Source organism: Rhodococcus sp. MTM3W5.2 (genome assembly GCF_001984015.1).
Classification (GTDB): domain Bacteria; phylum Actinomycetota; class Actinomycetes; order Mycobacteriales; family Mycobacteriaceae; genus Rhodococcus_G; species Rhodococcus_G oryzae.
In genome coordinates, this window is record NZ_CP019572.1 from 1,659,683 (window position 1) to 1,890,368 (window position 230,686).

Annotated in this window: 182 protein-coding genes, 2 tRNA genes and 35 pseudogenes (2 of these 219 cut by a window edge); 129 read left to right on the plus strand and 90 right to left on the minus strand. The window is 69.2% G+C overall.

The window, feature by feature from the left end; all coding sequences use genetic code 11:
* Positions 1-521, minus strand: the 5' portion of a protein-coding gene (locus BTZ20_RS07610; RefSeq protein ID WP_077040938.1) for a D-alanyl-D-alanine carboxypeptidase family protein. It extends 778 nt beyond the left edge of the window; 521 of the gene's 1,299 nt are visible here — the first part of the coding sequence; it begins with the start codon at positions 519-521; its stop codon lies off the left edge, out of view.
* A 113-nt stretch (positions 522-634) separates the two neighbouring features.
* Between BTZ20_RS07610 and BTZ20_RS07615 the strand changes: the two genes are divergently transcribed.
* Entirely contained in the window at positions 635-943 is a 309-nt protein-coding gene (locus tag BTZ20_RS07615; RefSeq protein WP_145982245.1) for a hypothetical protein, read from the plus strand.
* Between the two features lie 34 nt (positions 944-977).
* Here the strand turns inward: BTZ20_RS07615 and BTZ20_RS07620 are convergent, their stop codons facing one another.
* From BTZ20_RS07620 to BTZ20_RS07635, 4 genes are read right to left on the minus strand one after another with little or no spacing between them, the layout of a single operon-like run.
* Positions 978-1,973: a 1-aminocyclopropane-1-carboxylate deaminase/D-cysteine desulfhydrase gene (locus BTZ20_RS07620; protein ID WP_077040940.1), complete on the minus strand. Its 996-nt coding sequence runs from the start codon at positions 1,971-1,973 to the stop codon at positions 978-980.
* A complete protein-coding gene (locus BTZ20_RS07625) occupies positions 1,970-3,274 on the minus strand; it encodes a D-arabinono-1,4-lactone oxidase (RefSeq protein WP_077040941.1) in 1,305 nt (434 codons plus the stop codon). Before BTZ20_RS07625 ends, BTZ20_RS07620 begins: the two co-directional genes overlap by 4 nt.
* Before the next feature lie 55 nt (positions 3,275-3,329).
* Complete coding sequence (locus BTZ20_RS07630; protein WP_077040942.1) at positions 3,330-3,599, minus strand: hypothetical protein; 270 nt, start codon at positions 3,597-3,599, stop codon at positions 3,330-3,332.
* A complete protein-coding gene (locus tag BTZ20_RS07635) occupies positions 3,587-4,306 on the minus strand; it encodes a LysR family transcriptional regulator (protein ID WP_083742576.1) in 720 nt (239 codons plus the stop codon). Before BTZ20_RS07635 ends, BTZ20_RS07630 begins: the two co-directional genes overlap by 13 nt.
* 199 nt (positions 4,307-4,505) lie before the next feature.
* On the opposite strand from BTZ20_RS07635, the gene BTZ20_RS07640 reads away from it, so the two are divergent.
* Genes BTZ20_RS07640 through BTZ20_RS07660 form a run of 5 tightly spaced genes read left to right on the plus strand, consistent with a single transcriptional unit; the run spans position 4,506 to position 7,542 of the window.
* Positions 4,506-5,042: an ATP-binding cassette domain-containing protein gene (locus BTZ20_RS07640; protein WP_077040944.1), complete on the plus strand. Its 537-nt coding sequence runs from the start codon at positions 4,506-4,508 to the stop codon at positions 5,040-5,042.
* Positions 5,039-5,881, plus strand: coding sequence for an ABC transporter permease (locus BTZ20_RS07645; protein ID WP_077040945.1), 843 nt, complete (start codon positions 5,039-5,041; stop codon positions 5,879-5,881). Before BTZ20_RS07640 ends, BTZ20_RS07645 begins: the two co-directional genes overlap by 4 nt.
* The gene (locus BTZ20_RS07650; protein WP_027500277.1) at positions 5,871-6,113 is read left to right on the plus strand and encodes a helix-turn-helix transcriptional regulator; all 243 of its coding nucleotides are present in this window, start codon (positions 5,871-5,873) and stop codon (positions 6,111-6,113) included. The genes BTZ20_RS07645 and BTZ20_RS07650 overlap by 11 nt, the downstream gene beginning before the upstream one ends.
* Before the next feature lie 47 nt (positions 6,114-6,160).
* The gene (locus tag BTZ20_RS07655; protein WP_077040946.1) at positions 6,161-6,955 is read left to right on the plus strand and encodes a class I SAM-dependent methyltransferase; all 795 of its coding nucleotides are present in this window, start codon (positions 6,161-6,163) and stop codon (positions 6,953-6,955) included.
* Positions 6,952-7,542 (plus strand): TIGR03086 family metal-binding protein, encoded by a 591-nt coding sequence (locus BTZ20_RS07660; protein WP_223263672.1) that lies wholly within the window; start codon positions 6,952-6,954, stop codon positions 7,540-7,542. The genes BTZ20_RS07655 and BTZ20_RS07660 overlap by 4 nt, the downstream gene beginning before the upstream one ends.
* Here BTZ20_RS07660 and BTZ20_RS07665 read toward each other — a convergent pair.
* From BTZ20_RS07665 to iolC, 5 genes are read right to left on the minus strand one after another with little or no spacing between them, the layout of a single operon-like run.
* The gene (locus BTZ20_RS07665; protein ID WP_077043562.1) at positions 7,510-8,583 is read right to left on the minus strand and encodes a Gfo/Idh/MocA family protein; all 1,074 of its coding nucleotides are present in this window, start codon (positions 8,581-8,583) and stop codon (positions 7,510-7,512) included. The two genes, BTZ20_RS07660 and BTZ20_RS07665, sit on opposite strands and share 33 nt — an antisense overlap.
* Positions 8,584-8,599: 16 nt before the next feature.
* On the minus strand, positions 8,600-9,505 hold the full coding sequence (locus tag BTZ20_RS07670; protein ID WP_077040947.1) for a sugar phosphate isomerase/epimerase family protein: 906 nt from the start codon (positions 9,503-9,505) through the stop codon (positions 8,600-8,602).
* On the minus strand, positions 9,502-11,454 hold the full coding sequence (iolD, locus tag BTZ20_RS07675; protein WP_411269113.1) for a 3D-(3,5/4)-trihydroxycyclohexane-1,2-dione acylhydrolase (decyclizing): 1,953 nt from the start codon (positions 11,452-11,454) through the stop codon (positions 9,502-9,504). The genes BTZ20_RS07670 and iolD overlap by 4 nt, the downstream gene beginning before the upstream one ends.
* A 2-nt stretch (positions 11,455-11,456) precedes the next feature.
* Complete coding sequence (gene iolB, locus BTZ20_RS07680) at positions 11,457-12,350, minus strand: 5-deoxy-glucuronate isomerase (protein ID WP_077040949.1); 894 nt, start codon at positions 12,348-12,350, stop codon at positions 11,457-11,459.
* The gene (gene iolC, locus BTZ20_RS07685; RefSeq protein ID WP_077040950.1) at positions 12,343-13,320 is read right to left on the minus strand and encodes a 5-dehydro-2-deoxygluconokinase; all 978 of its coding nucleotides are present in this window, start codon (positions 13,318-13,320) and stop codon (positions 12,343-12,345) included. Before iolC ends, iolB begins: the two co-directional genes overlap by 8 nt.
* Before the next feature lie 179 nt (positions 13,321-13,499).
* Between iolC and BTZ20_RS07690 the strand changes: the two are divergent.
* Together BTZ20_RS07690 and BTZ20_RS07695 are read left to right on the plus strand one after the other, a co-directional pair.
* Positions 13,500-14,236, plus strand: a pseudogene (locus tag BTZ20_RS07690) (GntR family transcriptional regulator).
* Between the two features lie 52 nt (positions 14,237-14,288).
* Positions 14,289-15,403: pseudogene (locus BTZ20_RS07695) on the plus strand (CapA family protein).
* A 51-nt stretch (positions 15,404-15,454) separates the two neighbouring features.
* Here BTZ20_RS07695 and BTZ20_RS07700 read toward each other — a convergent pair.
* Genes BTZ20_RS07700 through sdhC form a run of 4 tightly spaced genes read right to left on the minus strand, consistent with a single transcriptional unit; the run spans position 15,455 to position 18,844 of the window.
* Positions 15,455-16,231 carry a succinate dehydrogenase iron-sulfur subunit gene (locus tag BTZ20_RS07700; protein ID WP_077040951.1) on the minus strand — a complete coding sequence of 259 codons (777 nt, stop codon included), beginning with the start codon at positions 16,229-16,231 and terminating at the stop codon, positions 15,455-15,457.
* Positions 16,231-17,982, minus strand: coding sequence for a succinate dehydrogenase flavoprotein subunit (gene sdhA, locus BTZ20_RS07705; protein WP_077040952.1), 1,752 nt, complete (start codon positions 17,980-17,982; stop codon positions 16,231-16,233). Before sdhA ends, BTZ20_RS07700 begins: the two co-directional genes overlap by 1 nt.
* A 15-nt stretch (positions 17,983-17,997) precedes the next feature.
* Positions 17,998-18,438, minus strand: a complete 441-nt coding sequence (locus BTZ20_RS07710) for a succinate dehydrogenase hydrophobic membrane anchor subunit (RefSeq protein ID WP_077040953.1) — start codon at positions 18,436-18,438, stop codon at positions 17,998-18,000.
* Between the two features lies 1 nt (position 18,439).
* Positions 18,440-18,844, minus strand: coding sequence for a succinate dehydrogenase, cytochrome b556 subunit (gene sdhC / locus BTZ20_RS07715; protein ID WP_072753666.1), 405 nt, complete (start codon positions 18,842-18,844; stop codon positions 18,440-18,442).
* 268 nt (positions 18,845-19,112) lie between these two features.
* On the opposite strand from sdhC, the gene BTZ20_RS07720 reads away from it, so the two are divergent.
* From BTZ20_RS07720 to BTZ20_RS07730, 3 genes are read left to right on the plus strand one after another with little or no spacing between them, the layout of a single operon-like run.
* On the plus strand, positions 19,113-19,532 hold the full coding sequence (locus tag BTZ20_RS07720) for a cytidine deaminase (protein ID WP_145982248.1): 420 nt from the start codon (positions 19,113-19,115) through the stop codon (positions 19,530-19,532).
* Entirely contained in the window at positions 19,529-20,830 is a 1,302-nt protein-coding gene (locus tag BTZ20_RS07725; RefSeq protein ID WP_077040954.1) for a thymidine phosphorylase, read from the plus strand. The genes BTZ20_RS07720 and BTZ20_RS07725 overlap by 4 nt, the downstream gene beginning before the upstream one ends.
* Positions 20,827-21,918: an adenosine deaminase gene (locus BTZ20_RS07730; protein ID WP_077040955.1), complete on the plus strand. Its 1,092-nt coding sequence runs from the start codon at positions 20,827-20,829 to the stop codon at positions 21,916-21,918. The genes BTZ20_RS07725 and BTZ20_RS07730 overlap by 4 nt, the downstream gene beginning before the upstream one ends.
* A 4-nt stretch (positions 21,919-21,922) precedes the next feature.
* On the opposite strand, the gene BTZ20_RS07735 is transcribed toward BTZ20_RS07730, so the two are convergent.
* From BTZ20_RS07735 to BTZ20_RS26210, 4 genes are read right to left on the minus strand one after another with little or no spacing between them, the layout of a single operon-like run.
* Entirely contained in the window at positions 21,923-23,194 is a 1,272-nt protein-coding gene (locus BTZ20_RS07735; RefSeq protein ID WP_077040956.1) for a primosomal protein, read from the minus strand.
* Between the two features lie 10 nt (positions 23,195-23,204).
* Positions 23,205-23,510, minus strand: a complete 306-nt coding sequence (locus tag BTZ20_RS07740) for a YbaB/EbfC family nucleoid-associated protein (RefSeq protein ID WP_083742578.1) — start codon at positions 23,508-23,510, stop codon at positions 23,205-23,207.
* A gap of 19 nt (positions 23,511-23,529) precedes the next feature.
* Positions 23,530-23,862, minus strand: coding sequence for a hypothetical protein (locus BTZ20_RS07745; RefSeq protein WP_077040957.1), 333 nt, complete (start codon positions 23,860-23,862; stop codon positions 23,530-23,532).
* Positions 23,859-24,389, minus strand: coding sequence for a C40 family peptidase (locus BTZ20_RS26210; protein WP_411269114.1), 531 nt, complete (start codon positions 24,387-24,389; stop codon positions 23,859-23,861). Before BTZ20_RS26210 ends, BTZ20_RS07745 begins: the two co-directional genes overlap by 4 nt.
* A gap of 20 nt (positions 24,390-24,409) precedes the next feature.
* On the opposite strand from BTZ20_RS26210, the gene BTZ20_RS26215 reads away from it, so the two are divergent.
* A complete protein-coding gene (locus BTZ20_RS26215; RefSeq protein WP_083742579.1) occupies positions 24,410-24,664 on the plus strand; it encodes a hypothetical protein in 255 nt (84 codons plus the stop codon).
* A gap of 412 nt (positions 24,665-25,076) precedes the next feature.
* Here the strand turns inward: BTZ20_RS26215 and BTZ20_RS07755 are convergent, their stop codons facing one another.
* A complete protein-coding gene (locus BTZ20_RS07755) occupies positions 25,077-25,400 on the minus strand; it encodes a type VII secretion target (RefSeq protein ID WP_077040958.1) in 324 nt (107 codons plus the stop codon).
* Between the two features lie 98 nt (positions 25,401-25,498).
* Between BTZ20_RS07755 and upp the strand changes: the two genes are divergently transcribed.
* Positions 25,499-26,128 (plus strand): uracil phosphoribosyltransferase, encoded by a 630-nt coding sequence (upp, locus tag BTZ20_RS07760; protein WP_077040959.1) that lies wholly within the window; start codon positions 25,499-25,501, stop codon positions 26,126-26,128.
* 3 nt (positions 26,129-26,131) lie between these two features.
* Here the strand turns inward: upp and BTZ20_RS07765 are convergent, their stop codons facing one another.
* Both BTZ20_RS07765 and BTZ20_RS07770 read right to left on the minus strand, forming a co-directional pair.
* Positions 26,132-27,592 (minus strand): phospho-sugar mutase, encoded by a 1,461-nt coding sequence (locus BTZ20_RS07765; RefSeq protein WP_262982589.1) that lies wholly within the window; start codon positions 27,590-27,592, stop codon positions 26,132-26,134.
* Between the two features lie 89 nt (positions 27,593-27,681).
* Complete coding sequence (locus tag BTZ20_RS07770; protein ID WP_077040961.1) at positions 27,682-28,494, minus strand: purine-nucleoside phosphorylase; 813 nt, start codon at positions 28,492-28,494, stop codon at positions 27,682-27,684.
* A gap of 18 nt (positions 28,495-28,512) precedes the next feature.
* Here BTZ20_RS07770 and BTZ20_RS07775 point away from each other — a divergent pair, with 18 nt between their 5' ends.
* From BTZ20_RS07775 to BTZ20_RS07785, 3 genes are read left to right on the plus strand one after another with little or no spacing between them, the layout of a single operon-like run.
* Entirely contained in the window at positions 28,513-29,211 is a 699-nt protein-coding gene (locus BTZ20_RS07775; protein ID WP_077040962.1) for an enoyl-CoA hydratase/isomerase family protein, read from the plus strand.
* A gap of 52 nt (positions 29,212-29,263) precedes the next feature.
* Entirely contained in the window at positions 29,264-30,439 is a 1,176-nt protein-coding gene (locus BTZ20_RS07780) for a M20 family metallopeptidase (protein WP_077040963.1), read from the plus strand.
* On the plus strand, positions 30,436-31,599 hold the full coding sequence (locus BTZ20_RS07785) for a M20 family metallopeptidase (RefSeq protein ID WP_077040964.1): 1,164 nt from the start codon (positions 30,436-30,438) through the stop codon (positions 31,597-31,599). The genes BTZ20_RS07780 and BTZ20_RS07785 overlap by 4 nt, the downstream gene beginning before the upstream one ends.
* Here the strand turns inward: BTZ20_RS07785 and BTZ20_RS07790 are convergent.
* Entirely contained in the window at positions 31,596-32,069 is a 474-nt protein-coding gene (locus BTZ20_RS07790) for a gamma-glutamylcyclotransferase (RefSeq protein ID WP_077040965.1), read from the minus strand. The two genes, BTZ20_RS07785 and BTZ20_RS07790, sit on opposite strands and share 4 nt — an antisense overlap.
* A 163-nt stretch (positions 32,070-32,232) precedes the next feature.
* On the opposite strand from BTZ20_RS07790, the gene BTZ20_RS07795 reads away from it, so the two are divergent.
* Both BTZ20_RS07795 and BTZ20_RS07800 read left to right on the plus strand, forming a co-directional pair.
* Positions 32,233-33,636, plus strand: a complete 1,404-nt coding sequence (locus tag BTZ20_RS07795; protein WP_077040966.1) for an NAD(P)H-quinone dehydrogenase — start codon at positions 32,233-32,235, stop codon at positions 33,634-33,636.
* A gap of 211 nt (positions 33,637-33,847) precedes the next feature.
* Positions 33,848-34,996 (plus strand): PLP-dependent aminotransferase family protein, encoded by a 1,149-nt coding sequence (locus tag BTZ20_RS07800; protein ID WP_077040967.1) that lies wholly within the window; start codon positions 33,848-33,850, stop codon positions 34,994-34,996.
* A 5-nt stretch (positions 34,997-35,001) separates the two neighbouring features.
* Here the strand turns inward: BTZ20_RS07800 and glpK are convergent.
* Positions 35,002-36,452 (minus strand): annotated as a pseudogene (glpK, locus tag BTZ20_RS07805) (glycerol kinase GlpK).
* Between the two features lie 208 nt (positions 36,453-36,660).
* On the opposite strand from glpK, the pseudogene glpD reads away from it, so the two are divergent.
* Positions 36,661-38,393, plus strand: a pseudogene (gene glpD / locus BTZ20_RS07810) (glycerol-3-phosphate dehydrogenase).
* 16 nt (positions 38,394-38,409) lie between these two features.
* Here the strand turns inward: glpD and BTZ20_RS07815 are convergent.
* Together BTZ20_RS07815 and BTZ20_RS07820 are read right to left on the minus strand one after the other, a co-directional pair.
* On the minus strand, positions 38,410-38,904 hold the full coding sequence (locus tag BTZ20_RS07815) for a hypothetical protein (RefSeq protein WP_077040968.1): 495 nt from the start codon (positions 38,902-38,904) through the stop codon (positions 38,410-38,412).
* 195 nt (positions 38,905-39,099) lie between these two features.
* Positions 39,100-39,768 carry a TetR family transcriptional regulator gene (locus BTZ20_RS07820; protein WP_223263673.1) on the minus strand — a complete coding sequence of 223 codons (669 nt, stop codon included), beginning with the start codon at positions 39,766-39,768 and terminating at the stop codon, positions 39,100-39,102.
* 62 nt (positions 39,769-39,830) lie between these two features.
* On the opposite strand from BTZ20_RS07820, the gene BTZ20_RS07825 reads away from it, so the two are divergent.
* Positions 39,831-40,598: an SDR family NAD(P)-dependent oxidoreductase gene (locus tag BTZ20_RS07825; protein WP_077040969.1), complete on the plus strand. Its 768-nt coding sequence runs from the start codon at positions 39,831-39,833 to the stop codon at positions 40,596-40,598.
* Positions 40,599-40,626: 28 nt separating this feature from the next.
* Positions 40,627-41,214, plus strand: a complete 588-nt coding sequence (locus BTZ20_RS07830) for a TetR/AcrR family transcriptional regulator (protein WP_077040970.1) — start codon at positions 40,627-40,629, stop codon at positions 41,212-41,214.
* A gap of 1 nt (position 41,215) precedes the next feature.
* Here BTZ20_RS07830 and BTZ20_RS07835 read toward each other — a convergent pair whose 3' ends face one another.
* Together BTZ20_RS07835 and BTZ20_RS07840 are read right to left on the minus strand one after the other, a co-directional pair.
* Positions 41,216-42,004 carry a DNA-formamidopyrimidine glycosylase family protein gene (locus BTZ20_RS07835; protein ID WP_077040971.1) on the minus strand — a complete coding sequence of 263 codons (789 nt, stop codon included), beginning with the start codon at positions 42,002-42,004 and terminating at the stop codon, positions 41,216-41,218.
* A pseudogene (locus tag BTZ20_RS07840) lies at positions 41,991-46,518 on the minus strand (ATP-dependent helicase). The gene BTZ20_RS07835 and the pseudogene BTZ20_RS07840 overlap by 14 nt, the downstream one beginning before the upstream one ends.
* A gap of 85 nt (positions 46,519-46,603) precedes the next feature.
* Here BTZ20_RS07840 and BTZ20_RS07845 point away from each other — a divergent pair.
* Genes BTZ20_RS07845 through BTZ20_RS28965 form a run of 3 tightly spaced genes read left to right on the plus strand, consistent with a single transcriptional unit; the run spans position 46,604 to position 48,741 of the window.
* Entirely contained in the window at positions 46,604-47,020 is a 417-nt protein-coding gene (locus tag BTZ20_RS07845) for a hypothetical protein (RefSeq protein ID WP_077040972.1), read from the plus strand.
* A gap of 12 nt (positions 47,021-47,032) precedes the next feature.
* On the plus strand, positions 47,033-48,451 hold the full coding sequence (locus BTZ20_RS07850; RefSeq protein ID WP_262982555.1) for an alpha/beta-hydrolase family protein: 1,419 nt from the start codon (positions 47,033-47,035) through the stop codon (positions 48,449-48,451).
* A complete protein-coding gene (locus BTZ20_RS28965; RefSeq protein ID WP_262982556.1) occupies positions 48,439-48,741 on the plus strand; it encodes an alpha/beta-hydrolase family protein in 303 nt (100 codons plus the stop codon). The genes BTZ20_RS07850 and BTZ20_RS28965 overlap by 13 nt, the downstream gene beginning before the upstream one ends.
* Before the next feature lie 28 nt (positions 48,742-48,769).
* Here the strand turns inward: BTZ20_RS28965 and BTZ20_RS07855 are convergent, their stop codons facing one another.
* On the minus strand, positions 48,770-49,795 hold the full coding sequence (locus BTZ20_RS07855; protein WP_077040973.1) for an acyl-CoA dehydrogenase family protein: 1,026 nt from the start codon (positions 49,793-49,795) through the stop codon (positions 48,770-48,772).
* Positions 49,792-50,409, minus strand: coding sequence for a TetR/AcrR family transcriptional regulator (locus tag BTZ20_RS07860; protein WP_077040974.1), 618 nt, complete (start codon positions 50,407-50,409; stop codon positions 49,792-49,794). The genes BTZ20_RS07855 and BTZ20_RS07860 overlap by 4 nt, the downstream gene beginning before the upstream one ends.
* A gap of 69 nt (positions 50,410-50,478) precedes the next feature.
* Here BTZ20_RS07860 and BTZ20_RS07865 point away from each other — a divergent pair, with 69 nt between their 5' ends.
* The 3 genes from BTZ20_RS07865 to BTZ20_RS07875 are packed head-to-tail and all read left to right on the plus strand — an operon-like array spanning position 50,479 to position 53,794.
* Entirely contained in the window at positions 50,479-51,414 is a 936-nt protein-coding gene (locus BTZ20_RS07865) for a patatin-like phospholipase family protein (protein WP_077040975.1), read from the plus strand.
* Complete coding sequence (locus BTZ20_RS07870) at positions 51,411-52,898, plus strand: flavin-containing monooxygenase (protein WP_077040976.1); 1,488 nt, start codon at positions 51,411-51,413, stop codon at positions 52,896-52,898. The genes BTZ20_RS07865 and BTZ20_RS07870 overlap by 4 nt, the downstream gene beginning before the upstream one ends.
* Complete coding sequence (locus BTZ20_RS07875; RefSeq protein WP_077040977.1) at positions 52,895-53,794, plus strand: SDR family oxidoreductase; 900 nt, start codon at positions 52,895-52,897, stop codon at positions 53,792-53,794. Before BTZ20_RS07870 ends, BTZ20_RS07875 begins: the two co-directional genes overlap by 4 nt.
* Here BTZ20_RS07875 and BTZ20_RS07880 read toward each other — a convergent pair.
* A pseudogene (locus BTZ20_RS07880) lies at positions 53,745-55,264 on the minus strand (aldehyde dehydrogenase family protein). The gene BTZ20_RS07875 and the pseudogene BTZ20_RS07880 overlap by 50 nt on opposite strands.
* Positions 55,265-55,317: 53 nt before the next feature.
* On the opposite strand from BTZ20_RS07880, the pseudogene BTZ20_RS07885 reads away from it, so the two are divergent.
* Together BTZ20_RS07885 and lat are read left to right on the plus strand one after the other, a co-directional pair.
* Positions 55,318-55,754: pseudogene (locus BTZ20_RS07885) on the plus strand (Lrp/AsnC family transcriptional regulator).
* Positions 55,755-55,819: 65 nt separating this feature from the next.
* A pseudogene (lat, locus tag BTZ20_RS07890) lies at positions 55,820-57,150 on the plus strand (L-lysine 6-transaminase).
* A gap of 4 nt (positions 57,151-57,154) precedes the next feature.
* Here lat and BTZ20_RS07895 read toward each other — a convergent pair.
* Entirely contained in the window at positions 57,155-58,033 is an 879-nt protein-coding gene (locus BTZ20_RS07895; protein WP_077040978.1) for a sigma-70 family RNA polymerase sigma factor, read from the minus strand.
* 73 nt (positions 58,034-58,106) lie between these two features.
* On the opposite strand from BTZ20_RS07895, the gene BTZ20_RS07900 reads away from it, so the two are divergent.
* Positions 58,107-58,589 (plus strand): carboxymuconolactone decarboxylase family protein, encoded by a 483-nt coding sequence (locus BTZ20_RS07900; RefSeq protein ID WP_077040979.1) that lies wholly within the window; start codon positions 58,107-58,109, stop codon positions 58,587-58,589.
* Here BTZ20_RS07900 and BTZ20_RS27840 read toward each other — a convergent pair.
* The 4 genes and pseudogenes from BTZ20_RS27840 to BTZ20_RS07915 form a co-directional block, all read right to left on the minus strand.
* Positions 58,586-58,945 carry a TetR family transcriptional regulator C-terminal domain-containing protein gene (locus tag BTZ20_RS27840; protein ID WP_223263768.1) on the minus strand — a complete coding sequence of 120 codons (360 nt, stop codon included), beginning with the start codon at positions 58,943-58,945 and terminating at the stop codon, positions 58,586-58,588. The genes BTZ20_RS07900 and BTZ20_RS27840 overlap by 4 nt on opposite strands.
* Positions 58,849-59,157: a TetR/AcrR family transcriptional regulator gene (locus tag BTZ20_RS27845; protein WP_223263674.1), complete on the minus strand. Its 309-nt coding sequence runs from the start codon at positions 59,155-59,157 to the stop codon at positions 58,849-58,851. The genes BTZ20_RS27840 and BTZ20_RS27845 overlap by 97 nt, the downstream gene beginning before the upstream one ends.
* Positions 59,158-59,185: 28 nt before the next feature.
* Positions 59,186-60,303, minus strand: a pseudogene (locus BTZ20_RS07910) (agmatine/peptidylarginine deiminase).
* Positions 60,304-60,369: 66 nt separating this feature from the next.
* Positions 60,370-60,846: pseudogene (locus BTZ20_RS07915) on the minus strand (NAD(P)H-dependent oxidoreductase); the annotation flags it as partial.
* A 73-nt stretch (positions 60,847-60,919) separates the two neighbouring features.
* Between BTZ20_RS07915 and BTZ20_RS07920 the strand changes: the two are divergent.
* Positions 60,920-61,099, plus strand: a complete 180-nt coding sequence (locus BTZ20_RS07920; RefSeq protein WP_077040981.1) for a hypothetical protein — start codon at positions 60,920-60,922, stop codon at positions 61,097-61,099.
* Positions 61,100-61,132: 33 nt separating this feature from the next.
* Positions 61,133-61,939, plus strand: a complete 807-nt coding sequence (locus BTZ20_RS07925) for a tyrosine-protein phosphatase (RefSeq protein WP_077040982.1) — start codon at positions 61,133-61,135, stop codon at positions 61,937-61,939.
* On the opposite strand, the gene BTZ20_RS07930 is transcribed toward BTZ20_RS07925, so the two are convergent.
* The 6 genes from BTZ20_RS07930 to BTZ20_RS07955 form a co-directional block, all read right to left on the minus strand.
* A complete protein-coding gene (locus tag BTZ20_RS07930; RefSeq protein WP_077040983.1) occupies positions 61,932-62,267 on the minus strand; it encodes a hypothetical protein in 336 nt (111 codons plus the stop codon). The genes BTZ20_RS07925 and BTZ20_RS07930 overlap by 8 nt on opposite strands.
* Positions 62,267-62,683, minus strand: a complete 417-nt coding sequence (locus tag BTZ20_RS07935) for a DUF1707 domain-containing protein (protein ID WP_077040984.1) — start codon at positions 62,681-62,683, stop codon at positions 62,267-62,269. The genes BTZ20_RS07930 and BTZ20_RS07935 overlap by 1 nt, the downstream gene beginning before the upstream one ends.
* 76 nt (positions 62,684-62,759) lie before the next feature.
* Positions 62,760-64,547: an acetyl/propionyl/methylcrotonyl-CoA carboxylase subunit alpha gene (locus BTZ20_RS07940; protein ID WP_077040985.1), complete on the minus strand. Its 1,788-nt coding sequence runs from the start codon at positions 64,545-64,547 to the stop codon at positions 62,760-62,762.
* A 188-nt stretch (positions 64,548-64,735) separates the two neighbouring features.
* Positions 64,736-66,148, minus strand: a complete 1,413-nt coding sequence (locus BTZ20_RS07945) for a condensation domain-containing protein (RefSeq protein WP_077040986.1) — start codon at positions 66,146-66,148, stop codon at positions 64,736-64,738.
* Between the two features lie 106 nt (positions 66,149-66,254).
* The gene (locus BTZ20_RS07950) at positions 66,255-66,668 is read right to left on the minus strand and encodes a SufE family protein (RefSeq protein WP_077040987.1); all 414 of its coding nucleotides are present in this window, start codon (positions 66,666-66,668) and stop codon (positions 66,255-66,257) included.
* Complete coding sequence (locus BTZ20_RS07955) at positions 66,665-67,561, minus strand: sulfurtransferase (RefSeq protein WP_077040988.1); 897 nt, start codon at positions 67,559-67,561, stop codon at positions 66,665-66,667. The genes BTZ20_RS07950 and BTZ20_RS07955 overlap by 4 nt, the downstream gene beginning before the upstream one ends.
* 460 nt (positions 67,562-68,021) lie before the next feature.
* Between BTZ20_RS07955 and BTZ20_RS28970 the strand changes: the two genes are divergently transcribed.
* The 5 genes and pseudogenes from BTZ20_RS28970 (at position 68,022) to BTZ20_RS07990 (ending at position 92,330) form a co-directional block, all read left to right on the plus strand.
* The gene (locus BTZ20_RS28970; protein WP_077040989.1) at positions 68,022-70,505 is read left to right on the plus strand and encodes an AMP-binding protein; all 2,484 of its coding nucleotides are present in this window, start codon (positions 68,022-68,024) and stop codon (positions 70,503-70,505) included.
* A pseudogene (locus BTZ20_RS28975) lies at positions 70,457-78,652 on the plus strand (amino acid adenylation domain-containing protein); the annotation flags it as partial. The gene BTZ20_RS28970 and the pseudogene BTZ20_RS28975, both read left to right, overlap by 49 nt.
* 126 nt (positions 78,653-78,778) lie before the next feature.
* Positions 78,779-88,029: pseudogene (locus BTZ20_RS28980) on the plus strand (condensation domain-containing protein); the annotation flags it as partial.
* A 180-nt stretch (positions 88,030-88,209) separates the two neighbouring features.
* Positions 88,210-89,700, plus strand: a pseudogene (locus BTZ20_RS29735) (condensation domain-containing protein); the annotation flags it as partial.
* Entirely contained in the window at positions 89,598-92,330 is a 2,733-nt protein-coding gene (locus BTZ20_RS07990; protein ID WP_077040991.1) for an amino acid adenylation domain-containing protein, read from the plus strand. The pseudogene BTZ20_RS29735 and the gene BTZ20_RS07990, both read left to right, overlap by 103 nt.
* Before the next feature lie 88 nt (positions 92,331-92,418).
* On the opposite strand, the gene BTZ20_RS07995 is transcribed toward BTZ20_RS07990, so the two are convergent.
* The 3 genes and pseudogenes from BTZ20_RS07995 to BTZ20_RS08005 all read right to left on the minus strand — a co-directional run bounded on the left by BTZ20_RS07995 (position 92,419) and on the right by BTZ20_RS08005 (position 95,001).
* Positions 92,419-93,060, minus strand: a complete 642-nt coding sequence (locus BTZ20_RS07995; protein WP_077040992.1) for a Maf family protein — start codon at positions 93,058-93,060, stop codon at positions 92,419-92,421.
* Positions 93,057-93,365 (minus strand): acyl-CoA carboxylase subunit epsilon, encoded by a 309-nt coding sequence (locus tag BTZ20_RS08000; RefSeq protein WP_077040993.1) that lies wholly within the window; start codon positions 93,363-93,365, stop codon positions 93,057-93,059. Before BTZ20_RS08000 ends, BTZ20_RS07995 begins: the two co-directional genes overlap by 4 nt.
* A pseudogene (locus BTZ20_RS08005) lies at positions 93,362-95,001 on the minus strand (acyl-CoA carboxylase subunit beta). The gene BTZ20_RS08000 and the pseudogene BTZ20_RS08005 overlap by 4 nt, the downstream one beginning before the upstream one ends.
* Positions 95,002-95,137: 136 nt before the next feature.
* Here BTZ20_RS08005 and BTZ20_RS08010 point away from each other — a divergent pair.
* On the plus strand, positions 95,138-95,980 hold the full coding sequence (locus BTZ20_RS08010) for a biotin--[acetyl-CoA-carboxylase] ligase (protein WP_077040994.1): 843 nt from the start codon (positions 95,138-95,140) through the stop codon (positions 95,978-95,980).
* Positions 95,981-96,032: 52 nt separating this feature from the next.
* Here BTZ20_RS08010 and BTZ20_RS08015 read toward each other — a convergent pair whose 3' ends face one another.
* Positions 96,033-96,434: a hypothetical protein gene (locus BTZ20_RS08015; RefSeq protein WP_083742583.1), complete on the minus strand. Its 402-nt coding sequence runs from the start codon at positions 96,432-96,434 to the stop codon at positions 96,033-96,035.
* A 152-nt stretch (positions 96,435-96,586) separates the two neighbouring features.
* Here BTZ20_RS08015 and BTZ20_RS08020 point away from each other — a divergent pair, with 152 nt between their 5' ends.
* From BTZ20_RS08020 to BTZ20_RS08040, 5 genes are read left to right on the plus strand one after another with little or no spacing between them, the layout of a single operon-like run.
* Positions 96,587-97,048, plus strand: coding sequence for a DUF6069 family protein (locus BTZ20_RS08020; protein ID WP_077040995.1), 462 nt, complete (start codon positions 96,587-96,589; stop codon positions 97,046-97,048).
* Positions 97,045-98,274, plus strand: coding sequence for an AI-2E family transporter (locus BTZ20_RS08025; RefSeq protein WP_077040996.1), 1,230 nt, complete (start codon positions 97,045-97,047; stop codon positions 98,272-98,274). Before BTZ20_RS08020 ends, BTZ20_RS08025 begins: the two co-directional genes overlap by 4 nt.
* A gap of 16 nt (positions 98,275-98,290) precedes the next feature.
* Positions 98,291-98,830: a PH domain-containing protein gene (locus tag BTZ20_RS08030; protein WP_077040997.1), complete on the plus strand. Its 540-nt coding sequence runs from the start codon at positions 98,291-98,293 to the stop codon at positions 98,828-98,830.
* A 9-nt stretch (positions 98,831-98,839) separates the two neighbouring features.
* Positions 98,840-99,517, plus strand: a complete 678-nt coding sequence (locus tag BTZ20_RS08035; RefSeq protein ID WP_077040998.1) for a response regulator transcription factor — start codon at positions 98,840-98,842, stop codon at positions 99,515-99,517.
* Positions 99,518-99,529: 12 nt separating this feature from the next.
* On the plus strand, positions 99,530-100,813 hold the full coding sequence (locus BTZ20_RS08040; protein WP_077040999.1) for a sensor histidine kinase: 1,284 nt from the start codon (positions 99,530-99,532) through the stop codon (positions 100,811-100,813).
* A 4-nt stretch (positions 100,814-100,817) separates the two neighbouring features.
* Here the strand turns inward: BTZ20_RS08040 and BTZ20_RS08045 are convergent, their stop codons facing one another.
* The gene (locus tag BTZ20_RS08045) at positions 100,818-101,378 is read right to left on the minus strand and encodes a GtrA family protein (protein ID WP_077041000.1); all 561 of its coding nucleotides are present in this window, start codon (positions 101,376-101,378) and stop codon (positions 100,818-100,820) included.
* Between the two features lie 71 nt (positions 101,379-101,449).
* Between BTZ20_RS08045 and BTZ20_RS08050 the strand changes: the two genes are divergently transcribed.
* The 13 genes and pseudogenes from BTZ20_RS08050 (at position 101,450) to BTZ20_RS08105 (ending at position 113,877) form a co-directional block, all read left to right on the plus strand.
* Positions 101,450-102,730 carry a 5-(carboxyamino)imidazole ribonucleotide synthase gene (locus tag BTZ20_RS08050; RefSeq protein ID WP_077043567.1) on the plus strand — a complete coding sequence of 427 codons (1,281 nt, stop codon included), beginning with the start codon at positions 101,450-101,452 and terminating at the stop codon, positions 102,728-102,730.
* Entirely contained in the window at positions 102,714-103,232 is a 519-nt protein-coding gene (purE, locus tag BTZ20_RS08055) for a 5-(carboxyamino)imidazole ribonucleotide mutase (protein ID WP_077041001.1), read from the plus strand. The genes BTZ20_RS08050 and purE overlap by 17 nt, the downstream gene beginning before the upstream one ends.
* A gap of 100 nt (positions 103,233-103,332) precedes the next feature.
* A complete protein-coding gene (locus BTZ20_RS08060; protein ID WP_077041002.1) occupies positions 103,333-104,439 on the plus strand; it encodes a hypothetical protein in 1,107 nt (368 codons plus the stop codon).
* Between the two features lie 83 nt (positions 104,440-104,522).
* On the plus strand, positions 104,523-105,197 hold the full coding sequence (locus BTZ20_RS08065; RefSeq protein ID WP_077043568.1) for a TetR family transcriptional regulator: 675 nt from the start codon (positions 104,523-104,525) through the stop codon (positions 105,195-105,197).
* 122 nt (positions 105,198-105,319) lie between these two features.
* A complete protein-coding gene (locus BTZ20_RS08070; protein ID WP_077041003.1) occupies positions 105,320-106,480 on the plus strand; it encodes an acyl-CoA dehydrogenase in 1,161 nt (386 codons plus the stop codon).
* 68 nt (positions 106,481-106,548) lie between these two features.
* Positions 106,549-107,739, plus strand: a complete 1,191-nt coding sequence (locus BTZ20_RS08075) for a sensor histidine kinase (protein WP_077041004.1) — start codon at positions 106,549-106,551, stop codon at positions 107,737-107,739.
* A 1-nt stretch (position 107,740) separates the two neighbouring features.
* Positions 107,741-108,436: a response regulator gene (locus BTZ20_RS08080; RefSeq protein ID WP_077041005.1), complete on the plus strand. Its 696-nt coding sequence runs from the start codon at positions 107,741-107,743 to the stop codon at positions 108,434-108,436.
* 170 nt (positions 108,437-108,606) lie between these two features.
* Positions 108,607-108,717, plus strand: a pseudogene (locus tag BTZ20_RS29740) (type IV toxin-antitoxin system AbiEi family antitoxin domain-containing protein); the annotation flags it as partial.
* Positions 108,718-108,822: 105 nt separating this feature from the next.
* Entirely contained in the window at positions 108,823-109,458 is a 636-nt protein-coding gene (locus tag BTZ20_RS08085) for an endonuclease domain-containing protein (RefSeq protein WP_223263676.1), read from the plus strand.
* Positions 109,459-109,616: 158 nt separating this feature from the next.
* On the plus strand, positions 109,617-110,372 hold the full coding sequence (locus BTZ20_RS08090; protein WP_077041007.1) for an ABC transporter ATP-binding protein: 756 nt from the start codon (positions 109,617-109,619) through the stop codon (positions 110,370-110,372).
* Positions 110,366-112,816, plus strand: a complete 2,451-nt coding sequence (locus BTZ20_RS08095) for an ABC transporter permease (protein ID WP_077041008.1) — start codon at positions 110,366-110,368, stop codon at positions 112,814-112,816. The genes BTZ20_RS08090 and BTZ20_RS08095 overlap by 7 nt, the downstream gene beginning before the upstream one ends.
* A gap of 96 nt (positions 112,817-112,912) precedes the next feature.
* Positions 112,913-113,254: a hypothetical protein gene (locus BTZ20_RS08100; RefSeq protein ID WP_077041009.1), complete on the plus strand. Its 342-nt coding sequence runs from the start codon at positions 112,913-112,915 to the stop codon at positions 113,252-113,254.
* A gap of 122 nt (positions 113,255-113,376) precedes the next feature.
* On the plus strand, positions 113,377-113,877 hold the full coding sequence (locus BTZ20_RS08105; protein ID WP_077041010.1) for a pyridoxamine 5'-phosphate oxidase family protein: 501 nt from the start codon (positions 113,377-113,379) through the stop codon (positions 113,875-113,877).
* On the opposite strand, the gene BTZ20_RS08110 is transcribed toward BTZ20_RS08105, so the two are convergent.
* Both BTZ20_RS08110 and BTZ20_RS08115 read right to left on the minus strand, forming a co-directional pair.
* The gene (locus BTZ20_RS08110; RefSeq protein ID WP_077043569.1) at positions 113,861-114,565 is read right to left on the minus strand and encodes a TIGR03089 family protein; all 705 of its coding nucleotides are present in this window, start codon (positions 114,563-114,565) and stop codon (positions 113,861-113,863) included. The two genes, BTZ20_RS08105 and BTZ20_RS08110, sit on opposite strands and share 17 nt — an antisense overlap.
* 38 nt (positions 114,566-114,603) lie before the next feature.
* Positions 114,604-116,048 (minus strand): annotated as a pseudogene (locus BTZ20_RS08115) (LCP family protein).
* A 163-nt stretch (positions 116,049-116,211) separates the two neighbouring features.
* Here BTZ20_RS08115 and rfbD point away from each other — a divergent pair.
* The 5 genes from rfbD to BTZ20_RS08140 are packed head-to-tail and all read left to right on the plus strand — an operon-like array spanning position 116,212 to position 120,360.
* Positions 116,212-117,072 carry a dTDP-4-dehydrorhamnose reductase gene (rfbD, locus tag BTZ20_RS08120; RefSeq protein WP_077041011.1) on the plus strand — a complete coding sequence of 287 codons (861 nt, stop codon included), beginning with the start codon at positions 116,212-116,214 and terminating at the stop codon, positions 117,070-117,072.
* A 10-nt stretch (positions 117,073-117,082) separates the two neighbouring features.
* Entirely contained in the window at positions 117,083-117,976 is an 894-nt protein-coding gene (locus BTZ20_RS08125) for a glycosyltransferase family 2 protein (RefSeq protein ID WP_077043570.1), read from the plus strand.
* Entirely contained in the window at positions 117,966-119,060 is a 1,095-nt protein-coding gene (locus BTZ20_RS08130; RefSeq protein ID WP_077041012.1) for a sugar phosphate nucleotidyltransferase, read from the plus strand. Before BTZ20_RS08125 ends, BTZ20_RS08130 begins: the two co-directional genes overlap by 11 nt.
* Positions 119,061-119,103: 43 nt before the next feature.
* Positions 119,104-119,889 carry an SGNH/GDSL hydrolase family protein gene (locus tag BTZ20_RS08135; RefSeq protein WP_077041013.1) on the plus strand — a complete coding sequence of 262 codons (786 nt, stop codon included), beginning with the start codon at positions 119,104-119,106 and terminating at the stop codon, positions 119,887-119,889.
* A gap of 21 nt (positions 119,890-119,910) precedes the next feature.
* Positions 119,911-120,360 carry a GNAT family N-acetyltransferase gene (locus BTZ20_RS08140; protein ID WP_077041014.1) on the plus strand — a complete coding sequence of 150 codons (450 nt, stop codon included), beginning with the start codon at positions 119,911-119,913 and terminating at the stop codon, positions 120,358-120,360.
* A 74-nt stretch (positions 120,361-120,434) separates the two neighbouring features.
* Here the strand turns inward: BTZ20_RS08140 and BTZ20_RS08145 are convergent, their stop codons facing one another.
* The 3 genes from BTZ20_RS08145 to cofD are packed head-to-tail and all read right to left on the minus strand — an operon-like array spanning position 120,435 to position 123,300.
* Entirely contained in the window at positions 120,435-120,989 is a 555-nt protein-coding gene (locus BTZ20_RS08145; protein WP_077041015.1) for an NUDIX hydrolase, read from the minus strand.
* The gene (locus tag BTZ20_RS08150; RefSeq protein ID WP_077041016.1) at positions 120,986-122,329 is read right to left on the minus strand and encodes a coenzyme F420-0:L-glutamate ligase; all 1,344 of its coding nucleotides are present in this window, start codon (positions 122,327-122,329) and stop codon (positions 120,986-120,988) included. Before BTZ20_RS08150 ends, BTZ20_RS08145 begins: the two co-directional genes overlap by 4 nt.
* Complete coding sequence (gene cofD / locus BTZ20_RS08155) at positions 122,326-123,300, minus strand: 2-phospho-L-lactate transferase (protein WP_077041017.1); 975 nt, start codon at positions 123,298-123,300, stop codon at positions 122,326-122,328. Before cofD ends, BTZ20_RS08150 begins: the two co-directional genes overlap by 4 nt.
* 475 nt (positions 123,301-123,775) lie before the next feature.
* Here cofD and BTZ20_RS08160 point away from each other — a divergent pair.
* A pseudogene (locus tag BTZ20_RS08160) lies at positions 123,776-124,008 on the plus strand (WhiB family transcriptional regulator).
* 28 nt (positions 124,009-124,036) lie between these two features.
* On the opposite strand, the gene BTZ20_RS08165 reads toward BTZ20_RS08160, so the two are convergent.
* The gene (locus BTZ20_RS08165) at positions 124,037-124,531 is read right to left on the minus strand and encodes a metallopeptidase family protein (RefSeq protein WP_077041018.1); all 495 of its coding nucleotides are present in this window, start codon (positions 124,529-124,531) and stop codon (positions 124,037-124,039) included.
* 81 nt (positions 124,532-124,612) lie between these two features.
* Here BTZ20_RS08165 and BTZ20_RS08170 point away from each other — a divergent pair, with 81 nt between their 5' ends.
* From BTZ20_RS08170 to BTZ20_RS08290, 24 genes and pseudogenes are all read left to right on the plus strand, one after another.
* A complete protein-coding gene (locus BTZ20_RS08170; protein WP_077041019.1) occupies positions 124,613-125,005 on the plus strand; it encodes a DUF3499 domain-containing protein in 393 nt (130 codons plus the stop codon).
* Between the two features lie 71 nt (positions 125,006-125,076).
* On the plus strand, positions 125,077-126,441 hold the full coding sequence (locus BTZ20_RS08175; RefSeq protein WP_077041020.1) for a phosphomannomutase/phosphoglucomutase: 1,365 nt from the start codon (positions 125,077-125,079) through the stop codon (positions 126,439-126,441).
* A gap of 59 nt (positions 126,442-126,500) precedes the next feature.
* Entirely contained in the window at positions 126,501-127,556 is a 1,056-nt protein-coding gene (locus BTZ20_RS08180) for a tobH protein (protein WP_223263677.1), read from the plus strand.
* A 55-nt stretch (positions 127,557-127,611) separates the two neighbouring features.
* Entirely contained in the window at positions 127,612-128,844 is a 1,233-nt protein-coding gene (gene manA / locus BTZ20_RS08185; RefSeq protein ID WP_077041021.1) for a mannose-6-phosphate isomerase, class I, read from the plus strand.
* Positions 128,845-129,037: 193 nt separating this feature from the next.
* Positions 129,038-130,566 (plus strand): annotated as a pseudogene (locus tag BTZ20_RS08190) (amino acid permease).
* 198 nt (positions 130,567-130,764) lie between these two features.
* Positions 130,765-131,979, plus strand: a complete 1,215-nt coding sequence (locus BTZ20_RS08195; protein ID WP_077043571.1) for an alkane 1-monooxygenase — start codon at positions 130,765-130,767, stop codon at positions 131,977-131,979.
* Between the two features lie 2 nt (positions 131,980-131,981).
* A complete protein-coding gene (locus tag BTZ20_RS08200; protein ID WP_072752452.1) occupies positions 131,982-132,146 on the plus strand; it encodes a rubredoxin in 165 nt (54 codons plus the stop codon).
* Entirely contained in the window at positions 132,146-132,319 is a 174-nt protein-coding gene (locus BTZ20_RS08205) for a rubredoxin (protein ID WP_077041022.1), read from the plus strand. Before BTZ20_RS08200 ends, BTZ20_RS08205 begins: the two co-directional genes overlap by 1 nt.
* A gap of 14 nt (positions 132,320-132,333) precedes the next feature.
* Positions 132,334-133,553 (plus strand): annotated as a pseudogene (locus BTZ20_RS08210) (NAD(P)/FAD-dependent oxidoreductase).
* Positions 133,554-133,603: 50 nt separating this feature from the next.
* A pseudogene (locus BTZ20_RS29395) lies at positions 133,604-134,199 on the plus strand (TetR family transcriptional regulator).
* Positions 134,200-134,266: 67 nt separating this feature from the next.
* Complete coding sequence (ahcY, locus tag BTZ20_RS08220; protein WP_077041023.1) at positions 134,267-135,748, plus strand: adenosylhomocysteinase; 1,482 nt, start codon at positions 134,267-134,269, stop codon at positions 135,746-135,748.
* A gap of 11 nt (positions 135,749-135,759) precedes the next feature.
* A complete protein-coding gene (locus BTZ20_RS08225; RefSeq protein ID WP_077041024.1) occupies positions 135,760-136,401 on the plus strand; it encodes a dTMP kinase in 642 nt (213 codons plus the stop codon).
* A gap of 65 nt (positions 136,402-136,466) precedes the next feature.
* Positions 136,467-137,143, plus strand: a pseudogene (gene mtrA / locus BTZ20_RS08230) (MtrAB system response regulator MtrA).
* Positions 137,140-138,873: an MtrAB system histidine kinase MtrB gene (gene mtrB, locus BTZ20_RS08235; protein WP_077041025.1), complete on the plus strand. Its 1,734-nt coding sequence runs from the start codon at positions 137,140-137,142 to the stop codon at positions 138,871-138,873. Before mtrA ends, mtrB begins: the two are co-directional and overlap by 4 nt.
* A complete protein-coding gene (lpqB, locus tag BTZ20_RS08240; RefSeq protein ID WP_077041026.1) occupies positions 138,870-140,621 on the plus strand; it encodes an MtrAB system accessory lipoprotein LpqB in 1,752 nt (583 codons plus the stop codon). Before mtrB ends, lpqB begins: the two co-directional genes overlap by 4 nt.
* Positions 140,622-140,651: 30 nt before the next feature.
* Positions 140,652-141,311 carry a ComF family protein gene (locus tag BTZ20_RS08245; RefSeq protein WP_077041027.1) on the plus strand — a complete coding sequence of 220 codons (660 nt, stop codon included), beginning with the start codon at positions 140,652-140,654 and terminating at the stop codon, positions 141,309-141,311.
* 171 nt (positions 141,312-141,482) lie between these two features.
* Positions 141,483-142,157 carry a ribosome hibernation-promoting factor, HPF/YfiA family gene (gene hpf / locus BTZ20_RS08250; RefSeq protein ID WP_077041028.1) on the plus strand — a complete coding sequence of 225 codons (675 nt, stop codon included), beginning with the start codon at positions 141,483-141,485 and terminating at the stop codon, positions 142,155-142,157.
* A 111-nt stretch (positions 142,158-142,268) separates the two neighbouring features.
* The gene (gene secA, locus BTZ20_RS08255) at positions 142,269-145,061 is read left to right on the plus strand and encodes a preprotein translocase subunit SecA (RefSeq protein ID WP_077041029.1); all 2,793 of its coding nucleotides are present in this window, start codon (positions 142,269-142,271) and stop codon (positions 145,059-145,061) included.
* Between the two features lie 675 nt (positions 145,062-145,736).
* Positions 145,737-146,159: an HAD-IA family hydrolase gene (locus BTZ20_RS08265; protein WP_077041030.1), complete on the plus strand. Its 423-nt coding sequence runs from the start codon at positions 145,737-145,739 to the stop codon at positions 146,157-146,159.
* Positions 146,153-147,520, plus strand: coding sequence for a WS/DGAT/MGAT family O-acyltransferase (locus tag BTZ20_RS08270; RefSeq protein ID WP_077041031.1), 1,368 nt, complete (start codon positions 146,153-146,155; stop codon positions 147,518-147,520). The genes BTZ20_RS08265 and BTZ20_RS08270 overlap by 7 nt, the downstream gene beginning before the upstream one ends.
* Before the next feature lie 9 nt (positions 147,521-147,529).
* Positions 147,530-148,036, plus strand: coding sequence for a DUF6912 family protein (locus BTZ20_RS08275; protein ID WP_077041032.1), 507 nt, complete (start codon positions 147,530-147,532; stop codon positions 148,034-148,036).
* A gap of 74 nt (positions 148,037-148,110) precedes the next feature.
* Positions 148,111-149,226, plus strand: coding sequence for a ferredoxin reductase (locus BTZ20_RS08280; RefSeq protein ID WP_077041033.1), 1,116 nt, complete (start codon positions 148,111-148,113; stop codon positions 149,224-149,226).
* 104 nt (positions 149,227-149,330) lie between these two features.
* Positions 149,331-150,556 (plus strand): annotated as a pseudogene (locus tag BTZ20_RS08285) (fatty acid desaturase family protein).
* Between the two features lie 110 nt (positions 150,557-150,666).
* Complete coding sequence (locus BTZ20_RS08290) at positions 150,667-151,908, plus strand: fatty acid desaturase family protein (RefSeq protein WP_077041034.1); 1,242 nt, start codon at positions 150,667-150,669, stop codon at positions 151,906-151,908.
* A gap of 340 nt (positions 151,909-152,248) precedes the next feature.
* Here BTZ20_RS08290 and rsgA read toward each other — a convergent pair whose 3' ends face one another.
* Together rsgA and aroA are read right to left on the minus strand one after the other, a co-directional pair.
* Entirely contained in the window at positions 152,249-153,310 is a 1,062-nt protein-coding gene (gene rsgA / locus BTZ20_RS08295; protein WP_083742585.1) for a ribosome small subunit-dependent GTPase A, read from the minus strand.
* Positions 153,256-154,565 (minus strand): annotated as a pseudogene (aroA, locus tag BTZ20_RS08300) (3-phosphoshikimate 1-carboxyvinyltransferase). Before aroA ends, rsgA begins: the two are co-directional and overlap by 55 nt.
* A gap of 38 nt (positions 154,566-154,603) precedes the next feature.
* On the opposite strand from aroA, the pseudogene BTZ20_RS08305 reads away from it, so the two are divergent.
* A pseudogene (locus tag BTZ20_RS08305) lies at positions 154,604-155,388 on the plus strand (SOS response-associated peptidase).
* Here the strand turns inward: BTZ20_RS08305 and BTZ20_RS08310 are convergent.
* Both BTZ20_RS08310 and ybaK read right to left on the minus strand, forming a co-directional pair.
* Entirely contained in the window at positions 155,356-156,369 is a 1,014-nt protein-coding gene (locus tag BTZ20_RS08310; RefSeq protein ID WP_077041035.1) for an LLM class flavin-dependent oxidoreductase, read from the minus strand. The pseudogene BTZ20_RS08305 and the gene BTZ20_RS08310 overlap by 33 nt on opposite strands.
* An 88-nt stretch (positions 156,370-156,457) precedes the next feature.
* Positions 156,458-156,952 carry a Cys-tRNA(Pro) deacylase gene (gene ybaK, locus BTZ20_RS08315; RefSeq protein WP_077041036.1) on the minus strand — a complete coding sequence of 165 codons (495 nt, stop codon included), beginning with the start codon at positions 156,950-156,952 and terminating at the stop codon, positions 156,458-156,460.
* Positions 156,953-157,109: 157 nt separating this feature from the next.
* On the opposite strand from ybaK, the gene BTZ20_RS08320 reads away from it, so the two are divergent.
* Together BTZ20_RS08320 and rsrA are read left to right on the plus strand one after the other, a co-directional pair.
* Positions 157,110-157,784 carry a sigma-70 family RNA polymerase sigma factor gene (locus BTZ20_RS08320; RefSeq protein WP_077041037.1) on the plus strand — a complete coding sequence of 225 codons (675 nt, stop codon included), beginning with the start codon at positions 157,110-157,112 and terminating at the stop codon, positions 157,782-157,784.
* Positions 157,781-158,062: a mycothiol system anti-sigma-R factor gene (rsrA, locus tag BTZ20_RS08325; RefSeq protein WP_027500167.1), complete on the plus strand. Its 282-nt coding sequence runs from the start codon at positions 157,781-157,783 to the stop codon at positions 158,060-158,062. The genes BTZ20_RS08320 and rsrA overlap by 4 nt, the downstream gene beginning before the upstream one ends.
* Before the next feature lie 54 nt (positions 158,063-158,116).
* On the opposite strand, the gene BTZ20_RS08330 is transcribed toward rsrA, so the two are convergent.
* From BTZ20_RS08330 to BTZ20_RS29745, 4 genes are all read right to left on the minus strand, one after another.
* Complete coding sequence (locus BTZ20_RS08330) at positions 158,117-158,824, minus strand: hypothetical protein (RefSeq protein ID WP_077041038.1); 708 nt, start codon at positions 158,822-158,824, stop codon at positions 158,117-158,119.
* 94 nt (positions 158,825-158,918) lie between these two features.
* The gene (locus BTZ20_RS27160) at positions 158,919-159,617 is read right to left on the minus strand and encodes a hypothetical protein (RefSeq protein WP_077041039.1); all 699 of its coding nucleotides are present in this window, start codon (positions 159,615-159,617) and stop codon (positions 158,919-158,921) included.
* 261 nt (positions 159,618-159,878) lie between these two features.
* The gene (locus BTZ20_RS08340; RefSeq protein WP_077041040.1) at positions 159,879-160,610 is read right to left on the minus strand and encodes a hypothetical protein; all 732 of its coding nucleotides are present in this window, start codon (positions 160,608-160,610) and stop codon (positions 159,879-159,881) included.
* Between the two features lie 232 nt (positions 160,611-160,842).
* Positions 160,843-160,917: a 50S ribosomal protein bL37 gene (locus BTZ20_RS29745; RefSeq protein WP_115967926.1), complete on the minus strand. Its 75-nt coding sequence runs from the start codon at positions 160,915-160,917 to the stop codon at positions 160,843-160,845.
* A gap of 94 nt (positions 160,918-161,011) precedes the next feature.
* On the opposite strand from BTZ20_RS29745, the gene BTZ20_RS08345 reads away from it, so the two are divergent.
* Together BTZ20_RS08345 and BTZ20_RS08350 are read left to right on the plus strand one after the other, a co-directional pair.
* Positions 161,012-161,227 (plus strand): biotin/lipoyl-binding carrier protein, encoded by a 216-nt coding sequence (locus BTZ20_RS08345; protein WP_027500161.1) that lies wholly within the window; start codon positions 161,012-161,014, stop codon positions 161,225-161,227.
* 18 nt (positions 161,228-161,245) lie between these two features.
* Positions 161,246-162,757 (plus strand): sensor histidine kinase, encoded by a 1,512-nt coding sequence (locus BTZ20_RS08350; protein ID WP_077041041.1) that lies wholly within the window; start codon positions 161,246-161,248, stop codon positions 162,755-162,757.
* 93 nt (positions 162,758-162,850) lie between these two features.
* Here the strand turns inward: BTZ20_RS08350 and BTZ20_RS08355 are convergent, their stop codons facing one another.
* Both BTZ20_RS08355 and BTZ20_RS08360 read right to left on the minus strand, forming a co-directional pair.
* Entirely contained in the window at positions 162,851-163,105 is a 255-nt protein-coding gene (locus BTZ20_RS08355; RefSeq protein WP_027500159.1) for a WhiB family transcriptional regulator, read from the minus strand.
* A gap of 291 nt (positions 163,106-163,396) precedes the next feature.
* On the minus strand, positions 163,397-164,353 hold the full coding sequence (locus BTZ20_RS08360) for a diacylglycerol/lipid kinase family protein (protein WP_077041042.1): 957 nt from the start codon (positions 164,351-164,353) through the stop codon (positions 163,397-163,399).
* Between the two features lie 100 nt (positions 164,354-164,453).
* Between BTZ20_RS08360 and BTZ20_RS08365 the strand changes: the two genes are divergently transcribed.
* Positions 164,454-164,816 (plus strand): hypothetical protein, encoded by a 363-nt coding sequence (locus BTZ20_RS08365; RefSeq protein WP_077041043.1) that lies wholly within the window; start codon positions 164,454-164,456, stop codon positions 164,814-164,816.
* Between the two features lie 3 nt (positions 164,817-164,819).
* Here BTZ20_RS08365 and BTZ20_RS08370 read toward each other — a convergent pair whose 3' ends face one another.
* Positions 164,820-165,293, minus strand: coding sequence for a GNAT family N-acetyltransferase (locus BTZ20_RS08370; protein WP_077041044.1), 474 nt, complete (start codon positions 165,291-165,293; stop codon positions 164,820-164,822).
* 22 nt (positions 165,294-165,315) lie between these two features.
* Positions 165,316-165,903, minus strand: a complete 588-nt coding sequence (locus BTZ20_RS08375; protein WP_077041045.1) for an acid phosphatase — start codon at positions 165,901-165,903, stop codon at positions 165,316-165,318.
* A 71-nt stretch (positions 165,904-165,974) separates the two neighbouring features.
* On the opposite strand from BTZ20_RS08375, the gene BTZ20_RS08380 reads away from it, so the two are divergent.
* Positions 165,975-166,769 (plus strand): ParA family protein, encoded by a 795-nt coding sequence (locus BTZ20_RS08380; RefSeq protein ID WP_077041046.1) that lies wholly within the window; start codon positions 165,975-165,977, stop codon positions 166,767-166,769.
* A gap of 4 nt (positions 166,770-166,773) precedes the next feature.
* Here BTZ20_RS08380 and BTZ20_RS08385 read toward each other — a convergent pair.
* Both BTZ20_RS08385 and BTZ20_RS08390 read right to left on the minus strand, forming a co-directional pair.
* Positions 166,774-167,987: pseudogene (locus BTZ20_RS08385) on the minus strand (hypothetical protein).
* A gap of 9 nt (positions 167,988-167,996) precedes the next feature.
* Positions 167,997-169,604 carry a DEAD/DEAH box helicase gene (locus BTZ20_RS08390; protein WP_083742587.1) on the minus strand — a complete coding sequence of 536 codons (1,608 nt, stop codon included), beginning with the start codon at positions 169,602-169,604 and terminating at the stop codon, positions 167,997-167,999.
* 318 nt (positions 169,605-169,922) lie between these two features.
* On the opposite strand from BTZ20_RS08390, the gene BTZ20_RS08395 reads away from it, so the two are divergent.
* The gene (locus BTZ20_RS08395) at positions 169,923-170,603 is read left to right on the plus strand and encodes a ferritin-like fold-containing protein (RefSeq protein ID WP_077041047.1); all 681 of its coding nucleotides are present in this window, start codon (positions 169,923-169,925) and stop codon (positions 170,601-170,603) included.
* A gap of 110 nt (positions 170,604-170,713) precedes the next feature.
* On the plus strand, positions 170,714-170,944 hold the full coding sequence (locus BTZ20_RS08400) for a DUF3107 domain-containing protein (protein WP_077041048.1): 231 nt from the start codon (positions 170,714-170,716) through the stop codon (positions 170,942-170,944).
* Positions 170,945-171,023: 79 nt separating this feature from the next.
* On the opposite strand, the gene BTZ20_RS08405 is transcribed toward BTZ20_RS08400, so the two are convergent.
* On the minus strand, positions 171,024-171,668 hold the full coding sequence (locus BTZ20_RS08405) for a TetR/AcrR family transcriptional regulator (RefSeq protein ID WP_027500149.1): 645 nt from the start codon (positions 171,666-171,668) through the stop codon (positions 171,024-171,026).
* A 253-nt stretch (positions 171,669-171,921) separates the two neighbouring features.
* On the opposite strand from BTZ20_RS08405, the gene BTZ20_RS08410 reads away from it, so the two are divergent.
* Positions 171,922-173,040 carry a DUF3152 domain-containing protein gene (locus tag BTZ20_RS08410; protein ID WP_077041049.1) on the plus strand — a complete coding sequence of 373 codons (1,119 nt, stop codon included), beginning with the start codon at positions 171,922-171,924 and terminating at the stop codon, positions 173,038-173,040.
* A 4-nt stretch (positions 173,041-173,044) separates the two neighbouring features.
* Here BTZ20_RS08410 and BTZ20_RS08415 read toward each other — a convergent pair whose 3' ends face one another.
* Positions 173,045-173,515, minus strand: coding sequence for an acyl-CoA thioesterase (locus BTZ20_RS08415; RefSeq protein ID WP_077041050.1), 471 nt, complete (start codon positions 173,513-173,515; stop codon positions 173,045-173,047).
* A 106-nt stretch (positions 173,516-173,621) separates the two neighbouring features.
* Here BTZ20_RS08415 and moeZ point away from each other — a divergent pair, with 106 nt between their 5' ends.
* A complete protein-coding gene (gene moeZ / locus BTZ20_RS08420) occupies positions 173,622-174,806 on the plus strand; it encodes an adenylyltransferase/sulfurtransferase MoeZ (protein WP_077043574.1) in 1,185 nt (394 codons plus the stop codon).
* 57 nt (positions 174,807-174,863) lie between these two features.
* A complete protein-coding gene (locus BTZ20_RS08425; protein WP_077041051.1) occupies positions 174,864-175,712 on the plus strand; it encodes a TIGR02569 family protein in 849 nt (282 codons plus the stop codon).
* Between the two features lie 4 nt (positions 175,713-175,716).
* Here the strand turns inward: BTZ20_RS08425 and BTZ20_RS08430 are convergent, their stop codons facing one another.
* Positions 175,717-176,394 (minus strand): FadR/GntR family transcriptional regulator, encoded by a 678-nt coding sequence (locus BTZ20_RS08430; protein WP_077041052.1) that lies wholly within the window; start codon positions 176,392-176,394, stop codon positions 175,717-175,719.
* Between the two features lie 172 nt (positions 176,395-176,566).
* On the opposite strand from BTZ20_RS08430, the gene BTZ20_RS08435 reads away from it, so the two are divergent.
* The 10 genes and pseudogenes from BTZ20_RS08435 to BTZ20_RS08470 all read left to right on the plus strand — a co-directional run bounded on the left by BTZ20_RS08435 (position 176,567) and on the right by BTZ20_RS08470 (position 187,964).
* Positions 176,567-177,739 (plus strand): MFS transporter, encoded by a 1,173-nt coding sequence (locus tag BTZ20_RS08435; RefSeq protein ID WP_077043575.1) that lies wholly within the window; start codon positions 176,567-176,569, stop codon positions 177,737-177,739.
* A 263-nt stretch (positions 177,740-178,002) separates the two neighbouring features.
* A complete protein-coding gene (locus tag BTZ20_RS08440; protein WP_223263771.1) occupies positions 178,003-179,382 on the plus strand; it encodes an MFS transporter in 1,380 nt (459 codons plus the stop codon).
* 65 nt (positions 179,383-179,447) lie between these two features.
* A pseudogene (locus BTZ20_RS08445) lies at positions 179,448-180,782 on the plus strand (molybdopterin oxidoreductase family protein); the annotation flags it as partial.
* Between the two features lie 391 nt (positions 180,783-181,173).
* On the plus strand, positions 181,174-181,515 hold the full coding sequence (locus BTZ20_RS27860; RefSeq protein ID WP_223263772.1) for a molybdopterin dinucleotide binding domain-containing protein: 342 nt from the start codon (positions 181,174-181,176) through the stop codon (positions 181,513-181,515).
* Between the two features lie 68 nt (positions 181,516-181,583).
* A pseudogene (locus tag BTZ20_RS08450) lies at positions 181,584-182,605 on the plus strand (NAD(P)/FAD-dependent oxidoreductase); the annotation flags it as partial.
* A gap of 183 nt (positions 182,606-182,788) precedes the next feature.
* Positions 182,789-183,031, plus strand: a complete 243-nt coding sequence (locus BTZ20_RS27865) for a (2Fe-2S)-binding protein (protein WP_223263773.1) — start codon at positions 182,789-182,791, stop codon at positions 183,029-183,031.
* A pseudogene (nirB, locus tag BTZ20_RS08455) lies at positions 183,028-185,537 on the plus strand (nitrite reductase large subunit NirB). Before BTZ20_RS27865 ends, nirB begins: the two are co-directional and overlap by 4 nt.
* 108 nt (positions 185,538-185,645) lie before the next feature.
* Positions 185,646-186,064 (plus strand): annotated as a pseudogene (nirD, locus tag BTZ20_RS08460) (nitrite reductase small subunit NirD).
* Positions 186,061-187,221, plus strand: a complete 1,161-nt coding sequence (locus BTZ20_RS08465; RefSeq protein ID WP_077041054.1) for a uroporphyrinogen-III synthase — start codon at positions 186,061-186,063, stop codon at positions 187,219-187,221. The pseudogene nirD and the gene BTZ20_RS08465 overlap by 4 nt, the downstream one beginning before the upstream one ends.
* On the plus strand, positions 187,221-187,964 hold the full coding sequence (locus BTZ20_RS08470) for a sirohydrochlorin chelatase (protein ID WP_145982253.1): 744 nt from the start codon (positions 187,221-187,223) through the stop codon (positions 187,962-187,964). Before BTZ20_RS08465 ends, BTZ20_RS08470 begins: the two co-directional genes overlap by 1 nt.
* Here BTZ20_RS08470 and BTZ20_RS08475 read toward each other — a convergent pair.
* The 3 genes and pseudogenes from BTZ20_RS08475 to BTZ20_RS08485 form a co-directional block, all read right to left on the minus strand.
* Positions 187,906-189,674 (minus strand): annotated as a pseudogene (locus tag BTZ20_RS08475) (NTP transferase domain-containing protein). The gene BTZ20_RS08470 and the pseudogene BTZ20_RS08475 overlap by 59 nt on opposite strands.
* A gap of 51 nt (positions 189,675-189,725) precedes the next feature.
* Positions 189,726-190,069: pseudogene (locus tag BTZ20_RS08480) on the minus strand (zinc ribbon domain-containing protein YjdM).
* A 27-nt stretch (positions 190,070-190,096) separates the two neighbouring features.
* Positions 190,097-191,320, minus strand: a complete 1,224-nt coding sequence (locus BTZ20_RS08485; RefSeq protein WP_077041056.1) for an NAD(P)/FAD-dependent oxidoreductase — start codon at positions 191,318-191,320, stop codon at positions 190,097-190,099.
* Between the two features lie 130 nt (positions 191,321-191,450).
* On the opposite strand from BTZ20_RS08485, the gene BTZ20_RS08490 reads away from it, so the two are divergent.
* From BTZ20_RS08490 to BTZ20_RS08510, 7 genes and pseudogenes are all read left to right on the plus strand, one after another.
* Entirely contained in the window at positions 191,451-192,197 is a 747-nt protein-coding gene (locus BTZ20_RS08490; protein ID WP_223263679.1) for a tryptophan 2,3-dioxygenase, read from the plus strand.
* On the plus strand, positions 192,140-192,313 hold the full coding sequence (locus BTZ20_RS27870; RefSeq protein WP_223263774.1) for a tryptophan 2,3-dioxygenase family protein: 174 nt from the start codon (positions 192,140-192,142) through the stop codon (positions 192,311-192,313). The genes BTZ20_RS08490 and BTZ20_RS27870 overlap by 58 nt, the downstream gene beginning before the upstream one ends.
* Positions 192,314-192,324: 11 nt before the next feature.
* Positions 192,325-193,335 carry a hypothetical protein gene (locus BTZ20_RS08495; protein ID WP_077041057.1) on the plus strand — a complete coding sequence of 337 codons (1,011 nt, stop codon included), beginning with the start codon at positions 192,325-192,327 and terminating at the stop codon, positions 193,333-193,335.
* A pseudogene (locus BTZ20_RS08500) lies at positions 193,332-194,589 on the plus strand (kynureninase). Before BTZ20_RS08495 ends, BTZ20_RS08500 begins: the two are co-directional and overlap by 4 nt.
* 125 nt (positions 194,590-194,714) lie before the next feature.
* Complete coding sequence (locus BTZ20_RS08505; protein WP_223263680.1) at positions 194,715-195,842, plus strand: hypothetical protein; 1,128 nt, start codon at positions 194,715-194,717, stop codon at positions 195,840-195,842.
* Positions 195,827-195,967 carry a hypothetical protein gene (locus tag BTZ20_RS27875; protein WP_223263681.1) on the plus strand — a complete coding sequence of 47 codons (141 nt, stop codon included), beginning with the start codon at positions 195,827-195,829 and terminating at the stop codon, positions 195,965-195,967. Before BTZ20_RS08505 ends, BTZ20_RS27875 begins: the two co-directional genes overlap by 16 nt.
* Before the next feature lie 127 nt (positions 195,968-196,094).
* Positions 196,095-197,357, plus strand: coding sequence for a PQQ-binding-like beta-propeller repeat protein (locus tag BTZ20_RS08510; protein ID WP_189636615.1), 1,263 nt, complete (start codon positions 196,095-196,097; stop codon positions 197,355-197,357).
* A 2-nt stretch (positions 197,358-197,359) separates the two neighbouring features.
* Here the strand turns inward: BTZ20_RS08510 and BTZ20_RS08515 are convergent, their stop codons facing one another.
* Genes BTZ20_RS08515 through BTZ20_RS08525 form a run of 3 tightly spaced genes read right to left on the minus strand, consistent with a single transcriptional unit; the run spans position 197,360 to position 198,856 of the window.
* Positions 197,360-197,761, minus strand: coding sequence for an ACT domain-containing protein (locus BTZ20_RS08515; protein ID WP_077041058.1), 402 nt, complete (start codon positions 197,759-197,761; stop codon positions 197,360-197,362).
* Positions 197,762-197,773: 12 nt separating this feature from the next.
* Positions 197,774-198,070, minus strand: coding sequence for an MGMT family protein (locus BTZ20_RS08520; RefSeq protein ID WP_077041059.1), 297 nt, complete (start codon positions 198,068-198,070; stop codon positions 197,774-197,776).
* On the minus strand, positions 198,071-198,856 hold the full coding sequence (locus BTZ20_RS08525; RefSeq protein WP_411269115.1) for an alpha/beta fold hydrolase: 786 nt from the start codon (positions 198,854-198,856) through the stop codon (positions 198,071-198,073). It lies immediately after the preceding gene.
* A gap of 80 nt (positions 198,857-198,936) precedes the next feature.
* Between BTZ20_RS08525 and BTZ20_RS08530 the strand changes: the two genes are divergently transcribed.
* Together BTZ20_RS08530 and BTZ20_RS08535 are read left to right on the plus strand one after the other, a co-directional pair.
* Positions 198,937-202,236 (plus strand): ATP-dependent DNA helicase, encoded by a 3,300-nt coding sequence (locus BTZ20_RS08530; protein ID WP_145982254.1) that lies wholly within the window; start codon positions 198,937-198,939, stop codon positions 202,234-202,236.
* A complete protein-coding gene (locus BTZ20_RS08535; protein WP_077043578.1) occupies positions 202,233-205,610 on the plus strand; it encodes an ATP-dependent DNA helicase in 3,378 nt (1,125 codons plus the stop codon). The genes BTZ20_RS08530 and BTZ20_RS08535 overlap by 4 nt, the downstream gene beginning before the upstream one ends.
* Here the strand turns inward: BTZ20_RS08535 and BTZ20_RS08540 are convergent.
* Positions 205,607-205,987 carry a hypothetical protein gene (locus BTZ20_RS08540; protein ID WP_077041060.1) on the minus strand — a complete coding sequence of 127 codons (381 nt, stop codon included), beginning with the start codon at positions 205,985-205,987 and terminating at the stop codon, positions 205,607-205,609. The two genes, BTZ20_RS08535 and BTZ20_RS08540, sit on opposite strands and share 4 nt — an antisense overlap.
* Before the next feature lie 119 nt (positions 205,988-206,106).
* Here BTZ20_RS08540 and BTZ20_RS08545 point away from each other — a divergent pair.
* Together BTZ20_RS08545 and nudC are read left to right on the plus strand one after the other, a co-directional pair.
* Positions 206,107-207,176: pseudogene (locus BTZ20_RS08545) on the plus strand (potassium channel family protein).
* A 38-nt stretch (positions 207,177-207,214) separates the two neighbouring features.
* Positions 207,215-208,099 carry an NAD(+) diphosphatase gene (gene nudC / locus BTZ20_RS08550; RefSeq protein WP_077041061.1) on the plus strand — a complete coding sequence of 295 codons (885 nt, stop codon included), beginning with the start codon at positions 207,215-207,217 and terminating at the stop codon, positions 208,097-208,099.
* Here nudC and BTZ20_RS08555 read toward each other — a convergent pair whose 3' ends face one another.
* Positions 208,100-208,357, minus strand: a complete 258-nt coding sequence (locus BTZ20_RS08555; protein ID WP_077041062.1) for a mycoredoxin — start codon at positions 208,355-208,357, stop codon at positions 208,100-208,102.
* A gap of 87 nt (positions 208,358-208,444) precedes the next feature.
* Between BTZ20_RS08555 and BTZ20_RS08560 the strand changes: the two genes are divergently transcribed.
* Together BTZ20_RS08560 and BTZ20_RS08565 are read left to right on the plus strand one after the other, a co-directional pair.
* Positions 208,445-210,583, plus strand: coding sequence for an ATP-dependent DNA helicase UvrD2 (locus BTZ20_RS08560; protein WP_077041063.1), 2,139 nt, complete (start codon positions 208,445-208,447; stop codon positions 210,581-210,583).
* Between the two features lie 489 nt (positions 210,584-211,072).
* Positions 211,073-211,351 (plus strand): WhiB family transcriptional regulator, encoded by a 279-nt coding sequence (locus BTZ20_RS08565; protein ID WP_077041064.1) that lies wholly within the window; start codon positions 211,073-211,075, stop codon positions 211,349-211,351.
* Between the two features lie 59 nt (positions 211,352-211,410).
* On the opposite strand, the gene BTZ20_RS29750 is transcribed toward BTZ20_RS08565, so the two are convergent.
* Genes BTZ20_RS29750 through BTZ20_RS08580 form a run of 4 tightly spaced genes read right to left on the minus strand, consistent with a single transcriptional unit; the run spans position 211,411 to position 214,033 of the window.
* Positions 211,411-211,842, minus strand: a complete 432-nt coding sequence (locus BTZ20_RS29750) for an endonuclease/exonuclease/phosphatase family protein (RefSeq protein WP_411269116.1) — start codon at positions 211,840-211,842, stop codon at positions 211,411-211,413.
* Positions 211,788-212,285: an endonuclease/exonuclease/phosphatase family protein gene (locus BTZ20_RS29755; RefSeq protein WP_411269117.1), complete on the minus strand. Its 498-nt coding sequence runs from the start codon at positions 212,283-212,285 to the stop codon at positions 211,788-211,790. Before BTZ20_RS29755 ends, BTZ20_RS29750 begins: the two co-directional genes overlap by 55 nt.
* Before the next feature lie 32 nt (positions 212,286-212,317).
* Positions 212,318-212,827, minus strand: a complete 510-nt coding sequence (locus tag BTZ20_RS08575) for a nitroreductase family deazaflavin-dependent oxidoreductase (RefSeq protein WP_077041065.1) — start codon at positions 212,825-212,827, stop codon at positions 212,318-212,320.
* A 33-nt stretch (positions 212,828-212,860) separates the two neighbouring features.
* On the minus strand, positions 212,861-214,033 hold the full coding sequence (locus tag BTZ20_RS08580) for an aromatic ring-hydroxylating oxygenase subunit alpha (RefSeq protein ID WP_077041066.1): 1,173 nt from the start codon (positions 214,031-214,033) through the stop codon (positions 212,861-212,863).
* A 169-nt stretch (positions 214,034-214,202) separates the two neighbouring features.
* Between BTZ20_RS08580 and BTZ20_RS08585 the strand changes: the two genes are divergently transcribed.
* A complete protein-coding gene (locus BTZ20_RS08585) occupies positions 214,203-214,820 on the plus strand; it encodes a TetR/AcrR family transcriptional regulator (protein ID WP_077041067.1) in 618 nt (205 codons plus the stop codon).
* 15 nt (positions 214,821-214,835) lie between these two features.
* Here BTZ20_RS08585 and BTZ20_RS08590 read toward each other — a convergent pair whose 3' ends face one another.
* From BTZ20_RS08590 to BTZ20_RS08600, 3 genes are all read right to left on the minus strand, one after another.
* A complete protein-coding gene (locus BTZ20_RS08590) occupies positions 214,836-216,176 on the minus strand; it encodes an ABC1 kinase family protein (protein ID WP_077041068.1) in 1,341 nt (446 codons plus the stop codon).
* The gene (locus BTZ20_RS08595; RefSeq protein ID WP_077041069.1) at positions 216,173-217,063 is read right to left on the minus strand and encodes a hypothetical protein; all 891 of its coding nucleotides are present in this window, start codon (positions 217,061-217,063) and stop codon (positions 216,173-216,175) included. The genes BTZ20_RS08590 and BTZ20_RS08595 overlap by 4 nt, the downstream gene beginning before the upstream one ends.
* Before the next feature lie 98 nt (positions 217,064-217,161).
* Positions 217,162-218,535, minus strand: coding sequence for a zinc-dependent metalloprotease (locus tag BTZ20_RS08600; RefSeq protein ID WP_077041070.1), 1,374 nt, complete (start codon positions 218,533-218,535; stop codon positions 217,162-217,164).
* Positions 218,536-218,625: 90 nt separating this feature from the next.
* Here BTZ20_RS08600 and BTZ20_RS08605 point away from each other — a divergent pair, with 90 nt between their 5' ends.
* Positions 218,626-219,648, plus strand: a complete 1,023-nt coding sequence (locus tag BTZ20_RS08605) for a PDZ domain-containing protein (protein WP_077041071.1) — start codon at positions 218,626-218,628, stop codon at positions 219,646-219,648.
* 21 nt (positions 219,649-219,669) lie between these two features.
* Here BTZ20_RS08605 and BTZ20_RS08610 read toward each other — a convergent pair whose 3' ends face one another.
* Positions 219,670-220,287: a PPA1309 family protein gene (locus BTZ20_RS08610; protein WP_262982559.1), complete on the minus strand. Its 618-nt coding sequence runs from the start codon at positions 220,285-220,287 to the stop codon at positions 219,670-219,672.
* 82 nt (positions 220,288-220,369) lie between these two features.
* On the opposite strand from BTZ20_RS08610, the pseudogene BTZ20_RS08615 reads away from it, so the two are divergent.
* Positions 220,370-223,293: pseudogene (locus BTZ20_RS08615) on the plus strand (UPF0182 family protein).
* A gap of 68 nt (positions 223,294-223,361) precedes the next feature.
* Here BTZ20_RS08615 and BTZ20_RS29400 read toward each other — a convergent pair.
* Positions 223,362-223,954: pseudogene (locus tag BTZ20_RS29400) on the minus strand (transglycosylase family protein).
* A gap of 447 nt (positions 223,955-224,401) precedes the next feature.
* On the opposite strand from BTZ20_RS29400, the gene BTZ20_RS08625 reads away from it, so the two are divergent.
* The 4 genes from BTZ20_RS08625 (at position 224,402) to BTZ20_RS08640 (ending at position 225,684) form a co-directional block, all read left to right on the plus strand.
* Positions 224,402-224,478 (plus strand) — tRNA-Met (locus tag BTZ20_RS08625).
* 161 nt (positions 224,479-224,639) lie between these two features.
* Positions 224,640-224,978 (plus strand): hypothetical protein, encoded by a 339-nt coding sequence (locus BTZ20_RS08630; protein ID WP_077041073.1) that lies wholly within the window; start codon positions 224,640-224,642, stop codon positions 224,976-224,978.
* Between the two features lie 14 nt (positions 224,979-224,992).
* Positions 224,993-225,069: transfer RNA gene (locus BTZ20_RS08635), tRNA-Met, on the plus strand.
* A gap of 75 nt (positions 225,070-225,144) precedes the next feature.
* Positions 225,145-225,684 carry a type 1 glutamine amidotransferase gene (locus BTZ20_RS08640; RefSeq protein ID WP_223263682.1) on the plus strand — a complete coding sequence of 180 codons (540 nt, stop codon included), beginning with the start codon at positions 225,145-225,147 and terminating at the stop codon, positions 225,682-225,684.
* Positions 225,685-225,799: 115 nt separating this feature from the next.
* Here BTZ20_RS08640 and BTZ20_RS08645 read toward each other — a convergent pair whose 3' ends face one another.
* Positions 225,800-227,425: an acyl-CoA synthetase gene (locus BTZ20_RS08645; protein WP_077041074.1), complete on the minus strand. Its 1,626-nt coding sequence runs from the start codon at positions 227,423-227,425 to the stop codon at positions 225,800-225,802.
* A gap of 186 nt (positions 227,426-227,611) precedes the next feature.
* Here BTZ20_RS08645 and BTZ20_RS08650 point away from each other — a divergent pair, with 186 nt between their 5' ends.
* Entirely contained in the window at positions 227,612-228,136 is a 525-nt protein-coding gene (locus BTZ20_RS08650; RefSeq protein ID WP_077041075.1) for a hypothetical protein, read from the plus strand.
* Here the strand turns inward: BTZ20_RS08650 and BTZ20_RS26680 are convergent.
* The 3 genes from BTZ20_RS26680 to BTZ20_RS08665 form a co-directional block, all read right to left on the minus strand.
* Positions 228,129-228,443 carry a WhiB family transcriptional regulator gene (locus BTZ20_RS26680; RefSeq protein WP_317616096.1) on the minus strand — a complete coding sequence of 105 codons (315 nt, stop codon included), beginning with the start codon at positions 228,441-228,443 and terminating at the stop codon, positions 228,129-228,131. The genes BTZ20_RS08650 and BTZ20_RS26680 overlap by 8 nt on opposite strands.
* Positions 228,444-228,682: 239 nt before the next feature.
* The gene (locus tag BTZ20_RS08660; RefSeq protein WP_077043581.1) at positions 228,683-229,891 is read right to left on the minus strand and encodes an acyl-CoA dehydrogenase family protein; all 1,209 of its coding nucleotides are present in this window, start codon (positions 229,889-229,891) and stop codon (positions 228,683-228,685) included.
* Between the two features lie 28 nt (positions 229,892-229,919).
* Positions 229,920-230,686, minus strand: partial view of an acyl-CoA dehydrogenase family protein gene (locus tag BTZ20_RS08665; protein WP_077041076.1) — the 3' portion only. It continues 646 nt past the right edge of the window; the window shows 767 of its 1,413 coding nt (coding positions 647-1,413); its start codon lies off the right edge, out of view; its stop codon occupies positions 229,920-229,922.

The following is a 230,686-nucleotide window of genomic DNA, read 5'->3' on the forward strand; positions in this document are numbered from 1 at the left end:
TTGCCGAGGCCGACCGCGCTGCCCTCGGCGTTCGCGTCGTCGGCTGTGGCGGTGACGGTGGTGTCGAGGTCGAGTTCGCGCAGGGCGAGGATCGCGAGGAGCACCTTGATGGTGCTCGCGGGGCGGTAGCGACCGTGCGGGTCCTTGGCCGCGATCACGGCGCCCGAGTCGAGGTCGGCGAGCACCCAGCCGGTCGCGGAGATCTCGGCGGGCAGGCCGGGTGCGCCGTCGGGGGTGATGGCGCCGCACTCGCCGAGTCGGGCGCCGCCGACCGGCCGGGCGGGGACGGGCAGCGCTGCGGGCGCGGTCTGCCCGGGCGCAGGCACCTCGGAGAGGTCGATGGCCTGCGGCGGAGAGTTGCGCTGCGGGCAGTTGTCGGTGTTCGGGGTGGTGAACGGCGTGGTGGTGGTCGTGCTCGAGTCCGGCGGCGCGGGGGAGGGTTGCGCGACCGCCGGCGCGCCGACCAGGGCGATCGAGGCGACGGCGGCCAGTGCGGTCAGGGCTCGTGCGGGCGCGTTCATCGAGGATGCAGGGTATTCGACCCGGTGCTGGGGGGCCAAGTTTCCACACCGGCCCGTGATCGAATCGGGTCGAGAGCGGCCGTGCCCGCCGTGGTCGTGCTCGAATGAGCGTCATGACCACGAACCGGCACCGGGTGCGCATCGACGGGGACATCCTGCTCACGCTCGACGGCGACATCGTCACCATCGCGACGCCCAGATACGAGCCGGGGATCTTCTTCGTGCACGCGGAGCTCATGGAGGTGCACGTCGTCCCCAAGGGGGAGGACTGGAAGGTGAAGCTCAAGACCACGGGGGTGACCGTGCCGTTCCAGGTGTTGCCGTTCACCGTGCCCGCCGCGCAGATCCCGGCCTTCACCGCCTTCGTCGACCGGGCCAAGGAGGCGAGGGAGCGGTCGCTTCGTGAGACGTCGTCGACCTAGCCCTCGTGGCATGGCCGCGTGCCGGTAACGGGATTCATCGGGGTCCGTTCGTGTTGAGGAACAACACGGGAGTCTCGGTGCCCGGTTTGTCGTCCGCGGTGAGGTCGAGCACGGCTGCCATGGCTTTGCCGGTGTACACCGGTTCCAATGCGAGATTCTCGTGTTCTCTTGCCACGGCCAGCGCGGTCAGCGCCGCCGGGGTGGGGTGTCCGTAGCCGGTGCCCAACCAGGCGCGAGTGACGGTCAGTCGCTGTGGTGACAGCTGCAGGGCCGGAAGATCCGCGCCGCGCGCGGTCAGCAGCGTCGCGGTGCGGCGGGCCAGTCGGTGGATGGTGTGCTGGTCCAGGTGCAGGGTGTCGTTGACGACGACGGCGGTGACGGTGACGTCGGCGAGCCCGGCCAACTCCAGGCCAAGGCACAGGCCCGCGGCGGTGCCTCCGGAACCGACGGGGACGACGATGCTGCCGGGCCGGGGCAACGCCCCTGCCCGGATCTGCTCGGCCAGCTCCAGTGCCATCTCGACGTAGCCGAGCGCACCCACCGCGTTGGATCCGCCAGGCGGGATGACGCAGGCGCGGCGGTACCGGGCGAGCAGCAATGGCGCGGCGGCGACGGTGCGAATCTTGGTGCGGGTGAAGTACAGTCGCGCACCGCTGTCGCGCAAGCGGTCCAGCTGAGCCCGCACGTGATCGTCCACGGGTTGGTCGACCAGGGCGAGCACCGTGTCCAGTCCGTGCTCGCGGCCGTAGCGGGCGGTGGCCAGGCCCCAGTTGGTACCCAGTCCGCCGACGGTGATCACGGTCCGGCGATCGCGTCGCACGGCGTCGGCCAGCAGCCATTCCAGTTTGCGGACCTTGTTGCCACCCCAGCCGCCGTCGCCGTAGGCGCCCTCGTCTTTGAGCCACACCGGGCCCGCCGCCGTGGGCAGGTGGGTCAACTCCCGCACCGGAGTCGGCCCCGAGCCGAGGCGCAGCCGGGGCAGACTCGCCTTCAGGGCGGGAAAGCGTTGGTGTAGAAGCGTCTCGGTCATGACTGGACCGGTCCCAGCACGTGCTCGAGGTGCGGGTTGGTGAAAACTCCGTGGGGGTCGAGGTCGGCGCGGATGGCCGCGAAGCGATCCCACCCCGGGTAGGCATCGCGCAACGATTCCGCGGAACGGAAATGCCTTTTCCCCCAATGCGGTCGGCCGCGGTACTCCATCATGATCCGCTCCACTTCGCTGAAGTACGGTGCCCACGGTAGGCCCTTGAACTGGTGGACGGCGATGTAGCAGCTGGCGCGCTCGTGAGCGGGGCTGAGCAGGGCGTCATCGGCGCCGACGAACCGCACTTCCAGTGGGGTCGGCGCGGGATGGCGTTCGGCGACCGCGAGGACCCGGCGCACTGCATTGGCCGCGTGCTCGCGGCCGATGGCGTACTCCATCTCGGTGATCGGCACCAAACGCGGTGTGGCGAACACGCGGTAGGACCGATCGACGACGTGGCGGGTGCCGGAAAAGCGCGTGCACAACCGGTTGATCGTGGGAATCCAGGCCGGGACCGCGCGTCCGACCGCACACGCTCCCCAGTACCCGTAGTTGGTCAGGGCCACATCCTCGAACCATTCCCGTGCCGGTCGCAGCGGGCGCTCCGGCAGGTCGGTGCGGTTCCAGGTCTTGGTCATCACCTTCGCGCTGTGACCGAAGGCGAAGAATCCGAAGTGATCATTTCCGTCGACCATTTCGTCCAGGCCCGCCAGAACCTCGTCCAAACCCATCGTGGTTTCGGCACTTTCGAGCCTGAACGCCGGCACCGCCTGGAGCGTGACGGCGCTGACAACGCCCAGCGCACCCAGCGAGATCCGCGCCGCCCGGTGTAGATCCGGTTGGGAGGCATCGATTTCGAGGGCGCGGCCATCGGCCAGGGTCAGTTCGATCGACTGCAGCGCTGCCGACAGATTGGGCAGTCCGATCCCCGCGCCGTGGGTGCCGGTCGCGGTCGCGCCCGCGATGGACTGCACGTCGATGTCACCCAGGTTGGCGAAGGCCAGCCCGTGCCGCCACATCGCCGCGCTCAACGCACCAAGGGAGACACCGGCCTCGCACCGCACCAGGCCGGACCGAGGATCGATGTCGAGCACCCGATCCATTCCCGTGAGACTGATCAGTGTTCCGTCGGTGAGCACGCCATCGGTGAACGAATGCCCGCCACCGGCCACTCGGACCGTGTGGCCGGCGGCGGTGGCGCGTTCGATCGCCGCGGCCAGTTCCGTGCGGTCGTTCGGCCGTTCCAGCGCGGCGGGGTGGCAGGTTTGATCGCCGGCAAAGTTGGTCCAGGTCGTGCTGTCAGGCATGCGACAGACACTAGGAACACCCGGCCAGGAGCGGAAACATCGGCTTCGCGTCGAACTACGGATTCTGGTTGTCGATCGACCACGGCGCGGTGGTAGCGGTCGCGGACTCCACCGCCGCCACCAGCTCCGGATGCCCCTGCCGCACCACACGGCAGGCCTCGAAGAACGACTCCACCAGGGGCGTCCGGTGATCGGCCCGCGCCGCGACCACCATCACGCTCGGAGGAGCGTCCTCGATCCGCACATAGGACACCCCCGGGAACGGCAGCCACCGCGCCGCCGCCGCGGTCACCACGACCCCGACACCGGCCATCACCTTGGCCATCTCCTCGAGCAGTGTGGTCGACCGCGACACGACCGGCGCTGCCGCCCCGCGCGGAACTGCTCGAGCTGCCAGAACCCGTTCCACACCGCGTCACCGGTCGACGAACCCAGCATCGGCTCGGCGAGCACATCCGACACCCGCACCGATGCCCGTGCGGCCAGCTGATGTCCTGCTGCGCAGGCCAGCACCACCGGTTCGGCGAACAGTCGTTCCGTGGCCAAACCCGCGGTGTCGACCGGCAACCGCACGAACGCGACGTCCACCACGCCCGCGGACAGGCCCGCCGAAGGATCGTCATAGTTGAACTGCCGCAACTCCAACTGAATCCCGGGATGCCGAGCCCGCACCTCGTCCAGGATCGGTTCGGTCAACGTCAACGCCGCACCCTCCCCGAAGCCGACACGCAGCAGTCCGGACTCCTCGCGATGCAGGGTGCGCGCCTGCTCCGCCGCGTGATCGAGCCGCGTCAGCAGCGTCGCCGCCTCCACGAAGAAGGCCGCACCAGCCGAGGTTAACTCGACCCGTCGCGACGACCGGTCCAGCAATCGCACACCCAGTAGCCGCTCCAGCTGACGAACCTGCTCACTGACACCCTGCTGCGCCACATGCAGCCGTGCTGCCGCGCGAGTGAAATTCCGTTCCCGCGCGACCTCCACGAAGTACTGCAGATGCCGAACCGTCATCCCCGTCAAACCCGCATCACTCATGTGCCCTCACTGCCGGCCGTCATCTGGGAACTCCTCTGCAAAGCCACCAGCTTGCATGACGCGTGGGGTCACCGGAAGTGCATCTCGACGGTGCCGGGGTCCGAGTCTCCGCATCGAAAGATTGTCAGGCGAAGCATTGATGCCTCTGAATGTAGTAGGTATGCTACAAATAATCGAAGATTGATTACAGGGAGGGTTCATGACTTCGGACAATGGGGTTGTTCTCGATGTCGACACGCTGCGAATGCAGTACGACACGAACGAGGTTCTGCGTGACGTGACATTCCAGGCACGGCGCGGCGAGGTGCTGGTCATGCTCGGCCCGAACGGGGCGGGCAAGACCACCACCATCGAAATCCTGGAGGGCTTCCGTGGCCGCTCGGCCGGGCGCGTCGAGGTCTTAGGTGTCGACCCGGAGCAGGGCGACGAACAGTGGCGCGCTCGGATCGGCGTCGTGCTGCAATCCTGGCGCGATCACGCGAAGTGGCGGGTGCGCGAGCTTCTCGCCCATCTCGGCGCCTACTGCCGCCCCTATTCCACCGACCGGGTCCAACGCCGGTGGGACACCGAGTCGACGAAGTACGTGCACGAGCTGTTCAAGCAGCACGGCGAGAGCATCGCAGACCTCGAGGTGCGCCGCGCCTCGCTGGAAGACACCTACATGACCCTGGTCAAGCGCGCCGAGTCCGGCGAAGCGACCGAGCCCGTCCACACCCTCGCGGAGGTCACCCGATGAACGCCACTGCCACCCGGGCCGGTTTTGCCCGCGGCGTGATCGAACTGCGGCAGCTGTACACCAATGGCCCCGACCTGATCGGTCAGTTCCTCACGCCCGCAATCTCGCTCGCCGTTCTGTTCCTGCTGCGTAACCGGATGTACGGCGACAGCGGGCTGTCCGTCGCCGAGTTGGCAGTGCCGGGTCTGCTCGGCAGCATCATCGCGTTCAACGGCATGTATGCCCTGCTCAACGTGCTGGTGCTGGACCGCGAGGACGGCACGCTCTTGCGCGCCAAGGCGGTGCCGCGGGGCATGACCGGCTACTTCGTCGGCAAGATCGTGGCCTCCGCCGGATCGGTGATCGTGCAGGTGGTTGTCGTGCTCGGGGTGGGCATGGTGATCATCGGCGGCTCCTCGCTGTCCGGGCCGGGCGCGGTGGTGACCTTCGTGTGGGTGGTGGCCTTGGGGCTGCTGGCCGTGCTGCCGTTCGGCGCGATCCTGGGCAGCGTGCTCGACACGCGGACGGCCTTTCTGCTGACGATGCCACTGATGGGATTGATCGCCATCTCGGGCATCTTCTATCCGATCACCGCGTCGCCGGGCTGGCTGCAGGCCGTCGGCCAGTCCTTCCCGATGTATTGGCTCGGCCTCGGCATGCGGTCGGCGCTGCTGCCCGACGAGGCGGTCGCCATCGAGATCGGCCAGTCCTGGCGGCACCTCGAGACCGCAGCGGTGCTGGGCGTTTGGGCGGCCGCGGGTCTGCTGATCGCGCCGGTAGTGTTGCGACGCATGGCGCGTCACGAATCAGGATCGAGCATGGCCGAGCGGCGGGACAAGGCGATGCAGCGTGCCTTCTGAGGTCATCTACAACCGCATCGCGATGCTCCGCGCCGAGCGGGGCATCTCGCGGCGGGAACTGGCCGAGGCACTGGGCGTCCACTATCAGACCGTGGGCTACCTCGAACGCGGCGAGTACAGCCCCAGCCTGCACCTGGCGTTGCGGATCGCGGCGTACTTCGAGGTGGCGGTCGAGGTCGTGTTCTCCACCGAGCCCTTTCCCCGGCTGGGGTCGGGCACCGAGACCGCGTGAGCGTCGCCCGCTAGCAATCCCAACATATGGTTATCGTGTCTTAAATAATGGACGCGACTGTGTTGGAATGTAGGCAACAGGGAGGGGCCGTTGTGGAGTTGCTGGAATGGGACGCCCGAACGTACGACGCGCTGCCGCTGCCGCACAAGCAATGGGGCGCGGCCGCGATCGCGCGGCTGGAGTTGGGCGGCAGCGAGACCGTGCTCGATCTCGGCTGTGGGACGGGGCGGGATGCCGAACGGCTTCTCGGATTGCTCCCACGGGGCCAGGTCATCGCTGTGGACGGCTCCGCGCAGATGTTGCGCGAGCTACGCACCCGGCTGGCATCACAGTTGGACAGGATCGTCGTCCTTCATACGGACGTTCGCGAACCGATGGTCCTGCCGCGATCGGTGGATGCGGCGCTGAGCGTGGCCACCCTGCACTGGCTGCCGGACCACGACGCGGTATTTCGCAATGTGGCCGCGGTGCTGCGGCCAGGTGGGAGATTCGTTGCCGAGGCGGGAGGCGCGGGCAACCTCGGGACCTTCCGTACTGCCCTGCGAGCCGTGAGCGGCGCCGACGGCAGCGAGATCTGGAACTTCGCCGGTGCCGCCGAGACGACCGATCGCCTACGGGACGCGGGATTCACCGACATCGACGTCCGCCTGGTCGAAGATCCGGCGAGCCTCGAGCGCGGCGAGCAACTGGAAGCATTCATCGGCACCGTTGTGCTCGGCGCCCAGCTGCGTGAGCTGCCCGTGGACGAGCGCAGGCCGTTCGTGCACGCCGTTGCCGAACGGCTGCCCGAACCGGTTCTCGATTACGTTCGGCTGCAGATCAGCGCGAGGAAGCAATCGTGACCGTGAATCCGATCTCCGACCGCTACCGCCGTCGTGCCGGGGCCTTTGAGCGAAAGATCGCCGCCGTCGAGCCGGGACAGTGGTCCGCGCAGTCCCCGTGTGAGGCCTGGACGGCACGTGACGTGGTGGCGCACATCGTCGCCATGCACGCGGCCATGCTGCGTCCGGTCCATCGCGACCTCGGTCCGGCGCCCTCGGTCGGGGACGATCCGCTCGCGGCGTTCCTGGCGGCCCGCGCCGATGTCCAGGAGGTGCTCGACTCCCGGGAGCTGGCCGAGGCCGAGTGCGACACCCCGACCGGGCGGATGTCGGTCGAGCGGCAGATAGACGAGGTCCTCAGTGACGATCTTGTGCTGCACGGATGGGACCTCGCCCGTGCGACCGGCCAGCACGACGCGATGGATCCCGAGGACGTCGCCCGGCTGTGGTCGAGTGCCCTGGCGATCCCGGCCGAGCTGATGCAGAAGCTCCGGACGCCGGGCGCGTTCGGGCCCGGCATCGAGGTGTACGGGCCGGAGGTGGCGGTCCCGGCCGACGCCCCGCTCCAGGACCGGTTACTCGGGCTGCTCGGGCGCGACCCCCGCTGATCCGGACCCGCCGACGGTCGAGCGGGGCACCATGTCCACCTCGATCCGGTCCCAGGTCTCCAGCGATCGGATCCCGGCCGTGCACACTGCGGCGGCGGCATACCCGTCCCAGGCGCCAGGGCCGTCGACGCAGTCGCCGGTTCCGCCTCCTGCCCGGACGGCGTCCACCCAGCGCTGGACCTCGTTGTCGTAGGCCTGCCCGAACCGCTCCCGGAAGCCGGGCGTGATCTGACCGCCCCACCGGCCGGGGTCGGTCCGCCGCACCAGCCCGACGTCGAGGCCGATCATGGCGCTGCCCCGCTCGCCGACGACCTCGGTCCGCACCTCGTAGCCGACCCCGCTCGTGACGAAGGCCTCGATGTCCACCATCCGGCCGGTCTCGGTCTCGAGGATCACCAGCTGTGGGTCCTGAAGTCCTTCCTCCGCATGGGAGCTCGGCGTCGGTCGCAGGACCGTGATCGCCATGACCTCCTCGCTCAGCAGGTACCGCGTCGCGTCGATCTCGTGCACCACCGAGTTCCAGATCACCGCCGCGCTGTCGCACTGCGGCGGCACCGCAGGGTTCCGGTGGACGCAGTGCATCACGAGGGGCTGCCCGAGCTCGCCCGCATCGATCAGGGACTTGAGCCGCTGGTGCTCATGATCGAACCGGCGCATGAACCCGACCTGCACGAGCCGCCGGCCGAGTTCCGCTTCCCGCCTGACGATCTCGAGTGCGCTCTCGGAGTCGGTGGCCAACGGCTTCTCGCAGAGCACCGGCTTGCCCGCGTTCACGCAGGCGAGTGCCTGCTCGGCATGCACGGCACTGGGCGTGGCGAGCAGTACCGCGTCCACGTCCTCGACGGCGATGGCCTCGAACGGATCGACCACCAGTTGCGCATCCGGTGCGCTCGCCCCGACCTCCGCGGCCCGTTCCGCAGAGACGTCGCTGATCACCGTGACCCGCGCGCCGCTGATCCGCCTGTTGATCCGGTCCACGTGATCGGCTCCCATGACGCCGACGCCAAGCACGGCCACCCGCAGGTCCTCGGTACCAGACATGGTGTGCTCCTCCTGATCAGTCGAACCGGAGAGCCGGGACACCGCATCCCGACAGGTATTTCTGGGTGCGTGCGGCGATGGGGAGCGGCACGTCGCCCGCACACGGATACAGGTCCTGCTCGACGATCGCGAACAGGTCGACGTCCAGTTTCTCCACCGCGGCGAGCAGCGGGCGCAGCTCGGGGACACCGCGCGGCGGTTCGACCATCACCCCGAGCATGACGGCCTCGCCGAACGTCAGGTCCTGCTCGGCGGCCTTGGCGACGATGGCCGGATCGACCTGCTTGAGATGCAGGTAGCCGATGCGGTCCGGGTAGTCGTCGATGATCGCGAGGTTGTCGCCGCCGCAGTAGCTGATGTGGCCGGTGTCCAGGCACAGGTTGACGAACCTCGGATCGGTGTCCTCGAGGAACCGGACCACCTCGTCCTGCCTGCCGACGTGACTGTCGGCATGTGGGTGGTAGCGCAGCGCCACCCCGAACTCCTCGAACATCTCCCGGCCGAGCCGGTCGACCCCTGACGTCTTGGCGCGCCACTGCTCCGGGGTGAGGCGGCTGTCCTCGCGCACGGTCCCGGTCGCGGGATCGCGCCACATCTCGGGTATCACCACCACCTGGCTCCCGCCGGCCCCGGCTGTCAGCGCGGCCACCCGGCGGACCGCATCCCAGACCGCATCCCAGGAACCGGGCTGGTGCAGGCGCTCGAATACGGTACCGGCGGACAGCCGGAGGTCGCGGGCGCCGAGCTCGTCGCGGAGCCGCTGCGGGTCGGTGGGCAGATATCCGAAGGGGCCCAGCTCGATCCACCGGTAGCCGGCCGCGGACACCTCGTCGAGGAACCGCCCGTACGGCACCTGTCGCGGGTCCGTACCGAACCACACGCCCCAGGAGACGGGCGCCGATCCGACGCGGATCACGCTCATAGTGGCTCCTCTCCAGCCGCTCGGTGTGTCTCTGCGCTCTCGGACGGGCGCAGATGGTGCCGCTGTGCCCGCTTGCGGGATTCGTACCCCGCGCGGGCCTGCCGGGCGGACGGCAGGGTCGAGACCTCGGAAACCGGTACATCCCACCAGGACCCGCTGTCCGGCGCGGAGGCCAGCGGGTCGGTCTCGACATACAACACCGTGCTGCGCGCGCTCGCCTTGGCGGTCTTGACGGCGTCGGTGAACTCGCTCGCGGTGCGGGCCGAGATGACGTCGACGCCGAGACTGGCGGCGTTCGCGGCGAGGTCGACCGGCAGCGGTCCGCCGTCGAGTCGGCCGTCCGGCGACCGGTACCGGTATCGGGTGCCGAAGCGCTGCGAGCCAACCGATTCCGACAGCGATCCGATCGAGGCGAACCCGTGGTTGTCGACCAGCACGACGATCACCTTGATCCCTTCCTGGACCGCCGTCACCAGTTCGGTGGCCATCATCAGATACGAACCGTCGCCGACCATCACGAACACATCGCGCCCGGGGCAGGCCATCGCGACGCCGAGGCCGCCGGCCACCTCGTATCCCATGCAGGAATAGCCGTACTCCACGTGATAGCCCGCGCGGTCGCGCACCCGCCACAGCTTGTGCAGGTCACCCGGTAGCGAGCCCGCGGCGCACACGACCACGTCCGTCGGGTCGGAGAGCGTGTTCACCAGCCCTATCACCTCGGTCTGGGTGAGGCCCGCGCCCGCGGAGCGATAGGCCGCGCCGACGGCGGCATCCCAGACCGTCACCAACTCGGTTGCCCGCATCCGGTATTCCCGCGCCACCCGGTGATCGTGGAGCTCCGCGGTGAGGGCATCGAGCGCCTCCCTGGCATCCGCGACCACGCTCACCCCGGACAGCTTCGCGGCGTCCGCGGAGGCGACGTTGATGTTGACGAACCGCACGCCCGGATCGGCGAACGCCGACCGGGAGGAGGTGGTGAAGTCGGTGTACCGGGTGCCGATCCCGATCACCACGTCGGCAGCGGCGGCGAGCTCGTTCGCGGCGGTGGTCCCGGTGGCGCCGACCGCACCGACGGACTGCGGGTGCTCCGACGCCAGCGCGCCCTTGCCGGACTGGGTCACCGCCACCGGGATCCCGGTGAGCTCGGCGAACCGGGCCAGCGACTCGGATGCGTCCGAGTAGAGGACGCCGCCACCGGCGACGATGAGCGGTCTGCGTCCCGCACGGATCACCTCGACCGCGCGCGCGAGCGCGGCGCGCTGCGGCAGCGGGCGTCCGATGTGCCAGACCCGCTCCGCGAAAAGCGATGCGGGCCAGTCGTGCGCCTGGGTCTGCACGTCCTGCGGGATCGCCACGGTCACCGCCCCGGTCTCGACCGGATCGGTGAGCACCCGCATCGCGCCGAGCAGGGCCGCGGGCAGCTGCTCGGGCCGCCACACCCGGTCGAAGTACCGCGACACCGGCCGGAAGGCGTCGTTCACCGTGACGTCGCCGCTGGCGGGAAGCTCCAGCTCCTGCAGGACCGGGGCGCCGACCCGGGTGGCGAAGGTGTCGGCAGGCAGCAGCAGCACCGGCAGGTGGTTGATGGTGGCGAGCGCGGCGCCGGTGATCATGTTCGTCGCACCCGGTCCGACGCTCGTCGTCACCGCCCAGGTCTGCAGCCGGCCGCGCGCCCTGGCGTACGCGGCGGCGGTGTGCACCATCGCCTGTTCGTTGCGTCCGAGCACGTATGGCATCAGGCCCGGGTCCTCGAGCTCGGCCTCCAGCAGCGCCTGCCCGAGGCCGGCGACGTTGCCGTGACCGAAGATCCCGAGAACGCCGGCGAACAGCCGGGCGCGGGCGCCGTCGCGCTCGGTGACCTGGTTCGCCAGGAACCGCACGGCGGCCTGGGCGACCGAGAGCCGCACCGTCGCTTCGGTGTTCGGTATGTCCTGTCGCTCAGCCACGCTCACGCTCCTGTGGTCCGGGGGAGGGGCAGCCGGGGGTCGACGTCCTGGCCGAGCCAGGTCTGCCTGACCCAGGCGTGGGCGGGGTCGTCGACGATCCGCCAGGACCGCCCGGTGCCCGTCCCGGACATCACGTTCAGGTAGTACATGTCGTAGCCGGGCGCGGCCGCGGAGGGCCCGTGGTAGCCGTGCGGGACCAGTACGGCGTCCCCGGTGCGCACCTCGGCCAGCACGTCGATCGGTCGCTCCGGCGTGCCGTACACCCGGTGGAACCCGAACCCGCGCCGGTCGAGATCCACCGACCGCCCGCCGGTCTCGCCGAACTCGAAGTAGTAGATCTCCTCGAGCGCGGACTCGTGTGCGGTCTCCTCGTCGTGCTTGTGGCTGGGGTACGAGGACCAGTTGCCCGCCGGGGTGATCACCTCGCAGGCGAGGATCGAATCGGCGTCGAAGGTGTCGGTCATCGCGAAGTTGTGCACCTGACGACTGCAGTGCCCGGCGCCGCGCAGCTCGACCGGGACCGCGGCGGCCGCGACGTGGCGGAACGGGAAGTCGGTTGCCGCCCGCGCGCCGCACAGGGCGAAGCGACCGCCGTCCATGCTGCTCACCGCGTACGCACGTCCCCGCCCGACGTAGCTGAAATCGCTCGGTCCGTCGAACACCGATTGCCGACCGGCGAGGGCGATCTCGCGACCCTCGCAGCCCACCGCGGCGGACCCCGACAGTGGCAGCACGATGATCTCGTCGTCGCCGGAGTCGAGGTTGACCTGCCCGCCCGGCGGTCGCTCGAGGATCCACAGGCTCGACGCGCTCCAGCCCGCCGACTTCGGGGTGATGGTCAGCGCGAACGGGCCGTCGGCGGCGGTGCCCGCGGGGAGGTGGTACGCGTCAGGCATCGACGGCCCCCACGGCGGACTGTTCGGCGAGGGCCGCGACCTCGTCCGACGTCGGCATCGCGGTGGAGCATTCCAGGCGCGAGGCGACGATGGCGCCCGCAGCGTTGGCATGGCGCAGCGTCTTCTCCAGCGGCCAGCCGGCGAGCAGGCCGTGACAGAGGCTGCCGCCGAAGCCGTCACCCGCGCCGAGCCCGTTGACCACCTCGACCGTGACGGGCGGGACGGTCACCGTCTCGTCCCGCGTTCTGGCGAGCACGCCTGCGGGCCCACGTTTGACGACCGCGAGCTCGACGCCGAGGTCGAGCAGCGCGTCGGCCGCCCGGCGTGGATCGCACTCGCCGACCGCGATCTCGCACTCCTCGAGATTTCCCACCGCCACGCTGACCTGTTGTAGTGCCCGCCGCGCCACGGCGGTGGCCGATGCGGGGGAGTCCCAGAACATCGGCCGGTAGTCGAGGTCGAGCACCGTGTGCCGAGCGCGGCCCCGCGCCAGCCACGCGGCGAAATGAGCGTCGCGGCTTGGTTGTTCGGACAGGCCGGTCAGAGTCGACCAGTACAGCGCCGCGGACCGGACGGCCGCGGTGTCGATCTCGTCCGCGCGCAGCTGCAGATCCGGCGCGGCGGGGCGGCGGTAGAAGTACAGCGGGAACCGATCGGGCGGGAAGATCTCGCAGAACGTGATCGGTGTCGGGTACTCCCGATCCGTGCGGACGTACCGGTTGTCGACACCGAGGCGGGCGAGTTCCGCGCGTACGAACGCGCCGAACGGATCGCTGCCGACGCCGGAGATCAGCGCGCTGCGGAGGCCGAGGCGGGCCGCCGCGACGGCCACATTTGCCGCGCTGCCGCCCAGGAACTTGCCGAAGAGCTGAGCGTCCTCGAGGCCGACACCGGTCTGCATCGGATAGAGATCGACGCCGCATCGCCCGATGGCGAGCACGTCGAACAGTCGATTTCCCGTGTTTGCCAAGAGAGACTCCCGACGTTGATGGAGACTGATCTCTGATGCAAACTCTGCGCCACTCCGCGGGGGAATGTCAACCATTTGTCCTGACATTCTAACTTTTGGTCGACTGGTGTTAATCTTCGCCTCAGCCTGCTTTTCGGTGGCCGCACGGGCGCGGTCGCCGTCGATGATCGGAGCCGAGAGTGGCTGCACCGCTTGCCGTTGAACTCGACCGGTCGAGTCCGGTGCCGCTGTACTTCCAGCTGGCACAGGCGATCGAGGGCGCCATCCTCGGCGGTGACCTGGGGCCGGGGACCGGTTCGAGAACGAGCTTGATCTCGCCAAGCGACTGAACCTGTCCCGGCCCACCGCCAGGCGCGCCATCGCGGAACTGGTCGACAAGGGACTGCTGGTGCGCAAGCGCGGCGTCGGAACCCAGGTCGTGCAGGGCCCGGTACACCGGCCGATCGAGCTGACCAGTCTCTTCGACGACCTCGCCAAGGCAGGCCAGAACCCGACCACCACGCTGCTCGAGTACCGGGTCGGTGCGCCGACCGAGGACGTCGCGCGGGAGCTGAACCTGCTCGGCAAGGAAGACGTCGCGACCATCCGCCGGCTGCGGCTGAGCAACGGCGAGCCGCTTGCGTTGATGACCAACCATCTGCCCGCGTCGCTCGCACCCGGTCCAGAGGAACTGGAGACGCACGGGCTGTACCAGTCGTTGCGCACCCGCGGCGTGCACATCCGCCTCGCGCGGCAACGGATAGGGGCCAAGGCCGCCGACCGGGCCGAGGCCGCGCTGCTCGACGAGAAGGTCAGGGCGCCGTTGTTGACGATGAATCGCACCGCCTTCGACGACGAGGGCCGGGTGGTGGAGTTCGGCAGCCACGTCTACCGCGCGACCATGTACCACTTCGACATGACCGTGGTCGACCGGTAGCCGCCGACTGCGGTGGTCCGGGGTGACTACCGTGGATCTGGGTGATGGACGAATGGCGGAGACGATCACGCTGTTCCTCGCCGGGGACGTGATGACCGGCAGGGGTGTGGACCAGATCCTGCCCTGTCCTGGCTCGCCTGCGCTGCGTGAGCGCTGCGTTCGCGACGCGCGCGAGTACGTTTCGTTGGCCGAGCGGGTGAACGGCGCGATCGCCGTGCCGGTCGACTACGACTGGCCTTGGGGCGGGGCGCTGGAGGTCCTCGAGGAGTCCGGGCCCGACCTTCGGGTGATCAACCTGGAGACCGCCGTCACGACCTCCGATGACTACGCGCCCAAGGGATCAACTATCGGATGCACCCGTCGAACATCGGGGTGCTCACCGCCGCCGACATCGACGTCTGCGTCCTGGCGAACAACCACATCCTGGACTTCGGCATCCGCGGTCTCGAGGAGACACTGCGCACGCTTCGCCGCGCGGGCGTCCGGCACGCGGGCGCGGGCCGGACCGCCCGGCAGGCCTGGGCTCCGGTGGCGGTGCACACCGCAGCGGGCCGCGTGCTGATCTGGTCGATGGGCGCCGAGTCCGCCGGTGTCTCGCCCCTGGACGCGGCTAGCGGCGGCCGCCCGGGTCTGGCGCTGCTCGCGGACCTGTCGAACAGCGGCGCCGACGCCGTGATCAACCGGACGCTGCGGGCGCGCCGCGAGGGCGACCTCGTGGTGGCCTCCGTCCACTGGGGATCGAACTGGGGTTTCGGCGTGTCAGGGGCGCAGGTGAGGTTCGCGCACCGGCTGGTCGACGGCGGCGTCGACATCGTCCACGGTCATTCGTCGCACCACCCGCGCCCCGTCGAGATCTACCGAGGCAGGCCGATCCTGTACGGCTGCGGCGACCTGATCAACGACTACGAGGGGATCGGTGGATACGAACGGTTCCGGGACGACCTCAGGCCACTGTATCTGCTCACCCTCGATGCCGGGACGCACGAGCTGCGCGAGTTCCGGATCGTGCCGATGCAGTCCCGGCGGATGCGGCTGCGCCGTGCCTGCGCCGCCGACGCCGAATGGCTACGCGGGGTCCTCGACGGACTCGGTCGCGACTTCGGAACCCGGGTGGACGCGGGAGGCGGCGGCGCTCTCCTCGCCCGACCTGGCCCGGGGAGGGAATGACAAAAGGCGCGGTTCCCGTTGCCGGGAACCGCGCCTTCGTGTCTGAATTGCCTACCGCGCGAACAGAAGCGCGCGCTTGACTTCCTGGATCGCCTTCGTCACCTGGATGCCACGGGGGCACGCGTCGGTGCAGTTGAAGGTGGTGCGGCAGCGCCACACGCCATCCTTGTCGTTCAGGATGTCCAGACGCTCCGAGGCACCCTCGTCGCGGCTGTCGAAGATGAACCGGTGCGCGTTGACGATCGCGGCGGGGCCGAAGTAGCTGCCGTCGCTCCAGTACACCGGGCACGAGGTGGTGCAGCACGCGCAGAGGATGCACTTGGTGGTGTCATCGAAGCGCGCACGGTCGGCCTGCGACTGGATGCGCTCGCGGGTCGGCTCGTTGCCGGTGGTCATGAGGAACGGCTTCACGGCGCGGAACGCGTCGAAGAAGGGCTCCATGTCCACGAGCAGGTCCTTCTCCACCGGCAGACCCTTGATGGGCTCGACCGTGATGGTGAGGGTCTTGCTGGGGTCCTTCGGCAGCATGTCGCGCATCAGGACCTTGCAGGCGAGCCGGTTCACGCCGTTGATGCGCATGGCATCGGAACCGCAGACGCCGTGCGCGCAGGAGCGACGGAACGTCAGCGTGCCGTCCAGGTAGCCCTTCACGTAGAGCAGCAGGTTCAGCAGGCGGTCGGTGGGCAGGGTCGGGACCTGGAAGCTGTCCCAGTGCTGGCCCTCGCCGTCCTCCGGGTTGAAGCGGGCGATCTTGAGGGTCACCATCACGGCGCCCTCGGGAACGGGCGGCAGCGCGGGGGCGTCCTTGTCTACAACGGGTGCGGACATCAGTACTTACGCTCCATCGGCTCGTAGCGGGTCATGACTACCGGCTTGTAGTCGAGACGGATGTCGGAGAGCAGACCGTCGCCTTCCTTGTAGGCCATGGTGTGCTGCATGTACTCGGCGTCGTTGCGGTCCGGGTAGTCCTCGCGCGCGTGGCCGCCGCGGGACTCCTTGCGGTTGAGCGCGCCGACGACGGTCACCTCCGCCATCTCCAGCAGGAAGCCGAGCTCGACGGCCTCGAGCAGGTCGCTGTTGTAGCGCTTGCCCTTGTCCTGCACGGTGATGTGGTTGTACCGCTCCTTGAGGGCGCGGACGTCCTTGAGCGCGTTGCTCAGCGTGGTCTCGGTGCGGAACACGGACGCGTTGTTGTCCATGGTCTGCTGCAGCTCGGTGCGGATGTCCGCGACCCGCTCGCTGCCGTGGTCGGACAGGATGACCGCGAGCCACTCCTCGACCATCTTCGCCGGGTTCTCCGGCAGCGGCACGAAGTCGGTGTTCTCGGCGTGCTCGGCGGCCGCGATGCCGGCGCGACGGCCGAACACGTTGATGTCGAGCAGCGAGTTGGTGCCGAGACGGTTCGCGCCGTGCACGGAGACGCAGGCGCACTCGCCCGCGGCGTACAGGCCGGGAACGATGTCGTCGTTGTTGCGCAGCACCTCACCGCGGATCTTGGTGGGGATGCCGCCCATCACGTAGTGACAGGTCGGGTACACGGGCACCAGCTCGGTGACGGGGTCAACGCCCAGGTAGGTACGGGCGAACTCGGTGATGTCGGGGAGCTTCTCCTCGAGCACCTCCTCGCCGAGGTGGGTCACGTCGATGTAGACGTAATCCTTGTTCGGGCCTGCGCCGCGGCCCTCGAGCACCTCGAGCACCATGGAACGGGCCACGATGTCGCGGGGCGCGAGGTCCTTGATGGTGGGGGCGTAGCGCTCCATGAAGCGCTCACCGTCCGCGTTGCGGAGGATGCCGCCCTCGCCTCGGACGGCCTCCGAGATCAGGATGCCGAGGCCGGCGAGGCCTGTCGGATGGAACTGGTGGAACTCCATGTCCTCCAGGGGCAGGCCCTTGCGGAAGATGATGCCCATGCCGTCACCGGTGAGGGTGTGGGCGTTGGAGGTGGTCTTGTACATGCGTCCCGAGCCGCCGGTGGCGAACACGATGGACTTGGCATGGAAGACGTGGATCTCGCCGGTGGAGAGCTCGTAGGCGATGACACCCGTCGCGACGGGGCCCTCCTCGGTCTCGGTCAGCGCGATGTCGAGCGCGTAGAACTCGTTGAAGAACTCGACGTCGTGCTTGACGCAGTTCTGGTAGAGCGTCTGCAGGATCATGTGACCGGTGCGGTCCGCGGCGTAACACGCACGGCGCACGGGCGCCTTGCCGTGGTCACGGGTGTGCCCACCGAAGCGGCGCTGGTCGATCTTGCCCTCGGGGGTCCGGTTGAACGGCAGACCCATCTTCTCGAGGTCGAGGACCGCGTCGATGGCTTCCTTGGCCATGATCTCGACCGCGTCCTGGTCGGCGAGGTAGTCGCCGCCCTTGACGGTGTCGAAGGTGTGCCACTCCCAGTTGTCTTCCTCCACGTTCGCCAGCGCGGCGCACATGCCGCCCTGGGCCGCGCCGGTGTGGCTGCGGGTGGGGTAGAGCTTGGTCAGGACCGCGGTGCGCACCCGAGGACCGGCCTCGATGGCTGCGCGCATGCCGGCGCCGCCGGCACCGACGATGACCACGTCATAACGATGTTCCTGCATGAAGTTTCTGCTCCCCTAGCTCGCGACGATATTGGGGTCGAAGGTGAAGATGACGTAGGTGCCCAGGCCCATGATCAGGATCATCGACACCACGAGAACCGTGTTGAGCCAGAAGCGCGTCGAATCCTTGCGCGAGTAGTCCGCGATCACGGTGCGCAGGCCGTTGCCGCCGTGCAGCTGGGCGAGCCAGAGCATGGTGAGGTCCCAGAACTGCCAGAACGGGCTGGACCAGCGACCCGCGACGAACGCGAAGTTGATGCGGTGCACGCCGTTGTCCACCATCAGCATGATGAACAGGTGGCCCAGGACCAGCACGATCAGCGCGAGTCCGGACAGGCGCATGAACAGCCAGGCGTAGAGCTCGAAGTTGTTCTTCGCGACGCGGCGCGGCGAGCGCGGGTTCTCCAGGCTGGCGGGACGGTCGTAGGACGTGCCGAGAGTCTTGGCTTCAGTCATGTCAGTGCCCCGCAAACATGTTGTAGAAGATGCGACCGGCGCCGGGAATCATCACGACGAACCAGATCGCGATGATGATCCAGAGCATCGGGCGCTGGTACTGCGGACCCTTCGACCAGAAGTCGACGAGCATCACGCGGACGCCATTGAGTGCGTGGTAGAGAACCATCGCGACCAGGGCGAGCTCCATGAGCCCGACGAGCGGGTTCTTGTAGGTCTCGATGACCCGGTCGTAGGTGTCCGGGTTGACTCGCACCAGTGCGGTGTCGAGAACGTGGACGAAGAGAAAGAAGAATGTCGCGACTCCGGTGATCCGGTGTAGAACCCAGGACCACATGCCGGGGTCGCCCCGGTATAGCGACCGTGTGCGCTCCTTCGCCGGAGCGGCTTCAGTCGTGCTACTCATCGAGTGCTGTGCCTCCAACGTCTTTGGTGGACGTGCCGCACCCCGTTTGGCTGTTTCATCTGGGACGACCCTGGAGTTTTCAGCCTTGGCGCGACGTGTACCTGAACCGACTGCCTGAACTGTAATCCCCGTCCAATGGGGGAACTAATTCGAGATGCGGTTCGTACGACGAGGTGGCGGCCTTCTTAGGTTTGCCTGTCCAATGGCCCGAGGGGCCATCTCGGGGATCTTCTGCATCCATTCAGTGGGCATGCCAGGATGGCTCACCGTGGCCCAAATCGATTGGAAAACGTTGCGCGACAATGCTGATCGCGCCATGAGATCCGCCTACGCACCCTACTCCGGGTTCCCGGTTGGCGCGGCGGCGCTGGTCGACGATGGACGAATCGTCGTCGGATGCAATGTGGAAAATGTCTCATACGGACTCGGCCTGTGCGCCGAATGTGGACTGGTCAGTAACTTGCACTCCTCGGGCGGCGGGACCCTCGTCGCCTTCAGTTGCCGGGACGGCAGCGGGCAGACGCTGATGCCGTGCGGGCGCTGCAGACAACTGCTGCTCGAGCACGGCGGCGGCGACCTCCTGGTCGACGCTCCCGGCGGACCCGTGCCGCTCGCAGAGCTCCTACCTGCGGCGTTCGGGCCGCAGGACCTGGACCGGGTGCGGCAGGACCGAGGGGCGAGGTCATGACCGATCCCGTCTCCGTCATCACAGCCAAGCGGGACGGCTGTGAGCTCAGCGCGGCACAGATCCACTGGGTGATCGACGCGTACACCAGGGGCGAGGTCGCGGACGAGCAGATGTCGGCGCTGGCCATGGCGATCGTCTTCCGCGGACTCACCAGGGCGGAAACCGCCGCATGGACGGATGCGATGGTCGCCTCGGGCGGCCGGATGGACTTCTCGCGCCTGCGCAGGCCGACCGTGGACAAGCACTCGACCGGCGGTGTCGGCGACAAGATCACCCTGCCGCTGGCCCCGCTGGTGGCGGCCTGCGGGGCGGCCGTCCCGCAACTGTCCGGGCGCGGCCTCGGCCACACCGGGGGCACCCTCGACAAGCTGGAGTCGATTCCTGGCTGGCGAGCCGACCTCGGTGCCGAGGAGATCCACTCGATCCTGGCGGACCCCGACGTCGGCGCGGTGGTGTGCGCCGCGGGCTCGGGCCTGGCGCCCGCCGACCGCAGGCTCTACGCGCTCCGCGATGTGACCGGCACCGTCGAGTCCATCCCGCTGATCGCCAGCTCGATCATGAGCAAGAAGATCGCGGAGGGGACCGGGGCGCTGGTGCTCGATGTGAAGGTCGGCGCCGGTGCCTTCATGAAGAACCTCGACGACGCGCGCGAATTGGCGTCAACCATGGTCGATCTCGGCGCGGATGCCGGGGTCCGCACGGTCGCCCTGCTCACCGCGATGGACAGCCCGCTCGGCAACACCGCGGGCAACGCCCTCGAGGTGGCGGAGTCGCTGGAGGTGCTCGCGGGCGGCGGGCCTGCCGATGTCGTGGAACTGACGCTGACGCTCGCCAGGGAGATGCTCGCGGCGGCGGGCATCGACGGGATCGACCCGGAGCGGGCGCTGCGCGACGGGCGGGCGATGGATCGCTGGCGGTCGATGGTCCGCGCACAGGGCGGGGACCCACGCGCCGCCCTGCCGACCGCCCGCCATCACGAGGTCGTGCGGGCGACCGAGTCCGGTGTGCTGACCCGGCTCGACGCCATGGCCGTCGGTGTCGCGGCCTGGCGGCTCGGCGCGGGCCGCGAGCGTCAGGGTCAGGCCGTGCAGGCAGGCGCGGGGGTGCGCTGGCACGCCAAACCCGGCGAGACCGTCGCCGCTGGTCAGCCGCTGTTCACGCTGTACAGCGACACGCCGCGCCTGTTCGACCCGGCGCTGGCCGCCCTTGCGGGCGCGTGGAGCGTCGGCGACACGCCGCCGTCGACGCCGCTGGTCTTCGAGCGGATCGGCCTGAGCGGGTCTAGCGTCGGAGCATGAGCCCGACACCGCTCGATCTCGCCCACATCAGGACCGCACCCAAGGCACTCCTGCACGATCACCTCGACGGCGGACTGCGGCCGGCGACCGTGCTCGAGCTGGCTCGGCAGGTCGGCTACGACGCCCTGCCCGCCGATGACGCCGACTCGCTGGCGGAGTGGTTCGCGGAGGCCGCGGGCAGCGGCTCCCTGGTGCGCTATCTGGAGACCTTCGAGCACACGGTCGCGGTGATGCAGACTCCGGAGGGGCTGGCCCGGGTCGCCAGGGAGTGTGCCGAGGACCTGGCCGCGGACTCGGTGGTCTACGCCGAGGTGAGGTTCGCCCCGGAGCAGCACCTGGAGGCGGGTCTGAGCCTCGACGAGGTGGTGCACCACACGCTGCTCGGGTTCGAGGAGGGTGTGGCCTCGGCACGCGAACTCGGACGCGAGCTCCGGATCGGCTGTCTGCTCACCGCCATGCGGCACGCCGCCAGGTCGCGGGAGATCGCGGAACTGGCCGTGCGGTTCCGGGATCGCGGGGTGGTCGGATTCGACATCGCGGGCGCCGAGGCCGGGCATCCGCCGAGCAGGCACCTCGACGCATTCGAGTACATGCGGACGAGCAACGCGCACTTCACCATCCATGCAGGCGAGGCGTTCGGACTGCCGTCCATCCACGAGGCCATCGCCTTCTGCGGCGCGGATCGGCTCGGCCACGGGGTGCGGATCACGGACGACATCACCGTGGCCTCGGACGGCACCGCGAGCCTCGGCAGGCTCGCGAACTACGTGCGGGACAAGCGCATCCCATTGGAGCTGTGCCCGAGTTCGAACGTGCAGACCGGTGCGGTGGAGAGCCTGGAGAAGCACCCCTTCGACCTGCTGGCGAGGGAGCGCTTCCGCGTCACGGTGAACACCGACAACCGGCTGATGAGCGCGACCAGCATGAGCGAGGAGATGCTGAAGCTGGTCACGACGTTCGGTTACGGCTGGAGCGACCTGGAGCGGTTCACGATCAACGCGATGAAGTCCGCGTTCATCCCGTTCCCCGAGCGGCTGCGCCTGATCGACGAGGTGGTCAAACCCGGCTATGCGGTGCTGATCGGCTAGCCGATCACTCGACCCGCAGGCGCGCCTCGAACTCGCGCTCGAGCACCCGCCAGGCCTCCGACTCGGCATCGAACGGCGGGTTCGGTGCCATTCGGGTCGGGTCGGGGTTGAGCGTGTACGAGACGTACCAGCCGAGCGGCGTGGAGGCGGCGAGTGCCTGCTCGGTCGAGTCGTCGTCCGCGTAATCGGCTGCGTCGGTGAACAGTTCGACCGCGAGGTCGAGCTGGTCCGCGTCGACCGACTGGGGTCCCTGCGCGAGATCGTCCGCGAGACCCGGCAGTACGTAGACGTTCTCGTCCGTGACCTCGATCTCGAGCGCGCCGTCGACCGCCGCGGTCTGCACGTCCGAGTAGGTGCTCACCTGTGCGAGGTCGTGGTCGTGGTTGTCGGCCAGGTAGCGGGCCAACGCGCGCTCCGAGGTGAAGACCAGGATGCGGCCCGACCTGCCAAGGAAGATCGGATCGTCGTCGAGGTAGCACCGCAGCGTGTAGTACTCCGCGCCCGAGGTGATGATCTTGATCGGGTCGATGCCGACGGACGCCCAGAACGACTCGTCCTCGGCGGCCAGGGCGATCGGGTCGACGGTGTCGTCGTCGAGGTCGACCGTCATGAACTCGAGGTCGTCCTCGTCATCGTCGGATTCCTCCGCGGCGTCCTCTGCGTCGACGATGTTCTCCTCGGCGGCAAGGATTTCGGCCTCGGCGACCGCGACGGCGGCCTTGTCGACCTCGGGGGTCGCGACGATCGCGTCGATCGCGTCGAGCACGTCGTCCCAACCGCTCGCGACCGCGGTGCCGATCTGGACCCACAGCTCCTCGCCGTCGCGGCCCGTGAAGGCGTTCACCCCGCCGGGCAGTGCCCCGAGGACGGGATGGCCGCCGAAGAACTTGGTGACGGCGTCGAGCTCGCACACCTCGCCGATGGTGCGCACCATCTCGAGGGTCTCCTCGAGTTCGGCGATGGTCAGGGCGTCCGGATCCCCCGCGGCGAGTTCGGGCACGCCGACCAGGTCGTAGACGTGCGTATCGTCGGGTTCCAGCTCGGAGGCCCCCAAGGCCGACAACGTCGACCACGACGGGTGCTCGACCAGGTCGTTGTCCGAGTTGGTGCGGGTGAACGCGGCCAGTTCGGCGACCGATTCGAAGGCGTAGAGATCCTCGTCGTGGCCGAGGAACGCCTCCCACTCGTCGTCCCCCTCGCGCCACCGGGGAGCCCACAGCGTGACGAGGTCACCATCGGTGAGACCGAGCTGGATCGGGACGATGTCTCCTGCCATGGCTGGCAGCCTAGTCGGTGAACGCGGCCTGCAGCGACGCCAGTATCCGTTCCCGGCGATCGGCCACCATCTGGGCTGCCCTTGCCGCGGTGGCGGTGATCATCGCAGCGAGCTCACGGGAGTCGACATGGGCGATCGACTCGGTGATCCACAGGCCGCTCATCCCGCCGTTCTCGTCGACCTCGACGCTCACCAGACCCGATTCGTGGGTCACCCGGGCCCGCGCCCGGGTGAGGTTGTGCAGCGCGTCCTCGAGGTGGTTGGCCATGCCGGTCGCACGCTCGACCACGAGATCCATCTGGTGTCCGCTGTTCACGGCGTCGTCCTTCGTTCGTTCACAGCTGCCGCATCCAGCTCGTGGGGGCGGCTTCTTCCTCGTCCTCCTGGTACGCGGCGGCGGCCAGCTCGTTCCTGGTCGGCAGGCCGAGCGCGTCGAGTACCTCGGCGGGCACGCCCTGCTCGGTCAGGTCGGCGCGCCTGCGGACCTTCGCCTCCGCCGCGGCGCGCGTGCAGACCTCGAGGATCGAGGCGGCCAGTTGCATTCCGCCATAACGGAGTTCGCGCTGGTCGATGTGGATCGCCAGGGGCAGGCCCTGATCGGTGGCGCGCACGGTGACGGTTCCCGCGCGATTTCCCACCGTCGCGACCGCGACCTCGTCGGCGCTCATTCGGTCGGCCTGTAGAAGCCATGGAAGCCCATGCCGATGTTCTCGGTGCGGACCGAGCTCACCTGCACCGGATCCCCTGCCTCGACCATCTGGCCGTTTCCGATCACCATCGCGACGTGGCCGTCCCAGACGGCGAGGTCGCCGGGCTGCAGGTCGGACTGGTTCACCGGGACGCCCACGTTCTGTTCCTGGGCGAGCCGGGGGATCTCCACGCCTGCCTCGCCGTACGCCCACTGGGTGAGCCCGGAGCAGTCCAGGCCCTGGCCGGGAGTGGTGCCACCCCACTCGTAGGGCACGCCCTGCTGGCTGAGCGCGTTGCGGACCGCGTCCGCGGCCTCCCGGTTCGGCGCCATCGCGGTGCTGCCGTCGGGCAGGAAGATCTCGACGCCCTCGCTGCTGCCCAGCGGGTCCGAGCTGCTGCCGCTTCGCTGGCGGGTGGGGCCTTGCCGATCTCGGGGGAGCGGTGCCCGAGCCCCGCCCGAGCGGGTTGCCGCCGCCGAGCCCGCGTCCGGTCTGGCCCATCGCACCGCTGAAGCCGGAGTATGCGTTGCTCGGAGCGGACGAGGCGGCGTTGCTGAAGCTGTTGCCGAAGCCGCTGAAGGCGTCGCCGCGCTGCTGCAGGGCGGACGCGGGAGTGGTGCTGGCGCCCGCGGATGCCGTGGGACGGATCGGGGCCTGCGCGGCACCGGGGTCCGCGGGATCCGTTGACTGCTCGGGCGCGGTCAGCGCCGTCATCTTCGCGGTGTGCGCGGTCAGCTCGGCGCGGACCCGGGCGACGACCGTCAGCCCACGGGAGAGGTGATCGATCGCGGCGGCGATGATCATGATCTGACCGGGCGGGGTGGTGAGCGTGGGACCCGCCGCGACGGCGACCGAGATGAACGACTGCAGGATGCCCTCGAGCTCGACCATCCCGGTGTTCACGTCGCGGGAGGCGACCGTGAGGACCCCGGCGATCTCGTTGCCCCGGTCGGAGAGCTGAACCTGCTGGGCCTGGGCCTGGTCGGCCTTCGCCACGGCGGCATCGGACGCGACACCGGTCCACGCGCCGCCGAGTTCGGCGATGCCCAGTTTGCCGACCGCGTACGCGGAGTCCAGCGCGATGGAGGCGATCTTCATCGCATCGGCGGGCCCGCCGGACGGCATCACGCCGGTGCCGAAGGTCTCCACGAGTTCGATGATGGGGCGGGCGAGGAGGTCGATCCCGATCATGCTCAGGCCTCCAGTCCGCTGCCCGTGGCGCTGAGTCCGGTGGCGGCGCCCATGTCCGCGGAGTCGTACGCCGCGGCCGAGGCGTGCGCGGCCTCGCTCATGCTGCCCAGGGTCCGCGCGAGGTTCGTCAGCGCGGCCGCGTGGCCGCCGTGCGCCGTCGCGAAGGCGGCGACGAAATCGCCGCCGATCAGCCCGAAGGCGGGTCCGAGCAGGACGGGGCCCGCCGCCGCCGTCCCGATCGCGGCGGCCTCGACCTGCGCCGCCATCGACGAGGCCGTCGCGCCGTAGGCGCGGATGCCCTCGGTCACGGCCGAAAATTCACTCATGTCGTTCCCCCGGGGTCAGAACTGTGCGTTACATGGTTGGACGCCGCCGCCGCCGTTCCGGTTCCATCGACACGAATTCCCCGCATATTCTTTTCGCCATGGACACCCATGTGGTTGATCACCCGCTCGCCGCCTCGCTGCTGACCACGATGCGCGACGCGGGCACCGACAACCCGACCTTCCGCTCCGCGCTGCGCGAGCTGACCCAGATGCTCATCTACGAGGCCATCCGCGATGCCGAGATCGAGGTGTTCGAGGTGCAGACCCCGGTCGCGCCCGCCCGCGGGGTCCGGCTGGCCACGCCGCCGTTGCTGGTGCCGGTGCTGCGTGCCGGGCTCGGCATGGTCGAACAGGCGAGTTCGTTGATCCCGCAGTCGCAGGTCGGCTTCGTCGGCATGGCCCGCGACGAGCAGACCCATCAGCCGGTCCCGTACCTCGAATCGCTGCCCGACGACCTGTCCGGGATCCCGGTGTACGTGCTCGACCCGATGCTCGCCACCGGCGGCTCGATGGTGCGCACCATCGAACTCCTCGTCACCAGGGGAGCGGTCGACATCACCGCGGTGTGTGTGGTCGCCGCCCCGGAGGGCGTCGCGGCCCTGAAGGACTCGGGTTTCCCGGTCCGGTTGGTCACCGCGAGCATCGACGAGGGACTCAACGACGACGCGTACATCGTCCCCGGCCTCGGCGACGCGGGCGACCGGCAGTTCGGCCCGCGCTGGATCTGAACGTCACAGTTCGCGCGCGTAGTCGCGCAGCTCGCGCAGCCGGCTCGCGGCCTCGGCCCGCGCCCGGTCCAGGCCGGAGCGGTCGTCGACGTCCACGACGACCTCGAGGTAGCACTTGAGCTTGGGCTCGGTTCCGGACGGCCGCACCACCATTCGGGTGCGTTCGCCGCGCAGCACGACCGCATCGGTGCGCAGCGCACCGCGCCGGGCCAGCAGGTCCTCGGCGGTGACCTCGTCACCGGCCAGCGACCGCGGCAGGTCGGCACGCAGGCGAGCCATCAGGTCCGCCAGCTCGCCCTGGTGCCCGACGCGCCGCGACACCTGGTCGCCCGCGTGCACCCCGAACTCGACCGCGTAGTCGTCGAGGACGTCCGGCAGGGACCGGCCCCGCGCCTTGAGGCCCGCCGCCAGGTCGGCCACCAGCACGGCAGCGGAGATCCCGTCCTTGTCGCGGACCGCCTCCGGGTCGACGCAGTGCCCGAGCGCCTCCTCGTAGGCGTAGACCAGGCCCGCGCCCGCCCGGACCAGCCACTTGAAGCCGGTGAGCGTCTCGGCGAACCGGGCGCCCCTTGCCGCCGCCACCTTCGCGAGCAGTTGCGAGGACACGATCGTGGTCGCGACGAGTGGTGTCTGGTCGCTCCGCGGGCTCCGCTCCTGCGGATCAGGCCCCGCGGTTGCCAGCACGTGGTCGCCGAGCAGGACGCCGGTCTCGTCGCCGCGCAGCATCCGCCACCCGTCGGGTCCGGGGACGCCGACCGCGCACCGATCCGCGTCCGGGTCGAGCGCGATCGCGAGGTCGGCGCCGACGCTCTCGGCGAGCTCGAGCAGGGCGTCGGTGGCGCCGTCCTCCTCGGGATTGGGGAACCGCACGGTGGGGAAGTCGGGATCCGGATCGAATTGGCTTGTCACGGTGTGCAGATCGGTGAAGCCGGCCGCGGTCAGGGCGGCGACCGCGGTGTCCCCGCCGACGCCGTGCAGCGGGGTCAGCGCGATGCGCAGGTCGCGGTTGCTCCCGCGCGGTAGCGCGGCCACCCGCGCGAGGTACTCGGTGAGCAGTGCGTCGTCGGTGGGAGTGGCGGGAGCCCGGGGGACCGCGAGGGCGGGACTGACCGCCGCGATGGCGAGCTCGATCTCCCGGTCGGCGGGCGCGATGAGCTGCGCCCCGCCGTCCGTGTACACCTTGTACCCGTTGTCCGTTGCGGGATTGTGCGAGGCGGTGATCTGGACTCCCGCGGCGGCGCGGAGCCTGCGGACGGCGAACGCCAGCACCGGCGTCGGCAGGGGCCGGGGCAGCACCACCACGTCGAATCCGGCGGCCGCGAGCACCTCCGCGGTCGCAACGGCGAACTCCCGCGAACCGTGCCGCGCATCCCGGCCGACCACCACGGTGGACCCGCCGAGGCAGCGGGCCTGCAACCAGGACGCCAGCCCGGCTGTGGTCCGGACGACCGTGTCGACGTTCATCGCGCCGGGCCCCGGCCCCAGCGGTCCGCGCAGTCCGGCCGTGCCGAATGTCAGTGGAGTCTCACTCTCGTCCGCCACTGTCTCGTCCGTCACAGCCGGTCGACCAGGTCGCGGAGCAGTTCGCCGATCCGGGCGGCGGACGCGGCACCCGCCGCGAGCACCTCGGAGTGGTCGAGCGCCTCGCCGGTGATGCCCGCGGCCAGGTTGGTCACCAGCGACAGCCCCAGCACCCGTGCGCCGATCGCCCTGACCGCGATCGCCTCGTGCACGGTCGACATCCCGACCAGGTCGGCGCCGAGCACGCGCAGCATCCGGATCTCGGCGGGCGTCTCGTAATGCGGTCCCGGCAGTCCCGCGTACACGCCCTCGGCCAGCGTCGGGTCGATCCGCTTGGCGAGCGCGCGCAGGTCGGGGGAGTACGCGTCCACCATGTTCACGAACTCGGCGCCCACCAGCGGCGACCTGGCCGTCAGGTTCAGATGGTCGGAGATCAGGACCGGTGTACCGACACTCATGCCCTCCCGGATCCCGCCAGCCGCGTTGGTCAGGATCACGGTCCCCGCGCCCGCGGCGCAGGCCGTCCGGACCGGGTGCACCACCCTGGTCAGGTCGTGTCCCTCGTAGGCGTGGGTGCGACCGAGCAGCAACAGCACCCGGGTGTCGCCGACGCGCACCGAGCGCACCTGCCCGGCGTGCCCGGAGGCGGACGGCGCGGCGAAGCCGGGCAGCTCAGCCATCGGCACCGTTGCGGTCGGGACGCCGAAGGCATCCGCCGCGGCCTGCCATCCGGAGCCGAGCACCACCGCCACGTCGTGGGCGGGTACCTCGGTGCGTTCGGCGAGCACACTCGCGGCCCGCGCCGCGGTGCCGAACGGGTCGGCGGCCAGATCGGAATCGTCCATGGCCGCTATTGTGCCCATATGCCATTTCTTGAGCGCGACGGCGACGTATTCATCCTGTACCTCGGTGCCGAGGGTCAGACGGACAGCGAGAACCGCTTCCACCCGGACTGGATCACCGAGATCCACGCGAAGCTGGACGAGGTCGAGGCCCACGAGGGTCCCGCTGCCCTGGTCACCTACGCCACCGGCAAGTTCTACAGCAACGGTCTCGACACCGATTGGCTGTTCGGCAATCTCGACAAGTCGCACTGGTACCTGGACCAGGTGCACACCGTGTTCACCCGGCTGCTGACCTTCCCGATGGTCACGGTCGCCGCGGTGCAGGGCCACGCGTTCGGGGCGGGCGCCATGCTCGCCACCTCGCAGGACCTGCGCGTGATGCGCGCGGACCGGGGCTTCTACAGCCTGCCGGAGGCGGCACTGAACATGCCGTTCACCATCGGCATGAACGCGCTGATGACGACCGCTCTGCCCCGCCAGACCGCGGTCGAGGCGATGACCACCAGCCGCCGGTACGGCGGACCGGACGCGCTGGCGGCGGGGATCGTGAACCAGACCGCGGACGGCGACGGCGTGCTGGCCGCCGCGGTGGCGCGGGCGGCGGCGGCGACGGCGCTGCACGGGCCGAATCTCGCCGGGATCAAGTCCGGTATCCACCGGCCGGTCCTCGAGGCGTTTGCCGTGCCGACGGATCCGTCGAACCTCAGCTTCGGGTAGCCATCGGGCTCGAGCGACGGGTGACGCCGGACACGGATGAGATACTGGAGCCGTGAATTCGGAAGTGGTCGGTACGGTCGCGACAGCGGCGTCCGACCTCGTCGCGCTGTCGCATTCGATCCACGCGGAGCCGGAGCTCGCTTTCGAGGAGCATCGCAGCGCCGCAAAGGTCGCGGAACTGCTCTCGCAGCGGGGTTTTGACGTCGAGTCGCCGGTGGCCGAACTGCCGACGGCGTTCACAGCCAGCTATGGCAGCGGTGACCTGGTCATCGGGATCCTCGCGGAGTACGACGCGCTGCCGGAGATCGGACACGCCTGCGGGCACAACATCATCGCGGCGTCCGCGGTCGGCGCGGGCCTTGCGCTCGCGCCGCTCGCGGACCGCCTCGGTATCACCGTCCGGGTGCTCGGCACCCCTGCCGAGGAGAGCGGCGGCGGCAAGGTGCTGATGCTCGAGCGCGGTGTCTTCGACGACCTCGGTGCGGCGATGATGGTCCACCCCGGCCCCGAGGACATCGCGGGCGCCACCTCGCTCGCGATGGCCGATCTGGCCGTCGTCTTCAGCGGCCGCGAGGCGCACGCCTCGGCCTCGCCGCAGCTCGGGCGCAATGCGGCCGACGCGGCCACCATCGCGCAGGTGGGTCTCGGACTGCTCCGTCAGCACCTGTCCGCCGGTCAGCAGATGCACGGGATCGTCAGCGACGGCGGGATCGCGCCGAATATCGTGCCCGCCAGGACCGAGATGCACTACTACCTGAGGGCGCAGACCGCGGATTCGCTCACCGAACTGACGGAACGGGCGCTGGCCTGCTTCGAGGCGGGCGCGCTTGCGGCCGGGTGCACGCACGAGATTCGTACCGTCTCACCGAACTACACCGAACTGCGGCCCGATCCGTGGCTGGTCCGGTCCTATCGTGAACTGATAGTGGAGATGGGGCGCAGTCCGTTGGCCCCGGCATTGGAAGGATCGCGTCCCTTGGGCAGCACAGATATGGGCAACGTCACGCACGTGTTGCCGGGGATCCACCCCGTGATCGGGATCGAGTCGGGCGGTGCGGCCACCCATCAACCGGCGTTCGCCGCGGCGTGCGTGACCGAGTCCGCCGACCGCGCGGTCACCGACGGCGCGGTGGCGCTTGCGGGCACCGCGATCCGTGCGGCGACCGACCCCGAACAGCGGGCGCGCCTGCTCGACGGCGCACAGCGGCGGGGGGTGGGCAGTCGATGACCGAGTGGATCGACCGCTGGGTCGCCGACCACACCGCGGACCTCTCGTCGTGGCGGCGCCACATCCACGCGCACCCGGAGCTGGCCCGGCACGAGTACGCAACCACCGAGTTCGTCGCGACCCGCCTGATCGCGGCCGGCCTGGCACCCGAGATCCTTCCCGGTGGAACCGGTTTGACCTGTGACATCGGCCCGGACGGACCGCGGGTCGCGCTTCGGGCCGACATGGACGCGCTGCCGCTCCAGGAGGCCACCGGCGCGCCCTACGCGTCGACGGTCACCGGGGTCTCCCACGCGTGTGGCCACGACGCACACACCACCATCCTGCTCGGCGCGGGACTGGCGCTCGCCCAGGCGCCGGACCTGCCGGTCGGGGTGCGGCTGATCTTCCAGCCCGCCGAGGAGGTGATGCCCGGCGGCGCTCTGGATGCGGTCGCGGCCGGAGCTCTCAAGGGTGTGTCGAGAATCTTTGCGCTGCACTGTGACCCACGGCTGGAAGCGGGCCGCGTCGGCGTCCGGCTCGGTGCGATCACCTCCGCGGCGGACACCGTCGAACTGATCCTCGATTCCCCGGGCGGGCACACGTCCCGACCGCACCTGACCACCGACCTGGTGTATGCCCTCGGCACGGTCATCACCGGGCTGCCGGGAATGCTGAGCAGGCGGATCGATCCGCGCACGAGCACAGTGATGGTGTGGGGCGCGGTCACAGCGGGTCAGGCACCGAACGCGATTCCCCAGTCGGGCAGGCTGATCGGGACCGTCCGGACCGGCGACCACGACACCTGGGCCCTGCTCGAACCGATGGTCCACGAGATCGTCGACGGTCTGCTCGCGCCGACGGGGGTGCGTTATCAGCTCAACTACCGGCGGGGCGTGCCGCCGGTGGTGAACGACGAGGACTCCACCCGGATCTTCGAGAGCGCGATCGCCGCGATCGGACCGGACGCGAAGTCGGACACCCCGCAGTCGGGCGGCGGCGAGGACTTCTCCTGGTATCTCGAGGAGGTTCCCGGCGCCATGGCCCGTCTGGGGGTGTGGTCGGGAGTCGGGCCGCAGCTCGACATCCATCAGCCGACCTTCGACCTGGACGAGCGGGCGCTCGGGGTCGGCGTCCGGGTGCTGGCCAACTTGCCGCTGGCCGCGGCTGGCGTTCTCTAGGTGGTGTAGCCGGGGGTCCCTGGGCCCACGTTGCGGCTGTTGCGGGTTCGCAGATCGCGGACGTACTCGGCGGGCGCCCCCGCGATCTCGGCGGCCTCGGCCATCACGCCGAGATAGCGCGCGGAGGGCAGCCCGCCCTCGTAGGCGTCGAGGACGTAGAGCCAGGCCAGCACCGGTTCGCCGTCGGTGTCGACGCGGAGCCGGATCTTGCGGTGGATGCCGAGCTCGGAGCCCTCCCAGCGGTCGAGGCTCACCTCGTCCTCGTCGGGGACGTCGTACAGCACCACGAAGACGCTGGAGTCGGGGTCCTCTACGACGGTGGCCAGTGCGCCTTCCCAGCCGATGTCGCCGCCGCTGAAGGTCAATCGCCAACCGTGCAGCCAGCCCGTTCCCGCCATCGGCGAGTGCGGGCAGCGCTTGAGCATCTGCTCCGGATGCATGTTGGATCCGTAAGCGGCGTAGATCGGCACGGCGAAAGCCTAAACCGTGTCGGGGTGACTGCAGAACCGCACACAGCAAACGAAACCCGTTCGCCGCAGGGAACCGGTGCCGACGTGCGTCGGAAGGGGCCGGTGCAATAGCGTGGAACGCACCGACACCTTGCGTAACAGCTCCCGAACAACTGGAGGATGAATGACCCGGATCGTGATCATTGGCGGCGGACCGGCCGGGTATGAGGCGGCGCTCGTCGCCGCCCAGCACGGTGCGTCGGTTTCGCTGATCGATTGCGACGGGGTCGGCGGTGCCTGCGTGCTGTGGGACTGTGTGCCCTCGAAGACGTTCATCGCCTCGACCGGGGTGCGCACGGACATGCGCAGGGCCACCGACCTGGGCATCAGCCTCGAGCCGTCCCAGGCCACCATCTCGCTGCCGCAGATCCACTCCCGGGTCAAGAGCCTCGCGCAGGCCCAGTCCTCGGACATCAGGGATCGGCTCCAGACCGTCGGCGTCGAGCTGCTCGTCGGGCACGGGGAGCTGATCGACCAGGAGCTCGGGATGGCTGCGCACCAGGTCAAGGCGACCCTGCACGGCGGCGGCGAGCAGGTGCTCGACGCCGACGTGGTGCTGATCGCCACCGGGGCGAGCCCCCGCATCCTGCCGACCGCGAAGCCAGACGGCGAGCGCATCCTGAACTGGCGTCAGCTCTACGATCTCGATTCGCTGCCTGAGCACCTGGTGGTGGTCGGTTCGGGCGTCACCGGCGCCGAGTTCGTCTCCGCCTACACCGAGATGGGCGTCAAGGTGACGATGGTCTCCAGTCGAGACCGGGTGCTGCCGCACGAGGACGCGGACGCGGCCCTCGTCCTCGAGGAAGCGCTGTCCGAGCGGGGTGTGACCCTGGTCAAGCACGCCCGCGCCGACTCCGTCGAGCGCACCGCGGACGGCATCGCCGTGACCCTGGCCGACGGTCGGGTGGTCACCGGAAGTCACGCCCTGATGACGGTCGGTTCCATCCCCAACACCAACGGTCTCGGACTCGAGCGGGTGGGCATCGAGCTCGATCCGGGCGGTTACCTGCGGGTGGACCGTGTCTCGCGGACGGCGGTGTCGGGGATCTACGCGGCAGGCGACTGCACCGGGCTGCTGCCACTGGCCTCCGTTGCGGCGATGCAGGGCCGGATCGCGATGTACCACGCACTGGGCGAGGGGGTCAGCCCGATCAAGCTCAAGACCGTCGCCTCCGCGGTGTTCACCCGTCCCGAGATCGCCACCGTCGGTGTCAGCCAGGCCTCGATCGACGACGGCGAGGTGCCTGCGCGCACCGTGATGCTGCCGCTGAACACCAACCCGCGGGCCAAGATGTCGGGACTGCGCCGCGGTTTCGTGAAGATCTTCTGCCGCCCCGCCACCGGCGTGGTGATCGGCGGGGTCGTGGTCGCCCCGACCGCGTCTGAGCTGATCCTTCCGATCGCCATCGCGGTGCAGAACAATCTGTCGGTGAACGATCTGGCGCAGACCTTCTCGGTGTACCCGTCGCTGACCGGATCCATCACCGAGGCCGCCCGCCAGTTGATGCGTCACGACGACCTCGACTGACCTCCGCAGGTCCCACGATATGAAACGCAGGGTTCATATCGTGGGCCTGCCTGTGTGATAGTCGATGGTGCCGGCCGCGACCATCGGCCCCCCGCTTCGGCGCCCCCCGCCCCGCAGACCCGGGACGACCAGGTGTTTTTGCCTCGTCCTGTCCCCGTCTGCCCCGGGAGGTCTCGTGTCCCCGTCCCCACATCCCGCGTTCGCGCGCCGCATGAACGGGCTGCGCAGCTCGGCGATCCGGGATCTGCTCACCATCACCGCCCGCCCCGAGATCGTCAGCCTGGCAGGCGGGCTGCCCGACCCCGAGCTCATTCCGCGGGAGCGGATCCGCGAGGCGAGCGAGGCGGTGCTCGCGCGACCGGACGCGGTCCAGTACACCGAGACCGCGGGCTGGTTCGGCCTGCGCGAGGTGATCGCAGCGCGGGAGTCCGCGGCCGGATCGCGCTCGGTGGACCCGCGTGAGGTCGTGGTGACGCACGGGTCCCAGCAGGCGCTGAGCCTGCTCGCCCAGGTGCTGCTCGACCCCGGCGCCACGGTCGTCGTCGAGGAACCCGCGTACACCGGGGCCCTCCAAGTGTTCAGCCTTGCCGGGGCGAGGATCCTCACGGTGCCGCTCGACGCGGACGGGATGCGCACCGACCACCTGGAGGAGCTCCTCGCCGCGGGCGAACGGCCAACGCTGGTGCACACGGTGAGCAACTTCCACAACCCCGGCAGCGCGACGATGTCCGTCGTGCGCAGGCGGCACCTCGCTGCGCTCGCCGAGGCGTACGGATTCTGGGTGATCGAGGACGACCCGTACGGCGAGATCTGGTTCGACGCCGCGCCGCCCGCACCGGTCGCGGACCACTCCGACCGGGTCATCCGGCTCTCGAGCGCGTCGAAGATCCTTGCGCCCGCGCTACGGGTCGGGTGGCTGCGTGGCCCCCGCGAGGTCTGCGAGGGCGTCGAGTTGGTCAAGCAGGGCGCGGACCTGTGCGGCGGGGCGCTGACCCAGCAGATCGCCGCGACCATGCTGGCCGACGGACCGTGGCTGGCCGGGCACCTGGAGCGGATCCGCGCCGTCTACGGCGCCCGCGCAGGGGCGCTCGCCTCCGCGGTCACCTGCGCGTTCGGTGACGCCGTGTCCGCGACCGAGATCGGCGGCGGCATGTTCTGCTGGCTCGAGTTCCTCGACGGCACCGACACGGGGCTGCTCCTGCCTGCCGCTCTCGACCACGGCGTCGCGTTCGTGCCCGGATCGGCCTTTGCCGTCGGCGGTGACCATCGGGGCACGGCGCGGTTGTGCTTCACCACCAACGACGAGTCCACCCTGGGTGATGCGGTCGGCAGGCTCGCGGCCGCGCACGGAGGCCGCTGAGCGCCCTAGTCGACCCAGTCGTAGGTCCGCTCGACGGCCTTGTTCCACTCCCGGTACAGCCGATCGCGCTCGGTCGCGGCCATGGTCGGCTTCCAGGTGCGCCCGACGGCCCAGTTGTTGCGGATGTCGTCCTCGCCCGCCCAGAACCCGACCGCGAGCCCGGCGGCGTAGGCGGCGCCGAGCGCGGTGGTCTCGTTGACCACCGGCCGGATCACCGGGACGTCGAGGATGTCGGACTGGAACTGCATCAGGATCTCGTTGAGCACCATGCCGCCGTCCACCTTCAGGGCGGTCAGCTCGACACCGGAGTCGGCGAGGCACGCCTCGAGGACCTCGCGGGTCTGAAAGGCGGTGGCCTCCAGCGCGGCCCGTGCGAGGTGCCCCTTGTTGACGAACCTGGTCAGCCCCACGATCGCCCCGCGCGCGTCGGGGCGCCACCGCGGCGCGAACAGACCGGAGAACGCTGGCACGAAGTACGCCCCGCCGTTGTCCTCCACGCTGGCGGCGAGTCCCTCGATCTCCTTGGCGGAGTTGATGATCCCGAGGTTGTCGCGCAGCCACTGGATGAGCGATCCGGTGACCGCCACCGAACCCTCGAGCGCGTACACGGCGGGCGCGTCGCCGATCCGGTAGCAGACGGTGGTCAGGAGCCCGTTGCTGCTCGGCATCGGGGTGGTGCCGGTGTTGAGCAGCAGGAAGTTGCCGGTGCCGTACGTGTTCTTGGCCTCACCGACGCTCAGGCAGGCCTGCCCGAAGGTGGCGGCCTGCTGGTCGCCGAGGATGCCCGCGATCGGCACCCCGGCCAGGATGCCGCGCTCGCGAACCTGCGCGTACACCTCGGAGGAGCTGCGGATCTGCGGCAGCATCGAGGTCGGGATCCGGAACTCGGCGCAGATCTGTTCGTCCCATTCGAGCGTTCGCAGGTCCATCAGCATGGTCCTGGAAGCGTTGGTCGGATCCGTGACGTGCAGTCCACCGTCCGCGCCGCCGGTGAGGTGCCACAGGATCCAGGTGTCCATCGTGCCGAAGCAGAGGTCACCAGCCTCGGCTCGCTCGCGGGCCCCTCGACGTTGTCGAGGATCCAGCGGATCTTGGGGCCGGAGAAGTAGGTGGACAGGGGCAGCCCGGTGCGCTCGCGGTAGCGTCCTGGCCCCTCGTCGCCCGCGAGTTCGGTGCAGAGTTCGTCGGTGCGGGTGTCCTGCCAGACGATCGCGTTGTACACCGGCTTGCCGGTGCGGCGGTCCCAGACGACGGTGGTCTCGCGCTGGTTCGTGATGCCCACCGCGGCGATGTCGTGCCGGGTCAGATCCTTCTTGGCCAGTGCGGCCGCGACGACCTCGCGGGTGGCCCGCCAGATCTCCTCCGGATCGTGCTCGACCCACCCCGCACGAGGGAAGATCTGCTCGTGTTCCTTCTGAGCGGAGGCGACCACCAGCCCGTCATGATCGAAGATCATGCATCGGCTCGAGGTGGTGCCCTGGTCGATCGCGGCGACATACACGGCTAAAAGCTACTAAAGCGCGCCTCACAATTCACGTCGATCGTGAGACGGCGCCCTTCCCCGCGTCGTCCCGGTGCCGCATACCACCCGTTCGAGGCAGCGAAGACCGGTCGACATGGCCTAGCCTTGGTGCTGATTCGTCGACAACTCACAGGAGCATGCGTTGAGCAAGCAATCGGGAGCACAGTTTCTGGGCCCGCAACAGCGCAGGGATGCGTGGGACCAGCTGGGATCCGAGCAATTCGACATCGTCGTCGTCGGTGGCGGAGTCGTCGGCTCGGGCATCGCGCTCGACGCCGCCACCCGGGGCTGCGCGTCGCCCTCGTCGAGGCGCGCGACTACGCCTCCGGCACCTCGTCGCGGTCGTCGAAGATGTTCCACGGTGGCCTGCGCTACCTCGAGCAGCTCGAATTCGGACTGGTGCGTGAGGCTTTGCGCGAGCGCGAGCTCTCGCTGTCGACGCTGGCGCCGCACCTCGTCAAGCCGTTGCAGTTCCTGTTCCCGATCACCCATCGGGTCTGGGAGCGCCCGTACATGGCGGCCGGGATCTTCCTCTACGACACGATGGGCGGCGCCAAGTCGGTGCCTGCGCAGAAGCACCTCACCCGCTCGGGCGCGCTCCGCCTGGCACCCGGCCTCAAGCGGAGCTCGATGGTCGGTGGAATCCGCTACTACGACACCGTCGTCGACGATGCCCGCCACACCATGACCGTGGCCCGCACCGCCGCGCACTACGGTGCGGTGGTCCGCACCTCGACGCAGGTGGTCGGATTCCTGCGCGAGGCCGACCGGGTTTCCGGTGTGCGGGTGCGGGATTCGGAAGACGGCAGCACCGCGGAGGTCCGTGGCCACGTCGTCATCAACGCCACCGGTGTGTGGACCGACGAGATCCAGGCGCTGTCGAACCAGCGTGGGCGGTTCCGCGTGCGTGCGAGCAAGGGCGTGCACATCGTGGTGCCCCGCGACCGGGTGGTCAGCGAGGCGGCGATCATCCTGCGCACGGAGAAGTCGGTGCTGTTCGTGATCCCGTGGGGAAACCACTGGATCATCGGAACCACCGACACCGACTGGAATCTCGACCTCGCCCATCCGGCCGCCACCAAGGCGGATATCGACTACATCCTGGGCCACGTGAACAAGGTGCTGGTCACCCCGCTGACCCACGACGACATCGACGGCGTGTACGCCGGGCTGCGGCCGTTGCTCGCGGGGGAGAGCGACGAGACGTCCAAGCTCTCGCGTGAGCACGCGGTTGCGCGGGTCGCGCCGGGACTGGTGGCGATCGCCGGTGGCAAGTACACGACGTACCGGGTGATGGCGGAGGACGCCGTCGACATGGCCTCCGAGGACATTCCGGCCCGGGTCGCGCCCTCGATCACCGAGAAGGTGCCGCTGGTCGGGGCGGACGGATACTTCGCTTTGGTGAACCAGACGACCGCGGTCGGTGAGCAGTACGGGCTGCACCCCTACCGGGTCAAGCACCTGCTCGACCGGTACGGCTCACTGATCCACGAGGTGCTCGAGCTCGCGACGGATACCCCGGAACTGCTGCAGCCGATCACCGATGCGCCCGACTACCTTCAGGTGGAGGCCGTGTACGCGGCCGCGGCCGAGGGCGCGCTGCACCTCGAGGACATCCTCGCGCGGCGTACCCGGATCTCTATCGAGTACGCGCACCGCGGGGTGAACTGCGCCGAGCAGGTCGCGCAGCTGGTGGCGCCGGTACTCGGCTGGGACGCGGCCACTGTGGACCGGGAGGTGGAGACCTACCGGGCGCGGGTCGAGGCGGAGGTCCATTCGCAGGCGGAGCCCGACGACTCCGCGGCGGACGCCCTGCGGGCTGCCGCGCCCGAGGCGAGGGCGGAGATCCTGGAGCCGGTGCCGATCTCGCGTTGATCGGTTGAGCCGCGGGTCAGTGCGTCAGCACGAGCTTCACGGCGACCACGGCGATCGCGACGAAGGCCAGCAGGCTGCAGGCCACCAGGGTGTGCCTGCTGAGCTTCTCGCCGCGCAGGCGGGTCATGACGATGCCGAGGCCGGCAATCCGGCTGACCACCCAGAGTTCGGCGAGCAGCAGGGCGGTCTGTCCCTCGAGCACGCCGAGGGCGTCGAGCCCGACCACGGCCGCAGGGACGAGCCCGGAGGTCAGCACCGGCACCGAGTCGCGGAGCTCCTCGATGTGCTCGGATCGGGTCAGCGGGCGACCGATTCGGGCGCTCCTGCCGACCGACTCGGCGAAGGCATGCGCGATGAAGGTCGACAGCACGGTGCCGATCACCACCATGGCGGCGTGCGAGGTGCTGGCGTCGTGCAGCGGGATGAGTGCGGCGAGCACAAGGACGTTGCCGTAGACGTACGCGCTGATCCGGCTCGCCGAGTCCTCGACGTCCAGGGGTTCTCGCTCCATGGACGTAGAGCTTTCCACGTCCGGTCGGGTCAACGCGTGCGGACCACGGTCGAGGGAACCGAACGCGCGGCAAGGCCGGACAGGGCCATGGCGGTCAGGACGATGAAGACGAGCGGGAATGTGATCATGCCTCAAGGATCGCGGGCGAACCCATGACGCACATCAGCGCCAGGTGTGAACTCGCTGAGAGTCGGATCATCCCTGAGGGGGACGCAGACCGGCGGTGAGCGTCCGGATGCACCGCGCCACGATCTCGGCGGGAGTGCCGTCGTTTCCGGCAGCCACATCCGAATCCGCCCAGGTCTGGATGGCGATGCGCATCGCGGTGTTGCCGGCCACCGCCATCAGTCGCACGTCCAGCGGGTCGGCCTCGGGGCCCATCAGCTCGCGCAGGACCTCGACGAGCGACTCCTCCGTGTCGTGGACGATCCGGAACCAGACGGACTCGAGTCCTGGGTCGCCGGGAATCGCCCGGAAGAGCTCGTGCGTCAGCCGCAGCGAATCGACGCCTGCTCGGTCGGTGCGGGAGAGGGCGCGGCGCGCGGACCGCTCGAGTGCCTCGGCCGCGGGGAGGTCGCGGGGGCCACGGGCCAGGTCGTGGATCCAGTCCCGGACACCGCCGGCGAGCATCGGGGTGACCGCCTCCTCCTTGGTCCGGAAGTACCGATAGAAGGTCCGCAGGCTGATTCCGGCGGCGGTCGCGATGTCCTCGGCGGTGACCGCCGAGGCACCCCGCGCGGCGAACAGCTCGGCCGCGCAGTGCGCGATCTCGAGCTGGGTCTGGAGTCGCCGTCGCTCGGTGAGAGGGATGGGGGCTTGTGTGCCGGGGTCCGCCATGGGCACCATCATGGCACGTTGTGCCATCTCGGCGTAACGTGCAGCTGAGACCGGGAACACACCATCACCCAGTAGAAGGAGATCAGTTCATGAACCGCTTCGAGGGCCGCAAGACGCTCATCACCGGGGCCGGATCCGGCATCGGTCAGGCGACGGTCGCCCGGATTCTCGCGGAGGGCGGCGTTGTCGTCGCCGCCGATGTGTCCGAAGAGGGTCTCGCGGTCACGCGTGCCCGCGCGGAGGAGGCCGGGGCCGCCGACCGCCTGACCACCGTCGTCGTCGACATCTCGAACGAGGCGTCGGTGCAGGAGGCCATCGGCGGCGCGATCAAGGACCTCGGCGGGCTGCAGGTGCTGATCAACGCCGCGGGCATCCTGCGCGCCTCGCACACGCACGAGACCAGCCTCGACTTCTGGAACAAGGTGATCGGCGTCAACCTCACCGGCACCTTCCTTGTCACCCGCGAGGCCCTGCCCGCGCTGGTCGAGAACGGTCAGGGTGTCGTGGTGAACTTCAGCTCCACCTCGGCGTCGTTCGCGCACCCGTACATGGCGGCGTACGCGGCCACCAAGGGCGGCATCCGGTCCTTCACCCACGCCATCGCCCTGGAGTACGCCAAGGCCGGTCTGCGCGCGGTCGCGGTCGAGCCCGGCAGCATCGCCTCCGGCATGACCAGCAACCCGGGCTTCCCGGAGCACGATCTGGATCCGACCCTGATCGGCAAGCTCTACCCGTGGATCGGCGAGGGCTTCGCGCCGCCGGAGGACGTCGCCGGTGTGATCGCGATGCTCGCCTCCGACGACGGAAAGTTCGTCACCGGCACCGAGATTCGCATCGACGGCGGCACCCACATGTGATCGACCGGGCCCGAATACACTGGGTTCGATGAGCACCACCGACCGCCCCGGCCTCGATCAGCGCCGTCTGCAGCGACGGACGCGCCTGCTCGAGGTCGGGGTGGATCTGCTCGGTGCGGCGGGCGGGCCCGCGGTGAGCGTGCGGGCGGCGTGCCGCGCGGCCGGGGTCACCGAGCGGTATTTCTACGAGAGTTTCGACGACCGCGACGCCTACATCCGCGGGGTGTACGCGGAGGTCGGTGAGCGCGCCCGCGACGCGCTGGTGTCCGCGGTCGCGGGCGCCGAGACGCCGACAGAGATCGCGGAACTCGCGGTCCGCGCGTTCGTGGAGCTCGTCCTCGACCATCCCGAAGCCGGCCGGGTCCTGCTGCTGGCGCCGCTGCGGGAACCCGCGCTGGGCGGACGCGGCCTGGAGCTCGCCCCGAGTTTCGTTGTGCTGGTGCAGGATCAACTGCAAGATGTCGACGATCCCGACGAACGGGCCCTGCGCGCGCTCGGTCTCGTCGGCGCCCTGACGAGTCTGTTCATCGGTTACCTCGACGGCACGGTCACCGTGCCCCGCGAGAGACTGATCCGGCACTGCCTGGGCCTGCTGGACCGGGCGAGCCGGCCGTAGCTCAGGCGGACGGTTGGCAGCGCGGACACCAGAAGATCTGCCGTTCGGCTTCGTGGGTTCCGTCGCCGAGGACCCCGCCCATGACGAGGGTGCCGCAGCGCAGGCATGGCCTGCCGGAACGGCCGTACACCCAGGTGGTGCGGCCGCGGCGGCGGTCTCCTGTGGTGATGCGCACGGCGCGGTCCCGGTTCGCCAGCAGTAGTCGGTGCGCGAGTTCGGTCCATGCGTGCGGATCGCCCGCGGCGGCCACCGGGGTCGCCGGGTGCACCCCGCGCAGGAAGCACAGCTCGTTGCGGTAGACGTTGCCGACACCCGCCATCACGCGCTGGTCCAGCAGGGCCAGGCCGATCGGGCGGCAGGCATCGGTGGCGAGATTCGTCGCGGCGCGACCGGGGTCCCAGTCGGGGCCGAGCAGGTCCGGCCCGAGATGACCGACCGCGCGCTCCTCCTCGTCGGCGACGAGGACCTCGACGATGCCGAGCTGGAACCCGACCGCGAGGGAGTCGGTGGTGCCCAGCAGGATCCTCGCCTGCCATGCGGGCCGCCGCCAGCGTCCGCCCTCGGGATAGACGTGCCAGGCGCCCTCCATCTTGAGATGGGTGTGCACGGTCTGCCCGCCCACCCGGATCAGCAGGTGCTTGCCCCGGCTGACCACCTCGTCGACCGGTCCGGGGGTGAGGTCGACGGTCGCGAAGCGTGGCACCCGGATGTCGCAGACGGTGAGCGGCCGGTCCAGTAGCGCAGCGCGGAGCTGTCCCGCGACCTGCCAGACGGTGTCACCCTCGGGCATGGAGGGCCCGCTTGCGGAGACCGCGCGGAGTCGCGGCGAAACCGGCCTCGACGAGGACCGGCGAGAGGGGACTGGTGTGCACGGATTCGCCGTCGACCTTCTCGATGACGATCTTGTCGACGCCGCCGTGATCCACCACGGCGGCAAGCGATCCGGCGGCACCGTGTAAGGCGCCGGGATCAGTGGTGAAGGTGAGCACGGTCTTGCCGCCGCGCTCGACATACAGCGCGAGCTCCCCGTCGATGAGCACCACCAGGGCGCCCGCCTTGCGGCCGGGCCGGTGCCCGCCTGCGGTGGCGGGCCAGGCCAGCGCTGCCCCGAACGGATTCGCCGGGTCCGTCGCGGCGAGGGTCACCGCGGCGGGTGCGTTGGCCGGGCCGACCCGGTCGCCGTAGGCCCGCAGCCGGTCGACCACCTCGGAGGTCGAGAACTGTGCGGCGCCAAGGGTGTTGACGAAGTACCCACGCCTGCACCGCCCGCTGTCCTCGAAGCCCCGCAGTACCGTGTACATCAGGGCGAAGCCACCGGGAACCGATTCGCTGACCACCGATCCCGCGTGAGCACTCCGTACCGGTCCAGCAGCACGTCCGCCCGCGCATGTGCCCGGATGGTCGGGTCGGGTTCGAGTTCGGGCAGCAGCGACCACCGTCCGCCGACGGTGGGCGGCCCGGTCCGACTCGGCAACGCAGGACGGGCGAGGGCGCGATACGGCCGGGCCCGCGGTGCTCGGCGCGGCGCCCGATGGCTCGGCGTCGAGCGCGAGGGCCCCGACAACAGGGCACGCAGGGGAGCGAAGGTGTCGTTGCTCAGGTGGCCCGCCCACACCAGGTCCCACAGCGAGGCCGCGAGGGCGGCGTCGTCGGTCCCGCCGATCAGGTCCGAGAGATTCCGGAAGAAGTAGGCGCCACCGGGCGCGAGCGCATCGAGGATCTGGCGTTGCTGCTCGGACAGCTCCGTGTCGACGGGCGGGGCCAGCGTCAGCGGCGCCGCATCGGCCGGGTGCAGGCACACCCAGCCGTCGCTGCCGGAGATCGCGCCTGCGCCCGACCACAGCACCTCGCCCGTTGCGGTCAGCTCGTCGAGCATCGCCGGCTGGTAGTCGCGCACCCGCGAGCGCAGGATCATCGGCTCCCAGGCGGAGGCGGGGATCGGTACGCCCGCAAGCTGTTCGATCACCGCGGCCACCCCGTCGATACCGCGCAGGCCACCGCCGATGTGCTGCCAGTCGGGCAGGAAGCGGCCGAGCGCGGGCGGCTCGACCGGCTCGACCTCTCTGCGGGCGGCGGCGAGGGAGCGCCGCCGGAGCCGCCGCAGCACCTCGGCGTCACACCACTCGCTGCCTGCGGCTGCGGGCCGGAACTCGCCCTCGAGCACCCGCTTGTCGGCGGCGAGGCGGCGCAACACGTCCCGGACCACGGAGGTCCCGAGTCCGAACCGGGCGGCCGCGTCGGCGAGCGAGAACGGTCCGTGGGTGCGGGCGTAGCGCGCGACGAGGTCGCCGAGCGGGTCGTCGACCGGTTCGATGAACGCGGCGGGGGTGCCGATCGGCAGAGGCACGCCGAGCGCGTCGCGCATCCGGCTCGCGTCCTCGATCGCCACCCACCACTGCTCGCCCGCGAAGCCGACCCGCATGGCCCGGCGCTGCGCTTCGAGCTCGCGGACCCAGAGCGCGGCATCGCCGTGCGTCCGACTGGCGATCTCCGCGTCGGTCAGCGGACCGAGCAGACGCAGCAGGTCCGCGACCCCCTCGAGATCCTTTGCCCTGCGGTCGGGGACCAGGCGTTGGAGTTCACGTTCGGTGAGGTCGATGACGTCGGCGTCGAGCAGTTCGCGCAGCTCCACCCGGCCGAGCAGCTCGGCGAGCAGGGTGGAGTCGAGGGAAAGGGCTGCGGCCCGTCGCTCGGCGAGCGGGCTGTCGCCCTCGTACATGAACGCGCCGACGTAGTCGAAGAGGAGCGCCCCCGCGAAGGGCGACGGCGACGGCGTCTCGACCTCGACGAGCCTGATCTGCTTGCGGCCGATGCCGTCGAACAGGGCGGTGAGGGAGGGCAGGTCGTAGACGTCCTGCAGGCACTCGCGGACGGTCTCGAGCAGGATCGGGAAGGTCGGGAACTTGCGCGCCACGTCGAGCAGCTGGGCGGACCGCTGTCGCTGCTGCCAGAGCGGCGCCCGCTTGCCCGGATTGCGCCGCGGCAGCAGCAGGGCACGGGCGGCGCACTCGCGGAATCGGGACGCGAACAGGGCGGAGTTGCTGACCTGCTCGGTGACGATGTCCGCGATCTCATCGCGATCGAAGACGAACAGCTCCGAGCCGGGCGGGGCGTCCTCGGTGTCCGGTAGCCGGACGATGATGCCGTCGTCCGATGCGGTCGGCGCGGAGTCGATCCCGTACCGCTCCTGCAGCCGGGCGCCGATCGCGAGGGCCCATGGCGCGTGCACCGGCAGGCCATAGGGCGAGTGCAGCACCAGTCGCCAGTCGCCGAGCTCGTCGCGGAACCGCTCGACCACGAGCGTGCGGTCGGTGGGGACCTGTCCTGTGGCGGTGCGCTGCTCCTCGACAAGGGCGAGCAGGTTGTGGGTGGCGTTCGCGTCGAGGCCCTGGTCGGCCAGGCGGGCCCGCAGATCCGTGTCCGCGCCGAGGGACATCTCGCGCAGGAACTCGCCCAGCGCCGCGCCGAGCTCGGCGGGCCTGCCGAGGCCGTCACCGTGCCAGAACGGGAGCCGGCCTGGCAGGCCGTAGGCGGGGCTGACAAGGACCCGGTCGTGGGTGATCTCCTCGATCCGCCAACTGGTGGCGCCGAGCGCGAAGACGTCGCCGACCCGCGACTCGTAGACCATCTCCTCGTCGAGTTCGCCGACGCGCGATGCCTTCTCGCCGACCATGTACACGGCGAACAGTCCGCGATCCGGGATCGCTCCGCCTGAGGTGACGGCCAGCCGCTGGGAGCCGGGCCTGCCAGTGAGGACATCGGCGTCGCGATCCCAGACGAGCCTCGGGCGCAGCTCCGCGAACTCGTCGGACGGGTAGCGGCCCGCCAACAGATCGAGGGTGGCGTCGAATGCGGACCGGGGCAGTGTCGCGAAGTTCCCGGTGCGGCGGACCGCGTCGAACCAGGACTGGACGTCGAGTTCGTCGAGGGCGCACGCGGCCACGGTGTGCTGGGCCAGGATGTCGAGCGGGTTCGCCGGGACCGCGAGCGCCTCGATCCGGCCGGCGGTCATCCGTTCCACGGTGACCGCGCAGTGGATGAGGTCCGTGCGGTGCTTGGGGAAGAGCACCCCCTGGAGATCTCCCCGACCTGGTGTCCGGCCCGCCCTACCCGCTGCAGCCCGCTCGCCACCGAGGGCGGCGCCTCCACCTGCACGACGAGATCGACCGCGCCCATGTCGATTCCGAGCTCGAGGCTGCTCGTGGCCACCACGCAGCGCAGCCGTCCGGACTTGAGGTCGTCCTCGATGAGCGCGCGCTGGTCCTTGCTCACCGAGCCGTGGTGGGCGCGGGCGAGCAGCGCCTCGGCGCCGTGCCCCACCTCGGTGGTGGAGCCGATCAGCGAGGCCGGCTTGTGCACAGTCTCGACCGGGGCGCCGAGGCGGTCGGCGTACACCTCGTTGAGCCTGGCGGTGAGCCGCTCCGCGAGCCGGCGGGAATTGGCGAACACGATCGAGGACCGGTGCTCGAGGACCAGGTCGACGATCTGCTCCTCCACATGCGGCCAGATCGAACCCTGTTGCGGGGCCGGGGAAGCGGAGTCCTCGTCCGGTGTCGTGACCCCCAGCTCGGTCATGTCCTCGACCGGCACCCGCACCGTCAGGTCGAAGGTCTTCGGGGAGGGCGGCGAGACGATGTGGATGGGCGCGGACCCGGTGAGGAAGCGGCCCACCTCCTCGTGCGGGCGGACCGTCGCGGACAGCCCGATCCGTTGCGCCGGACGGGGGAGCAGCATGTCGAGCCGCTCGAGGGAGAGAGCCAGGTGTGCACCGCGTTTGGTCGCCGCGACGGCGTGCACCTCGTCCACGATCACGGTCTGCACGGTGGCGAGCGATTCGCGGGCCGCCGAGGTGAGCATGAGGAACAGCGACTCGGGGGTGGTGATGAGGATGTCGGGGGGCGTGCGCACCAGGGCACGGCGATCCGCGGGGCTGGTGTCGCCGGAACGGACGCCGACGGTGATCTCCGGCGGCGTCAGGCCCAGACGCTTGGCGGTCTGGGTGATGCCGACCAGCGGGGCGCGCAGGTTCCGCTCGACGTCCACCGCGAGTGCCTTGAGCGGCGAGACGTACAGGACGGTCGTGCCCGGCGGACGCTGCTCGTCGTGCGGGCGGGTGGCGAGCTGGTCGAGCGCCCACAGGAACGCGGAGAGGGTCTTGCCTGATCCGGTCGGCGCGACGACCAGCGCGTGCGAGCCGTCCGCAATGGCGTCCCAGGCCCCGAGCTGGGCGGCGGTCGGCGCGGGGAAGGCGCCGGCGAACCACTCCCGGGTGGGGGCGGAGAACCTGCCGAGCACCGTGTCCATGGTGTCCATAGTGCCTCGGGCCCCCGACACTGGGCGCACACTGAGGGGTGGCGTACTGCATCCGAGTCCGGAGAGGTGAACCGTCATGTCCGAGAGGTCGAGCGTCAAGCAGGAGGTCGCGGCCGGTGCCTCGATCGGGGCCGCGGTGCTTCTCGTCACCGCCGGTGTGCTCCAGGTTCTCCAGGGGATCGCCGCGGTCGGCAACGACGAGGTCTTCACCGTCGGCGCCGAGTACACCTACGAGCTGGATCTGACCGCATGGGGCTGGATCCACATCGCCCTCGGAGTGGTGATCGCGCTGGTGGGTGTCGCCTTGTTCAGGGCCGGGATCTGGGCGCGGACGTTGGCGATCGTCATCGCCGCACTGTCGATCGTGGTCAACTTCCTGTGGCTTCCCTACGCACCGGGGTGGGCCGGCCTGATCATCGCCCTCGATGTATTCGTCATCTGGGCGGTATGGACCTGGATTCCGAGCTCCGGCTGGGAGAAGCCGTTGCGGTAGGCGGAGGTGGCCATGGTGTCGAAGGTCCTGGATTCGCCGGACGATCCGTCCGCCGCCGGAGTCGACGACGGTGGGCCGTCCGAGCCCGCTGAGCATCGGAAGCTGCTGTACGCCACGCTTCCCGGGTGCTGGGGCGCACTCGTTTTCGCGTGTCTGTCGTTCACGCCCTCGCTGCTCCCGCGCGGAGGCCTCCTGCAGGGGGTTGTCTGCGGAATCACTGCGGCGATCGGGTATGGGCTGGGAGTGTTCGCGGCCTTCGTCTGGCGCGCGTTCGCCGACCGATCTGCTCGGCGTCCGGGACGTCGCTCCTGGAGTGTCTTCCTCGTTTGCGCGGTGACGCTGTTCGCCGTCGCGTTCGCGGTCGGGCAGTACTGGCAGCACCAGATCCGCGCGTTGATGGGCGTCACCGAATACAGCGTTCCGCTCGTGGTTCTCGCACCCGTCGTCGCGGCGGTGGTGTTCTGTCTGCTCCTTGCGGTCGGGCGCGGCGTTCGCGGCATGTATCGCTGGAGCGCGCGGCGGCTCGACCGGTGGATCGGGCGGCGGGCGGCCAGCGTCGTCGGGTGGTTCCTCATTGCCGGACTCGTCTACGTGGTCGTCTCGGGAGTGCTGCTCGGAGGCCTCGTCGGTGTCGCCAACGGGGCTTTCTCGTTGCGCGACACGATGACTCCGGAAGGTGTTCGGCAACCCGCGACCAGCCTGCGGTCGGGCGGCCCCGGGTCTGTGGTGCCGTGGGATTCGCTGGGATGGCAGGGGCGCAGCTTCATCGGCGCAGGCCCGTCCAGCGATCAGATCGGCCAATTCGTCGACCACCCGGCCCAGGAACCGATTCGCACCTACGCCGGTCTGGCGTCGTCGGAGGACTCCGAGTCCAGGGCGGCGTTGGCGGTCGAGGACCTCGGCCGTGCCGGAGGCTTCCAGCGCGCCAATCTGCTCGTGGTGACGACGACCGGGAGCGGCTGGGTGGATCCGGCCCTTGTGGACTCCTTCGAGTACCTCACCGGTGGCGACGCGGCGACCGTGGCGATCCAGTACTCGTACCTGCCGTCGTGGATTTCCTACCTGGTCGACCAGTCGAAGGCCAGGGAGGCGGGCCGCGACCTGTTCGACGCGGTCTACGACGTGTGGTCGAAACTGCCCCAGGACGCCCGTCCCCGGCTGTTCGTCGCGGGGGAGAGCCTGGGCTCGTTCGGCGGTGAGACCGCCTTCAGCGGTGAGTACGACCTACGCAACCGCACCTCGGGAACGTTGTTCGCAGGCCCTCCCAACTTCAACACGCTGTTCCGCGAGTTCAGCGACCGGCGCGAGCCGGGCAGCCCCGAGGTCGAGCCGGTCTACAAGGACGGGCGGACGGTGCGGTTCAGCAACGACCCCGAGGCCGGAATTCCTCCCGCGGGAGCCCGTGGGACGGCACCCGGGTGCTGTACCTGATGCATCCGTCCGACCCGATCGTCTGGTGGAGCCCGAACCTGATCCTGAACCAGCCGGACTGGATCGCTCAGCCGCCCGGTCGGGACGTGCTCGAGGACATGGTCTGGATACCGTTCGTGACGTTCTGGCAGATCACCGCCGACCTACCGTTCTCCACGGGCGTCCCTGGTGGTCACGGGCACAAGTACACCAGCGAGTACGTCGACGGATGGAACGCCGTCCTGCAGCCCGCAGACCTCAGCGCCGAGCAGCTCGCCACCCTCAGGACCGTCATCGGCGCAGGCGGGTAGCGGCGATCGGCCGCCGCGTCGGGACGATTCAGGTGGTGGCGGCGTCCGCCCCGAGCTCGCCGAGCAACGCCGCTCGCATCTGCGGCCTCGACGCAGCCACCAGGGTCAGCGTGGCCTCGCGCATCAGCCGTTCGGCGGTGGCTCCGCTCACGGCCGCGGAGCTGCCCGTCGCGGTCACCAACGCGGCGGCGGCCCGCAGCGCGAGCTCGGAGGCCTGGGCCCGCGCCGCGAAGAGGTCGAACCGGCCGCCGAGCGCGGCATCGAGATTCGCCCGAACGGCCGTCGCCTCCGACGCGAATCCAGTGGTGTCCACCCCCCGCTCGCCGAGCTCGGTGAGGCAGCGCCGGGCGACGCCCATCGCCATGCACGCGTTGAGCCAGGACCCGAATCCCTGGCCTGCCGCGAATTCCTCCTGGGTCACCACCTTGCTCACCCGTTCGTCCGGCACCTCGAAGCCGTCGAACCGCATCCGGACGGTGTTGCTCCCGCGCGCGGCGATCAGCGGTAGCTCCTCCACCGACAGACCCTGGCCGGGGACCGCGTCGACGATGGCGTGCACGATCGAATCGTCGAACTCGTCGCGGGCGCTCAGCTGCAGGATGTCGACGATGCCCCAGCCGGTCACGAACGGCGCGACACCGTCGAGCACGTACCCGCCGTCGACGCGGCGCGCGTACAGCAGGGGCGGCTGTGGGATGGCGCCGGCGAAGGCGACGCCTGCGCGAACCGACCCGTCCATCAATCCGTCCCAATATTCATCGCGCAGATCATGATTCGGGCTCGACGCCAGCCCCGCGACCACGCCGTGGTGCTGCATCCACGTGAAACATGTGGCGAGGCAGCCGCCGCACAGTGTCTCCACCACCGTCACCAGGTCGTCGATGCCGAGCCCGGGTCCGCCGAATTCCGGCGGCGCGGCGAGGCCGTAGAAGCCCTCCGCGGCCAGCGCCTCGAAGTGACTGAGGGGGATCTCGCCGTCGGCGTCGACGCTGTCGGCGGCGGGGTAGAGCACGTCGTCGGCGATCTCGCGCGCGAGCTCGGGCCAGTTCGTCACGCCTGTGAGGGTAGATCCGCGGAGCCGGTGGCGGTGAGAAGCGCGCGGAGGTTGCGGGTGATGATGCCGGTCGAGAGGGTGGGGTCGATGGCGCGTTGGATGCCGAGGCCGATGCCCATGCTCAGGATGCTGCTCGCGGCGTCCTCCACCGACATCGGCAGGGTGACCTCGCGGGATTCCACGAGGGTGCCGAGCATGGCGGCCACCATTGCGCGAGTCGTGCCGAGGCTCGATGCCAGCGCCGCCCGCAGCTCCGGGTCGTGGCGCGCCAGCGCCATGAACTCGAACTCGAGCGTCGTCCAGCCGACGTCGCCGAGCGTGCGCTGTGCCCAGTCCTCGAACGCCGTCAGCCGCTCCTCCAGCGGCACCTGCCTCGACAGCACCTCGGCGATCTCGGTGCCCTTGGTGACGTGGATGAGCTGGAGCACCTCCAGACACAGCTCGTTCTTGTTGCGGAAGTTGGAGTACACAGCGCCCTTGGAGTAGCCGGCCTCCTCGGCGACCTTCTCGAGCGAGGTCGCGGCGTATCCGTCGGCGAGGAACAGGTCGCGGGCGGTCGCGATCAGATTCGTCCTGGTCTGGGCCTGGCTCTCCGACCTGGTCAAGCGTGCCATCTGCGGTCCTCTCGAGAAATTCTCACTCTTGGTATACCCATCGTATCCAAATACTGCTAGTTTCTGAATATGACTTCGAGTGACACACACATTCGTCGCGGCCTGGTCATCGGCTGCGGCGGAACCCTCGGCGCGGCCTGGACCGTCGCGGCTCTGGTGGCGGTCCGCGACAGCCTCGGCTGGGATCCCCGCGAGGCAGACGTTCTCGTCGGCACCTCGGCGGGCGCGGAACTGGTCGCCATGCTCGGCAGCGGGGTGGGCGTGGACGAGATCCTGGCGATGCAACTGGGGGAGCAGGCGACCCATCCGGCGCTGCGGGATCACCTGGCGGACGCGCCCGGCCGGGTGCCGCCGCTGCCTCGACTCGGGCTCGGCTCGCCGAAGCTGGTGCGCGCGGGCCTGCGCCGTGAGGTGGCGCCGGTGACGGCACTGAGCGGGCTGCTGCCGCCCGGCGGGGGTGACGCCTCCTGGCTGCACCGGCTGGCCGTGCGACTGAACCCCGACCGTTCCTGGGTCCCGCACCCCGCGACCTGGCTCGTCGCGATGGACTACGACACCGGAGCCCGCGTCGCGTTCGGCTCACCCGGTGCGCCGGAAGCGACACTGTCGCAGGCACTCCGTGCGTCGTGGGCGATCCCGGGCTGGATGCCACCCGTCCGGATCAAGGGCCGCCGCTACGTGGACGGCGGCGCCGCCTCGACCGCCTCCGCAGACCTGCTCGCCCCGCTCGAACTCGACGAATTGGTGGTGCTGGCGCCGATGGCCTCCACCGGTCCCGTCCGGGCCCGCGGCGCCGCCCGCGCGGAACGACTGGTCCTGCGGAGCTGGATGAGCGCGGGCCTCGACGCGGAGATGGCCGCCGTCGAGGCGGCGGGCACCCGGGTCATCCGGCTCGACGCCACCGCCGAGGACCTGGCCGTGATGGGCCCGAACTTCATGGACGACCGCAGGCGTCTTGCCACGCTGGAGGCCGCTCTGCGCACGACTCGAAAGGCACTCGTATGACACAGGAACAGCACTTCGAGGTCCTCATCGTCGGGGCAGGCATCTCCGGCATCGGCGCCGGGATCACCCTGCGGCAGATGGGGATCACGGACTTCGCGATCCTCGAGAAGGGTGACTCGCTCGGTGGCACCTGGCGCGACAACGACTACCCAGGGTGCGCCTGCGATGTCCCGTCCGGCCTCTACTCCTTCTCGTTCGCGCCGAATCCGGACTGGACCAGGCTGTTCGCGGGTCAGGACGAGATCCGCCGCTACATCGACCGCACCGCCGCCGAACACGGGGTCGGCGCGCACGTGCGCTTCGGTACCGAGCTGATCCGCGCGGACTGGGACGAGTCGGCACACCGCTGGGTGCTGCAGACCTCGACGGGCACGCTCACCGCGAACTCCGTGGTCGCGGCGGTCGGGCCATGGAACGAACCGCTGGTGCCGCCGATCCCCGGTCTGGACACCTTCGGCGGCAAGGTGTTCCATTCCTCGCGCTGGGATCACGACTACGACCTCGCAGGCAAGCGCGTCGCGGTCGTCGGCACCGGCGCCTCCGCGGTGCAGTTCGTGCCCGCGATCGCACCGAGTGTGGGGGAGCTGCACCTCTACCAGCGCACCGCGCAGTGGGTGCTGCCCAAGCCGGACCACCACGTGCCGAAGGCCGAACGCTGGGTGATGCGCCGGATTCCGGGGGCACACCGCGCCTTGCGGGCGATCGAGTACTCGATCATGGAGGCGCTCGGGCTCGGATTCCGGCACCCGTGGATCCTGCGGATCGTGCAGCAGATCGGCAAGGCGCAGCTGCGTGCCCAGGTCCGCGACCCGGAGCTGCGGAAGGCACTCACGCCCGACTACACCCTCGGCTGCAAGCGCATGCTGCTGTCGAACACCTACTACCCGGCGCTGACCCGTCCCAACGTCGAGGTACACGCCAACGCGGTCGCCTCCGTCCGGGGCAACACCGTGGTCGGGGCCGACGGTGCCGAGCGGAAGGTCGACGCGATCATCTTCGGCACCGGCTTCCACATCCTGGACATGCCGATCGGCGGCAAGATCTTCGACGGGGAGGGCCGCAGCCTCGACGAACACTGGAAGGGCAGCCCGCAGGCCTACCTCGGCACCACGATCGCCGGGTTCCCCAATGCCTATGTGCTGCTGGGCCCGGCGCTCGGCACCGGCCACACCTCGGCGTTCATGATTCTCGAGGCGCAGCTGGGATACCTCGCGAAGGCGATTGCCGCGGCCAAGGACGGCAACTGGACCCGGATGGAGACCCGCCAGGAGGTGCAGGCGGCCTTCAACGCAGAGGTGCAGCAGGCGCTGGCCACCACCGTCTACAACGCAGGTGGATGCCAGAGCTACTTCCTGGACGTGAACGGGCGCAACAGCTTCAACTGGCCCTGGTCCACCGACCGGATGCGTGCGCGGCTCGGCGAGTTCGACGACCGTGCGTACGTGGTCTCCACGGACCTCCCCACAGACAAGGTGACCCGATGAACCTCACAGCGCAGAAGCGGTACCCGGCGATCGATCTCGCCGGGGCCGTCGTCCTCATCACCGGAGCCGGCCGCGGTATCGGCCGCGGCACCGCACACGCCATGGCCGCGCGTGGCGCCAAGGTCGCACTCGCCGACCTCGATCGCGGCGCGGCCGACGAGGTCGCGGCCGAGATCGGTTCGGCGGCAAGGGCCTACACGCTCGACGTGCGGACCCGGGCGTCGTGGGATGCCTGCGTCACGGCGGTGACGGCAGACCTGGGTGCCGTCGACGTGCTGGTCGGCAACGCCGGGGTGATGCCGGTGGCCGCCTTCCTCGACGAGCCGGACGAGATCGGCGAGACCACGATCGACGTGAACGTGTGGGGGCTGATCCACGGCATGCGGGCGGTGGCGCCCGCGATGGTCGCACGCGGTCGGGGCCACATCGTCAACGTCGCCTCGCTCGCGGGCAAGATCGCGATCCCCGGGCTGGCCGTGTACAACGCCAGCAAGTTCGCCGCCGTGGGACTCTCGTCGACCGCCCGGCTCGAGTTCGCCGAACACGGTGTCAGCGTGTCCACTGTGCTGCCCAGCGCGGTGCGGACGACGTTGACCTCCGGGCTCCCGCTCGGCAAGGGGCTGCCGACGGTGGACCCCGAGGACATCGCGGCGGCGGTGGTGCGCACGGTGTCGACGCGGCGGGCGCAGACCCCGGTGCCCGGCTATCTGGCCGCGCTCGACCTGGGTCTGGCCATCGCGCCGGAGCCGGTGCTGACCCTGATCCGCCGGCTCGTCGGCGGGAACCGGGCGGTGACGTCCGTCGACCCGGCAGGACGCGCGGACTACGAGGACCGGGTGAAGTCGATCACCCGAACTTCACCCCCTGCGCGAGCGGAAGCTGATCGGAGTAGTTGACGGTGTTGGTGGCGCGCCGCATGTAGGCCTTCCACGAATCGGATCCCGACTCGCGGCCGCCCCCGGTTTCCTTCTCGCCGCCGAACGCGCCGCCGATCTCCGCTCCCGAGGTGCCGATGTTCACGTTGGCGATCCCGCAATCGGAGCCGTCCGCCGCGAGGAAACGCTCTGCCTCGCGCTGGTCCATGGTGAAGATCGACGACGAAAGGCCCTGCGGCACATCGTTGTGCAGCGCGATCGCCTCGTCGAGGGCCTCGTAGGTGAGCACGTAGAGGATGGGGGCGAAGGTCTCCTCGCGCACCACCGAGGTCTGCGCCGGCATCCGGACCAGCGCGGGGAGACGTAGTGGCCGCCGCCCGACTCCACCCGTTCGCCGCCACACACCAGGGTGCCGCCGTCCGCCCCGGCCTTGTCCAGCGCGGCGGTCATCGCCTCCCAGGATCGTTCGCGGATCAACGGACCGACGAGGGTGTCCGCCTCGAGCGGGTTGCCGACCCGGAGTTGCCGGTAGGCGGAGGCGACCCGCTCGACCGTCTCGTCGGCGATCGAGGAGTGCACGATGAGCCTGCGCAGGCTGGTGCACCGCTGGCCGGCCGTGCCCGCCGCGGAGAACACGATCCCACGCACGGCAAGGTCGAGGTCCGCGGACGGCGCGACCACGGCGGCGTTGTTTCCGCCGAGCTCCAGCAGGCACCGGCCGAAGCGCTGCGCGACCCGCGGCCCGACCTCCCTGCCCATCCGGACCGAACCGGTCGCGCTGACCAGGGCGATCCGCGGGTCGTCGACGAGTTGCTCGCCGACGGGACCGGCGCCGAGGACCAGGCGATGGACCCCGGAGGGCGCGCCCACGTCCTCGGCGGCCCTGCGCAGCAACGCATCACACGCGATCGCGGTCAGCGGCGTCAGCTCCGAGGGCTTCCACACCACGGTGTCCCCGCAGACAAGGGCGACCGCGGTGTTCCAGGACCAGACCGCCACCGGGAAGTTGAACGCGGAGATCACCGCGACCACGCCCAGCGGATGCCAGGTCTCCATCAGGCGGTGTCCGGGGCGCTCGGACGCCATGGTCCTGCCGTACAGCTGGCGGGAAAGGCCGACCGCGAATTCGCAGATGTCGATCATCTCCTGGACCTCACCGAGCGCCTCGGAGGTGATCTTTCCCGCCTCGAGCGTGACGAGGGTGGCGAGGTCCGACTTGTGCTCGGTCAGCAGTTCGCCGAGCCGTCGGATCAGCGCGCCACGCTGCGGTGCCGGCACCGTCCGCCACTGGAGGAACCCGTCGTGCGCGTCGGTTATGGCGTCGGCGACCTGCGCCGGTGTGGACGGCGTCAGCCGGCACAGGACTCCGCCGGTGATCGGGGTGCGGGCGAGCAGGGTGCCGTCGGCGGACGGGTGCTCGTCGCGGGCACCGCACGCGCGCAACGCCGCCTCGGCCATCGTCCGCAGGGTCTCGGTGTCGGGAAGGTTCATGGTGTTCCTCCTGTCGGTGCCTGCTCCAGTGTCCGCTGAGTTAGCCTGCCTTGGTGCCGGACACACTGGACGAGATCGACACCCTGTTGGTGCGTGAACTGATCGCCGACGGCAGGGCCACGCTGGCGACGTTGGCCGAGAAGGCGGGGTTGTCGGTGTCGGCCGTCCAGACGCGGGTGCGCAGGCTGGAGGCCCGCCAGGTGATCCGGGGTTACGCCGCGAAGGTCGATCCGGAAGCGCTGGGGAACCAACTCTCGGCGTTCGTCGCGATCACCCCCTCGACCCGTCCAGTCCCGATGACGCGCCCGCCCGCCTCGAGCACATCCCGGGCATCGAGGCCTGTCATTCGGTCGCAGGGGAGGAGAGCTACGTCCTGCTGGTGCGAGTGGCGTCGCCCCGGGCGCTCGAGGCGCTCCTGCAGGAGATCCGGTCGACCGCGAACGTGCGGACGCGCAGCACCATCATTCTGCAAACATTTTACGGTGACTAGCTAACTGCCAAACAATTTTCCGCTTGCTAGTGACTTTGACAGGATTATCAACATAATCTTGAGGGATGAGCACCGCGATCCGGCGTTCTCGGCCCGTCCCCGGCCTCGCTCCTGGCGAGGTGCACGAGGTGCTGCGGGCGAGCCTGCTGGTCGACGGCTTCGACCTGGTCCTGGATCTGGAGCGATCGCACGGGCGGCGGCTCGTCGATCAGCGTGACGGCACCACCTACCTGGACATGTTCGGCTTCTTCGCGTCCTCGGCGCTCGGTATGAACCACCCCGACCTGGCGGCGGACGAGACCTTCCTGGCGGAGCTCACCGCCGCCGCGGTGAACAAGCCAAGCAACTCCGACATCTACACCGTGCCGATGGCAGAGTTCGTGCGCACCTTCGTCCGGGTCCTCGGTGACCCGGCACTGCCACGCCTGTTCTTCGTCGACGGCGGGGCGCTCGCCGTCGAGAACGCGCTCAAGGTGGCGTTCGACTGGAAGAGCAGGACGAACGAGGCCCGCGGGCTCGATCCGGCGCTCGGCACCAGGGTGCTGCACCTGACCCACGCCTTCCACGGCAGGAGCGGGTACACGCTGTCGCTGACCAACACCGATCCGAACAAGGTCGCGCGGTTCCCGAAGTTCGACTGGCCGCGCATCGACGCCCCCTACCTCGAGCCCGGCCGCGACGCGGACGAGGCCGACGAGCGGGCGCTCACACAGGCGCGGCTGGCGTTCGATCGATATCCCGACGACATCGCCTGCTTCATCGCGGAGCCGATCCAGGGCGAGGGCGGGACCACCACTTCAGGCCCGAGTTCCTCCAGCAGATGGCGGCGCTGTGCCACGAGCGCGACGCCCTCTTCGTGCTCGACGAGGTGCAGACCGGCGTCGGGCTGACCGGCACCGCGTGGGCGTACCAGCAGCTCGGGCTCGCGCCCGACGTGGTCGCGTTCGGGAAGAAGTCGCAGGTGTGCGGGATCATGGCCGGTGGCCGGGTGGACGAGGTGCCCGACAACGTGTTTCGGGTGGCCTCGCGGATCAACTCGACCTGGGGCGGCAACCTCGCCGACATGGTCCGGGCCCGCCGCATCCTCGAGGTGATCGAACGAGACCGGCTGATCGACAGGGCTCGGCTGCTCGGCGCGCACCTGCTCTCGCGGCTCGTCGATCTGGCCGAGCGGCACCCGATCGTGACCGACCCCCGCGGCCGGGGGCTGATGTGCGCGTGCACGCTGGACTCGACCGCCAGGCGCGACGCCGTCGTCACCCAGATGCGTGAAGACGAGCGCGTGCTGATACTCGGGACGGGGGAGCGCGGCATCCGATTCCGGCCACCGCTCACGGTGACGGTGGCCGAACTCGACGCCGCAGTCGACGCGCTCGATCGGGTAGTGAGCCGGTAGCGCGTCAGCCCCTGGCCGCCTCCCGCTCGAGGCGCTCCAGGCGCGGGCGATCGGCGAGGATGTGGATCTCGACGATCCGGCCGTTCGTGATGGTCACGGCCATGACCGACTGCAGCCGGCCGTCCGGGGCGTTGACCATTCCGACCGCGCCGTTGACGAGCGCCGGCATGGACGAGTGGGCGAACCGGGCGAAGCTGAGCGCCTGCGCGGACACCGCCTCCGCCCCGCGAACCACCTTCAGGATTCCGACGCCGGTGTCGGCCCTGAGCACCACGTCGGGGTCGAGGACGGCGACGAGGGCGTCGAAGTCGCCGCCCCTGGATGCGGCGAGGAACGCGTCCACGACCTCCCGCTGCCTGGCGAGGTCGGGATCGGGTACCGGGGTCGAGTCCTGGACGCGGCGGCGGGCGCGGCTGGCGAGCTGCCGGGTGGTGGCGGTGGTCTTCCCCACGACGGCCGCCACCTCCTCGAAGGGCACCGCGAACATGTCGTGCAGCACGAAGGCGAGGCGCTCGGCGGGGGTCAGGGTGTCCAGCACCACGAGCAGTGCGAGGCCGACGGAATCGCCGAGCAGCGCCTCGTGTTCGGGGTCGGTGCCCTCCACCGCGCTGACGATCGGATCGGGCAACTGCTGGTCGTCGATGGAGTCCTCGCGGCGGACCTTGCGGGAACGCAGCATGTCGAGGCAGACCCGTCCCATGACGGTCGTCAGCCACCCGCCGAGATTCGTGAGGCTGTCGGCCTCGGACCGGCTCAGGCGCAGCCAGGTCTCCTGGATGGCGTCGTCGGCATCGCTGAACGAGCCGAGCATCCGGTAGCCCACCGCCAGCAGGTGGGTGCGGTGGTCCTCGAAACGCAGCGCCAAGGAGTCGTTCTCGTCCATCTGTCACATTCCCCCGTCGCGTTCCGTCATCACTGTGACGGACGAAAACCCGGACAACACTGGAGGGGTCATTATGCAGGCACGAATGGGAAACCCGGCAATGGTGGTTCCCGGCGCGATGGAAGCATTGCTGGCGCTCGGCAAGGCGAGCGAGCAGGGCACCGTTCCGAAGAGCACGCACGAGCTGGTCCATCTGCGGGCCAGCCAGATCAACGGCTGCAGCGTCTGTGTCGACATGCACGCCCGCGAGCTGAAGAAGGGCGGCGAGTCGGACGAGCGGGTGTTCGCCGTCGCGGCGTGGCGGGAGGCTCCGTACTTCACCGACGCCGAGCGCGCCGCGCTGGCGCTGGCCGAGGCGGTCACCCGGCTCAGCGATCGGGCGGACGCGGTGCCGGACGAGGTGTGGGACGAGGCGGCGGATCTCTACGACGAGCAGGAGCTGGCGTCGCTGATCCTGTCGATCGCCACGGTGAACGTCTGGAATCGGGTCAACGCCGCCACCCGGCAGATCGCGGGGGCCTGGGGTAGGAGGGCGTCTCGCCGGTCGCGGCGCTAGATCGGGCCGAGCTCGACGATGATCGCGCCGGCGAGGAGTTCGCGCGCTCGATCGAGGGCCATCGAGCCGCTGAGCCAGCGTTCGCTCAGGCCCTCGACGAGCGAGGTGAGGCGTTCGGCGGCGTCGGCGGGGTTGGCCTCCGGGTCCGCGCGACCGGCGGTCTGCGCTCGGCGGATGAGGGTCTCGGCATCGTGCGCCCACGCCTGTGTGGTCGCACGGAGCGGTTCGCGCAGGTCATCGGAGAAGACTGCGCTTGCTCTCAGCTCCCCCAGGCAATGCTGTTCTCCCGAACGGCGGTGGTGCCCTGGATCTCCAGCAGAAGCATGTGTTCGAGTTGAGTGCGCGGGTCGGTCGATGCGAACGCGTCCCCGGCGTAGCGCTCGGCCCGATCGTTGATGTGCTCGAGGGCACTCCGCAGGATGCCGGCGCGGTCGTGGAAGTGGTAGTAGATCAGTGCGGTCGACACACCGGCCTCGGCCGCGAGTTTCTCGACCCGCATCCCGCGCACGCCCGCCTGGGCGATCACGCGGACCGCGGCTTCCATGATCTGTGTTCGACGGTCGGGCACGAGTCCTCACTTTACGGATGGTCGGTTCCTACTCGGGCTCCTGCTGGGTGGTGCAGTGGATGCCACCGCCGCCCGCGGCGATGGCGTCGATGTTGATCTGCACGACCCGCCGGTCGGGGAAGAGGCGCTCGAGCTCCTGTCGGGCGGCTCCGTCGGCCTCGGGATCACCGAACTCCGGTGCGATCACGGCGCCATTGCAGACGTAGAAGTTGATGTATCCGGCCGCGAAGTCGTCCGACTCGAACTCCGGCCGGACGGTGGACGGCGCCTCGAGGACGACGACTTCGAGCCTTCGGCCCTGCGCATCGGTTGCGGTCTCGAGAATGTCGAGATGGCGTGCGGTCACGTCGTGATCGAACGAGTCCGGGTCCGGGTCGAACCCGGCAACGACCACCCCTGGGCGGGCGAAGCGGGCGTAGAAGTCGGTGTGACCGTCGGTGATGTCCTTGCCCGCGATGCCGGGCAGCCAGATGATCTTCTCGAGCCCGAGCAGCGGGCCCAGTTCGGCTTCGACGTCCGCCTTCGACCATCCCGGGTTGCGGTTGTTGTTCAGGACGCAGCTCTCGGTGATGATCGCGGTTCCCTCACCGTCGACCTCGATCCCGCCGCCCTCGAGGATCAGATCCGTTGGCAACGATTCGACGCCCGCGCTGGCGGAGACGAAGCCCGCCACGCGCGCGTCCCGGTCGTAGTCCTGCTTCTCGCCCCAGCCGTTGAAGTTGAAGTCGATCCCGGCCCGCGTTCCGTTGCCCTTGACGAACACCGGACCGGTGTCGCGCATCCACAGGTCGTCGAGTGGGGCGGCGAGGAGCTCGACCGGGGAGGGCCGATGAGCTCGCGGGCGAGGTCGAGTTCGTCCGGGCGGACCAGCATCGACACGGGCTCGAACTGCGCGATCGTCTGCGCGATCGTCGCCAGGTTCCTGCGAACCTCCGGCAGCAGGGCGGCTCCCCAGATCTCCTCGCTCGCGCCGAACGCCATCCAGGTCCGCTTGTGGGGCTGTCCCTCCTCCGGCATCACCCACGTGCGTTGATCATCATCGCCACTGCCTCCGGAGGCGGAGGAGTATGCGTCGTCGTCGCAGCCGCTCAGGAGTAGGCCGCCGAGCGCGACCGCGCTCGCCTGGATGAACCGACGTCTCTGCATCTCGATGACTCCTAGATCGATGTCTCTTCGCACTGACCAGCAAATCATACCTGACTGAAATTTCAGTCAATACTCAGCTCGGGCCTCGTGGTCCCGATCGAAGACGAGCTGCGCGCGTCGCGCCATGTCGGCGCCGATCTTGTTGCCCTCGGCGATCAGGTGTTCGTGCACGTGCGGATCCGCCGTCTCGGCGTCGAAGAGCAGCCGCACGGACGATTCTTCGATCCGGGAGTATCCGGCGATACCGTGCTGCAGCTGGGTGGTCATCGCCTCTCGGGGGCCGCGCCGATCGTAGGTGCCCTCGTCGACGGCGGCGACCCCGACGAAGTGCAGCTGGTCGATCGCGCTCGGACCGCCGTCCGGGCCGTCGTCGTAGGCCCAGCCACGGGTGAACACGCGGTCGATCCAGCCCTTGGCCAGGGCGGGCATGGCCCACCAGTACACGGGGAAGAGGGCGACGACCACGTCGGCGGAATCCAGTAGTCGCTGCTCGCGCAGCACGTCTGCGGGGATGGCGCCCGCCTGCCGGTAGTGCGCGAGATCCTGTTCGCCGAAGACGGTTCACGATGTCCGATGCCTGCTGGCATCGGGTCTGACGTTGTCTGAGGCGGCCTCGATGCTGCACATCGTGTGCGGTGACGAGCCGAACGCTCCAGCGGGCGAGCGCGAGGCCGTACTGGTCAAGCGCGACGAACGGAGTCGGCAGTTGGACGCTGCCATCGCGCGACTGATCGCCGAGAAGGCGGGCATCCATGAAATCCGTTCAAACATCGAACGAAATTACGGGCGGGTCTGAGAGCGGCGCGGGGCCGTGGTCTACCGTGCTGGTATGAGCACTCCTTCCACGGTCGGCGCCGCCATTCCCATCGCTTCGGTGCCCAACCTGCGCGACATCGGCGGCTACCAGACGGCGGACGGGGCCCGGGTCCGGACCGGCGTCGTCTACCGGTCGACCGACCTCGGGCGCGTCGCCGACGGTGACGTCGCCGCGTTGGACGCCCTCGGGATCACCACGGTCTTCGACCTGCGGACCGAGTCCGAGCGGGAGCTGCTGCCCGACCGGGCCCCGAGCGGCGCGAAGGAGGTGGCGCTGGACGTCCTCGCGGACACCGATCCGAGCGCGGCCCCTGCGATGATGCAGCACATCCTCACCGATCCGAAGGTGGCGGAGCAGCTGCTCGGCACCGGCGACACCAACGAATTCCTGCTCAAGGTCTACGGGGAGTTCGTCACCCTGCCCAGCGCGGTCTCGTCCTACCGCACGCTGTTCACGGACCTGGCGCGGGCGCAGAGCACGCCTGCGCTGATCCACTGCACCACCGGCAAGGACCGGACGGGCTGGGCGTCCGCCTCGCTGCTGCTGTTCCTGGGGGTCAGCGAGGAGGACGCGTTCGCGGACTACCTGCTGACCAACGAGCAGCTGCTGCCCTCGTTCGAGCCGGTCTTCGACAAGTTCCGTGCCGCGGGCGGCAGCCCGGACCTCCTCCTGCCGATCCTCGGTGTGCGCAGGCCCTACCTCGAGGCCGCGATCGAGCAGGTTCGTTCCGGCTTCGGTGACTTCGAGAGCTACTTCGCGGACGGTCTCGGGATCTCGGCGGCGGACCGGGAGACGCTGCGCACGAACCTGCTCACGTAACCGTCAGCTCCAACGCGCCCTCGGCGAACCTGCGGATGACCGTCGTCGCGGTGCTCAGCGCGTCCTCGTGCCCGGCGCGGGCCCAGCCGGCCAACACGGCCCGTCGCCCGTCCAGGGTCAGGCCCACCTCGGCGAGCAGCTCGCCGGTATTCGGTTGGCATACCGCCCATGAGTAGTGCTCGTCGGACGCCCACTGCGCGGTGCGGGTGGCGACGTAGTCCGGGTCGTCGATCCCGCCGTCGGCGAGCGCGGGCCGGTCGTCGACCCGCTCGTCGGCGCGTAGCGCGCGCAGGTACCAGGCGCCCGCGTTGACCTCGATCGGTTCCATCAGTCGCGGTCCTCTCGGTCGTTGCGCCGATCACGACGCCGGCGTTCCTTGCGTTCGCGGTCGGTTCCGAAGAGCAGGGCGCCCGCCGCGGGGACGGCCAGGAACCACAGCCAGCTGCCGGTGACGAAGAACAGGATCAGCGCGGCGATCGGGATGACGGCCATCAGCCGGCCGGACCAGTCCGGCTGGAAGCGACGTTCGGCAGGCGCGGGCGCTGTGGCGGCAGGGACCGCCGTCGTTGGCAGATCCGCGAACACCTGGTCGAGCTGACCGCGGGTGGTGGCGGCGGCGATCACTGCGCTGCGCTCGTCGAACTCGGTCACCGTCAACCTGCCGTCGCTGAAGTGGTCACCAAGCTGCGCGAGCGCCTGCTCACGTTCGGCGGTGCCGATGCGGATCTCGGGAAGGTCTGCCATGGCATCAGGATAATGTGCGCACAGCACTGCGCCCCCGGTTGCCTGGGCAACCGGGGGCGCAGTGAGAGTGCTTGTGCTACTTGAGCTCAGCGAGGACGGTGCCCTGGGTGATGGCGGCGCCCGGCTCGACGGCCAGTCCGGTCACGATGCCGGCCTTGTGCGCGTTGACGGGGTTCTCCATCTTCATGGCCTCGAGCACGGCGATCAGATCGCCCTCGGCGACCTCCTGGCCCTCCTCGACGGCTACCTTGACGACGGTGCCCTGCATGGGGGCCGTCACGGCGTCACCGGAGGCGGCTCCGCCCGCGCCGCCGCCACGCTTGCGCGGCTTCGGCTTCTTACGGGTCGCGCCGTTGGTGGACCCGCCGCCGCCGAGCGAGAACTGCCCGGGCAGCGACACCTCGACGCGGCGCCCGCCGACCTCGACCACGACGGACTGACGCGGCAGCGCCTCATCCTCGTCGAGCGCCTCACCGGCGGTGAACGGCTCGACGGTGTTCTTCCACTCGTTCTCGATCCACTTGGTGTAGACGTCGAAGCTCTCGCCGTTGCCGATGAACGCGGGGTCCGAGACGATCGCGCGGTGGAACGGGATGACCGTGGCGAGACCCTCGACGGTGAACTCGGCGAGCGCGCGACGCGAGCGGGCCAGGGCCTCCTCGCGGGTGGCGCCGGTGACGATCAGCTTGGCCAGCATCGAGTCGAACTGGCCGCCGATGACGGAGCCGGACTCGACGCCGGAGTCCATGCGGACGCCGGGTCCTGTCGGGGGCACGAACTTGGTGACCGGGCCGGGGGCGGGCAGGAAGCCGCGGCCTGCGTCCTCGCCGTTGATCCGGAATTCGAAGGAGTGGCCGCGCGGGGTGGGATCCTCGGTGAACTCGAGGACCTCGCCGTTGGCGATCTTGAACTGCTGCTGCACGAGGTCGATGCCCGAGGTCTCCTCGGTGACCGGGTGCTCGACCTGCAGGCGGGTGTTGACCTCGAGGAAGGAGACGGTGTCGCCCTGCACCAGGAACTCCACCGTGCCGGCGCCGTAGTAACCGGCCTCCTTGCAGATGGCCTTGGAGCTGGAGTGGATGCGCGCGCGCTGGTCGTCGGTGAGGAACGGCGCGGGCGCCTCCTCGACGAGCTTCTGGAAACGGCGCTGCAGCGAGCAGTCGCGGGTGCCCGCGACGATGACGTTGCCGTGCTGGTCGGCGATGACCTGGGCCTCGACATGGCGGGCCTTGTCCAGGTACTGCTCGACGAAGCACTCGCCGCGACCGAAGGCGGCGATGGCCTCACGGGTGGCGGACTCGAAGAGCTCCGGGATCTCCTCGATGGTCTGGGCCACCTTCATGCCGCGGCCACCGCCGCCGAAGGCGGCCTTGATCGCGACCGGGACGCCGTACTGCTTGGCGAATTCCACGACCTCGTCGGCGTTCTTGACCGGGTCCTTGGTGCCTGCGGCCATCGGGGCCTTGGCGCGCTCGGCGATGTGCCGGGCGGTGACCTTGTCGCCGAGGTCACGGATGGACTGCGGCGAGGGGCCGATCCAGATCAGGTTGGCGTCGATGACGGCCTGAGCGAAGTCGGCGTTCTCGGAGAGGAAGCCGTAGCCGGGGTGGATCGCGTCGGCACCGGACCGCTTCGCTGCGTCGAGGATCTTGTCGAACACGAGGTACGACTCGGCGGATGTCTGGCCGCCGAGGGCGAAGGCCTCGTCGGCAAGGCGCACGAACGGCGCGTCGGCATCCGGCTCGGCGTACACGGCGACGCTGGCCAGGCCTGCGTCTGCTGCCGCCCGGATCACACGCACGGCGATTTCGCCGCGGTTGGCGACGAGCACCTTGGTGATGTGCGCGCTGGCATGACTGGGCACTGAGCCTCCTGTTTGTCGCAAGGGGTACCCGCTGTTCGATCCCCTTCCGGGGGTCGTACCCGGCGGGGTGGTTACGGGCATCACATCGGAGTGTAGGCATCGCCCACCGGCCCGATGTAATCGGATAGCGAATTCGTCGCGATGGCCCGGCGGGCCGGCCAAACACTACTGACCAGTAATTCTTCCGGTCACCGGGTGATGTGGTCCGCGAGCGTGCAGGTACCGGTGCCCACGACCTCCTCCATCAGGTTCTTGAGCCGGCCGAGATAGCGGTGCACGTTGGCCGCCGCCTCACCGGTGTCGGGATACCGGGCGGCGATGTTCACACCCCGAGGGGTGCGGTTGACCCAGATGTGCACGTCGTGCTCGTACTGCTTGCTCCGCAGGGCCCGCGCGTTCCATTCCGGCCACTGCGTCGCCGCAGGAACGAAGCGCAGATCCATGTAGGAGACGACGAATCGCGGCTTGGCCGCGGTGGTGAGGACCTCGCTGACGCGTTCGTAGGGATACCGGGCCGCGGGCTTTGCCGCCGCGATCTGCGCCTGCGCACGCGCCGCCAGTTCGCCGAACGACTGGGCGCCGTACACGTCGAAGCAGATCGGGCCGAGTCCCACATACCAGCCGACCGACCCGGCCAGCTGCGGGTCGTTCCTTGTGTGCATCGGGGTGACCGCCTCGAATCGCGGCTCGCCCGCGAGCTCGGCGCCGACGATGCCGAGGCACGCGAGGGTGCCCGCGAAGAAGCTGTGCCCGAGTTTGCGGCAGGCGAGCGTGAACGCGTCCGCGCCGTCTGCGTCGAGCGCCCACGCGGACACGCCGCTCTGCGGCACAGGGCCGGGGTCGGCGGCGCCGATGTCGAGCGGGAACTCGGGCAGTGCGCCACCGCAGTGATCGAGGGTCGACCGCCACAGTTCGACCACCGGGTGCCCGGGGTCCAACTCGGCTGCGGTGTCCCGTTCACGGGCCCCGAAGTCCACGTAGCTGCCCACCGGGAACAGGTCGGCGTCGATGCCGTCGCGGGCCTGCCGGTAGAGCGCCTCGATCTCCTGCGCGACGATCACGACGGACAGGCCGTCGATGATCGCGTGGTCGGCCGCGAGGAACACGGTGAAGCGATCGTCGGGGCCGGGCGGCACCAGCGTGGCGAAGGCATACGAGGGCCAGGACAGCGGGGACGTGCAGCCGTCGAATAGCTCGGCCAAATCGGCGTGGTTCTCTGCACCGCTGGTCCGGTAGCCGTGGCTGCGGGCGGTGACCCGAACCCGCCCCGTCTCGATCGTGTGACGGCTGACCGCGCCCGTGGTCGGGCTGATGCTCGCGTGACTTCGCAGCGCCTCGTGCCGGTCGATCCACTCGTTCAGCGCGTGTGCGAGGGCCGCGGTGTCGAGCTGTCCGGTGATCTCGAATGCGGTCCCGAGCCACGATCCGTGTTCGGGACCGGTGGTGCGGGTGGCCTGACGCAGGCGAGCCTCGTGCACGTACGACGCGGGCCGGGGATCGTCGAACCAGGGTGACGATCCGTCGTCGAAGGGCGCGGACGGGAGCCACTCGGTGAGGGTGCCCGCGGAGATGGGGTAATCGGAGAGTTCGGTGAATTCCATTGGCAACATCCAATTCTTGCGAGTGGTGTGCTGATGGATGGGTGGGACAACACTGACCCGCCCGTCCGGGAGTCTACCGGCGGGCGGGTCGGTGTGCAGGTCTCGATCAGTCCGTGAGGTGTCGCTTGATGCGTGTCAGCATCGCGGACATCCCGCGGAGCCGGAGCGGGCTCACCGCCTCCGCCAGGCCCAGTGCCGAATAGAAGTCGGCGGGGACATCGAGAATCGCCTTGGCGCTCTGGCCGTCGAGGCCCTGGTGGAGGATCGACGCGAAGCCCCTCGTCGTCGGCGCCTCGGGCGGGGCGCTGAAGTGCAACCGCACGTGCTCCCGGTCGGCGGCGTCGACCGAGAGGAACAGCGGCGACTGGCACTCGGGGACCGGTTCCATCGCCGCCTGCTCGAGCTCGGCTGGCAGATCGGGGAGTTCGCGGCTGAACTCGAGCAACAACTGCAGCTTCTGCTGACCGTCGACCGCGGCGAAGTCGTCGACGATCTCGGCGAGGGGTTCGGGCAGACTCATGCGGTCGCCGGGACCTCTCCGGGCTCCTCGCCCTTGGAGATCGGGACCCGCACCGCGTTGCCCCACTCGGTCCAGGAGCCGTCGTAGTTGCGTACCTTGTCGAAGCCGAGAAGGTGGGTGAGCACGAACCAGGTGTGGCTCGACCGCTCGCCGATACGGCAGTACGCGACCACGTCGTCGGTCGGTGCGTAGGCGGCGTAGATCTCCTCCAGTTCCGCGCGGGAGCGGAACCGGCTGTCCGGCGCCGCGGCCTTTGCCCACGGGATCGACGCCGCGGTCGGGATGTGGCCGCCGCGGAGGGCGCCCTCCTCCGGGTAGTCGGGCATGTGGGTGCGCTCACCGGTGTACTCCTGGGGCGAGCGGACGTCGATCAGCGGTCCCTTGCCCAGGTGTCCGAGGACGTCGTCCTTGAAGGCGCGGATGGCGGCATCATCACGCTCGACCACCGGGTAGTCGGTGCGCGGGTTCTCCGGCACGTCGAGCGTGGTGCCCCGGTCCTCCGCGATCCACGCGTCCCGACCGCCGTCGAGCAGTCGCACGTCCTCGTGGCCGAAAAGGGTGAACACCCACAGCGCGTAGGCAGCCCACCAGTTGCTCTTGTCGCCGTAGATCACGACGGTGTCATCGCGGCTGATGCCCTTGCGGCTCATCAGGTCCGCGAAGGCCTCTCCGTCGATGTAGTCGCGGGTCACCGGATCGTTGAGGTCGAGGTGCCAGTCGATCTTCACCGCGCCCGGGATGTGGCCGACGTCGTAGAGAAGCACGTCCTCGTCCGACTCCACGATCTTGACGCCCGGTGCGCCGATGTGAGCGCCCAACCATTCGGAGGTGACCAGTCGTTCGGGATGGGCGTACGCCGCGAAGGAGGGGTTCGGGTCGGGCGCTACGGGCACTGGGGATCTCCTGACGAGGCGGCAAATGGGTCGCCGTCGATTCTAAGCTGACGGCGCCGGGTGTGCCGCCCGCGCCGACGTCGATCGGCGCCGTCCTCGCGCGGGATGAAGTGTATAGTTCGCGGTTTCGGACTCCGGCGCAGCGCCGGTCGAAGTATCGTCGTTCGGCGCCCTGTGGCACGTTGACCTGCATCGATTCGATGTCGAACCGATCGGAGGGCGCCCGTGTTATTTGTCGGATAATTGGACCATTCGCATGCGCGATGCCCTCGGTGTCTCGTAGTCTCCCGCACAGACACGCGCCGATCCGCGTGCGTAATTCGCGTGCCCAGCACTCGCCATCGGCACTGAAGGACCCCGCCGCAAACCACACATTGCCTACACATCGCCCCATCAACTGGACACTTGCCTAATCGCCGAGTCTCTTCGGGCTTAGCAATCATCTCGAGAGGTTCTACCCGTGGTTCCTGCACGCGACGCTGTCCGTGAGTCCGATCCCCGCCACTCGCAGCCGCAGCTGGATGCGGACCCCTGTGCCGAGGCGTTCCCGCTGTCGGCTGCGCAGCGTGGGATCTGGTTCGCGCAGCACCTGCTGCCGGACGTGCCGATCACGATCGCCCAGTGCGTCGAGGTGGTCGGTGACCTCGACGTCGAGACCCTGCGGGCCGCGGGAGCCCTCGGTTCGCGGGAGATGGGCACCGGGATGCTGCGGATCGTCGAACACGACGGCGAGCCCGCCCAGGTCGTCGATGAGACGCTCAACGACCAGATGAAGGTCATCGACCTGCGGTCCGCGGCCGATCCGGCCCGGGCGGCCGAGGACTGGATGCGCGCCGAGTACAGCGCTCCGATCGACCTGTTGACGGACCGGTTGATCGAGTCCGCCGTCCTGCGGCTCGGGGACGACCACTACTACTGGTACGCCCGCATCCATCACATCGTGCTCGACGGATTCGGCGCGATGACGTACATGAACCGCGTGGCCGAGCTGTACACGGCGGCAGCCGAGGGCAGGCCCGCCGCCGAGCTCACGGCCAGTCCCGTCCGAGAGATCTGCGAGGACGAGGCTCGCTACCGGGAGTCCACCCGATTCGCCAAGGACCGCGAGTACTGGACGGAGCGGACCCGGGACCTGCCCGAGCCGATCAGCCTCGCCGCCAGCACCGCGGCGGTCGGCGCCTTCTCGTTGGTGGCGGGCGGGCCCATGGCCGCTGCGACCGAGGCAGCCATGGAGGGACAGGACTCCCAGTTCACACCGACCGCCATCGCTGCGGTCGCGGCCTTCCTGTCCCGGCTGACCGGCGAGAGTGATGTCGCGCTGAGTCTGCCCGTGTCGGCCCGGACGACCGCCAGGATGCGCCGATCCGGCGGCATGGTCTCCAACGTGATCCCGCTGCGGGTGACGGTCGGCAACGAGACGACCGTCTCGGACCTCGTCTCCCAGGTGCAGTTGGAGCTGACCGGGGCGCTGCGCCATCAGCGCTACCGCCACGAGGACATTCGGCGCGGACTCGGCTCCGGAGCGGGACAGCGTGGATTCTTCGGTCCCGCGATCAACATCATGATGTTCCACAGCGAGATCCGCCTGGGTGCCCTGATCGGGCAAATGCGGGTCCTGACCACCGGACCGGTCGAGGACCTGTCCGTCAACATCTATCCGAGCGTCGCCGGGAGCCGGCCCCACATCGACTTCGAGGCGAACCCGAACCTGTACACCGCCGAGGACCTGGATGGGCACCACGCGCGGTTCCTGGAGTACCTCACGCAGTTCGCCTCGGCCGATCGTGCCGCCCTTGTGTCCGATCTGGACGTGCTGCACGACGACGAGCGCGCGGAGTTGGTGCCGCTGCGTGGGCCCGCGGCCGCCGATGCACGCCTGCTGCCGGACCTGTTCGCGGACGGTGCGACGGCAAATCCCGACGGCCTCGCGATCGTCGCAGGCGAGGATCGGGTCAGCTACCGCGAACTCGATGCCCGGTCCAACCAGCTCGCTCGGCTGCTGATCGACAGCGGCGTCGGCCCGGAGTCGTTCGTGGCGCTCTCCTTCGCCCGATCGGTCGAGGCGCTCGTGGCAGTGTGGGCCGTGGCGAAGTCCGGTGCGGCCTTCCTGCCCATCGACCCGGAACTTCCCGTCGATCGCAAGTTGCACATGGTCACCGACTCCGGCGTCCTGGTGGGGCTCACCACGGCGGCACAGCGCGGTGTGTTGCCGTCCTCGGTCGATTGGCTGGTCACTGACGACGAGGAGACGACCGCCCGGTACTCGGTGCTGCCGACGGATCCGGTCACCGACGCGGACCGGCGACGTCCGCTGCGCACCGGAAACCCGGCGTTCGTCATCTACACCTCGGGATCGACGGGGCTGCCGAAGGGCGTGGTGGTCACCCACGCCGGTCTGGTCAACTTCGCGGCCGCGGCGCGGCAGGAGCTGGGGATCTCCTCGGCCTCCCGGGTGCTGCGTTTCTCGTCCGCCAGCTTCGACGCCTCGGTGTTCGAGATGCTGCAGGCATTCACCGCGGGCGCAACGATGGTGGTCGCCCCGCCCGAGGTGTACGGCGGCGAGGACCTCGTGGACCTGCTGCGATCGGAGCGGGTCACCCACATCATCTCGGCGCCGACCGTGCTCGGGTCGGTCGACCCGAAGGGTCTCGTCGATCTGCAGGCGGTGGTCGTGGGTGGCGACGTCTGCACCCCGGACCTGGTCGGGAAGTTCGCCGACGTCTGCCGGTTCACCAACAGCTATGGGCCGACCGAGACGACGATCGTCATCACGACCGGACGCCCGCTCTCGGTGGGCGATCGGATCACCATCGGTGCGCCGATCCAGGGTGCGAGCGCCCTTGTGCTCGATCGTCTGCTCCGCCCGGTGCCGGTGGGGCCGTTGGTGAGCTGTACCTGGCCGGCCCGGCGCTCGCCCGCGGATACCACGATCGGCGGGGGCTGACCTCCGACCGTTTCGTCGCGAACCCCTTCGCGGAGCCCGGTTCTCGGATGTACCGGACCGGCGACGAGGTCAGGTGGACGCCCGATCACGAGCTGATGTTCGTCGGACGCGCCGACCACCAGGTCAAGATTCGCGGATTCCGGATCGAGCTCGGCGAGATCGACGCCGCGTTGACGTCGCAGGACGGGATCGACTTCGCGGTCACCATCGCGCACGAGCGCAGCAACGGCGCGATCGCGCTGGTGTCCTACGTGCGTCCCCGGACCGGTCACGCGGTGGATCCGGCCGCTGTCATCACCCGCGCAGGGGAGTTCCTCCCCGGTCACATGCTGCCGTCCGCGGTGATGGTGATCGATCACGTCCCGCTGACCACCGCGGGCAAACTGGATCGGCGCGCGTTGCCGATCCCCGTGTTCGGCACCGCAACGGCGGAGTACCGCGAACCGGTCACCGAGGCCGAGAAGCTGATCGCGGAGGTGGTGTCGGAGCTGCTCGGCGTCCAGCGCATCGGTGTCGACGAGTCCTTCTTCGCGGTCGGCGGCGACAGCATCATCGCCATCCAGCTCGTCGCGCGGGCCAAGGCGCGTGGACTGCGGTTCTCGGCGCGGGACGTCTTCGAGCGCAAGACAATCGCCGAGATCGCGAAGATCGCGATCCAGGTAGAGGGTTCGGAGAACACTGCGCTCGAGGAGCTCGCAGGCGGGGGCATCGGAACGGTGCCGCTGACGCCGATCGTGCACTCGATGCTCGACCGCGGCGGCCCTGGCACGTTCTTCCAGGCGATTGCCCTCACACTGCCCGACGGAGTCGACCACGTTTCGCTGACCGCAGCCGTCGCCGCGCTGACCGATCGGCACGACGCGTTGCGCGCGCGGTTCCTGCCCGACGGCGATGGCTGGGTCTTCGAGACCCTGGCCGACTCGCTCGACCAGGAGCGGCTGCTGCGCAAGGTCACCGTCACCCCGGCCGGCATGGCCGAAGCCCTGCTCGACGAGTGCGAGACGGCTGCGGGCCGACTCGACCCCGCCGGCGGAATCATGATCCAGTTCGTATGGCTGACAACGGAATCGGCAGATCGGCTCCTGATAGTCGCCCACCACCTCGTCGTCGACGGGGTGTCGTGGCGCACCATCGTCCCCGACCTCGCGCAGGCGTGGATGCAGGCTTCCGCGGGCGCAACACCGGAGCTCGCGCCGATCGGGACCTCGCTGCGCAGGTGGGCCCACGGCGTCGCCGATTCCGCCGCCGCGAAGACGTTCGCCGGCGAAATGGACTACTGGACGGGTGTTCTCTCGGGTCCGGACCCGGCGCTCGGCACCAGGGACCTCGATCCGGATCTGGACACGGTGAAGACAGCAGGCCGGGTGCGGGTGGAGCTGACCACCGCCGTCACCGAATCCCTCCTGACCACCCTGCCCGCTGCCTTCCGGTGCGGAGTCAACGAGGGGCTGATCTCCGCACTCGCAGTGGCGGTGTCGGCATGGCGCCGGGATCGCGGGCTCGAGTTGCCCTCGCTCCTGCTGAACCTCGAGGGCCACGGCCGCGAGGACGAGGCCGTCGCCGGTGCTGACCTGTCGAGGACGGTGGGTTGGTTCACCAGCCTGTTCCCTGTGCGTTTGGACCTGACCGGGGTTGATCTCGCCGACGCCGTGGACGGGGGCGACGCGGCGGGCGCAGTGATGAAGGCCGTCAAGGAGCAACTGCACGCGGTTCCGAATCGCGGTGTCGGGTTCGGTGTGCTGCGCTACCTCGACGAGGTGACCTCTCCGGTTCTTGCGTCATTGCGCGTGCCTCAGGTCAGTTTCAACTACCTCGGACGCACCGGCGCGGCCCAGGTGCCCGAGTCGATGCGGGGTCTCGGGTGGATCCCGGACCCGGACGCGCCGGACCTCAACGCCGCCAGCGGTTCCGATCTGACCGTCGGGGCGGTGGTGGACGTCAACGCGGTGGTCGACGACGGAGTCGACGGGCCGCGGCTCTCGGCGACCTTCGCGTTCCCGACCGGACTGCTGACCGCCGACGAGGTCGCCGAGCTCGCCGGCCTGTGGCAGCGTGCACTGGTGGGGCTCGCGGCGCACGCCGAGCGGCCTGCCGCGGGCGGATTCACGCCCTCGGACTTCCCGCTGGTCCGGGTGGGCCAGGCCGAGATCGAGCGGTGGGAGAGCCGGTACCCACTGCTGTCCGACGTGTGGCCGCTCTCGCCGCTGCAGCGCGGCCTGCTCTTCCATGCCGAGCTGTCGGAGCAGACGGTGGACGTGTACACCGCACAGCTGAGGCTGAACCTGGCGGGGGTCGTCGATTCGAGCAGGCTACGTTCCGCCGCAACGGATCTGGTTCGACGCCACGAGAATCTGCGTACCGCGTTCGGCTACGCGGAGGACGGTTCCGCCGTGCAGATCGTGGTCGAGCGCGTCGACCTGCCGTGGCGGGAGGTGGACGTCCGCGCGCTGCCCGAGCACGAGCGCGACGTGCGCCTGGAGAAGCTACTGGACGACGAGCGGACCGCTCGGTTCCCGATGGACAGCCCGCCGCTACTGCGGATCCTGTTGGTGCGCACGGCGCCCGAGCGGTACGTGCTCGCCATCACCAATCACCACATCCTGCTCGACGGTTGGTCGATGCCGCTGCTGGTGCGAGAACTGTTGATCTCGTATGCCGCGGGCGCCGACATCACGGGCCTGGCCCGGCCGCGCTCATATCGCGAGTACCTCGCCTGGCTGGCCGAGTGTGACACCGCGGCTGCACACGAGGCGTGGGGTCGCGCGCTCGACGGCGTCACCGAACCGACCCTGCTCGCGCCTGCCCGGCTGCCGGGGGAGCAGGGGCCGCTGCCCGAGGAGTTGGTCGTCGAGCTGCCAGCCGGGCTCGAGGACGCGATCGGCCGGGTGGCCCGCGAGCGCGGGGTGACCGTGAACACGGTGATCCAGGCGGCGTGGGGTCTGCTGCTGGCCCGACTGCTCTCCCGCGACGACGTCACCTTCGGCGCCACCGTATCCGGACGCCCGCCGCAGCTGGCAGGCGTCGAGTCCATGCTGGGCCTGTTCATCAACACCGTGCCCGTCCGCGTCCGCGTCGACCAGGACGAGTCGGTCTCGGACTTCCTGTCCCGGCTGCAGTCCGACCAGGCGGACCTGCTCGATCACCATCACGTCGGACTCGGTGACATCCAGGCTGCGGTCGGTCTGGGGGAGCTCTTCGACACCTTGACGGTGTTCGAGTCGTATCCGGTCGACAAGTCCGGATTCGACGAGAACACCGACATCGGTGGAATGCGGGTGCTCGACCTCGACGCACACGACGCGACGCACTTCCCGCTGACGCTGATGTCGATCCTCGACCCGCAGCTGCGACTGAACCTGCGGTACAGCCCGCTGTCCTTTGACCGGGATGCTGTGACGCTGTTGGCTTCCCGGCTGATCCGCATCTTGGACACGATGGCGGCGCACCCTGCCCTTGCGATCGGGGAGATCGACCTCTTCGCCGAGGGCGAGCGGGACCAGATGCTCGAATGGTCGCGGGGCGATCGCCTGCCCGCCGAGGTCCGGTCCCCGGTCGCGCTGTTCGGTGCGCAGGCGGACCGGCGAGCCGATGCCGCGGCCGTGGTGGCGGGCGATCAGTCGCTCTCGTACCGCGACCTCGACCGTCGGTCGACCGCGCTCGCCCATGATCTGATCCGGCGGGGCGTCGGTGCCGACGACGTGGTGGCGCTGTTGCTGCCGAGGTCGGTGGAGTGGATCGTCGCGATGCTGGCGGTGTGGAAGGCAGGCGCGGCCTACGCGCCGATCGACCCGACCTATCCGGTCGAGCGGATCGAGTCGGTCATCGAGAACAGCGGTGCGCGATGCGTGGTGAGCGGGTCGGCGAGGCAGTTGCAGGTCGCGGTCGTCGCGTTGGACGAATTCGCCGCACCGGAAGGCGAGGTGTCGCGCCCGGCCGATCGGTGGCGGGAGCCGGGTGCCGGCCTCCGGTTGGGATACGTCATCTCCACCTCGGGTTCGACGGGTAAGCCGAAGCCCACGCTGGTGCCGATGGCGGGCATCGAGAACACGCTCGCGTGGTACCGCCGTCTGCTGCCTGCCGAGGGCGGGCTGCTGGTGGCGTCGTCGCCGAGCTTCGACCTGACCCAGAAGAACGTGTGGGCCGCGCTGACCGAGGGTCGCACGATCCATCTGGCAGCGGACGTTTTCGATCCGTGGGACATCCTGCGGGTCGTCGGACGCGGCGGTGTCACGGTGGCGAACATGTCGCCGAGCGCGTTCGAGGCAGTCGTGGACACCGATGCCGACGGCGTCCTGTCCGGGCTGGACCTGGTGGTCCTCGGTGGTGAGTCGATCAGGGTCGGCAAGATTGCGGCACTGATGAATTCGGATCTGCGGGTGGTGAACAGCTACGGGCCGACGGAGGCGTCGGACGTGGTCTCGTGCCACCCGGCGGCGGTCTCGGACGTGGCCACTGTGCCGATCGGATCTCCGATCGCGAACCTCGACCTCTATGTGCTCGACGACCGGTTGCGGCTGGTCCCGCCCGGGGTTGCCGGTGAGCTCTACGTCGGCGGCGTCGGTGTTGGCCGCGGCTACGGGGGTCGGTTCGACCTCACCGCGGATCGGTTCGTGGCCAACCATTTCGGGGAGCCCGGCGAGCGGATGTACCGCACCGGTGACCTTGTTCGCTGGAATGGTGAAGGGCACCTGGAGTACATCGGCCGGTCCGACTTCCAGGTCAAGCTGCGCGGGCAGCGGATCGAACTCGGCGAGATCGAGGCGGCGCTGACGCGCGGCGAGACGGTCGGTCAGGCCGCGGTGGTCCTGTGCGGCGGCGGGGGCGGCGAGTACCTCGCCGGATACGTGGTGCCCGCGCCGGGCGAGGAGATCGACCGGGCGGGCGTGCTCGAAGCACTTGGACGCGACCTGCCGGCGTACATGGTGCCGTCGGTGCTGGTCGTCCTCGACGAACTCCCGCTGAACGCGAACGGCAAGCTCGATCGGAAGGCGCTGCCGGAACCCGAGTTCGCGGGCGCAGAATTCGTCGCCCCCGTCACCGCCACCGAGATCGTGGTCGCCCGGATCAGTGCGGAGTTGCTCGGGAAGCCTCGGGTCGGCGCGTCCGACAACTTCTTCGACCTCGGTGGCAACTCGTTGCTCGCAACGCGTCTGCTCGCGCGGCTCGACTCGGAGCTGGGCGTGCGGGTGAGCGTGCGGGATCTGTTCGAGTCGCCGACGGTGTCCGCGCTCGCCGCCGCACTGGACGACGCCGTAGGAACGGGTACCCGCCGACCGCTGGTCCGGGTGCAGCGTCCGGAGCGGATCCCGTTGTCACCGGCGCAGTCTCGGATGTGGTTCCTCAACCAGTTCGACACGGACTCCGGTGCGTACAACGTCGCGGTCGCGCTGCGGTTGAGCGGCACGCTCGACATCGAGGCGCTGCGGGCGGCGATCGCGGACGTGGTGGGGCGGCACGAGTCGCTCCGCACCCGGTACCCGGATTCGCTCGACGGCCCCAGCCAGGTGATCCTCGCCGCGGGCGACACCGATGTGGAGTTGCCGGTCGCCGCGGTCACACCGGCGGAGCTCGCGGATCGACTCCTCGCGGAGATGGCAGGCGGGTTCGACGTCACCGCCGCGCCGCCGGTCCGGCTGCGCCTGTTCCGGGTGGCGGCCGACGAACACGTGCTCTCGATGGTGGTGCACCACATCAGCATCGACGCCTGGTCGATGCAGGCCCTGGCGCGTGACGTGATGGTCGCCTTCGGTGCCCGCGCGCACGGACTGGAGCCGGGATGGGGGCCGCTGGAGGTCCAGTACGCGGACTACGCGTTGTGGAAGCAGGAGATCCTCGGATCGGAATCGGACCCGCAGTCGCTGGTCGCGCGCCAGCTCGGGTACTGGTCGCAACGACTGGCGGGCATGCCGGACCTGCTGGCGCTGCCACACGACCACCGCCGCCCCCCGACGCCGAGCTACCGGGGCGCCGCGGTGCCCTTCACCATCGACGCCGATGTCTACCACGGAGTCCGGGAGATCGCGCGGCACGCCAACGCCACGCCGTTCATGGTGCTGCACGCGGCGTTGGCGGTGCTGCTCGCCCGGTTGAGCGAGTCCACCGACATCGCCATCGGCACCCCGGTCGCGGGCCGCGGCGAGTCCGCCCTCGACGACGTGGTCGGCATGTTCGTCAACACCCTGGTGCTGCGCACCGAGGTGGGCGGGGCGCGCTCGTTCGACCAGCTGGTCGGCGAGGTCCGCGCGGTCGACCTCGCCGCGTTCGGGCACGCGGACGTGGCGTTCGAGCGTCTGGTGGAGGTCGTCGCACCGGCCCGTTCCACCGCGCACCACCCGCTGTTCCAGGTGGTCTTCGCCTTCGAGGACCTGCCCGTCGACGGGTTCGCCCTGCCCGGTCTGCAGATCGGGCGGGAGCCGCTCGACGTCGGGGTCGCCAAGTTCGACCTGCAGTTGACGGTCAGTGAGCTGCTGGACGCCGAGGGCGCGGCCGCCGAGTTCGTCTATGCCACCGACCTGTTCGACGAGCAGACCGTGGTGGCCATCGCCGCACGTTTCCTGCGGATCCTCACCGCCGCGGTGCGCGATCCCGCGGCGCCGGTCGGCGACATCGAGATCCTCGATGCGGCCGAGCGGGAGTCGCTGCTGGAGCTGGGCGGCGCACCCTCGCGCCCCGAGCTGCCCGCGCCGACCCTGGCGTCTCTGCTGGCCGACGCCGTCGCAGCCAACCCCGACGGGCACGCGCTGGTGTTCGAGGGGACAGCTCTGTCCTATGCCGAGTTGGATGCGCGCTCGAATCGTATTGCGCGCGAACTGATCGGGATGGGGGTCGCCCCCGAGTCGTGCGTGGCGGTTGCCCTCGAACGGTCGATCGAATCGGTCACGGCTGTGTGGGCGGTGGCCAAGGCCGGTGCCGCGTTCCTGCCTGTGGATCCGACGTACCCGGCCGAGCGGATCGAGCACATGCTCTCGGATTCGGGTGCTGTTGTCGGTGTGACCGTCGGACGGAACCGTCCGGCGATCAGCGATGCGGTGCACTGGCTGGTGCTCGACGACGTGACGGCAGTCGAGCGCATCGAGGGCAGGTCGTCGGCGCAGATCGCCGACGGTGACCGCCTTGGCGCATTGCGGCCGGAGAACCCGGCGTACGTCATCTACACATCCGGTTCAACGGGCGTCCCGAAGGGCGTGGTGGTGAGCCACGCAGGCCTCCGTGCCTTCACCGACGATCAGCGCGGCCGGTACGGGGTGCGGACCGATTCACGGACACTGCATTTCGCGTCGCCCAGCTTCGATGCGTCCGTCCTGGAGCTGATGCTCGCGGTGGGCGGCGCAGCCACGATGGTGGTGTCGCCAACGCACGTCTACGGCGGCGAAGCCCTCGCCGACCTGCTGCGCGAGCAGCGGGTGACACACGCGTTCGTGACCCCCGCGGCCCTGGCCACTGTCGATCCGGCCGGGCTCGAGCAACTCGAGGTCGTCGTCGTCGGCGGTGACGCCTGTGAGGCCTCACTGGTCGAGCGGTGGGCGCCGGGCCGACGGATGTTCAACGCATACGGGCCGACCGAGTCGACGGTTGTCGCGGTGCACTCGGACGCGATGGTCGCGGGTCGGCCGGTGGCGCTGGGTGGTCCCGTCGTTGGCACCGATGTCGTGGTGCTGGACGCCCGGCTGCACCCGGTGCCGGTCGGTGTCGCGGGAGAGCTCTACCTGTCGGGAGCCGGGCTCGCGCGCGGCTATCACGCGCGGCTGCCGCTGACCGCCGAGCGGTTCGTGGCGAACCCGTTCGGTGACGCGGGGACTCGGCTGTACCGGACCGGTGACCTGGTGCGGTGGTCTCGGGAGGGGACACTCGAGTACCTCGGACGGACCGATGCCCAGGTGAAGATCCGGGGCCACCGGATCGAGTTGGGTGAGATCGACGCCGTGCTCTCCGCTCATCCGGACGTCGATTTCGCGGCGACGGTCGGATTCGACGGCCCTGCCGGTGGCCGGTCGCTGGTCGCGTATGTGTTGCCGCGGGCGGGCGCCCCGGTGGAGACCTCCGCGTTGACGAGTTTCGTGCGCGATCGGTTGCCGGAGTACATGGTGCCTGCATCGGTGACGGTGCTCGAGGCGGTGCCGTTGACGCCGGGAGGAAAGCTGGATCGGAAGGCATTGCCTGCACCGGTGTTCGAGGTACGCGAGTACCTGCCTCCGCGCACGGCCACCGAGCAAGTGGTGGCCGACATCTTCGCCGAGGTGCTCGGGAGCGAGCGGGTCGGCGCGGACGACGACTTCTTCGCGCTCGGCGGCAACTCGCTCAGCGCCACCCAGGTTGTCGCTCGGCTCAACGCGACCGCGGGCACCGGGCTCCGCGTTCGGGAGATCTTCGGCAGCTCCACCGTGGCCGGTCTCGCGGCCATGGTGGACACGCACGAGGCCGCGGACCGGATCCCGCTCGTGGCGGGGAACCGGCCGGACCGGATCCCGCTGTCGCTGGCGCAGCAGCGGATGTGGTTCCTCAACCGATTCGACCCCACGTCCGCGGTGTACAACATCCCGCTGGCGGTGCGCCTGACCGGCGAGTTGGACGCCGCCGCGCTCGCCGCCGCCGTGCACGACGTGATCGACCGTCACGAATCCCTCCGCACGGTGTTCCCGGACTCCGCTGACGGTCCGCAACAGCGGATCCTGCCTGCGACCGAGGTGCCCGTCGACCTCAGCCCCGTCGACGTCGACGGCGAGGACGCGCTACGGACGGCGATCGTCGGGCTCGTCTCCGGTGGATTCGACGTCACCGCCGCCATCCCGCTGCGCGGCGGCCTCTTCCGCCTCGACGCAGGCGACTACGTGTTGGTGCTCGTGGTCCACCACATCAGCGCCGACGGATTCTCGACGCTGCCGCTGGCCCGCGACCTGGTCACCGCCTATGCGGCCCGGACCCGCGGCGAGGGCCCGGGCTGGGCGCCACTGGCGGTGCAGTACGCGGACTACGCGCTGTGGCAGCGTGAGGTGCTCGGGTCCGAGGACCGCCCGGACTCGCTGGCGTCGGTCCAGCTCGCCTACTGGGCGGAGCGACTGGCAGGCGTGCCTGCCGTGCTCGACCTGCCCGCCGACCGACCCCGGCCTGCGGTCGCCTCCTATCGCGGTGCCCGCGTCGACTTCGTCGTCGACACCGAGTTGACCGATCGCCTGCGTGAGCTCGCGCTCGAGCACCGCGTGACCCTGTTCATGGTCCTGCACGCGGCGCTCTCGCTCCAGCTTTCCCGGCTCAGCGGCACCACCGACATCACCGTCGGCAGCCCGATCGCCGGCCGCGGCGAGGCGGCGCTGGACGACGTGGTCGGGATGTTCGTCAACACCCTGGTGCTGCGCACCGAGGTCGATCCGACCGCGACTTTCGCGGATCTGCTTGCCGAGACCCGCGGGATCGACCTGGCCGCGTTCGGGCACGCCGACGTGCCGTTCGAGCGCGTCGTCGAGGTCGCCAATCCGCCTCGGTCGCAGGCGTATTCACCGCTGTTTCAGGTGGCGCTCTCGCTGCAGAGTCAGGGCGTCGGCACGCTCGAGCTGCCGGACGTCCGGGTGACGATGCTCGACCAGGAGATCGACCTCGCGAAGACCGATCTCGAGCTGACCTTCCGCGAGAGCGACGGGGGCATGTCGGGCTCGCTCATCTACGCGGCGGATCTGTTCGACGGCGGCACCGCGCAGCGGTTCGTCGACCGCTTGGTGCGGGTGCTGGGTGCGGTCTCGGCCGACCCGTCGGTCCTGGTCGGCGAGGTCGACCTGCTCGAGCAGGGGGAGCGGTCGGTGCTCGGGGAGCGCGCGATCGCGGCGCCGCTGCCGGTGCGGCTGCTGCCGGAGATCCTCGGCTTCGGAGCGGCCGTCGACCCGGCGGCGGTCGCGCTGACCGCGAGCGGCACCGAGATGTCCTATGCGGAGTTGGACGGGTCGTCCAATCGTCTTGCCCGGCTGTTGATCTCGCGGGGTGTGGGACCGGAGTCGTTTGTGGCGTTGGCGTTCCCACGGACGGTGGAGTCGGTGGTCGCGATGTGGGCGGTCGCCAAGACCGGGGCCGCGTTCGTGCCGGTGGATCCGGCGCTGCCGGACGCGCGAATCGAGCACATGTTGACCGATTCCGGCGCGGTGCTGGGGCTGACTGTTGCCCGGGTCCGGGACGGGCTGCCGGGCATCATCGAGTGGCTCGAGTTGGAAGGCGAGGTGGCCGAGGGGCTGCCGGACGGCCCGGTCTCGGATCGGGACCGGACGGCGCCGGTGTCCGCGAACAACGCCGCATACATGATCTACACGTCGGGGTCGACGGGCACGCCGAAGGGCGTGGTGGTGACCCACACCGGTCTCGCGACGTTTGTTGCCGAGGCACGTCCGGAGCTGGCGATCACTGCCGCGTCGCGGGTGCTGCGACTGTCGTCGGCGAGCTTCGACGCGTCGCTGTTCGAGATGCTGTCCGCGTTCAGTACCGGCGCGACCATGGTGGTGGCGCCGCAGGAGGTCGTGGGTGGCGACGAGCTCGCGATGCTGTTGCGGGACGAGCGGGTGAGCCATGTGATGAGCGCGCCCGCGGCGTTGGGAACCATGCGCGGCGAGGACCTGCCGGATCTCGAGATGGTGGGGTCGGCGGTGACGTGTGCCCGCCGGAGCTGGTGGCGCGGTTGGCGCCGGGGCGCCGGTTCTTCAACGGCTATGGTCCGACGGAGACCTCCATTGTCATCACCTTGACGGCGCCGCTGTCGGTGGACGAACGGATCACCATCGGTGCACCCATCGGGGGAGCGGGCGCCGCGGTGCTCGATGCGCGGCTGCGGCCGGTCCCTCTCGGGGTGGTCGGTGAGCTGTACCTGTCGGGTGCCGGACTGGCCAGGGGTTACCACGGCAGTTCCGCGATGACGGCGAGCCGGTTCTTGGCGAATCCGTTCGGCGCCCCTGGGAGTCGGATGTATGCGACGGGCGACCTGGTGCGCTGGACCGTCGACGGCCAGCTGGACTTCGTGGGGCGTGCGGATTCGCAGGTCAAGCTCCGCGGGTTGCGGATCGAGCTCGGCGAGATCGAGGCGGCGCTTGCAGGCTGCGACGGTGTGGCGCAGGCGGTCGTGATGGTGCACGAGGACCCGCACACCGGACAGCGGTTGCTCGGTTACGTGGTGGGTGAGGCGGATTCCGCGCTCGAACCGCAGGTGTTGCGCGATGGGTTGTCCGCTGTGCTGCCTGCGTACATGGTGCCGGCGCAGGTGGTGGTGCTCGACGAGCTCCCGCGCACGGTGGTGGGCAAGTTGGACCGGAAGTCCTTGCCGGTGCCGGAGTTGGAGGCGAGGGCCTTCCGGGCGCCGTCGACGCCGATCGAGGAGATCGTGGCCGGCGTGTTCGCGGACGTGCTCGGCGCGGAACGGGTCGGCGCAGACGACGACTTCTTCGCCCTCGGTGGTAACTCGCTGATCGCCACCCAGGCGATCTCGCGGCTCGGCGCGGCGCTGGACGCGCAGGTGCCGGTACGCATCCTGTTCGAGGCGTCGTCGGTGGCGGCACTGGCGGTGGCCGTCGAGCGGCACGCGGGTGCGGGCGGACGCAGGGCGCTGGTCGCGGCCCCGCGGCCGGAGCGAATCCCGTTGTCGCTTGCGCAGCAACGAATGTGGTTCCTCAACCAGTTCGATCCGCAGTCGTCGGCTTACAACGTGCCGATCGCGCTGCGGCTGTCCGGCGACTTGGACGTCGATGCGCTGCGGGCCGCGTTGGCCGACGTGCTCGAGCGGCACGAGTCCCTGCGGACCGTCTTCCCCGGCTCGGACGACGGCCCGCGGCAGCGGATCCTGACCTCCTCCGAGGCCGGAGTCGAGATTGTCGGCCTCCCGCTCACACCGGACGCGCTGATTCCGGCGCTGACCGAGGTGGCCTCGGCCGGCTTCGACGTCACGATCGACGCTCCGCTGCGGGCGCGGCTGTTCGAGCTCTCCGGCACCGAGCACGTCCTCGTCGTCGTCGTGCACCACATCGCGGCCGACGGGTTCTCCGTCGGGCCGCTTGCCCGCGACGTGATGGTCGCCTACGAGGCCAGAAGTCGCGGACAGGCACCGGGCTGGGCGCCGCTGGCCGTGCAGTACGCGGACTTTGCGCTGTGGCAGCGTGAGGTCCTCGGTTCCGAGGACGATCAGACGTCCCTGATCGCCGGTCAGCTCAGCCACTGGCGGGACAAGCTGGAGGGTCTGCCGGACCAGCTGAACCTGCCGGGTGACCGGCCTCGGCCGAGTGTTGCCTCGTACCGTGGTGCGCGGCATCGCTTCTCGCTCGACACCGACCTGCAGCGCGGGCTGAACCGGGTGGCGCGGGAGAACCACGTCACGCTGTTCATGGTCGTGCACGCGGCCTTGGCGGTCCTGCTCTCGCGGCTGTCCGGGACGGACGACATCGCTGTCGGCACCCCGGTGGCGGGTCGCGGCGACGCGGCCCTCGACGACATTGTCGGCATGTTCGTCAACACGCTGGTGCTGCGGACGGAGCTGGACCAGTCCGAGTCCCTCGCAGGGCTGCTTGCACGCGCCAGGGAGTCGGACCTGCAGGCGTTCGGGCATGCCGATGTACCGTTCGAGCGTCTGGTCGAGGTGCTCAACCCGGCTCGCTCGCAGGCCCGTCACCCGTTGTTCCAGGTGATGCTGGTGTTCCAGAACTTTGCGGAGGCCTCGCTCGAGCTGCCGGGCCTGACGATCTCGGGAGTCGACTACGACGCAGCGGCTGCGAAGGTCGACCTGCAGCTGACGATGTCCGAGGTCGACACGGCGGACGGGGGAATGCTCGCCGAGTTCGAGTACGCGACAGATCTCTTCGACGAGTCGACAGTCACCTCGTTCGCCGAGATGCTCCAGCGGATCCTGTCCGCGATGGTGACCGACATGTCCGTCGCCGTCGGCGACGTCGAGATCCTCGACGAGGTCGAGAGCGCCCGCGTGCTCGGGTGGTCGCGGGGCAGGCGCTCGCCGGTCGCGGTGACGTCACCGGTGTCGCTGTTCGGTGACCGGGTGGACCGGTTCCCCGACGCGGTCGCGGTTGCGGCCGGTGACGAATCGGTGACCTACGCGGAGCTCGACACACGATCGACGGTGTTGTCGGCCGAACTGGTCCGGCTGGGTGTCGGCGTCGACGACGTGGTGGCGCTGGTGCTGCCGCGGTCGGTGGAGTGGATCGTCGCGATGCTGGCGGCGTGGAAGGCCGGTGCGGCCTACGCACCGATCGACCCGACGTACCCGGCGGATCGGATCGGGTCGATCCTCGACGACACCGGTGCGCGGTGCGTGGTGAGTGCGTCGGCCCGTGACCTGCCGATCCCGGTCGTCGCCATGGACGAGTTCGCAGGGGCCGGTGAGGTCTCCGCTCGTCCTGTCGACCGGTGGCGTGAGCCAGGGGCGGGGCTGCGGCTGGGCTACGTCATCTCGACATCCGGGTCGACGGGCAAGCCGAAGCCGACGCTGGTGCCGATGGCCGGCATCGAGAACACCCTGGCCTGGTACCGACGTGAACTGCCCGCCGCAGGCGGACTGTTGATCGCGTCCTCACCGAGCTTCGATCTGACGCAGAAGAACGTGTGGGCCGCGCTGACGGAGGGGCGCGCGATCCATCTCGCCGCCGACGGCTTCGACGCGCGAGACATCCTGCGGATTGTCGAGGCCGGCGCCGCGGTCGGGTCGGGTGTCAGGGTGGCGAACATGTCGCCCAGCGCGTTCGAGGCGGTCGTCGACACCGACGCCGACGGGATCCTGTCCGCCCTCGAGGTGGTCTTCCTCGGTGGCGAGGCGATCCGGCTCGGCAAGTTCGAGACGCTGATGAATTCCGGTCTGAGGGTGGTCAACAGCTACGGACCGACCGAGGCCTCGGACGTGGTCTCCGCCTTCGACGCGGCGGTCACCGACGGCTCCGGCGTACCGATCGGATCCCCGATCGCGAACATCGACCTGTTCGTGCTGGACCGTCGGATGCGCCTGGTCCCGACCGGTGTGGAGGGCGAACTCTACGTCGGCGGCATCGGCGTGGGTCGCGGCTACGGCGGCCGGTTCGGGCTGACGGCGGACCGGTTCGTGGCCAACCCCTTCGGGGACAACGGTTCCCGGATGTACCGCACGGGTGACCTTGTGCGGTGGAACGGTGACGGCAACCTGGAGTACATCGGGCGGTCGGACTTCCAGGTGAAGCTGCGCGGTCAGAGGATCGAGCTCGGAGAGATCGAGGCCGCGCTGGTCGAACACGGCTCGGTCGGACAGGCCGTGGTCGTACTGCACCACGACCGACATCTGGGTGACCGGTTGGTGGGCTATGTGGTGGCGGTGCCGGGCGGGACCGTTTCGGCGGATGACCTGAGGTCGGCGCTGGCGAGGCGGTTGCCTGCGTACATGGTGCCCTCGTCGGTGACGGTGCTCGATCGGATTCCGTTGAGTGCGAACGGCAAGGTGGATCGGAAGGCGCTGCCGGCCCCGGTCTTCGAGGTGCGTGCCTTCCGGGCGCCGTCGACCCCGATCGAGGAGATCGTGGCCGGGGTGTTCGCGGATGTGCTCGGCGTGGAGCGGGTCGGTGTCGACGACGACTTCTTCGAGTTGGGTGGCAACTCGCTGATCGCGACACAGGTGGTGTCGCGGCTGGGCGCGGCGTTGGATGCCCAGGTTCCGGTGCGGGTGCTCTTCGAGGCGTCGTCGGTAGCGGCCCTTGCCGTGGCCCTCGAACAGCACGCGGGCTCAGGTGGGCGCCCCGCGCTGGTGGCGGGCCCCCGGCCGGAGCGGATCCCGCTCTCGCCCGCGCAGTCCCGGATGTGGTTCATCAACCAGTTCGACACCGCCTCGCCTGCCTACAACATTCCGGTCGCGGTGCGGCTGTCGGGCGAGCTGGACGTCGCGGCGCTGCGGGCGGCCGTCGGTGATGTTGTCGAGCGGCACGAGTCGCTTCGGACGGTGTTCCCGAACTCTGCGGACGGCCCGTCCCAGGTGGTCGTCGCCGTCGACGACGTCGAGCTGGAGCTCGACGAGGTGGCGGTGTCGGCGGACGGCCTGATGGCCGCGTTCACCACCTTCGCGATGCGGGGCTTCGACGTGTCGACACAGATCCCGTTGCGGGCAAGCCTGTTCCGCGTTTCGGAGACGGAGCATGTCTTCGCGTTCTCGGTGCACCACATCTCGTCCGACGGAGTCTCGGCGGGGCCGTTGGCGCGGGATCTGATGGTGGCGTACCTGGCGCGGACCGAGGGTCAGGCCCCGACGTGGGCGCCGCTGACGGTGCAGTACGCAGACTTCGCGCTGTGGCAGCACGAGGTGCTCGGGTCGGAGGACGACCCGGAGTCGCTCGCGGCGGACCAGCTCGGCTACTGGGTCGAGCAGCTGGCCGGAGTGCCCGCGCTCCTGGAACTGCCAACGGACCGCCCGCGGCCGCAGGTGGCGTCGATGCGCGGTGCGCGCACCGACTTCACCGTCGACGCGGAGCTGCTGGGGCAGCTGACGGAGCTGGCTCGGGAGCGTCAGTCCACGCTGTTCATGGTGCTGCACGCGGCGCTGACGGTGCAGCTGGCCCGCCTGAGCGGGTCCACCGACATCACCGTCGGCAGCCCGATCGCCGGTCGGGGCGATGCCGCGCTCGACGACGTGGTCGGCATGTTCGTCAACACCCTGGTGCTCCGCACCCAGGTCGACCCGACCCTGACCTTCGTCGAGTTGCTGGCGCGGACCCGCGCGGTGGACCTGGCCGCGTTCGGCCACGCCGACGTACCGTTCGAGCGGGTCGTGGAGGTGGTGAACCCGCCTCGATCGCAGGCGCACCCACCGCTGGCCCAAGTGGCCCTGTCGCTCCAGAACCAGGGGTTGGCCTCCTTCGAGCTGCCGGGCATCGAGGTGTCGGCGCTCGAGGCGGACGCCGCCGTCGCGAAGATGGACCTCGAGCTGACCTTCCGGGAGAGTGCGGACGGCCTGGCCGGTTCGCTGACGTACGCGGCTGACCTGTTCGACGAGTCCACGGCGCGAGTCTTCGTCGAGCGCCTGCTGCGGTTGCTGGGATCGGTCGTCGCCGAACCGGCCGTGGTGGTCGGCGAGCTGGACCTGCTCGACGAGAGCGAGCGGGCGACCCTGGCGCAGCGCGCGCTCGCGCGACCGCTGCAGGCGCGACTGCTGCCGGAGATGCTCGCCGCCGGTGCGGCAGTGGACCCGCAGAAGGTCGCGCTGACCGCGAGCGGCACCGAGATGACCTACGCGGAGCTCGATGCGACGTCGAACCGGATTGCACGGCTGCTGATCTCGCGAGGAATCGGACCCGAGACCTTCGTGGCTCTTGCGTTCCCGCGGAGCCTCGAATCGGTGGTCGCGATGTGGGCGGTCGCCAAGAGTGGGGCTGCGTTCGTGCCGGTGGACCCGGCGCTGCCGACCGCGCGGATCGAGCACATCCTCACCGATTCCGGTGCGGCGCTCGGCCTGACGGTCGCAGGCGTCCACGAGGATCTGCCGGGCGCAACCGAGTGGCTCGAAATCGACGCCGCCCTGGCCGATGGACTGTCCGACGCACCGGTCACCGACCGGGACCGGACGGCGCCGCTGTCCGCCACCAACGTCGCGTACATGATCTACACCTCGGGCTCGACCGGCATGCCCAAGGGCGTGGTGGTCACCCACACCGGGCTGTCCGCCTTCTCGGCGGACGCCCACCCCGAGATGGTCATCACCGCCGCCTCTCGCGTGCTGCGACTGGCCTCGGCCAGCTTCGACGCGTCGATGTTCGAGATGCTGACGTCCTTCAGCACCGGCGCGACCATGGTGGTGGCGCCGCCGGAGGTCGTCGGTGGTGACGAACTCGCGGGGCTGGTGCGCGAGCAGCGGGTGAGCCATCTGATGAGCGCGCCCGCGGCGATGGGGACCATGCGCGCCGAGGACCTGCCCGACCTGGAGATGGTGGGCGTCGGCGGCGACGTCTGCCCGCCGGAGCTGGTCGCGCGGTTGGCGCCGGGACGACGGTTCTTCAACGGTTACGGCCCGACCGAGACCACCATCGTCGTCACGCTGACGGGGACGTTGGCCGCCGGTGACCCGATCACCATCGGCGCGCCGATCGGCGGCGTCGGTGCGGTGGTCCTCGACACTCGGCTGCGGCCGGTGCCGATCGGCGTGGTCGGTGAGCTCTATACGTCCGGAGCCGGGCTGGCGCGCGGCTACCACGACCGCGCCGAGCTCACCGCGGGCAAGTTCGTCGCCAACCCGTTCGGCGAGGCAGGCACGCGGATGTACGCGACCGGGGACCTGGTGCGCTGGACGTCCGACGGCGAGCTCGACTTCATGGGCCGCGCCGATTCGCAGGTCAAGCTTCGCGGTCTGCGGATCGAGCTCGGCGAGATCGAATCCGCCCTCCTGGCCTGCGCCGGGGTGGCACAGGCCGTGGTGACGGTGCACGAGGACCCGCACACCGGACAGCGTCTGCTCGGCTACGTCGTCGCCGACCCTGAGATCGCACTCGACCCGCAGGAACTGCGCACCCAGCTGTCGGGATCGATGCCGGCGTACATGGTGCCCGCCCAGGTGGTGGTCCTCGACGCGCTGCCGGTGACGGTCAACGGCAAGCTCGACCGAAAGGCGCTGCCGGTGCCTGCCTTCGAGGCCGTCGCCTACCGGGCGCCGTCGACGCCGATCGAGGAGATCGTGGCAGGCGTGTTCGCCGATGTGCTCGGGGTCGAACGCGTCGGGGTCGACGACGACTTCTTCGCCCTCGGTGGCAACTCGCTGATCGCCACCCAGGTGATCTCGCGGTTGGGTGCGGCGCTGGACGCGCAGGTGCCGGTCCGGGTGCTCTTCGAAGCGTCGACGGTCGGCGCGCTCGCAGTTGCGGTGGAGCGTCACGCAGGCGAGGGTGGGCGCCCCGCTCTGGTGGCGGGTCCTCGGCCGGAACGTATCCCGCTGTCACATGCACAGCAGCGGATGTGGTTCTTCAACCAGTTCGACACCAGTTCGCCCGCGTTCAACATCCCCCTGGTGGTGCGCCTGAGCGGCGCGCTGGACACCGCGGCGCTGCGCGCGGCCATTGCCGACGTGGTGGAGCGCCACGAGGCGCTGCGCACGGTCTTCCCGGACTCGGCGGAGGGACCGCAGCAGGTGATCCTGCCCGCTGCCGACGTGGTGCCGCGGCTCGAGCCGGAGCGCATCGACGAGGACCAGATGTGGTCTCGGATGATCGGGATCGTCGGCGGCGGGTTCGACGTCGCCGCGGCGGTCCCATTGCGCGCCGGTCTGTTCCAGCTCGACGAGGACGAGTTCGTGCTCGCCATCGTCCTGCACCACATTTCCAGCGACGGTGGGTCCATGGCGCCCATGTCGAGGGACATACTCGTCGCCTACGAGGCGCGACGCATGGGCCTCGAGCCCGGTTGGGCGCCATTGGCGGTGCAGTACGCGGACTATGCGCTGTGGCAGCGAGCGTTGCTCGGCGATCAGGACGATCCGAACAGTTTGTCCGCCAAGCAGATCGGTTACTGGACAAAGCACCTCGACGGCGCTCCCGACCTGTTGGAGCTCCCGACCGACCGGCCGCGCCCCGCGGTCGCGTCGAACCGCGGCGGCTACGTCGACTTCGTGCTGTCCGCGGATCTCGCGGATCGGATCGACCGTCTGGCCAGGGAACACAACTCGACCTTCTTCATGGTGGCTCATGCCGCACTCGCGGTGCTGTTGTCGAGGCTCTCCGGCAGCGACGACATCGTGATCGGAGTGCAGGTCGCCGGCCGAGGTGAGGAGGCCCTCGACGACCTGATCGGCATGTTCGGCAACACGTTGGTGCTGCGCAACCGGGTCGAGGCCGCGACAGCGTTCACCGACTTCCTGGACGAGGTCCGCGCGAACGACATCGACGGTTTCGCCCACGCCGACACCCAGGTCGAGCAGTTGATCGAGGTGCTCAACCCGAGGCGGTCGACCGCCTACTCGGCGCTGTTCCAGGTACTGCTCGTGGTGCAGAACTTCGCCCGAGCGGAGGTCACGCTGCCCGGGCTGACGGTTACCCCGGTCGACGCGGTTCCCGACGGGGCGAAGCTGGACCTTCAAGTGACGCTCTCGACCGAGTTCGACCAGGAGGCGCGACGCACCGGGATCCGGGGGTGTTCAACTACGCGCGTGACCTCTTCGACGAGTCGACGGTGGTCGGCTTCACGGAGAAGTTCACCGCGATCCTCGAGGCGGTCACCAAGGACGCCACGATGAGTGTCGACGCGATCGAACTGCGCAGCGACACGGAACGTTCCGAGATGGAGCGCTGGAACGAGACCGATGTCGTCGTACCCGCAGTCACGCTGGTCGATGCCTTCGAGGCGCAGGTCGAACGCACGCCCGATGCGACTGCGCTGCTCTTCGGCGAGCAGGAGCTGACCTACCGGGAGTTCGACCGCGAGGCGAACAGGCTGGCGCGCCACCTGGTCTCGATCGGCGTCGGGCCCGAGACGCTGGTCGGGCTCGGCATGTATCGCTCGGTCGACCTGATGGTGGCCATGTACGCCATCCTCAAGGCAGGCGGCGGCTACCTGCCCATCGATCCGGAGCATCCGGACGAGCGCACCGAGTACGTCGTGGCGACCGCGAATCCGGTTGTGGTGCTGTCGAGATCGCAGGACGCCGGTGACCTGCCGGCCTCGGTCGACGTGATGGAGATCGACAGGCTCGACCTGTCCGGCTTCGCCGACACCGCGCTGACGGATGTGGATCGTCTCCGACCGTTGCGGCCTGCCAACGTCGCGTACGCGATGTTCACGTCGGGGTCCACCGGCCGACCGAAGGGCGTGACCGTCACACACGGTTCGGTGGTGAACCAGATCGCCTGGATGCAGGGCCAGTACCCTCTCGGTCCGTCCGACACCGTGCTCCAGAAGGCCCCCGTCACCTTCGACGTGTCGGTGTGGGAGCTGTTCATGCCCCTGCAGGTGGGTGCCCGCACGGTGATCGCGAAGCCGGGCGGACACCGGGACCCCGAGTACCTGGTGGCCGTCGCCGAGGAACGGTCGGTCACGATCATGGAGTTCGTGCCGTCGATGCTCGACGTCTTCCTCGCCGATCCGCAGCTGCAGCTGCCCGCGTCGCTTCGGTACGTCCTCGCCGGTGGTGAGGAACTCCCTGCCGAGCTGGCTCGGCGCTTCGCGGCCCGGTCCATCGCCGTGCTCGACAACACCTACGGACCCACCGAGGTCACCGTGACCTCGACCGCGTACCGGATCGGGCCCGACGTCGGTGCGGTGGTGCCCATCGGTCGCGGGGTGTGGAACACCAGGGCGCATGTGCTCGACTCACGGCTGAGGCCGGTGCCGGTCGGCGTGCCGGGTGAGCTCTACCTGGCAGGCGCGCAGCTGGCCCGCGGCTATCACGACCGGGCGGACCTGACCGCGGAACGGTTCGTCGCCGATCCGTGCGGTGGTCCCGGTGAGCGCCTGTACCGAACCGGCGACCTCGTCCGGTGGAACTCAGGCGGCGAGCTGGAATTCCTCGGCCGCACCGACTTCCAGGTGAAGCTGCGCGGACTGCGGATCGAACTCGGCGAGATCGAGGCCGCGCTGGTGGCGGACCCGACGGTGCGGGCGGCGGTGGTCGTCGTGCACTCGGGGACCTCTGGCCAGCAGCTGATCGGCTATGTGGTCGGTGAGGGCGAGATCGACACCGCGGCGCTTCGCCAGGGTGTGTCCACGGCACTCCCGTCGTACATGATCCCGGAGACGATCATGGTGCTCGACGAGTTCCCGCTCAGCGCGAACGGCAAGCTGGAGCGTCGGGCGCTGCCGGTTCCTGAGATTGCGGCACGCGAGTACCGGGCCCCCGTGTCCGCCACGGAGCAGGCGGTCGCGGCGGTGTTCGCGGAGCTCCTCGGTGTCGAGCGAGTGGGGTTGGACGACAACTTCTTCGAGCTCGGTGGCAATTCGCTGATCGGCATGCGGGTGGTCGGTCGGCTGCGGACCGACCTCGAGACCGTGGTCCAGCTGCCGTGGCTGTTCTCCGATGCCACCCCGGAGGCGTTGGCCCGGCAGATCGAGCGTGGCGCCGACGACGTCATCGGGCATGCATTCGACATGCTGTTCCCGATCCGCGCGGCGGGGTCGAAGCCGCCGGTGTTCTGTGTCCACCCGATCATCGGGCTGGCGTGGTGCTACGTGGGAATGGCCCAGTACATCGATGCGGACCGTCCGATCTACGGCCTGCAGACCCCGGCGGCACAGGGCGACGGTGAGCTGCCCGGTTCGATCGAGGCAGTCGCCGAGCTCTACCTCCGCGAGATCCGTCGGGTGCAGCCGTCCGGCCCCTATCGCCTGCTCGGGTGGTCGCTCGGTGGCACGATCAGCCATGCGATCGCGGTGCAACTGCAGGAACAGGGCGAGACGGTCGAACTGCTGGCGATGCTCGACAGCTTCACCGCGGAGACCCTGCCGACCGCGCCGAACGGCACGGTGACCATGGCCGAGGTCCTCAGCGGCATGGGAATGGACGGAGTCGGCGATCAGCTGGTCACGGACGTCACCGAGTCCCAAGCGGTGGCCATGTTCAGTCAGCTGACCGGGCAGAGCGAGGAGCAGGCCGCCGAGGTCGTCGGGCGCCTGCTCGCGGCTGCCCAGCACAATTCGGGCCTCACGGCGTCGTACCGGCCAGGAGTGTTCGAGGGCGATCTGCTGTTCTTCACCGCGGCCGAGGACGACCCGACGGGTCGGCGCGCGGCCACCGGCTGGCAGTCGCACGTCAGTGGCGATGTCCGCAACCACCGCATCGCCAGCACCCACTGGGGCATGATGTCGCCGGCCGCGCTGAGCGTCGTCGGACCCGTCCTGAAGGAGCACACCGTCGGGAACCGGGCACGGTAGAAGGGGGCCAGGTCGGGACATGAAATCGCCCACCGACACCGCGATCGCGGTGTCGGTGGGCGATGACTTCTGTGGGTGGGGCTCGAGTTCAGGTGGCCGGGGTGGCTGACCAGAGCTCGGAGATGCCGACACCGACCTCGCCGAGCAGTCGGCGGACCAACGGCAGGCCGATGCCGATCACGCTGGACGGGTCGCCCTCGATCCGGTCGATGAACCAGCCACCGAGTCCGTCGAGCGTGAACGCGCCCGCGACCTGCATGGGCTCGCCGGACTCGAGGTAGGCCTCGAGATCATCCCCGGACGGGGTCCCGAAGTGCACGATCGTCGCGCTGTCCGCGCTGGCCTCGCCGACGGTCACCCCGTCGCGCACCCGCAGCACGCAGTGCCCGGTGAGCAGGGTGCCGCTGCGACCCATCATCGAACGCCAGCGGGCCCTCGCCACGTCGGCGGTGTGCGGCTTGCCCTGCAGGGTGCCGTCGATCAGCAGCATCGAATCGCAGCCGATCACCACCGCGTCGGCGGAGACCTCTGCGGGCAGCTCGGGGAGCACGGCGGTGGCCTTCGCCCGCGCGAGCTCGGTGACCACCCGGGATGGCGCTGCCGAGGGGCCGAGCGCTTCCTGCACCGCGTCCTCGTCGACTCCGGAGACCAGTACAAATGGCTCGACCCCGGCCTTGCGCAGCACGGTCAACCGTGCCGGCGAGGCCGAGGCCAGAACGAGCGTGGTCACCGACGGTTCGAGTACGCGTACGGGGACAGGGGGGCGGCGCCCCGGTGCATGCCGGCGGGGTCGCCCCACCGCTCGGCCGGACGGGTGTCGGCCGGTGCTTCCTCGCCGCCTGCAGCGGCGGCGAAGACGGTCACCAGAGCCGCCACCTCGATGTCGGTCGGTGCGCCCTTGACCACCTTGATGACCGGCAATTCAGAGCCCTTGCTGTCGGCAGCCACGACCTCGACCGTAGCGGAGTCGATGGCCTCCGCGGCTGCGGAGAGCACCTCGACGTCTTCGAGTGTCGTTTCCCTCGTCGCTGTCATAGCGGGATGTTCCCATGCTTCTTGGGCGGAAGGGAAACCTGCTTGCGTTCGAGCAGGCGAAGGGCCGCCACGATCTGACCGCGGGTGTGCGACGGCGGGATGACTGCGTCGATGTAACCGCGCTCGGCCGCGACGTACGGGTTCACCAGAGTGTCCTCGTACTCGTTCTGGAGCTTGAGGCGCAGCGCGTCGACGTCGGCGCCCGAGGCCTCGGCCTCCTTGAGCTGCTTGCGGTAGACGAAGCCGACGGCGCCGGAGGCACCCATGACCGCGATCTGCGCGCTCGGCCAGGCCAGGTTCAGGTCGGCGCCCATGTGCTTGGAGCCCATCACGTCGTACGCGCCGCCGTACGCCTTGCGGGTGATGACGGTGATCTTGCCGACCGTGGCCTCGCCGTACGCGTAGAGCAGCTTCGCGCCGCGGCGGATGATGCCGTTGTACTCCTGCTCGGTGCCGGGCAGGAAGCCGGGCACGTCGACCAGGGTGATGATCGGGACGTTGAAGGCGTCGCAGGTGCGCACGAAGCGGGCGGCCTTCTCGGAGGCGTTGATGTCGAGGCAGCCGGCGAACTGGGTGGGCTGGTTCGCGACGATGCCGACGCTGCGGCCGTCGACGCGACCGAAGCCACAGATGATGTTCGCGGCACGCTCGGCCTGGACCTCGAGGAACTCGTCGTCGTCGAGGATGCGCCGGATGACCTCGTGCATGTCGTACGGCTGGTTCGGCGAGTCCGGGATCAGGGTGTCGAGCTCGATGTCCTCGGAGGTCAGCGAGTCCTCGATGGAGCCGACGATCGGGTCCGACGGGGCCAGTCGCGGCGCGGCGGCCTGGTTGTTGCTCGGCAGGTAGCTGAGCAGGTCCTTGACGTAGTCGAGGGCGTCCTGCTCGCCGGAGGCGACGTAGTGGGCCACACCGGACTTGACCATGTGGGTGTGGGCGCCGCCCAGGTCCTCCATGGTGACGTCCTCGCCGGTGACGGTCTTGATCACGTCGGGGCCGGTGACGAACATCTGGCTGGTCTGGTCGACCATCACGACGAAGTCGGTCAGCGCGGGGAGTAGACGTGGCCACCAGCGGCCGGGCCCATGATCAGCGAGATCTGCGGGATGACGCCGGAGGCCTGCACGTTGCGGTGGAAGATCTCGCCGTAGAGGCCGAGCGAGACCACGCCCTCCTGGATTCGGGCGCCCGCGCCCTCGTTGATGCCGACGAGCGGGCGGCCGGTCTTGAGTGCCAGGTCCATGACCTTGACGATCTTCTCGCCGTAGATCTCGCCGAGGCTGCCGCCGAACACGGTGGCGTCCTGGGAGAAGACGCACACGTCGCGGCCGTCGATGGTGCCGTAGCCGGTCACCACGCCGTCGCCGAACGGGCGGTTGTCGGCGAGACCGAAGTTCACGCTCCGGTGCCGGGCGAGAGCGTCGAGCTCTACGAAGGAGCCCTCGTCGAGCAGCGCGGTGATGCGCTCACGGGCGGTCAGCTTGCCCTTCGCGTGCACCCGCTCGACGGCGGCTTCGCCGCTGGGGTACTTCGCCTCTTCCTGGCGTCTGCGCAGGTCGGCGAGCTTTCCAGCCGTCGTGTGGATATCAGGGGTGTTTGTCGCCTCTGGCGCAGTGGGCTCCTGGACACTGGTCATGAGGACAGAGCTTATCCAGCCGGTCTCGGTGCGTGTTGACCGAGGTCAGGTTGCGTTCAATCATTGAACCCAAGCTACTGGCCAGTACGAAATTGTGATCCCCGCCGCAGCGGGCGGAGCCCATAGTCTGATCGGCATGTACACCGATCTGAATCGGCCCCCGCTCGTCGCCGACGCACTGCGCAGAGCGCTGGTGCGCGAGTCTCCCGGCGGCGACCCCGATGCCTTCTACTCGAGTCTCGACGTCGTCACCGAGACCGGTTCGACGAACGCCGACCTGTTGGCCAGGGCGGCGGACTCCGCCCTCGACCGTGCGGTGCTGATCTCGGAGTTCCAGGACCACGGCCGGGGCAGGCACGCCCGCTCCTGGGTGGCGCCGCCGAGGTCGGCCGTATCCGTCTCGGTGTTGCTGCGGATGCCGGGGATCGATCCCGCCGATCTGGGCTGGCTCCCGCTGCTCGCAGGCGTCGCGGTGGTCGATGCCATGCGATCGGTCGCCGAGGTGGATGCCGTGCTCAAGTGGCCGAACGACGTCCTGATCGGTGGCAAGAAGGTGGCGGGCATCCTCGCCGAGGTCGCCGCGACCGCACCGATCCCGTCGGTCGTGCTCGGAATCGGGCTGAACGTCAGCCTCACCGAGTCGGAGCTGCCGGTGCCGACCGCCACCTCGCTCGCGCTCGCGGGTGCCGCAACCACCGACCGGGACACCGTGGTGCGCGCACTGCTCCGCGCGCTGGCGACGGAGTGGACGAAATGGCACCGGAATGGTTGGGACACAAAGGCGCTCGCCGAGTCGTACCGGGATCGCTGCGCCACGATCGGGCAGCGAGTCCGCGCGGAACTGCCGGGCGGCGGCGAACTGCTGGGCACCGCGAGCGGGATCGATGCACAGGGCCGGATCGTGATCAGCCCGGACGGCGGCAGGGAACCGGTCGCGGTCTCGGCAGGCGACATCACGCACCTGCGCCCGCAGGAATGACGAAAGAGGGTGCGGGCCGATGGCCCGCACCCTCTTCAGCACTGCGTCGTGGCTAGTCGTTGTCCCACGTCGCGATGGCCCAGATGACGACCACGTCGAGGGCGATGATCAGGATCGACCACCACGGGTAGTAGGGCAGCCACATGAAGTTGGCGATGATCGAGAGGGCGGCCAGGAAGATACCCGCGATCCGCGCCCAGGTCGCACCGGTGAGCAGGCCGAAGCCGGTCAGCGCGATGAGGAGTCCCACGATGAGGTGAATCCAGCCCCAGCCCGTGGTGTTGAGCGCGTAGGAGTACTCCGGCCCGACGATCAGGACGCTGTCCTTGGCGAGCGCGGAGATTCCCTGGAAGACCTGGAGGATGCCCACGGTCAGCAGCAGGACCGCCGCCGCGATCGAGCCTCCGGCCGCGAATCCCTGCTTGACGCTGTTGTCCGCGCGGTTTGCCGTCATAGCTGTTCCTCTCTCAGATATGGGAGTGGTGCTTCGACAAGCAGTGTGAGTCCCGTCGGGCACTCGTGCCTCATCCGTCGTGGGTGAAGCGTGTACGGCGCGGTCGGTGCGACCCTCACTGCGAACGACTGTGAGATCGAGGAAGGACAGCAATGACGAGCTATCCGGGAGAGCCGGGCATGTCCGGCACCCCAGGGACGCCAACGCGCGGCATCGCCGGGGGCAAGTTCTGGGCGGGTGCAGCCGCGGCCGCGCTGGTCACCGCGCTCAGCGCGTTGGTGGCCACGGTGATTCTCCGGGTCTTCGACCTGATGCCGCTCTCGCCGAACTGGTTGCCCGAGACCACCGTCGCGGTCCGTTTCGCCATCCTCGGGTTCATCGGGGCGCTCATCGCCGCCGGGCTGCTCTACGTGTTGCTGCTGACCACTCCGGGTGGCGACTCGTTCTTCGGCTGGATCGTCGGCCTGGTCACCCTGGCCATGGCCGTCGTGCCCTTCGCCTACGACGCGGTGATGGGTGACCGGATCGCCACGAGTCTGGTTCACCTCGCCATAGGCCTGCCGATCCTCGGCCTGTTGCCAGGCGTCGCCGATCGAGCCGCGGTGTGGAAATGAGTCGATCAGTCGCCACCGCCACCGCCACCGCCGCCGCGCCCGCATCCGCTCCGCCGTCCCCGGTGCCCGCCTCGACCTTGCCGCGCGGGCTGATCGTGCTGCTCGGCCTCGCGGGCGCCGTGGTCGCGATCGCAGGCACCAAGGCCTTTGCCGGGATCATCGGGCCGGTGTTCCTGGCACTGATGTTGGTGGTGGGTGTGCAGCCGCTGGGCGACTGGCTGCAGCGCAAGGGCGCACCCAAATGGGTCGCGGTGATCTCGACGCTGACGGCCGTCTACCTGATCCTGCTCGGTCTGGTCGCGGCGCTCGTCGTCTCGATCGCCCAGCTGGCCACGCTGCTGCCGCAGTACACCGACAAGGCCGACGAGCTGATCGCCAACGTGCAGGATCAGTTCGCCCAGATGAACATCGGTTCAGAACAGGTGGAGAAGGCGCTGTCGAGCATCGATCTCGGCAAGATCATCGGACTGGTCGACGACGTGTTGCTCGGGCTGCTGGGTGTCTTCTCGAATCTCTTCTTCATCCTGGCCCTGCTGATCTTCATGGCGATGGACGCGAGTTCGTTCGGCGAGCGGATGCGCGCGGTGGCCTACTCCCGCGCGGACATCGCCTACGCGTTCTCCTCCTTCGCCAGCGGTACCCGCAGCTACCTCATCGTGTCGACGGTGTTCGGCCTCATCGTCGCCGTGATCGACGCAGGCGCGCTCTGGGCCATGGGCATTCCGCTGCCGATCCTGTGGGGACTGCTCTCCTTCATCACCAACTACATCCCGAACATCGGGTTCGTGATCGGTGTGATCCCGCCAGCGCTGATCGCACTGTTGGAGGGCGGTCCGACGCTGATGCTGTGGGTGATCGTCGTCTACAGCGTCATCAACGTGATCATCCAGTCGGTGATCCAGCCCAAGTTCGTCGGCGAGGCCGTCGGGTTGTCGGTGACGCTCACGTTCTTGGCGTTGGTGTTCTGGGGATGGGTGATCGGGCCACTCGGCGCGCTGCTCGCCATTCCGATGACGCTGCTGGCCAAGGCGCTCCTGCTCGACATCGATCCGTCGACCAGGTGGGCCAACGCCCTGATCGCGGGCTCCCCGCCGACCGCGGATGAGCTGGCGACGGCCGAAGCCGAGGCCGCGAAGAAGACGGCGGAACTGCAGGCGGAGGCCGAATCCGCGGTCGAGGATGCGGTCGAAACCGAAGTCGTGGGTGCGGTCGGGGACGCGAAGTAGTCGATACGCTTTCCTGATGGGATATCCGGAGGACGCCCTCGCCACGGACGAGGAGCTGCTGCTGCACCGACACCCGCATTGGAAGATGCTGGTGTTGCCCGCGTTGACGTTCATCGTGGCGACGGCGCTCGCCGGGTTCGCGCTCGGACTCGCCCAGGACCGGCTCGACGGGACCGCCCGCTCCGTCGCGCTGATCGTGGTTGCGGTGGCCTGGGTCGGGATCGTCGGGTGGCGTTGTGTCGGACCGCTGTTGAGGTGGAAGTTCACCCACTTCATCGTCACGGACCGACGGGTCCTGATCCGGCACGGCGTGATCACCCACACCGGGATCGACATCCCGATGGGGCGGATCAGCAACGTGCAGTTCCGACACGGACTGATCGACCGGATGCTGCGGACCGGCACGCTGGTGATCGCGTCGGCGGCCGACGATCCGCTGGAGTTCGACGACATCCCGGATGTGCAGCGGGTGCATTCGCTTCTCTATCACCAGGTGTTCGACGCGATGAATCTCGATTCCGGTCCGCCGACGGAGTACGGTGGGGCCGCTCCGTAGGCTGGGGTCGTGACAGCCGTACTGCTTGCCGAAGACGACGAGGCCATCGCCGCCCCGCTCTCCCGTGCCCTTGGCCGTGAGGGCTACACGGTCACGGTCGAACCGACCGGTCCCGGGACCCTCGAGCTCGCTCTGAGCGGGTCGTTCGATCTGCTGGTTCTCGACCTCGGCCTGCCCGGCATGGACGGGCTGGAGGTGTGCAGGCAACTACGCGCGGGCGGCTCCGACCTCGCGGTACTGATGCTGACGGCGCGCACCGACGAGGTGGACTTCGTTGTGGGCCTCGACGCGGGCGCCGACGACTACGTCGGCAAGCCGTTCCGGCTGGCCGAGCTGATGGCGCGGGTTCGCGCGCTGATGCGCCGCCGCGGCGGCTCCGAGGACACCACCATCGCGGTGGGTGACATCAGGCTCGAACCTGCCGCCAGGCGCGTGCTGGTCGGCGGCTCCGAGGTCATCCTCGCGAACAAGGAATACGAGCTGCTCAAGGTCCTGCTCGACCGGGCGGGCGAGGTGGTCTCACGCGACGTCATCCTGCAGGAGGTGTGGGGTGACGCGGATCTGCGCGGCTCCAAGACCCTCGACATGCACATGTCGTGGCTGCGCAGGAAGATCGGCGACGAGGGTCCTGTCGCCGAGCGGCGCATCGCGACCGTGCGGGGCGTCGGCTTCCGGCTGAACACGTAGCCGGACGCAGACGTGCGCCGCCGAATCCTGCTCTCCATCCTGGCCGTCGTCATCCTCATCGCGCTCCTGCTGGGGCTGCCGTTGATGTACACCGCCTGGTTGTGGGTCGAGGACCTCACACGGAGCGATCTGCAGGCCAGGCTGGACCGGATGGCGGCGGAGATCGTCTCGCAGGAGGGCGAGCAGGGCGTGATCGTGGACGGTCTCGACACGGCGCCGCTGCGGCTGGTGGTCCCCGCAGGCGCCAAACTCACGGTGATCTATCCGACCCCGGGCGATCACGAGGTGCAGATCGACATCGGCGAGCCCGCGGTCGAGCAGCCCCTGATCGAGTCGCTCTCCATGGGCCGCTCTGGTTCGTTGCGGCTGGAGGCGCCGTCGGATTCGATGCGATCGCTCCAGCAGCAGGCGGTCGGGGCTGTCGCATTGGTGGTGTTGGCCTCACTCGGCGCGGGCGCGGCGGTGGCGACGGTGACCGCCAGACGGCTCGCGGATCCTCTGCGGGACGTCGCGGACCGCGCCGCCCGGCTGGCGGAGGGCGACTTCCGCAAGGACCCGCGCAGGCACGGGATCGCCGAACTGGACCGGGTGTCCGACGTGCTCGACGCGGTCACCGTCGAGATCTCCGGGCGGTTGCAGCGCGAGCGGGCGCTGGTCGGCGACGTCTCCCATCAGCTCCGCAGCCGGCTCACCGCGGTGCGGCTGCGGCTCGACGAGTTGTCGGTGCACCCGGATCCCGCGGTGGTCGATGAGGCGACCGAGGCGTTGGGACAGGTGGACCGGCTGACGGTGGCGATCGACGAGCTGGTGCGGTCGTCTCGGATGGCAGCCGAGCTCCCGGAACCCGTCGCGGTGGTCCGGGAGCTCGCCGGGGTCGTTTCCGACTGGCAGCGGCCCTACCGGGACGCGGGCCGGGACCTGGTGCTGCGGGGCGAGGCCGCGGTGATGTCGACGGCAAGGTCCTCGCGACTGCGCGAGTCCGTGTCCGTGCTGGTCGACAACGCACTCATGCACGGCGGTGGCACCTGCACCGTGGCCGTCCGGTCGGTGCCGGGGACGGCGGAGCACGAGGCGATGGTCTGTGTGGAGGTCGGCGACGAGGGCGAGGGCGTCAGCGACGAACTGGCCCCGCACATCTTCGACCGCGGGTTCTCCGGCGGCGGATCGACGGGCGTCGGGCTGGCATTGGCCAGGGCCCTGGTCGAGGCGGACGGCGGCCGGCTCGATCTCCAGCGCAGGCGACCCGCGCTGTTCGCGGCGTTCCTGCCGATGGCGCCCGATGCGGAGCCGCGTTAGCGGGCTAGCTGTGTCCGAGCTCTTCCTCGGCGAGTTCCTCGGGCGTCGGGTCGAAGCCGGTGGACCCGGCCGCCGCACCCCTGGCGTTCTCCTCGGGGAACGCGAACCGGCGCAGCGCCCAGAATCGGAAGACCATCTGCAGCACGTTGCCGATGACGTAGTTGAGGATGAAGTCGACGATCACCAGCGTGGTCAGGCTCGCCGTTGCCCGGAAGTCGAAGACATTGTTGGCGATGAACAGCGGCGCCGCGGCGATGACGACGCCGATGCCGCTGATGGTGAAGAACAGCAAGGCCTCGTGGTGGCGCTCGCGGCCGCCGCGGTTCTTGAAGGACCATTCCCGGTTGAGGATGTAGCTCAAGATCGTGGCCATCACGCCGGAGATGATCTTGGCGACGACGGGCTTCTGTTCGAGAATGGTCAGGCTCAGCGAATAGAAGATCGCGAGGTCGAAGACCATGGTCGTGCCGCCGACGATCGCGAACTTGATCAGCTCGTGATGGCGAAGGACCACGTCCCGGAAGGGCTGGGGTACGCGGCTGACCGCCTGATCGACTAAAGACACAACGACTGAGTGTACGAAAGAGGACGCCGATCCGACGAACTGACACTCCGATCGTGGGTTCGGAGGCCGTCATGACACCATTGACTGCCGTGAGCGTCGATTCCGGATCCCAGCACCGCCCAAGCACCCCCCGCGGCCCGAATGCCGGATTGCCGGTGGTCGCGATGATCGGCGGCGGGCAGTTGGCCCGGATGACCCATCAGGCCGCCATCGAACTCGGTCAGTGCCTCCGGGTGCTCTCAGGCGGCCCCGACGAGCCGGCCGCCAAGGTGTGCGCGGATGTCGTGATCGGCAGCCACACCGACCTCGACGCGCTCCGGGAGGTCGCGGCCGGGGCCAGCGCCCTGACCTTCGACCACGAGCACGTCCCGACCGAGCATCTCGAGGTCCTCGTCGCGGAGGGCGTGAACGTCCAGCCGCCGCCGCAGGCGTTGATCTACGCGCAGGACAAGCTCGCCATGCGGCGCAAGCTCGCGGAGCTGGGCGCGCCCGTGCCCGCGTTCGCGGAGATCACCTGGGCGGGCGACGTCGTGCGATTCGGCGACGAGCACAACTGGCAGATCGTGATCAAGGCGGTTCGGGGCGGCTACGACGGGCGCGGCGTGTGGATGCCGGCCGATTCCGACGAGGCCGAGGCCATCGTGACAGAGCAGCTCGACAAGGGCGTCGCCCTCATGGTCGAGCAGAAGGTGTCGATGCGGCGGGAGCTGTCCGCGATGGTCGCGCGATCGCCGTTCGGGCAGGGTGCGACCTGGCCGGTCGTGGAGACGGTGCAGCGCGACGGGCAGTGCGCGGTGGTGATCGCCCCTGCCCCCGAGCTGTCCGACTCACTCGCCATGGAGGCCGAGCAGATGGCGCTGCGCATCTCCGCCGAACTGGGCGTCGTCGGGTCGATGGCGGTGGAGCTGTTCGAGACCACCGACGGGCGGCTGGTGGTGAACGAGCTGGCGATGCGGCCGCACAATTCCGGGCACTGGACCCAGGACGGGGCGCGGACGTCGCAGTTCGAGCAGCACCTGCGTGCGGTGCTCGACTACCCGCTCGGCGACACGGCGCCGATCGCGCCGGTCACCGTGATGGCGAACGTGCTTGGCGCGGAGTCGGCCCCGGAGATGAGCATGGACGAGCGCCTGCATCACCTGTTCGCCCGGATGCCCGACGCGAAGGTGCACCTCTACGACAAGGGCGAGCGGCCTGCCCGCAAGATCGGACACGTCAACGTGGTCGGCGGCGCGCAGGGCTCGATCGCCGACGAGGCGTACGTCGCGGCGGTACGTGAGCGGGCCGAGCGGGCGGCACACTGGCTCTCGCACGGGGAATGGACCGACGGATGGGATGTGCACGGTGAGTGATTCGAATGGGCCCGTTGTCGGCCTGATCATGGGTAGCGACTCGGACTGGCCGACGATGGAGGCGGCCGCCGAGGCCCTCGCCGAGTTCGGGATCCGGTTCGAGGTCGGTGTCGTCTCGGCGCACCGGACCCCGCAGCGGATGCTCGACTACGCCCGTGAGGCCGCCGATCGCGGTATCAAGGTGATCATCGCGGGCGCGGGTGGGGCGGCGCACCTGCCGGGCATGGTCGCGTCGGCGACGCCGCTCCCGGTGATCGGCGTGCCCGTACCGCTCAAGTACCTCGACGGCATGGATTCGCTTCTGTCGATCGTGCAGATGCCCGCGGGCGTGCCGGTCGCGACGGTGTCGATCGGTGGCGCGCGCAACGCTGGGTTGCTGGCGGCGCGGATCCTCGGCGCCTCGGACCCCGCGCTGCGTGCGGCGATGGCGACGTTCCAGGCCGGACTCGAGGCGATGGTGCTGGAGAAGGACGCGGCGCTTCGCTCGAAGCTGCTGGACTGAGAGTTCTGCGAATCGGCTCACCCGAGCGGATCTCCCGGGGTTAAATGGCGTCGTCCGGATTACGTTTGACGCTGTAACGAATCCCTCAGGGAGTGTCCTCATGCCTGCGCCGCTTGACGAATACCCGATCCATCAGACACCGCTCTCGATGGCCCGGGTCGCCTCCAGTGACAAGAACTTCTACGACCGGTCCTATTTCAACGCGATCGACACCCAGGGTGAGCTGTTCCTGGTGAGCGGCTTCGGTGTGTACCCGAACCTCGGTGTCACCGACGCGTTCGCCACCATCCGCAAGGGTGAGCGGCAGTGGGCGGTCAAGTTCTCCGATGCGCTCGAGGAGCGTTCGATGGATCTCGCCGTCGGCGGGTATCGGATCGAGGTGCTCGAGCCGCTGCGCAGGCTGCGGATGGTCTGTGAGGGCGACGGCGAGGGCGGACTCGGGTTCGACCTCACGTGGGAGGGTTCCGGCCCCGCGATCTCGGAGCAGCCGCACCTGTTGATGAGCAAGTTCCGGCCGACCCTGGACGCGAGTCGTTTCGCGCAGACCGGCACGTGGGCCGGCGTGCTGTCGGTCGACGGCGAGGACGTCGTGGTGAGCCCGGATCGCTGGATCGGCAGCCGTGATCGGTCCTGGGGCATCCGTCCGGTCGGCGACGGGGACCCGGCCGGCCGGCTCGCCGACGAGCCGTCCGAGGGCTTCTGGTGGATGTACGTGCCGCTGCGTTTCGACGATTTCTCGATCATCGTGATCCTGCAGGAGAACCCCGACGGCTACCGGACGCTGAACGATGCGACCCGGGTGTGGAACGACGGCCGGATCGAGCAGCTCGGCTGGCCGCGCTATGACATCAAGTACCACCCCGGCACCCGCAGGCCCTTCGCGGCGACGCTGCACCTGACCGCATCCGACGGCAGCCCGCTGACCGTCGAGGTGACCCCGCGCGACGGTCTCGCGTTGCATGTCGGTGCCGGATACGGCGGCGACCCGGAGTGGACGCACGGGCAATGGCGCGGCCGCAACTGGAGTTCCCGGTCGGTGTACGACCTCACGGACCCCGCGATCGCGGCGCGAATTCCGTACGGCGTCAACGAGTATCCGTCCAGCGTCACCTGCAACGGTGTTCCGGGTGCAGGCATGTTCGAGCACGCGAGCATGGGCAGGCACGATCCGACCGGCTTCGCGGACTGGGGTTCGGTGGCGCCCTAGGCCGCTCCGCGGCCTGTGCGCGGTTGACGGGTGCAGGGACTCGTCAACCGCGCACGGGCGGCGCAGCCGCCTACGCTGTGCTCATGCCCGACGACACTGACCGCTTCCGTCTCCACGTGGTGTCGGAGGCGTTGCGGCTCTTCTCCGAGAAGGGCTACGAGGCGACCAGCGTCGACGAGATAGCCGAGGCGGCCGGCATCTCGCGTCGCACCTTCTTCCGGCAGTTCCGCTCCAAGGAAGACGTGGTGTTCGCCGACCACGAGATCCTGCTGGCCCAGGCGCAGGAGCACCTCGCCGCCGATCATGACGACCCGTGGGACGCGGTCTGCGACGCCGCGATGATCGTCTTCGAACGGTTCTCGCAGTGGAACGACATGGCGACCCGGCGTTACGCGGTGGTGCACGAGGTACCCGCGCTACGGGACCGGGAGATCGTCACCGGATTCCGGTACGAGCGATTGTTCGTCGACTACCTGCGCCGGGCGCTGCCCGGCGAGCCGGACCTGTCGATGGTGCAGTTCTCCGCCTCGGTGACCGCCACGCACAACTACCTCCTACGCCGGATGGTGCGCGACGGCGCCAGGACCACCTCCGAAGACCTGCGCGCGGCGTTGGCCGACATCAGGCGCGGCGTCGGCCGACGTGATGCCTCGGCGGCCGAGGGGGACGGCGAGATGGTGGTGGCGGTGTTCCCGCGCGGCACCGCTCCGCGCCGGGTGGCGGAGCTGCTGCGCCGCAGGCTCGAGGAGGACACGTAGAGCTTGGCACTCGGTGCCGCAGTGTGGCACGTCTAACCGGCTTCTTGTCGGGTTCGTGCGGTATGATTGCCCGTGAATGGCACTGAGTGCCGCGCCCCGAGACTTTCACGAGGAGCAACCAGATGGCTGGCAACCCCGACTTCGACCTGTTCAAGCTCGCCGACGAGCACGATGAGCTGCGGGCCGCGATCCGCGCGCTGTCGGAGAAGGAGATCGCGCCCTACGCGAAGGATGTCGACGAGAACTCCCGGTTCCCCGAGGAAGCTCTCAAGGCACTCGTCAACTCCGGCTTCAACGCGATCCACGTCCCTGAGGCCTATGACGGCCAGGGCGCCGATTCCGTGGCCACCTGCATCGTGATCGAGGAGGTGGCCCGCGTCTGCGGCTCGTCCTCGCTGATCCCCGCCGTCAACAAGCTCGGCACCATGGGCCTGATCCTCAACGGCTCGGAGGAGCTCAAGCAGCAGGTCCTCCCGTCGCTCGCCTCGGGCGAGGCGATGGCTTCCTACGCGCTCTCCGAGCGGGAGGCGGGCTCCGACGCCGCCAGCATGCGCACCCGCGCGAAGGCCGACGGTGACGACTGGATCCTCAACGGCTCCAAGTGCTGGATCACCAACGGCGGCAAGTCGACCTGGTACACCGTCATGGCCGTCACGGACCCCGACAAGGGCGCCAACGGCATCTCCTCCTTCATGGTGCACAAGGACGACGAGGGCTTCGTCGTCGGCCCGAAGGAGAAGAAGCTCGGCATCAAGGGCTCGCCCACCGCGGAGCTGTACTTCGAGAACTGTCGCATTCCCGGCGACCGCATCATCGGCGCGCCCGGCACCGGCTTCAAGACCGCTCTGCAGACCCTGGACCACACCCGCCCGACCATCGGTGCCCAGGCTGTCGGCCTGGCGCAGGGTGCGCTCGACGCGGCCCTCGCGTACACCAAGGACCGCAAGCAGTTCGGCAAGTCGATCTCCGACTTCCAGGCCGTGCAGTTCATGCTCGCCGACATGGCGATGAAGGTCGAGGCCGCTCGTCTGATGGTCTACACCTCGGCCGCCCGCGCCGAGCGCGGCGAGAAGAACCTCGGCTTCATCTCGGCCGCCGCCAAGTGCTTCGCCTCGGACGTCGCGATGGAGGTGACCACGGACGCCGTGCAGCTGTTCGGTGGCGCCGGCTACACCACCGACTTCCCGGTGGAGCGGATGATGCGCGACGCCAAGATCACCCAGATCTACGAGGGCACCAACCAGATTCAGCGAGTCGTGATGTCGCGCGCCCTGCTCAAGTGAGCTGACGCGTGCGTCGCCTCGTGGCCGGTGAGCTCGCTCACCGGCCACAGGTGTTTACCCTGGGGTCCATGCCCCGATTCCCGCTGAGTGAGCGCTGGTACCGCTGGAGCGCCGATCACGCCGTCGGGATCGATCGCACCGTCGCGGCGTTCTTCGCGCTCATCGGGGTGGCGGCGTCGGTCGCCGTCGGGTGGGTCGACGTGGTGATCGCGCTGGGACTCACGGTGCCGCTGGCCTGGCGCCGCATCCGGCCGGTCGCGGCCGCCGCGGTGGTCGCGTTCTTCTCGGTGGCGTATCTGATCATCTCGAGCGACCAGACCAATCTCGTCATGCCCGGCATCTGTGTTCCGATTGCGTTGTACGCACTCGCGGCATACGGACCGAGGTGGGCGAGCGGATGGGGTCTCGCGGCCGCCATCGTCGGAGTGATCGCGGCGGGCCTCCGGTATTTCGGAGGCGCCGAGTCCACGTGGCAGGCCCACGCTTTCCTGATCGCCTTCCTGATCGTGTACGTCACCGCGGTTTGGGCATTCGGCGACCTGCGCCGGGTGCGCAACCAGGAACTCGAGGGACTCACCGAGCGGGCCCGGCTGCTCGAACTCGAACGGGCTCAGGAGGCGGAGATCGCCGCCATCAACGAGCGCACCCGGATCGCGCGGGAGATGCACGACATCGTCGCGCACTCGCTGACCGTCGTGATCGCCCAGGCCGACGGTGGTCGATACAGCGCGGCCGCCGATCCCGCCGCGGCGGTCACGGCGCTGGAGACCATCTCCCAGACCGGGCGGCAGGCGCTGACGGACATGCGCGCGCTGCTGTCCGTGCTCCGTGAGGACCGGCCACGCGAGTACTCCTCGACGCCAGGGGTTTCGGATATCGATACGCTGATCGAAGAGGTCCGCAAGGGCGGCCTCGGCGTGCAGCTCACCACCGACGGGGAGCGGCGCGTGCTGTCCACGGGCGCCGAGCTGACGGCGTACCGGATCGTGCAGGAATCGCTGACCAACGTGCTCAAGCATGCGGGTCCCGCGGCCAGTGTCGAGGTCACCGAGCGCTGGACCGACGAGGCGCTGGAACTGACGGTCGTCGACGACGGCAGGGGAGCGTCCGGCGCCCTGGTCGCACCCTCTGCGGGAGGGCAGGGTGTGCTCGGGATGCGCGAACGGGCCGAGTTGTACGGCGGCAGCTTCGAGGCCGGGCCCGCCGCAGGCGGTGGCTACCGGGTGCACACCGCGCTGCCATATTCGAGAGGTGAATGACATGTCCGATGCCACAACGGGTCCGATCCGGATCGCGATCGTCGACGATCAGCAGCTGGTCCGAGCGGGCTTCCGGATGGTGATCGACTCCCAGCCCGACATGAGCGTCGAGGTCGAGGCCTCGGACGGCGAGCAGGCACTCCGTGAGCTCGCGCGCGTTCCGGTCGATGTGGTTCTGATGGACGTACAGATGCCGAACCTGGACGGCATCGAGGCCACCCGTCGCCTGACCGCGCTGGAGCACTCGCCGAAGGTGGTGGTGCTCACCACCTTCGACAACGACGAGTACGTGGTCGCCGCGATCTCCGCCGGTGCCAGCGGCTTCCTGCTCAAGGACGCGCAGCCGGAGGACCTGCTCGCGGCGCTGCGGACCGTGTACCGAGGGGACGCGGTGATCGCCGCGCGGTCGACCCGTCGGCTGCTCCAGCACGTGGGTCCGATGCTGGCAGGCGCGTCCACGGTCGAGCGCCCGCAACTGCCCGACGACCTGACGCCCCGTGAGGTGGAGGTGCTCGAGGCGATGGCGCACGGATTGTCCAACACCGAGATCGCGGAGAAGTTCTTCGTCTCCGAGGCGACCGTGAAGACGCACGTGGGCCGGGTGCTGGCGAAGACGGGATCGCGGGACCGGGTGCAGGCGGTGGTGTTCGCGTACCAGACCGGTCTGGTGCAGCCGGAGGATCTGCTCGGCGGGTAGCCCCGGCGCCAGGTCACACTCTGTGCGCACGATGCGCGAATCCTGGCGAGACATGCACGGACTGTGGGCTCAGTCCGGGTTGCCCGCACCTCAGACTTCCATCCACAAGCCGTGGCGTCTGCCCAGGGCGATGCCCACGACCATCAGGATGCGGGCGCGAGGGTCATGTCATGAATCCCTTCGGAGTACGCACCCGAGCCGAGTTGCTCGAGGCAGGCGTCAGCAGCAGCACCATCCACGATCGATGCCGCCGCGGTCGGTACACGCGCCTGGCGCCTGGCGTCTATTGCATCTGTGATCCGACCCCGCACGCCCTGTGCTCGGCAGCCGTCCTGTGGCAACCGACCGCGGTGCTGAGCCACCGAACGGCCGCCTGGGTGTGGAACATGCTTCCCGCCCCCACCGTCATCGAGGCCACTGTGCCCGCCCATGTCAGCGTGCGACCGCTGAGCTGGCTTCGGCTGTACAGACGAGCAGTGGCGAAGGAGAACGTCACTTCGGCATGGGCGATGCCGGTTGTGGATCCTGAACGCGCCATGCTGGATTCGGTGACGGTGTTGCCGCGGCGAGAGGCGGACGCCCTGGTCGATGCACACATCCGAACCAGTGTGAATGCCAGAAAGCTACAACAGATGTGTGATGGCGATGCCGGACGGAAGGGGGTCAGGGAGCAGCGCAGGCAACTGTATGCGGCCGCCGGCTGGGCGGCCTCCGAACCGGAGCGGCTGTTCGGCCGGGCGCTGGCCGCTCGTCGCTGCAAACTGGAACCGAACCATCCGGTGGGCAACTACTACTGCGACTTCGTCGACGAGCGCTCCCGGACGATCGTCGAGATCGACGGGCGCGAGTTCCACAGCGAACCAGAGGTGTTCCGGAGGGACAGGCGCCGTCAGAACCGGCTCGTTCTCGATGGCTGGCTGGTGCTGCGGTACGCGGCGCACGACGTCTACCAGCACCTTGACGAGATCGCGAACGAGACGGTGGCGGTCGTCAGGAAAAGACGGCGGACGCGGCCGGACTGAGCGCACATTCTGCGTACAACTCGACGGCATTCGCGCGTTCGGGCGACACAGTGTGAGAGTAATCCGGGCGCAGTCCTACCCAGGTATGACGCGGCCGCAGCGAGGATCCGTCCGCACGCCGACGCGCCGAGTGGGGTGTCGTTCGTAGCGTCGTGGACATGAATGCACCCACCATCACACGAACCGCCGCGGTCCGCGCCGTCGGCCTGAGCAAGAGCTACGGCGAGGGCGAAGCGGCCGTGCGCGCCCTCGACGGTGTGCACACCGAGTTCTTGGGCGCGGCCTTCACCGCGATCATGGGACCGTCGGGGTCGGGCAAGTCCACCCTGATGCACTGCCTGGCCGGGCTGGACACGGCGACCTCCGGGCTGGTGTACCTCGGGGACACCGAGCTGACCGGGATGAGCGACCGGGAGCTGACCGAATTGCGCCGTCACCGAATCGGATTCGTGTTCCAGGCCTTCAATCTTCTTCCGGTGCTCACCGCGGAGGAGAACATGCTCCTGCCCATGCGACTGGGCGGAGTTGACCCGGATCCGGAGTGGATGGCGGAGATCGTCGGACGACTGGGTCTCACCGAACGCCTCGGACACCTGCCGCACGAGCTGTCCGGCGGCCAGCAGCAGCGCGTCGCGGTCGCCAGGGCCCTGCTGCCCAGGCCCGACGTCATCTTCGCCGACGAGCCGACGGGAAACCTCGATTCACGCTCGGGCACCGAGGTACTCGAGTTGCTCCGTTCCAGCGTCCGAGAGTTCGGGCAGACGGTCGTGATGGTCACCCACGACCCGGTGGCGGCGTCCTATTCGGACCGGGTGGTGCTGATCGCCGACGGGCGGATCGCCGGCGAGATCGATCGCCCGACGACCGATTCGGTGATCGAGACGATGCGCGAACTCGGGACTCGGGCATGCTGAGGCTCACGCTCGCGCAGGCACGCGCACACTTCGGGCGTTACCTGGCCGCGATGCTCGCGGTGCTCATCGCGGTGGCCTTTGTCGTCGCGACCCTGGTGCTCAGTTCCACGGCCACCGCGGGCGTCACCAATTCCCTTGCCGGACAGTATCGGAGCACCGACTACGTGGTCTCCGATCTCGGGGACGGTCTGCAGGCACAGCGGGCCGCGGATGCCGTCCGGTCGGTGCCCGGTGTGAGGGCGGTGACCACCGATGTCTCCACACCGGTGAAGGTGACGGCGGCGGGGTCGGGCAAATCGTTCGGCGCGGCCACGTCGGTGGCCGCGGATGCGGACCTGCGCTGGCAGAAGTTGGCGGACGGCCGCTTCCCGAGTGCGGCACGCGAGATCGCGGTCGGCTCGAATTCCGACCTGCCGATCGGAACCCGCGTCGCGGTGACGGCGCTGGGTGAGACCACCGGCCCGGACGCCGGCGAGGCCACCGTCGTGGGCACGGTGGACCTCGACGGCACCGCGCAGCGATTGGACGGCATCTCGGTCTTTGCCACCGCGGCGGACATCGAGGCATGGACCGACGGCCAGGCCTCCAGGGAGATGCGCGTCGCAGGCGGCGACCGCGAGGCCGTCGCCGGTGCGCTCGCGCCCGGCGCCACGGTGATCACCGGTGCCGAGAAGGCCAAGGAGGTCTCGGCGAGGTTCCTCGGTGGCAGTGACATGCTGCGCAACGTGCTGCTCGCGTTCGGAGCGCTCGCGGTGGTGGTGTCCGGACTGGTCATCGCGAACACGTTCGCGGTGCTGCTGGCTGCACGAACCCAGGAGCTGGCGTTGCTCCGCTGCGTCGGCGCGACCAGCGATCAGATTCGCCGCAGCGTCCGCATCGAGTCGCTGGTGGTGGGGCTGGTGGCCTCGGTTGCCGGTCTTGCGACGGGCGTGGGCTTGGCCTGGGCAGTGACCGAAGTCGCAGGCGCGCTTGATGTTCCCATTCCGCTCGATCACCTCTCCGTCTCGCCTGTCGCGCTCGCGGTCGGCCTGCTGGTCGGAGTCGTCGTCACATACCTGGCTGCGGTCGCGCCCGCGCGGGCGGCCACCGCCGTGTCGCCGCTCGCCGCCCTGACCCCCGCCGAGGCCAAGCCCGAACCCGTGCGGTCGTCGCGGCTGCGACGGATCATCGGCGTGACGGGCCTGATCGGCGGCGCCGCTGTGCTGACCGCAGGCGTGCTGGGCAAGCAGGTACTGGTGGCTGCCGGGGGTGCGCTGGTCTGCTTCGTCGCGGTGGTCCTGCTGTGCCGATACATCATTCCGCCCGCGGTTGCGGCGTTCGGAAAGGGGCTGGGACGTGTGTCGGGTCCGTTGGGGGAGCTGGCGGCGGGCAACGCGGGCCGCAATCCCCGCCGCACCACGGCCACGGCGACGGCGTTGCTGATCGGCGTCTGTGTGACCGCGACGATGATCGTCGGGATCGCAACTGTCAAGGCCAGTGCCCCGAGCGCGCTCGACGAGCAGTTCCCCATCGATGTCTCGGTGGCAGGCGACCCGGGTTCCGCACTGCCTGCGACGCTGGGCGAGCGGCTCGGCGAGGTGGATCGGGTGACTGCGGTCGCGGCGCTCTCGAGCGGCGAGGTGAGCACCGCTGCCGGGAAGGAGTTGACCGTGACCGGGGTGGATCCGGCCGAGGCGGCCGCGGCGTTGCGGGTGCCGATCACGCTGCCGAGGTCCGGCCAGATCGTGGTGCCGCCGGAACTCCTCGAGGAGTGGGGCGCGCGCGCAGGCGAGCCGATCGACGTCCGGGGTGCGGGCACCACCAGGAGCCTGACGGCGGTGGAGGGAACGGAGGGTCCGCCGCCCCTGATGGTCCGCGAGGACCTGGCAGCGGTGACGGCTAACCCGGCAGTGGATTCGCTGTGGGTCCGCTTTGCCGATGGCCTGACCGACGACGAGATCGCGACCGTGCAAAAGGAGGTCACCTCGCTGGCCACCGACAGTGTGCCGACCGCGGAGATCGGCGGGGCGGTGGCCATGCGAGCGGCACTCAACTCGGTCCTGGACACCATGCTGATGATCGTGGTGGGCCTGTTGTCGGTCGCGATCCTGATCGCGGTCATCGGGGTGGGCAACACGATGGCGCTGTCGGTGATCGAACGTCGACGCGAGAGCGGTCTGTTGCGGTCGATCGGTGTCACCCGAGCCGGACTGCGAACGCTGCTGATCTACGAGGCGGTCCTGGTGTCTGTGGTCGCGTCGGTGCTCGGTGTGGTGCTCGGGCTGGTCTTCGGGCTGGCGGGCACGGCCTCGGTGTTCGGTGTCGACGACCTGGTGCTGCCCTCGCTGCCCTGGCTCGCGCTGGCGGCGACGGTGTTGGTCGGCGGGATCGCCGGGGTGATCGCGGCGCTGCTGCCCGCGAGGAGCGCCGCGAAGGTGTCGCCCGTCGAGGCGATGGCGGCCTAATCTGGACGGGTGCCCGCGGGACCGAGTTCGCTGCGACGCGAGGCCCGGGCCGGTCGACTTCGACTGGTCCGGGCCTCGCGGGGCAGGGTGGGGTCGATGGTCGCGACCGTGGCGGCCCTGGCCTTTGCGGCAGCGCAGCGTGCCCAGATCGTCTTCGACGAGGAGTTCGACCTGTTCGTCTGTGCCGGGATGCGGTTCGGTTTCGCACGGGGAGGGACCACGATCGGTGGGGCCTACCTGACCGGGCGGAACACCGGCGCCGCGACCCTGCGCCACGAAGCGGTCCACGCCGAGCAGTGGGCCCGGTACGGTCTCGGATTCAGTGTCCGCTACCTCATCGAAGAGATTCGGCATCCGATGCACCGCAACCGATTCGAGGTCGAGGCCGGACTGATCGACGGCGGCTACGTCCGGCGCCCCAAGCGCAGGAGTGGCTAGGGGCCTGGTTCCGTTCGGTTCCCTCGCGGTAACCGGGTGTCGCCGAAGTGCCTTCTTCCCCTTCGCTTTCCGCCGGCGCATGCTGGTGTCGGTTACGAAAAGGTACCGAGAGGGAGAGTGGCATGAAGGTGACGAGGTTTGCGGCGCTCGAAGAAGAATTCGACGCGTTCGTCGGATCGATCGTCTACGCGACGATGGTCACGGTCGACAAGAAGGGGCGGCCGAGGACCAGGGTGCTCATCCCGGTCTGGGAGGTCGTCGACGGGCGTCCGGTCGGTTGGCTGGCCACCTATCGGACACCGGTCAAAGCCGCGCACCTGCGCGGGAACCCGCACACGAACTTTTCGTACTGGGCGCCCGGCAACAATTCGGTGGCGATCGACACGGTCGCGGAATGGGTCGATGACGGCGACACCAAGCGCAGGGTGTGGGACCTCTATCGCCGGACCAGCCCGCGTGGGGCGGGATACGACCTGGGCAACTTCTGGCGGTCGCCCGACGATCCCGAACTGCACGTCCTGCGCCTGGATCCCTGGCGAATCCAGGTGATTCGGGGAAGGGATCTGCGCAGCCGGATCTGGACCGCCGATCACGCCGGTGATCGCGTCAGCGTCGGATCGTGATCTTCTCGGTGCCCATCCGCCTGGTCATCGCGTCGTCGGAGGGGCGCGCGACCTGCACCAGCGAGGCGCCGACCGCCAGCACCGCGAGCATGCCGTCGATGAGTTCGGTCGTGGTGCCCCACTCTGAGCTCGAGAGCACGCGATCGGCGCGGCCGATGGACTGGGCCGCGGCGGAGTCCGTTGCCGCGGTGAGCACCTCGGCGATGGACAGGCCGTCGAGTGCCGACGATGCTCCGGAGTCGGGCCGGAACTGGTCGCCGTGCACGCGAACCGAGGTGGCGTAGTCGGTGACGCCGACCGGGAGCCCCTCGGCGGGGCGACCGAACGCGTCGAGCGAGAGCACCGCGACCTCGGGCACGTCCTCGACCTCGGCGAGCCGGTCCGCCGCGACGAGCGCGAGCTCCGCGTCGTCCGCGGGCGCCAGCAGCACCTCGGCCCCGGCCCACCAGCACCCGAGCAGCACGGCGGCGCTCTGCCAGTGCGCCGGGAGCAGCACGCAGATCCGGGCGCCCGGCAGCAGGCCGAACTCGTCGCGAATCAGGTTGGCGGTCTTGGCGGCCCAATTGGCGAGGGTGAGTGCGGACAGTTCGATCCGCTCACCGCTGACGTCGTCGTAGTAGGTGATGCGCGGGCCGGCCGGGTCCTGCTGCAGGATCGGATCGAGAAGGGCCGCAGTCAGGTTGGTCACGGATGTGTTCGGGTCGGGCACTTCCGCCGCCGTTCTCGCTAGTTGACGCACCGCGGGCCCTTGCTCCCGGCGTCGATCGCCGGCCCGGGGGCGCGGGGGTGGGGCTGGTGCCCATGTCGACGATATCCGATGTGGGTCCCGAGGCCGAGCCGGAGTCGGAACCGGGACCGGTGTAATCGGAGGCGATCAGGACCTTCACGGCGCCGGGGGAGAGCGAACTGTCGCCGACGATCGTCAGGCCGCCGAGCGATGCGGCGACGGCCTTCGCCGCGTCGGAGTCGGGGTCGGCCGCCAGGACGCGGCTCGTGCTCACCGTGGTGCCGGTGTTGTTCCCGACCTCGCCCTGTACGTAGCCCTGCTCGGTCAGCGCCTCGGATACCCGGGACGCGAGACCGCCGATACCACTGTCATTGGACACGTCGACGGTGACCTTCGAGGTGTCGATCGACGGCGGCTCGCTGGTGCCGGTGGCGTCACTGTCACTGTCGTCCTCGCCCACCAGCCCGGCGACGTAGGTGCGAACGGCCTTCGGGTCCACCTGCACGATCGACTCGCCGTAGTCGGTCATCGCGTTGAGGTCGACGACCGGGATGGTCTGGAACTTGACCTCCCCGCCCGCGAGGCCCTGCAGTTGCCGAGCGAAATCGATGATGTCCCAGTCGTCGTCGAGGACGACCGAACGCTGCACCGCGGAGGTCAGCTGCGCGAGCTTGCCGGGATTGCTCAGCGTCTTGGCATTGAGGACCTCGTGTACCAGCGACGCCATGAAGACCTGCTGGCGGACGATGCGGTCGAGGTCGCCGCGCGGGAGATCGTGCCGCTGCCGGACGAAGGACAGCGCGTTCGAACCGCTGAGGGTCTGTTCGCCCGCTGGGAACTTCGCACCGGACATCCACTCGTCGACCGGGTTGTTCAGGCACACGTCGACGCCGCCAACGGCATCGGTGAGCAGGACGAATCCCAGCAGTCCCACCTCCCCGTAGTGGTCGACGGTGATGCCGGTGAGGTTGGCGACCGACTTGATCAGGGCCTCGCGGCCGGCCTGGGTCGCTGCCTTGTCGGCCTCGTCCTCGGACTCGCCCTCGTCGAGCAACCGTTGCCGCTCGGTGGCCCTGGTGGCCCCGAAGGCCGCGTTGATCTTCGAACTGCCGATGCCGGGCACCTCGACATACGAATCGCGCGGGATCGAGACGGCCGTCGCCGAGCTGCCGTCGGTGGGCACCCGGATGAGCACGATGGTGTCGGTGTTGTCGGCTTCCGCCTCGCCCGCCCTGAGCGAGGCCAGTTCGTCGGCGGAGAGCGGATTGCCGTGCGCGTCGGTGCGACTGTCGGTGCCGACCATGAGGATGTCTACCGCGCCGTCCTTGCCGCCGTCGCCCAGCTCGAGTCGCGCGGTTGCGAGGTTCGACGCGAGGGCATCGACGCTGCGCCACGCGAATCCGGTGATGAGGAGGACGAGGACCGACGCGGCCGCGACGGCTATCTGGCCCCGACCGAAGGCGGTACGCCTCGCCGTCGGAGCTTCCTCGTTGTCCGGCACCTGATGCCCCCTAACTCTGCATGTGGTTCACCCCGACCGAGGTCCAGGCTACTGGTGGGGACGCGTGGTTCCGGTGTCCCAGGACCGGCGTGCCAGACTTTCCTGTGTGAGAAAGATCCTTGTGACCGGGGCCGGTGGCCAGCTCGGCACGCAGTTGCTGCGTCGCGGTTCAGCGGCCGGTCTCGACGTTGTCGGATTCGGGTCAAGAGACCTGGACATCACCGATGGTGAGGCGGTCGACAGGCTCATCGAGCCCGACACCGTCGTCATCAACTGCGCTGCATACACCGCGGTCGATGCGGCCGAGTCCGACGAGGAGGCTGCCGAGCGGGTGAATGTGCTCGGGCCGCGGAATCTGGCGTCGGCGACCGCGCGTGTCGGCGCCCGCCTGATCCATGTGTCGACTGACTACGTGTTCGCGGGCGACGCGGACCGCCCGTATGAGACCGACTCGGCGACCGGGCCGCGGACCGCATACGGCCGGACGAAGCTCGACGGCGAGCGCGCGGTGCTCGCCGCGGACCCGAACGCCCTCGTGGTGCGGACCGCGTGGGTCTACACCGGTGTCGGCCCGGACTTCGTGGCCACGATGCTGCGCCTGGAACGCGAACGCGACACGGTCGACGTGGTCGACGACCAGATCGGGTCGCCGACCTATGCGGGTGACCTGGCCGACGGCTTGTTGCAGCTGGCCGGTTCGAGTGCGGTGCCGGGCGGGGTGCTGCACGCGACGAACTCCGGCCGGGCGAGCTGGTTCGACCTCGCCAGGGCGGTGTTCGCCGGGGTCGGTGCGGATCGGGAGAGGGTCCGCCCGTGCACCAGTGCCCAGTTCGTGCGGCCGGCGCCGCGGCCGGCGTACTCGGTGCTGTCGGAGGCGTCATGGGTGGACGCAGGCCTGACCCCGCTGCGGCCGTGGCAGGAGGCGCTGACGGCGGCCCTGGCGCAGTTGCCGCCGGCCAGCGACTAGGGTTGCCGGCGTGAGTTCGCAGCTGGCCGTGGTGACGGTGACCTATTCGCCGGGCAAGCACCTTCAGAGTTTCCTCGACACCCTCGAGGAAGCCACGACGTTGAAGACCCAGGTCATCATGGCCGACAACGGGTCGACAGACGGTGCTCCCGAGGCCGCCCTCGAACAGAATTCCAATGTGCGCCTGCTGCGCACGGGCGGGAACATCGGCTACGGCGGCGCCATCAACCGCGCGGTGGCCGAGCTGGACCCCGATGTGGAGTTCGTGGTGATCGCCAACCCCGATCTCCGCTGGTGCGCCGGCTCCCTCGACGTGCTGCTCGAAGCGGCGCAGCGTTGGCCGCGCGCGGGCGCACTCGGTCCGCTGGTGCTGGAACCGGACGGCAGCGTGTACCCGTCGGCGCGCCAGGTTCCCGGGCTCGTCTCGGGCGCAGGCCACGCGCTCCTCGGCACCATCTGGCCGTCCAATCCGTGGACCCAGCGGTACCGCCAGGAGAACGAGCAGGTGTCCGAGCGCCCCGTGGGGTGGCTCTCCGGGTCCTGCCTGCTGGTGCGTCGCGCCGCATTCGACTCGATCGACGGGTTCGATTCCCGGTACTTCATGTACATGGAGGACGTGGACTTCGGCGATCGACTCGGCCGCGCGGGCTGGCACAACGTGTTCGTGCCCTCGGCCGAGGTGACCCACGCCAAGGGACACGCGGCAGGGCGGCATCCCGAGTTGATGCTGCCTGCACATCACCAGAGCGCCTATCGCTTCCAGGCCGATCGGCATCCGCATTGGTGGCAGGCGCCGCTTCGGTTGGCTCTGCGCGGCGGTCTCGCGGTGCGGTCGAAGGTGGCTGTCGCGGCGGCGGTACGGAACAGGGCGAAGAACGAGGGGACTGCAGACGATGGTGAATGACCAAGTGACGAGCGAACCGAACGTGGACGCGGTGGTTCTCGTCGGCGGTAAGGGAACCAGGCTTCGGCCGCTGACGCTCTCCGCGCCGAAGCCCATGCTGCCGACGGCGGGCCTGCCCTTCCTTCAGCATCTGCTGGCGCGCATCGGCGCTGCCGGGATCAAGCACGTCGTGCTCGGCACCTCGTTCAAGGCCGAGGTCTTCGAGGACTACTTCGGCGACGGGTCGTCGATGGGGCTGGAGATCGACTACGTCACAGAGACCGAGCCGCTTGGCACCGGTGGCGGTATCCGGAACGTGCTGCCCAAGCTCAGGGCCGACAACGTGATCGTCTTCAACGGCGACGTGCTCGGCGGCACCGACCTGCGGGCGGTGCTGGATACGCACCGCACCACCGAGGCGGACGTGACGATGCACCTGGTCCGGGTGGGGGATCCGCGGGCCTTCGGTTGCGTGCCGACCGACGACGACGGCCGCGTCACCGACTTCCTCGAGAAGACCCAGGATCCGCCGACCGACCAGATCAACGCCGGTTGCTACGTCTTCAGGCGCGAGATCATCGAGAAGATCCCGGCCGGGCGACCGGTCTCGGTGGAGCGCGAGGTGTTCCCCGGGCTGTTGGCCGAGGGTCGACGCGTCTTCGGGCATGTCGACGCGGCGTACTGGCGGGACATGGGCACGCCGGAGGACTTTGTCCGTGGGTCCGCGGATCTGGTGCGCGGCATCGCGCCCTCACCCGCGCTCGAGGGCCCGCGGGGAGAGTCGCTGGTGCACCCGGGCGCAGGCATCGCGCCCGGCGCGGTGCTGATCGGTGGCACGGTGGTCGGACGCGGCGCCGAGATCGGCGCGGGGGCACGGCTCGACGGTGCGGTCGTCTTCGACGGCGCGGTCATCGAGGCGGGCGCGACGGTGGAGCGGTCGATCGTCGGATTCGGCGCTCGGATCGGTCCGCGAGCGCTGGTGCGCGATGCGGTGATCGGCGACGGCGCTGACGTCGGTGCCCGCTGCGAACTGCTGCGCGGTGCGCGGGTGTGGCCGGGCGTGGCCCTCCCCGATGGCGGGGTCCGGTTCTCCACCGACGTGTAGCCCGTGCAGGTGTGACCTGGCCCATTCTGGCAAAATCTATGCGATGAATTCGCCGGAACCTGTCTTCAATCGTTACGTCGCCCTCGGGGATTCGTTCACGGAGGGGCTCGGCGATCACGACCCCGCGCGGCCGAACGGGCTGCGGGGCTGGGCGGACCGCGTCGCCGAGCAGCTCGCGGGAAAGAGCGACGACTTCCGGTACGCCAACCTCGCGGTCCGCGGAAAGCTGCTGGGGCAGATCATCGACGACCAGGTCGATCAGGCGCTCGCTCTCGGCCCGGATCTGGTCACGATCTACGGCGGCGGGAACGACCTGATGCGTCCGTCGGTGGACATCGACGCGATGGTGGACCGCTACGACGAGGCGATCGGCAAGCTCACCGCGAGCGGGGCGACGGTGGCGTTGTGGACGGCATACGACGCCGGATGGTCGGCGGTGTTCGGCAAGATCCGCGGTCGCATCGCGATCTACAACGAACTGGTCCGCGAGGTCGCGGACCGGCACGGTGCGGTCGTTGTCGATTTCTGGCGGTTCGACGGCTATGACGACGAACGGATGTGGGACTGGGATCGCCTGCACATGTCGACTGCCGGGCATCAGCGAATGGCGGTCGAGACCCTCGATGCGCTTGGTGTCAGCCACGAGCTCGAGGGCCCCGATCTGGGTCCTGCGCCGGTGCTGAGCAAGGCCGAGCGGCGCCGGGTGAACTACATCTGGACCAAGGATTTCGTCGGTCCGTGGATCGGGCGCCGACTGACCGGAAAGTCGTCGGGCGACACCGTGGCGGCGAGGCGTCCTGTGTTGGAATCGATCTCTGCGGAGGGCTGAGGGCGCCGCTACCATCCGGGTGTGCTCGAACTTCGCCGCACGGACGGGAGTGACCCCGAGTTTCGTGCTCTCGCTGCCGCGCTCGACGGCGACCTCCACTCGCGCTACGGCAACGATCAGGACGCGTACACCGGATTCAACGAGCTCGCCGCGGATGCCGTGGTCGTCGTCGCGTACGAGGAGGGCATCGCGGTCGGTTGCGGTGCGTTCCGCCCGCATGACGAGCATCGTGTGGAACTGAAGCGCATGTACGTCGCCGACACCCATCGGGGCCGCGGCATCGCCCGCGCGGTACTGGGGGCGCTGGAGGAGTGGGCACGGCGGGCCGGCTTCGCCGGTGCCGTGCTGGAAACCGGCGTGCTTCAGACCGAGGCAATGGCGCTGTATCGGCGGTCCGGCTACGAGGAGGTCGAGAACTTCGGACCGTACATCGGCATGCCGCTGAGCGTGTGTTTCGCCAAGGTGCTCTGAGGGGCAGCGCTGTTCGCTGTCGGTTTGCCGACGCTTCCCGAGCTCGCCACCATCACCGACCCCGCCGCGGCGTTCTAGCTCGAGCGCAGCCGGGCCAACTGGACCAGGTGATCGATAGTCTCCCGCTCGGCGGTCTCCGGCAGCTCATCGACCGGCCACCATCGCAGATCGGTCGACTCGTCGCTGACGACGATCGGTGCGTCGTTCTCCGCCCAGACGAGGAAGCGCAGATCGAGATGCCGCGTCGGCTGGCCGAGCGAGCAGGTGATCGGGTGCGTGTGCGCAGACAGCAGGACCGGGTCGATCCGCAGGCCCGCGATCCCGGACTCCTCGGTGGCCTCGCGCAGGGCCGCGTCGACCACCGTCTCGTCGCCCGGCTCGCAGTGGCCGCCGAGCTGGATCCAGCGCCCGACCCGCGGATGCAGGGTCAGCAGCACCTGTCGCCCGTCCTCGCTGAGCACAAGAGACGACGCGGTGATGTGGCCGGGGGCATGCTCGCGCAGGCAGCCCAGCGGCGCCGAGTCGAGGAACGCGAGCATGGTGTGCCGCAACGACTCGTCGGCCGCGCTCGGTGTCCGCCAGCCCAGCAACGCCTCGCGCGCCGAACGGTGCAGGGACTGAGCGCTCACATTTCCACCAGCAGGTCACCTGGCTCGCCCGGCACACGCGGCGCGAGGGGCTCGAGCGGATGCCCGACGGCGATGGCGCCGAGGGCCTGCCAGTCCGCGCGCAAGCCGAGTTCGGCACGGACGAGGTCCGCCGCGAAGATCGTCGACCCGATCCAGCAGCTGCCGATCCCCTTGGTGGCCAACGACACCAGCAGCCCCTGCACGGCGGCGCCTGCGGCGACGGTGAACATCGTCTGTTCGGCCCTCGTCCTGGCCTCGTCCGGGTAGCGGTGCGCGCCCTCGGGCACGCAGAACGGGATCACCAGCTCCGGCGCGTCGAACAGGATGTTGCCCCGGTCGAGCCGCGCGTTGATCTTCTCCAGGCTCAGTCCGTCCGCTGTGAGATCCGAGCGCCACTGCTCCCGCATCGCGTTCAGCAATCGCCTCCGGGTCGCGGCCGTGCGGATCCACACGAAGCGCACCGGGCGGGTGTGGTGCGGTGCAGGCGCCGTCAGGGCCTCCGCGATCGCGTCCCGGAGGGCTTCCGGATCAATCGATTCGGAGGAGAACTCGCGCACAGAGCGACGCAGCAGCAGGGCCTCGCCCCTGCCCCGCTCCACTGCCTCGTTGGAGCCGAGCCAGAACAGGTCTTCCTCGCCTGGCCGCACCAGGTCCCGCGCCACCGAACCGTCGTCCTCGAACTCGAACCCGCGAACAACGGCGATCGGCACGCTGCCGACCTTCCCCTTCACGAGATCGCCCGCAGCGGCGAGCTCGTCCGCGACCGCGACCTCCGTCACGTAGAGCTCGTTGCCCTGGGCGTCAACGGATCCGGCGTAGCCGTGCAGCACGGGCAGTCCGGACGCGCCGATCGCGGCGTCCGTCTGGCCGACCCGCCATGCCCGACCCATGGTGTCGGTGATGACCACGGCGACGCTCACGCCCAGCAGTTCGGCCAACCGTTGACGCAGCTGCCTGGCGCTCGCATCGGGGTCTTCCGGCAGCAGCGCCAGTTCCGCCGGGTCCACGTTCGAACCGTCGATGCCCGACGCCGCCTGGATGATGCCCAGCCTGTTCTCGGTGATCAGGGTGCGGCCCCTGCGGGCGACGACCCGGACGGCTTCCTGATCCACCAGGCGTCGGCGAACGGCATCGCGTTCGTCGGGATCGGTGGGGGAGGCCACGATTCGGCCCTCGACCTTGGAGACGACCTTGCTCGTGACGACCAACACATCGCCGTCCACCAGCCACGGCGCCCGAGCCGCGATCGCGGCGGCCAGGTCATCACCCGGCCGGAACTCGGGAAGTCCTGGTACGGGGAGGATCTCGATGGAACCGCCGGCTCCGTGATCGCCGTTCACACCGTGACCCCGGCCAGGCGCAGCGCGGCCCGCGCCATCTCTGCCGTCGTCTCCGGGTCTGTCATCAGCAGCGGGACCGCCTCGACCTGCACTCCGGGAACCTGCGCGGTGTCGGTCTCGTGGACGAGCCAGCCGTCCAGGATCCCGGTGTCCGAGCGGGCGCCGTAGTAGCGTCCGATCGCCTCGGCGGTGGTCTCCACGCCGATCACCTCCAGGCATTCGTCGGCCATGCCGCGCAACGGCTTTCCGTCGATGACGGGGGACAGGCCGACGACCTTTGCCTTGCCGGTTCGAAGCGCGCCCCTGATCCCGGGCACCGCGAGAATGGCGCCGACGCTGACCACCGGGTTGGAGGGTGCCAGGAGCACCACGTCCGCGTTCTCGATCGCGTCGATGACCCCGGGTGCTGGCGTGGCCTTGTCGGCGCCGACGTGCACGAAGCTGTGCGTCGGAACCTGAGCGCGGTGGCGGACCCACCATTCCTGGAAGTGGATCGCCCGCTGCTCGTCGTCGGCCGGATCGGTGATGACCACATGGGTTTCGCTGCGGTCATCGGTAACCGGGAGCAGTCGTACACCGGGTTGCCAGCGATTGCACAGCGCCTCGGTGACCGCCGACAGTGGATAACCGGTACGCAGCATCTGGGTCCGGATGAGGTGTGTGGCGATGTCGCGGTCGCCGAGGCCGAACCAATCCGGCTTAGCGCCGTAGGCCGCGAGTTCCTCTTTCGCGTTCCAGGTTTCGCCGACGTGACCCCAACCCCGCTCGGGGTCGATGCCGCCACCGAGCGTGTACATGCAGGTGTCCAGGTCGGGGCAGATGCGCAGGCCGTGCATCCAGACGTCGTCTCCGACGTTCACGACCGCGGTGATCTCGTGTGTGCCCGCGGCATCCGATTCTCCGAGCAGGCTCCGCACACCTTGCAGGAAACGGGCTCCACCGACGCCGCCGACCAATACTGTGACTCTCACAGCTCAAGAGCCTAGGCGTCCCGCGCCGGTGCAGCCGACTTGCACCGGTCGATCGGTGACAGTCGGTGCGACACGCTGGTGACGCGCACGAATGCGTCGTCGAGGCGATTCCGCCGTGTGTGGTGGTAAGGGGAATTGCCCAACAGCTTGACCCCAGCGCTCGGTGCCGTGTCTAATCACAGGTATGTCATTCAACCTTCGCCACCCGAGATCAGTTGTGGCGAACCTTGATTCGAACGCTCGTTCGGAGTGGATGACATTGTCGGGGAACGAAAGTGACCGGAATTTTCTGCGCAATCCAAGGTGAGGAGGCGGAACGATGCCCAACCAGTACGAGGGATCACGACTTCTGAGCGCGCTTGATTACGAACCGCAGACCGATTTCACAGCGAACGCAGTGGAGGGTGTTGGCGAACTTTTGGGGGAGAGGGAGCCGGTACGGCCTCAGCTGAGCCTGGTCACCGGATTTGATGAGATGTTCGAGAACATCGAAGATCAGTGGCAGGAGCGCGCCCTGTGCGCTCAGACCGATCCCGAGGCGTTCTTCCCCGAGAAGGGTGGCTCGACCCGCGAGGCAAAGCGAATCTGCCTCGGTTGCGAGGTTCGCGACGAGTGCCTCGAGTACGCGCTCTCGAATGACGAGCGATTCGGAATCTGGGGGGACTCTCGGAGCGCGAGCGTCGTCGGCTCAAGCGCGGAATCGTCTAGAGCCGGATCCTTTACGGATCAAGTACTTTCAGTCCTCGGGGTCTTCACCGAGCTCCGGGTCGATCACTTCGGGGTCGACTCCGAGGTAGGTGGCGACCTGCCGGACCAACACCTCGTTCAAAAGATCGACGAGGTCTTCCTGACGCTTGGCGCGCAATTCGAGGGGCCGGCGGAACAGGACCAGTCGCGCTCTCGTGGCGGCGCCGTGCCGGTCAACGCCTGCCGGTACCAGTCGCGAGAGCGGCACCGGTCCCTCCGCCACCACCTCCGGCGGCCAGGTGACCGAATCGGGGTCGAGCGCGCGGATCTTCGGCACCTCGTCGACGGCGATGTCGAGCTTGGTGATCCGATCGTGCCAGCGGGCGTCGATCGGGGCGAACGCCTCCAGGACCAGCATGTCGAACTTCTCCGCCCGGCTGCGCCATGCGGGCACACTCGCCGGGAGCACCGGTCCGCGGATACCGCGTCCCCTTCGAGCGGCCGATCGGGAGGTCAACGGTCGTCCGTGTCGGGCTCTGCGCATGAAGGTCAATCCTACCGACACCCATCGGCTTCCGGTGTGTCCGAGTAGGAGCCTGCGGGTCTGCCAGCTACCCTCATCAGCGTGAGAGCACTGCGTCGATGCTGCCGGCCTGGGTGTAAGAACCCCGCCGTTGCGACGCTGACGTATGTCTATTCGGACTCGACGGCAGTGGTCGGTCCGCTCGCCACCGTCGACGAGCCCCATTCCTGGGATCTGTGCGAGACGCATGCTTCCCGGATCACCGCGCCGAAGGGCTGGGAGTTGGTCCGCTACGAGGGCGGTTTCTCCACCAGCACCCCGGACGAGGACGACCTCACGGCGCTCGCCGAGGCCGTCCGCGAGGCGGGCATGCCCGAGCGTGCATCCGTCGATTCCGCGGCGTCGGGTTCGGTGGAAACGGCACACGCGCCTGCCCCGGCCCCGCGCACCGGTCGTCGCGGCCATCTGCGGGTTCTGCCCGATCCCACGAACTGACCCGCGCGGCACCTGGCACTAGGCTGGCGGTGCACCGATCAAGACCGTCCCCGAACGCAGGAGTTATCGCAGTGGCACGTCCCGCCGAATCCGTCCATGCCGTCATCAAGGCATACGACGTCCGCGGAGTGGTGGGCGAACAGATCGATGTCGACTTCGTGCGTGATGTCGGTGGCGCGTTTGCCCGCCTGGTCCGCGCAGGCGCCGACCGCGTGGCCATCGGTTACGACATGCGGGAGTCGTCGCCGGAGCTCGCGAACGCGTTCGCCGAAGGAGTGACGGCGCAGGGGCTCGACGTCGTCCTCATCGGCCTCGCCTCCACCGATCAGCTGTATTTCGCGTCGGGGTTGCTCGATTGTCCGGGTGCGATGTTCACCGCGAGCCACAACCCGGCGAAGTACAACGGGATCAAGCTGTGCCGTGCGGGCGCCAAGCCGGTCGGACAGGACACCGGGCTGGCGACGATCTCGGCCGAGGTCATCGAGGGTGTGCCCGGCTACGACGGCGAGGCGGGCTCTGTCAGCGAGCAGGATGTGCTCGCCGAGTACGCCGACTTCGTCCGAGGCCTCGTCGACCTGTCGTCTATGAAGCCGATGTCCGTCGCGGTGGACGCGGGTAACGGCATGGGCGGGCACACCGTCCCGGCGGTGTTCGAACCGCTGCCGCTGAGCGTGGACCCGATGTACTTCGAGCTCGACGGGAACTTCCCGAACCATGAGGCCAACCCGCTCGACCCGAAGAACCTGGTCGACCTGCAGGAACGGATCCGGCAGACCGGCGCGGACATCGGCCTCGCCTTCGACGGCGACGCGGACCGTTGCTTCGTCGTCGACGAACTCGGCAACCCGGTGTCCCCGTCCGCGGTGACGGCACTGGTGGCGGAGCGGGAGCTCGCCAAGGAGCCCGGCGCCACGATCATCCACAACCTGATCACCTCCAGGGCGGTGCCCGAGTTGGTGACCGAGCTCGGCGGCACTCCCGTGCGGACCAGGGTCGGGCACTCCTTCATCAAGCAGCAGATGGCGGAGACGGGCGCGATCTTCGGCGGCGAGCACTCGGCGCACTACTACTTCCGCGACTTCTGGGGCGCCGACTCCGGCATGCTCGCCGCGCTCCACGTACTCGCGGCGCTCGGTGAGCAGGACCGACCGCTGTCCGACCTGATGAAGAGCTACGAGCGCTACGAGGCCTCGGGCGAGATCAACTCGACGGTCGCGGATGCCGCCGAACGGACCGCCGCCGTCCTCGCCGCATTCTCGGGCCGCACGAAGTCCGTCGACCGCCTCGACGGTGTCACGGTCAACCTCGGCCAGGGCGCATGGTTCAACCTGCGCGCCTCGAACACCGAGCCCTTGCTGCGGCTGAACGTGGAAGCGCGGACGGTCGAAGAGGTCGATGCGCTGGTGGCTGAGATACTTGGTGTCGTGCGCGCCTAGCGGACACGGGAAGAGCCGTAGAATTCTTGCCCCGGGCAGAGCGAGAGAGGAAGGACGCCATGACGGCTCCGTCACACCTTCTCGACCTCGATGACTCCGCAAGCGTCACCGCAGCCGATTCCGAGGGATCGCTGCTGTCCGCCGCGCTCGGTGGGGCGCAGGTGCGGGCCACCGCGGAGTCGGTCAACGAGGGCGCCCTCGATCGGATCAGGGACCTCCGCCCGCGCAGCATCGTCCTGGTGACGAGCGGTGGCCGCGCAGGCCGGGCCGCCTCGGTGCTCACCGGTGCGCTCGGCGCCAGGATCGGCGTGCCGATCCTGCACCTGCCCGCGGTCCCGCCGTGGGTCGGCTCGCTCGATGTCGTCGTCGTCGCCGGCGAGGACGCGGGGGATCCACGGTTGCTGTCCGCGGTCGATTCGGCTCTGCGCCGGGGCGCCGAGGTGGTGATCGCCGCGCCGGACGAGGGGCCGCTCCGCGCAGCGGGGGCCGGACGGGCGATGCAGCTGCCGCCGCGCATTCGCGTCGCCGATCAGCACGGGTTCCTGCGGTACCTGTCCGCGGGTCTCGCGGTGCTGACCGTGCTCGGGCCGTCCCGCACCGACAACCTGCTGCCGGACCTACACGAACTCGCCGACGCGGTCGACGCCGAGGCGCTGCGCGGTCACCCGGCCAACGAGGTGTTCCACAATCCCGCGAAGTCGCTGGCCGTCCGCATGCGTGGACGCCGGGTGGTGTTGGCAGGAGACGGCCCGGCCACCGGGGCGCTCGCACGGCACGGAGCCGAGGTGCTCATGCGCACCGCGGGCGCGGTGGTCGCGGCTGCCGACCTCAGCGATGTGGTGGCCTCGGCCACACGATTCGCGTCCGGCGGATCCGTCGCCGAGGCGGCTGGATACGATCCGATCTTCCATGACGAGGAACTCGACGGTCCGCCACCGAGCATCCCGGTGCGGGTCTTCGTGCTGTCCAGCGCGGCCACCAAGGCCGCCGCATCGCGCCGGATCGCGGTGCTGCCGGATGCCGAGCTGGTGCTCGCCGTGGAGGACGACGAAGAGATCGACAAGGGGGCCGGGAGATGGCTGGGGAGCGCACCGAGATCGAGCAGCTGGCGGTGACGGCCGTGCGCCTGGAGATGGCCGCGGCCTATCTGCAGTTGATCGGCGGTAGCTAGTGCAGTTGCTTGAAGGCGCGCTGCGCACCTATGCCTGGGGCTCGCGCACCGCAATCGCCGAACTGTGTGGCAGGCCCGTGCCGTCGAACCATCCGGAGGCCGAGGTCTGGCTCGGCGCGCATCCGGCCGACCCGGCACGTCTGCTCGGCGGCGCGGATCCGGTCTCGCTGCTCGAGGCGGTCGACGCCGACCCGGCAGGCCAGCTCGGTGACCGGGCGCGGGCCGAGTTCGGTGACCGGTTGCCGTTCCTGCTCAAGCTGCTCGCCGCCGAGGAACCGCTGTCGCTGCAGGCCCACCCGAGCGCCATCCAGGCCAAGGAGGGCTTCCAGCGCGAGGAGGCCGCCGGGATTCCGCTCGACTCACCGGTGCGCAACTACCGCGACGACAGTCACAAGCCGGAACTGGTGGTGGCGCTGACCCGGTTCGAGGTGCTCGCCGGATTCCGGGATCCGCATCGGACCATCGAGTTGCTCAGGGCCCTCGAGGTGCCCGCGCTCGACCACTACATCGCTCTCCTTGCGGGACAACCCGATTCGTCGGGATTGCGGGCGCTGTTCACCACCTGGATCACGCTTCCCCCGCCTGCGCTCGAAGCGCTGCTCCCACAGATTCTCGAGGGTTGCGTGCGGTACCTGTCAGGTGGTCCTGGCGCGCGCGCGTACACCGCGGAGCTGCGGACCGTGCTCGGTCTGGGCGAGTCCTACCCGGGCGACGCGGGTGTGCTGGCCTCGCTGCTGTTGAACCGGATCACCCTGCAGCCGGGCGAGGGTCTCTACGTCGCAGCCGGAAACCTGCACGCGTACCTGCACGGGCTCGCTGTCGAGGTGATGGCGAACTCGGACAACGTGTTGCGTGGCGGGCTCACCCCGAAGCACGTCGACGTGCCGGAGCTGTTGCGGGTGCTCGACTTCGAGCCGCTCACCGGACCGGTGCTGACGCCGTCCGCGGTCCCCGGTGCCGCCACCGTCGTCTACGAGACGCCCGCCCCCGAGTTCGCGCTGACCCGGGTGGACCTGGACCGGTCAGGAGATCGGCACCCCGCCTCGGTGGAGTTCGAACTCGCCGGTCCGCGGATACTGTTGTGCACCTCAGGAGCTGTCACGCTTCGGAGCGGCGGAAAGATCCTGGAGCTCGAGCAGGGCGGCGCGGCGTGGATCGCGGCCTCGGATCCCGAGTTCGTTGCCGTCGCCCGGACCTCGACCGCTCAGGTGTTCAGCGCCGCGGTCGGGTGAACACCCCCTGGTAGCTCGGCGGTAGTCGCAGCTTCCGGCGGCAGGCCGCGGGCCCGTTCGACCGGGTCATCTACCTCGAGCCCGACCTGTACCGGGTGCCCGCCTCGTAGCCGACGCGCCACCGTTGCGAAACCTCGTGTGAGGGGTGCCGGGCGCAATAGGCTTGGCCGCATTCCCTCACGAGGAGGTAGCGATGGGATCCGGGATTTTCAGAACGAAGTCGGTCGAGCAGTCGATCGCGGACACCGACGAGCCGGACAGCAAGCTCCGGAAGGATCTGACGGCCTGGGACCTGACGGTCTTCGGTGTCGCGGTGGTCGTCGGCGCGGGCATCTTCACGCTGACCGCGCGTACCGCGGGCAATGTCGCCGGGCCGTCGGTCTCGCTCGCATTCGTGCTCGCCGCGATCGCGTGTGGCCTGGCCGCGCTGTGTTACGCGGAGTTCGCCTCGACCGTTCCTGTCGCCGGCAGCGCGTACACCTTTTCCTACGCCACCTTCGGTGAGTTCGTCGCCTGGATCATCGGCTGGGACCTCATCCTGGAATTCGCCTTGGCCGCCTCGGTGGTGGCCAAGGGTGGTCGCTGTACCTCGGCAATGTGATCGGCGCCGAGGGGTCGACCGTCGTCGAGCTGGGGCCGATCGACTTCGACTGGGGATCGGTACTGCTGATCGCGGGACTGACCGTGATCCTGGCGACCGGCACCAAGCTCTCGTCCCGGGTCTCCGCCGTCGTCACCGGGATCAAGGTTGGTGTCGTCCTGCTGGTGATCGTGGTGGGCGCGTTCTACATCAGCAAGGCCAACTACTCGCCGTACATCCCGCCGTCGCAGCCCGGTGATACCGGCGAGGGCATCCACCAATCGCTGTTCTCCTATCTCACGGGCGCGGGCGGCAGCACCTACGGCTGGTACGGCCTACTCGCCGCCTCCAGCCTGGTCTTCTTCGCGTTCATCGGATTCGACGTCGTGGCCACCACGGCCGAGGAGACGAAGAATCCGCAGAAGTCGCTGCCGAGGGGCATCCTCGGATCCCTGGCCATCGTCACCGTCCTGTACGTCGCGGTGACCCTGGTGCTCACCGGGATGGTTCCGTACACGGACCTCGCGGGCGAGAGCTCGACGTTGGCAACAGCATTCGAGATCCACGGGATCACCTGGGCGCAGTGGGTGATCAACCTGGGTGCCCTCGCCGGGCTCACCACGGTCGTCCTGGTGATGCTGCTCGGTCAGACCCGGGTGCTGTTCGCGATGTCAAGGGACGGACTGATGCCGAGGAAGTTGGCGCACACGGGTCCGCACGGGACCCCGGTGCGGATCACCGTCATCGTCGGTGTGGTCTCTGCCTTGCTGGCCGGCTTCTTCCCGATGGGCACGCTCGAGGAGATGGTCAATATCGGCACTCTCTTCGCCTTCGTGCTCGTATGCGTCGGGGTGATCATCCTGCGTCGCACGCGGCCCGACCTGCCGCGCGGTTTCAAGGTGCCCCTGGTGCCGCTGGTCCCGATCCTCGCGGTGCTCGCCTGCATGTGGCTGATGCTCAACCTGTCGGTGGAGACCTGGATCCGCTTCGTCGTCTGGATGGCCATCGGCATCGTCGTCTATTTCCTCTACGGATACCGGCATTCGATGGTGGGCAAGCGGGCCACGCCCCCGCCCGGGGTGGAGGCCGAGGCGCTCGGTCACCTGGGCGGTCCCGAGGGGCCGGGAGGCGTGGGGCTCTGACCCCTGGCCGACCAGGCCGAACCATCGTGTTGAGAACACCCCGCCGGATCCATCGGCGGGGTGTTCTGCGTTCACCGGTCGGCGCGTGTACAAATCCTTTGATTTGTATAGACGGCAGACGAAATGTGGCATATCGTCTATTGCTACGTGGTCCACCTCACAGTCGTGGGCCCCGTCTCAGAGGAGGCAGTCGTGGCAATGCAGGTCGATCCGGGGGCGCAGGCACCCGCCGAGCAGTGGCGAGACAAGAAGCGGCATCTGTGGTTGCTGGGGCTGATCCCGCCGACCGCTGTCTTCCTCGCGGCCGGACTGGTCTGGGGATTCAACGAACTGGGCTGGTCCGCGGTCTCACCGGTGTGGTGGTGGATCGGGCCGATCCTCGTCTACGGGCTGCTGCCGGTGCTCGACATCTTCTTCGGGCCGGACGGCCAGAATCCGCCGGAGGAGGTGATGGAGCGGCTCGAGAACGACAAGTACTACCGGTACTGCACGTACGTCTACATCCCGTTCCAGCTCGCGAGTCTGGTGTTCGCCTGCTATCTGTGGACCGCGGACAACCTCGCCTGGCTCGGTATCGAGGGCGGTCTGGGACTGGCCTCCAAGATCGGACTCGCGCTCAGCATCGGCGTGATGGGCGGCATCGGCATCAACACCGCCCACGAACTCGGCCACAAGAAGGACGAACTCGAGCGCTGGCTGTCCAAGATCACCCTGGCCCAGACCTTCTACGGGCACTTCTACATCGAGCACAACCGCGGCCACCACGTTCGCGTGTCCACCCCGGAGGACCCGGCCAGCGCCCGGTTCGGCGAGACCTTCTGGTCCTTCCTGCCGCGCAGCGTCTGGGGCAGCCTGAAGTCGTCGTGGGAGCTGGAGAAGACCCGCATGGAACGCCTCGACAAGAGCACGTGGAGCATCCACAACGACGTGCTCAATGCCTGGCTGATGTCCGTCGTCCTGTACGTCGCGCTCGTCGCCGGCTTCGGCTGGGAGGTGCTGCCGTTCCTGCTGCTGCAGGCCGTCTACGGCTTTTCGCTGCTGGAAACCGTGAACTACCTGGAGCACTACGGACTGCTTCGTCAGAAGACCGCGAGCGGCCGCTATGAGCGCTGCGCGCCGGTGCACAGTTGGAACTCGGATCACATCTGCACCAACATCTTCCTGTACCACCTGCAGCGGCACAGCGACCATCACGCCAACCCGACGCGGCGCTACCAGACGCTGCGCAGCATGGACGGCGCCCCGAACCTGCCGAGCGGCTACGCCAGCATGATCTCCCTCGCGTACTTCCCGCCGGTCTGGCGCAAGGTGATGGACAAGCGCGTCCTCGACCACTACGACGGCGACATCACCCGGGTGAACGTCCAGCCGGCCAAGCGCGAGCGGATCCTCGCCCGCTATGGGGCGGCGTGACCATGGCTGCCTATCAGTGCCCGGTGTGTGACTACGTCTACGACGAATTGAAAGGTGCCCCGCGAGAGGGATTCCCGGCCGGTACCGCATGGGATTCGGTTCCCGACGACTGGTGCTGCCCGGACTGCGGAGTGCGGGAGAAGATCGATTTCGAGAGGACTGCGTGATGAAGCTCTACCGCTGTGTCCAGTGTGGTTTCGAGTACGACGAGGAACTGGGGTGGCCCGAGGACGGCATCGTGCCCGGCACCCGGTGGGACGACATCCCCGATGACTGGAGCTGCCCCGACTGCGGCGCGGCCAAGGCCGATTTCGAGATGGTCGAGGTTGCCCGCTCGTGAGCTCGATCGTGATCGTGGGCACCGGGGTCGCCGGGATCACCGCTGCCGAAACGCTACGGGCGGAGGGCTTCTCGGGAGCGGTGACCGTGATCGGCGACGATCCCGCGCATCCGTACCGCCGGCCCGCCCTCTCGAAGGATCTGTTGCTCGGGACGATGCCCGCGGAGAAGGCCCGGCTCCGCGCGGCCGACTACTGGACCGAGCGGGGGATCGAGTTCCGCACGTCGGTCGCCGTCACCTCGATCGACGTGGCGGGCCGATCGGTCCGGCTCGACACCGGCGAGGAGCTGCCGTACGACGCCCTGCTCCTCGCGACCGGCGGCCGGGCGCGCGCCATCGAGCACTCGGCAGGCGACGCCGTGCTGGCGCTGCGGTCGATGCACGACGTGGCACCGCTGCGCGCCGCCATCGACCGGACCAATTCGATCCTGGTGATCGGGGCGGGCCTGATCGGTTCCGAGGTCGCAGCCACCGCCCGGGGTCTCGGCGCCGAGGTGACCGTTCTCGAAGCGGCGCCCGCGCCTCTGCACCGGGTGCTCCCGCCGCAGGTCGGCGAGCTGTACGAGCAGATCCACCGCGAGCACGGCGTGGCGTTTCACACCTCGGTGCGGCTCGCCGAGCTCGCCTCGGACGGCGCGGGCGGGGTGCGTGCCACCGCCGACGACGGGACGGTGTGGTCCGCGGGCGCGGCGCTGCTCGCGGTCGGAATGGTGCCGAACACGCTCCTCGCGGAGCGGGCCGGGCTCGCCACCGCGGACGGGATCGTGGTCGACGAGCGCTACGCCACCTCGGAGCCCGGTGTGTACGCGGCGGGGGACGTGGCCAACTGCCCGAATCTCGTGCTGGGCGGCAGGCATCGAACCGAGCACTGGAACTCTGCGCAGACCCAGGGCGCCGCCGCCGCGCGCGCGATGCTCGCGGGCCTGGCAGGCGTGGAGCCCGTAACGGCCCGCGAGGTGCCCTGGTGCTGGTCCTCGCAGTACGGGCTCAATCTCCAGATCGCGGGGTGGCCGCAGGCCGACGACGACACCGTCGTCCGGGCAGCATCGACGGTCGGGACTTCACCCTGCTCACGCGGCGGGACGGACGCTTGGTCGGCGCGGTGACCCTCGGCAGGCCCAAGGACCTCCGGGCGGCGCGGGTCCTGATCGGCGAGCACCCGACGATCGATCCGGCGCTCCTGGCGGACGAGGGTCAGGACCTCACGGCGTTGAGTCAGCGGGTCCCTGTTTGACGGCCCGGATGCATGCTGCCACTCTCGCCACCATGGCACCGACGAACCGAATCCCGTTCCAACAGGCGACTCGCACACTGCTGCGGGATTCGGTTCTCGGCGCGATGCGGGATCTGCTGTCGGTCAAGGACTGGTCCGAGGTGACGATGACCGACATCGCGGCCGAAGCCGGTGTCAGCAGGCAGACCGTCTACAACGAGTTCAAGTCCAGGCAGGGTCTCGCGCAGGCGTACGCGTTGCAGCTGGCGGACCGCTTCGTCGGAGCCATCGAGGACTCCATCTACGGCAACGTGGGTCGGCCGCACGTGGGCCTGGTCGAGGCGTTCACCACGTTCTTCCAGCAGAGTGCCTCCGATCCACTGGTCCAGTCGCTGCTCACCGGGGAGGCCAAGCCGGACCTGCTGCGACTGATCACCACCGACAGTGCCCCTCTGCTCGACCACGCCTCGGCCAGGCTCGCGGAAACATTGGAGCGCAGCTGGATTCAGGCCTCGCCCGCCGACGCCGGAATCCTCAGCCGGGGATCGTCAGGTTGGCGATCAGCTACATCTCCATGCCGCCGGATTCGGATCGCAACGTGGCCGAGGACCTGGCCCGGATCTTCGTGCCCTTCATCGAGGCGATCGTCGGCGCCGCCGAGGCATAACTCGCGCGCCCGCCCCAGGAGGAAACCCGATAGCCTTACCCGAGATATCGGCAACCAGGAGAGGCAGATGACGACCTCAGTGTCTGAGAACAAGCTCGAGGCGGATACCCGCAACGGAATCGATTACAAGGTGGCGGACCTTTCGCTCGCCGAGTTCGGCCGCAAGGAGATCCGTCTCGCCGAGCACGAGATGCCGGGCCTGATGGCCCTTCGTCGTGAGTACGCCGAGGTCCTGCCGCTCAAGGGTGCCCGCATCTCCGGGTCCCTGCACATGACGATCCAGACCGCCGTGCTGATCGAGACGCTGGCCGCGCTCGGCGCCGAGGTCCGCTGGGCTTCGTGCAACATCTTCTCCACCCAGGATCACGCCGCGGCCGCGATCGTCGTCGGCCCGCACGGCACCCCGGAGGAGCCCAAGGGCATCCCCGTGTTCGCCTGGAAGGGCGAGACGCTGGAGGAGTACTGGTGGGCGGCCGAGCAGATGCTCACCTGGCCGGGCGAGCCCGCGAACATGATCCTCGACGACGGCGGCGACGCCACCATGCTGGTGCTCAAGGGTGCGCAGTTCGAGAAGGCGGGCGTCGTGCCGCCCACCGACGACGAGCACGACTCGGACGAGTACAAGGTGTTCCTCGCGCTGCTGCGCCAGTCGCTCGAGGCCGACAAGTCCAAGTGGACGACGATCGCGGAGTCCGTCAAGGGCGTCACCGAGGAGACCACCACCGGCGTGCTGCGCCTGTACCAGGTGGCCGCGGCCGGCGAGCTGACCTTCCCGGCCATCAACGTCAACGACTCGGTCACCAAGAGCAAGTTCGACAACAAGTACGGCACCCGGCACTCGCTGCTGGACGGCATCAACCGCGGCACCGACGTGCTGATCGGCGGCAAGGCGGCGCTGGTCTGTGGCTACGGCGACGTCGGCAAGGGCTGCGCCGAGGCGCTGCGCGGCCAGGGCGCGCGGGTCGCGGTCACCGAGATCGACCCCATCAACGCCCTGCAGGCGCTGATGGACGGCTTCGAGGTCAAGACCGTCGAGGAGGCGATCGGCTGGGCCGACATCGTCATCACCTCGACCGGCAACAAGGACATCATCACCTTCGAGCACATGAAGCAGATGAAGCACCAGGCGATCCTGGGCAACATCGGTCACTTCGACAACGAGATCGACATGGCGGGCCTTGAGCGGGCGGCCGACGTCACCCGCATCAACATCAAGCCGCAGGTCGACGAGTTCACGTTCGCGGACGGCCACTCGATCATCGTGCTGTCCGAGGGCCGCCTGCTGAACCTGGGCAACGCCACGGGCCACCCCTCGTTCGTGATGAGCAACAGCTTCTCCAACCAGGTCATCGCGCAGATCGAGCTGTGGACGAAGCCGGACGAGTACGACAACGAGGTCTACCGCCTGCCCAAGCACCTGGACGAGAAGGTCGCGAAGATCCACGTCGAGGCACTCGGCGGCTCCCTGACCAAGCTCTCCAAGGACCAGGCCGAGTACATCGGCGTGGATGTCGAGGGCCCGTACAAGCCCGAGCACTACCGGTACTGAGCAACACCGCAGTGGGAACACTGATCGCGCTGGAGGGTCTGGACGGCGCGGGCAAGCGGACGCTGGTCGACAAGCTCGTCTCCGAGCTCACGTCGGCCGGCGTCCGCGTCGCTGTGCACACCTTTCCCCGCTACGGCGTCTCGATCCACGCGGATCTCGCCGCCGAGGCGCTCAAGGGGGCGCACGGGGACCTGGCCGAGTCGGTCCATGCGATGGCCGTGCTCTTCGCGCTCGACCGAGGCGGCGCGGTGGCGGAACTGGCGGACCTGCTCGAGCGGCACGACATCGTGCTGCTCGACAGGTACGTGGCCTCCAACGCGGCCTACGGTGCGGCCCGCCTGCGGCAGGGTCCGGACGGCGAGTTCGTCCGCTGGGTGCGCGAGCTGGAGTTCGACCGTCTCGGACTGCCACGACCGGCGCTGCAGATGCTGCTCGACGTGCCCGTCGAACTGGCGCGGGCGCGGGCGCGGGCCAGGGAGGCCTCCGACTCGACCCGCGAACTCGACGCCTACGAGCGGGACTCGGACCTGCAGACCAGGACCGGTGCGGTGTACCGGGGACTGGCGCAGCGGGAGTGGGTCTCGAGCTGGAAGCTGATCGACCCGAACGTCGATCCGGCGGCACTCGCCGCGGATCTGGCACAGTGGATATGACGACACACTGCGCCGGACCCCACGCAACGACGGGTTCCGGCGTCCCGAGATGACACGATAGGGATATGAAGCCACGCATTCTGGTTGTCGATGACGACACGGCTCTGGCCGAGATGCTCACCATCGTGCTCCGCGGGGAGGGCTTCGAGCCCTTCGTCGTCGGGGACGGCACGCAGGCGCTGACCGCGGTCCGAGAGATCCGCCCCGACCTGGTGCTCCTGGACCTGATGCTGCCGGGGATGAACGGCATCGACGTGTGCCGGGTGCTGCGTGCCGATTCCGGGGTCCCGATCGTGATGCTGACCGCCAAGACGGACACCGTCGACGTGGTGCTCGGGCTCGAGTCGGGTGCCGACGACTACATCATGAAGCCCTTCAAGCCGAAGGAGCTCGTGGCCCGCGTGCGGGCCCGGTTGCGGCGTACCGAGGACGAGCCCGCCGAGCTGCTCAGCATCGCGGACATCGTCATCGACGTGCCCGCCCACAAGGTCACCCGTGAGGGCCAGCTCATCGCCCTCACGCCCCTCGAGTTCGACCTCCTCGTCGCCCTGGCCCGCAAGCCCCGCCAGGTCTTCACCCGCGAGGTCCTGCTCGAGCAGGTGTGGGGATATCGCCACGCCGCCGACACCCGCCTGGTCAACGTCCATGTCCAGCGGCTGCGCGCCAAGGTCGAAACCGATCCTGAGAATCCCGAAGTGGTGCTCACGGTCAGGGGGTCGGCTACAAGGCCGGACCGCCGTGATCCGATTCTCTCGTACGCGGCGGCGTATCAACGGAACGTTCACGCCGCTGCTGCGCCGCTGCAAGGACCTGAGCCATTCGCTCGGGCACCTGTGGCGGCGTTCACTGCAGCTCCGGGTCGTGGTCTCGACCCTGACGCTGTCGCTGGTGGTCATCACCATTCTCGGCGTGGTGCTGACCAGCCGGATCACCGATCGGCTGCTCGAGGCGAAGATCACCGCCGCGACCGAGGAGATGGACCGTGCCAGGGGCGCCGTGCAGGCCGAGTTGGCGGGAGCCGACGACGGTACCTCGCTCGAGACCCAGCTCGACGGGGCGCGCGCGGCGCTGACGAACCGTGAGGGCGATGCGGGCGCGGCCTCGGGCGCGGCCGGTACCTTCACCCCCGTCCTGGTGGCACCGGCGGTGCCACCGCATCAAACCGAGTCCAGTGGGCCGATCGAGCAGATCCCGGACAACCTCCGTGAGTTCGTCAGGAGGGATCAGGTCAGCTACCAGTTCGCGACGGTCTCGGATCCGGAGGGCTACTCCGGTCCGGCGCTGATCGTCGGCAGTCCGGTGTCGTCCGACGTCGCCGGCCTGCAGCTGTACCTGGTGTTCCCGCTGGCGGCCGAGGAGAAGAGCCTGTCGCTGATGCGCGGCACCATGCTGATCGGCGGCGCGGTGCTGTTGGTGCTGCTTGCCGCGATCTCGATGCTGGTCGCCCGCCAGGTGGTTCTCCCGATCCGGTCGGCCTCGCGGATCGCGGAGCGCTTCGCGGACGGCAGGCTCAAGGAACGGATGCCGGTCCGCGGCGAGGACGACATGGCCAGGCTGGCCGTCTCCTTCAACGACATGGCGGAGAGCCTGTCCAAGCAGATCGCCCAGCTCGAGGAGTTCGGCAACCTGCAGAAGCGGTTCACCTCGGACGTGAGCCACGAGCTGCGGACCCCGCTGACCACCGTGCGGATGGCCGCCGAGCTGATCCACGACGGCAGTGCGGACCTGGATCCGGCGATGCGCCGTTCCTCCCAGCTGCTCGTCGCCGAGCTTGACCGGTTCGAGTCGCTGCTGAACGACCTGCTGGAGATCAGCCGCCACGACGCGGGCGTCGCCGAATTGTCCAACGAACAACTGGACCTGCGGATGAGCGCGCGGGCCGCGGTGTCGACGATCCGCCATCTCGCCCGCGAGTCCTCGACCGAGCTGATCCTCGATTTGCCGGACGAGCCGGTGATCGCGTCCGTCGATCCCCGCCGGGTCGAGCGCATCCTGCGGAACCTGCTCGCCAACGCGATCGACCACGGGGAAGGCAAGCCGGTGTTGCTGCGGCTGCGCGCCGATGCCGATGCGGCGGCGTTCATCGTGCGGGATCAGGGGATCGGACTTCGCCCAGGCGAGGAGAAGCTGGTGTTCAACAGGTTCTGGCGTTCGGACCCGTCCCGGGTGCGCCGCTCAGGGGGTACCGGGCTCGGCCTGGCCATCAGCCTCGAGGACGCGCGGCTGCACGACGGCCGACTCGAGGCGTGGGGCGAGCCGGGGGAGGGCGCATGCTTCCGGTTGACGTTGCCCCTTGTTCGCGGCCACAAGATCACCAGCAGTCCACTGCCGCTGAAGCCGTCGACCCGCAAACACGCCCAGGGACAGCCGATTCCGGGGACCGCCCGATCCGATGACGGGCTCGAGACGCGGAGCGAGTCGCTCGACCCGGACGAGGCGAGTAGCGTGCCGATGCTCAGGGAGCGGCCATGAGGGTACGGATCGCCGCGGCGCTGGCGTCGGTTTTCCTGCTTGCAGGCTGCGCCAGCCTCCCCGACTCGTCCACCCCGCAGGCGATCGGCACCATCGCGCCCAGCCCGGTCACCGGGGAGGTGCCGGTGCCGATGCCCGGCCGCGAGCCGAATCTGCTGCTGCGGGACTTCTTCGCGGCCAGCACGGACCCCGTGAACCGGCATGCCGCGGCGCGCCAGTTCCTGACCCCTGCCGCGGCGGAGCGCTGGGACGACGCCGCGAGCACGACGGTCGTCGACAAGGTGGATGTGCTCGAGGAACAGCGCAATGGCGACACCGCCACCTTCACCATCCGCGCGAACAAGGTCGGTCAGCTCGAACCAGGCGGTTCCTATCAGGCGACCGAGGGAAATTTCGAGGCCAAGGTCCACCTGCACCGAACCGACGGTCAGTGGCGGATCGACGAACTCCCGCCCGGCGTGATCATGGACCGGCCGCAGTTCCTCAAGACCTATCAGCGCAACGCCCTGTACTTCGTCGCTCCCGGCGAGAACATGGTCGTGCCCGACCTGCGCTGGATCTCGGCCCGCCAGGAGAATCTCCCGGAGCGGCTGGTGGACCTGCTCATCACCGGACCCAAGGCGGTGCTGGCGAACGCGGTCGAGAACGAGCTGGCGGGCCTGTCGCTGCGCGCGCCGGTCACCAAGGCAGATGGCAGGACCGAGGGCGTCGGCATCGGGTTCGGCGGCGTCCGCATCGACTTCCAGGGCGCACAGGGACTCGACCAGCACCAGCGCGAGCTGCTGGCGGCTCAGGTCGTGTGGACCCTCGCCACCGCCGAGATCTCCGGGCCGTACGTGTTGCTCGCGGACGGCAAGCCGCTCGACGAGCGGTTCCCGCAGGGATGGAGCACCGCCGACGTCGCCTCGACCAACCCGACCGCCTCGATGAGCGGGATCGTCGGGCTGAACGCACTGCGGGACGGGGCGTTGGTCAGCGTGACCGACACCGGCGTGTTGCCGAGGCCCGGCTACTTCGGCTCGGCGACGAGCCTCGAGTCGATCGCGTTGTCCCGCGACGGCAAATGGGCCGCAGGCGTGTCGGCCGCAGGACAGGCGTCCGGGACGGTTCGGACGCTGATGGCGGGCGCGATCGACGGTGACGCGGTGCCGCTGCTCCAGGGCGGTTCCATCACCAGGCCCACCTGGTCGCCCGACAACGCGTCCATCTGGGCCGTGGTGGACGGTTCCAGGGTGGTCCGCGCCGAGCGGGACCCGGCAGGCCAGATGTCCGTTCAGCCCGTCGACTCGGCCGCGATCGCGGGGCTTGGCGGTTCCATCACCGAACTGCGGCTGTCCCGAGACGGCGTGCGGGCGGCGATCATCGTCGACGGCAAGGTGTACGTGGCGACAGTGGAGCGGCGTCCGGACGGTCAGTACCAGCTCACGAATCCACGGCCGGCCGCGGTCGGTCTCGGCAGCCCGGCGGTGGCGCTGGACTGGAGTGGTGGCGACTCCGTGGTGGTGGTCCGGGCGGCGTCCGAGATCCCGGTGGTCATGGTGTCGCAGGACGGCTCCCGGATGGACGCGCTGCCGAGCCGGAACCTGACGTCGCCGGTGGACTCCGTCGATGCCTCCCCGACGACGGTGTTCGTCGGAGACGCGCGCGGGGTGTTCCAGCTCAACAACAACGACCCGGCGTCCGATCGATACTGGCGTGAGGTGCCCGGACTGACCGGGGTCAAGGCCACCCCCGTGCTGCCGGGCTGACTGTCGTAGCGCGGGTGCACACTGCGGTGCATGCGCGCGCTTGTCGACCTGATCCTGCCCCGCGAGTGCGGCGGCTGTGGGGCGGTGGGCACCGACTGGTGTGACCGCTGCCGGGCGGAGCTGTCGGGCGAGCCGGTGCGGCTCGCCCCCCGGCTCGATCCGGGGGTTCCGGCCTGGGCTCTGGGCCGGTACACGGGTCCGCGACGGAGCGCGGTGATCGCCGCCAAGGAGCGCGGACGCCGGGACCTGGCGCGGCCGCTCGGGCTCGCATTGGCCGGTGCTCTTGGGCGGCTTCGAGAGCTCGGCGAGATCGACCCGCCTGAACTCGCCGGATTGACCTTGGTGCCTGCGCCGACCCGGGCGAGGGCGGCGCGGGTGCGTGGGGGAGACCCGGTGACCCGGGCGGCGCTCGCGGCGGGGTCGGCGCTGTCGCCCGAACCGGTTGTGGTGTTGCCGATCCTGAAATTTGCTCGGGGAGTTAAGGATTCGGTCGGACTCTCGGCGCGGGCGCGCGTCGAGAACGTGTCGGGTCGGATCATGGTGGCCCCGGGTTCGCGAACCGGCCGGTCTGCTTGCGTGGTTCTCGTCGACGACGTTCTGACGACCGGGGCGACGGCCTCGGAGTCCGTGCGGGTCCTCGCCGGGAGCGGTGTCATGGTCGATGCCGTGCTTGTGATCGGCGCCGCATGAATCAATCGGGGAGAACGCTGGCACTCGCGTCCAACTCGGACTAGCGTCGCCAACACAACCGACGACACGGGCGGGAGGTGATACCCCAAACCTGGCGCCGGGCGGTCCCCTCCCGGCGCAGATCACCCGCCGACTGTCACCGCGGTGACTCGGCCGTAACCTGGAGGTACCGTGACGAACCCTTCAAAAGCCTCGGTTTTTTTCGAAGAAGAGACGGACTCGGCCGGGCAGCCTGACGGCCCGCGCGCCGACATTGTGGTGAAGGGCCGCAATGTCGAGGTCCCCGACCACTTCCGTGTGTATGTCTCAGAGAAGCTGGCTCGCCTCGAGCGCTTCGATCCCACGATCTACCTCTTCGACGTGGAGCTCTATCACGAGCGCAATCGACGGCAGGCCAAGAGCTGCCAGCGCGTCGAGATCACCGCCAGGGGCAAGGGCCCCGTCGCCAGGGCTGAGGCCACCGCCGACAGTTTCTACGCGGCATTCGAGGGCGTCACCACCAAGCTGGAGAGCAGACTGCGCCGCACCAAGGATCGGCGCCGCGTCCACTACGGCGACAAGACACCGGTCTCGGTGGCCGAGGCGACCGCGGCCCTCGCTGAGGACGATTCCCTGGCGATTTCGCCCGACCTGTCACTCGAATCCGAGACCGTGCCGCCCGACGGCCCAGGTCAGGTCGTGCGGACCAAGGTGCACACCGCAGCACCGATGAGCGTCGATGACGCCCTGTACGAGATGGAACTGGTCGGCCACGACTTCTTCCTGTTCCACGACAAGGAATCGGATCGGCCCTCTGTCGTCTACCGGCGACACGCGTTCGACTATGGCCTGATCCGACTGGCCTGACCCCGGTCGATTGAGTTAACGCCTACCATGGAGCCGGTTGGGAGAGAACTCTCCCGACCGGCTCCACCGTGTACACCACCTGCCCGCCGAGGATTGAGGACGTTTAAGCCCGTGCCGTCGTTGTCGCTTTCGAAGCTGCTCCGTGTTGGTGAAGGTCGCATGGTCAAGCGGCTCAAGCACATCGCCGAGCACGTATCCACCCTCTCGCCCGACGTGGAAGCCCTGTCCGACGCCCAACTCCACGCGAAGACGGCGGAGTTCCGGGAGCGGTACGCCCGCGGGGAGACCCTCGACGAGCTGCTGCCCGAGGCGTTCGCAGTGGCAAGGGAGGCTTCCTGGCGGGTGCTCGGCCAGAAGCACTACACCGTTCAGGTCATGGGCGGTGCGGCGCTGCACTTCGGGAACGTCTCCGAGATGAAGACCGGTGAGGGCAAGACCCTGACCTGTGTGCTCCCGGCCTACCTCAACGCGATCGCGGGCGACGGCGTGCACGTGGTCACGGTCAACGACTACCTGGCCAAGCGCGACTCCGAGTGGATGGGCCGTGTGCACCGCTTCCTCGGCCTCGACACCAGCGTGATCCTGTCGGGGATGACCCCGGCCGAGCGGCGCGCGGCGTATGCGGCCGACATCACATACGGCACCAACAACGAGTTCGGCTTCGACTACCTGCGCGACAACATGACGCACAGCCTCGACGACCTGGTGCAGCGCGGCCACAACTTCGCTATCGTCGACGAGGTCGACTCGATCCTCATCGACGAGGCCCGTACGCCGCTGATCATCTCCGGTCCGGCCGACGCCTCCAGCAAGTGGTACGGCGAGTTCGCCCGCATCGCGCCGCTGCTCAAGCGCGATGTGCACTACGAGGTCGACATCAAGAAGCGCACTGTCGGCGTGCACGAGGCGGGCGTCGAACTCGTCGAGGATCAGCTCGGCATCGACAACCTCTACGAGGCCGCGAACTCGCCGCTGGTCAGCTACCTGAACAACGCGGTCAAGGCCAAGGAGCTCTACCAGAAGGACAAGGACTACATCGTCCGTGACGGCGAGGTCATCATCGTCGACGAGTTCACAGGACGCATTCTGGTCGGCCGCCGCTACAACGAGGGCATGCACCAGGCCATCGAGGCCAAGGAAAAGGTCGAGATCAAGGCCGAGAACCAGACCCTCGCCACGATCACCCTGCAGAACTACTTCCGCCTCTACGACAAGCTCTCGGGCATGACCGGTACGGCCGAGACGGAGGCCGCCGAGCTGCACCAGACCTACGGACTCGGCGTGATCCCGATCCCGACGAACCGTCCGATGGTCCGCGTCGACCAGGGCGACCTGATCTACAAGACCGAGGAGGCGAAGTTCGCCGCCGTCGTCGACGACGTCGTCGAGCGCCACCAGCAGGGTCAGCCCGTCCTCATCGGCACCACCAGCGTCGAGCGCTCCGAGTACCTGTCGAAGCAGTTCACCAAGCGCGGCGTCGCGCACAACGTCCTCAACGCGAAGTTCCACGAGCAGGAGGCGACCATCGTCGCCGAGGCCGGCCGCACCGGCGCGGTCACGGTCGCGACCAACATGGCCGGCCGTGGCACCGACGTCGTGCTGGGCGGAAACCCGGACATCCTCGCCGATCTGCACCTGCGTAAGCAGGGGCTGGACCCCGTCGAGACCCCCGATGAGTACGAGGCCGCGTGGGAGCCCGCACTCGAAGAGGTCAAGGCCCAGGTCAAGGCGGACGCGGAGGACGTGCGCGCGGCAGGCGGGCTCTACGTGCTCGGCACCGAGCGGCACGAGTCCCGCCGCATCGACAACCAGCTCCGAGGCCGGTCCGGCCGCCAGGGCGACCCGGGCGAGTCCCGCTTCTACCTGTCGCTTGGCGACGAGTTGATGCGACGGTTCAACGGCGCCGCACTCGAGTCGATCATGACGCGCCTCAACCTGCCCGACGATGTGCCGATCGAGGCGAAGATGGTCTCGAAGGCCATCAAGAGCGCCCAGACGCAGGTCGAGCAGCAGAACTTCGAGATCCGCAAGAACGTCCTGAAGTACGACGAGGTGATGAACCAGCAGCGCACGGTCATCTATGCCGAGCGTCGCCAGATCCTCGAGGGCGAGGACATGGAGGGCCAGGTCGAGGGCATGATCACCGACGTGGTCACCGCCTACGTCGACGGTGCCACCGCCGAGGGCTACGTGGAGGACTGGGACCTCGAGCAGCTGTGGACGGCGCTCAAGACGCTGTACCCGGTCGGCATCGACCACAAGGAGCTGACCGGCGAGACCGAGATCGGCGAGCGCGGCGATCTCACTCGTGAGGAACTGCGCGATGCGCTGCTGGCGGACGTGCGGGCGGCCTACGACGCGCGCGAGCGACAGATCGACGAGATCGCAGGCGAGAACGGGATGCGTGAACTCGAGCGTCGCGTGCTGCTGTCGGTTCTCGACCGCAAGTGGCGTGAGCACCTCTACGAGATGGACTACCTCAAGGAGGGCATCGGCCTGCGGGCGATGGCCCAGCGTGACCCGCTGGTCGAATACCAGCGCGAGGGCTTCGACATGTTCACCGCGATGCTGGAGGGGCTGAAGGAGGAGTCGGTCGGATTCCTGTTCAACCTGCAGGTCGAGGCCGCACCCGCGGCCGAACCGGAGCATTCGGGTTGGACGGCCGCCGCCACCGCGGCACGTCAGGCGCCCGCCGCGCTGCCGACCGAGGAGCCGGCTCCCGCGGCCCCGGCCGCGCCTGCAGCGCTGCGTGCCAAGGGACTCGATGCGTCGGAGGAGACCAGGCTGACCTACTCGGGTCCGGCCGAGGACGGCAACGCTCAGGTCCGCCGGACCGCCGCGGGTGCGGGCGAGGGTTCCCGGCGCGAGCGCCGACAGGCCGGACGGTCCAAGCGCAAGAAGTGACCGGCCTCAGCCGACCTGAAGTGATGTGATACGCCAGCCGCCCCAACCGAGGGCGGCTGGCGTGCGTTCGAGGCGGGCCGCGACGGCGAACATCCGTTGCCCGCGTGAGTAGCTGCCGAACACCTCGGCGGAGTCGGCACCGCTCGGTCGCAGGTGCACCCGGCCCAGGCACGCGACGCCGAGCCCGCGGGCGGGCAGGGGCGCTGGGCAAGCGTGCCGACGAGGCCGACCAGCGCGGGCGCCAGCAGCGGCCGCAGCTGTGCTGGGGGCCGCCGACGGTCGAGTACCTCGAGCGTCAGCCGGAGGGCGTGCTCGGCGAACCGTTGCGCCTCGGGGTCGATCGCCACGGCCTCGGCCGGTGGCCTCCCGCGACCGCTGACGGGGGATCGACCGTTGTGCGGCGAGCGGGTCGGAGCGCGGTGTGCGCCGGCTCGAGACTCCGTCCGGCCCGCGATGGGCGGTTCGCATCGCGGGGCATGGGTCAAGAACCTGTGGGTGTCACGCATGGGGGACGTCTCCTGTCTCGACGGGCGGCTCGTGACGAGTCGCCGGGCAGCGGTGCCGAGTCCGAGGAGAGGCCGGACGGACTGAAGGATTGCACGGATCAGGAAGCGGCGCGCGGGTTCTCGCGAACCTCATCGCGCGCGGATGTTCCCGGAGCCATAGGGTGGGCGGATGCAAGGGTTGGTGGTGGACTTCGGCGGCGTGCTGGCCGGGCCGGGCTCGGACCGCGCGGGACTGACCGCGATCATCGGGGCACTGCGCGCGGTCGGGGTCCGCTCGGCCATCCTCAGTAGCGATCCCGGCGGGCAGGCGGGCGCCGACCTGCGCGGGCTCGGCGACGGGGTTCTTGTCGACGAGGTGGTGCTCTCCGGCGACGTCGGATTGGCCAAGCCCGACCCTCGGATCTACCGGCTGACCGCGGATCGTCTTGGACTGGCGCCGGTGGACTGCGTGTTCGTCGACGATCTCGCGGTCAACGTCCGCGGCGCCGCCGCGTCGGGGATGGTCGGGGTACACCACGTGGACCCGGAGACCACGGCAACGGAACTACGGATACTCTTCGATCTCGGGCAGGGGGTGCCGGTGCAATGGTGAACAGGTTGACCACACTCGACGCGTCGTTCTATTTCCTCGAGGCGAGCAACACCCCGATGCATCTCGGTTCGCTGTCGATCCTGCAGCCGCCGCGGTCGGGCCTCGACTACGAGGACCTGCTGACCCGCGTCGAGAACCGGCTCGCGCTGGTGCCGCGATACCGGCAGCGGGTGCGGGAGGTGGCGTTCGGTCTCGCCCGTCCGGTGTGGGTGGACGACAGGGACTTCGACATCACCTATCACGTCCGGCGTTCGGCGCTGCCGAAGCCGGGGTCCGACGAGCAGTTGCACGATCTGGTGGCGCGGCTGACCTCGCGACCGCTGGACCGGTCCCGGCCGCTGTGGGAGATGTACCTGGTGGAGGGGCTGTCGAAGAACCGGGTGGCGATCTTCACCAAATCGCACTCCTCGCTGGTGGACGGCGAGCATGCGCTCGAGATCGGTCAGGTGCTGCTCGACCCGACGAAGACGCCGCCGCCGCCGATCGAGGAACTGTGGATGCCGCGTCGCGAACCGCGCGAGGCGGAGCTGGTGCTCGACGCCGTCGCGGAGATGGTCGCGCGCCCGAGCGAGGGTGCGGCCACTCTCCGGATGGCGGTCGGCGACCTGATCGGGACGGCGGCCGAGGTGGCAGGCAACATCGCCGCTGTGGTCCGGACGGCCGCGCACACGGCGCCCACCAGCCCGTTGAACGCGCCGATCTCCCGGAACCGGCGATTCGCGGTCGCGAAGACGTCCCTGGCGGACTACCGGGCCGTCCGCGACAAGTACTCGTGCACGGTCAACGACGCGATCCTGGCGGTGCTGACCGGGGCGCTGCGGAACTGGTTGCTGTCCCGTGGTGAGCCGGTCACCGCGTTCACCACGGTGCGTGCGTTGGTGCCGATGGCGGTCGATTCCGGTGTCGCCGAGCGCGGGGTGTCCTCGTTCCTTGTCGACCTGCCGGTGGGGGAGCTGAACCCGGTGGTGCGGCTCTCGCACATCGCGCACGCCACCGAGGCGCACACGAAGCAGAACAGGTCGGCCGCGCTGCCGCTGGCCCGGATGTCGGGTCTCGCGCCCGCGACCCTGCACGCGATGGGCCTGCGGGTGGCCAGTGGTCTCTCGCAACGGGTGTTCAATCTGATGATCACCAATGCGCCCGGCCCGCAGTCCCCGCTGTACCTGGGCGGTGCGAAGGTCCTCGAGATGTATCCGGTGTCGCCGTTGCTGAAGAATCAGACGCTCAGTGTGGGCCTGACGTCATATAACGGCCACGTCTACTACGGTTTGAATGCCGACCGCGATGCGATGTCCGACGTGGATGTGGTGACGGCGCTTCTGTACGAGTCGCTCGAGGAGCTGTTGGATGCCACTACATAAGGATTACGCATGAGGGTCTACATCCCGGCGACCATCGCGATGTTGCAGAGGTTGGTCGCGGACCAGGAGTTCGATCCGGTGAGCCGCACCGCGTTCGCGGTCACCCCTGCGCTTCGCGAGGCGTACGCCTCCGGCGACGACGACGAGCTGGCCGAGGTCGCGATGACGGAGGCGGCACGTGCCTCACTGCGGCTGCTGGCCGCCGAGGACGACGACGAGGGCGCCGCGAGCATCCAGCGCCGCGCGGTGATCGCCGCGGACGTGGACGAGGCGAAGCTGCGGCCCGATCTCGACGACGCCGTTGTCCGCTTGGCGGCGCCGGTGACCCTGGCCGAGGTGGCGTCGGTCCATGTCGATCTCGCGGAGGCGGAGCTGGCGATCGCCAAGGCGGTCGAGGCGATCGACGCGGCCGATCTGGGTGATGCGGACGCCGAGTTCGTGCTCGGTGACGCCGAGGATCACGAGTTGGCCTGGTATGCCACCCAGGAGCTCGCATTCTTACTCGATCTGTTGTGACGGTCCGCGTGACAGCAGGGCACGCGTGTAGGTAACCTACGGTTCCGTAACCTACGCGAGTGGATGGATTGTTGATGGGTTTGAGGAACTGGCTCGAGGCGCCTGCTGCCGATATCTCGGCGCCCCGCCGGCCGAAGCTGAACATGCTGCGCGGAGCGGTGACGCGGGTGACCACGCCCCTGCTGCCGGACGACTTCCTGCACCTGGCGAACCCGCTGTGGTCGGCACGCGAGCTGCGCGGCAAGGTCATCGAGGTCCGCAAGGAGACCGCGGACTCGGCAACCCTCGTGATCAAGCCCGGGTGGGGCTTCGACTTCGACTACCAGCCGGGCCAGTACATCGGCATCGGCCTGCTCGTGGACGGACGTTTCCACTGGCGGTCGTACTCGCTGACCTCCCCGCCGAACTGGGAGAAGAAGCGGATCTCGATCGCGGTCAAGGCGATGCCGGAGGGCAAGCTGTCGAGCCACCTGATCAACGGCGTCCCCTCGGGAACCGTGATCCGGCTGGCCGCGCCGCAGGGCAACTTCGCGCTCCCGGAGCCGCCGCCGGAGAAGATCCTCTTCCTCACCGCGGGCAGCGGCATCACCCCCGTGATGGCGATGCTGCGCGCGATGGTGCGCCGCGACGAGCTGCCGGACGTGGTGCACGTGCATTCCGCGCCGACCGCCGAGGACGTGATGTTCGGCGAGGAGTTGTCGGCGCTGCACGAGTCGCATCCCAATTTCGTCTCCCAGGTCCAGCACACCAGGACCGGTGGCCGGTTCCGGCTGGCGGACCTCGACGCGCTGTACCCGGATTGGCGTGAGCGGCAGACCTGGGCGTGCGGGCCGACGCCGATGCTCGACGAGATCGAACGCGTCTGGCAGGAGGAAGGTCTCGCCGACCGGCTGCACACCGAGAGGTTCGCGATCTCGCGCGCGGACGACGCCGGGCAGGGCGGCACGGTGACCTTCACCAAGACGGGCCGCAGCATCGAGATCGACGGTGCGACCACCCTGCTCGAGGCCGGAGAGAAGGTCGGGGTCCAGATGCCGTTCGGGTGCCGGATGGGAATCTGCCAGACCTGTGTGGTTCCGCTCGTCGCCGGTCACACCAGGGATCTGCGGTCCGGGCGCGAACACGGTGAGGGCGAGCGGGTGCAGACCTGCATCGCTTCGGCTGCTGGTGACTGCACCTTTGACCTCTAGGTTTTTCGTCATCTCGAGTTCACGGATGTCGGCTATCGTTGTCGGTATCGGATACGCCGCGGGGCCTCCGCAGGCAATCTACTTATCCCCATCGGAGGGCCCTGATGGCCATCACGGACATCAAAGAATTCTCACACCTCACCGAAGCCGACATCGAGGCGCTCGGGCGCGAACTCGACGAGATCCGCCGCGATATCGAGGATTCGCGCGGTGAGCGCGATGCGCGATACATCCGCAATGTCATCCGGCTCCAGCGCGTTCTCGAGGCCGGTGGCCGGCTGACCCTGTTCGGCAGCAAGTACCGGCCGGCCTGGTTCGCGGGCACCACCATGCTGGCCCTTGCCAAGTGCATCGAGAACATGGAGCTCGGCCACAACGTGGTGCACGGACAGTGGGACTGGATGAACGATCCGGAGATCCACTCCACCACGTGGGAGTGGGACATGACCGGTCCGACGTCGCAGTGGAAGCGCGCGCACAACTACTCGCACCACACGTACACCAATATCGTCGGGATGGACCATGACGTGGGATTCGGGATCCTCCGGATGACCCGCGATGAGCCGTGGCGACCGATCAACCTGATGCAGCCCGCGGCAAACGTACTGCTCGCAACCACCTTCGAGTGGGGCATCGCGATGCACGACCTCGGGAGCGCCAAGGCCGAGGACCTCAAGCGCGGCGGCGCCAACGTCGCCCAGCTGAATCGGGAGTTCTACGCGAAGGCCGCCAAGCAGGTCACGAAGGACTTCGTGCTGTTCCCTGCGCTGACCGGTCCGGCGTGGAAACACACCCTGGCCGCGAACGCGACCGCGAACCTCGCCAGGAATCTGTGGCGTACGCGGTGATCTTCTGCGGGCATTTCCCGGACGGGGCGGAGAAGTTCACCGTCGAGCAGTACCGCAACGAGACGAAGCCCGAGTGGTACCTGCGGCAGATGCTCGGCAGCGCCAACTTCAAGGCGGGCCGGGTGATGGCGTTCATGAGCGGCAACCTCAGCTTCCAGATCGAGCACCACCTGTTCCCGGATCTGCCGAGCAATCGACTCCGTGAGGTGTCGGTCCGGGTGCAGGCGTTGTGCGACAAGTACGACCTGCCGTACACGACGGGCTCGCTGGCACGCCAGTACCTGTTGGCGCTCAGGACGATTCACAAGCTGGCCCTGCCGGACCGGTTCCTGACGGCCACCTCCGACGATGCGCCGGAGACCAGTTCTGAGCGCAAGTTCCGCTCGGAGGGCTCGCTGAATCCGCTTCGGGTCGACCCGGTCACCGGCAGACGCAGCGGTCTGAGGTCGGCGCTGCGGGAGCTGCGAGACCGCCGCCGCTGAGCTCTCCCCGTGAGTTGGGTCACACCTCGCTCCAGGTAACCTACGCAGCCGTAACTTACGGTACGGTAGGTCGGAACCAAGGGAAATGATCGACTGCGGGGAGAGCCGGAATGGCGATTGCGGACGTCAAGGAATACGCGCACCTTACCGAGGCGGATGTGGAAGCGCTCGGTATCGAGCTGGACGCGATCCGCCGCGACATCGAGGAGTCGCGCGGCGAGCGGGATGCCCGCTACCTGCGCAACACCATCCGCCTGCAGCGCGGCCTCGAGGTCGCGGGCCGGGCCGTCCTGTTCGGCAGCCGAAAGCGCCCGTTGTGGCTGCTGGGTGCCGGGCTGCTCGGCACGGCGAAGATCATCGAGAACATGGAGCTCGGCCACAACGTCATGCACGGCCAGTGGGACTGGATGAACGATCCCGAGGTGCACTCGAGCACCTGGGAGTGGGACGTGGTCGGACCGTCTGCGCACTGGAAGCAGACGCACAACTACCTGCACCACAAGTACACCAACATCCTCGGCATGGACGACGACGTGGGATACGGCCTGCTCCGTGTCACGCGGGACCAGCGATGGAAGCCGTTCAATGCAGGCAACATCGCGTACAACACCGTGCTGGCCTTGTTCTTCGAGTTCGGCATCGCCGCGCAGCACGTCGAGCTGGGCAAGGTCGCCATGGGACGCGACGACCGCGCCGAGACCAAGCGCAAGCTACGCGAGGTCGGTGAGAAGGTCGGCAAGCAGCTCGCCAAGGACTACGTCCTGTTCCCGGCCCTGACCGGCAAGGCGTGGAAGTCGACGATGACCGCGAACCTGACCGCGAACATGATCAGGAACGTGTGGACCAACGCGGTGATCTTCTGTGGACACTTCCCTGACGGCGCCGAGAAGTTCACCAAGGACGATGTCGACAACGAGACCCAGGCCCAGTGGTACCTGCGGCAGATGCTCGGCAGCGCCAACATCAGCGGCGGCCCGGTGATGGACTTCATGACCGGCAATCTCAGCTACCAGATCGAGCACCACATCTTCCCCGACCTGCCGTCGAACCGGTACGCCGAGATCGCGGTGCGGGTGCGGGCGCTCTGCGACAAGTACGACCTGCCGTACACCACCGGCCCGCTGCTGGTTCAGTACGCGAAGGCCTGGCGGACGATCGCCAAGCTGTCACTGCCCAACCAGTACCTGCGCGACACCACCGACGATGCGCCGGAGACTGCCTCGGAGCGCAAGTGGGAGGGCACCCAGGCGGTGTTGACGGTGGATCCGGTCACCGGCCGTAGTCGCGGTCTGCGCACCGCCATCCGTGAGGCGAAGAAGCGCAGGACCGTGCGGGGACTGTTCTCCCGCTGAACTGATCTGTGGAAGGTGACGTGAGTGCCCCGCGGTGACGGGGCACTCACGTCACTTTGCTTTGCTAGGACCCGACCAATGCCGAGCCGGTGTCGAGCAACGTTCCGAAAATGCTCTGGATGTCGCCGATGATGGACGATCCGGCGGCGAGGATGACTTCTGCACTACCCATCTGAAACTCCTTGTGTCGTGACGGTGAGATCGGGTGATCCCGGTGTGTCTTGACCTTGAAGTGATTCGAATCAGGTCGAGCCCAAACAGTGTAAAAACACGATTACTACAAACATGGGATTTCACGGGGGAGTTGACCCGACCGTGACCTTGTCCGGTGACGAAACCGTTACCAGGCCTCGTTGGAATTGAGCGCCACCAGCAGTAATCGCACGGCGGCCACCCGGCGGGCGGCCTCGCCCTCGAGGCGGTCCAGCGCGCACTCGGGGTCGGCGGGCGGGCCCAGGTGGCTGCAGCCGCGCGGGCAGTCCTCGATGGCGGCGGCCAGGTCGGTGAACGCGCCGAAGACGTCGTCGGGCGAGATGTGGGCGAGGCCGAACGAGCGGATTCCTGGCGTGTCGATCACCCAGCCACCCGAGCGTCCGCTCCCCGTGGCGTCGGGCAGCGGCAGCGCTACCGACTGGGTCGAGGTGTGCCGTCCCTTGCCGACGCCGGAGACCACGCCGGTGGCCCGATCGGCATCGGGCACAAGACGATTGACGAGGGTAGACTTCCCGACGCCCGAGTGGCCGATCAGTGCGGTGACCTTTCCGGCGAGCGCGTCCTTGACCGGTCCGAGCGGATCGTCCTGGCCGGCGAGGATCACCGGCACGTCCAGATCGGCGAACGCGGCGGCGAACTCCGCGTGGTCGGCCAGATCGCCCTTGGTCAGGCAGAGGATCGGCGCCAGCCCGCCGACGTAGGCGGCGACGAGTGCCCGCTCGACGAACCCGGTGCGGGGCGGCGGGTCAGCCAGGGCGACCACGATCAGCAGCTGGGAGGCGTTGGCCACCACGATCCGCTCGAACGGATCGGTGTCGTCGGCCGTCCGCCGCAACACCGTCGAGCGCTCCTCGACGCGCACGATGCGGGCCAGCGTGTCGGTGCGGCCGGAGACGTCGCCGACCACGCCAACCTGATCGCCCACCACGATGGGCGTCCTGCCGAGCTCGCGGGCGCGCATGGCGACCACCAGGCGGTCCGGATCGTCGCCGAGCACGCAACCCCATCGCCCGCGATCGACGGAGACGACCATCGCCGTCTCGGCGCTCTTGTGTTCCGGCCTGGTCTTGGTGCGCGGACGCGAACCCTTGCCCGGGCGGACTCGGACATCGGACTCGTCGTACCGGCGCGCAGTCAGGAGGGCGCTCCGGTCCGGTCGACGCTGCTCGGGTTCAACATCGTCGCCCACAGGTTCTCGAATCCGGGCAGGGTCTTGGCCGTGGTGCCGATGTCCTCGATCTCCACGCCCGGCACCACCAGGCCCAGGATCGCGCCCGCGGTCGCCATCCGGTGGTCGGCATAGGAGTGCCACGCGCCCCCGTGCAGCGGGCGCGGCTCGATGTGCAGCCCGTCCTCGGTCTCGGTGACGGCGCCGCCGAGGTTGTTGATCTCGGTCCGCAGGGCGGCGAGGCGGTCGGTCTCGTGACCGCGCAGGTGGGCGATCCCGCGCAGCGTGGACGGCCCGTCCGCCAGGGCGGCAAGGGCCGCGACGGTGGGGGTGAGTTCGCCGATGTCGTGCAGGTCAACGTCGATGCCACGAAGGCTACGCGGCCCGCGCACGGTCAGCGTCGAATTCGCCAGCGACACTTCGGCGCCCATCTCGGTGAGGATGCCGCGGATGGCGTCGCCCGGCTGCGTGGTGCGGGCCGGCCACAGCGGCACGCCGACCGAGCCGCCGGTCACCGCGGCCGCGGCGAGAAACGCGGTGGCATTGGACAGGTCGGGCTCGATCACCCAGTCGACCGCGTCGACGGGCCCGGGGACACACGCCAGGTGTCGGCGTCGCCGCCGTCGCCGGGAGTCTGGACCCGGACCCCCGCCTCCCGCAGCATCTCCACGGTCATGTCGATGTGCGGCATCGAGGGCACCGAACGGCCCTCGTGGCGCACGGTGATGCCGTCGTCGAAGCGCGCGGCGGAGAGCAGGAGCCCTGAGACGAACTGGGACGAGCCGGAGGCGTCGATGGTCACGACGCCGCCCGAGACCTTGCCGTGCCCGTTCACGGTGAAGGGCAGGCCGTCGCCGTCGATGTCGACGCCGAGACCGCGCAGCGCGTCGAGGATGGTGTTCAGGGGCCGGGTGCGGGCCTGCTCGTCACCGTCGAACTCGACGGTGCCGTCGGACAGCGCCGCGAGGGGCGGCAGGAAACGCATCACGGTGCCCGCCAGGCCACAGTCGACGGCGGCGGAGCCGAGGGGCCCTGGGGTCACGCGCAGGGTGGTGGGCTCACCCTCGTCGTCGATCCGCACGCCGAGGGCGCGCAGTGCGTCGATCATCAGGTCGGTGTCGCGGCTGCGCAGCGCGCCGGTGATCGTCGACGGACCCGAGGCGAGCGCGGCCAGGATCAGCGCCCTGTTGGTGATCGACTTGGACCCGGGCAGGGTCACGGACGCATGCACGGGCGATGCGGCGACGGGTGCTCTCCACAGACTCACGTGCACCATCTTCCCAGAGTGTCGGTGGTGCGAGACACAATGGTCGTATGTGCGGCAGATATGCGACGACGGTCGACCCGGCGCTGCTGGCGGTCGAGTTGGATGCGATCGACGAGACGTCCGGTCCCGGGGTGCACGCGAGCCGGCCGAGAACTACAACGTGGCACCGACCGACCCGGTGCTCGCTGTGGTGAGCAGACACTCGCACGAGCACCCGCACGACACTCCGACCCGTCGTATCCGGCGGATGCGGTGGGGCCTCCTGCCGTCGTGGACCAAGGCGTCGGAACCGGGCGTGCCCGCCAAGGGGGCGCCGCTGTTCAACGCCCGCGCGGACACCGCCGCGACCAAGCCGGCCTTCCGCACGGCGCTGAAGACCAAGCGCGCCCTCGTGCCGATGGACGGTTGGTACGAGTGGCTGACGGAACCGGCGGCGAGGGGCAAGGCCGTGAAGGTGCCGTACTTCATGACCCCGACCGACGGCTCCCGGATGTACGCGGCTGGCCTCTGGTCGGTGTGGCGGGACCGGGACGCCGACAGCCCGCCACTGCTCAGCGTCACGATCCTGACCACGGATTCCGTCGGCGCGCTGCAGTCGATCCACGACCGGATGCCACTGATCCTCACGCCCGATCGATGGCAGAGCTGGCTCGACCCGGACGCGGACGCACCCGGCGACCTGTTGGACCCGATCGACGAGGCGGTCGCGGCCGGCATCGAGATCCGGCGGGTCTCGGATCGGGTGAACAGTGTCCGGAACGACGGTCCGGAGTTGGTCGCGCCGGTCGGGGCGCCGGGGTCAGCGGTCGGCGAGCAGATCACCCTGCTGTGAGGGCAGGTCGCTGACCTCGGCCACCAGCTCGAGCGAGCGCAGCCAGGCCGTGCGGTCGGTCGCCGAGGAGACGACCATCAGCTCGTCGGCGGCGGTCTCCTCACCGAATCGGTCCAGGTACTCGCGCACCACGGTCGGCGTACCGACGGCCGAGTACCGAACCATCTGCAGCACCTGTTGGCCGGCGGGGGATTCGAGGATCATGTCCGCCTCGTCGGCGGTGAAGGTCCGGCCGCGACCGACGAACAGCCCGACCCGCTTGCGTTTGGTCTCGAGGAACAGCCGGTCCGCCTCGTCCTGGGTGTCCGCCGCGATGATGTTGACGGCGGCGATTACGTAGGGCTCCGCGAGCTGGGCCGAGGGGCGGAACTCGCGGCGGTAGATCGCGATGGCGTCGAGCAGCGCGTTGGGAGCGAAGTGCGATGCGAAGGCGTACGGAAGTCCCAGCGCGGCAGCCAGTTTGGCGCCGAACAGGGACGACCCGAGGACGTACAGCGGCACGTTCGTGCCCTTGCCTGGCGTCGCCTCGATTCCGGGGATTCGCGACGGACCGGTCAGGTAGCCCTGCAGCTCCAGCACGTCCTGCGGGAACGACTCCGCGGATGCGGGGTCGCGTCGCAGCGCCCGCATCGTCTTCTGGTCGCTGCCCGGCGCACGGCCGAGCCCGAGGTCGATCCGGCCGGAGTGCAGCTCGGCGAGAGTGCCGAACTGTTCGGCGATCGTCAGCGGCGCGTGGTTGGGCAGCATGATGCCGCCTGCGCCGAGGCGGATCCGCTGCGTGTGCGCCGCGATGTGCGCGATCAGCACGCTGGTGGCCGAGGAGGCGATGGACGGCATGTTGTGGTGCTCGGCGTACCAGATCCGCCGGTAGCCCCACTGCTCGGCGCGCTGCGCCATCTCCACGCTCGACCGGAAACTGTCGCCTGCGCTCTCGCCCTCGCCGATGTGCGCCAGATCGAGGATGGAGAGTGGAACCGTCACGGTGGTGCCGCCTTTGTTCGGAGATGACTGTCGTCGGCGGGATGAGCGCCTCGTGGTGCAACCGCCGCAGGGGCCCGAGTATTTCTGGTCAGCCCGCGGTGATCGGGGCGAGCACCGCACCGGTCAGCCGGACCAGGTCGGCCGGGTCCAGGTCGATCTCCAGCCCGCGCCTGCCCGCGCTGCACAGCACCCGATCCCAGGCCGCGGCTGACGCGTCGATCACGGTCGGCAGACGCTTGCGCTGACCCAGTGGGGAGATGCCGCCGAGCACGTAGCCGGTGGACCGCTGCGCCTCGGCCTGCTCGGCCATGACCGCCTTGCTCGACCCCAGCGCGGCCGCCGCGGCCTTGAGGGAGAGCTTCTCCGGGACCGGGAGCACGGCGACCGCCAGCTTGCCGTCGGAGGTCTTGATCACCAGCGTCTTGAGGATCTGGGCCGGCTCGAGGCCCAGCTGGCCGGCCAACGCGTCCACTGCCTCGGCGCCGTAGGAGGCGCTGGCGGAGTCGTGCTCGTAGCTGTGCACGCGGTGCGAGATCTTGCCCTTGGTGAGCGCCTGGGTCGCGGGAGTCGAAGTACCGGCCATGGCGCCGACTCTAGTGAGCCGGGAACACAACGCCGTGGACCGGCGTTACACCCAGCACGTTGGTCCGTCAGAGAAGGAGTCCTAGGTGTCGGTGCAGTGCCTCGAGCGGCCCGCTGACCGCAGTCCCGTCGACCGGGTAGCGGTAGCCTTGATCCCTATGGCGAGCGAAGGGATCAGCGTGCCTGACGACCGGCCCGAGAACGATCAGCCACCGCAGGACGAGTCGGGCGGCGATCTGACCGCGCGGTTCGAGCGCGATGCGCTCCCGCTGCTGGATCAGCTCTACGGCGCGGCGCTGCGGATGACGCGCAACCCGGCCGACGCGGAGGACCTGGTCCAGGAGACCTACATCAAGGCCTATTCGGCGTTCCGCTCCTTCAAGGAGGGCACGAACCTCAAGGCCTGGATGTACCGGATCCTGACCAACACCTACATCAACTCGTACCGCAAGAAGCAGCGTCAGCCTGCGCAGTACCCGACGGACGAGATCACCGACTGGCAGCTCGCGGCCACCGCCGAGCACACCTCGCAGGGCCTGAGGTCCGCCGAGGTGGAGGCGCTCGACACGCTGCCCGATGACGACATCAAGGCGGCCCTGCAGGAGCTGCCCGAGGAGTTCCGGATGGCGGTGTACTACGCCGACGTCGAGGGCTTCCCGTACAAGGAGATCGCGGAGATCATGGGCACGCCCATCGGAACCGTGATGTCGCGCCTGCATCGCGGGCGCAAGCAGCTGCGCGGGCTGCTGGCCGACGTGGCACGAGAACGTGGTTTCAACCGGAGCGGCGCCGCGGCGTCGACGGCGGCGCAGGAGCAGGAGGCGACCCGGTGAGCGAGCAGGACGAGTTCGAGCGGTTGGACTGCTCCGCGGTGATCGCGGACGTGTGGCTGATGCTCGACAACGAGTGCGACGAGACGACGCGCGCCCGGCTGAAGCGGCACATGGAGGACTGCGGATCCTGCTTCGAGGCCTACGGCATCGAGGAGAAGGTCAAGTCCCTGGTGAACCGCAAGTGCGGAGGCGAGCATGCGCCGGACGGGCTGCGGGAGCGGCTCAAGATCCAGTTGCGCACCACCACGATCATCACGCGGGTCGATCCGGACCAGTAGGCATACACACGGCGAGGGCCGCCCGGGAACTCCCGGGCGGCCCTCGCCGTGCATTCAGCTCCCGAAGAACAGTTCGGCGGAGCCCGCGGGGCCGGGGAGCTGGCAGCTGAGTGCACAGCTCACGGTGACGCCCGTCGGCGACCAGTCGAGGGTGTCGAGGCCGTCGGCGCTGACGATCAGGCGGGCGTCGAGGTTGACTCCCGCCGCGTCGGTGCCGGAGCGCGCTTCGGGGGCAGCCGTTCGACCGCATCCGACAGCGGGTCCGAGGTTCGGGTTCTGGAGCTTGTAGACGGTGTCGTAGACGACGGTGGAACCGGCGGTGGGGTCGACGGTCCACGAACCCGCGGCGCCCCAGGCGCTCGCCGAGTCGGTGACACGTTCGCCCGTCGGGTTGGTGTACGTCACGGTCTCGGAAACCGGAAACTGCCACCGGCGGATGCCGCACAGGTCGGCCGTCTCGTTGATCTGGTCGATCTCGGTGATCCGCCGGGCGGGGCCGTCGGCTGCGGAGATGGTTGTGCGGTAGTGGATTTCGTCGCCCGTGAAGCCGATGTTCGGCCCGACGACCTCGTGGGTGACGGCGAGGTTGTCATGCGTCGTGGTCGCGTGTGTGGCGGAGGCGTCGTGGCCGGGTGTGGTCACGGATCCGACTGCGTCAGCGGATTGGGCGGTGGCAATGCTGGTGGCGCCTGCAGCGAGCAGGGCGGCAGCCGCGGCGGCGGTGGCAACTCGGGCGGCGATGCGGCGGGTGGCGTGGGGCACTAGCTCTCCTGTGGGGTGGTCGTGTGGCAGTTTGCGATTGTCGGGCAGTCGAATTGATGGATGCGCCGCGGCTCAGGGGAGTAGGTCGGCCGGGTCAGCTCCCGAACACCGACCCGCCCGAACCGGTCGGGCCGGGAACCATGCAGTTGAGTGCACAGCTGGCGGTCACGCCCGTCGGACGCCAATCGAGGGGCGCGAGGCCGTCGGCTCGGACCGTCAGGTAGGCATTCATGTTCGACGGGGACGCGTTACCCTCCCAGTCGCAACCCACGGAGAATCCGCCCCTCGCATTCCGGAGCACGCGGACGCTGTCGTACACGACGGTGGTACCGGCCGCGGGGTCGACGGTCCACGACCCGACCGCCGGGTATTCGTATTTGCGGGTCATGACGTTGACGAGGACCTCGGGCATCGACTCGGACACCTGCTCACCCGAAGTGTTCGTGTAGGTCACGGATCCGGACTTCGCCACCGTCCACGAGTTGGAGCAACCCACCAGATCCGAGATGCCTTCCGCGATTCCGGTGATCGTGCGCGCCGGTCCGTCGGTGGCGGAGACGGTGGTGCGGTAGTGGACCTCGTCACCGAGGTATCCGACGTTGCTGCCGATGATTTCGTGGGTGATGGTGAGGTTGTCGTGTGTCTTCGTTGCGCGGGTGGCGGAGGCGTCGTGGGATCCGAATGCGTCAGCGGATTGGGCGGTGGCGGCGCCGGTGACGCCGGCAGCGAGCAGGGCGGCGGCCGCGGTGGTGATGGCGAGGCGGACGACGGTGCGTCGGCGGGTGGGGGGCACTTGCTCTCCTGGGTGAGTGGTCGTCCGTGGACTGTCGGGAGCCGGCGACGCCGAAACATACCGATTGGTCTCTCGACTCTGGCGTGGAACGATAGCCCGTTTGCGATGGTCGGGCGGGCGAATTGACGGATTCGCCCGGTTTCGCCGGAGAAAGTGAAAACTGTTGTGTATAAGGGTATTCCGAGCGTGCGCGGGTTGACTCGGCGCGCACAACGAGGGCAACCCGGAAATTCTCGGGTGCCCTCGTTGTGACGTGATGTGTCAGCTGCCGAAGGAGCCGAGGAAGATCTTGAGGAATTCGTCATTGCTCATGGTGTAGCCGGCACACCCGTCGCAGCGCGTCTGGGCTTTCATCGACGGGAAGTTCTGGGTGCCGAGCCCCGAGATGTCCACGATGATGCCGGAGTTCTGGACATAGGCGGTGTATTCCTGCCTCATGGTTCCGTACCAGGTGTAGGTGACCTCGAGGACGACGGTGGCACCGGCTCCGCCGATCGGCCATCCGGGGCCGGGTGCCACGTAGTTGGCCGCCCCATCCGGGGTGGACGTGAGCGTCTCGGTGGTCCTGCCGCCGTCCGCCTTCGTGTAGGTGATCTTGGCGGAGGGGCTGCCGGTGTAGTTGGGCCCTTGGTCGTCGATCCGGGTGATCAGGCGGTCCGGGGTCCCGGCTGCGGAGAAGGTGGTGCGGAAGGTCACCTGCCTGCGGCCCGCGCCCACGTTCTGGCCGACCACCTCGCGGGTGATCGTCACGTTGTCGACGGTGGCGGTGTCCGAGCGCTGCAGGTCGGGGTCGTTTCCGTTTTCGATGACGCGCTCAGCGGAACCGACCAGGTCGAGGTTGGAGACGTCGACGCTGCCGCCGCTGCTACCGGTCACGCTTTCGACGCTGCCGGTCTCGGCGTTCGCGGTGCCGGTCAGCAGGCCTGTGGCGAAGAGGGCGGCGGCGGTGGCGACCGCGGCGAGGCGGCGGGTGGGTGTTGATGAGCGGGACACGGGACTCCGTTCGAGGTGGGCGACTGGGCGCGCGTGTCGGGAGAGTCGACACTGTGTGGGCCCCCGACCGCGTGTGCGGTCATCGTATGGATGGCCGCCCGGTTCCGCCGGAGAATGCGAAAACTGTTGTGTAAAACGATATTTCGGAGGGTTCGATCCTTGGTCCCGTGAGATGCAACGAGGGCCGGGACACAGTGTGTCCCGGCCCTCGTGAGGCTTCGCCTACGGCGCGTCAGCTGTTTGGACGCTTGCCGTGGTTGGCCTTGTTGCCCTTGCGGCTGCGCTTCTTGCGACCACGCTTACCCATGGTTGTCTCCTTCCCTCTGATCTCGCTCCGGGACATTCTTCCACGTGTGGTTGGCTGTACTTCCATTGGCAGGTCTAGACAAGCGAGGTGCTCGATGGCAGAAGACGTGCGTGCCGAGATGGTTTCCACCGTCTTCCAGGTGGTTGTCGCCGAAGGCGACGAGGTGAAGGAGGGTGACACCCTCGTGATCCTGGAGTCGATGAAGATGGAGATCCCGGTGATCGCCGAGGTGAACGGCCGCGTGACCTCGGTGGATGTCACGGTCGGCGACGTCATCCAGCAGGGCGACCTCATCGCCGTCATCTCCTGACCGTCACGCCACTGACCGATGTCCACCCTCAGCGACCTGCTCGCCGAACACACCGACCTGCCGGGCAGCGCCGTCGACCACCTGCAGCGGGTGGTCGGGGAGTGGCAGCTGCTGGCCGACCTGTCGTTCGCCGATGTGCTGCTGTGGGTGGGCGCGGACAGCGGCAACCCGGAGGTCGCCGGCCACGGTGAAGTGGTCTGCGTCGCGCAGTGCCGTCCGACCACCGCCCCCACCGCGTTCGCCGAGGACGCCGTCGGCACCGTGGTCTCGGACGCCGAGCACCCGCACGTGCGGCAGGCGCTGACGGAGTGGCGGATCGTGAGGGTCGAGGACGGCCCGCCCGGCGAGGGGACGCCGGTTCGCCGCGAGGCGATCCCCGTCCGCTGCGCGGGGGACGTCATCGCCGTCCTCAGTCGCGACACCAACCCCACCCAGCATCGGCAGTCCAGCCCGCTCGAGGTCGCGTACCTCGACTGCGCCGCGGATCTGTGCCAGATGATCAGCGAGGGCACGTTCCCGACGCCGGAGGAACACAGCGAGATCCTCTCCAGCCCGCGCGCGGGCGACGGCTTCATCCGGCTCGACTCCGACGGGACCGTGGTCTACGCCAGCCCGAACGCGCTCTCGGCCTACCACCGGATGGGTCTGACGACCACGACTCTGACCGGCAGCGACCTGGCCTCGGTGACCAGGACGCTGGTCACCGACCCGTTCGATTCCCAGGACGTGGCCAACGACATCAGGGCCGCGCTCGCGGGCAAGGCGGGCAAGCGGATGGAGGTGGAGGCGCGCGGGGCAACGGTGCTGCTGCGCACCCTGGTGTTGCGGCCGGGCGGCCAGCCCGCGGGCGCGGCGGTGCTGATCCGCGATGTCACCGAGGTCAAGCGCCGCGACCGCGCGCTGCTGAGCAAGGACGCGACCATCCGGGAGATCCACCACCGGGTGAAGAACAACCTGCAGACCGTCGCCGCGCTGCTGCGGCTGCAGGCCAGGCGCACCAACAACGACGAGGCCCGCCAGGCGCTGAGCGAATCGGTGCGCCGGGTGACCTCGATCGCGCTGGTGCACGACACCCTGTCCATGTCGGTGGACGAGGAGGTCAACCTCGACGAGGTGGTCGATCGGCTGGTGCCGATCATGGCCGACGTCGCGATGGTGGGCAGCGCCGTCCAGATCCGTCGCGAGGGCAGCCTCGGGGTGTTCCCGGCCGAACGCGCCACCCCGCTGGTCATGGTGCTGACCGAGCTGGTGCAGAACGCGATCGAGCACGCATTCGAGCCGGGGGAGCCGGGCACCGTGACGCTGCGCGCCGAGCGGTCCGCGCGCTGGCTGGACGTGGTGATCCACGACGACGGAAACGGCCTCCCGCCCGGCTTCAGCCTGGAGCGGTCCGACCGTCTCGGCCTGCAGATCGTCCGGACCCTGGTGTCCGCCGAGCTGGGCGGTTCGCTCGGGCTGCATCCCGCGGAAGGCGGCGGAACGGACGCCGCCCTGCGGGTGCCGCTCGGGCGGCGCGCGAACCGCGTGTAGTCGCGGATCGACGGCCAAGAACGACTGACCCCCAGAAACGACTGAGGCCCGGCACCATCAAGGTGCCGGGCCCGTTCGTACGGTGCTGTGTGACTAGACCGTGGTGCGGGCGCGGGTGCGCGCGTTGCGACGCTTGAGTGCGCGGCGCTCGTCCTCGCTCATGCCGCCCCAGACGCCTGCGTCCTGGCCGGACTCGAGTGCCCAGGACAGGCAGTCGGCGGTGACGGGGCACCGGTTGCACACCAGCTTGGCGTCTGCGATCTGGGCGATGGCCGGACCGCTGTTGCCCACGGGAAAGAACAATTCCGGGTCTTCATCCCGACAAATTGCGTTGTGGCGCCAGTCCATCCTTCTGCTCCTTAACCGGGTGCGTTCTGCACCGTTTCGTATCGCTGAGTTCATGCGCATTGTGGGAAATGTTTCCGCGCTGTTGCTTGTGAATGCTTTCACGAACTAGCGGGATGTCAATGGAATCAGACCGCTTCGTGGGGTAACTCACTCTGTTAGGTTGCCCTTTGTGGTCTGGGCTACTTTCTACCCCGGTTGCGGCGAGATTGCACTAGTCCCGTAAGATTTCTTGGCATTTTCTCATGTTGGGGACGATCGCGCAGTGCGGCGGCGGTCGGCTGGGCCGACGCGTCAGACGCCGCTCGGCGCCACGACGGAGATCGCGTCGTGGACCGAGACGAACTCGACCTCGGTGCGCATGCCGATGTAGTCGCCGTCCATCTGCAGTGCGATCGGTGTGCTCGAGCGGATCAGTATCCGCGGCACATCGTCCACCCGAAAGAGATTGCGCGCCTTGGGTTGTGCGCCGGGCGTGAGGAGCTGACGGACCAACTTCAGGGTTTTGGGGACGCTCATCGTCCGCATCGCGAAGACGCCGAGGCCGGTGCTGAACGTGGTCTCGGGGTTGATCCGGACGGGACGGTCGTTCAGGTATGTCCACGGGCTGGAGTTCGACACGAAGGCGTAGTGCACGCCCTCGACGGGGTCGTTGCCGGGCACCTGGACGGTCAGCGTCGGTTCGGTGCCCCGGTTGCGGAAGAAGGCGCGGACCGCGGTCCGGACGTAGCGCGACGGCGTCGCGGGGTGGCCGTTGCCGCGGCTCGCGTCGATCGCCTCGCACACCTGGGCGTCGAGGCCCATGCCGGCATTGAAGGTGAACCAGCGGTTGTCGCAATGGGCGAGTCCGATTCGCCTGCTCTGACGCAGCGCGAGCAGCTCGATGAGCTGATTGGTCGCCGCCACGGGATCCGCGCTGATTCCGAGCGAGCGGGCGAACACGTTGGCCGAGCCGCCGGGGACAACGGCGATGAGCGGGATGGGCCCGATCGGGACCTCGCTCATCGAATCCGGTCGGGGCGCGCCGAGCAGCCCGTTGATGACCTCGTTCACGGTGCCGTCGCCGCCGTGCACGACGATCAGGCCGATGCCCTCGACGGCAGCGCGCCGGGCGAGCTCGCCCGCGTGACCGCGGTGGGTGGTGTGCGCGACCCGCACCTGGACTCGGCTCGACACCGCGTGCGCGAGCAGATCACGCGCCGCGGGGGTCGTCGAGGTGGCATTCGGGTTGACGATCAGCAGCGCGCGCACGGGACACCACCCTAGCGGGGAGCTTCGCGTTCTATAGGCTGGCGCGGTGCCAGAACAGCCCACACGCCCCAGCCCGCCCGCCACGGTCCGTTGGGCCGGAATGCTGGTGACCCTCCAGGGCGCCGTCGCGGTCGGCATTGCGATCGTGCTCGTGATCCGCGGCCTCCTCGGTCACGATCAGACCGCGACCAGCGGATACGGCACCGCGGCGTGGTTCGCGATCCTCGGTGGCGCGGTCCTGGCCGCGGGCATCGCACTGATCACGGGCAGGCGCTGGGGCCGCACGATCGCCGTCGTCGCCCAGCTGTTGCTGCTCCCGGTGTCCTGGTCGCTGCTGACCGACTCGCACCAGCCGGCGTACGGGGTGTTGCTCGCGGTGGTCGTGGTCGCCGCGCTGGTGTTGCTCTTCAGCAGTCCCTCGTCGCGCTGGATGGCCGACGAGTACGGCGACGAGGCCTCCTAGCCGCTACGCCTGCTTGGCGAGGCCGCCGAGGGCGTCGCCGGACAGGCGGTAGGTGGTCCACTCGTCCTGGGCGGCCGCGCCGAGCGACTCGTAGAACGCGATCGACGGGGCGTTCCAGTTCAGTACCGACCAGCTGAGCCTGCTGTAGTCGTTGTCGGCGCACTCCTTCGCCAGTGCGGCCAGCAGGGCCTTCCCGTGGCCGGCGCCGCGGCGCTCGGGCAGGACGAAGAGGTCCTCCAGGTAAATCCCGTGGACGCCGTCCCAGGTGGAGAAGTTGCGGAACCACAGCGCCAATCCGATGACGTCACCCGCCTCCTCGGCCACGTGGCAGAAGGCGGACGGGTTCTCGCCGAACAGCGCGGTGGTGATCTGCTCGACGGTCACGGAGCACTCGTGCCTGGCCTTCTCGTACTCGGCCAGGTCGTAGATCAGGCCGGTGATGGCAGGGGCGTCGTCGGGGGTGGCCCGCCGGATCATGATTGCTCTCTCTCGAATCGAGTCACCAGGTGACGTTGTGTGAATTGATCTGCTGAACACCGTGATCGAAGCCGAGCACGGAGATCGCCGCGGGGTCCATCGCGAACCGCCTGCCCTCGGTGACCGGGAGCTCGGCCCACCGGGCCAGCAGGGCGCGGGAGAAGTGTGCGTGCCCGACGAGGATCACGTCGCGTTCCTCGAGCTGCGACAGCGCCGTGGACAGGACCATATCGGCGCGGGCCGCCACGGACTCGGCGCTCTCGCCGCCCGGGCACGGGTGCGACCAGACGGTCCAGCCCGGCACGCTCTCGCGGATCTCGGGGGTGGTCAGGCCCTCGTACCGGCCGTAGTCCCACTCCGCCAGCGCGTCCCACGCGGTGGCGGTCCCGAGCCCGGCCAGCTCCGCGGTCCTGGTGGCCCGGCTGCGCGGGCTGGTCAGGACCAGCGGGTCCCGCAGCCCCAGCTGGGCGATCCTGCGCCCGGCGTCACGCGCCTGCTCCTCGCCCGCTGCGGTGAGCGGGATGTCGGTACTGCCGGTGTGCCTGCCGTTCAGTGCCCACTCCGTGGCGCCGTGTCTGACCAGGGCGATGCGGGGGCGTGCGGTGCTCATCCCGCAATGATGCCAGGGCGATCTGGGCCCGACCGCTCGCCACATCCGACGAAGTGCGCAAAGATCACCCCGTGACAACTGTGCTCGCTGTGGCGAATCAAAAGGGTGGGGTCGCCAAGACCACGACGGTTGCCTCGCTTGGGGCCGCGCTCGCGGGCCTCGGGCGCAAGGTGCTCGTGGTGGACCTGGACCCTCAGGGCTGCCTGACGTTCTCGTTGGGACACAACCCGGATCGGGTCGAATCGTCGGTACACGAGGTGCTGACCGGCGAGGCGGCGCTGCGCGAGGTGATCCTCGACACCGAGGAGGGCATCTCGCTGGTGCCCGCGACCATCGACCTCGCGGGCGCGGAGGCGATGCTGCTGATGCGGCCGGGCCGGGAGTTCGCGCTCAAGCGCGCGCTGGCGACGCTGGACAACGACTACGACATCGTGCTGATCGACTGCCCGCCGTCGCTGGGCGTCCTGACCCTCAACGGGCTGACCGCGGCCGACTCGGTGCTGGTGCCGTTGCAGTGCGAGACGCTGGCGCATCGCGGCGTCGGACAGTTGCTCCGCACCGTCGGCGAGGTGCAGCAGATCACCAACCCCGACCTGCGCCTGCTCGGCGCGCTGCCGACGCTCTACGACGCCCGCACCACGCACAGTCGCGACGTGATCTCCGACGTGGCCGATCGCTACGAGATGCCCGTGCTGGCGCCGCCGATCCCGCGCACGGTGCGGTTCGCGGAGGCCTCGGCATCGGGGGCCACGGTGCTCGCGGGCAGGCGCAACAAGGGCGCGCTCGCCTACAGGGAGCTGGCCGAGCAACTGGTGGCGCACTGGGACACCGGCGCGGACCTGGTGACCTTCAGCCCAACGGCCTGACCCGTCAGCGCAGGGCGACGAGGTCGTCCCCGCGCTGCTCGAGCAGCACCGTGCCCACCACCGCGCTGGTGATCGGTGCCTGCTCGCCCGCGCGGTCCACGGCGATCCGACGCACCTCGGCTCCGGTCGACAGGTCGTGCACGGCGATGGCACCGTCGACGGGGACCAGCATCTGGCCTGCCATCAGCGCGCCGGGGCCGATTGCCCCCTCGATGGTCCACCGAGGCACCAAATCGGTTGCGCCCAGGGTGATCACCCGTGAGCCCGTCCACCACGAGTACACCGAACCGACCTTGACCACCTTCGAATCGGTGGAGACGTCGGCGGGCACCGGGTGCATGGCGATGGGCGTGCCGGAGCCGTCGAAGACGCCGACCCTGGCCCCGTCGAGGGGCCGGCGGGCAGGTAGACGGCGGTGCGGTCACCCGCGACGGCGAGGACCTTCGCGCCGGTGACGCCGGGGTCGAGATCGGCGAGCACGCTCGAGCCGTACTCGTCCGGTTCGGTGTTGTCCTTGGGAGCGGGGTTCAACACGCTGAGCCGGTCAGCGGGCTCGTCCGGGCAGCGCTCGAGTACCGCGAGCCGCGTGCTGCTCGACGCCGACGAGACCAGCTCGCAGCCCGATCGTGGCTGGGTGCTCGGGTTCACCGGCGCGTCGACGCGGCCGAATTCCAGGGTGCGCACCAGATCCGAACGCCACAGCTCCATCCGGTCCATCCCGCGCGAGGTTACGTAGGTGCCGTCCTCGGACAGGACCACGGCGTCGTCGGCATCGCTGCTGCGCTGGGCTACCCGGGCACCGTTCGCACCGGCCAGTTCGGTGACGGCGCCGCAGCCGCGACCGTCGTGGTACACCGACACGACGGAGTTCCATGCCCCGATCACGCCGCACAGCGGCAGGTCCCTGGTGTAGCTCCAGAGCTGCGTGCCGGTGTCACGGTCGCGACCGATGACCGCACCGCCCTCCGCGGTCACCACGGCGCCACCCGCGACGACCGGACGACCGGTCGATGCGCTGTCGGCGCGCCAGATCTCGGTGACGTTCTCCGGGATCGACAGCGCCGTATCTGCCGGTGTGGCAGGGGTTTCCGCGGTGATCGAGGTGGTGCCCCTGGCGTCGCTGCGCAGCCAGATCGCACCGGTGGCGAGCACAACGACGACCGCGATCGCGGCAGCGGCGATGAGGTCGGCGCGCGTGCGCCGCTCCGGTGCGACCACGGCGGCGGGCTACTCCGAGGCCACGGCCACGGAAGGCGCGGCTGCCGCTGCCGCGGGCTTACGCCGACGCCTGCGACGGCGCGCAGGCGCGGTGCCGTCGCCCGAGGGTGCGGTGGTGTCCGTCGCCGGGGCGTCGGAAACCGCTGCGGTGGTGTTGGTTTCGGTGGTGCTGCGACCGCCGCGGGTGCGCTTGCGGGGGGACCGCGTGCGCGCCGGGCGCTCGGACTTCTCGCTCCGCTCGGTGCCGGTGGCATCGGCGGAGTCGCCGGCGGTCTCCGTCGCGCGCTCGGGCCTTGCCCGCTTGATCGTGCCCTTGGCGTCGGTCGGGATGTTCAGCTCGGCGTACAGGTGCTCGGAGCTGGAGTAGGTCTCGGCGGGGTCCGGGATCCCGAGTCCGAGCGCCTTGTCGATCAGCTGCCAGCGGGGGATGTCGTCCCAGTCGACAAGCGTGACCGCGATGCCGGTGCGGCCCGCGCGACCGGTGCGGCCGATGCGGTGCACGTAGGTCTTCTCGTCCTCGGGGCACTGGTAGTTGATGACGTGGGTGACGTCGTCGATGTCGATGCCGCGGGCCGCGACGTCGGTGGCGACCAGCACGTCGATCTTGCCGGTGCGGAAGGCCTTGAGGCCCTTCTCTCGCGCCACCTGGCCGAGGTCGCCGTGCACGGCGCCGACGGAGAACCCGCGCTCGGCGAGATCGTCGGCCACCTTCTGCGCGGTCCGCTTGGTGCGCGTGAAGATCATGGTGGCGCCGCGACCCTCGGCCTGCAGCACGCGGGCGACCATCTCGGCCTTGTCCAGTGCGTGTGCCCGGTAGATGTGCTGGCTGGTGCGGTCGTGCACCGCCGACGATTCCGGCTCCTCGGCGCGGATGTGCGTCGGCTGGGTCAGGAAGGTGCGCGCGAGGGTGATGATCGGTCCCGGCATGGTGGCCGAGAACAGCATCGTCTGGCGCTTGTCGGGGACCATGCCGAGGATCCGCTCGATGTCCGGCAGGAAGCCGAGGTCGAGCATCTCGTCGGCCTCGTCCAGCACGAGCACGCCGACCTTGCCGAGGATGAGGTGGCCCTGCTTGGCCAGGTCGAGCAGCCGGCCCGGGGTGCCGACGACGACGTCGACGCCCTTCTGCAGCGCGGCGATCTGGGTCTCGTACGGGCGCCCGCCGTAGATCGAGAGCACCTCGAGCTTGCGGTCGCCTGCCTTGAGGAACTTGCTGGCGTTGACCAGGTCCTCGGTGACCTGGATGCACAGCTCGCGGGTCGGCACGATGATCAGCGCGCGGGGCGTGCCGTCCAGCGTCGCGGTGCCGGTGTCGCCGGTGGCGATGCGGTGCAGCAGCGGGACACCGAATCCGAAGGTCTTGCCCATGCCCGTGCGGGCCTGGCCGATGAGGTCGTCGCCCGCCAGCGCGAGCGGCAGGGTCAGCTCCTGGATGGCGAAGGTGCGGTCGATGCCGATCTCCGCGAGGGCCCGCACGATCTCGTCCCGGACGCCGAGTTCGGCGAAGGTCGGGGCGGTGTGGGTCTCGTCGAGCTGGGCGGAGAGAGTGGTTTCGGTCGCGTCGTCTTCATGGTCGATCGTGATCTTGCTCAGGGGTCTGGCCTTCCTCGTTGGCACGCGCGCACGAGGTGGGGCCAGGCCGATTGTCGGCCGATGTCGGTGCCCTCGTCCGTGAGTCGCGCTTCCTGCTGCCTGAGCGCGGAAATCTGGGGATCTCGGCGCGGCGCGGGAAGGGACTTCAAGATCAGGTGCGCGCACATTATCTGCGGGTCGCCGCGTGGTTGTGTCGGCCCATTTCCTCGGGCTACGGGCGGCTGCCCGCGTCCATGGTAGCTTGCGCGACCGCCTGTGCCGGTATTTGCATGGCCAATCTCACCGTCTCCGCCCTGGCGCGGCCCCGGTCGGCGGGCACCGCCCGACGTCTAGGCTGTGCGCATGGGAGCCAATTCGTCGGATTCTTTGACGCCAGCCATCGCCGCCGATCATCCGGGAGTGGGCGAACTGTTCGCCGTTCTCGCGTACGGCGAGATCTCGGCGTTCTATCGCCTCGCGGAGGATGCGCAGATGTCGCCGACCCTGCAGGGGAAGGTCGCGCTGGCGAGCATGGCGGCCGCGGAGATGAGCCACTTCGAGACCCTCCAGTCCGCGTTGACCGCACGGGGGCACGATGTGTACTCGGCGATGAAGCCGTTCGTGGCGGCGCTGGACGACTATCACGCCTCAACACACCCGTCGACCTGGTTGGAATCGCTGGTCAAGGCCTATGTGGGCGACGGCATCGCCGCGGACTTCTACCTGGAGATCGCGGACTCCCTCGACCCGTCGGTGGCAGGCGTCGTGCGCGAGGTGCTCGCCGAGACCGGGCACTCGGAGTTCGTCGTGCACGAGGTCAGTGCTGCGGTCCGCTCGAGCACGCAGGAGAAGGACCGGCTGATGCTGTGGGGACGTCGGCTGCTGGGGGAGGCGATCACCCAGGCGCAGTACGTGATGGCTCAGCGCCAGGACCTGACCGAGCTGGTGATCACCGCGAGCGGCGACCTCAGCGGCATCGCCGCCATGTTCGACCGGATGCAGGAACGGCACTCCGAGCGGATGACGGTGCTGGGACTCGTGTAGCCGGTCCGCCGCTGTTCGCTCTCAGCACACGCACAGCGCGGGCGCGGCGGCGAGCGGCTGCACTAGCCTTGGGCTTCGGTAGTGATGGCACGAGATTTCGGAGGTTGGCCGTGGAGGTCAAGATCGGTGTTTCTGACAGCCCGCGCGAGCTCATCGTGAACAGCGAACAGACATCCGAAGAGGTCGAGGCCCTGGTTGCGGGCGCGCTCGGCGGCGAGGGCGGCGTGCTGGCGCTCGTCGACGACAAGGGACGCAAGTTCCTGATCCAGGCCAGCAAGGTCGCGTACGTGGAGATCGGCCCGTCGGACAGCCGCAAGGTCGGGTTCGCCGCGACCAGCTGATCTGAAGAAGCGGACGAAGAAACGGGGCGCGGTCATCCGCGCCCCGTTCTCGTTGCCTCTGTGGTTCGTCTAGCGCGGCTCAGTGCTGCAGCGGCACGTGCGACAGTCCGCCCCAGGCGAGCACGACGGTGGTGTCGACGGCCTCCTCCTTGGGGATCGGCCGGTTGGCCTGCAGCCAGTAGCGTGCCGTGAACTGGCTGGTGCCGACGAGCCCGACCGCGAGGATGCGGGCGCGATAGGGATCGAGTCCCGAGTCGTGGCTGACCAGGTCGAAGACGGCGTCCACGCAGGCCTCGGTGGCCTGGTCGACCCGCGCAAGGACCTGCGGGTCACCCATCACGTCGGACTCGAACACCAACCGGTAGCCCTGGCTGTCGTTGTCGACGAAATCGAAGAAGGCCTGCACGGCCGCGCGGACGCGCTGCCTGTTGTCGGTGGTCGACCGAAGGGCCTGCCGCACGCCCGAGATCAGGCTGTCCACGTAGCTCTGCAACACCGCGAGGTAGAGGTCGAGCTTGCCGGGGAAGTGCTGGTACAGCACGGGCTTGCTGACGCCAGCGCACTCGGCGATCTCGTCCATGCCCGCAGCGTGATAGCCCCTGGTGACAAAGACCTCGCTCGCGGCCTGGAGCAGCTGCAACCGCCGCGCGTCGCGGGGGAGGCGGGTGCTGCGTTTGGTGGTCTGGCCGGCTGGTGCTGCGGCCCGATCCGCGAGTTCTGTCATCGTGCTCCCAATCTGCTGCCTATCCACCATCACTGACCCGTGCGGTGCCGTGAGGGTGCTCACTGCACTGAGTGCACAAAGTCATCGAACGATACCCGGACGATCGCCGGGTCACCCTCACAATGGCGCATGCTGTGTAAGTGAGTATTCCAGGTGATGCGGTCGGTGTCGGCATGTCGCCGTCGGGTGCCCGGTCGGGGCGACGTTCGGCGCGCCGAATCGCCGTTGCGCCGGTCTGTGAGATTCTGGCTCCGTGACAGATCGAGGTGGACCGCGGTTGCGGGGCGACGCTCCGCGTCGCTCAGGCGACAGTGACTACCCCGACGACCGCTACTCGGCCCCGCGCGCAGGCGATGACTACCGAGACGATCGGTACCCCGACGACGAGCGTTACGGGCGACGTGAGACCGGCTCCCATCAGCCGCTTCGAGCGCAATGGGATCCCACCAGTCGCGAGCCGGGGCGACCCCGCGCCCCGAGGCCGGAACGTCAGGCCCGAAAGCAGAGCAAGCTCGGCAAATTCGTTTCCGTGTACGGATGGCGGGCGTACGCGATCCCGATCCTGCTGGTGGTCACCGTGCTGGTCGCCGTCGACGCCATCCGCGGCGGCGGCAGCTCCCCCGAATCGGAGACCGGCGACGGCCCGGGTCTGGGCGCGCTCAGCACGGCCACCGACGGCACCGACGTGATCGGCGTACCGCCGCAGGCCGACGGCAACTTCGCCGCGACGATCCCGTCCGGCGCGCTCCCGGACGGCGGTCCGTTCACCGCCCAGGGCGCGGGCACGTGGCATGTGATCCCTGGTGCCACCGCCCAGGCGGGGCAGGGCACCGAGCAGGTCTTCACGTACACCGTCGAGGTCGAGGACGGCGTCGACACGTCCGGTTTCGGCGGTGACGAGGCGTTCGGTCGGATGGTGGACCAGACCCTGGCCAACCCGAAGAGCTGGACCAAGGACCAGCGGTTCGCGGTCCGCCGGATCGACAGCGGCGAACCCTCGTTCAGGGTGTCGCTGACTTCCCAGATGACCGTTCGCCAGGCCTGCGGATACGACATCGAACTCGAGGTCTCCTGCTACAACCCGTCGATCAACCGGGTGGTCCTCAACGAGCCGCGCTGGGTCCGCGGCGCGATTTCCTTCCAGGGCGACATCGGCTCCTACAGGCAGTACCAGATCAACCACGAGGTCGGCCACGCCATCGGTTATCAGGACCATCAGCCCTGCGAGTCGGACGGCGGATTGGCGCCGGTGATGATGCAGCAGACCTTCGGCACCTCGAACAACGACATCGCCAAGCTCGACCCGGAGGGTGTGGTGCCGATGGACGGCAAGACCTGCCGGTTCAACCCGTGGCCGCACCCGCGCGGCTAGTTGACTAGCCCCGCACCCAGGTCGCGAGGAGTGCGCGTTCGTCCGCGGTCAGGCGGCGCAGCCGCTGGGTGTGCGGATCGCCGAGGGCCAGCTGGGTGACGGCCTCGACGGCGGGCCGGGAATCCGCGGGCGCCGTTGCCGCACGCACCTCGTAGCGCACGGTCACGTCGACGGTGCGCAGTCGCTCGATCCACATCGTGACCGACAGGGGGCTGTCCGCGTGGGTGAGCGGGGACCGGTACCGCACGTCGATGTGCGCCACCACGGAGGTCCCGAGCAACTCGGACGCCTCCGGCCCGACGCTGCGCAGCCAGTCGATCCGGGCCTCCTCGAGCAGGGTGACCATCCTGGCGTGGTTGACGTGCTGGAAGACGTCCATGTCCGACCACCGGACCGGCACCTCGGCGCGGTAGGAGACCGGATCGGTGGTCGGGGCGGGGTCGGGGCGGTGCTCATCGGGACTCCTCGCGAACATCGTGCATACCAGGGCGACCGACCGTAACCGACCGGGGGAAGAATGGACTCGTGCGGAGCGTTGTAGCTGCGTGAGCGCGTAGACCGTAGGAGCCGTCGTGTCTGACCTGAAGTCCAAGAACTCATTGCCGCCGCTGGTCGAACCCGCGGCCGAGCTGAGTCGCGCCGAGGTGGCGCGCTACAGCAGGCACCTGATCATCCCCGATGTCGGCATGGTGGGGCAGAAGCGGATCAAGAACGCCCGGGTGCTGGTGATCGGCGCGGGCGGGCTCGGGTCGCCTGCGCTGCTCTACCTCGCCGCCGCTGGCGTCGGGACCATCGGCATCGTCGAGTTCGACGAGGTCGACGAGTCCAACCTGCAGCGCCAGGTCATCCACGGGCAGGCCGACGTGGGCAGGCCCAAGGCCGAGAGCGCTCGCGACTCCATCCTCGAGATCAACTCCAACGTCGAGGTGCGGCTGCACCAGTTCCGGCTCGAGCCCGACAACGCGGTGGAGCTGTTCGCGCAGTACGACCTGATCCTCGACGGCACCGACAACTTCGCCACCCGCTACCTGGTCAACGATGCCGCGGTGCTGGCGGGCAAGCCGTATGTCTGGGGCTCGATCTATCGGTTCGAGGGGCAGGCCTCGGTGTTCTGGGAGGACGCCCCGGATGGACGCGGGCTCAACTATCGGGATCTGTACCCGGAGGCGCCGCCGCCGGGGATGGTGCCGTCGTGCGCCGAGGGTGGGGTGCTCGGCGTGCTCTGCGCCTCGATCGGGTCGATCATGGCCACCGAGGCGATCAAGCTCATCACCGGTATCGGGGAGTCGCTGCTCGGCAGGCTCATGGTGTACGACGCCCTCGAGATGAGCTACCGCACCATCAAGCTGCGCCGTGACCCGGCCCGGGAGCCGATCACCGAGCTCATCGACTACGACGCGTTCTGCGGCGTGGTGTCCGATGAGGGCGTGGCCGCGGCCGCGGACTCGACGATCACGGCGCCCGAACTGGCCGCGATGTTGGCGGCGGGCAAGGAGATCGAGATCGTCGACGTCCGCGAACCGGTGGAGTGGGACATCGTCCACCTGCCTGGGGCGACGCTGATCCCCAAGGACCGCATTCTGTCCGGTGAGGCGCTCGCGGAGCTGCCCCAGGACCGGCCGATCGTGCTGCACTGCAAGACCGGCATCCGGTCCGCCGAGGCGCTGGCCGCACTGAAGAAGGCGGGCTTCGCCGATGCGACCCATCTGCAGGGCGGTGTGATCGCCTGGGCGAACCAGGTGGACAAGTCGCTGCCGGTGTACTGAGGCTGACCCGGCGCGTCAGGGGAGGGCGACAGGCCCGACGGCGGTAGCGTTGTTGACGTGAGCTCTGTCGAACCTCCCGAGCACGTGCGCTCCACCTTCGGTCTGCGCGAGACGGTTCCGATTCCGCTCGGAGCCGACTGGGACGGCGGTTGGCGTTGCGGTGATGTCGTCCTCTCGCCGGTCGCCGACCACGCCCGCGCCGCATGGTCGGCGAAGGTGCGCGAGACGCTGACCGCGGACGGGGTGCGGATCGCGCGGCCGGTCCGGGCAACAGACGGACGCTATGTCGTATCGGGATGGCGGGCAGACACATTCATCGGCGGCTCGCCGGAGCCGCGGCACGACGAGGTGGTCTCGCTGTCGATGCGGCTGCACGCGGCGACCGCGACCCTCGAGCGGCCGCGGTTCCTGGTGCAGCCCCCGGTGGCGCCCTGGGCGGACGTCGACGTGTTCGTCGCGGCCGATCGGGCTGCGTGGGAGCAGGTTCCGCTCCGGGCGGTCAAGGGCCAGTTCGAGGCGGTCACCGACGACGGCCGAACCAGTGTCGAGCTGATCGGGCAACTGGCGACGCTGCGCAAGCCGGTGCGCAGCCCCGACCAGTTGGTGCACGGCGACCTGTTCGGCACCGTCCTGTTCTCGGGCTCGGAGGCGCCCGGCATCACCGACATCACCCCGTACTGGCGGCCCGTGGCCTGGGCGGCCGGGGTCGTGGTGGTGGACGCGTTGTCCTGGGGCGGAGCCGACGCGGAGCTGATCGCCCGATGGGAAGATCTGCCGGAATGGCCGCAGATGCTGTTGCGCGCCCTGATGTTCCGTCTGGCGGTGCATGCGCTGCATCCGCGCTCGACGGCCGAGGCGCTGCCCGGCCTGGTCCGGACCGCCGACCTGATCCGGTTGATGCTCTAGCTGCTCAGGTGCGCTGGGCGAGGAGTTCGGTGAGGAACCGGCGCGCCGCGGTCGCCGCGCGTTCGCTGTCGCCGTCGATGACGGCCTCCACGAGCTGGTCGTGCTCGGGTTCGTAGGAGTTCTCGGCCGCGACGGGGTGACGGAGGATGGTCTGCTCGATGGCGGGCAGTAGCGAGTCGTAGAACTCGAGGTACACCTCGTTGTGGCTGGCCGCGACGATCGCGCGATGCAGGGCCAGATCGGCGGCCACGGCCGCCGTCGTGTCGGCCGCGCCCTCGACGGGCGACCAGAGGAGATTCCGGCGCGCGAGCAGATCGCGCAGGGTGGCGATGTCGGTGTCGTCGCGGCGCCGCGCAGCGAGGGCGGCCGCGGTGACGTCGAGGGCCTGACGCAGTTCGAGGATGTCACGCTCATGTGCGGCCGCGAAGTACTTGCCGAGCGTCCCGCCGAGGTCGCTGGTGGTGATCACGTAGGTGCCCGAACCCTGACGTCGTTCGAGCATGCCCGCGTGCACGAGCGCCTGGACCGCTTCGCGGACCGTGTTGCGCCCGGTCCCGGTCAGCTCGGAGAGTTCCGGCTCCGTCGGAATCCGCGAGCCGGTCGGCCAGCGGCCGGCCACGATCTCCGCGCGCAGCTGGTCGGTGACCTGCGCGATGAGGCTTGTTCGTCGTACGGGTTGCACGCGGTCCCTCTCTGTAAGACGTGTGCGCATCATACTCAGTTGCATCGGATCATCCATTCATCCTATGATTTTGCGATCATTTGTTGAGGGAACGAGGTGTGCGGTGTCCGTGCAAGCAACCGAACGGCATCGGCACCCGATCGACCGCCGCGCACTGGTCACCGGCCGGCTGATGGTGCTGGTCGCGATCGTGCTCTCCGCGCTCACGCTCCGCACCGCCGTCACCTCCCTGACCCCGCTGCTCGATGAGATCAGCAGGGACGTCGGGTTCGGGTCCACCATCGTCGGTGTCTTCGGGATGCTGCCCACGGCGATGTTCGCCGTCTTCGGGCTGCTCACGCCCCGGCTGGCCCTGACGTTCGGTCTGGAGCGGGTGGCGCTCGGGGCGATGCTGATGACCGGTGTCGGCATCGCGACCCGTTCGATGGTGTCCGACACCGCGGCCCTGCTCGCGCTCTCCGCCCTTGCCCTCGGCGGCATGGGGATCGGCAATGTGGTGATCCCGCCGCTGGTCAAGCGCTATTTCTCGGACCGCGTCGCGATGATGAGCACGATCTACATCACCTGCGTGCAGGTCGGAACCTTCCTGCCTGCGCTCGTCGCGGTGCCGGTTGCGGACGCATACGGCTGGCGCGTCTCACTCGGGCTGTGGTCGTTGCTGGCCTTCGCGGCGGCCCTGCCCTGGGTCGGCATCGTGATCAGCAGGCGCGGCCGAGACCGTGTCGACACCTCCGCGGAACCGCATGCGGAGCACGGTGAGCGTGGTCGGGCGTGGCGCTCGCCGGTGGCCTGGGGGATGGCCGGGATGTTCGGTATGACCTCGCTGATCACGTACTCGATGTTCACCTGGGTGCCGAAGATCCTGACCGAGGCCGGTGCGAGCGCGGCATTCGGCGGAGCCATGGTCGCGCTGTTCTCCGCGGTCGGATTCATCGCGGCGATCGGGGCGCCCACGCTGTGCGCGCGGATCGCCAACCCGTACCCCGTGGTGGTCGCCTGCGCGGTGTTCTACCTGGCCGGATTCGCCGGTCTGCTGTTTGCGCCGATGGCGGCGCCGGTGCTGTGGATCCTGCTGGTCGGCCTCGGCCCGAGCACGTTCCCCATGTCGTTGACGCTGATCAACCTGCGCACCAGGACCGCGGCAGGCTCGGCCGCGCTGTCCGGCTTCACCCAGGGGCTCGGATACGCGGTTGCCTGCATCGGCCCCCTGCTGTTCGGCATCCTGCACGACCTGACTGGCGGCTGGACCTGGCCGTTCGCCCTGTTGCTCGGTGCGGTCGCGGTGATCCTGGTCGCGGGCTACGTGGCGTGCAAGCCGAGGTTCCTCGAGGACAGCTGGCTGTGACACCTGTCACATCTTGACCCGGCTGTGACCGATCGTCACATGTCGTAACACCCTGTTTACCTGCGGAAACGTCCTCACCATCCGACCTCCGCGTTCGTGAGCGCAAGTTCATTCCGGAGTCATTACCGGCAGCACCTCGGCAACATCCGACTCGTACCTTTAGGTCTCCCACGCATAGAGGAGGCCCGGTGACCACACGTTCGGACGAAGCCACGGCAACAGCCGGCGCGCTCGAGGACAAGTCCTCGAATCGCAAGCACTACATCGCGGAATGGGATGCCGAGGACGTCGAGGCCTGGGAGGCCGGCGGCAAGGACATCGCCAAGCGCAATCTCGTCTGGTCGGTCATCGCGGAGCATGTCGGCTTCTCGGTGTGGTCCATCTGGTCGGTGATGATCCTGTTCATGCCGACCGATGTCTACGGCATCGACCCGGCGGGCAAGTTCTTCCTGGTGGCGGTCCCGACCCTGGTCGGCGCCATCCTCCGCATTCCCTACACCGTCGCCACCGCGCGGTTCGGCGGGCGCAACTGGACCGTGTTCAGCGCACTGGTCCTGTTCATCCCGCTGGTGCTGACCCTGGTGCTGATGCTGAACCCCGGCGCGTCCTACACGACGTTCCTGCTGGTGGCGGCGCTCGCCGGTGTCGGCGGCGGCAACTTCGCTTCCTCGATGACGAACATCAACGCCTTCTACCCGCAGCGACTCAAGGGCTGGGCCCTCGGCCTGAACGCGGGCGGCGGCAACATCGGCGTGCCGCTGATCCAGCTCATCGGCCTGCTCGTGATCGCCACCGTCGGTAACACCGAGCCCTGGATCGTCTGCTCGATCTACCTGGTCTTCGTCGGCATCGCCGCGATCGGCGCCGCACTGTTCATGGACAACCTCGGCAACCAGAAGGCCGACCTGCGGGCGATGGGCAAGGCGCTCAAGTTCCGCGATTCCTGGGTCATCAGCTTCCTGTACATCGGCACGTTCGGTTCCTTCATCGGCTACAGCTTCGCCTTCGGCCAGGTCATGCAGATCAACTTCCTGGCAGGCGGCGACACCCCCGCTCAGGCCGCGCTGCACGCCGCACAGATCGCGTTCATCGGACCGCTGCTCGGCTCGATCGCCCGACCGATCGGTGGCAAGCTCGCCGACCGCGTCGGCGGCGGCAAGATCACGCTGTACACCTTCTCGGCGATGGCGCTGGCCTCGGCGGTCGTGGTCACCGCGAGCACCCTCGACGACAGGGCGGCGGGCCCGGCGACCACCGGCACGCTGGCCATCCTGGTCCTCGGCTTCATTGCGCTGTTCATCCTGTCCGGCGTCGGCAACGGCTCGGTGTACAAGATCATCCCGTCCATCTTCGAGGCCAAGGCCCAGGGCATGGACGAGCTCAGCAAGGTCGAGAAGGCCTCCTGGTCCCGCAGCATGTCCGGCGCGCTGATCGGCTTCGCAGGCGCGATCGGTGGACTCGGCGGCGTCGGCATCAACCTGGTGCTCCGGGCCTCGTACCTGAGCCCGGCGAAGTCCGCGACCATGGCGTTCTGGGTCTTCTTCGGCTTCTACCTGGCCTGCATCGTCGTCACCTATGTGGTGTTCCTGCGCCGCCCGGCGGCCAGGGACGTCACCGAGACCGAGGAGTCGGTGCTGGTATGACCATCGCAGTTCCGTCCCTGGTCTCCACCCCCACCCACTGCCCGTACTGCGGACTCCAGTGCGCGATGAACATCGCGCGGGACTCCTCGGCAACGGATCAGGCCCTGACCGCGACGGTCACGGGTCGGAGCTTCCCCACCAACCGGGGCGGGCTGTGCCAGAAGGGCTGGACCAGTGCGGAACTGCTGAGGAACCCGAACCGGCTCACCGCGCCGCTGGTGCGCCGGGACGGGGAACTGCGCCCCGCGAGCTGGGACACCGCGCTCGACGTCGTGGCCGACGGCTTCGCGGCGGCGCAGGCAAAGGGCGGACGCGACGCCGTGGCCATCTTCGGCGGCGGCGGGCTCACCAACGAGAAGGCGTACCAGCTGGGCAAGTTCGCCCGGGTGGCGCTGCGCACGTCGAACATCGATTACAACGGCCGGTTCTGCATGTCCTCGGCGGCGGCAGCGGGTGGCAAGGCCTTCGGGCTCGACCGCGGTCTGCCCTTCCCGGTGGCCGATCTCGGTGCGGCGCGGGCGATCCTGATCCTCGGCGGCAACGTCGCCGAGACCATGCCGCCCTTCGTCGGTCACCTCGCGACCGCGGCGGACGCGGGCGGACTCATCGTCGCGGACCCCCGGCGCACGGCCACCGTGGAGCGCGCCCTCGCCGGCGGTGGGGTGCACCTGCAGCTGAGCCCGGGCACCGACCTGCCGCTGGCCCTTGGCCTGCTGCACCTGGCCGTGCTCGACGGCCGCATCGACCACAACTTCGTCGGCGCCCGCACCGAGGGATTCGACGATGCCTGGCTGGCCGCAGCCCAGTGGTGGCCCGAGCGCACCGAGCGGGTCACCGGGGTGCCGGTGAGCGCGCTGCGCCGCACGGTGGAGATCCTGTGGCGCGCACAGCAGTCCGATGCTGGTGCCTACATCCTGACGGCCAGGGGGGCCGAGCAGCACGCGACCGGGACCGACACCGTCTCGGCCGTGATCAACCTGGCTCTGGCCCTCGGGCTGCCCGGCCGCCGGGGCAGCGGGTACGGCGCCATCACCGGACAGGGCAACGGGCAGGGTGGTCGCGAGCACGGGCAGAAGGCAGATCAGCTGCCCGGCTACCGCAAGATCACCGACCCCGCCGCGAGGGTGCACATCGCTGAGGTGTGGGGCATCGACCCGGCCGAGCTGCCCGGCCCGGGCAAGAGCGCGTACGAGCTGCTCGAGTCGCTCGGCACGCCAGGCGGGCCGAGCGCGCTGATGGTGCACGGGGCGAACCTCGCGGTGTCGGCCCCCCGCGCCGGCCATGTCGTGGACCGGCTGTCCGCGCTGGACCTGTTGGTCGTCAACGACTTCCTGCTCTCGGAGACCGCCGCCATGGCCGACGTCGTCCTGCCTGTCCTGCAGTGGGCAGAGGAGGAGGGCACGATGACCAGCCTCGAGGGCAGGGTGCTGCGCCGCAAGGCCGCCGTGCCCGCCCCGAGGGACCGCGTTCCGAGCTCGAGGTGCTCGCCGGGCTCGCCCGCCGGCTCGGCCAGCCCGCGGGTCGGTTCGGAACCGATCCCGAGGCCGTCTTCGAGGAGCTCCGGTTGGCCTCCGCGGGCGGGGTCGCTGACTACTCGGGGATCAGCTACGCCCGGCTGGACGAGGGCGCCGCGCTGCACTGGCCGTGCCCGGCCACCCCGCGGGCGAACCCGAGCACCCCGGGACACCGCGTTTGTTTCTGGATCGATTCGAGACCCCGAGCGGCCGAGCGCGTTTCGTCGCGGTGGAGCACCGCGGGCCGAGCGAGGGGACGGACGCCGAGTTCCCGTTGGTGGCCACGACGGGACGGGTCCTCGCGCACTACCAGTCCGGGGCGCAGACCCGCCGGATCGACGAACTGGTCCGCGCGGCCGGCGGGATGTTCGTGCAGGTGCATCCCGACACCGCGCGCCGGGCTGGCCTCGTCGAGGGTGCCAAGGCCGCCGTGGTGAGCAGGCGGGGCCGGACCGAGGCGACCGTGCGCTGCGACGACAGCATGCGGCTCGACACCGTGTTCCTGCCGTTCCACTTCGCCGGGTCCGGCCGGGCGAACCTGTTGACCAACCCGGCTCTCGACCCGACGAGCCGGATGCCGGAGTTCAAGGTGTGTGCGGTCAAGTTGGAGGTGGCATGAACAGGACCCGAATCGTGGTGGTGGGCAACGGCATGGCCGGCTCACGACTGGCGGAGGAACTGCGGCGACGCGATCCGAACGGGGAGCGGCTCGACATCGTGGTGATCGGTGCCGAGGCGCATCCCGCGTACAACCGGATCCTGCTCTCGAACGTGTTGGCCGGCAGCATCACCGGCCGCGACACCCGGCTCAAGCCGGACGGCTGGTGGGAGCGTCAGGGCATCGACGTCCGGTCCGGCGTCCGGGTGACCGGCATCGACACGGCCGCACGGACCGTGCGCTGCGACGACGGCACCGGGGCCGGTCACGACGAGATCGGCTACGACGAGCTGGTGCTGGCGACCGGTAGCCGATCGTTCATCCCGCCGATCGCGGGCGCGGTGGACGAGTCGGGCACGCTGGTCGACGGCGTCGCCGCGTTCCGCACGATCGGCGACTGTGACCAGATCATCGCAGCGGCCACCGGCGGGTCAAGTGCCGTCGTGCTGGGGGCGGCCTGCTCGGGCTGGAGGCGGCCCGCGGACTGCTGATGCGCGGCATGGACGTCACGGTGGTGCACCCCAAGGACTTTCCGATGGAGCGCCAGCTCGACCCCGCGGGCGGCGCGGTGCTGACCCGGGTGCTCACCGAGCTCGGCATGCGGATGGTGCTCGGTCGCAGGGCGGTTGCCCGCGACGCCGAGAACCGGACCGTGGTGCTCGACGACGGGACCGAGCTGCCGGCCGATCTGCTGGTGTTGTCGGCGGGGATCCGGCCGGAGGTGTCGCTGGCCGAGTCCGCGGGCATCGCGATCGATCAGGCAATCGTGGTCGACGACCTGCTGCGAACCAGCGCCCCGCGCGTCTCGGCGATCGGCGAGTGCGCGCAGCACCGCGGCGAGGTCTACGGACTGGTGCAGCCGGGCTGGGAGCAGGCCGCGGTGGTGGCCGAGCGGCTCGCGGGCGAGAACCGATTCGCCACTTACCACGGGACCGCGAACGTGACGCGGCTCAAGGCCCACGACATCGACCTCGCCTCGATGGGCGACATCAGCGCCGAGATGCACTGCAGCCACAGCGAGGTGCTGACCCTGGCCGACCCGACCCGGGGGCGCTACGCGAAGGTCGTGGTGCGGGAGGACCGGGTGGTCGGGGCGGTGCTGCTGGGAAATCCCGACGTGGTCGGCACCCTGACCCAGCTCTTCGACGCGCAGCTGCCGGTGCCGGTGGATCGGATGTCGCTGCTGATCGGTCGCGGATCGGGCGCGGGCGTCGAGGTGGCGAGCCCGGCCACCATGCCGGGGTCGGCTGTGGTCTGCCGGTGTAACTCGGTGACCAAGTCGCAACTGACAACGGCGTGGAAGGCGGGCTCGCGCAGCGTGGCGGCCATGGCCACCGAGACAAGGGCGACCACCGGCTGCGGCGGCTGCAGCTCCGTCGTCCAGGGCATCTGCGAATGGCTACGCAACTCGGATCCGGAACCAAGAGACCAACCAGCACACGAAACACCATCGATCGAAGAAGAGGGCGCAGCATGAACAACAAGTCGGTAGTGGTGATCGGGCACGGAATGGTCGGCCATCGATTCGTCGAGGCGCTGCGCGCGCGGGACGGGGACGCCCAGTGGCGAGTGACCGTCCTGTGTGAGGAGGCGCTGCCCGCCTACGACCGGGTCGGCCTGTCCTCCTACGTCGGGTCCTGGGACGCAAAGGAACTGGCGCTCGCGGGCAACGACTACGCAGGGGACCCGCTGGTCGAGCTGCGGACCGGCGAGCGGGCCGTCGCGTTCGACCGCACCGCGCGCACCGTCACCACCAGCGCCGGCGACACCCTCGGCTACGACGCCCTCGTCATGGCCACCGGCTCGTACCCGTTCGTGCCGCCGATTCCCGGCCACGACCGACCCGAGTGCTTCGTGTATCGCACTCTCGACGACCTCGACGGGATCCGCGCCACCGCGGAGAAGGCGGGCCGGGGGCGGTCGGCGTCGTCGTCGGTGGCGGCCTGCTGGGCCTGGAGGCGGCCAATGCGCTCCGGCTGATGGGCATGACCCCGCACGTGGTCGAGTTCGCCCCGCGGCTGATGCCGCTGCAGGTCGACGAGGGCGGCGGCGCGCTGCTGGCGCGGCTGGTCACCGACCTCGGCGTGACCGTGCACGCGGGCGTCGGCACCGCCGCCATCACCGAGGGTCCCGACGGCGTGAGCGTCGAGCTCTCGGACGGATCGGTGATCGAGGCGGCGCTGCTGGTGTTCTCCGCGGGCATCCGGCCGCAGGATCAGCTGGCCCGTGCGGCCGGGCTCGAGGTCGGCGAGCGCGGTGGCATCCTCACCGACCTCGGTTGCCGGACCTCCGACGAGGCCGTCTACGCCGTCGGCGAGTGCGCGGCGGTCGAGGGTGTCGCGTACGGCCTGGTGGCGCCCGGCTACACCACCGCCGAGATCGTCGCCGATCGGTTGCTCGGCGGCGCGGCCGAGTTCCCTGGCGCGGACCTGTCCACCAAGCTCAAGCTGATGGGGGTGGACGTCGCCAGTTTCGGTGACGCACACGCGCAGACGCCCGGTGCCCTCGAGGTGGTCCTCAGCGACGCGGCGAAGGGCACCTACGCCAAGCTCGTGGTGTCCGACGACGCCAAGATCCTGCTCGGCGGCATCCTCGTCGGCGACGCGTCCGCGTACGCGTCGCTGCGACCGCTGGTTGGTCGCGAACTCCCGGGCGACCCGGCGTCGCTGATCTCGCCTGCGGGCGAGAAGCCCGGCGCCGGATCGCTGCCCGACGATGCCGAGGTGTGCTCCTGCAACGGCGTCACGAAGGGCGCCATCTGCGGCGCGATCGCCGAGGGCGCCTGCGACATCGCGTCCGTGAAGAGCTGCACCAACGCGGGAACCACCTGCGGCGGATGTCTGCCAACGATCAAGCAGCTACTGGCCTCGTCCGGCGTGGTGATGTCGAAGGCGCTCTGCGAGCACTTCGAGCAGTCACGCGCTGAGCTGTTCGAGATCGTGATGGCGACCGGTACCCGCACCTTCTCCGCGCTGATCACCAAGTTCGGCACCGGAAGCGGATGCGACATCTGCAAGCCGGTGGTCGCCTCGATCCTGGCCTCGACCGATTCGGATCACATCCTGCACAGGAACCAGGCCTCGCTGCAGGACACCAACGACCACTTCCTGGCCAACATCCAGAAGAACGGCACCTACTCGGTGGTGCCGCGGATGCCGGGTGGCGAGTGCACGCCCGAGCAGCTGATCGTGATCGGTGAGGTGGCACGGGATTTCGGTCTGTACACCAAGGTCACCGGTGGCCAGCGCATCGATCTGTTCGGTGCCCGCGTCGAGCAACTGCCCGCGATCTGGAAGCGACTGGTCGATGCCGGCATGGAGTCCGGTCAGGCCTACGGCAAGTCGCTTCGCACGGTGAAGAGCTGTGTCGGATCCACCTGGTGCCGGTACGGCGTCCAGGACTCCGTTGGCATGGCCGTCGGACTCGAGAACCGTTACCGCGGTTTGCGATCCCCCCACAAGATCAAGTTCGGAGTCTCCGGGTGCGCTCGTGAGTGCGCGGAGGCCAGGGGCAAGGACGTCGGCGTCATCGCCACCGAGAACGGCTGGAACCTCTACGTCGGCGGCAACGGCGGTCAGTCGCCCAAGCACGCACAGCTGCTGGCCGGCGGCCTCGACGACGAGACCCTGATCCGCTACATCGACCGGTACCTGATGTTCTACGTCCGCACCGCCGACCGGTTGCAGCGCACCGCGCCGTGGGTGGAGGCGATGGAGGGCGGCCTCGATCACCTCAAGGCCGTTGTCTGCGAGGACAGTCTGGGTATCGCCGAGGAGCTCGAGGCGGCCATGGCCAAGCACGTCGAGGGATACCAGGACGAGTGGGCGGGCGTGCTCGACGATCCGGAGAAGCTCTCGCGCTTCGTGTCCTTTGTCAACGCTCCGGAGGAGGCCGACCCGACCGTGGTGTTCGACGAGTCCGGCGATCGCAAGATCCCGGTCCTGATGGGGATACCGCCCATGCCCGCCACGATCTCCCAGTAGCGGGTGAGGACCGCTCAGAATCTGCTTACCCCGAGGGAATCGCGGCTTAACGCCCAGGTAACACCGGAAAAGTAGAAAGTAAGCCTGCATTACAGGAGGACCACGATGATGACCGTTATCGAGATGAAGGCGCACAACGTGACCGGACCCGGACGCGAGAGCGTCAACGACGGACGACTCGAATGGACCTCGGCCTGCCCGCTCAGCCACCTCATCCCTGGGCTCGGTGTCGCGGTGCTGATTCGGGGGGCGAGCAGGCAGCCCTGTTCCTCATGGAGGACGGCTCGCTCTACGCAGTGGGGAACATCGATCCGTTCGGGCGCGCGGCGGTGATGTCGCGCGGCCTGGTCGGGGACAGGGCCGGTGAGCCGATCGTGGTCTCGCCCCTGCTCAAGCAGGTGTTCTCGCTCGTCGACGGGCGCTGCCTCGACGACGAGTCCGTTCGGCTGCCGGTCTACGACGTGCGGGTCTGGGCCGGCATGGTCCAGGTCCACAGCACCTCGGCCGCCGCGGCGGACAGCGCATGAGCGAGGGCAGGGCGGTGCCGCAGGTCGGTGAGCCGCTGTCCGGTTTCACCGTGGGGGTCACCGCGGCCAGGCGGTCGGAGGAGTTCACCACCCTGCTGACCCGGCGCGGCGCCACCGTCGTGCACGCGGCCGCGATCCGGATCATCCCGCTCGTCGACGATGCCGAGCTGGAACGGGTGACAAGGGAACTGATCGACAACCCGCCCGAGATCGCGGTCGCGACCACCGGAATCGGGTTCCGCGGCTGGATGGAGGCCGCCGACGGCTGGGGGCTCGCCGAACAGTTGGGTGGCGCGCTGTCGAACGCGCGGCTGCTGGCGCGCGGGCCGAAGGCGAAGGGCGCGATCCGAGCCGCGGACCTGCGCGAGGAGTGGTCGCCGGTCTCCGAGTCGTCGGCCGAGGTGATCGACCACCTGCTCGCCGAGGGTGTCGAGGGCAAGCGGATCGCCGTGCAGCTGCACGGCGCCACCACCGAATGGGAGCCGCTGCCCGACTTCTGCGAGGTGCTCCGGGTGGCAGGCGCCGAGGTCGTCCCGGTGCCGGTGTACCGGTGGACCCAGCCCGACGATCCGACCGCGATGGACCGGCTCATCGAGCTGACCGTCGGCGGTGGACTGGACGCGCTGAGCTTCACCAGCGCGCCCGCGGTGGCGTCGATGTTGATCCGCGCCAAGGAGATCGGCCTCATCGACCCGTTGCTGAACTCGTTGCGCACCCGGGTGCTCGCGGTGTGTGTCGGCCCGGTCACCGCGGCACCGCTCGAGGCGCTCGGTGTCCCGAGCACCATGCCGGGACGGGCGCGGCTCGGGTCGCTGGCCCGGCACATCGCCGAGGAGCTGCCGCGGCGCTCGATGCGACTGCGCGCGGCGGGTCACGACGTGAGCGTGCGCGGCGGATGTGTCGTCGTGGACGGCGAGGTTCGTCAACTGGCTCCTGCCGCAATGGCTTTGATGCGAACGCTGGCGCATCGACCCGGACGCGTCGTCTCGCGGGAGGAGCTGCTCTCCGTGCTCCCCGGCGGCGGCGAGGACACCCACGCGGTGGAGACCGCCATCGCGCGGCTGCGGACCTGTCTCGGCGCCCCGAAGATCGTGCAGACGGTGGTCAAGCGTGGCTACCGCCTCGCCCTCGACCCGGTCGATTGCGGGGACGACTAGTGGGCGGGCCGGCTCTGGTGCTCGTCGCGCACGGCACCAGGAGCCCGCGCGGCGTCGACATGGTCGCCGCGCTCGCCGACGCGGTGGCGGACGAGGTGGGCACGACCCGCGTCGCCTTCGTCGACGTCCTCGGTCCGTCGCCCTCGGAGGTGCTCCGCGACCTCGACGGGCCCGCCGTCGTGGTGCCAGCGTTTCTCGCCTCGGGGTATCACGTGCACACCGACGTCCCGCGCGAGGTCGCCGATTCCGGGCACCCCGATGTGACCGTGACCAGGGCGCTCGGGCCGGACCCGGTGCTGGCCACGGTGCTGTTCGAGCGCCTGCGCGAGGCGGGCTGGCGGCAGGGCGACGCGGTGGTGCTCGCGGCGGCCGGTTCCTCGGATCCGCGCGCGCTTGCGGACGTGCGCCGCGGCGCCATGATGCTCGCGGAACTGGTTCGGAGCACGGTGCACATCGGCTACGTCGCGACCGCGGAGCCGCGGGTGCCCGAGGTGGTCGAGGGGCTGCGGTCGGCGGGTCACCGCCGGGTGTTCATCGCCTCGTATCTATTGGCGCACGGCCTGTTCCACCGGAGGCTGGTCGATGCCGGATCGGACGGCGTGGCCGAGCCGCTCGGCGTGCACCCGGCTTTGGTTCGGCTGCTGGCCGACCGCTATCGAGCCGGCTGCGCGGACATCGCGTCCGTCAGCGAGGCAACGGCAGCAGTTCCGCGGAGCCACCGTCAGGCGTTGCCGGTTCGATGATCGCGAGGGCGTCGGCCCCGATCAGCGCGGCGAGGTGAGCTGTCCCCACCGGCGCGGCCGCATACCAGCGACCGTCCGGCCGTCGGGTGGCCGTGACGACCCGGGGGGCGTCGGAGGCGAGCTCCGCGGCGTTCTCGATCGGCGCGCGCGGCGGGATCGGGGCAGGGGCACCGGTGAGCGCGGCGACCACCGCGGGCGCCGTCATCAGCAGCGTGCCGACCGCCGCAAAGGGGTTGCCGGGCAGCCCCAGCACGATGCGGCCGTCCGGCAGCACCGCGACCACCTGCGATCCGCCCGGCCGGCAGCGCACCCGCCCGACCACCAGGCGGGCGCCGCAGCGGGTGAGCGCCATCCGCAGGTGATCGGCGGCGCCGCCCCCGGTTGCGCCGACGATGACGATCAGGTCTGGTCGCGATTCCGCTTCCGAAACCGGCTGCGCCAGTAGCTCATCGAAGCCCCCGATGGTGTCGCGCAGGTGCGACTCGGCGGCCGTGCGGATCCCGCACCAGGACAGGAAATGTGGCATCACGGGCCCGAGGCTGTCGCGGGTCTGCCCGGTGCGCAGCGGGCCGTCGCGGCGGATCTCGTCCCCGGTCACCACGATGTGGGCCGTGACAGGCCCGCGGACCAGCAGTTCGGGGACCTCGCCGCTGAGCGCCACCGAGACGACGGCGGGGGTGACCGGTTCGCCCGCCTCCGCGAGCGGTGCGCCCGGCTGCCAGTTCTCACCGCGCCTGCGGGTGTCGTCGCGGACCGGCGCGTCCGGGCGCCTGCTCAGCGTGGTGTCCGAGAGTTCGACGTGCTCGTCGCGCACGACGGAGGTGGCCCCAGACGGCACATGGGCACCCGTGGCGATGCGGACGGCGTGCCCGGTTTCGAGTTCGACCTCGTCCTCGGATCCTGCGTAGCGGATGGCCGTGTCGAGTTGCCAGGGTCCGTCGCCGGACACGGCGTAGCCGTCCATCGCCGAGATGTCGATCCGGGGCAGCGCGTCGGCGGCGACCATCGGTCGCGCCAGCACCCCTCCGATCGCGGCGAGCGGGGCGGCCGAGCGAGCCGGCAGCATCGCGACGGCATCGCGGACGGCACGCCTGGCCTCGTCGAGGTCGACGGCGGGGAGATGCCGCGCGCGCGGGCGGCTGCGACGTCGGCCTCGGTGTCGCAGTCGGAGATCCCGGTCATGGGAACGGTGACGTACCCGGCCGGGATCAGTGTCTTCATCGGCCTGTTGGCCAGGTCGGTGCGCCCGAGTTCGTCCAGCCCTGCGGACAGCGCATCCCTGCGCCACACGCCGAGGAGGAACTGCACCCGGCCGGATTCGTCGAGCGCAAAGGCCGCAGGTGCACTCGGTTCGCGGTCGAGTGCCGCGACGAGGCTCTCGATCGAGGCCGAGGACAGGAACGGCAGGTCGGCGGCGAGCACCACCACGGGGGCGGTGCCGTCGCCCAACTCGAGCAGGCCCGCGTCCATCGCGAGGACTGGGCCACCGCCTGCGGGTGATTCCTGGGTCTGAGCGATCGGGGCGGCGAGGTCGTCGCGGTGCGGTCCGACCACGACCACCCGCTCCGCCCTTGCGACGGAGTCGAGGGCTGCGCGCAGCATCGAACGGCCGGCGATGACGATCGCGGGCTTGTCGACGCCACCCATCCGGGAGGCGGATCCGCCGGCGAGAATGACTGCGTCGTATGCCGGGGGAGCGCCGATGGTCATCGATAGATGATCCCATTGATCTGCAGGTGAATCGAATTGAGGACTCCCGGATCAGGCCTTCTTGACCACGCTCGATTTGAGCTGCATCGGACCGATGCCGTCGACCTTGCAGTCGATGTCGTGGTCGCCGACGCCCTTGACCAGACGGATGTTGCGCACCTTGGTGCCCGACTTGATGCCGGTCGGGCTGCCCTTGACCTTGAGCGTCTTGATCACCGTGACGGTGTCGCCGTCGGCGAGCACGTTGCCGACGGCGTCACGGATCACGTCGGTGCCCTCGTCATCGCCCGCACCCGCCGCCCACTCGTGTGCGCACTCCGGGCAGACCAGGAGCGAGCCCATCTCGTAGGTGAACTCGCAGGAGCACTGGGGCACGGGGGCAGGGTCTGATCCATCTGTCGATCGTATTCGCGACGAGGATCTCACCGGACCGCCCGCCTGGCGCGCGCCGCGCGGGCCAGCATTCGTGGGGAGAACATCACGAAGGGCGAACGGTTACGGGTGCCGTACGCGAAGAACCGGTCAGCTACCCATGGATCACGGGCGGCGCCTGCGAACAGCAGCCGTGCCAGCGGATTGAATCGAGGGCGCTGGCTGAAATCGATCGCGAAGAACTGGTGCGGCCACAGTCGCATCCGGTGACGACGCTGGTAGCGACGTGCCGCCGCGTCTATCTCTCGGTCGGTGCCGGTCACGAGCGGTTTCGCGACGGCGTCGCCGAGCCACTCGGCGGTCTGCAGCGCCCACCCGCACCCCGCGCCCCAGACCGGGTCGAGCACCAAGGCGGCGTCCCCGACGAGTACGACGCCGGGAGCGGCGATGCGGCGCCGGGTGATGCTCGGGTAGTCGCGGGTGCCGACGACATCGGACACTCGCTCCGCGTCGGTCAGGTCCGGGGCGTCCGGAAGGTCCTCGAACACGCGCAGCAGCGCTGCCTCCTTGTCGCCGTCGAACTCCGGCAGCCGGCTCTTGTCGGGCACGGCGGTGAGGACGGTCACCCCGGCATCGTTGCCGAACGCGTATGCCGCGTCGGGCTCGAGCAGCCACAGCTGAACCGATTGCCCATGCGGGATCGTGACATTCCGGTAGGAGGCGAAGTAGGCGAAGCGGTCGTTCCGGGATTCCCGGCCGGGTAGATCCGCGAGCCGGGCCACCTTCGAGGACCGACCGTCCGCGCCGACGACCAGTCGGCAGGAGAGCCGTCCCACGCGGTCGGCGACCACGCCGTCGACCCGCCCGTCGGGGCCTCGAGTCAGCTCGCGCAGCTTCGCGCCCAACATCAGATCGACGCCCGGCACCTGGGCGGCGGCTCGCCGCATCAGCGGATCGAGGATCTCGCGTTGGAGGTTGTAGCCGTGCGATGGGCGGTCCCTCGGCTCCGGTTCCTCGACCCAGCCGTATCGACTCCAGGCGTTGCCGTGGTTTCGGACCGCTCCGGCGGCCTCCAGTTCGGAATCGAGTCCGAGCCGCTGGAGGGTGGGTAGCGCGCTCGACTGGATGTAGTGCGTGCACATCCGCTTGTACGCCGCCGGATTCCGATTCGCCTCCAGCAGCGCCACCCGCAGGCCCCTGCGTCCGAGCAGGATGGCGGCCGTGCACCCGGCCAGGCTCGATCCCACAATTGCGACGTCGTACTCGCCGCCCATGATCGCTCACCGCGATTCGGTCGTTGAATTACGCCGCTTCTGAGTGTCGCAGTTGCCCGGTGCGGATGTAAACACAACGATTCGGCCACGGCCGCGAACGATATCTGCAGGTCGGCGGACAATCACACGCATGACGCTGGGCGGTGAACCGAACTTCCGTGAACTCGAGCCCGGCATCGTCACGGACTTCAGCGCCAGGATGAGCTACGGCTCCTACCTCGATCTCGGCACGCTGCTCAGCGCGCAGAACCCGGTCAGCGAGCCGCAGCACCACGACGAGATGCTCTTCATCATCGCGCACCAGACCACCGAGCTCTGGCTCAAACTCGTCCTGCACGAGGTCCGCGCTGCCCGCGCCGCGTTCGCCGAGGACTCCATCGGGGTGGCGCTCAAGTGCATCGCCCGCGTCAAGCACATCCAGAAGTCGATGACCGAACAGTGGTCGATCCTGGCGACGCTGACACCGACCGAGTACGCCGAGTTCCGTGGCTTCCTCGGCAGCGCATCGGGATTCCAGTCATACCAGTACCGGGCCGTCGAGTTCATCCTCGGCAACAAGAACGCCGACCTGCTCAGGGTGTTCGAGGCGGATCCGCCGTCCCATGCCGTCCTCGACGATCTCCTGGGCGAGCCGACGCTGTACGACGAGTTCTGGCGCTGCCTCGCCCGCGCAGGCTACGACGTGCCCGGTTCCGCGCTGGACCGCGAGGTCGCCGGGGCCTATGCGCTGAACCCCGAGCTGATGCCGCTGGTCAAGCACGTCTACGAGCACCCGGGGACTGCTGGCCCGCGTACGAGTCCTTCGAGGAGCTCGTCGACCTGGAGGAGAGCTTCCAGCTCTGGCGGTTTCGGCACCTACGGACCGTCCTGCGGGTGATCGGGATGAAGACCGGCACCGGTGGCTCCTCCGGCGGCGCGGGGTACCTGCAGCGCGCGCTCGAGCTGAGCTTCTTTCCCGAGCTGTTCGCGGTGCGCACCGAGCTGGGCAACTGACGGGCCGCGACATGAACGTCGACGTCGCGAACCTGTGGAGCGGGGCGTGGTTGGGACGTTGCCGACTGACGGTGGACGGGAATCTGTTGGTCTCGGCTCGGCGGCGACGCGGAATTGACGGGCACGCCGACCTCGAAATACCCGGCGTGGTGTTCGCTGGCCTGCGCGACGCCCACGTGCACCTCGGGCTGGTCGACGCCCGCGCCCTCTTCGCGGGTGGGCTGGCGGTGGTGCACGACCTCGGCTCGCCGCCGTCGGTACTCGCACCGTTCGCGGACGCGGCGGTGCGCGCCGGACTACCCGAGGTGAGCTTTGCGGGTCAGTTCCTCACCGCCCCCGGCGGGTACCCCACCGACCGGTCATGGTCGGCGGCCGAGGCGGTGTGCGTGGTCGACGGACCGCAGGCGGCGGCGAGCGCCGTCGACACCCAGGTCAGGGCGGGAGCGGCCTTCGTCAAGATCATGCTGAACAGCGTGGCGGGTCCGGTGTTCGACGACGCGACGCTCGGCGCACTGGTCGGCGCCGCCCATGCGGACGGAATTCCCGTCGTCGCGCACGCGGAGGGACAGGGTCAGGCCGCGCGTGCCTTCGAGGCCGGAGTGGAACGACTCGCACACACGCCGTGGACCGAGCGCCTGCCCGATGAGCTGCTCGCGGCGATGGCGTCATCGATGCGGTGGATCAGCACGCTCGACATCCACGGCCGCGGAAGTGAATTCGACGTCGCCACGGACAACCTTCGCCGGTTCCGCGGATGCGGCGGGGTCGTGATGTACGGAACCGACCAGGGCAACGGCCCGCAGCCGGTCGGACTCAACCCCGGTGAATTCGACGCCCTGCTCGACGCCGGCCTCGATCGGGTGGCCGTGCTGGAGTCGATCACCATCCCGTGGCCGTCGGACACCTCGACCCGGCTCGCGTGGACGCCCGGCACGCCGCCTGCCGATGAGAGACACTGGGTCTCGTGGCTCGCCTCGACCCGCAACCTCGACCCGGCGCAGATCAAGGAGCAGTTCGGATGAGCGTCTCCAGTCCTGTCCCACAACGATTCTCGGTGCGCGCCGTCGAACTCGACGAGACCGATCCGCTGGGCTCGTACCGGGACCTCTTTGTCGATGCCTCGTCCGTCGTCTCCTACCTGGACGGGAACTCGCTCGGACGGCCGACCAAGGCGGGTGCCGAGCGGGTGGCCCGATTCGTCACCGAGTCATGGGGCGGCAGGCTGATCCGTGGCTGGGACGAGGAGTGGTTCGACCTGCCCCTGACGATCGGTGATGATCTCGGGCGGGTGGTGCTCGGGCAGCGGCGGGTCAGACCGCGGTGGGCGACTCCACCAGCGTGCTGCTCTACAAGCTGGCCAGGGGCGCCGTCGCGCTGCGGCCGGGACGCGACGAGATCGTCCTGGACACAGACAATTTCCCCACCGACCGCTACGTCCTCGAGGCGGTCGCGTCCGAGCTCGGGATGACACTGCGATGGATCGAATCGGATCCGCGGAGCGGAGTGCACGCGGACGAGGTCGCCGCGGTGGTCGGGGACCGGACCGCGCTGGTGGTGCTCAGCCACGTCGCCTATCGGTCGGGTTACCTGGCCGACGCCGCCTCGGTCACAAGGGTCGCACACGCGGCGGGCGCGCTCATGCTGTGGGACCTGTGCCACTCGGTCGGCTCGGTTCCGATCGAACTCGACGAGTGGGGCGTCGATCTCGCCGTCGGCTGTACCTACAAGTACCTGGGCGGCGGGCCCGGTTCGCCCGCCTTTGCCTATGTCCGCGCCGGGCTGCTGGAGGAGTTCGTGCAGCCGATCTGGGGGTGGATGGGCCGCGAGGACTGCTTCGAGATGGCGGCGGGCTACCGGCCCGCGCGCGGCATCCGGCGGATCCTCAGCGGCACGCCGGCGATACTCGGGATGATCGCGATGCGCGACACCGTCGAGCTCATCGACGAGGCGGGGATCCACGCGATCAGGGCGAAATCGGTGCGGCTCACCAAGTTCGCGCTCGAGCTCGTGGCCGAGTCGCTGGTTCCGCTGGGGTGGCGATCGCGTCGCCGGTCGACCCGAGTCTGCGCGGCGGCCACGTGACCATCGACCACCCGCATTTCCGGGCTGCGACCCCGGCGCTGTGGGAGCGCGGGGTGATCCCCGACTTCCGGGCGCCCGAGGGACTTCGGTTGGGGCTGAGCCCGCTGAGCACCAGCTTCAATGAGGTGGTCGCCGGGGTCGAGGCGATCCGTGCCGAGCTGGCGGCTAGAGCTACACATAGCCCGACTCGGTAACGCCGTTGACGAATACGACGAAAGGGACTGCAGGACGCTCGTCCAGGCGGGCGGCGTGTTAGTCGAGGGGATCGATGGGGCGCAGTGCTGGGCCGCGGTGGGGGTCGACCGACACGCTGGTGGTGGTGTCGATTGTGGCGGTCGGGGTGATTGTCGCGGGACTGTTGCACACGCCGGGTGAGAGTGCGCCGCACGATGCGTCGGCGCACACCTATGTGACGCCCGACGTGGAGTATCCGGTCGAGATTCCGGGCTGCGAGACGGTGTTGGCCCCGTCCGAGGGCGAGATGTTCGGGGTATCCTTCTCGGGCGAACAGAGCTATGACAACCCGCGCTATCCGTGGTTTTCCGGACCGAAGGCCACGGCTATGAGCGAGGCGCTGATCGCGGCACTACCCGGCAGCGTGGAACTCGAGTACGCAGGTCCCGCCGATTCGCTAGTGTTCGAACCGATCCCGGTCTACAGCACCTCGTCCGAACTCCCCGAGGGCATCACCGAGGAGGACTTCGGTGGTTCGACCTACGCCCGTGGCATACTCCTCCGCGATTCGGCGCGCGGGTCGCTGTCGGTGAGCGTGACTCGCTGGGACCAGCCGGTCCCGGAATGCGCCGCCGGACAACTCGATCGCCGTGCCACGCATTCGGACGGCACGATCATCGACACACAGGACACGTGGGCTGAGTACGACGGGAACCGGAACCTGATCCGCACTGCCACCGCGTACTTGCCGGACGGAACGCAGGTGTACGCCTCGGCGAGCGACGAGGACCCACGGGCGCCGGTGGGCGGCGGTCGATACAGCGGGCTCGTACCGCTCACGATCGAGGAATTGAGCGATATCGTCAGGACACCCGGGCTGCGGGTCACCGCGCAGGTTCCCCTTGGCACGCCCCCGCCGCCGACCTCCTGTGGCAGCGGAACGGGTTCGAGCGGCGAGCCGTTGACCCGCGAGAGCGTCGAACGGCTGGGCCTGGCCCTGGACGACGCCTGGCGGGCGCACGCGCCGGAGGGCGTCACTCTCGAACGAAGCCTCGGATCGTTGCAGCCCTCCGAGTATGGGGGTCGAGCGCCTGCACGGAGATCAGTGTCACCGGCGTGGCGGGAACCGGTAGGCTGCACATCGATATCAGCGCCGGGCACGAATTGCCCTCGGCACCAGATGAATACGATCCGGCAAACGCGTGGAACAGTACGAAACGCGAGGTGCTGCCGGACGGTTCGGTGGTCGAGCGGGACATGCCTTCGATCGTGACGGTGACTCGGCCGTCGGGCACCCAGGTCAGGATCATGCTCTCGGATGTGCCGCCAGGAAGCCTGGTGACCATGGACCGGTTGCAGGCCATCGCCACCGCGCCCGGACTCGAGCTGACGCGGTGACGGTCGGGCGGGGAGGATGGCAGTTGATCGCGGCTGCAGTGGTGGCAGCGGTTTCCGTGTCCGGGGCGGTGCTGGTGGTCGCACGCAGCGGCAACGAGTCAGGGTCGAGGTCGCTATCGGAGAGTCCGTGGCTCCCACGGCGGCGCCCGAGTTCGGGGACACTCCCGACGTCGGCTGGACACTGGATGCAGCAGAGACCTTTGGGCGCTCGTTCGCGGCCTTTCGCGATCCCCGGTTTGGCAGCGAATTCGACTCGGATACTCCGGGATTCATTGACGGCGGCGACACCCTGGTCACCCTGATCGGCCTGCCGAACCCGCGTGGCTACAGCCTCGATCGGGCCGCCATGGTCGGGGTCAGGTCGACGGACGGCGACGTGCGCTGGCGGACAATCGCCGACAACCTGGGTGGATGTGCCGATGCGCCGCTGGACGGGAAGGTTGTCTGTTACACGAACGGCGCCGACGGCCGGTCCGCGATCGTCTCTGTCGACGTGGAAACCGGGGCCCTCACCCGGACGGAGTCGGACTGGATGATCCTGGCACTCGAGGCCGATGGTAACCGCATCTTCATCGCGGAGGGCAATCCCGAGGACAACGACGTGGAGGTGCATGCCGGGACACCCCTAGACCCGGATGTGTTCTGGACCAACAGGTTCGATGTGGGCGCGGCCTGGGAGGACGCATTTGGGCAGATGCTGAGCACAGGGCACGGGGTCGGTGTGCTCGAACTCGGCGGCGACGTCGTCGGTTTCGACCTCGAGTCGGGCCGGCAGACCTGGACGAGGGGAACGCCGGAGTGCATCGGCTCGGTCCACATTGCCCGGCCCGGAGTGGTGGCGATGGCCCGCACCGATTGCGAAAGTGGCCGGGACCTCGGCGCGGAGGCGGTCGATACCCATGGCCGGGTGATCGCGAGTTCGGAGGGGGAGACATCGGTACAACTCGAGGTCGACGAGCCCTCTGCGGATACACCGCTGATTCTCGGTGACTCCGCCTACGACCGACGCGGCGGCGAACGGATCTGGACCGCAGCGGAACTGAGTGACGGCGCGGTCACCGCCGTCACCGGGGACACCGTGCTGGTGCGACGCAACGAATCCGCCGAGGAGGCCGGACTCGACGCGCACACGGGTGAGGTTCTCTGGCGCCGGGAAGCCGACGACACCTCCGGCACCCCCGCCGTGCACGACGGCCGGGCTCTGATCGCGGTCGGGAGCACATCGCTGTCCGCCACTGACATCCGGTCGGGCGAGCGGGAGTGGGTGATGCCGTTCACCGCGATCGTTGACGAGGATCGGTCCGCTTCGGGGAGCCCGACCCTGCGGAGATCCGGCGAGGTCCTCGTCTACACGACAGACCGGAGCATGGCCGGGCTCGTTCCCGGCTGATGTCAGCCCCGAGCCTCGGCGGCCAGCGCGTTCAGCTCGTCGATCGCGCGCGACGCATCGTCGACGGGCACCAGCAGGTGGTCGTGGTGGTATCCGGCGATGACGTTGCAGCTGATACCGGCCTCGGCCAGCCGTGCGCTCACCGCCGCGGTGAGGCCGACCGCGTCCAGCGCGGAGTGCACCCGCAGCGTGAGCCATGCCGCCTCGAAGTCATAGCCCCAGCCGCGGGCGTCGGCCTCCGCCTTGGTGACCACCAGGGTGACGCCCTCGTCCTCCGTGATCGTCGCCGCCGCCGGGATCCCGGCGGCCGCCGCCGCGGGCACCGAGACGAACACGAAGGTTCCCGGACGAAGGACCGGGTTCATCGATGAGATCAGGACCCCGAGGTCGCGTTCGCCGCTCATCGCTCGACGATCTCAGAATTCGTACCGCGCCGCGGCGAGGTCGATCCGTCCGTCGCGGATCGGCACGCCCTCGAGCGCCAGCTTCGAGATCTGCCGGTGCGCGAGATGGGCCGCCGGCTTGCCGCTCGCGCCGAGCACCCGGTGCCACGGCAGGTCCGCCGAGTCGGTGCGCATGATCCAGCCGACGGTCCTCGGGCTGGAGAGTCCCGCGGCCGCCGCGATGTCGCCGTAGGTCGCCACCTTGCCGGACGGGATCGCCGCGACCAGCTCGCGGACCCGCTCGATCTGCGCCTCCGTGGTGGCTGCCACTTACAGCAGCTTCCCGATCAGTTCCGCGACGTCGCCCGGCCTGGCCTGCTCGACCATGTGATCGACGTCCATCTCGACCACGGTGAGCCGATCGCCGAGTTGCGCCGCGAGCGCGGTCAGGAACTCCGCGGTGACGTACGGCGGCTGCACCCGCATCGCCTGCACCAGGATCGTGGGCAGATCCGCGGGCGGCAGCACGAACGGTCGGGCCAGCTCGCCCCAGGACGCCACGATCGCGGGGATCGACATCCGCCAACCGACCCGGCCACCCTCCCGGTCGATCAGATGCTCGGCGAGCTCGGCGTCGAGCACCTCGTCCGCCACGTCCGCCCATGCCCCGTGCACCTTCTCCGAGCGCGCCTCCGCGGCGTCGGTGTAGTCCGGGAACCGCACGGTCAGGTCGGCGATCTCCGCCATGAACGCAGGGTCGAGCCCGAGCGCGGGGTCGAGGAGCACAAGGGCGCGCACCCGTTCCGGTACCCGGCGGGCCAGGTGCACGGCGATGGCACCGCCGTAGGAGTGGCCGACCAGCACGACCGGCTCGGTGGTCTCGGACTCCAGGACCCCGACGAGGTCCTCGACGTGGTCGGCGATGCCCCAGGGCGGCGACCACGTCGAGCGGCCATGGCCCCGCAGGTCGGGCGCGATCACCCTGGCCTCGGGCAGGTACCCCTCCGCGAGGTGCTGCCAGCGCTGACCGTGGCCGGTGAGGCCGTGCAGCGCCAGGACCTGGCGGCCGGCCTGGGGCCCGAAGCGGTGGATGTGGATCTCGCCCATGTCGGACATCTTGCCGGATCCCGCCGACCGCGGCCGACGCGGCGGACGCGCGGCGGTGGTTGTCGGCCCTCCGTGATGGAATGCCACCCATGTCGGTCGATCGGGAGCAGTCGCGGCGGGCCACCGCCACGTTGGTCCGCCGGTCGATGGAGGCAGGGCCATGCCGCGTGTGGGGCACCGAAGCGCAGCGGTTGATCGATGTGCCGCGTGGAGGCAGGGGTCGACGGCCCTGGCAGGTGCTCGGCGGACCGGGCACGGGCAAGACCTCGCTGCTGGTCGACCTCGCGGTCTCGCGGATAGCGGACGGCGGGTGCGACCCGGAATCGATTCTCGTGCTGACCCATTCACGCCGTGCCGCCACCGTGGTCCGAGAGGCGATCACCGCGGGCCTGCTCGGGTCCGCCGGTCCCGACTCGCTGCGGGCCACCCGTGAGCCGCTGGTCAGGACCGTGCACTCGTACGCGTTCGCGGTGCTCCGCCTGCAGGCCGCCGCGCATTCCAACCCGCCGCCGCGGCTGATCACCGGGGCCGAGCAGGACGCGGTGCTCCGCGAGATGCTCCGCGGTGACGTCGCGGACGGTGCCCAGCACTGGCCCGAGCGGCTGCGACCCGCGCTGTCATTGACCGGCTTCGCGGTCGAGTTGCGTGATCTGATGCTGCGGGCAGGCGAGCGCGGCCTCGGCCCCGAGGACCTCATCGCCCTCGGCCGGACGCACTCGCGGCCGGAGTGGGTGGCCGCCGGACGCTTCGCCGCCCACTACGAGCACGTGATGCTGTTGCGGGGCGCCGTCGGGGTGGAGGCCCCCGAGGCCACAGCACCGGCGCTCGACGCGGCCGAACTCGTCGGAGCGGCGCTGACCGCGTTCGCCACCGACCCGGAGCTGCTGCAGCAGGAGCGCTCACGGATCCGGTACCTGCTCGTCGACGATGCCCAGCACCTGGACCCGCAGGCGGCCGAGCTGGTCCGGTTGATCGGTGCGGGCACCGACCTGTCCGTCGTGGCAGGCGACCCGGACCAGGCCGTCTTCGGATTCCGGGGGGCCGACCCGCGGTTCCTGATGGACCTCGCAGACAACGGCTCGGAGAACCGGCTGATCCTCGACACCGATCATCGCTGCGCGGAACGGATCTCGGCGGTCACCGCCGCGATCGCAGGCCGCCTGCCTGGCCGGCCGCCACATCGGGGTGCGGCGGTCGCGACCGAGGAACCGGGCCGGGCCCAGGTGCAGGTGCTCGGCACCCAGGGCAAGGAGGCCGCGATGATCGCCGACACCCTGCGCCGCGCACACCTGCACGACGGCGTGCCCTGGTCGCGGATGGCGGTCGTGGTCAGGTCGGTCCCGCGGGTGCTGCCCCCGCTGCGCCGCGCCCTGCTGGCCGCGGGTGTCCCCGTCACCACGTCGGCCTCGGAACTCCCACTCGCCCGGCAGCATTCGGTCGGCGGCCTGCTGCTGGTGCTGCGCGCGGTCGCGGGCGTCGAGTTCACCGGCGAGGACGCGCTGGCGCTGGTGTCGGGACCGGTCGGCGGATCCGATCCGGTGACGCTGCGCCGGCTGCGCCGCGGACTGCGCAGGGTGGAACTCGCCGCCGGTGGTCAGCGTGACTCCGCGGACCTGTTGCGGTCGTTGATCGTGGACGGCGAGGACGAGCACAGGGGGCTGATCGCCAAGCTCAGCGACGGCGAGTCCGCCGCCCTGCGCCGGGTCCTGTCGATCCTCGGTCAGGCCAGGGCTGCCCATCGGAAGGCACGCGGAGTCGAGGGCGTGCTCTGGGCGACCTGGCAGGCGACCGGCCTGGAGAAGCGGTGGGCCGCGGCCTCCCTGCGCGGCGGGCCGATCGGCGCGCAGGCGGATCGTGACCTCGACGCGGTGGTCGCGCTCTTCGATGCGGCCGCCAGCTATGTCGACCGGTTGCCGCGGGCGACTCTCGCCGGTTTCGTGGAATACCTTTCCGAACAACAGATCTCGAGTGACTCGAGGACCGTCGCGGTTCCAGGAGATGCGGTGACGGTGCTCAGCGCGCACTCCGCGGCGGGCCGGGAATGGGATGTGGTGGCCGTGGCAGGGGTCCAGGAGGGGCTGTGGCCGGGCCTGCGAGCCCGCGGCACCCTGCTGGGCACCGAGGTGCTGGTCGATCTCACCGCCGGCGTCGGCGACGCCTCCCCGACAAGCGAGTCGCAGTTGTCGCGGACCGCCCCGCTGCTGGCCGAGGAGCGGCGACTGTTCCTGCTCGCCTGCAGTCGGGCCCGCCGGTCCCTGCTGATCACCGCCGTCGAGTCGGCGACAGGGGATGCGGACCTGGTGCCGTCGCGGTTCGTGGACGAGCTCATCGGCCGCGTCGAGGGCGACGACGGGCCAGGGGAGGCGGTAGTGGAACAGCCGGTGCCCGCGGGGCGGGTGCTGTCGTTGCCGTCGCTGGTCGCGGAACTCCGTCGGGCCGTGTGCGATCCGGACCTCGCCCGCAGCGATCCGCAGCGTCAGGCCAGGGCGGCTCGGCAACTCGCCCGGCTGGCCAGGGACGGGGTGCGCGGTGCGCATCCGCAGAACTGGTGGGGTGTGGGCGGGATGAGCACCGACGCCCCGCTGTGGGAACCCGACGACGGGCCGGTCCCGCTGTCACCGTCGACGATCGAGCAGCTGAGCACGTGTCCGTTGCGGTGGGCGCTCGAACGCAACGGCGGCACCGACGGCGAGAACACCCATGCCGTGACCGGGACCCTGGTGCACACCCTGGTCCAGGCCGTCGCGGGCAAGCTGCCGCCCGACCAGGTGCGCAAGGCGCTCGCCACCGCCTGGGACGCGGTCGATCTCGGCTCGCAGTGGTACTCGAGACGGGAGATGGATCGCACCGGACAGATGCTGGACAGCTTCTCCGAGTGGCTGCGGCTCTCGCGCGGCGAACTCACGGAGATCGGTGTGGAGGTCGCCGTCGACGGCGTCCTCGAGCCGCGCGAGGAGGGCGGACCCGAGATCCGGCTGCGCGGCCGGATCGACCGTCTCGAGCGCGACACCGAGGGCAGGCCGGTGATCGTGGACGTGAAGACCGCGCGCAACCCGGTCAGCAAGGAGGCCGTGCAGCAGCACGCGCAGCTGGCGACCTATCAGGTGGCGGCGCTGGCAGGCGCGATCGAGGGCGAGCCGCCCTCGGAGCCGGGCGGGGCGCGCCTGGTGTTCGTGGCGAAGCCGAACAAGAAGGAGGGCGCCACCCAGCGACTGCAGGCCCCGCTCGGCGAGGACGGCGAACAGGAGTGGCTCACCGTGGTGCACGACGCGGCCGCGGCCACCAAGGGACCCGGGTTCCTGGCGCAGCCGAACGACGGGTGCAGGCACTGCCCCGCCCGGTCGAGCTGCCCGGCGCAGGAAACCGGACGGCAGGTGACCGAGGGATGATGCGGGACACCGAGACGTGGAGGAGCGGGGCCCGGGTGAGCCCGGCCGACCTGGCGGTCGCGCTGGGTCAGCATCCGCCGACCGCCGAGCAGGCCGCCGTGATCGCGGCGCCTCTCGGGCCGACCCTCGTGGTCGCGGGTGCAGGTGCGGGTAAGACCGAGACGATGGCGGCCAGGGTGGTCTGGCTGGTGGCCAACGGCCTCGTCGACCCCGAGCAGGTCCTCGGGCTCACCTTCACCCGCAAGGCCGCCCAGCAGCTCACCACCCGGATCCGGCAACGTCTTGCGCGCCTTGCCGGTTCGGCCCTGTTGCGCAAGCTCGATCCGAGCGGGGATCTGCGCGGGCGGATCCTCGGCGGCGAGCCGGAGGTGAGCACCTACCACTCCTACGCCGGCCGGTTGCTGTCCGAGCACGGGCTGCTGCTGCCCATCGAGCCGTCCGCCGAGCTGCTGTCGGAGACCGAGCTGTGGCAGCTCGCGCACCGGGTGGTCAGTTCATGGGACGGCGATCTGGAGACGGACCGCACCCCCACCTCGCTCACCGAGGCGGTGCTCGCGCTGTCCGGGCAGCTGGCCGAGCATCTCGTGGAGCCGGAGGACCTGCGCGAGGCGCACACCGAGCTCGACAAGCTGATCCACACGCTGCCCGCCGGCCCCAAGCAGCGCGGCGGGCCGAAGAAGGAACTGCTCGACATCCTCGAGACCCAGCACGAGCGCGTCGCCCTGCTGCCGCTGGTGCAGCGGGTCTCCGAGACGCTCAGGCGGGAGGGTGCGCTCGACTTCGGCAGCCAGATGTCGCTGGCCGCCCGGGTCGCCTCGGAGCATCCCGAGGTGGGGCGCTCCGAGCGGAAGCGCTTCCGGGTGGTGCTGCTCGACGAATACCAGGACACCGGGCACGCCCAGCGGGTGCTGCTGTCCTCGCTGTTCGGCGGCGGCGAGGACGGCGATCTCGCGCTGACCGCCGTCGGCGACCCGATGCAGTCCATCTACGGCTGGCGGGGCGCGTCGGCGGCCAACCTGCCCAGGTTTGCCACCGACTTCCCGCTGCCGGGCGGCGATCCCGCGCCGCGCCTCGAGCTCCTCACCAGCTGGCGGAACCCGCCTGAGGCGCTGACCCTCGCGAACGCGGCCTCGGAGTCGCTGCGCGAGCGTGGGGTTCCCGTGCAGCAGCTGCGACCGCGACCCGGCGCGGTCGCGGGCGACATCCGGCTCGCGGTCACCGAGGACGTCGAGCGCGAGCGGGACTGGCTCGCGGCCCGGATCGCGGAGGAGTACGCCGCCGCGGCCGCCGCCGGACAGGCCCCGCCCACCGCAGCCGTGCTGATCCGCCGCAACGCCGACGCCGCGCCGATCGCGGCCGCGCTGCGCCGCCACGGTCTGCCGGTGGAGGTGGTCGGGCTCGGCGGATTGCTGCACACACCCGAGGTGGCGGACGTCATCGCCATGCTGCGGATGGTCGCCGACCCGCTCGCGGGCAGCGCGGCGATGCGGATCCTGACCGGGGCCCGGTGGCAGATCGGGGCCGCGGACCTGGCCGCGCTGTGGCGCCGGGCGCGCGAGCTGGCGATCGGGTCGACACACGGCACAGGGGGAGCGGTCACCGATGCGGCCAGCCTCGACCAGGCGCTCGAGGCCGCGCTCCCCGGCGAGCACGCCGAGCTCGCCGGTCTGGCCGACGCGATCTCGGACCCAGGTGGGCCGCAGCGTTATTCGCCCCTCGGCTACGCCCGGATCGGGGCGTTGGCGGCCGAGCTGGTCTCGTTGCGCGAACGCATCGGTCAGCCACTCACGGAGCTGGTGGCCGAGGTGGAGCGGGTGCTGGGGATCGGCATCGAGGCGCAGGCCCGGCTGCGCTTCACCGGCGACGGCGGTGCGGGCCGCGAGCATCTCGACGCCTTCGCGGACGCGGTCGCCGGGTACTCCCGCAATTCCACGGCGACTCTGACCGGGCTGCTGGCCTTCCTCTCGGCCGCAGAAACGATCGAGAAGGGCCTGGCCCCCGGCGAGGTCGAGGTCGCGCCGGATCGGGTGCAGGTCCTGACGGTGCACTCGGCGAAGGGGCTCGAGTGGCAGGTCGTGGCGGTCCCCCACCTGGTGGAGGGTGTCTTCCCGTCGAAGACCGCCTCGGGCAGCTGGCTGGGAGCCGTCGGTGAACTGCCGCCCGCGCTGCGCGGCGACCGGGCCCGTGATGGCGACGGCGCGGACGGTGTCCCTGTGCTCGATCTCGAGGAGCTGTTCAACCGCAAGGACCTCGAGGACGCCCTCGCCGACCACAAGGCCGCACTGGGTCGGCGCAGGCTCGACGAGGACAGGCGTCTGTTCTACGTGGCACTCACCCGTACCGAGCGGGCGCTGTACCTGTCCGGCCATCACTGGTCGGAGTCGGGCAGCGCCCCGAGGGGTCCGTCGGAGTTCCTGCTGGAGATGCGCGAACTCGTCGACGCGGCGGACGAGCTCGGGACGGTGGAGCTGTGGGCGCAGGCCCCGGACGAGGACGCGGAGAATCCGCTCACCGCGGAGCCGGTGACCGCGCAGTGGCCGAGCGATCCGCTGGGGAGCAGGCGTGATCCGGTGGAACGCGGCGCGGAGTTGGTGCTGGCCGAACTCATCGCGCTCGGCCCCGAAGACGAGGACGAGGACGAAGACGACGAGGCGGACCCGGAGGGCTGGGCCGCCGACGTGGACGTGCTGCTGGCCGAGCGCAGGCAGCGGGCGCTGGCCCGCGCCGAGGTCGCGCTGCCCGCGCAGCTGTCGGTGAGCCAGTTGGTGGAACTGGCCGCCGCGCCCGATGCGCTCGCGGCCAGGCTGCGTCGTCCGCTGCCGTATCCGCCGAATCCGCTGGCGCGCAGGGGAACCGCGTTTCACGCCTGGATCGAGCGGAGGTTCGGTGCCACCCGGCTGCTGGATCTGGACGAGCTGCCCGGCGCCGCGGATACCGGGGCCGTCGGCGACACCGACCTGGAAGGGCTGCAGGACGCCTTCCTGCGCTCGGATTGGGCGAACCGCAGCCCGGTCGAGGTGGAGGTCCCGTTCGAGACGTCGATTGCGGGCACGGTGATCAGGGGTCGCATCGACGCGGTCTTCGCCGACCCGGACGGTGGTTGGACCGTGATCGACTGGAAGACCGGTGCCGAGCCGTCGGCTGCCAACGAGCGGGCGGTGGTGATGCAGCTCGCGGCCTACCGGCTGGCGTGGTCGGAGCTGATGTCGGCCCGGTCCGCCGCCAGGGGAGGTCCGCCGGTGCCGTTGGGCAAGGTCCGCGCGGCGTTCCACTATGTCCGCAGCGGACGGACCATCGCGCCGACCGAGCTCCCCGACGGCGACGCGCTCGCCCGCCTTATCGACTCGGCGGGGGCGAGCGCCGAGCCCAGTTAGGCGCCGACGTCCCCCTTGCGGACCTTCATGGCCGCGAGGATCAGCGGAATCTGCAGTGGCAGGCGGGCGATCGCAATCGCCTTGAGCGGCAGCGGTGTCGAGCTGCGGCCGAGCCAGTCCGCGGCCATCTGCACGTTCGCGGGGAAGACCGCGACGAACAGCGCCGCGGCCAGCCCGCCGCCGAGCCGCCTCGTCCGGGGCACCGCGATGGCCGCCCCGATCGCGAGTTCGGCCGCACCGGAGAGGTGGGTGTAGGTGCGGGCACTGCCGGGCAACGCGCGCGGGACGATGCTGTCGAACGGCTTGGGGCTGACGAAATGCAGCGTGCCCGTGCCCAACAGGAGAGCGGCGAGTCCGGTGGCAGGCGAGATCTTCATGCCGCCAGCCTGCCCCACAGGAACCGGGCGCGCCAGACGCGCCGCGCGTGGTTGTCCGGCTCAGGCGCCGGATCGGGGGTTAGGCTGCCAGCCGATGTCAGCGAACTGGAGAACACGTCATGGCCGGTAAATTGCGTGCGCGGCTACGCAACCAGGAGGCGGCACTGACCGATCGGCCGGACTTCGCCTTGGTCGGGGTGCTGCGGATCCCCGAGGTGATGCGCAGTCCCGCGAGCGCGATCTACCGGCGGGTCCTGATGGCCGTCGTGGTGCTGATGGCGGCCGTTGTCGTCATCTACCTCGATCGTGACGGGTATCGGGACGCCCAGGAGAACGAGCTGTCCTTCCTGGACTGCCTCTACTACGCGACGGTCTCGCTCTCGACCACCGGCTACGGTGACATCACCCCGATCACCCCGAGCGCACGATTCATCAACGTCGTGGTCATCACGCCGCTGCGGGTGCTCTTCCTCATCATCCTGGTCGGCACCACGCTCTCGGTACTCACGGAGCGTTCCCGCCAGGCATTCAAGATCCAGCGTTGGAGGCATGCCGTGCGCAATCACACCGTCGTCGTCGGATACGGGACCAAGGGCCGGACCGCGGTCGAAGCGATGCTCGGGGACGGCGTCGCGGCCTCCGACATCGTGGTCGTCGACACCGACGCCACGGTGCTGGAGTCCGCCGCCAGCCTCGGGTTGGTGACCGTGCACGGGTCGGCAACGAAGTCGGACGTGTTGCGGCTGGCCGGCGCACAGCACGCGGCGGCGATCATCGTCGCGACCAATCGCGACGACACCGCGGTCCTGGTCACCCTCACCGCCCGAGAGCTCGCCCCGAAGGCGAAGATCGTCGCCTCCATCCGGGAGACGGACAACGCCCATCTGCTGCGTCAGTCCGGCGCGGACTCGGTCGTCGTCTCCTCGGAGACCGCCGGACGCCTGCTCGGCATCGCCAGGACCACCCCGACCGTCGTCGAGATGGTCGAGGACCTGCTCACCCCGAGGCCGGGTTCGCGATCGCCGAACGCGAGGTCGAACGCGACGAGATCGGCGGTTCGCCCCGGCACCTGTCCGACATCGTGCTGGGTGTCGTGCGTGAGGGCCGCCTGGTCCGGGTCGGCAGCCCCGAGGTCGACGCCGTCGAGGAGAACGACCGCCTGCTCTACATCCGCCGCGTGAGCAACTAGCCGCGACACCTAGGGTTGGGGTCGTGGCCAACTTCGAAATGACCGACGTGCCGATGCTGTCGCGGTCGGCGCTGGACCGCGCCGAGGAATTGCGCTCGGACAGTGAGGCTTTGCGCTCGGGTTGGGCCGACGCGTGGGTGCTCCGGGTCAACCACCGCGGTCAGGTCCGGCTCGACGGCTCCGAGTTGGTCCTCGACCCCGCGACCGAATTCGGGCCCGAACCGGTCTCCGGCGCGGTCTTTCTCGGCCGCCGCGACGGCAGGCACCTGTGGGCGATCCGGGTGGCCGCGCTGACCGGTGACCTCGGGGATCTGAGGTTCGTCGGGGACCGGTTGGCCGATACCAGCGCCGGCCTGCTGACCACGGCCATCGCCATCCTGAACTGGCACGACAGCGCCGGGTTCAGCCCCGTCGACGGGGCCGCGACGACTCCGACGATCTCCGGCTGGTCGCGGCACAGCACCAGTACCGGTCACGAGGAGTTCCCGCGCACCGATCCCGCGGTGATCTGCCTGGTCCACGACGGCGCCGACCGGGTGCTGCTGGCGCGGAACGGGAACTGGCCCGAGCGGCGTTTCTCGGTCCTCGCAGGGTTCGTCGAGGCGGGCGAGTCGCTGGAGGCCTGCGTGATGAGGGAGATCGCCGAGGAGGTCGGGCTGGTGGTCAGCGACGTCCGGTACCTGGGCAGTCAGCCGTGGCCGTTCCCCCGGTCGGTGATGATCGGGTTCTCCGCGGTGGGCGATCCCGACGCCCCGATCACCTTCGCCGACGGCGAGATCGCCGAGGCGCACTGGTTCGGCCGGGACGAGGTCCTGGCCGCCCTGGAGATGGGGGACTGGTCCGCGGACACGGACGCCCGGCTCCTGGTGCCGGGGTCCGTGTCGATCGCTCGCGGGATGCTCGAGGCGTGGGCGAAGGCCTAGCTAGCGGCCCAGCGCCTGCTTGACCTGGACCAGCGTCGGATTGGTTGCCGTGCTGCCGTCGGCGTACTTCACGGTCGGGACCACGTGGTTGCCGCCGTTGACGCTGCCGACGAAGTCGGCGGACGCGGGATCGTCCTCGATGTCGATCTCGACATAGCTGATGCCGGACTCGTCGAGCTGCTTCTTGAGGCGTCGGCAGTACCCGCACCAGGTGGTGGAGTAGATGGTCAGGTCGGTGGCGGTCTCTGTAGCGGTCACGGCGGATATAACACCACGGCCGTCGGCTCTGTTCCACGCCGGTTGTGATCCCGACGACTCGATGCGGAGCTGTCGGTGCGCCCTGCCATGATGGACGCCATGTCAGCGGACGATACGGGCCTGGACCCCCAGCAGTCGGCCGCGGTGCTCGCGCCACGAGGACCGGTGTGCGTGCTGGCCGGCGCGGGTACGGGCAAGACCCGAACGATCACCCGCCGGATCGCGCACCTCGTCGCGGGCGGGCACGTCTCCGCCGGACAGGTGCTCGCGGTCACGTTCACGGCGCGGGCCGCGGGCGAGATGCGGGCGCGGCTGCGCACCCTTGGCATCGGCGACGGCGCCAACCAGGTGCAGGCCCGCACCTTCCACGCCGCTGCGCTGCGTCAGCTCCGCTACTTCTGGCCGCAGGTCGTCGGCGACACCCAGTGGGACCTTCTCGACCGCAAGTTCGCGATCGTCGCGCAGGCGGCCAATAGGGTCGGCCTGTCCACCAGCACCGAATCCGTCCGCGACCTGGCGGGCGAGATCGAGTGGTCGAAGGCATCGCTGATCGCGCCCGAGGACTATCCGGCGGCGGCAGCGCGGACGCGACGGGAACCGCCCGCGGACGCGGCGAAGGTGTCCGACGTCTACACAGCCTACGAGGCGCTCAAGGTCCGCGACGGCGCGATGCTCCTCGACTTCGACGACCTGCTCCTACACACCGCGGCCGCGCTGGAGGAGCACTCCACGGTCGCGGAGGAGTTCCGCGACCGGTACCGCTGCTTCGTGGTGGACGAGTACCAGGACGTGACGCCGCTGCAGCAGCGGGTGCTCGACGCCTGGCTGGGCGACCGCGACGACCTCACCGTCGTCGGTGATGCGAACCAGACCATCTACTCGTTCACCGGTGCCACGCCGCGGTACCTGCTGGACTTCTCCCGGCGCTTCCCCGACGCCGCGGTGGTCCGCCTCGAGCGTGACTACCGCTCGACCCCGGAGGTCGTATCGCTGGCGAATCAGGTCATCGGCGCCGCGCGCGGCCGGATCGCGGGCACCCGGCTCAAGCTGATCGGGCAGCGCCCCCCTGGTCCGGCGCCGGAGTTCGTCGAGTTCGACGACGAGCCCGCCGAGGCCGCGGGAGTCGCGAAGGCGATCCAGAAGCTCATCGCGGGCGGCACCCCGGCCGCGGAGATCGCGGTGCTCTACCGCATCAACGCGCAGTCCGAGGCGCACGAGCAGGCACTGACCGAGCTGGACATCCCGTTCCAGGTGCGCGGGGGCGAGGGCTTCTTCACCAGGCCGGAGGTGCGCCAGGCCGTGTCCGCGCTCCGGCAGGCCGCCGGCCGCGACGACCTGCCGCCGGAGGCGGGGAGCGGCAAGGAGCTGATCACGCTGGTCCGCGCGATCCTGGTACCGCTGGGACTGACGGACTCCGAACCGGTCGGCGCCCAGGCACGAGAGCGCTGGGCCTCGCTCGGTGCGCTCGTCGCGCTCACCGAGGACCTTCTGGTGCACGAGCCGGAACTGGACCTCGACGGCCTGCTCAAGGATCTGGCCGCCCGTGCCGAGGCCCGGCACCCACCGACGGTGCAGGGCGTCACGCTCGCCTCGCTGCACGCGGCGAAGGGGCTCGAATGGGACGCGGTGTTCCTGGTCGGGCTCGCGGACGGCACCCTGCCGATCGCGCACGCGCTCGGTGACAGCAAGTCACCCGACGACGAGGCGGCAGTCGAGGAGGAACGCCGGCTGCTCTACGTCGGGGTCACGCGGGCGCGCGAGCACCTGCAGCTGTCGTGGGCCCTGGCCCGCAACGCGGGCGGCCGAAAGTCCAGGCGTCGCTCGCGGTTCCTGCACGGTCTCATCCCCGAGGATTCGCCCGCGTCCCGGATCGCGGAGCCCGCGCCGCAGAAGAAGCGCCCGCGGTGCCGGGTGTGCGGCAAGCAACTCCTCGGGACCAACGCGACGATGCTCGGCCGGTGCGAGGACTGCCCGTCGAATCTGGACCTCGCGCTGTTCGACGCGCTCAAGGCGTGGCGGTCCGCGAAGTCGAAGGAGCTCAAGGTGCCCGCCTACGTGGTGTTCAGCGACAACACGCTGACCGCGATCGCGGAACAGCAGCCGCAGGACGACCGTGGACTGGTGTCGATCCCGGGCATCGGCGCGAAGAAGCTCGAGCGCTTCGGTGCCGACGTGCTCGCGGTGGTGCGGGGTGAAGTGCCCGTGAGCGCAGACGAATCGGGATAACCCCAGGTCAAAAATAGGTTGTGCGGTTCCGAGGTGACCGCATACCCTGGTCTCCGACGCAGTGAGCTCCGGCTTGCCGTCGAGACAAGCCCGCAGGTGCCCCGGTACCGGCGGGACGGCACGAACGAAAAGGGAGGTGAACGGCAGATGATCGATTGGAACCGCAGCGCGAACGCGTACGCGGCGACCGCTCGTGTCGCAGGCGCCGCTCACCTGCCCGCAGCTACGTGGGCGGTGGCGCCGAAGCGCGTCGTCCGCCATCGCGCACACGCAGCAGCGCTTTTGTCCGTGCCCCGGAGTAGAGGCCGAATCACCATTCGGTAGGAACTCCTTCCTCTTGGCCACGGACGCACCAGCGGACCGTGGCCTTTGTTTTTGAGCTCGTTGCTCCAAAGCCCGGCTTTCGGTTCGCACCACGACCTGAATCCATCGCAGAGCTTTAAGGAGAACGACGTGTCTACCGCGACATGCCGAGACGATTTCCGGACCGTGACCGCCATCAGCGAGCCGACCGTGATCGCACCCGCTCGACGCGAACTGCCATGCCGAGCCGACAATCCCGATCTCTGGTTCGGTGAGACCCCCGCCGAGCTCGAGCAGGCGAAGACACTGTGTGCACAGTGCCCGGTTCGTGCCCGCTGCCTCAGCGCGGCTCTGGACCGTGCCGAACCGTGGGGCGTGTGGGGTGGCGAGATCCTCGATCAGGGTGTCGTCATCGCGCGCAAGCGTCCCCGCGGTCGCCCGAGGAAGGTGGCCGTCTGCGCGTGACCGGACGCCACGGCGCCGGACTCAGAGTTCGTAGTCGACGACGACCGGGGCGTGATCGCTCATCCGGAGGTCCGCGGCGGGTTCACGGTCGGTGCCCGCCGCGACGGCCGCCCGGGCGAGCCGGGGGGTCGCGAGGTGGTAGTCGATGCGCCAACCGGTGTCGTCGGCGAACGACTGCCCCAGCCACGACCACCACGAGTAGGGCCCGTCGGTGTCCGGGCACCGATCTCGGACGACATCGACGAGGGTGCGGGGGACAGGATCGAGCCGAACCACTCGCGCTCCTCGGGGAGGTAGCCCTCGACCTGGTTGCTGCGCCGCCAGTTCCGCACATCGTGTCGGGTGTGCGCGATGTTGAGATCGCCCATGAGCAGCAGGTCGCGTCCGCGTGCCCTGGCGTCGCGGCGCGATCGTGTCAACTGTCGCGCGAACCCGTTCAGGAAGCGCATCTTCCGCTCGTAGCGGGCGCCGCCGTCCGGGGCCTCCCGCATTCGCCCGGGCTTCTGCAGATGGGCGGGGAGGCCCCCTTCGGCAGGTACAGCGACGCGACGGTGATCGGAGCGTCGGCAAGGTCGACCTCGATGTACCGCCTCTGGTCGGCGAACTCGCGCAGTCCTCGCGCCAGCGGCGCCGGGCCGAGTTCGACTGTGTGGGTGTGGGTTTCGCCGGGGGCGCGCAGCACCGCCGTGCCGCTCCACGTCCGCACCGCTGCCGGCGCCTGCCGGGTCAGGATCGCGACGCCGTTGCGGCCTGCCAGCACGCCCTCGTCGTAGGCGAGGTGATAGGGGCCGAACACCCCGGACGGGATGGTGGCCGCGCGGGACCGCATCTCCTGCACGGCCACCACATCGGGGTCGCGCTCGCGCAGCCAGTGCTCGAAACCACGCCGCTGCGCGGCCCGGATACCGTTGACATTGAAGGTCGCGATCCGCACGAGTGCCCAGTGTAGGCAGTCGGCCTATGCGGTTACCCGGGCGACCCGATCGGTGTGCGGGGCCGCAGGACGACGACCGGAATGTCACGCTCGGTCCACGACTGGTAGGTGGCGAAGTCGGCGTAGGCGTCGACCAGCAACGGCCACAACCGGGCCCGCTGCGCAAGATCGGCCGTGGCCGCGGTGACGGCGCGGCGCTGTGCGCGGACCTGGATGTGGGTGTCCGGGTCCGCACACAGGTTGCGGTACCACTGCGGATGCTTCGGAAGTCCGCCCTGCGAGGCGACCACGACCACATCCGGTCCGTCCTCGAGGTAGAGCAACGGAGTGGTGTACACGGTGCCGGACTTTCGTCCCCGGTGATCGAGCAGCAGTGTCGGTACCGGTTTGCGGAATCCGGCACCGATGCGCCATGTGCCCCCGATGCGTCCCCCGGTGCGGCGGTAGAGCCAGACCTGGCACCTGCCGACGTACTTGAAGATCCTTGGCAGCAAAGGGGAATCGAGCTGGCTGGGCCGTGGTGGGGTCGTGCGTTCGTTCATGGGTGCTCCTTCGTCACGCGCGCAACGCCGAGTTCAGCCGAGGGCAACGCCGAGTTCGGCGGCAAAGGTCCTGATCATGTGCTGGACGCCGATCTCGTTGCGGCCGATGATCATGTGGTCGTGCTGGCCGCGCCGCACCCCCTCGCCGCACTGCGGCAGCATCGCGAAGTCCTCATCGCGGACCGCGCCGTGCACTTGCGCGAAGACGGTGTCGTACAGGTCGCGCTGTTCGTCGGTGGTCGCGGGGAACTTGGCCATCCAGCTGTGGCGCAGCGTGCAGCGCGTCGGGGACCCGGCGGGGAGCATGTCGAGAACCTCGACGCCGACCGGGCTGTTCGCGAGGATGAGGTTGGGGTAGATCCAGTAGACCACCCCCATGTTCGCGATCGGGTCCCACGTTCCCTGCGGGTTGGTGTCCAGATCGGTGATCCAGTTGAACGGGAAGCCCATGCGGTGGTGCCTGCCGAACGTGTCGTGAATCGAGGTGTTCGCGATGGTGTTCTGGCCGATCACGCTCTCGGAGTGGACGAACGGGAAATGGTAGCTCTCCGCGAACGCCTCGAGCGCGCCCTTCCAGCTCACGTCCGACTCGAACTCGCGCTCGTCGTGGTACCCGTAGGACTCGTAGCCGAACTGGGCCAGTTCGGGGCCCATGGGCCCGAGATGCGTATCCACGTCGATGGATTCGTCCGCGGTCAGCACCGCCCAGACGAATCCGTACTTCTCCTCGCTCGGCAGTTCCACCAGTCCGTAGTCGGAACGCTCCATGCCGGCGAAGCCCTCCTTGCCGGGCACACCGACCAGATTCCCCGTGTTCTTGTACGTCCATGCGTGATACGGGCAGGTGAAGCGGGTTGCGTTGCCGGAACCGCAGGCCGGCATCGCACCGCGGTGCCTGCAGTAGTTGAGGAAGACGTGCGTGGTTCCGCCGCTGTCTCGGGTGACCAGCAGCGAGTCGCCGAGGATGCTGCGCACGATGTAGTCGTTCGGCTGGCCGATCTGGGCGCTGGGCACGATCGCCAGCGGGGTGCGCCGCAGGATCTGTGCCTCCTCGACCTCGGTGATCTTCGGGTCCCGGTAGTAGTGCAGGGGCACCCGCAACGGCGACTCCGCCATCTCGGTCGTCTTGTCGAGGACGTGCCGGAGCGCGCGCCGGGTGAGGTCGTCCGTCACGCCGGTGCGAAGGGTGTCGGGCTGTGTGGTCATCGTCTGGTCCTTTCGCGCGTCCAGGTCGGCCGCTGATTCAGACCATACAATAGAGACCGTTTGTACGGTCTGAATCTCGGGATTCGACTCCACTGGCTCAGGTCCATTCGGTGCGCCGACGCGCGGGTAGGGTTCGACCGACACTCGGGCAGGAGGGGAGAAGGGGCGGATGCGTACACACGGTTGGTCTGGTGCGACACCGGCCGACGACGACGAGGCGATTGCCCGCATTCTCGACGCGGCCCGCCGCGCACTCGACCGGTCCGGTGGCGACGTCAGCATCACCGAGGTGGCCCGTGACCTCGGCGTCACGCGCCAGACCGTCTATCGGTACTTCCCGACCGCCGAGGCGCTGCTCGGTGCCACCGCGATCGCCCAGGCCGGCCCGTTCCTCGACCTCCTCGCGGCGCATCTCGGTGCGATCCGCGACCCCGCGGACGCCGTCGTCGAGGGCATCGCCTACACCCTCGAGCAGATACCCGAGGAGAAGTACCTGAACATGGTGCTCGCGCCAGGGCGGGCCAGTGCCTTCTCCGCGGGCGTCACATCCGACACCGCGCTGAGGTTCGGCCGGTCGATCCTCGACCGGTTCGGCGTCGACTGGGCCGAAGCGGGCCTGACGGGCGCGAGCCTCGACGAACTGGTCGAGCACATGCTCCGGATCGTGCAGTCCTTCGTCATCGACCCCGGACGCCCGCCCCGAGGCGCCGCCGAGTTGCGGAGCTATCTGCGGAAATGGGTGGCGCCGGCGATGGACCGATTGCAGTCGCAGGCCGGCACGACGTGAACGGAGACCGGATGGCTACTCCGCCGCAGGTACGTCCTCGGTGAAGCCGGGCAGCCACTTGGTCAGGATCTCCATGTACGGCGCGTAGGCATCGAGCTGGGCACAGATGCCGACCGAGCCGAGCAGCACCCGGAAGATCATCACGTACTCGGCAGGCATGTTCAGTGCCCGTGCGGTCCGGAACTGTGCGGACGAGAAGTCCGTCGCGGTCCCTGCCGCCTTCTGCAGCCAGGCCCTGGTGAAGTGGAAGGACTCGGTGTGGATGGGGTCGGTGAACGGACGGAGGTAGTCGGCGATCTCCTGATCTGTGACCTTGCGGCCGGGCAGCACGAATCCGTTGGCGCGCAGCAGTTCCGTCAGTTCGTCGAACCGTTCCTCGAGCGCGAGCCGCACCATCCTCCCGAGCACAGGGGGCAGCCCGCCGGGCATCGGCGCGCAGGCGCCGTAGTCGATGACGCCGAGCCTGCCGTCCTCGAGCATCATGAAATTGCCGGGGTGAGGATCACTGTGCAGCAGTCCTACCCGGGCGGGCGAGGCGAAGTGGAACTCGGCGAGCAAGGCGCCCGCGCTGTTGCGCTGTTCGGCGGTGCCGCCCGCGATGATCGTCGACAGCGGTGTCGCCGACATCCATTCGGTGATCACCACCTTCGGCGAGCTCGCGACCACCTTCGGGATCGCGAATTTGGGGTCGCCCGCGAACTCGGCGGCGAACGCTCGCTGGTTGTTCGCCTCGATGCGGTAGTCCAGCTCGTCCTCGGTGCGGGCGGTGAGCTCCTCGAGGACCGGCTTGACGTCCGCACCCGGGATCACCGAGCTGAACATCCCTGCGAAGCGGGACAGCGTGCGCAGGTCGGCGCGCAGGGCCTCGTCCGCACCCGGGTACTGCACCTTCACCGCGACGTCGCGGCCGTCGGACCACACGGCGCGGTGCACCTGCCCGATGCTCGCCGAGGCCGTCGGAACGTCGTCGAAGGACGCGAACCGGTCCCGCCACTTGCTGCCGAGCTGCTCGCCGAGCACCCGGTGAACCTTCTTGGCGGGCAACGGTGGCGCCTCCGCCTGCAACTTCGTCAGCGCCTCCCGATACGGCTCCGCGAACTCCTCCGGGACCGCCGCCTCCATCACGCTCAGCGCCTGCCCGAGCTTCATCGCGCCGCCCTTGAGCTCGCCGAGCACGGTGAACAACTGTTCGGCGGCCTGCTGGGTCAGCTTGGCGTCGATCTCCTCGCGGTCGCCGCCGACCAGCTTGCGGCCGAACCCGACCGCAGCGCGTCCCGCGATCCCGAGCGGAATGCTCGCCAGTTTGGCGGTGCGGGCGGAACTGCTGCGGGGGATGTCTGACACGCCCACCATCATGGCTGACGATTCGCCGGTTCGCCCACATGTCCGGCACGGCGGTGGCATCCGCAGTCGGGATGCCGCGGCCACGTCCTCCTGACCAGTCGATACGTCGTCAGGTTCAGTTCCAGGGTGGTGTCGAGGCAGGCGGGGGAGCGCGCGGGTTGCGCGGCGATCAGCACGTTCAGCTCCGCGAGCGCGAGCGCGGTGGTGGCCAGGATCGACGCCGGGTCCGCATGTCCGACCGCGCCGAGCAACTGCGCGGCCAGGTGCGGCCACTCGTGATCGCGGGAGGTCCTGGTGAGGTCGGCGCAGCGCAGGCAGCTGGTGTGGCCGGGCAGCACCAGCGGTCCGACGATGCCTGCCCCGTCGCGGAGCCGGACTTGCAGGTGTGGCATCCGCGCCTCGACGAGCCCGGCCACGAACCCCGGATCGGGAACCAGTTCGTCGGCCAGGACCACGAGGGCCGACCGGTCGATGCGCGGGACCCCGGTGCCGCCGAACGGTACCGATCTGGTCAGCCGCACCCTGCCGTCGGCGAGAGAGCCCGCGATGCCGTCGGAGATCGGCCCCCGGCCGTGCACGTGCACGGCCGTGACGCAGCGGGGTGCGGTCGTCGCGGGCATCAAAAGAGCGGCCCCGGCCAACTCGGCCAGCAGGGCCTCGATGTCGGCGGCGGTCAGCCCGATCTCCCGTGCCCGCCTGAGGATCTCGTCGCGACTGTGCTGACCGTCGAGCACCCGCAGCAGCGCGGCCACCGCAGGCGGGGCGACCCCGGTCGGCACGGTGAGCAGCAGGGCTCGCTCGGGGTCCCAGCCCAATTGGACGGTGCCGCTGGGCCGAACCAGGATCGGGATCCGCGGATCGAGCCGCGGGCCCGCGCTCAGTGCCGAGGCCGGTGTCATGTCCCGACCCTTGCAGGTGCGGCAGCGCAGACGAGCGCCGCGCACCCGGTTATCCACAGGGGCGCGGCGCCGATGGCCTGGGTTTTCGTTCCTGCCGGCTACTCCGTCGGTCGGTCGGTGTCCCCGCCCTGCTCGCGCTCGCGGGCCTCGGTCGCCTCGAGCTGCGCGATCGGGTCGTCGAAGGCGCTGGTGCCGCCGCCGACCACGCGGTCGACGAATCCGGCAGGGCTGTCCAGATCGGAGGAGTCCGGCAGCAGATCTGGGTGCGCCCACACCCCGTCCCGGCCCTCGATCCCGGCGCTCTCGGTGAGCAGGTGCCACAGGCGTGACGCCTCGCGGACCTTGCGGGGTCGTAGTTCCAGGCCGACGAGGGTGGCGAATGTCTGCTCCGCGGGACCGCCGGTGGCGCGCCGACGGCGGAGCGTCTCGGACAGCGCGGCCACCCCGGGCAGGCGGTCGCCGAGTGCCTCGGACACCACGGTCTCCACCCAGCCCTCGATGAGGGCGAGCATGGTCTCGAGGCGTTCGAGGGCCTGCTTCTGCTCGGGGGTCGTCTGCGGTTCGAAGGCGCCCTGCTGGAGGATCTCCTCGATCTTCGACGGATCGGTCAACGCGCTCGGGTCGATGCCCTGGGCGGCCTCCTCGATCGCGGAGAAGTCCATCCGGATGCCGCGCGCGTATTCCTCCACGGTGGCCAGCAGCCGCTGCCGGAGCCACGGCACGTGGACGTACAGGCGGTGGTGGGCAGCCTCGCGTGCGGCGAGGAACACCAGGATCTCGCGATCGGGCTGCTCCAGTCCCTCGCTGAACTTCTCGATCGCCGTCGGGAGCAGCGCCGCGACCCCACTGGGGCCGAGCGGGAGCCCGATGTCGGTGGAGGTCAGCACCTCGGAGGAGAGCTGGCCGAGCGCCTGGCCCAGCTGAGAGCCGAACGCCAACCCGCCCATCTGTCCGAGCATGCCCATCATCGGGCCCGCCATCTGCTTGGCCTCCTCGGGGAGACCGGTCGCCCACATGCCCGAGATCTGTTCGGCCACCGGGTCGCACAGGCGCTTCCAGGTGTCGAGGGTGTTCTCGAGCCAGTCGGCTGCCGTCCAGGCGACCGCCTTGGACGCGCCTGCGGGCAGGGTGGTGGCTCCGTCCAGCCACACCTCTGCGAGGTGGGCGGCGTCGGCGACCGCCGTGCCGGTGCCGCTCGAGATCGGGGCCACGGTGCCGAGCTGCTGGAGAGCGAGCTTCTTGGCGAGGTCGTAATTGACAGGGCCGCTGCCGCCGGTGCCCATTGCGCTACCCATGCCGCTGAGCATCTGCCCGAACTGCGTGAGCATCTGGCCGAGCTGCGTCGGGTCGAAGCCCTCGGGAGTGAAGCCGAACGGGATCCCGCCCGGACCGGGCGAACCCTCGCCGTCCCGACTCTTGTCACGGTCGGGATCGTCGTCGGAATTCGAGAAACCAAACGGCGGATTGCTCATGGCTCAACGGTACAAGGCATCGTGGGGGTTGATGGCGGCGGAGATGACGCTCAGCGCGAACAAGCCGGGCCGCCCTCTACGCTGGGCCGGGTGAATCGACGGATGGTGACCCTGGCCGCTGCGCTGGTGCCGGTGGTGGCGCTCTTCACTCTCGGGACCGCGGTGACCGTGCCGTTCGTGGCCCTCGGACCGGGACCGACCTTCAACACCCTTGGCGAGGCCGACGGCAAGCCCGTGGTCGAGATCGAGGGGACCGAGATCGATCCGACGTCGGGCAACCTCAACATGACCACAGTCTCGGTCCGTGACGGACTCAACATCTTCGAGGCCTTCGGGAACTGGATCAGCGGGCGCTACGGCCTGGTGCCGCGCGCCGAGGTGTACCCGCCGGACAAGAGCAAGGACGAGGTCAAGCAGGAGAACGAGGCGGACTTCGCGCAGTCGGAGGATTCCGCCGAACTCGCCGCGCTGCACTACCTGGACCTGCCCGTCGCGCTCGAGGTGGTCGACGTCGCCGAGGACGGACCGGCCAAGGACGCGCTGCGGCCGGGCGACCAGCTGACCGCCATCAACGGCACGCAGGTCAAGACCGTCGGTGAGGTGCAGCGGGCGGTCGCCGAGCTCGAGCCGGGCAGCGAGGTCAGCGTGCTGCTGCGTCGCGACGGCCAGGAGATGACCGTGCCGGTGACGCTCGGCGCGCGGCCGGGAGCCACGGACCACGGCTACCTGGGGATCACCCCGCAGGAGAAGCCCGAGGTCCCGTTCACCGTGGAGTTCAACCTTGCCGAGGTGGGCGGCCCCTCGGCGGGGCTGATGTTCACCCTCGCGGTGATCGACAAGCTCTCGCCCGGCGAGCTGAGCGGCGGCGGGTTCGTGGCGGGCACCGGGACCATCGACTCCGACGGAGAGGTCGGCCCGATCGGTGGCATCCCGTACAAGCTGCTCGCCGCCCGCGAGGCCGGGGCGACCACATTCCTGGTGCCGTCGAAGAACTGCGACGAGGCCCGTCAGCGGGTGCCCGAGGGTCTGCGGCTGGTGAAGGTGGACAACCTCGACGGCGCGGTGTCCGCGCTCGACTCGCTGAACTCCGGCGGCGACGCGCCCGCCTGCTAGGGCCGCTCTCGGCTCAGCGGATCAGTCGTCGGACGCGTCGAACGTCGCGTACAGCGCGTTCACCAGGTTCGGCGCGAGGTCCTCGTAGGTGAGCAGCTCGGGTTCGGCGTCGAGGTCGTCGTCCTCCGGCTTGAGCTGGAGCACACAGACGGACGGGCCGTCCCGCAGCACCGCGGCGATGAGCCGGGCCTCCCGGCGTTCGGGGTGGGCATTCGCGGTGGCACGGGCGATCTCGTCGGCGGCGTGCTCGTCGGTCACCACAGGAGCCACCGCGCTGTCGAGGTCCGACTCGGCCGTCGGTGGCAGCACCACGATCTCCTGTACCAGGGCGCACCCGACGACCTCCGCGGGCCAGCTGGTGGTGGACAGGAACTCGTCGAGCGCGGGGGTGCCGCCACCGATGTCGTCCGGGAACGGCTCCTGCTCGACCGGCGTCAGCTCGGCGCCGTCCTCGAGCTGATCGATGAGGTCGGGCTCCGCGGCTGCCAGGACCGCGGTGGGGACGAGGGCGAACATCACAGGCGGTTGACCCCATCCGCCCGCGTCGACGAAGTCCGACACCTCGCGTATGCACCGGGGGAGTGCGTCGACGGAGAAGTCGGCCGGGTGGCCGTAGTACACGCCATTGCTATCGCTCACGGTCCCATCCTCCCACCCACACGTAGAGTGGTCACAACCACCGCGGCGCCTGTGCGCCGCCCGAATCACTGGAGAGTGGACCGTGGGCATGCGGCCCCCACCGGCTTACCGTCGTTGTCCCGTCGAAGTCGAGTGCTGCTGGTACTGGCGCTCGTAGCCGCGGCACTGTTGTTGATCGGTCCCCGGCTGATCGACACCTATACCAATTGGTTGTGGTTCGGCGAGGTCGGATTCCGGACCGTCTTCACCACGGTGCTCGTCACCAGGCTCCTCCTGTTCCTTGCGGTGGCGTTGCTGGTCGGTGGAGCCGTGTTCCTGGCCTTGCTGCTGGCGTACCGCTCCCGGCCGGTGTTCGTGCCCGTCGCGGGGCCCAACGACCCGATCGCCCGGTACCGGACCACGGTGATGGGACGGCTGAAGGCATTCGGCATCGGCATCCCGGTCGCGATGGGGCTGCTCGCCGGACTGGTCGCACAGTCGAACTGGGTGACGGTGCAGCTGTTCCTGCACGGTGAGTCGTTCGGTATCAAGGACCCCCAGTTCGGCCTCGACATCGGCTTCTACTCCTTCGATCTGCCGTTCTTCCGGCTCGTGCTGAACTGGCTGTTCGTTGCCGTCCTCATCGCTTTCTTCGCGAACCTGGTGACGCACTACGTCTTCGGTGGACTCCGGCTCAGCGGCAGGGACGGCGCGCTGACCAAGGCCGCGACCGTCCAGCTCGCGTTGCTGGCGGGCACCTTCGTGCTCCTCAAGGCCGTCGGCTACTGGCTGGACAGGTACTCGTTGCTCTCGAGCAGCCGCAAGGAGCCCACCTTCACCGGCGGCAGCTACACCGATATCAACGCGGTGCTGCCTGCCAAGCTGATCCTGATGGCCATCGCGGTGATCTGCGCCCTCGCGTTCTTCGCCGCGATCTTCCTGCGCGACATCCGGATCCCCGCGATGGCCACCGCGCTGCTGGTGCTCTCCTCGATCCTGATCGGCGCCGTCTACCCGTTGGTGGTCGAGCAGTTCTCGGTGAAGCCGAACGCCGCGCAGAAGGAGAGCCCGTATATCGAGCGCAACATCCAGGCGACGAGGCAGGCCTACGGGATCACCGACGACAACGTCGAATACGTCAAATACACGGGCGTCGCGACGAAGCAGCCGCAGGACGTGCCCGCGGACGTGACGACCATCGCGAACACCCGGCTGCTGGACCCGAACATCCTGTCGCCGACCTTCACCGCGCAGCAGCAGCTGAAGAACTTCTATGCCTTCCCGAAGGCGCTCAACATCGACCGGTACGAGATGAACGGTCAGCTGCGCGACTTCGTTGTGGCCGCGCGCGAGCTCTCGCCCGCGAGCCTGAGCGACAACCAGACCGACTGGATCAACAAGCACACCGTGTACACACACGGCAACGGCTTCGTCGCCGCGCCCGCCAACCAGGTGACCAAGGTGTCGGGCGATGCCCAGAACAACACCGGTGGCTACCCGATCTACAGCGTCAGCGATCTCACTACGCAGCCGTCGGATCCGGCTCTGCGGGTCGACAATCCGCGGATCTACTACGGTGAGGTGATCGCCAAGTCGGATGCCGACTACGCCATCGTCGGCGCCGCGGGCGGCGAGCCACGCGAGTACGACACCGACAGTTCGAAGTACACCTACACCGGTGCCGGTGGTGTCGGGATCGGCAACTGGGTGAACCGCATGGCGTTCGCGGCCAAGTACACCGAGCGCAACATCCTCTTCTCCGGCGCGATCGGCGACGATTCGAAGATCATCTACAACCGCGACCCCAGGGACCGGGTTAACCAGGTCGCGCCGTGGCTGACCACCGACGGCACCATCTACCCCGCGGTGGTCGCGGGCCGGATGCAGTGGATCGTCGACGCGTACACCACACTCGACAACTACCCGTACGCGCAGCGCTCCTCGCTCGACGGACTGGTCGAGGACAGCGTCGACCAGGCCACGGGCCGGCTGCTGCCGAAGAAGGAGGTCTCGTACATCCGGAACTCGGTCAAGGCCACCGTCGATGCCTATGACGGCACGGTGACCCTGTACCAGGTGGACGAGCAGGACCCCGTTCTCAAGGCCTGGATGGGTGTGTTCCCGGGCACCGTCCAGCCCAACAGTGCGGTCACCGACGACCTTCGGGCGCATTTCCGGTACCCCGAGGACCTGTTCAAGGTGCAGCGGGAGATGCTCGCCAAGTACCACGTCGACGACCCGAACGAGTTCTTCACGAACAACAACTTCTGGTCGGTGCCCAGCGACCCCACCGTGGAGACGGACAAGAACCAGCCGCCGTATTACGTGTTGCTCGGCAACGAGGAGACGGCGAAGCCCGAGTTCAAGCTGACCAGCCCCATGGAGGGCTACAACCGGGAGTTGCTGGCCGCGTACATCTCGGTCGCGTCGGATCCGAAGGACTACGGCAAGTTCACCGTGCTGCAGTTGCCGACCGAGACGCAGACGCAGGGCCCGCAGCAGGCACAGACCGCGATGACGTCGAATCAGACGGTGGCCAGCGCGCTGTCGCTGATCAAGCAGTCGAACAAGATCCAGTACGGCAATCTGTTGACGCTGCCGATCGCCGAGGGCGGCATCCTGTACGTCGAACCGTTGTACACCCAACGGAATTCGGCGAATGCCTTCCCGCAGCTCACCGCGGTGCTGGTGAGCTTCACCGACACGAAGGGCATTCGCGTCGGCTATGCGCCGACGCTGGCGGAGGCGCTGGATCAGGTGTTCGGTTCGGGGGCAGCCTCTGTGGCGACCGCGCCGGGCGGGGCGCCGCCTGCGACGGATGGGGAGCAGCAGGCGCAGCCGCCGGGAGGACCGACCCCGGTCCCGCCGCCGGCACCGGGCGGTAACGTCGACGCCGCGCTGACCGAGGTCGACGCAGCGCTCGGGGCGGTCAAGACGGCGCAGCAGAGCGGCGACTTCGCGGCGTACGGTGCGGCGCTCGACCGGCTGCAGAAGGCGGTCGACGCCTACCAGGGGCTACCCAAGTAACAGCGCACGACAGCAAAGGGGCCCTGCCATCCGACCGGATGGCAGGGCCCCTTTGCTGTGGAGCTGGATCAGCGGGTCAGGCTCGCGAGGGCCACACCGTTGTTGGCGATCAGCTGCTGGATCTGATCTCCGAAGCCGTGCTGGTTCGCCAGCGCGACGGCGGCGTCGGACGCCTGCTTGACCTGCTCGGCGGCGGGCGCCGGGATGGTCTCGAGGGCAGGCAGGGCCGGGGCGATGACCGCGGGAACGGCCGGGATCTCGACCGGAGCGGGCGCGGGGCGGGCGAGGGCGCGGGGGCCGGCTCCGGGGCAACGTCCTCGGTCGCGGTGGTCAGGTACTGACCACAGTGCGGCCAGGCGCCGGGGCCCTGGCTGGCGAGGGTGTTCTCCGCGACGCGGATCTGCTCGGCCTTGGAGGCGCCGTGCGGCGAGCCGCTGCCGCCGTTGGCGGTCCAGGTGCTCTGGGAGAACTGCAGGCCGCCGTAGTAGCCGTTGCCGGTGTTGATGCCCCAGTTACCGCCGCTCTCGCACTGCGCGACGCCGTCCCAGTTGTGGGAGGCGGCGTTGGCGGTGCCGGTGGCGAGGCCGAAGGGAACTGCGACGAGTGCGCCGGTGGCGGCAACCCATCCGAGGGCACGCGTGGTCATCTTGCGAGTCGTCATGCGGGGTGAATCCTCTCCGCGCTTGCGAACGGGCCGGCCTGGGGCGGAGTGAGTTCCTCTCGCCCGGCACACAAACACTGGCGCCGCGTCCCTGCCCCTCGAAGGTTTCGGGGTTCCGATCCCGCGGGGCAGAGTGAGCAGCGGCGGGTCGGCTTAAGCCCGGTTGTTTCGGGCCGGTGGCGACCGTACGCAACATTTTCGACACGGTCATCCCGCCGTCCGGACGTTGCCTGCCCCCGAAAATCCGTGCCGGATCGAACATTTCCGCAGGTGAGTGCGCGCCGTTGTCAACAGGATGCGTGTTCGTTACGCGCCCGTTATGTGGCTGGGATCACGGCCCATTTGTGCCTTGGGTCACCCGATCTCGTGCTTGCTGGGGGCGGATTCCGGCCCCGGCACACGCGATTTGTGTTCTGTTCCGCCGCTCGTGTAACTTCGTAAATGCATCGCGGGGTGGAGCAGCTCGGTAGCTCGCTGGGCTCATAACCCAGAGGTCGCAGGTTCAAATCCTGTCCCCGCTACCAATGAACGAAAGCCCGGTCCTCGGACCGGGCTTTCGTCGTTTCCGGGGTTCCCGATGCGAAAACAGGTATGTACCTGGGTAGTACTCCCGTCGTCGTGGGACCCGGTAGGCGGCAGGCTGTGAAACGTCTCGCCAGCCACGCCAGGGAAGGTGTCCACCCCCATGAAGACCGAACAGTTGGTTCATGGTGACTACGTCGCCGCGATGTTCTCGCACGATTTTGTCGAGGGCGGCTTCGATCTCGATGCCGTCGAGCGGATCCGATGCGGGGTGTTCGAGGAGTGGATCTCCGCAGTTGCCCGATCGGGTGTGTTCTCCGACAAGGAGGTCGCGGTTGTCGTGGAGACGTGGCGACGCGATCCGAAGTCGCTCTTGGATGCCCTGTTGCAGGACGCGGACGAGGTGACGCGCAGGCGTTACGAGTCGACCTGGGAGGCGCTGGATCGGGATACCGATCCGCTGGATTCGGCTGTGGTCGGGAGTGCCCCAATTCTCGTGTAGAGTTATCAGTGCAGCGCGGGGTGGAGCAGCTCGGTAGCTCGCTGGGCTCATAACCCAGAGGTCGCAGGTTCAAATCCTGTCCCCGCTACCAATGAACGAAAGCCCGGTCTTCGGACCGGGCTTTCGTTGTTTCTCGGTGATGTCACTGTTGTGCCAGTCTTGGCCGGTGACTCAAACCTGGTGGATCATCAAGCATGTCCCCTTCGAGGGACCGGCCCTGATCGGGACGGTGCTCAGCGCACGGGGGATCGGTTACTCGATCTGCGAGCCCTTCGACGGAGACAGCCTCCCGGAGGCGTCCGAGTGCGCCGGACTGGTGGTCATGGGTGGTCCGATGAATGCGCTCGACGACGCCGGCCACCCGCACCTGGCGGCCGAACGCGCGCTGATCCGTGACTGCCTCGATCTCGGCGTCCCGGTGATCGGAGTGTGTCTCGGGGCCCAGCTCCTCGCGGCGGCTCTGGGGGCAAGCGTATTCGAGGGCCCCGCAGGAGAATTCGGTGCCGGGACGGTCACCCTCACCGATGCCGCCAAGTCGGACAAGATCTTTGGTGGAATCGACGGCGAGATGCCGGTGGTGCATTGGCACGGCGACACCTTCGACCTGCCGGAGGGGCGGTGCTGCTCGCGGGCAGCGCGTCCTACCCGCACCAGGCCTTCCGGGTCGGGGACAACGCCTATGGCCTGCAGTTCCATGTCGAGCTGACGGCTGCCGAGCTGCCCGTGCTGCGCGAACACATGCCGGCGGGCACCGCGCCCGACGCGGATCGGCTGGCAGAGATCGAGGCCGTCGGCCGTACCATCATCGGCGCATTCCTCGGCTAGTCCTTCGGGGTTTCCATCTCGATCAGGACCCGCCGGAGCAGCTTTCCGGTGGCATTGCGGGGCAGCTCCTCGAGGAAGACCACTTCGCGGGGCACCTTGTAGCGGGCGAGGTGCTCCTTCACATAGGCCTTGAGCTCCTGATCGTCGGGTGTGGAGCCCGGCGTCGGCACCACGAATGCCTTGAGCCGGTGGCCGAACTCGGCATCGTCGACGCCGATCACCGCCACCTCCAGTACATCAGGGCGCTCGTAGAGCAGGTTCTCGACCTCGAGGGGGTAGACGTTCTCGCCGCCCGAGACGATCATGTCGTCGTCGCGGCCGTCGACGAAGAGCAGCCCGTCCTTGTCGAAATGCCCGACGTCGCCGGTGGCGAGTAGCCCGTTGATCCGCTCCTTGTCGCGGCCGTCGGTGTATCCGCTGAAGCTCAGTCCAGAGGAGACGAAGATCCTGCCCACCGCCTCGGGTTCGGTGATCCGCACCCCCGCGTCGTCGTAGAGCTCGACGTGACAGGTCACCGGTGCCCTGCCCGCGGTGCCGGGTGCCAGCGCGAGGTCGGCAGGCGTTGCGACCGTCGCGACCGCGACTTCGGTTGAGCCGTACAGGTTGTGCAGTACGTGTCCGAAGGCTCCCGTGGTGCGCCTGCACAGATCGGGGGAGATGGCGGACCCAGCGGCGAAGATGATCTTGAGATTGGTGGTGTCGTACTTCGACAGGGTCTCGGGGCCGAGGTCGATGATCCGCTGCAGCATGGTCGGGACCACGACGAGGACGTCGGCCCGTTGCTCGGCGACGAGGCGGACGCTGCCCTCGGGGTCGAACTTGCGCTGCATGACGACCGTCTGGCCGAGCGCGAGGGCGATCGCGAACTGGGACATGCCGGTGCCGTGGAAGGCGGGCGCCGCCATCACCATGGTCTGGCCGGGACGCAGCGGCACCCGGTCGAGGAACTGAGCGGATGCCAGCGGCGACGTGCGCTCGCGCGGTGCGCCCTTCGGGGTTCCGGTGGTGCCGCTGGTGAGCAACACGAAGCTGCCGTGCGTGGCCGGATGGGGGACGGCGTGGGTGGGCTGACCGGAGATGAGGTCGTCGAGCGTGCGGGTCGCTTGCCCGGTGTCCTCGCCCCAGGACAGGAACAGCCGCACGTCCGAGGGCAGGGCGGCGGCGACGGCGGCGAACTCCTCGTCGTAGACGAAGGACCGAACCTGTTCGCGGGCAGCGACATCCACCAGCTGCGGGGGAGCGAAGCCGGTGTTCATCAGGACCAGCTTGGCGCCCAGCTTCGCGGCGGCGAGCATCGTGAGGACCAGGCCGCGATGGTTGCGGCACATGGCGCCCATCACCGACCCTGGAGCGATGCCCGTCGCCTCCCAGGCCCGCACCAGGGCGTTGGACTGCTGTTCGAGCTGGGCATAGGTCAGTTGCCCGCGCTCGTCGATGATCGCGACCGCGTCGAGTCCGGCCTCGGCGTGCGCGTGGATCGGCCCGGCGAAGGGGCCGTACTTGCGGACCGCGAGGATGGCCGCGATACCCCGGTCGACCCGCGGAAACGGGACGAGACCCGCGCGCACCATCACCCTCGCCGCCCCGAGGGTGTCGATCGTCTTCGTCAGAACACCCGGCATTGGAATTGCCTCCTGAGCCCAGAATCGATCCGGTGAGTGATGGTTGTCAGCCTAGTGCGGGGTGGGGTGTCCGGTGACTGGTTTCGAACGGCGCGGGGAGCCGTGAAGGCAGCGCTGTAACGGAGCCCGGATGCGAAACCGACAGATTGGTAGGTTTCTGGTTTTCAACTGAGGGGGATCTCACTGATGATCAAGTCGAAGCATGTGTTCATAGGGGCCGTCGCCGCGGTCGCGATCGGTGTCGGTGTGGCGGCACCGGCGGCCGCAGCAGGAGATCCGCTAACCCCTGTCACGGCTTTCGTGGCTGGCGCCGCTGTCGGTGACATCGCCGCTCCGCAGGGGATGACGACCCAAACTCTGATCGCGGCCCGGAATGCGGGGCTCCCGATCTACGAAGCGGTGGTGACCAAGGAATACCAAGCCCCGAAGGCGGCATATGTACTGACCGAGTACCGCCGGGTGTACGACATCAACGTACTGAGTTCGCCCACGGCGAAGTTCGTGGGAGTGGGAGCGGTCGCCCCGGACACCTTCTGGGTCCGGCCGGGCTCTCTCGCCAGTCCGATCGTCGTCAATCTGCGTGAGACCTGGCAGGAGAATGTCGGTTTCCCGCTGATGCGGTGGGATCCGACACCGCTGAAGTTCACCAACAGCCCGCTCGTGCGGTTGCCAGACGGCGGCCCGAGCGTCGGCATCGCGCTCGTCACGTAGGGCCGGTGGAGCCGATCTCCATCAAATCTGCCCACGACTCGACGTTCGGGTGACGCTTGAGCAAAGCCCGCCGCTGACGCTCTGTCATCCCACCCCACACGCCGTATTCGATTGCGTTGTCGAGTGCCTCGATGCCGCACTGAACGATGACGGGGCACCGCCGGCACAGCGCGGCCGCCTCACGCTGTGCTGCGCCGCGAACGAACATCTGATCGGGGTGCTCGGTGCGGCACAGCGCGCGTTCCACCCAGGTGCACTGCTCTGCGGGGCGTGGCGACTCGAAGTCGCTGGGGATATTGATCCCCAGCGTCAGTCGGGCACTATTCGATGAACGCGTCACGTAGTCGAATCATGCCCTATTCGATTATCCGGATTCCCGGTGGTAATCACGCGGAAATTGTTGTTAATTAAGCACTTTGGTGGATCAAGACTGCCATTCGGGCGTCCATTGTTTGATCGACATCGATCTCGATCAGCGACGAATCCGCCCCCGCCGCGACGAAGGCGACGGGGCGGATGATGCCATGAATCAGGTTGCAGCGCAGACTACTTGAGCTCGGCGGACGACTTTCCGAGCACGCGCCGTGCCACGATCAGCTGCTGGATCTGCTGGGTGCCCTCGAAGATGTCGAGGATCTTCGAGTCACGGCCCCACTTCTCCAGGAGCGTGTGCTGCGAGTAGCCGAGGCTGCCTGCCAGCTCGACGGCCTTGAGCGTGACGTCGGTGCCGGTGCGTCCCGCCTTCGCCTTGGACATCGACGCCTCGAGCGAGTTCGGCTTCTTGTTGTCGGCCATCCAGGCGGCCCGCAGCGACAGCAGGTAGGACGCCTCCCAGTCCGCCTCGAGGCGGAGGAACTCGGCTGCCGCCGCGTGCTGGTTGTAGGCGGGGGTGTCGTACGAGACCTCGACGCCCGCCTCGGCCAGGATGCCGCGCAGTTCCTCGAGCGCGGCCCGGCCGACGCCGACGGCCATGGCGGCCACCAGCGGGCGGGTGTTGTCGAAGGTCTGCATGACGCCCGCGAAGCCCTGCTCCACGTTCACCTCGGGGCTGCCGAGGATGTTGTCCTTGGGGATCCGGCAGTCCTGGAGCAGCAGCACGGCGGTATCCGACGCCTTGATGCCGAGCTTGTGCTCGAGACGCGCGACGGACAGGCCGGGGGCGTCCCGCGGCACCACGAACGACTTGATCGCGGCGCGGCCCTTCGACTTGTCGACGGAGGCCCACACCACGATGTGGGTGGAGCGTTCGCCCGCGGTCACGAAGATCTTCTCGCCGTTGAGAACCCACTCGTCGCCGTCGAGGACGGCGGTGGTGGTGACGGCTGCGGAATCGGAGCCGAAGCTGGGCTCGGTGATGGCCATCGAGGCCCATACCTTGCCGAAGCGCTCGAGCTGCTCATCGGTCGACACCGCCGCGATCGCTGCGTTGCCGAGTCCCTGGAAGGGAATCGAGAGCATCAGTCCGACATCGCCCCACGAGGTCTCGAGTGCGTTGAGCAGTGCGGCCATGTTGCCGCCGTTGGAGTTTCCGAGCAGCTCGGTTGAGGCCTCCGACCGGCCACCGGCAGCGCCGCCGACGTCACCGCCCGAGTCGTTGAGGCCCTCGATCATGGCCGCCATGGTGTCGAGTTCAACGGGGTATTCGTGCTCGGCCAGATCGTACTTGCGCGAAATGGGCCGGAAGATCTGCGCTGCGACCTGGTGTGCCTGGTTCGCAGAGGCTTTGAGCTTCTTGGGAAGTTCGAGGTTGATCATCAAAGTCTCCTAGTGGACAGCAGCGGCGTCAGATGAGGACGATGCCCTCGGCAACGCCGATGGCTCGCAGGTCGCGGTACCAGCGCTCGACCGGGTGCTCCTTGGTGAAGCCGTGGCCGCCGAGCAGCTGCACACCGTCGAGGCCGATCTGCATGCCCTTCTCCGAGGCGAGCTTGCGGGCCAGCGCCGATTCGCGCGCGAAGGACAGACCCTGCTCGGCGCGGGAGGCGCCGCGGAGAGTGACCAGTCGCAGGCCGTCGAGCTCGATGGCGATGTTGGCGACCATGAAGGCCACCGCCTGGCGATGGCTGATCGGCTCGCCGAACGCCTCGCGCTCGTTGACGTAGGGGATCACGTAGTCCAGCACGGCCTGGCTGGTGCCGACCGCCATCGAGGCCCAGCCGAGGCGGGCCAGGCGGATCGCGTTGGCGTAGTCGGCGGCACGCTGGGCGGCGTCGCCGTCGCCGAGGATCGCGGATTCGGGCACCGAGACGTCGGTGAGGATCAGCCGGCCGAGGCCGGCCGCGCGCAGTCCCATGCTGGGGTCCGCCTCCACGACGAGGCCCTTGGCGTCGGACTCGACGATGAAGAAGGCCTGCTTGCCGTCCAGCTCGGCCGCGACGAGGAACAGCTCGGAGTCCGCGGCGGCGGGCACGAAGGACTTGACGCCGTTGAGCTTGTAGCCGCTCGGCGAGCGAACTGCCTTGGTCTGCAACGCGAACGGGTCGAACAGTGCGCGGGGCTCGTTGACCACAACTGCCGCATTCGGCACCTTCTCGCCGGTGAAGGCCGGGA

Coding starts and splice junctions, on each gene's coding strand:
- BTZ20_RS07615 (WP_145982245.1), top strand. CDS start 635: ATGACCACGAACCGGCACCGGGTGCGCATCGACGGGGACATCCTGCTC.
- BTZ20_RS07620 (WP_077040940.1), bottom strand. CDS start 1,973: ATGACCGAGACGCTTCTACACCAACGCTTTCCCGCCCTGAAGGCGAGT.
- BTZ20_RS07625 (WP_077040941.1), bottom strand. CDS start 3,274: ATGCCTGACAGCACGACCTGGACCAACTTTGCCGGCGATCAAACCTGC.
- BTZ20_RS07630 (WP_077040942.1), bottom strand. CDS start 3,599: ATGGCCAAGGTGATGGCCGGTGTCGGGGTCGTGGTGACCGCGGCGGCG.
- BTZ20_RS07635 (WP_083742576.1), bottom strand. CDS start 4,306: ATGAGTGATGCGGGTTTGACGGGGATGACGGTTCGGCATCTGCAGTAC.
- BTZ20_RS07640 (WP_077040944.1), top strand. CDS start 4,506: ATGACTTCGGACAATGGGGTTGTTCTCGATGTCGACACGCTGCGAATG.
- BTZ20_RS07645 (WP_077040945.1), top strand. CDS start 5,039: ATGAACGCCACTGCCACCCGGGCCGGTTTTGCCCGCGGCGTGATCGAA.
- BTZ20_RS07655 (WP_077040946.1), top strand. CDS start 6,161: ATGGACGCGACTGTGTTGGAATGTAGGCAACAGGGAGGGGCCGTTGTG.
- BTZ20_RS07665 (WP_077043562.1), bottom strand. CDS start 8,583: ATGTCTGGTACCGAGGACCTGCGGGTGGCCGTGCTTGGCGTCGGCGTC.
- BTZ20_RS07670 (WP_077040947.1), bottom strand. CDS start 9,505: ATGAGCGTGATCCGCGTCGGATCGGCGCCCGTCTCCTGGGGCGTGTGG.
- iolB (WP_077040949.1), bottom strand. CDS start 12,350: ATGCCTGACGCGTACCACCTCCCCGCGGGCACCGCCGCCGACGGCCCG.
- BTZ20_RS07700 (WP_077040951.1), bottom strand. CDS start 16,231: ATGTCCGCACCCGTTGTAGACAAGGACGCCCCCGCGCTGCCGCCCGTT.
- sdhA (WP_077040952.1), bottom strand. CDS start 17,982: ATGCAGGAACATCGTTATGACGTGGTCATCGTCGGTGCCGGCGGCGCC.
- BTZ20_RS07710 (WP_077040953.1), bottom strand. CDS start 18,438: ATGACTGAAGCCAAGACTCTCGGCACGTCCTACGACCGTCCCGCCAGC.
- sdhC (WP_072753666.1), bottom strand. CDS start 18,844: ATGAGTAGCACGACTGAAGCCGCTCCGGCGAAGGAGCGCACACGGTCG.
- BTZ20_RS07725 (WP_077040954.1), top strand. CDS start 19,529: ATGACCGATCCCGTCTCCGTCATCACAGCCAAGCGGGACGGCTGTGAG.
- BTZ20_RS07730 (WP_077040955.1), top strand. CDS start 20,827: ATGAGCCCGACACCGCTCGATCTCGCCCACATCAGGACCGCACCCAAG.
- BTZ20_RS07735 (WP_077040956.1), bottom strand. CDS start 23,194: ATGGCAGGAGACATCGTCCCGATCCAGCTCGGTCTCACCGATGGTGAC.
- BTZ20_RS07745 (WP_077040957.1), bottom strand. CDS start 23,862: ATGAGCGCCGACGAGGTCGCGGTCGCGACGGTGGGAAATCGCGCGGGA.
- BTZ20_RS07755 (WP_077040958.1), bottom strand. CDS start 25,400: ATGAGTGAATTTTCGGCCGTGACCGAGGGCATCCGCGCCTACGGCGCG.
- upp (WP_077040959.1), top strand. CDS start 25,499: ATGGACACCCATGTGGTTGATCACCCGCTCGCCGCCTCGCTGCTGACC.
- BTZ20_RS07765 (WP_262982589.1), bottom strand. CDS start 27,592: ATGAACGTCGACACGGTCGTCCGGACCACAGCCGGGCTGGCGTCCTGG.
- BTZ20_RS07770 (WP_077040961.1), bottom strand. CDS start 28,494: ATGGACGATTCCGATCTGGCCGCCGACCCGTTCGGCACCGCGGCGCGG.
- BTZ20_RS07775 (WP_077040962.1), top strand. CDS start 28,513: ATGCCATTTCTTGAGCGCGACGGCGACGTATTCATCCTGTACCTCGGT.
- BTZ20_RS07785 (WP_077040964.1), top strand. CDS start 30,436: ATGACCGAGTGGATCGACCGCTGGGTCGCCGACCACACCGCGGACCTC.
- BTZ20_RS07795 (WP_077040966.1), top strand. CDS start 32,233: ATGACCCGGATCGTGATCATTGGCGGCGGACCGGCCGGGTATGAGGCG.
- BTZ20_RS07800 (WP_077040967.1), top strand. CDS start 33,848: ATGAACGGGCTGCGCAGCTCGGCGATCCGGGATCTGCTCACCATCACC.
- BTZ20_RS07815 (WP_077040968.1), bottom strand. CDS start 38,904: ATGGAGCGAGAACCCCTGGACGTCGAGGACTCGGCGAGCCGGATCAGC.
- BTZ20_RS07820 (WP_223263673.1), bottom strand. CDS start 39,768: ATGGCACAACGTGCCATGATGGTGCCCATGGCGGACCCCGGCACACAA.
- BTZ20_RS07825 (WP_077040969.1), top strand. CDS start 39,831: ATGAACCGCTTCGAGGGCCGCAAGACGCTCATCACCGGGGCCGGATCC.
- BTZ20_RS07830 (WP_077040970.1), top strand. CDS start 40,627: ATGAGCACCACCGACCGCCCCGGCCTCGATCAGCGCCGTCTGCAGCGA.
- BTZ20_RS07835 (WP_077040971.1), bottom strand. CDS start 42,004: ATGCCCGAGGGTGACACCGTCTGGCAGGTCGCGGGACAGCTCCGCGCT.
- BTZ20_RS07845 (WP_077040972.1), top strand. CDS start 46,604: ATGTCCGAGAGGTCGAGCGTCAAGCAGGAGGTCGCGGCCGGTGCCTCG.
- BTZ20_RS07850 (WP_262982555.1), top strand. CDS start 47,033: ATGGTGTCGAAGGTCCTGGATTCGCCGGACGATCCGTCCGCCGCCGGA.
- BTZ20_RS07860 (WP_077040974.1), bottom strand. CDS start 50,409: ATGGCACGCTTGACCAGGTCGGAGAGCCAGGCCCAGACCAGGACGAAT.
- BTZ20_RS07865 (WP_077040975.1), top strand. CDS start 50,479: ATGACTTCGAGTGACACACACATTCGTCGCGGCCTGGTCATCGGCTGC.
- BTZ20_RS07870 (WP_077040976.1), top strand. CDS start 51,411: ATGACACAGGAACAGCACTTCGAGGTCCTCATCGTCGGGGCAGGCATC.
- BTZ20_RS07875 (WP_077040977.1), top strand. CDS start 52,895: ATGAACCTCACAGCGCAGAAGCGGTACCCGGCGATCGATCTCGCCGGG.
- BTZ20_RS07895 (WP_077040978.1), bottom strand. CDS start 58,033: ATGGACGAGAACGACTCCTTGGCGCTGCGTTTCGAGGACCACCGCACC.
- BTZ20_RS07900 (WP_077040979.1), top strand. CDS start 58,107: ATGCAGGCACGAATGGGAAACCCGGCAATGGTGGTTCCCGGCGCGATG.
- BTZ20_RS07920 (WP_077040981.1), top strand. CDS start 60,920: ATGCTGCACATCGTGTGCGGTGACGAGCCGAACGCTCCAGCGGGCGAG.
- BTZ20_RS07925 (WP_077040982.1), top strand. CDS start 61,133: ATGAGCACTCCTTCCACGGTCGGCGCCGCCATTCCCATCGCTTCGGTG.
- BTZ20_RS07930 (WP_077040983.1), bottom strand. CDS start 62,267: ATGGAACCGATCGAGGTCAACGCGGGCGCCTGGTACCTGCGCGCGCTA.
- BTZ20_RS07935 (WP_077040984.1), bottom strand. CDS start 62,683: ATGGCAGACCTTCCCGAGATCCGCATCGGCACCGCCGAACGTGAGCAG.
- BTZ20_RS07945 (WP_077040986.1), bottom strand. CDS start 66,148: ATGGAATTCACCGAACTCTCCGATTACCCCATCTCCGCGGGCACCCTC.
- BTZ20_RS07950 (WP_077040987.1), bottom strand. CDS start 66,668: ATGAGTCTGCCCGAACCCCTCGCCGAGATCGTCGACGACTTCGCCGCG.
- BTZ20_RS08000 (WP_077040993.1), bottom strand. CDS start 93,365: ATGACAGCGACGAGGGAAACGACACTCGAAGACGTCGAGGTGCTCTCC.
- BTZ20_RS08010 (WP_077040994.1), top strand. CDS start 95,138: ATGTACACCGATCTGAATCGGCCCCCGCTCGTCGCCGACGCACTGCGC.
- BTZ20_RS08015 (WP_083742583.1), bottom strand. CDS start 96,434: ATGACGGCAAACCGCGCGGACAACAGCGTCAAGCAGGGATTCGCGGCC.
- BTZ20_RS08020 (WP_077040995.1), top strand. CDS start 96,587: ATGACGAGCTATCCGGGAGAGCCGGGCATGTCCGGCACCCCAGGGACG.
- BTZ20_RS08025 (WP_077040996.1), top strand. CDS start 97,045: ATGAGTCGATCAGTCGCCACCGCCACCGCCACCGCCGCCGCGCCCGCA.
- BTZ20_RS08030 (WP_077040997.1), top strand. CDS start 98,291: ATGGGATATCCGGAGGACGCCCTCGCCACGGACGAGGAGCTGCTGCTG.
- BTZ20_RS08050 (WP_077043567.1), top strand. CDS start 101,450: ATGACACCATTGACTGCCGTGAGCGTCGATTCCGGATCCCAGCACCGC.
- purE (WP_077041001.1), top strand. CDS start 102,714: ATGTGCACGGTGAGTGATTCGAATGGGCCCGTTGTCGGCCTGATCATG.
- BTZ20_RS08060 (WP_077041002.1), top strand. CDS start 103,333: ATGCCTGCGCCGCTTGACGAATACCCGATCCATCAGACACCGCTCTCG.
- BTZ20_RS08065 (WP_077043568.1), top strand. CDS start 104,523: ATGCCCGACGACACTGACCGCTTCCGTCTCCACGTGGTGTCGGAGGCG.
- BTZ20_RS08070 (WP_077041003.1), top strand. CDS start 105,320: ATGGCTGGCAACCCCGACTTCGACCTGTTCAAGCTCGCCGACGAGCAC.
- BTZ20_RS08075 (WP_077041004.1), top strand. CDS start 106,549: ATGCCCCGATTCCCGCTGAGTGAGCGCTGGTACCGCTGGAGCGCCGAT.
- BTZ20_RS08080 (WP_077041005.1), top strand. CDS start 107,741: ATGTCCGATGCCACAACGGGTCCGATCCGGATCGCGATCGTCGACGAT.
- BTZ20_RS08085 (WP_223263676.1), top strand. CDS start 108,823: ATGCTTCCCGCCCCCACCGTCATCGAGGCCACTGTGCCCGCCCATGTC.
- BTZ20_RS08090 (WP_077041007.1), top strand. CDS start 109,617: ATGAATGCACCCACCATCACACGAACCGCCGCGGTCCGCGCCGTCGGC.
- BTZ20_RS08095 (WP_077041008.1), top strand. CDS start 110,366: ATGCTGAGGCTCACGCTCGCGCAGGCACGCGCACACTTCGGGCGTTAC.
- BTZ20_RS08100 (WP_077041009.1), top strand. CDS start 112,913: ATGGTCGCGACCGTGGCGGCCCTGGCCTTTGCGGCAGCGCAGCGTGCC.
- BTZ20_RS08105 (WP_077041010.1), top strand. CDS start 113,377: ATGAAGGTGACGAGGTTTGCGGCGCTCGAAGAAGAATTCGACGCGTTC.
- BTZ20_RS08130 (WP_077041012.1), top strand. CDS start 117,966: ATGGTGAATGACCAAGTGACGAGCGAACCGAACGTGGACGCGGTGGTT.
- BTZ20_RS08135 (WP_077041013.1), top strand. CDS start 119,104: ATGAATTCGCCGGAACCTGTCTTCAATCGTTACGTCGCCCTCGGGGAT.
- BTZ20_RS08165 (WP_077041018.1), bottom strand. CDS start 124,531: ATGCGCAGAGCCCGACACGGACGACCGTTGACCTCCCGATCGGCCGCT.
- BTZ20_RS08180 (WP_223263677.1), top strand. CDS start 126,501: ATGACGGCTCCGTCACACCTTCTCGACCTCGATGACTCCGCAAGCGTC.
- BTZ20_RS08195 (WP_077043571.1), top strand. CDS start 130,765: ATGCAGGTCGATCCGGGGGCGCAGGCACCCGCCGAGCAGTGGCGAGAC.
- BTZ20_RS08200 (WP_072752452.1), top strand. CDS start 131,982: ATGGCTGCCTATCAGTGCCCGGTGTGTGACTACGTCTACGACGAATTG.
- BTZ20_RS08205 (WP_077041022.1), top strand. CDS start 132,146: ATGAAGCTCTACCGCTGTGTCCAGTGTGGTTTCGAGTACGACGAGGAA.
- ahcY (WP_077041023.1), top strand. CDS start 134,267: ATGACGACCTCAGTGTCTGAGAACAAGCTCGAGGCGGATACCCGCAAC.
- lpqB (WP_077041026.1), top strand. CDS start 138,870: ATGAGGGTACGGATCGCCGCGGCGCTGGCGTCGGTTTTCCTGCTTGCA.
- BTZ20_RS08245 (WP_077041027.1), top strand. CDS start 140,652: ATGCGCGCGCTTGTCGACCTGATCCTGCCCCGCGAGTGCGGCGGCTGT.
- BTZ20_RS08265 (WP_077041030.1), top strand. CDS start 145,737: ATGCAAGGGTTGGTGGTGGACTTCGGCGGCGTGCTGGCCGGGCCGGGC.
- BTZ20_RS08270 (WP_077041031.1), top strand. CDS start 146,153: ATGGTGAACAGGTTGACCACACTCGACGCGTCGTTCTATTTCCTCGAG.
- BTZ20_RS08275 (WP_077041032.1), top strand. CDS start 147,530: ATGAGGGTCTACATCCCGGCGACCATCGCGATGTTGCAGAGGTTGGTC.
- BTZ20_RS08280 (WP_077041033.1), top strand. CDS start 148,111: ATGGGTTTGAGGAACTGGCTCGAGGCGCCTGCTGCCGATATCTCGGCG.
- BTZ20_RS08290 (WP_077041034.1), top strand. CDS start 150,667: ATGGCGATTGCGGACGTCAAGGAATACGCGCACCTTACCGAGGCGGAT.
- ybaK (WP_077041036.1), bottom strand. CDS start 156,952: ATGGCCGGTACTTCGACTCCCGCGACCCAGGCGCTCACCAAGGGCAAG.
- BTZ20_RS08320 (WP_077041037.1), top strand. CDS start 157,110: ATGGCGAGCGAAGGGATCAGCGTGCCTGACGACCGGCCCGAGAACGAT.
- BTZ20_RS08345 (WP_027500161.1), top strand. CDS start 161,012: ATGGCAGAAGACGTGCGTGCCGAGATGGTTTCCACCGTCTTCCAGGTG.
- BTZ20_RS08350 (WP_077041041.1), top strand. CDS start 161,246: ATGTCCACCCTCAGCGACCTGCTCGCCGAACACACCGACCTGCCGGGC.
- BTZ20_RS08355 (WP_027500159.1), bottom strand. CDS start 163,105: ATGGACTGGCGCCACAACGCAATTTGTCGGGATGAAGACCCGGAATTG.
- BTZ20_RS08365 (WP_077041043.1), top strand. CDS start 164,454: ATGCTGGTGACCCTCCAGGGCGCCGTCGCGGTCGGCATTGCGATCGTG.
- BTZ20_RS08370 (WP_077041044.1), bottom strand. CDS start 165,293: ATGATCCGGCGGGCCACCCCCGACGACGCCCCTGCCATCACCGGCCTG.
- BTZ20_RS08375 (WP_077041045.1), bottom strand. CDS start 165,903: ATGAGCACCGCACGCCCCCGCATCGCCCTGGTCAGACACGGCGCCACG.
- BTZ20_RS08395 (WP_077041047.1), top strand. CDS start 169,923: ATGGGAGCCAATTCGTCGGATTCTTTGACGCCAGCCATCGCCGCCGAT.
- BTZ20_RS08405 (WP_027500149.1), bottom strand. CDS start 171,668: ATGACAGAACTCGCGGATCGGGCCGCAGCACCAGCCGGCCAGACCACC.
- BTZ20_RS08415 (WP_077041050.1), bottom strand. CDS start 173,515: ATGTTCGCGAGGAGTCCCGATGAGCACCGCCCCGACCCCGCCCCGACC.
- BTZ20_RS08435 (WP_077043575.1), top strand. CDS start 176,567: ATGGTGCTGGTCGCGATCGTGCTCTCCGCGCTCACGCTCCGCACCGCC.
- BTZ20_RS27865 (WP_223263773.1), top strand. CDS start 182,789: ATGCCGGGGTCGGCTGTGGTCTGCCGGTGTAACTCGGTGACCAAGTCG.
- BTZ20_RS08465 (WP_077041054.1), top strand. CDS start 186,061: ATGAGCGAGGGCAGGGCGGTGCCGCAGGTCGGTGAGCCGCTGTCCGGT.
- BTZ20_RS08485 (WP_077041056.1), bottom strand. CDS start 191,320: ATGGGCGGCGAGTACGACGTCGCAATTGTGGGATCGAGCCTGGCCGGG.
- BTZ20_RS08490 (WP_223263679.1), top strand. CDS start 191,451: ATGACGCTGGGCGGTGAACCGAACTTCCGTGAACTCGAGCCCGGCATC.
- BTZ20_RS08495 (WP_077041057.1), top strand. CDS start 192,325: ATGAACGTCGACGTCGCGAACCTGTGGAGCGGGGCGTGGTTGGGACGT.
- BTZ20_RS27875 (WP_223263681.1), top strand. CDS start 195,827: ATGCCTTCGATCGTGACGGTGACTCGGCCGTCGGGCACCCAGGTCAGG.
- BTZ20_RS08515 (WP_077041058.1), bottom strand. CDS start 197,761: ATGAGCGGCGAACGCGACCTCGGGGTCCTGATCTCATCGATGAACCCG.
- BTZ20_RS08525 (WP_411269115.1), bottom strand. CDS start 198,856: ATGTCCGACATGGGCGAGATCCACATCCACCGCTTCGGGCCCCAGGCC.
- BTZ20_RS08530 (WP_145982254.1), top strand. CDS start 198,937: ATGTCGGTCGATCGGGAGCAGTCGCGGCGGGCCACCGCCACGTTGGTC.
- BTZ20_RS08535 (WP_077043578.1), top strand. CDS start 202,233: ATGATGCGGGACACCGAGACGTGGAGGAGCGGGGCCCGGGTGAGCCCG.
- BTZ20_RS08540 (WP_077041060.1), bottom strand. CDS start 205,987: ATGAAGATCTCGCCTGCCACCGGACTCGCCGCTCTCCTGTTGGGCACG.
- nudC (WP_077041061.1), top strand. CDS start 207,215: ATGACCGACGTGCCGATGCTGTCGCGGTCGGCGCTGGACCGCGCCGAG.
- BTZ20_RS08560 (WP_077041063.1), top strand. CDS start 208,445: ATGATGGACGCCATGTCAGCGGACGATACGGGCCTGGACCCCCAGCAG.
- BTZ20_RS29750 (WP_411269116.1), bottom strand. CDS start 211,842: ATGCGGGAGGCCCCGGACGGCGGCGCCCGCTACGAGCGGAAGATGCGC.
- BTZ20_RS08575 (WP_077041065.1), bottom strand. CDS start 212,827: ATGAACGAACGCACGACCCCACCACGGCCCAGCCAGCTCGATTCCCCT.
- BTZ20_RS08580 (WP_077041066.1), bottom strand. CDS start 214,033: ATGACCACACAGCCCGACACCCTTCGCACCGGCGTGACGGACGACCTC.
- BTZ20_RS08585 (WP_077041067.1), top strand. CDS start 214,203: ATGCGTACACACGGTTGGTCTGGTGCGACACCGGCCGACGACGACGAG.
- BTZ20_RS08590 (WP_077041068.1), bottom strand. CDS start 216,176: ATGATGGTGGGCGTGTCAGACATCCCCCGCAGCAGTTCCGCCCGCACC.
- BTZ20_RS08595 (WP_077041069.1), bottom strand. CDS start 217,063: ATGACACCGGCCTCGGCACTGAGCGCGGGCCCGCGGCTCGATCCGCGG.
- BTZ20_RS08600 (WP_077041070.1), bottom strand. CDS start 218,535: ATGAGCAATCCGCCGTTTGGTTTCTCGAATTCCGACGACGATCCCGAC.
- BTZ20_RS08630 (WP_077041073.1), top strand. CDS start 224,640: ATGAAGACCGAACAGTTGGTTCATGGTGACTACGTCGCCGCGATGTTC.
- BTZ20_RS08645 (WP_077041074.1), bottom strand. CDS start 227,425: ATGCCGGGTGTTCTGACGAAGACGATCGACACCCTCGGGGCGGCGAGG.
- BTZ20_RS08650 (WP_077041075.1), top strand. CDS start 227,612: ATGATCAAGTCGAAGCATGTGTTCATAGGGGCCGTCGCCGCGGTCGCG.
- BTZ20_RS08660 (WP_077043581.1), bottom strand. CDS start 229,891: ATGATCAACCTCGAACTTCCCAAGAAGCTCAAAGCCTCTGCGAACCAG.